Source organism: Haloplanus ruber (genome assembly GCF_024494725.1).
Taxonomy (GTDB): Archaea; Halobacteriota; Halobacteria; order Halobacteriales; family Haloferacaceae; genus Haloplanus; species Haloplanus ruber.
The window spans coordinates 1,329,125-1,505,787 of sequence record NZ_JANHDK010000001.1 but is presented as its reverse complement, the minus strand read 5'-3'; the positions used below and the strand labels follow the sequence as shown (position 1 = coordinate 1,505,787).

Sequence of the window (176,663 nt, the reverse complement as noted above, 5' to 3'; positions counted from 1 at the left end):
TTTTGAGCCAGCGACGCGGCTTGCTTAACGAAGCGGAAGAGTAGGTTAGTCACATTCGACTCTTCCGCTTCGCTACTACCTTCAGAGCGACGCTATCCCGCCGCCTTCTGCGGATTCAACAGAGCAGATGCCTCCATGTAGGTAGTCGCGGTAGTTCCGTTCGATGCCGGTTCGATGACGGTGAGCCGAACGAATCGAGACCCGTTCACGAGCGTGTCGAACCACTCGGTCACTCCCGCATCCGAGGAGACAGTCGGACCGACCCACGTCTCACCGTCCGGAGACGCTTCGACTCCGAACTGAGCGGATGACTCGGTATCTGCGCTCACCGCAACGTCGAGCGTATCCTTCCCGCGAGTGTCGAGTTCCACGAGGGCGCCAGTTGAGTCGATGGCAACCCCGGTCTCGAAGGTCGAGTAGGTGCCATCGTTGGCTATCGGCACGGAGCGGTCCTCTCCGTTAGACACATTCTCGATGTCGTTCACGTCGGAAATGCCGTCTAGGGGCACGGTCAGACCACCTCCCATCCGACAGGCTGGACGATGACGAAACGATCCGTGTTGGTGCTGAGGTTCGAGACTTCGACAGTAAGCGACTGCTCGAACGATTTGGCCGGGATGAACGTCACCGAGAGGTCGTCGACGTCCGTCGGCGGAATCCTCGACGGCCCGTAGATGTTCTCACCGTCGGCCTTTGCCTGGTAGCTCATCTCAGGGTACTTCGAGACGGCGAGGATCGGCAGGAACATCCGCGTCTCGGACTGCTCGGGCGTGAACTCCGCCGTAAGCTTCTGTCCGGGCGAGAGGACTGCCGACACGGTCTCGTTGAACGGCGCGTCGTCGGGATCGGGACAGGGAACCAGCATCACTCGCCCTCCGTTCGGTCGTCGACCTGCTCGTCGAGACGGCGCCGCTCGCGCTCGACGTCGATCTCCTCGATCTTCGCCTCGCTCTTCATCCGCGCACCTCCGTGTACGCCCAGTAGGCGAGGATGAGCGTGTTGATCGCGGTCCAGATGAGCAGGGCGTCCTCGGTCGAGAGGCTTCCTGGTGCGGCGAGGGACTGGATCGTGTCGGAGGTCCCGCCGGTCACCGAGGCGTCGGTCTCGACGTCGGCCGCTCGGTTGCCCGTCGACGATGTCGAGGACGAGCAGCAGCCGGCGCACCCGCATCCCTGTCCGCCGGCGTTGCCGCCGTCGGTCATCGTGTGGACCTGTCCGGTGCGCTGTTGCTGTCCGGTCGTTGTGGCATCCCAAATAGGACTCATATAATCTCCCGAGGAGTCGGGCTACCGACTCCCCATATCGGACTTGATCAGTTGCTTCAGCCCTGCCACCGTGGTCGATCCACGCTCGACCGGGACATGCAGAAGCATGTTGTCCGGCGTGGCGCCGTCGTCAGCAGGGTCCTCGAAGCGGACTTCGTACGGCGCCTTCACGTAGACGTTCAGGCGCATGTCGCTGGCGAGGAACGGCTGGAGGGCCGACTCGTTCAGTTCGAAGTACTCCGGCTGTTCGGCCTGCTTGGTCTGGTTGACGAGGTTGAGCGGCCGCGAGTACAGTTCCTCGTTCGCGCTCGCCGACGAGGAGGGCGTGGCCTTGTAGACTTCGAGCGTAGCCGTCTCGCCCGGCATGTAGAACACGTGGACGTTGTTGTTCGAGCCGGGGTCGGTCACGTCGATGGAGTCGTTCGCGTAGTCCACGGCGTCAGCGCTGCCGTAGTAGGACCCACCGATGTAGACGACCACGTCCTGCGTGTTCGGACACTCGATCAGGTCGTGGCTCAGGTTGAACGTCTCCGTGTTCCCGCCCGTGCCGTCGCTGCTGAACTGCTCGTAGGCGGGCACGGCGACGCGGAAAGGATTGCTCCGCCCGGAGAGGATGCGATGCACCGTCTCGACGGGAAGCTCGACGATCCGCGAGCGCGAGCCGGTCGTGTTGACCGCGATCTCGGCCTGGTCGCGGAAGTTCGTCGGGCCGATCCCGCCCGAGGAGCGCGAGACGCCGCGCAGGTCGTCGATGACGTCCTGTGCCGTCCGCGCCATCCTACCGCCCCCGGTTGTACGGCCCTTCGACGGCGGTACTGTCGACGTAGAACTCCGATTGCGACCAGTCGACCTCCGACGGCGCTCGCGCGGAGATGTAGAGGTCCTGAATGTCCGCCCACTCGATGTTCGAGACGGGATCGCCGCCCATGTTCTCGGGGGAGGTGAGGACCACCTTGGTCGCGTCGACGTTGTCGACGTTGCGCTGCTCCTGAAGGCTGTACGAGTTGTAGACGCTGATCTGCTCGACGCGCTTGGAGACCTTCATGCGCTCGTCGGTCCCCGCGGGGCTGATCTCGAACTGGAGCTTGGTCGAGACGGCGAGCAGGTCACCGTTGGAGTCCCGAAGCTTCGCGTAGATCGGGACGCCCTGCTCGGAGCCTTTCGCCACGCGGTTGAGCAGCCGGAGGAACGTGCCCCGGTCGGGCACGATCCGGGCGATGGGCGTCATTACGCCCGGCGTGTTGGTCTCGGTCTCGACGACGTCGCTGGTGTCGCCGTTCGAGATGAAGATCTCGGCCATCAGTTACCGCCCCCGTCACCGACGGAGGTGACTCGCTGCTTGATGTCCGCCCGCTCGGCGAGTTTGTCGGCGACGTAGAGGCCGCCACCCATTCGGGCCATGTTGGTGCCCTGAGGAAGGTAGCCGGCACCGAGTACGACGCCGACGCCATAGACCTCGTCGGGGAGGTCCCACGGCATGTTTGGTTCGATCAGGTTCCGTGCGACTGTGGGAGCCATGAAGCCCCCGAACAGGATGCCGACGTCCGTCCACATGTCGGAGTCGGCGAGCGTCTCGAAGCTGTCTGCAAGTTCTCCCATGCTACGACCGAGGTTAGTAACTCGATGGGTTTGAAACAGAAACGAACGATAGAAGCCCTCTACTGTGGATTAATGCGGACCACAGTCTTTAGCTGTCCGTGTTGAACTGCTGCATCATCAGACGGGCGAGTTCGGCGTTCGTCGGCTCGTTCCCGTCTCGCTGCTCGCCGACGTCTTCCTTCAGGTCCTCGAACCACTCGCTGTCCTCGCCGTAGAGGGTGATCTGGGTTCGCATCAGAACGGGTGTCGCAGTTCCTTGTCGCTCCCACCGTAGTGCGTGCTCCTCATCTCGATTTCCGACGAGTCACGGCGCTCCATGTAGCCGTCATCGTCCGAGTATATCCACTCAGACATGACGACCACGCCGTCTTGCTCCTCTTTCTTGAGCGCGACTGGTCCGTCAGTCGGATGGTGAAGCTCTGCCGGAAGATTCCGAATCTCTCCCGCTGTCTGCGGGTTGTGGACTTCGACAGGATACTCGACGTCGAGTTTGCCCCGGTCCTTGTCGCTCCCGAACCCTCCGAGTAGCCTTGCGTTCGTCTGTGAGATAACCGTCTCATCGAGTTTCTGGAGCCGCTGGACCATCCATACGGACGAGACACCGCCGCGTCCGGTGGTTGCGAGCAGTTCGATGGGTTTCAGAAGCGCCCCGCTCTGAGGGGCGACCGTGTGGGCCTCGTCGATCCCGACCAGGACGCTCCCGTCGACCATGCGGGCGGCCTGCGCAATCGTGGCGACGACTTCGACCCACGAGTCGTTATCGACCGCTCGGGCGACGATGAGCTTCGGATTCTGCTCGATGAGCGTTGCCCACTCGGCGGCGTCCAGTCCCGCCTCGGCATCGTCGACGCCCATCCACCGGACCAGCCCCTCCTTCGCCAGCCCACGGAACTCGTCTTTCCAGTCGAGGATGACGACGTGATCGAACTCGTCGAGGTTGTCTTCGAGGTAGCTCTGTGCTACGTAGGACTTCCCCCACCCGCTCTTTCCTGCGATCAGCATCCGCATGGGTCAGTCCTCCAGTTCAGCGGCGACGCGGTGGATCGACGACGTCGTCGACGAGAGGTTGCCGGCTAAGACACCTTCGACGGCCTCGCCTCGGGTCCAGTCGACCACTTCGCGGGTGAACTCCCGCAGCGGGATGCCGAACGTCTCGCGGACGTGCAGGTCCGCGATCTGGGCGTCGGTCATGCCCTCGACGTGATCGGGCGCCGCCTGTCGGTAGTTCTCGCCCCAGGTGGCGATCTGGTCGACCCAAGCTTCCCGATCCATCCCGAGATAGTCGGCGGCGCGGTCGGGATCGTCCAGGTGGCCGGCGGCAACCTCGTCGAGCCACCAGTCTTCCATGCGGTCATCGGCGAGGGCGTCGGCGAGGCCGAGCAGCTGCTCCTCGCGAGCGCCGGCGTCCAGGTGGCCGACCGCCGCCTCGTCGACGTCGGCGGCCTCGGCGAGGCGGGTGATCGCGGCCATCTGCCGGGCTTCGATGGATGCGATAGCGTGGGCGAAGGCCTGGGCGACGGGAGTTTCCGACGGTGTGATCTGACCCATCGCCTCTTGCATCATCCGCTCTTTCATGCTGTCAATCATCGCCACCACCCCCCAACTCGGCAAGGGCCTGTGCAGGTAGGTCCGTCTTCGAGAGAAGGACGACAAAGGCCAGTCCCATCGTACCGACCATTACCTCTTTTTCAGGGGGCATGTCGGCCCGGCCGCGTTTTTCCATGACTTCTTCGAACGCCTCGTCGAGATGGAGGTCGCGGGCCATCTGCTCGTCGAGCGGATCGGCGCCGTCCTTCCCGTGCTCGTCGATCACCGCGTTCAGCCCGGAGGTGACGCTGGCGACGTACATGTCGCCCCACCCTCGACCGCGGGGGCTTCCTCGAGTGTGGTCCTCGCTGCTGGCCTCCTGGTCGACGTCGTCCTGGTCGTCGTCGATGTCCTCGTCGTCATCCTCGGCGCCGGCGCCGGCGGACTCCTCGATCTCGTCGGCGACCGCGGAGAGATCCGCGAACTCCTCGTCTTCGATTGGCGGCTTTTCCTCTTCCTCGTCGCCCCCATCGTCAGGCGGGTCTTGATGCTCGACGTCGTCGGTGTTCTCAGTCATCACAGGTCCTCCAGTTCGGTTGCGTCGAAGTTCGGCAGGTCGTCGACGTTCTCGCTGCTGGCCTCCTGGTCGACGTCGTCCTCGCCGTCCTGTTCGCCCCCTGCATCGCCCCCGTCGCTCCCCTCGCCGGAGACTAGACGGTACAGGATGAGGGCCACGGCCAGGACGGCGACCAGCATGATGATCGTCGACGTGTCGATAGCGGGGAGCAGACCAGCCGCGCTCCCCCCCTCATTGCCCCCCTTCGAGGGGGTGGTTTTGCTGGTCTTCGGGTTGGTCTCGTCGTCACTACCCGATTCGTCTGGTTGAGCGCCCTGTACCCGTCGCTGACGCTGGAGTTCATCGTCCGTTGGCATGGGGGTGTTTCGCTGGTCGTTCTGGTCGTTTGGCTGGTCGTCGTCCTCGCTACCAGCGTCAGAGGGGGCGCTACCCCCCTCGTCACCCCCCTCATCGTCCCCTTCCGGGGGGTCGTTCGGCTGGTCGTCGTCGCCGTTCTTGTCGGGCGATTTACCCCCCTCGGAGGGGGTGGTCTCTCCCTGGTCGTTCTGATCTACCAGCTCGCTACCAGCCTGGAGGTCCCCCTTCACATCCCCCCACGAGGGGTGGTCGGGGGACCCGTTGACGTGGCCTCGCAACTGGTCGATCTTGTCGGCCTGGTACTCGCACCCCTCCACGGGGCAGGTGTGGCGGGTCATCGGTTAGAGTGTCCGCTGGCCGCCCTCGGGGACGCGGAACGCGTCGGGACGGGCTTGGGTGGTCTCGGTTTCGGTGCTGGTGTCTTCGCGCTTGTCGGCGGCGAGACCGCCGGGGTTGCGCTCCGGCTCGCTCGCTGTCTCGGGGTCCGTGTCGCTACGGTCCTCGCCGGCGAACCGTGCCTGATCGTTCGCCCGGTCGCCGTCGAGGTCGCGCTGCTCGTCCGCCTCGATCACGGCGGCGGCCTCGTCGGTCTCCTCGCTGGTTCCGACAGGTGTGGACGCGGTGCCGTCGACGACCGCCTCGCGGACATCCTCCTGGTCGTCGACGTCGACGTCGTGATCGTGCCCGGTGTGATCGGCGTGGCACTCCTCACAGTCGGTGGCCATCATCCGAGCGAGATCTAGGAGCTCTGAGCCTGTCATAGAAGAGTTCACATGGATCGCTGAATCAGCTTAGACAAGTTCAAATCGTCGTACACTTGGTGCACGCTGTTTTCAGCTTGTGTTAGCTATGGCGAAAGAGAAGTTCGGCGTCGCTGTTGACGAGGAAATTGTGCGAGAAGTGGATGAACTGGTCGCTGAGTGTGACGATCTCGGAGTCAGCCGCTCCGAGATCGTCGAAGCCATCCTCACAGCATTCGTTCAATCTGAGACGAACCACATTGAACGGGTTCGAGAAATCATTATTCGGAAACGAAAGGGCACTCTATAACTAGTTTTAAACGCTGTGCACCTGGTGCACGCATATCTAAGCAAATAACCTGCTATAATAGTACTCAAACTGACTATAGTATGTGAAGAGTTCTATGACACGCTCGCTCTGCCTGGAGTTCTTCGAGACGGTCGAAGTGTTGCGGTTCGTAGCCGACCGACCGACGAACCGAGTTGACCGCCTTCGCGGCCTGTTGGGCGTTGCTCCACTCCTCACGGAGGGTTTCGAGGGCTGACTCGACCGAATCGACGGCGCCTGCGTACCCACCCATCGACCGGTGGACGGCACCGGCCTGCTGGCCCGTCAGTTCGTCCGGGCCAGGGTCACCGGATTTCAGACCGCCGTCGCTGGCGACGGGCGGAAGCATCTCATTCACCTCCTTCTCGTTATATTCACAGACATTCTGAAGGAACTCGCACGCCTCGGGGTCGCCGTTCTCGCAGTGACCGGCCGCGTGATCGCACTCGCTCGACTGCTGGGCGCGGGCAGCGTCACGGGCACGGGCGGCCTGGCGCCCCTCGTTGGCGTCAAGGCGTTGGCCGCCCCCTTCCCGACCAGCGCGTTCCATTACCTCGCGGTGTTCGTCGACGGTGAGAGTCGGATCGTAGTGGGCGGTCCAGTCGTCGACGCCATGATCGGTTGCGATTCCTTTGACGGCGCGAGCGTGCGGGACGTTCGCCCGCCCCTCCGAGAAGTCGATCCGGTCCCGTTCGCCGTCGGTGAGGGTGGCCTGTCCGGCGCTGGCTTCCCGTTCGGCGCGGCCCTCCTCGGCGTCGAGGCGTGCCTGGTCGAGTAGCCACTCGGGGGTGTCGCTCATGAAGGCGACCGTCTTCAGCCGACGGTCGTCGTCGACGGGACAGATGTACTCCTCGTGATCGTCGCGGTAGGCGTCTGCCGCCGCTTTGCTCCCGAACTCGACGGTGATACTCATCGGAAGCTCTCGAAGGCATTACCGTCCTCGAACGCTGCGACGAGGGCGGCGCCGATCACGAAGGCGACCATGATCCCCGTCTGGAGGTCGAAGTTGTAGGAGATGAGCGACGCCGACGAGGCGGTTCGTCCCTCCGATTTCGCCCGGTGGTGTTCGAGGTACTGGTGGTAGTCGTCGAACACCACCGAGGCGGCCGAGTGCTCGAACTCCGGAGGCGTCATCGGGTGCATCAGGCGCCCTCCTCGGTCGTCGTCTCGACGGACTCGCGGATCGCCTCGGCGCGGGCGCTCTCGACGTGGAAGTTCTCGACTTCGCGGGCGTCGATGATGTGATCCGGCGCCGTCGCGTCGCGGGCACCGCGGAGATACGCGGCATAGAGCGTCGACGCGGTGACTCCGGTGATCGCTACACCTGCGATTGCTGAGATTGGTTCCAGCATACGGCCGGGTAGAAGGGGATGAGGTGGATAATCCGGCCGCCGTTCACAGGCTGATCGGGGAGTCGGTTGGGGAGTGGTCTGGATGTTTAATTACCCGTACTCCCCAACGAGCGGATGTGATGAGTCAGAGTAGTGCCCGGCGACGGGCGTTGCGAGAACTGTCGGACCCGGACGCGCCGATCACGCCGCTTGGGAGTTGTACCGTACAGGATCGGAACGGATCGCTGTACTCCCTTCTGCCCCAGCCGCAGGCCGGCACTGACGGGATCGAGGGAGGAACGGAGATGGTTTTGGGATACGATGCGGAGACGCAGACGTATCTCGTTACACCGAAGCGGACTGTTGGAGAGGAACACTGGGCAACGGATTTCCTGTAACGCCTATTTCGATCCTCGGTCGTTGAGTATCCGGTTCAAGTTCTTAATTTCGAACTCATCGGCGAACAGAGCTATTTTCTCTCGAAATGCATGGTGAGACTCGATTCTAGAGTCAAACTTTTGCTCCGTTCTCACAACTCTCAATTCCTCCCGAAAAGACCAATGAGACGTATACTTCGGATCTTGCTCTCCAGTACCACCAGCGTGGAGAATCCACGTTAGACCGTCAGTGGATATTCCTACTGCCGGGGTTGCAGTCGTCTTCCGCAGATATTCGAACGCTTCTTGTCTCCCTTCCTCTATCTTGTTCGGTTCCTTGATTTCCCCAATAAGAGCCTGTCATAGAAGAGTTCACATGGATCGCTGAATCAGCTTAGACAAGTTCAAATCGTCGTACACTTGGTGCACGCTGTTTTCAGCTTGTGTTAGCTATGGCGAAAGAGAAGTTCGGCGTCGCTGTTGACGAGGAAATTGTGCGAGAAGTGGATGAACTGGTCGCTGAGTGTGACGATCTCGGAGTCAGCCGCTCCGAGATCGTCGAAGCCATCCTCACAGCATTCGTTCAATCTGAGACGAACCACATTGAACGGGTTCGAGAAATCATTATTCGGAAACGAAAGGGCACTCTATAACTAGTTTTAAACGCTGTGCACCTGGTGCACGCATATCTAAGCAAATAACCTGCTATAATAGTACTCAAACTGACTATAGTATGTGAAGAGTTCTATGACACGCTCCCAATAACTGTTCCAAGAGCGTTCGTGATACTGAAATCTGGTATCTTGTCCTCGATACCAGCGATCCCCGTCGGTTGTGGACGATAATCGTAGCCGAGTGAAACTGCCATCGGTCGAATTAGATACTCTTCGACGAATCTCTCTGGAGCTTGGCTTATCGTCTCTCCATCCAGAACAGTACCGTTGTGAATCATGTCACCTGCATGGCTCCCTGATCGCTCCTCAAGTTGCTCGATAAAAGAGCGGAAATTATGTAGGAGTGCTTCGGCACGGAAATTATTTCCAGAATCGTCGAGTTCCGATTGCGTCATTCTGGCTGTCAATATTGATCGGAAGGTGAAAAGTGGGGGTGAGAGAGGTACGTTCGAGAGTACGCTCAGAGTCGGAGATTGCCCGTGGAGACCCGTGGAACGGCAACATGGCTTTCGTGGGCAAGGCGGAAGTTCCTGATCGGTGGCATGTCGCACGGGCGAGCGTCACCAGCCCCCAGCGCCTGCCGACACCGGCCGTTCCCACATGAAAGGTCATGTTCGGCAGGGTTAAATTACTTTCCAGCTAGTGATAATAATTGTTTGTAGGTGTCAGAACGGCTAGTATGAGCATTTTCAACACGACTCTGTCAAACCAGATCACGACCTAGATTTCGCGGCCGGTCTCTCTTGAGAATCAGAGATCCGCGTTCGGGAACCACGGAAAGCTAGAACTCAGTATCCGAGAACTGGTATAGAACTGGATATGGGTGGTGCAAGAGCAGGTCAACGCGATAATCTTTTTCTCTCGGAAGTTTGTACAGCAAATGGCAGCACTTGCTGCCAGACAAAAATGTTATAGTCTGTCATTTTTGTCAGCCTGCCTTTAGGGGGCAGGCTTTTGAGTTGGCATCCGAGAAACACGGAAGGTTAGAAATCGGCGTCCGGGAAGTAGCCGAAAGTCGGACACCCGTTTCCTAGAAGACTGGAGAATCAGATATTCACGCGAAGGGCCGTTTGTATTCTACGCCGGTGGTACCCACACTTCTTGCAAGATTTTGTGTGCCTTTGCCATAACGTTGGCACGTCGTTCATTATCCGCGTGCTGTGCTTCTCGGAGCATCCCTAACACGCGGTCAATCTCTTCTTGACTCTCCTCTGGTGCAGACTGAATTTTTTCCAGTTCCTCAATCGCAACGTGGAAACACGAATCGCGAAGTGTCACTCCCGGGCCTGCACTATCCGGCTCATCGTAGTCGGTTGAGTCGGGTGGAGCGCTCCCCTCGCGTGTCACATCTATCGCTTCTGCAAGGTGTGGATTATTCGTGACATCATCCCCACTAACGTGGTCCATATTTTCCTGTCATTCTAAGAATAGTTAATGCTTGTGGGGATGAACGCATAGCCCCAAAACACGATGGAGTGACCGAGAAGCACGGAAAGTCAGACACGATCCGCCTCGACGCCAGCGTGATCACGGTCGAAAGTACTAGATGCTCACGGTTCTTTGACTGATTTGTGAGGTAATCGGACGCGATGAAGATGGAGGATCACGACGACCACGACGGTAGGAAGGTATGGCTACGCCCCGAGGAGGTCGACGCCCTGCTCGACGAGGCGGACGGGACGACACAAACGGTGGCGCTCGGACTACTCGCTCGGTGTGGGCTCCGCGTCGCCGAGGCCGCGGACGTGACGCCCGCCGACATTGTCGACACGCCCGTCGGCCCGTTCGTCCGCGTGCAGGACGGGAAGGGATCGAAGTACCGAGAGACGCCCGTGCCGACCGATCTCGCGGCGTCCATGCGGGCGCTCGCCGACGTGCGTGACGAGGCCGCCGACACGCCGCTTGTCGACCGTTCGACTCGCACGATCCGGCGGTGGGTCACTACAGCCGGCGAACGGCTGTACGCCGACACCGGCGACGACGGCTGGACCTACCTCGGTCCGCACGATCTCCGGCGGACGTGGGGCACCCTGCTCGTCGAGCGTGAGGTCGAGCCGGGATTGGTGATGGAGTGGGGTGGCTGGGAGGACTGGGAGACGTTTCGGGAACACTACCTCGGGGCGTACAGTCTGGATGCGCAGCAGCGTGGGCGGGAGAAGGTCGGCTGGCTGTAGTCTATCCTGTCGCGGGCTAGCGATTTATGCTCTATCCGTTCTACGCCGGGAACGGTGTCCGCGAGGACGCCAGTGAGAGAATGAAGGTCGCGCTGATAGAGTCGGTCACTACACCGTCCGTCGGAGCGTTGACCGGCGCGGCGTTGCTGTACGTGGGCCGGCCCATCGGCGGCGTGCTGTTCGCCGCTTCGTTGGCCGTCTACGCCCTCGTGCAGTACCACCGCGCCGAGTAGCACCCACCGCGAGGTGGGTTTCGGACGGCCCGGCCGTGGGACAGCGCTGACGGTCGAACGGTTGGCGCGTTCGACGCTTGAACATCCGTTCTGGAGGAACTAGAAACTATTCCCCTCCCTACTGAGTACGCCGAGGACGACGATCCAGGCTGGTCGTACTTGACGTTCCACGATCTGCGTCGGACGTGGGCGACGGCGCTGGCGAGCGAAGATGTCGACCCGCTGCTCGTGTGCGACCGGGGCGGGTGGAACGACCTCGAAACGTTCCTTGACCACTACCGCAGTACCTTCTCGCCGGAAGCGCAGAAGCGGGCGTGCGACGGCGTCGACCGGCTATAACGGGGCGTATACTACAAAGAAAGAGTTTTTAACAGAGTTGCTCCTATCTACAGATGCTTCAGTACTGGCGGGCCCGGCTGATTGCTCGGGCCTCCGTACCTATCCCTCGACAGTGATACGTAGGTCCTTAGCACGACGAATTAGCACCACGAGGACAAACACTGTCGTCGGGTCTGCCGAGACGCTGAGTTCGATCACTGTAATCACCTCCGTTTGGTTGTCACTGATCGGTTTGAGGGCGGTCCTCACCCACTCCGCGTGAGTGCGGAAGAACGGAATCCGCAGTGCTTCAGTACTGGCGGGCGTTCTTCAGCTAGCACTGAGTGGAATCGGGAGTGTAAAGCCGTTGGTTCGTCCGCCGAACTATCCGATTCCCGCTAGCTGTCACCCTAACGTACGTCGCGGTAGGCTATCAGCGTCAAGCTCTCCCGCGAGATACAGATAGCCGAGGGTGGTGAGTTCGTACATCGACGCATCACAATAGATCGGGGCGAGAAGCCCCGCGTCGCGTAGCTCCTCACACCGTTCTCGAATTCGATCCTCCGACGCCGTGAATCTAAAATGACGGCTCATCGTTCCGGGCGACGCCCACCCGTCGTCTTCGAGGTGTTCGAGGATGCGCTCGTCGAGCTGGTGCATCCACTTTGCCGGTCGGCGCACGGGCTATCCCTCCTGCTCTTCACCCGCGTCGCGTATGCCGTTCGCGGCCGCGCCCCCGTTCTCGTCGAGACGCACCCAGTTCTGCGTGTCAAGGGTGCCGTCAAGGTACGCCTCGCCGTCGTCGGTGAGGACGTACACGCCGTTTCCGAGGTGGCGGAGAAGGCCCTCATCGGCAAGTTTCCGGCATCGCTTGTCTACGTACTGCCGAGAGTAGTGAATCGGGCCTTCCTTCTTCATTTGTGTCGGGGAACCCGACTCGTTTTCGCGGATATACTCTAACACTCTGTCGTCGACGAGCGTCATCCAGTCCCCCGAGTGGCGCATAACCACTCTCGTTTCTGAGATCCCCTAATATATCGCAATGTCGATAATAGTAGCTTGCAGCTTCCATCTGAGTCACCGCAAACTATAATTTGCAAGAGCTATCAGGATAGACCCACGGGACCGACGCGAGACTCTGTTGGTACTACGAGGTTGGTCGGTAGCGCGGACGGTGCTGGTACCACCGTCCGCGTTACGGTTCCGCGGTTAAACATGCTAACCGCAAACCATACGGGACGAATGTCCCGCGCGACCGACGAGGGACCGAGCGGAGAAAGGCCTGACGACGGCGACTGCGTCGTCTGTGGCGACCCCGCGGACGGTATCGACGCGCCGACGCGCCAGCCGATCTGTCGCAAGTGTGCGACGATCCGCACCGACGGCGGCCTACTCACCGGCGGTGGTCGCTATCACGTCGTCTGTTCGGACTGTACCTTCGAGGACCTCAAGCGCGAGCGACATCAGGCCGCCCACGCTGTCGACGACCACCGGGACGACGAGCCGAGTCACGACGTCCGGTTCGAGGAGGTGCGCGGACGGTGAGTGACGGCGACGCCTACGACGTGACCGTGAAGATGACCCGCGGGACGTCGAGCGACGACAAGGAAGTCGTGAAGACGGAGGTGTCCGCGGACTCGCTTGACGAACTCGACGAGAAGATGACGGCGATCCGCGAGCGCATGGACGACTGGGCGGGCGACCTGCGCGAGATTCAGCCGGTCGCCCATCCCGCCGGCCACGACGACCAGTCGACGCTCGGGGAGCCATGATGAGCGGGAGTGAACGCACTCCTCCCGACCTGACTCCTCAAGAAGCCGTCGAGCGGTGGCTCGACCGGCAGAGCATGGAACTCGCGGCCTCGTCAGCCGGGAGCTACGCCCGCCGTATGGAACACTTCACCGAGTGGTGCGATGACGAGGACGTCGAACACATCGCGGACCTTCGTCCGTGGGATATCGGTGCCTACGAGGATCACCGGCGGGCTGTCGTCACGCCGGTCAGCCTCAACAACGAGTTGACCACGCTCCGGCAGCTGCTCGACTGGGCCGCCGGACTCGGTCTGATTGACGAGGCTGTCGTCGAGGCGGTCGATCCACCGCGTGTGGACAAGGCCGAGCAGGTGAGCGAGACGCTACTCGAACCCGACCGCGGCGAGGCGTTGCTCGCGGCGTTTCGGAGTGGCGACGGGTTGTACACGAGGGAACACGCGTGGCTGGAACTCTCGTGGTGGACTGGTGCCCGGATGGGTTCGATCCGTGGTCTGGATGTCGACGATGTCGACCTCGACGACGGCTACGTTCAGTTTCGGCACCGACCCGATGAAGAGACGCCTCTGAAGAACGGGTACGACGGCGAGCGGATCGTCGGCATATCGGAAACGGTTGCTGACGTGCTGGCGGAGTACCTTGACCGCCGTCCGCACACGACCGACGACTACGGTCGTCGACCGGTGTTTGCCACCGGGTACGGTCGGATAGCGGGATCGACGCTACGGGACACCTGTTACTACGCAACTCACCCCTGCCGGCAGGGGCCGTGTCCGCACGAGAAGGAACGCCTGAGTTGTGAGCATCACTCGCGGACGAAGGGGTATGGGTGTCCTTCAGCGCGCTCTCCCCACGAGATTCGTTCGGGGAGTATCACGTGGCAACTTCACCGTGGTCTGTCGAAGGACGTCGTCTCTGACCGCGTGAACGCGACCATCGAGGTAATCGAACGGCACTACGATCAAGCCCGACAGATCGAGGAGTTCGAGCGGCGCCGTGCTGCCCACCTCGACAAACTCGGAATTGACAGCAGCGAGGAAAACGAATGACGCTACTACGAACGACGGCACCGAACGAGGCAGAGTCTAAAGCCGGGCGGTCCCATACTCACTTCTTACTCGGTCACTTCGTTCCCCCGCAAAAACGTGGAGAACATCCGTAGGAGAGGGTTCGAATTCGGAGCGAAGCGACGCGGAACGACCGTGGTCCGAATCCTCGACGGTGGACACGAACTCGCTGTTCACTACCGAAGATGGCCGAACTGAGGCGACCAGTGGTGATTCAACCGAGCGGTAGCTGGTCGAACCGAACGCAGGTACCGCTATCAAATGTCGAGAACGAACCTTTAAGAGGCCATACTCACAGAATAGTCAAGACTGGAACGTCCTGTTCGCCAACGATATAATCCCCTACTGGGCCGAAGACCCGATCTCCGACATCCTGCTCGGTTTCACCCAGTACGACGAGGTCGTAGTTGCGAGCGGCTTGACTCAGTTCGTAGGCCACGTCCTCTCCTGTCCGCACCTCTCGGTTGATCTGAATGGGTGGAATATTTTCATCGGTGAGGATCGAAGTCATCTCCGCTAGGATGCTCTCGCCCTCACTCTCTCCGTCCGGATCGTCGGGGTCCGCAATGTGTATCAGATCGACCGAAATCAGCTCGTCGCGATCAATGATATTGAGAAGCTTGGCCACCTTCTCTTCTGCATTCCTCGTGTGACGGGAGGCGATCAGTACTTTCCCGAGCGTGCCTGCTCCTCCCGGGGTGAGGATCGCATCAACTTCGTGATCCTCGGCGATTCGTTGCCGTACTTCGACCCGATTGTGGTTGAAGATGAGGTCGTGTTCCGTCCGTACGCCTCGTTGCTCGAATCGTTCGGCTTGCGTTCGCAGTTCCGTCGTGAACTCGTCCCCGTATTCGGCCTGCGCCTCTTCGAGGGACTCGCTGTCGTCGAGGTGATAAAATCCGACGAGTTCCGCATTCGGATATGCAAGATGGTCGAGGAATCCCGCTGTCGGGAACTCGGGATCCGGAAACTCGACGAATACGAGAATGGTTGGATGGTCCATATTTACTGTACAAGACACACCGAACTAATACTTACCCAAAGCGGGTCGGCAGCAGTCATCCCCACTGCTGAACCTTCCCACCGTTCGAGAGTTCGACGAGGCCAGCGGTTCGGGCGACCACTCCTCGACACCGACGTGTGGTTCACGGCTTCCCGGGAGCCTGCGTTCGCTAGGTCGATCCCTCGTCGCTCGATCCGGTGGTCGCACTCCTGTCCGCAGGCAGTCTCGTGCCGTCGCCATCGGCCCAGACTACCCGAAAAACGGGAGCACGCGACTGATCACGAACCAGATCAGGACGCCCACGACGGCCAAGAACGTGAGTATGCTGATAATGTCGCCGACGAGTTTAACGGGATCCATAGACGAGCGAATTTCCGGACGACAGATAATCGTTTGGGGGGTGCTCGGCGCTCGCAACCTCGATGCTGTGGAGTCCCACGAACACCTGAGACTCCGCTAGTGGCTCGAACTCGGTCTCCTCGCCCCTGCCCGCGGGTCACGGAGCCGTCGCCGCTCTCGGGTAACTCGATTAATCAAAAACGTCGAACTGTGTGAAAACATCGCCGTATTAGGCCAGCGGACGTCACACGTTGGCCTGTGGACGAAACACCCGACGATCACCTCCGCCTGCTCGCCGACCGTCACCGGCGGATCCTGCTCGATCAGCTACGGGAGGATCCCGTGACGACGAGAGACGACCTCGCGGACGTGCTACGTCGGGTGGACTCCGATTCGGAGTCGGACACGGACGGGGAGACCCGACGGCGCCGGTTCGCCGTGGAGTTGCATCACATTCACCTCCCGGCGTTGGCCGACGCCGGCGTCATCGAATACGACCCCGACGACGGGACGGTCGTCTACCGTCCCGACGAACGGGTGGAACGGCTCTTGGATGCCCTTTCGACGGGTTGGACGCGGACCGCCGACCCCGAGTAGCCGCCCCGATCACCGGAGCGCAAAGCGTTAGTCTCCGCGGTCCGACCCTGGGAACGATGCCCTCCATCCGCTCGTTCGCTCGCGCCGGGAGCGCCGCCGTCGCCATCGGCACTGCGCTCTCGCTCGCGGGACTCGCTGCCGCACAGTCTCCCGTCGCCCAGAGTGATCTCGGTGTCAGGCTCGCTACTCAGCTCGTCGGCGGCTTTCTCGTCAACGTCCTGCTCGCCGGACTGCTCGTTCTCTTCGCGCCGTCTTACGCCCAGAAGACCGTCGGGGCGATCCGTGACGACCCCGGGAGTGCCTTCCTCTGGGGGTTGCTCGTCGGCATCGGCGTTCCCATCGGCCTCGTGTTGATCGCACTCACCGTCATCGGCCTGCTAATCACGATTCCGGGGTTGCTCGCCGTGGCCGTCCTCGGCATCGTCGGCAACGCGGTTACCGTCTGCTGGGTCGGTGCCCTCCTGACCGGCGGCGATGTCGATGGGGCGGCCGTCGGCGCCGGCGCCGTGGTGTTTGCCGTGATTACGGCCGTTCCTCTCGTCGGCAATCTCGCGACGGCCCTCCTCGGATTCTTCGGCCTCGGCGTCGTCGGCCGGGACCTCTACACCGCGTGGGCGTAGCGCCGGTGGGGATTTGTGTCCGGACTGCGACTCCCGGCTATGCGCTCACGGACGGTCACCGGCGGCGACGGCGTCGACATCTACGTCGAGGAACACGGCCCGCGAGACGGGCGGCCACTCCTCTTGATCCACGGGTTTTCGCAGTGTCGGCTCGCGTGGACGCCACAGTTCGAGTCGGCGCTCGCCGAGGACTACCGCCTCGTCGCCATGGACTGCCGCGGCCACGGCGAGTCCGGGACACCCGAGGAGTACGCCGACTCGCGGCTCTGGGCCGACGACGTCCGCGCCGTGATCGAGGGTCTCGCGCTTGACGACGCGGTGCTCGTCGGCTGGTCCTACGGCGGGCTCGTCGTCTCAGATTACCTCGCCGTCCACGGTGACGACGCTCTCGCCGGTGTCGTCCTCGTCGGCGCCATCACGGAGAAGGGAACGGCCGACGCCGACCGCTTCGCGGGCGAGGAGTTCGTCGCCCTCGGCTCCGGACTGGAGTCCGACGACGCCGAGCAAAGCGTTGCGGCACTCGATGCCTTCGTCCGCCTCTGTGTCGAGGGTGACCTCGACGACGCGACCCGATACCGTATGCTCGGCTACAACGCCGCCGTCCCACCGCACGTCCGGGCCGCCCTCCAGGGGCGGACCGTCGACCACGAGGCGACACTCCCGTCGGTAGAGACGCCGGTCCTGCTGCTCCACGGCGAGGAAGACCCCGTGGTTCGGCCGGCGGCCGCGCGGAAACACGCCGACCTGTTCCCGAACGCGCGACTGCTCACCTACGACGGCGTCGGGCACTCTCCCTTCGTCGAAGCCCCCGACCGCTTCGAGAGCGACCTCCGGACGTTCGTCGACGATCTGTGACCGGTCGGCTCTGTCAAGCCGTGGAGTACCGGTGACGTGGGGGAATCAAGCACTGTTCACCTGCTTGGTCGGTGCGACTCGCGACGTCCACCCGACTGTCCGGAATCGACGGGGGACACGGGGGCTTCGCGGGGGCGTCGACCCTCGCGCCGCCGTCGAGGAGTGGTCGGCTACGCCTCCGACACCTGCTCGGCCACGTTCTCGACGACCGGCTGGAGTCGGTCGTCGCCCTCGAAATGCTCGATCAGCGTCGTCGTGGTGTACGCGAGTTTGTACGTCGGTCGCCCCTTTCCCACGGGCGACCGGTCGCCCGCGCCCGGCGTCTCGACGTGTCCCTCGGCGTCGAGTTCGTTGAGTGCGCGACTCACGTCCGCCTCAGAGACGGTGCCGATCACGCCCTCGACGGCCGCGGCCTCCTCGGCACAGACGCGGGTGATCTCGCCCGCGTGGGCTGGCGTCCGCTCTGCCTCGGATAGCCGTGCAATGCCAAGTAGGGTGAGCCGCTGGACGAGCGTCGTCGCGTCGAGCCGGTCAGTCATAGGTGTCAACTGAACGGCCAACGCTAAAACCGTACCGTCGCTCGGTCGTCGGCGAGTGGGGGATCCTCGACCACCAAGACGAGTCGGACGCCGTCCCGGTAGTCTTCGTCGATGGTCACGCCCCAGCCGTGGACCTGTGCGAGCGTTCGCACCAAGGGGAGGGCGGTGCCGACGGCGCCGTGGGCCGCCGCGTCGCTGTAATCGAAGTATCGTTCGGGATCCGCTCCCGGCGGGGCGCCGTTGCCCGTGACCGTCACCGTGTCGTCGTGGCGGGCGACCGTCACCGTCGTCGCGTCGTTGTCGACGAGGAACTCGAAGGCCCGTTGCAGGAGTAGTTCGAGACGCGTCGGATCGGCCGTGATCCGTGGGGCTCCCTCGACGACCAGCGACGCGCCCTCGCCCTCGATGTCGGCCCAAGCCGACCGCGCCACCTCGGCGATGTCGATGCGGGTGGTGGTGGCCATCGTCTGTCCGTACTGTGCGAGCGTCGCGAAGTCGTTCATCAGACGCGTGGTCCGGTTGGTCGTGTCGGTGGCCGTCCGGAGTGCCCCGCGTGCGTCCTCGACGTCGCCGTCCTCGAGTTGCTTGATGGCCCACCGGACGTTCCCCTGGATGATCGTCACCGCGTTCCGGAGTTCGTGACGCATGCCCGTCGAGAGGTCCTCGAGTTGTCGGTCGTGGCGTTCGAGTTCGCGGCGCTGGCGCTCGATCCGCGTCACGTCGGTGAAGACGACGATCCGCGAGAGCGAGCCCTGACCGATGTCGAAGTCGCTCTCGCTCACCACGTAATGTCGCTGTTCGCCGTCGACATCGACGTCGACCACGCCGCGGTCGTCGTCCAGCGCCATCGCCACCGACGGGAGCGACTCGATTGGCTCGTCGGTTGCGTCGTCGAGGGCGGGAAACAGCCGCCGGGCCGCTCCGTTGAACTCGCGGATGCGACGGTCGTCGTCGAGGAAGATGGTCGCCCCTTCGACGCCGCCGGTAAGCTGGACGGCGAAAAACCGGTCCTCGAAGACGAACAGGACGCCGACGGCGAAGGCCGCCACCCCGAGGGGGGCGTGGATCATATCGATCAACAGCGACGACGCGAACCCGAGGATATCGAGAACGACTGGTGCGCCCGCGAGCGCGACGAGGACCGCGAGCGGTCGGGCGTCGTAGTCCGCCTCGACGAACGCCTCGAACAGAGCGAACATCCCGACGGCTGCGAGCGTATAGGAGAGACCGGTCACGACCCAGTGAAACAGGCCCTGCTGGATCGCCAGATGTGGGAACGGCTCGGTGACGAAGCCGGTCGTGAAATAGAGGTGATGGAGGGGGTTGGTGAGCTTCACGACGACGACGAACAGATAGAGGACGACCCCCGCATAGCGGTACGTCCGCTGTCGGTGGTAGTCGCGGCCGGTGTACGCCGAACAGAAGTAGAGCCACGCGAAGACGGTGCTGAATCCGAAGATGAGTCCGGCGAGATACACGGCGGTCTTCAGGCCGCGACTGGGCAGGCCCAGCAGTGTCGCGTGGCTGGCGGCCCACGCCCCGCTCGTGGCGAGCAGGACCACGAGGCTGCGGCGTGTCTCGGCGTCCTCGATCCGTCGGGCGCGGGCGGCGCCGGCGATACAGCCGACAGTCGACACGACGAACAGCAGCGTGTACGCGACGGTTGCCGACACTCCAAGAACCAACGTTCTACCAACTTTTTGGGACGCGTCGTAACCAACCCTTCGGTTCTACGTCCGACTCTCGTGGCATGAGTCACCCACTCACGGAAGTCTTATGCCTTGAGGGGGCCTCGTGATAGATGCAATGGCAACTGGTACGGTCGATTTCTTCAACGACACTGGCGGTTACGGCTTTATTGAGACTGAGGACGCGGACGACGACGTGTTCTTCCACATGGAGGACGTTGGCGGTCCGGACCTCGAAGAAGGACAGGAACTCGAATTCGAGATCGAGGACTCCCCCAAGGGTCCGCGCGCGACCAACGTCGTTCGCCTGTAAGGCGACAGACGTCACTTCTCGCCGATCTCACCGATTTTTGTGTACTCACGATATCCAGCAGCGGCGCCGATTCTCAGCCCTGAGAAGGCGGGCGGCACGTTGAAACCCCCAGGCGCCGTCGGGTCGACGAAGTGACTGTCATGGACGCGCCCGGCCGCCTCGCACTCGCCGCCCTCGTCGTCGCGGCCGGCGCCGTCGGCCTCCTCCCCGACGCCGGCGTCGCCGGCGCGACGCCCCCGGATATCACCGTCACCGTCGACGGCTCGCCCGTCGACGACGGCAACGAGACGGCGATCAACTACGATCCGCCCATCGGTGTCAGCGTGGACGCGGATCGGTCCATCGACGTCGTCTCAGTTCGCGTCGACGGCACGACCGAGCGACGCTATACGCCCAACGGCTCTACGCTCAACGAGACGTTCTACCTCGATCTCGTGAGCGGTAACCACACCCTCACGGTCGTGGTGAAAGCCGGCGGTGTCACGACCCACGAGGTGACGGTGATGAAAGACGCACAGCGCCCCTACGTGGCCTACACCGATCCGTTTGAGACGGAAACCCACGAACCGCCGCCGGAGAGCGTGACGGTGAACGCCTCCCGAGTCACCTTCGCAGGGAACTTCTCCGATCTGACGGGAGTCACGCATCTCCTCATCAACCGCTCTACCGAGTACGACACCGGTGTGGGGACGCGGACCGACCGGACCGTCTACGAGGCGGAAACGCCGAACGACTCGTTCACCCAACCGATCTTCCTCGGCGTTGGCGACAACACCGTGACCGCGCGCTACTACGACGAACTCAATCACGTCCGCGTGCATCGTCTAACGGTCACAGTCCAAGACACCGCGCCGCCGACGCTCGCGAACCTGTCGGCGGTCCGGACCGGACCGGAGACCCTCCGGGTGCGGGGACAGACGACCGACAACGGGCAGATCCGGAGCCTCTCGCTCACGCCCGAGAACGATGACGGCACCACGTACCTCCTCGAACCGGGCATCGGTGAACCGGACCCCGAACGCCAGCAGGTGACCTTCGAGTCGAACGTCACGCTCCACCCCGGTGCCACCGCCGTCGTTCTGCGTGCCACCGACACCGCAGGTAACACCGCCGAACGAACCGTCTCCGTCCGGCGCACCGTCGTCCCCGAACTCCGACTCGACCGCGGCGGGACCCGCTATGTTAACGGAAGCACCGTCGTCGCCAGGGGGATGGCCACCGACGGCGAAATCGTCTCCGCGACCATCGAAACCGTCGACCCTGCCACCGGCGAGGTGATCGATCTCGTTTCGCTCCACGACGGTGACATCGTGACCGACCTCAGTTTCGAGCGGCACCTCGCTGCGCCCGAGGCCCGGAACGCAACGGTCCAGTTCCGCGTCATCGACTCCAGGGGAACCGAACACGTCACCACACTCGACCGGACGCTGACCGTCGAAACGCCGACGGCCACGCCCACGGCGACGCCGATACCGTCCGCGACACCGTCCGCGACGCCCACACCGGCGACGCCAGCGCCGACGACCACGCCGGCCGCCGAGTCGAACGCGAGCGGTCTGACCGTCCCACTGATCGGCGTGACGATTCCCGTGCCCGACATCCTTGGGGCGTCGATCTCCCTGCCGATTCCCGTCGTCGGTCCGCTCGACGTTCCGCTCGTCCCCGTCGGCGCGTTGCTCGTCGTTGGCCTGGGCGTCGTCGGGCTTCGCCGCTGATCGGCGCCCCACCCGGGGGACCGCCACAGTTGTTTTCAGATGCCGGCCACTACAATTCGTGAGGCGATACTATCTCATCGGACTCGCCCTCCACGACCACCCTCCACCTGACCGACATACCGACGACGGTCGAGGCACAGCAGTGTACGCGGGTCACCCCCTCTCCTGAAGCCCCGGCCGTCGTCGTCGTCGCCCTCGCGGGGTCGCCGGTCCGGTGGCTCGATAGCTGGGAGACCATCCCCGACACCGACGCCGAGCGCGCGACGTTCGTCGTCGACGACACCGCCTCGTGGGACGCGGCGGACCCCCGTGACCGCCTCGACGACGCGGCAGCGTCGGACACCGACGTCCGTGTCCGCACCGTCGCGTCGCCCGCCAACCTCACCGATGTTGGCGTCACGCTGACGGAAGTATTGGAGCGTCAGCCGGCCGAGCCGACCCTCGTCTGTTTCCAGTCGCTCACGGTGCTGTTACAGTACTCGCCGCTGGACGAGGTGTACCAGTTCCTCGATACGCTCGATACGCACGTCGAGCGGACCGACGCAACGGCGCATTTCCACCTCCACGACGACGCCCACGACGAGGAGGCGGTCGCCACGCTCCGCCCCGTCTTCGACCGGATCCGGGACGACACCTGAGACGGGGTACTGCAACTGTTTCCTGGTGGCTCGTCGAGACGGCCCGGCAGACCATCGGTACTGACGTACGATCCCCGTCTGAGACGCCCGGCCGTTCCCGTTTCCGCGGCGACTTGCGTCGACGGTTAACCGACCGCGACGTAGCCGAAGTACCCGCCTGCGAGGACGAGACCGACGCCGACGGCCCGGACCAGAAGCAGCCAGCGGCCGGGCGGATCACCGTCGGCGCCGTACCCTCCGCGGCGGTCGTGCGGCCGGCGGCCGACGGTGTGGACGCGGACCACGGCACCGGGGGCGAGCAGACAGCAGACCCCGAGCAGGAGACCGAGACCCGCCGCCAGGAGCGTCCGGAGGCCGGCCATCTACGAGCGGAGGCGTTCGATCCGCTTTTCGACCGGCGGATGCGTCGCGAGGAGGTTCGCCAGCCCTCCGCCGTCACCGAAGATACACAGCGCGTTCACTTGGTCGTCGACGCCGGCGTCCTCCTGGCGCCCCGCGCTGTGGCTGATCTTCTCCAAGGCGCTGGCGAGGGGTTCGCCGCTCCCGATCTCGCGGGCCGCATCGGCGTCGGCAACGTACTCGCGGTACCGCGAGATAGCGAAGACGAACACCATCACCAGCATCTGCGTGAGTTGGCCGACGACGATGGCGAGAAAGAGGTCCGCGAGGTCGTTGTCGCCGGTCAGGAGGACGGCCCACTGAGCGACGATGGCGACGATGGAGGCGACTCCCTGACCGAGCACCATCATCACCACGTCCCGGTTACGGATGTGTGCGAGTTCGTGAGCTAGCACGCCCTCCACCTCGTCCGGGTTGAGCGTTCGCAGGAGTTCCTGGCTCACGACGACGGTACCGGCCCCTTTTCGGCCGACGGCGAAGGCGTTGGGGACGCCCATCGAGGCGATCATGAGTCGCGGCTTGTCGATACGCATATCGCGGGCGAGCGATTCGACCCGGCGGTGGATCTCGGGGTGGCGATCCTCGGGGAGGTCCTCGGCACCAACACTCCGGAGCGCCATCCACTTTCCGAGTTTGTACTGGACGCCGACGAAGGCGACGCTCCCGACGATCACCAGCGGGAACACGTCGGTCCCGAACATCCCCATCAGGACGACGGCGGCCACGCCGTAGAAGCCAAAGAGGAGCGACCCGACGACCGCCATCCGCAGTTTCAGTCCGACGTGACGCATATCCGGCCGTCGCAGCCCCGGCTACAAAGGCTCGGTGGTTCACCGTGCCACACGGCCGCGTGGTCTCGTCGGGTGACTGCCCTCACCCGGTCAATAGTGTGGATGTCTGACGTAGCTTTATACGTCCGGCGACGCCTGGTTGGTGCATGAGCAACAGGGTGGAGGAGCTCGAATCGCAGGTCGCGGAACTGCAGGCCGCCGTCGACGGTCTCACCGAGGAGCTCGTCGAGACGCGAGAACGGCTGCGACAGCTCGAAGCCGAGGAGGGCGTCGAGCGGACGCGGGCACCCGAGCGGCGGGAGTCCGAGTCGGGCACCAGCGCGAGCGCCGACCCCGACCCCGCTACCGACGCCGCCGACGCGTCGACCGATCCGGCCGACCCCGGCTCCGAGGCTCGCGACGAGTCGGTCGAGGCCGACCCCGAGACGGACGACGACTCCGATTCGGACGGGAACGACATCATCGTCGCCTGATCGGGGCCGTCCCCCATGCACATCTCCGAGCTCGTCCTCGACGACTTCAAGAGCTTCGGCCGGAAGACGCGCATCCCCTTCTACGAGGATTTCACCGTCATCACCGGCCCGAACGGCTCCGGGAAGAGCAACATCATCGACGGTGTACTCTTCGCTCTCGGGCTAGCGCGTACGCGCGGCATTCGGGCCGAGAAGCTCACGGACCTCATCTACAACCCCGGCCACGAGGACGACACGGATCGGTCGGGGCCCCGCGAGGCGAGCGTGACGGTCGTCCTCGACAACGGCGACGGGACACTGGACCGCTCGCAGGTGGTCAACGCCGCCGGCACCGAGGACGTGGGCGATATCGACGAAATCTCGGTCAAGCGCCGGGTCAAGGAGACCGAAGACAACTACTACTCCTACTACTACCTCAACGGGCGGTCGGTCAACCTCTCGGACATTCGTGACCTGCTGGCCCAGGCCGGCGTGACACCGGAGGGGTACAACGTCGTCATGCAGGGCGACGTGACCGAGATCATCAACATGTCGGCGGGCCAGCGCCGAGGGATCATCGACGAGATTGCGGGCGTCGCCGAGTTCGACGCGAAAAAGGAGGACGCCTTCGAGGAACTCGAAACCGTCGAGGAGCGCATCGACGAGGCTGATCTCCGGATCGGCGAAAAGGAGGATCGCCTCGATCAACTCGAAGACGAACGCGAGACAGCCCTCGAATATCAGTCGCTCCGCGAGGAGAAAGCGGAGTACGAGGGCTACCTGAAGGCGGCCGAACTGGAGGAAAAGCGGACCGCCCTCGCGCGCACGGAAAAACGGATCGAGGCCACCGAACAGGAACTCGCCGACCGGCGGGCCACCCTTGCGGAGCGCGAGGCCGCCGTCGAGGATCTGGAGGCCGAACTCGACGACCTCACCCGAGAGATCGAGCGGAAAGGCGAGGACGAACAGCTCCGGATAAAGGGTGAAATCGAGGAGATCAAAGGCGAGATCGGCCGCCTCGAAGCCACCATCGAGAATCAGGAGGAGAAAATCGAGGACGCGGAGCAAGACCGCCGCGAGGCCTTCGTCACCCTCGACCGGAAAAGCGAGACACTCGACGACCTCAACGAGGAGAAGCGGTCGATCAAAGTCGAGAAGGCGTCGGTGAAAGGCGACATCGAGGAACAGGAGGCGGCTCTCGCGGAGGTCGAGGCGGAAATCGAGAGTGTCGACACCGAGTTCGACGAACTCAAGACACAACTCGCGGAGCGCAAGGCGTCGCTGGAGGAACTGAAAACCGAGCGCAACGACGCCCAGCGAGAGAAAGACCGGCTCCTCGACGAGGCCCGCCGTCGGTCCAACCGCATCAGCGAGGCCCAGTCGGAGCTGGAGGCGGTCCACGAGCGGCTCCCGGAACTGAAAGCGGATCGCTCGGACCTGCACGGCGAACTCGACCGCGCCGAAAAGAACCGCGAGAAAATCGAGTCAGCGATCGCGGAGCTTCGCGCCGAGAAGGCCGACCTGCAGGACGACCTCGATGGGATCGAAGCGGACCTTCGCTCGAAACAAAACGAGTACGCGGAGCTGGAGGCACGCGCCAGCCGTGACGGCGACGACTCCTGGCCGCGGTCGGTGACGACGGTCTTGAATGCGGGCATCGACGGCGTCCACGGCGCGGTCGGCCAGCTTGGCAGCGTCGGCGCCGAGTACGCCACCGCCTGCGAGACGGCCGCCGGCGGGCGGCTGGCGAACGTCGTCGTCGACGACGACGGCGTCGGCTCGGCTTGTATCGACTACCTCAAGTCCCGGTCGGCGGGGCGGGCGACCTTCCTCCCGATCACCGAGATGGATCGGCGGGGTCTCCCCTCGAAGCCGTCCCATCCGGGCGTCGTCGACTTCGCGCGCAGTCTCGTCGACTACGAGGACCGCTACGCCGGCATCTTCTCGTATGTCCTCGGATCGACGCTCGTCGTCGAGGACATGGACACCGCCCGCGACCTGATGGGCGACTACCGGATGGTGACCCTCGACGGCGACCTCGTCGAGAAAAGCGGTGCGATGACCGGCGGCTCCGGCGGCGGGTCGCGTTACTCCTTCACGAAAAGCGGGAAGGGGAAGCTCGAACGGCTGGCCGAGGAAATCGAGTCACTGGAGGACGACCGGCGGGCGATCCGCGAGGAGATCCGGGACGTGGAGTCCCGCCTCGACGACGCCCGCGACCGGAAGGCCGACGCGACCGAGCGAATCCGCGAGGTCGAAAGCGACATCGAGGACGCCGAGGGCGACATCGCGGCGGTGGAGACCGAACTTGAGGAGTTAGAGGCCGAACTCGACGACCTTCGGGCCGAACGCGAGGAGACGGACGAGCGGATGAACGACCACGAGGCCCGCATCGCCGACCTCGACGAGGAGATTGCGTCGGTCGAGGCCGACATCGACGACCTCGAAGCGGAACTCGCGGACTCCCGGGTGCCCGAACTCACCGAGCGCAAGGAGGAACTCGAAGCCGACATCGCGGACTTGGAAGATCGGATGGACGACCTCGACGCCCGCCTCGACCAGACCGACCTCGAGATCGAGTACACCGAGGAAGATATCGCAGACCTCGAAGCCACAATCGAGACGGCGAAGGCGCGCACGGCCGAGGCCGAGGACGCTATCGCGGCGGCAGAGGCCGACATCGAGGACCGCGAGGCGACCTTGGAGGAAAAGCGCGCGGCCATCGAGGACTTAGAGGACGAACTCGCGGACCTGAAAGCCGAGCGCCGGGAGCTACAGACGGATCTCCGGGAGGCCCAGACAGAGCGCGACGAGGCGCGCGAGCGGGTGACCGCCGTGGAGTCGACGCTCACCGACTTAGAGGACGACATCGAGCGCCTGGGCTGGGAAATCGACGAACTCGAAGGCGAGGTCGGCGAGTACGACCCCGAGGCGATCCCGGACCACGACGAGGTGGAAGCGAACGTCGAGCGGTTAGAAGGCGAGATGGCGGCGCTCGAACCCGTGAACATGCTCGCCATCGACGAGTACGACGAGGTGGAGGCGGCACTCGACGACCTGCGGGAGCGCCGCGACACGCTCGTCGACGAGCGCGACGCCATCGAGGAGCGCATCGAGGGCTACGAAGCCAAGAAAAAAGAGACGTTCATGGCGGCGTTCGACGCCATCGACGCCCACTTTCAGGACATCTTCGAGCGGCTCTCGGCGGGAACGGGCGAACTCCACTTAGAGAACGAGGACGACCCCTTCGAAGGCGGACTGACGATGAAGGCCCAGCCCGGGGACAAGCCCGTCCAGCGGCTGGACGCGATGAGCGGCGGCGAGAAGTCACTGACCGCGCTCGCGTTCATCTTCGCCATCCAGCGGCACAACCCGGCGCCGTTCTACGCGCTGGACGAGGTGGACGCCTTCCTCGATGCCGCCAACGCCGAGCGGGTGGGCGAGATGGTCGACGACCTGGCGGGTGAGGCACAGTTCGTCGTCGTCTCGCACCGGTCGGCCCTGCTGGATCGCTCCGAGCGCGCTATCGGCGTCACCATGCAGGGCGACAACGTGAGCGCGGTCACGGGCATCCAACTCGACGGCGACGCCGACCCGGAGGTGGCTGCGGATGACTGACGACCACGTTCCCGACGACGTCTCCCTGCCCGACACCGACGACGACGAGGTGGAACCGGTCGAACTGCTCGTCCAGTTGGCCGAGGAGGGGGAGATCGACCCCTGGGACGTCGACATCGTCGACGCCACCGACGCCTTCCTCGACCGCCTCGACGAGACGGACCTGCGTACGTCGGGCCGGGCGCTGTTCTACGCGAGCGTCCTCCTGCGGATGAAAAGCGACGCCCTGCTGGGTCACGGGGCGGACCCGGAGCCGGAACCGGAGCCGTGGGAGGTGGCGATGGAGGGCGGCGATGGCGCGTTCGACGGGCCGGACCCAGTCGACGCGCTGGACGCCGAACTCGACCGGCGACTGGAGCGCAAACACGCCCGGGGGTCGCCGGAGACGCTAGACGAACTCGTCCGCGAACTCCGGGAGGCAGAGCGGGACTCGTGGTGGAAGGAGTCCCGTTCGTACGACACGTCGGCGTCGCCGGGGGGGTACGACCGGGGTACCCAGACCCTCGATTACCGGGCGGCCGACGACCTTCGCGAGGGTGGCGAACCGACCGAAGGCGACGTGACGGCCAACACCCACACCGAGGACATCGAGACGACCATCGAGACGGTGCGCGACGCCTTGCGCACCCACTACGACGCCGGCCGCGCCGAGGTGCTGTTCGCGGAGGTCCGCGAGACCGGGGGGTCGCCCGTCGATACCTTTCTCGCCCTCCTCTTTCTGGCCAACCGCGGGGCGATCAAGCTCCGGCAGGACGACCTGTTCGGCGACCTCTGGATTCGAGACCCGTCGGCGCCGACAGCCGGCGACGAAGCCATCGCGGACTGAGACGCGTGTGCCTACTTTCGGACCTGCACCGGGAGCGTATCGGTGACGACCAGTACGATAAACAGGCCGAGGACCGCGAGTAAGAACACCGCGACGCGCACGTCGACCAACAGGTCGACGGCGGCGACGATCCCAGTTTCGTGGGCGAGTTCGATAGTCTCGCGTTTGGCCACCGGATAGGGCGGGATGTGGACCGCTGTCAGAACCGCGACGACGGCGACGAGCAGCCAGTCCAGACCGTCTCTCTCTCGCATTCGTCGTGAGTGGGACGGTCGGTGACTTAAACGCCGCGGCCCGATTATCAGGTGTCAGACGAGCAGTCCCGATTCGAGAAGTGCGATCAACACCGTCAACAGCGGGACGCTCAGGAGCGTGGTGACGAGAACCGTCGTGCTGACGTACTCGGCGACCGAGAGGCCGCCGCCGGCGGATTCGCCGCCGAACTCGACGACGAGCAAGAGCGGGGTGATGGCCGCGGGCGTCGCACACTCGAGGACGAACGTGCGCGCGACGGTAGTGTTCTGAAAGCCGACCGCGAGGGCGATCCCGGCGCCGACGAGGGGGGCGACGCCCATCTTCAGGACCGTCGCCTTGCCGACACTCGACAGCGCCGCGCCGTAGTCGGTATCCGACAGTTGGATGCCGAGGATCAGGAGCATCATGGGGATGGAGGCGTTGCCGACGAGTTCGAGCGTCGACATCGCGGTGCTGTCGGCAGGGGGGACGAGACCGAGATAGCGCGCGAGGAGGGCGGCGGCGACGGCGTAGACTAGCGGAATCTTGAGCGCGCGTTTCATGCCACCCAGCCCCCGGGTGCCGCCGCTCCGCTGGGCGACGTAGATGCCGCCGGTGTAGAGCAGGACCGACTGGACGGTCAGGTAGACGACGGCGGTGCTCCGGCCCTCAGGACCGAACGCGAACTCCGAGAGGGGGATGCCGTAGTTGCCGGAGTTGGGGAAGGCACTCACGAGGACGAGCGCGCTCAGGATGGGCTCGGACTCGCCGGTGAGGCGGCCGACGACTCCCGCGATGACGACCATCGCGACCAGGTAGGTTGCGGTGGCGACGCCGATGCGGGCGAGCGTCGATCCGCCGAACGTCGCCGTGGCGATGCTGTGGAAGATGAGCGCGGGGACGAAGACGTACACCGTGACGGTGTTGAGCGGGCCGATGTCGACGTTCTGGAGGCGGCCGAGGAGCATCCCCACGCTCGCGAGGGTGATGATCGGGAGAATCGCGGTCGCGAAAATCGAAAGTAGCGAACTCACGGCGGGGCCTCCCAGCGGTGGCGGACCACCGCCGGAGTCGCTCGGAACACGTTACGCGAGTCGCCAGACGTCGCCCGCGGATTCGACGACGCCACGGCGCTCCATCTCCGCGAGCACCTCGTCGAGGCGGTCGGGCTGGGCGATTTCCATCTCGATGCGCTGGATGTCGTGGTATTCGGCGAGAGACGACCGGATGTCCTCGCGTTCGAAGGTGTCGTCGTCGGCCCGTTCCATGACACCCTCGGTCAACTCGATCATATCCTCGATGAAGTTCCACGGGTAGACGATCCAGGCCCACTCGTCGAGGCGTTCGCCGACGAAGTCGGGTTCGAACTCGCTGGTGTGGAGGAGTTGGAGGGTCGCGGTTCGCACCGCGTCGGGGTCGCGGCCGGCGACGTACTCGTGGGCGTGGCGGAGGGACTCGCCGGTGTCGGCGATGTCGTCGACGATCAGGACGTCCTTGCCCGCGACGCTCCCCTCGGGCATCGGGTAGCGAACCTCGGGGTCGGCGCCCTTGGACGCGGTCCCGACGTAGTGTTCCATCTTCAGGCTGGTGAGGTCGTCGAGGCCGAGAAAGTCACAGCAACACCGGCCCGCGAACCAGCCGCCACGGGCGAGGGCGACGATCACGTCTGGATCGAACTCCGCGGCCCGCACCCCGTCGGCCACGTCCCGACAGAGGCCGTAGATGTACTCCCAGTTGGTGATCGTGCAGGTGAACTCGTCCGGGAGGTCGCTCATGGCGGCGACTCCGCCCCCCGTGATGTAAGGGTTTACGGGACGCGACCGGGCAACAGGGTCTTATCGCCCGCGGTGCAGATCCGTGGCATGGACACGTACCGAACCCTGTTGATCGACGCGTTCGCCGCCGAACCGCTCGCGGGCAACGCGGCCGGTCTCGTCCCCGACGCCACGGGACTCGACGACGACCGGATGCAGGCGGTCGCCCGCGAACTCGGCGCGAGCGAGACGGCCTTTCTCACGCCCGATTCCGACGCCGACCGGCGAATCCGCTATTTCACGCCGACCCAGGAGGTTGATCTCTGTGGCCACGCGACCGTCGCCGCCCTCGCCTTTCTCCACGAGGCGGACGCCCTCGACGCCGGTGCGGGGTCGCTTCGGACGAACGTCGGCGTCCTCGACGTCGAGGTGACGGCGGACGGCGTCGCCTGGATGACCCAGGACGACCCGTCGGTCGAGACGGTCGACGTAGACTACGCTCGCGTGGGCGAGGCGCTCGGCGTCGATCCGGCGGCGCTGCGCGACGTGGGGGCGGACCTCCCCGCCGCCGTCGCCTCGACGGGTCTGCCGTTTCTCATGATCCCGGTGAACTTTCTCGAACACCTGGGGAACGCCGACCCGGATATGGACGCGCTCGCGTCGCTGGCGGCCGATCACGGCGCTACAGGCGTCTACGCGTTCACCTTCGACGCGCTGGCCGCGGACTCGACGCTACACGCGCGGATGTTCGCCCCCGGAGCCGGCGTCCCGGAGGACCCGGTGACGGGCACCGCGAGCGGTGCCTGCGGGGCCTATCTCCGCGCGGTCGGTGCCTTCGACGACCTGCCGGACGAGATGCGCTTCGAGCAGGGACACTTCGTCGACCGGCCGGGGCTGGTTCGGGTGCGGGTCGGCGACGCGGTTCGCGTGGGCGGACGCGCGGTGACGACCCTCGATGGATCGCTCGCGGTTCCACCGGCCGACGACGACGACATCCTCGAGGCGTAGTCGGGGCGGCCGCTGCCGACGCCACCGCCTCCGAGGTGCCGAGAACGACCGTATGAGTTGCTCTGTCGGGCGTGTGGCTGCCTGCCGCGCCCGGCCGTAGTTGCACGGTTCGAAACCTTCATTACTCCACTGCCGGGATTCGTGCGTACGAAATGGCTGTAGCTTGGCTGGAGGACGTGCGGTCTACCGACCTGGGGACGGTCGGTGGGAAGGCGGCTTCGCTCGGCGAACTCACCGAGGCTGGGTTGCCCGTGCCGCCGGGATTCGTCGTCACGGCCGGCACGTATCGGACGTTCATCGAGGAGGCCGGTATCGACGAGGAACTGTTCGCGGCCGTCGACGTCGACAGTGAGGACTCCGCAGCGCTCGCGGCGGCGCACGAACGCGCGCACGAACTCATCATGGAGACGGACGTTCCCGCGTCGGTACGCGAGGGAATCCTCGACGCCTATCGGTCGGTCGGTGACGGCGAGGCGTTCGTCGCCGTCCGGTCGTCGGCAACGGCGGAGGACCTCCCCGACGCCTCCTTCGCCGGGCAACAGGAGACGTTCCTCAACGTCACCGAGGCAGACCTCATCGAGCGGGTGAAGGAGTGTTGGGCGTCGCTGTTCTCTCAGCGCGCCATCTACTACCGCAACCAGCAGGGGTTCCCTCACGACGAGGTCGACATCGCGGTGGTCGTCCAGCAGATGGTCGACGCCGAGAAAAGCGGTGTAATGTTCACCAGCCACCCCTCGACCGGCGACCCGCGGATCATCATCGAGGCAGCGTGGGGGCTGGGCGAGGCGGTCGTCTCCGGCGCCGTCTCCCCCGACAACTACGTCGTCGACCGGCACACGAGCGAGGTCGAGACGGCGACGGTCGCCACGAAGAAGCTGATGCACGTCAAAGACGAGGCGACCGGCGAGACGGTCGAACGCGAGGTGCCCGAGGACAAGCGGGATCAGCGCGTGCTCACGCAGGCCGAAATCGAGCGGTTGGTCGAACTCGGCGAGACAGTCGAGGACCACTACGGCGAACCACAGGACGTGGAGTGGGCCGTCGCGGGCGGTGAGGTGTATATGCTCCAGTCCCGCCCGATCACGACTATCGACGACGACGGCGCCGACGCGGACGACGCCGACGACGGCGAGGGTGAGGGCGAAGGCGACCACCTGATCTCCGGACTCGGCGCCAGTCCGGGCATCGCGAGTGGCCCCGTGCGGGTCGTGACGAAGATCGACCACCTCGACCAGGTGCGAGACGGCGACATCATCGTCACCGAGATGACGATGCCCGACATGGTCCCCGCGATGAAGCGGGCGGCCGCCATCGTCACCGACGAGGGTGGGATGACCTCCCACGCGGCCATCGTCTCCCGCGAACTCGGCGTGCCGGCCGTGGTCGGCTCGGGAAGCGCCACCCGTGTCCTCGAAGACGGCCAGGTCGTCACCGTCGACGGGGAGATGGGGTCGGTCCGCGAGGGACGCGACGCGGCGGCCGACGTGCCGGCCGCGAACCCCGGCACCGACGACGCGTCGTCGAGCGTGTCGACGTCACCCAACCCTGTGACTGCCACCGAGGTGAAGGTGAACGTCTCTATCCCCGACGCGGCGGAGCGTGCGGCCGCGACCGGTGCCGACGGGGTTGGTCTCCTGCGGATCGAACACCTCGTCCTCTCGCTCGGCAAGACACCCGAGCGATACATCGCCGACGAGGGCTCCGACGCCTACGTGGCGGAACTCACGGACGGCATCCAGCAGGTGGCCGAGGCGTTCTATCCGCGGCCCGTCCGGGTTCGTACCTTGGACGCTCCGACCGACGAGTTCCGACAGCTCGAGGGCGGCGACGAGGAACCCCACGAACACAATCCGATGCTCGGCTATCGCGGGATTCGGCGCAGCCTCGACCGGCCCGAGATGTTCGAACACGAACTGGAGGCGTTCAAACGCCTCTACGAGATGGGGTACGAGAACCTGCAGATCATGTTCCCGCTCGTCAACGACGGCGAGGACGTGGCCCGCGCCCGCGATCACATGAAGGCGGTCGGCATCGACCCCGACAAGCGCAAGTGGGGCGTGATGATCGAGACGCCCGCCAGCGCCATCGGCGTCGACGACATCGTCGACGAGGGCATCGACTTTGCCTCCCTCGGGACGAACGACCTCACGCAGTATACGCTCGCGGTCGACCGCAACAACGAGAACGTCTCGGACCGATTCGACGAACTCCACCCTGCGGTGCTCGAACTGATCGGCGAAACCATCGACGCCTGTCGGGCGGCCGACGTCGACACGAGCATCTGCGGGCAGGCCGGCTCGGACCCCGATATGGTCGAGTTCCTCGTCCGCAAGGGCATCACCTCGATCAGCGCCAACATCGACGCCGTCGGCGACGTACTGGAGACGGTCGACCGGGTCGAAGAGCGGATGATCCTCGACGCGGTGCGGTAACGGGGTCGCCCGATTCGGGCGACGAAATCTGAAAGACTTACGTCGGCCCCCTCCGAGGGGGAGGTGTGGATCCGTTCGTCCCTCTGCTCTCGGTCGACCTCCTCGGAATCGAGTGGTTGGCACGGCTGGTTCGGTCGGCGACGGGGTGGGGCGGACTCGCCGTCATCTTCGTGTACTCGTTTCTCATCGCCTTCGCCCTCCCGGGCGTCAGCGAAGTTGTCCTGCTTGCCCCTCTGGATTTGGGCCTCTCGACCGAGCTACGACTGGCGCTGATCATCCTCGTCTCAGCGCTGGGTAAGGCCGCGGGGAGCGTCTTCGCCTTCCACCTCGGGCAGGAGGCCAAGGAGGCCGGCCCGGTGGTCCGCTGGCTCCGAAACTCCCGGTTCGACGTGATCGCGTGGTCCGAGCGACGAACCGTCGAAATCGCTCGCCGCTGGGGGTACGCTGGCCTCGCACTTGCGCTCTCGGTGCCGTTTTTTCCCGATACGCTCTCCATTTACGCCTTCGCGGTCCTGGAGGAGGATTACGCTCGCTTCGCCGCCGCGACGTTCGCCGGGAGCGTCGGCCGACTGCTCGTCACGCTGGCGCTGAGCGCGGGCGTCGTGGCGGTGGTCTAACTCACTCCACCAGCGCCTCGGGCGGCCCGCCCGGCAACCGGTCCCGGTCGTGGCCCTCGGTGAAGTCGATATCCGGCCCCGTGGGAACCAGGCGTTTGGGATTCACGTCGCCGTGGCTGACGTAGTAGTGCCGGACGATGTGATCCATATTGACGGTCCGCTCGATGCCGGGCGTGGTGTAGAGATCCTTCGTATAGCCCCAGAGGTTGTCGTACTCGTGGATGGCCCGGCGGTTACATTTGAAGTGGGTGTGGTAGACGTGATCGAAGCGCACGAGGGTGGCGAACATCGCGAGGTCGGCCTCGGTGAGTCGGTCGCCCGCGAGGTAGCGCTGGTCGGCCAACAGGTCGTCGTAGTGGTCGAGTGCGTCGAACAGTTCGTCGACGGCGCGGTCGTAGGCCGCCTGTGAGTCGGCGAAGCCGGCGCGGTAGACGCCGTTGTTGATCGGAGTGTAGATGTCGTCGATGAGTCGGTCGACCGTCTCGCGGTAGCCCTTGGGGTAGAGGTCGACGTCCTGGGTCGCCATTTCGTCGCCGGCGACATCGAGCATCCGCATGATCTCTTCGGACTCGTTGTTGACGATTGTCTCCGATTTCCGGTCCCAGAGGACGGGCACGGTCACCCGACCCGTGTAGTCCGGGTCGGCGCGAACGTAGATATCACGGAGATGCGACTCGCCGTACAGCGGATCTGAGTGAGCCTCTGAGAACTCCCAACCCTGGTCGTAGCGCTCGGGTTGGACCAGCGAGAGGGAGATGGCGTCGTCCAATCCTTTCAGCGCGCGCGTCATCGCCGCGCGGTGTGCCCAGGGGCACGCCCGGCAGATGTAGAGATGGTACCGACCGGCCTCGACGGGGAACGCCTCGTCCGGGCCGATTCGGTCCCGGAACGTCGTTTCCTGTCGCTGGAACGCGCCGTCCTCGTCGGTCGCGTAGTCGGTGCCGACCCATTTGCCGTCCACGAGGCCGCTCATCGCGGTCTCACCGTAGCAGTCATCGCTTTCTGTAGGGGGTCGACGGCGAAAAGCGTTGGGCGGGCGACGCCGGTCACAAGCTATAAGAACCACCCAGTAATACTACTGAGTGGTATGTCTTCGTACGAGCAGTTCAGTCAGGTTGGCGAAGCGGACGTGACCCGTGCAATCGGTCAGGAGTGGACCGAGGAGTTCATGGACTTCTCGGACTCGGACGTTCTGATCGTCGGTGGCGGCCCGTCGGGGCTGATGGCGGCGAAGGAACTCTCCGACCGGGGTGTCAAGACAATGGTCGTCGAGAAGAACAACTACCTCGGTGGCGGGTTCTGGCTCGGCGGCTTCCTGATGAACAAGGTGACGGTACGGGACCCCGCCCAGGACGTTCTGGAGGACCTGGACGTGGACTACAAGCCCGCCCAGGACACTGAGGGGCTGTACGTCGCCAACGGGCCTGAGGCGTGTTCGGGCCTCATCAAGGCGGCGTGTGACGCCGGCGCGAAGATGCAGAACATGACGGAGTTCACCGACATCGTGATCCGCGAGGACCACCGTGTCGGCGGCATCGTCATGAACTGGACGCCGGTCCACGCCCTGCCCCGAGAAATCACCTGTGTCGACCCCATCGCCGTCGAGGCGGACCTGGTCATCGACGCGACGGGGCACGACGCCGTCGCCATCTCCAAACTCGACGAGCGGGGTGTCCTCGACGCGCCGGGCATTCAGCACGCCAAGGAGCACAACACCGGCATGGACCAGACCGGCGACGACTCCTACGGGGCGCCGGGCCACGACTCGCCGGGCCACGACTCGATGTGGGTCGGCGAGAGCGAGGACGCGGTCGTCGAGCACACGGGCCTGGTCCACGATGGCCTGATCGCGACGGGCATGGCCGTCGCCACCACCTACGGCCTGCCGCGCATGGGGCCGACCTTCGGGGCCATGCTCGTCTCGGGCAAGCGCGCCGCCCAGGCCGCCATCGACGAACTCGGGGTTGACGCGCCCGACGTCCAACTCACCTCGCGGGCGCCCGCCGACGACTGATCGGGCGTCCCGATGGTCGACACCGTCACGCTCTATCGCGCCCCGACGACGCCCGCGGACGCCGAGGCACTCGCCGACTGGCTCCGCGACCGGATCGACGCCGAGGTGCGGGTACGCGACCGGCTGTTGGGGCGTGATGAGGGGTCGACGGGCGCTCAAGACGCCGGCAGTCACGCCACCCTCGGCGAGGAACTGGCGGCCGCCCGCGTCACCGACCCCTACGACCCCGACACCGGGAACACGATGCTCGGTATCGTCCGCTACGAGGAGCGGGCACTCGACGACCCCGAACGGGCCGGCGGCGTCGTCTACGACGGACTCGCGGTCCAGCGGGCGTTGAACGCCCGTCTCCCCGACGAGCGAGGGTTGGATCACCTCCATCTCCCACTGCTCGACCGCGTGGTTGGCACGTGGGGCGATCACGACGGCCGCTGGCACAAGCGGGTGGCCGTCCTCGGCCAGCCAACTCTGCTTTCGGTTCCGGGGCTCTACGAGGCGCCGGCCAAGCCCGAGGCCTACTACGAGGAAAAGAGCAAACACGCGCTGATGACCGGCGATGCGCCGCCTCGTGAGGTGTTGGAGGCCGAAATCGAGGGTGACTTCCTCGTCGCGGACGATCCGCGGACGACCGAGGCACTGAAAGGCTACGCCCTCGCCGCGGTCGACTTTCTGGAGACGGGGACGGCCTTCTGTGCGGACGAGGGGTGTCGCCTCCACGACGCTCACCGCCAACCGGGGGTCGTGCGAGCACAGCTACGCGACCCGCCCTTCTGTGAGCGACACGCGGCGCGATACGGGTAGTTACCGGCCGCCAGCGCTCAGATAGGCGAACCCACCCGCCCGCGTCTCGTGGTCCGTCGACGAACAGCGGTCGAGGAGTGTCCGGTGGGCGGCGGCGACCCGGCGGTCGAGGACTCGCGCGGGCGAGTCGTCGTGGTGGTCGCGGGTGCCCGGCGGCGCCGTCGCGGCGACGACAACGCCGAACAGCGGATTCAGCGGCCGGCCGGGGGGTCGGTGGCTCCGCGCCAGATCCAGGAGTGCGATCCGCGAGGGCGCGAGGCCCACCAGCCACTCCTCGACCGCCGCCGCGGGATCGGGGAGCATCCCGACGAGAAAGGTGGCGAGGACGGCGTCGGCGTCGGCGAGTGGGAGACGCGTGGCCCCGGCCCGGCAGACGGACACGTTCGTCCAGCCGGCGCGGGCGACGAGGGTCCGGGCCCGCCCGACCGCGCCGGGCGCGAAGTCGACGCCGACGACGGTCCCCTCGGGGCCGACTCGCTCGCGGAGATACGGCAGGTTCGCCCCCGTCCCACAGCCAACGTCGACGACGGTGTCGCCGGGAGCGGGATCGAGCGCCGCGACGGCGGCGCGGCGGAGGCGACGGATCCCGGGTGCCCGGCGTGCGAGACGGTCGTAGACGCCAGCCCACCGGGAGTAGAACGTCTGGGCGGCCGCCGCACGGTCGGGGTCGGGGGGTCTCATTCTCGGCAGTAGTCGCGGACGATCCGAGCCACCACCGGGGCGTCGGCCCCGAGGACGTAGGTGATCGGTTCGATACCGAAGCCGCCGGTCTGGTAGAGGACGAAGGGGGCGTCGGGGGTGGCCGCGCGGACGGCTTCGACGACGCCGGGGCGGGTCGCCGGGTCGTCACCCGTCTTGTCTCCCGAGCCGTCCGTCTCGACGGTAAACTCGACGGTCGGGTAGCCGGCCGCGCGCAGGCCCTCGATCAGGTCGGGGGCATAGCGGAGGTTGAGGGCGCCGCGGACGGGGGCGCCGGCGGTTCGGGCCGACAGCAACACCGAGGCGACGTGCTCGCTGACGCCGAACTCGGGGTCCGAGGGCACTGTCGCGGTGCCGCGAACGTCGAAGATCCGACCGGGAACCGCGGCTACGTCCTCCACGTCCGCTGCCTCCGGCAGGCACTCGACGAGGTTCGACCCGACGTTCGGCACGAGGGCGGCGAAGCCGGAGGTGTTTCGGAGGATGCGGAGGCCGCGTCGCACGGACGACCGGACCTCCTCGGTCGTCCGGACGGTGCTCTCGGGGTCGTGAACGTCGAAGTCGCCGCCGTGTTCGCGGAGGTCGGGCATGGCTTCGCGGTGGCGCTCGGCCAGGAGGTCGCCGTCCTCGAGTTGGCGGATCAGCACCTCGATTTCGACGAGCGCCTGGACCCGGCTCATGTCGCCGGTCGCCAGCCCGGCGCCGACCCGTTCGACGAGGTCACGCACCCGTCCGTCGGCGCTGATGGCGTCGCTCGTCGCCACCTCGCCGTGGGCGTACTTCGAGACGGCCGACTGGGAGATGCCGAGCGCCTCGGCCACCTCCCGCTGGGTGAAACCACGCTCGCGGAGGTCCGCCGCGAGCATCGACCGCACCGTCGGGAGAAACTCCTCGACGACGACTTCCTCGACGAACTTCATGACTCGAACTCGGGGTCGTCCCCGATGCGGGAGGCCTGCGGGCCCTGTTGGTCCTGGTACTTCGATCCGCGGTCGCTCCCGTAGGGTCGGTCGGCCGGCGAGGAGAGTTCGGTAAAGACGAGTTGTGAGACTCGCATCCCGGGGGTGAGCGCGACCGGTGCGGTTCCGAGATTCGACAGTTCGAGGGTCACCTGGCCGCGATAGCCGGGGTCGACGAAGCCGGCGGTGGCGTGGACGACGACGGCGAGGCGGCCGAGCGAGGAGCGGCCCTCGACGTTGGCGACGAGGTCGGTGGGCATCTCGATCCGCTCGTGGGTCGTCCCGAGGACGAAGTCGCCGGGGTGGAGGATGAACTCCTCGCCTTCCGGGACGACCGTCTCAGAGATGTAGTCGCTGACCTCGCCCTCCCGCGTGGGGTGGATACAGGGGATGTTTGTCCGCTGGAACTCGAGGAACTCCGACCCCAGTCGGAGGTCGACGCTGGCGGGTTGGACCTGCTGGTCGATATCGTCCAGCGGGTCGATCACGAGATCACCCTCGCGGAGTCGTGCGAGGATGTCGGTGTCCGAGAGGATCATACATAGCCCGTAGCGTCGAGGGGTAAAATCTCCCCGGTCGGCCGTTCCGTCGGGGGCGGCGCCCGTCGCGCCGGACCTGACGGGATCGTGAGGTAAACGACAACGCTTTTTTGAGACGGTTCGAAACCGATTGGGTATGTCTGATGAGGTCAAACGGGGACTCGAAGGTGTCGTAGTCTCCGAGTCCCGGCTGAGCTATATCGACGGCGACGCCGGCGAGTTGGGCTACCGCGGGTACGCCATCGAGGACTTCGCACGCCGGGCAAGCTACGAGGAGGTGCTGTCGCTGCTCTGGAACGGCGAGTGGCCGACCCGCTCGGAACACGACGCGTTCGTCGCCCGACTGGCCGACCAGCGTGACCTTGATCCCGACGTCTACGACCTCATCGCAAACCTCGCGGAGCGGGACGTAGATCCCATGGCGATGCTGCGGACCGTACTGTCGTCGCTTTCGGCGTACGACGAGGACGCCGGCGCGGCACCGGACGACCGCGAGACGAACCTAGCCAAGGGGTGTCGGATCACCGCCAAACTGCCGACGATCCTCGCGGCGTTCGCCCGCCTCCGCGACGGCGACGACCCCGTCGACCCCCGGGCGGATCTGGGGCACGCCGCGAACTTCCTCTATATGCTGAACGACGAGGAACCCGACGACGTGGCCGTCGAGACGTTCGACACCGCGCTCGTCCTCCACGCCGATCACGGACTGAACGCGTCGACGTTCTCCGCGCTGGTGACGACTTCGACCATGTCCGATCTGCACAGCGGGGTGACCAGTGCCGTCGGGACACTCGCCGGTCCGCTCCACGGTGGCGCCAACCAGAACGTCATGCGGATGTTACAGGAGATCGACGACAGTGGGAAAGCGCCCCGCGAGTGGATCGAAGACGCCGTCGACGCCGGTGAACGGGTGCCCGGATTCGGGCACCGTGTCTACAACGTCCGCGACCCGCGGGCGGCCATCCTCGAGACGTACTCGGAGCAGTTGGGCGAGACGGTCGGTGACCCACGGTGGTACGACTACTCCGTCACCATCGAGGAGTATATGGCCGAGACGAAGGGTCTCGCGCCCAACGTCGACTTCTACTCGGCGTCGATGTACTACCAGATGGGCATTCCGGTCGACCTGTACACCCCCATCTTCGCGCTGTCGCGTGTCGGCGGCTGGATCGCCCACATGCTCGAACAGTACGAGGACAGTCGCCTGATCCGGCCCCGTGCGCACTACGTCGGTGACCGCGACCGCGAGTTCGTGCCCATCGAAGAGCGATAGTCGAAAGGCCGAACCCCGTGGCGTCCCTCCATACCGCATGGACGTGTTCGTCTACGGCCGCCTCACCGAACCGGCGCGGGTGGCGTCGGTAGTGGACTCCTTTGTCTTCGTCGGGGCGGCGATTCTAGAGGGCTGTCACCCGGTTTCCGGCCGGTATCCCACCCTGGCGCCGGGTGGCGAGACGGCCGGCCGCCTGCTTCGGACGGACGACCTCGACGCCCTCGACGCGTACGAGGGCGTCGAACAGGGACTCTACGTCCGTGTCTCCGTCCCTCGCACAGACGGCGGGACGGCTGCCGTCTACGTCGGCGACCCCGCGGCCCTCGACGTCGAGGCGTCGGTGACGTGGCCCGGGAGCGGCGCCTTCGCCGACCGGGTTCGCCGGTACGTCGCCGACGGCGAGGCAGTCGTTCGGCCACGTGCCTGAATCCGGCCTGTCCGGCGCAGTTCGGCCCCACGCCTTCCACTTTCACTTTCACTGCGCCTTCATGATGTTTATATATCTCCCTGGACAAGGCTGAAGCGCACGTCACACGCGTGCATTCCCCCCTTCCCCTTCGAACCCCGTGAGCGACTGCCTCGCCAGTACATAAACCGTTAACCGCCACCGATGGGTACGAGAGGTATGCTCACGTACGAGGACGTCCTCGACGCCCAGGAACGGGTGTCGACGGTCGCACGTCACACGCCGCTCGAGTATTCGTATGCCTTCTCCGAGATGACCGGTGCTGACGTACATCTGAAACTGGAGAACTTCCAGCGCACGGGCGCGTTCAAGATCCGTGGGGCGATGAATCGGATCGAGACGCTGTCGGCGGCGGACCAAGCGGCGGGGGTCGTCACCGCGAGCGCCGGGAACCACGCCCAGGGAGTGGCGCTGGCGGCGACGCGCGCAGGCGTCGACTCGAAGATCGTCATGCCGGAACACGCGCCGGTCTCGAAGGTGAAAGCGACCGAACGCTACGGCGGCGAGGTCGTCCTCCACGGGACGGACTACAGCGAGGCCCAGTCGGAGGCGCATCGGATCGAGGACGCCGAGGGGCGGACGTACGTCCACGCCTTCGACGACGAGATGGTGATGGCTGGCCAGGGCACCATCGGCCTCGAAATCGTCGAGGACTGCCCGGATCTGGACACCGTCATCGTCCCTATCGGTGGTGGCGGCCTGATCTCGGGCATCGCCACGGCGGTGAAGGCCCACGACCCGGACGTTCGCGTGATCGGCGTCCAGGCAGAGGGGGCGTCTAGCGCCGCGGAGTCGCTGCGGCGAGGGGAAATCTACGAGCGCGACAGCGTCGACACCATCGCCGACGGGATCGCTACCCGCCGGATCGGTGACCGCACCTTCGAGGTGCTCGCAGAGCGCGTCGACGAGGTGGTGACCGTCGATGACGAATCTATCGCCATCGCCCTGACGTACCTGCTCGAACGCGAGAAGGCACTCGCTGAGGGGGCGGGAGCCATCTCGCTCGCTGCGCTTCTCTCTGACGCCATCGAGTACGAGGAAGGCGAGACGGTCGTCCCCGCGCTCTGTGGCGGGAACATCGACCTGAACGTCCTGACGACGGTCGTGATGCGCGGGCTGGTGGCGACGGGACGGTACCTCCGCTTCCGGACGATCCTGAAAGACCAGCCGGGGGCGCTGGTCGCCCTCGGGGAGATCATCGCCGACCACCGCGCGAATATCACCGCCTTCCATCACGACCGCACCTCGCGGGACGTGGCGATGAACGACGCCCGCGTCGAACTCGAAGTCGAGACCCGGGGACCGGACCACGTCGACGAACTCCTCTCGGCGCTCCGGGACCACGGCTACGAGGTCGACATCGTCAACGGCTACCAGATGTCGGTGTAGGCGCGGCGGTTCCTGCCGTCGACGCGTAGTTTTAACCGAGCGCCGACCGACGGCTCGGGCGTGAAACGAACCATCAGCACCGACGATGCTCCGGCCGCCGTGGGCGCGTACAGTCAGGCGACGACCAACGGTTCGCTCCTGTTCACCGCCGGCCAACTCCCGCTGACGCCGGACGGCGACCTACTCGACGACGAGAGCGTGGCGACACAGACCGAACAGTGTCTCGACAACGTGTTGGCTATCCTCGCCGACGAGGGCGCCGACGCGAGCGACCTGCTGAAAGTCACCATCTTCCTCGGCGACATCGACGACTTCGACGAGATGAACGAGACGTACGCGACGTACTTCGAGGCGGCCCCGCCGGCCCGAAGCGCCGTGGAAGTGGGGTCGGTCCCGAAGGGCGCGGCGCTCGAAATCGAAGCTATCGCCGACCTGGAGTGACGACTCAGCGCAGATCGAGCCTCCTGTGGGGACTGGTGGGGGCGCTTGCCTTCCTCGTCCTCGTTCAGGGGTACCGACTCCTCGTGGGTCCGCTCGGGCCGGGACCGCTCGCTCTCGGTGCCGTCGCCCTTCTCGTCGGCGCCGCGGCTGCCGGTCTCACCCACGTCCTCGAACCGCGGATGCGGGGAAAGGAAAGGAGTTAAAGGCCCGAGCGGTTACTCGTAACTGCGAGCCGGGATGGCCGAGTGGTAAGGCGCACGCCTGGAAAGCGTGTTCCCTCTGGGATCCAGGGTTCAAATCCCTGTCCCGGCGTTTTCTACGACATCGCGTCGCGTGGCATCACCAAGTCACCGCCACAGTCCGGACACCGCGTGAACGACCCCGTCACGCCTGTCGTCGTTCGGTACTCGGCGTAGTCACAGTCCGTACAGACAGCCTCGGCGACGTATCTTCGTACGCCAGTTGGTTCCTCGGGTCCGACCTCGGCGCCTCCCTCTTTCAGAGACATGGTAACGTATACCAGCCCGATACAGTTAAAACATTCGGCTGCTCGTCGGAGAAGAACACCACAAACAGACATGGATAAAAAGAAAAATAACACGAACGTATGACTCTGCACCGAGTCGGAATCAGAGAAAGGTTCATGTGGTGTGGGCACATTGCTTTGCATGACAATGCCTGACACGAAAAGTGGTCGCGAACGAAACGGCCGGAACAAGCGCGCCCAGCTCCGCCAGCAACTGTACGAACAGGAGCTCGAAACCCTCGACGAGGACGCGGAGCTTCCCGAGTTCGGCGAGGACGGACTCGCCGTCGACGAGACGTAACACCGGGTTCGGCGCTCTTTTGACGTCCCCGGCCTAACCGGCGCCCGTGCCACCTCGTGCGAACTACGCGACGCTGTACGTCGGTGCGCAACTCGCACCGGAGCAGCGAACACTTGACCTCGACTGGGCCGAGAACGTCGGCGACGAGACGCCGCGTCACGAGTTCCAGGTGCCGACCGACGAAGCCTTCGACGGCTACGTCGGCATCCAGGCCTTCGACGTCGGCGACTACGGCCACGAGATCAGGATCAACGGCGACCGGATGGGCGGGTTCGACCTCCCACCCAACGAGGGGTGGCAGTACTGGGTCGACACCTTCGGGGACGGTGTCGACCTCGTGGCCGGCACCAACGACCTCCGGATCGTCCGCGACGACGACTCGATGGACGCCTTCGCTGTCGGGACTGTCACCGTCCACTGGAAGGAACCCGCCGACGATTGAGTTCCGTTCTCATACTTAAAACCGCCGAGTTCCCCCGTCGAACGCCCCGTCCTGATTCGTGATAACAGTTGCCAAGACTACCTCGGAGGCGCTTCCGTCACCGGATCTCGCCGGACGCGACGAGTCGGCCGTCACATCTCCGCGCTGCCTGCAACACCTACTTTTATATAGAAGGACAAACAATCATTCGGTGAACCATGAGCCAGCGAATGCAGCAGGGTCAGCCGATGATCATTATGGGCGATGACGCCCAGCGCGTCAAGGACAAGGACGCCCAAGAGTACAACATTTCGGCGGCCCGAGCGGTTGCGGAGTCGGTACGGTCGACGCTCGGCCCGAAGGGAATGGACAAGATGCTCGTCGACTCGATGGGCAGCGTCACCATCACCAACGACGGGGTCACCATCCTCCAGGAGATGGACATCGACAACCCGACGGCCGAGATGATCGTCGAAGTCGCCGAGACACAGGAAGACGAGGCCGGCGACGGGACGACGACGGCCGTGGCCATTGCGGGTGAACTCCTGAAAAACGCCGAGGATCTCCTCGATCAGGACATCCACCCGACGGCGATCATCAAGGGCTTCAACATGGCCGCCACGGAGGCGCGCGATCAGGTCGACGACATCGCCGAGAACGTCGACCCCACCGACGAGGACCTCCTCCGGAAGGTCGCCGAGACGTCGATGACGGGCAAAAGCTCCGAACTCGACAAGGATCTGCTCGCCAGCCTCGTCGTCGAGGCAGTTCGGGGCGTCACCGTCGAGGCCGAGGACGGCAGCCACGTCGTCGACCTGGAGTTCGTCGAGATCGAGACCCAGACGGGTCGCTCCGCCTCCGAGTCCGAGCTTCTCAACGGCGCGGTCATCGACAAGGACCCCGTCAACGACGACATGCCCGTCGAGTTCGACTCGGCGGACGTACTCTTGCTGAACGACCCCGTCGAGGTCGAGGAGACCGACGCCGACACCTCGGTCAGCATCGACGACCCCGACCAGCTCCAGCAGTTCCTCGACAGCGAGGAACAGCAGCTCCGCGAGAAGGTCGATCAGATCGTCGCGACGGGTGCCGACGTGGTGTTCTGTCAGAAGGGCATCGACGACCTCGCCCAGTACCTGCTGGCCGAGGAGGGCATCCTGGCGGTCCGCCGAACGAAGAAGTCCGACATGGGCTTCCTACAGGAGATTCTCGGTGCCGAGATCGTCTCCGATCTCGACGCCGCGACCGACGCCCACCTCGGCACTGGCTCGATCAGCCGCGACGCCGACGCCGGCCTCTTCTACGTCGAGGGTGAGGACGCCCACGGCGTGACGATCCTGCTGCGTGGTTCGACCGAACACGTCGTCGACGAACTCGAACGTGGGATCCAGGACGCCCTCGATGTGGTGTCCACCACCGCGGCCGACGGGCGTGTCCTCCCCGGCGGCGGCGCCGTCGAGGTCGAACTCGCGAGCCGTCTGCGCGACTACGCCGACAGCGTCAGCGGCCGCGAGCAACTCGCCGTCGAGGCCTTCGCCGACGCCGTCGAGGTCGTTCCGCGCGTGCTCGCCGGCAACGCCGGTCTCGACAGCATCGACACGCTCGTCGACCTGCGCGCCGCTCACGAGGGTGGCGACGTTCGCGCCGGTCTCAACGTCTTCACCGGCGACGTGGTCGACACTCTCGACGCGGGCGTCGTCGAACCCGCACACTCCAAGGAGCAGGCGCTCTCTTCGGCCAGCGAGGCCGCGAACCTGGTCCTGAAAATCGACGACATCATCGCCGCGGGCGACCTCTCGACCTCCGGTGACGACGACGAGGGTGGCGCCGGCGGCATGGGTGGCATGGGCGGTATGGGTGGCATGGGCGGCGCGATGTGACGTAGGCCAACGCCCACACCCCCGTAGACGCTCCGTTCGACCGTCGCACGCATTTTCCCCCGTTTCGACACAAAGCCCTTGACTCCCGCCGCCGGTAGCCCGGAGTATGCCCTCCGGTAGACGCGCGTTCCTCACGAGCGTCGGCGCCGCGGCCACCGGGTTGGCCGGGTGTCTCGACGGTGGCGAGTCCTCGCGCTCGCCGACGCGAACGCCGACAGCCAGCCCGAGCGACACGGCCGCGCCCGACGCTGTCGCGCTCGGTGATTCCGTGTCCATCGACGGTGTAACTGTCACCGTCTCCGACCTCGTGACCGCCCACTCGGTCCGCTACCTGAGTGCCCCGGACGCCATGGACGTCCTCCCGACGAGCGACGACCAGTTCGTCTTCGTCGACGTGTCCGCCGGCGGGTCGGGGACGACGCCGTCCTCACACCGATTCGGGCTTGTCGCCGACGCCACCCCCTACGGATCAGGCATCGAGTACATCGGGCCCGCCCGCGTCGACGCGCCCGTGACCGGACGGCAGTACGGCGCGTCGAACCCCGACGGGTTTCTCGGCTTCCGGGTTCCCGCACCGCTGGACGCCGAGTCGGTCGCGGTGGTCCTGGGGGGTGACGGTCCCGAGCGGACGGACATGCAACCCGACCCCGACGACGTCGCCGCCCGGTGGTCGGTTCCCCCGGCGGCGGTCACCCCGCTGCGGTCGCCTCCGCCCGTCTTCGCGGCGAGCGTCGACGTCCCCGCGTCCGTCCCGGCGACCGAACCCATCCCCGTCACGCTTGACGTGAGAAACGAGGGCGACGGTCCCGGTGTCTTCCGCGCGGCGATCAATCATCAAGGCCCGCAATACGGGGCCACAGGGATCGACCGCTCGCTCGCGGCCGGCGAGTCGATCACCCACGAGGTGACCGTCGACTACTACCGCGACGACGACACGACGCCCGGTCGCGTCCAGTTCGCCGTGGTCGGCCCCGACCTCTCGGAGTTCTTCGAGGTGGGTCTCGACGGCGGCGGGACGCCTGCGGGGACCGGCACGGCGACTGGTGGCTCCCGCTGAAGGCAACGCGAAACTGGTAACTTTCCGGTCCGGGTAATCTCGTCTATGACGGTTTTGCTTCTGGACGGCGAGACGGTTGCGGACAACGCACCGATGAACGGCCTCGTCGACGCTATCGAGGCGGCCTTCGCGGCCTACGAGCGCGGCGACGCGACGATGCCCGCGAAGTCCTACGTCGACCTTCCACAGTACGACGGCGACTTTCGGTCGATGCCGGCCTATCTCGACGCCGGTGACTGGGACGCCGCGGGCGTGAAATGGGTGAACTCCCACCCACACAACGGGGAACGCCACGACCTCCCGACGGTCATGGGGACGATGATCTACTCCGACCCCGAGACGGCGGTGCCGCTCTCGATCATGGACGGCACGGCGCTGACGACCCGGCGGACCGGTGCGGCCGCCGCCGTCGCCACTGACCACCTCGCGGTCGAGGGCGCGTCGTCGCTCGGCTTGGTCGGGGCGGGCGCCCAGTCACACGCCCAGTTGGACGCCATCGCGACGGTTCGCCCCATCGACACCGTCGTCGTTGCCGATGCCGACACGGAGCGGGCGCAGGCGTTCGTCGACGCGGTCAGCGACCGGTTCGACGCCCGCGTCGGCTCCATCGCGGAGGCGGCGGGCTGTGACGTCCTCTCGACGGTGACGCCCGTCCGCGACCCTATCGTCGACGCCGACGCTGTCGGCGCACACACCCATATCAACGCCATCGGGGCCGACGCACCGGGGAAACACGAACTCACCGACGACCTGCTGGCGGCCGCAAAACTCGTCCTCGACGATCACACGCAGTGTACCCACTCCGGCGAGGTCAACGTCCCCTACGGGACCGGTCGTCTCACCGACGCCGACATTCACGCCGAACTCGGCGAGGTGGTGACCGGTGCGGCGCCGGGACGCACGTCCGCGGACGAAGTCACCGTCTTCGACAGTACCGGCCTCGCCATTCAGGACGTTGCTGCGGCCCGCGTCGTCTACGAACGGGCCACGGCCGCCGGCGCCGGCACGTCGTTCGATCTGCTCGGTCTCGATTCGGCGTAAGAGGGCGGTGTCCCCGGCTTACTCCAGGTGGATCGCGGGCCGGAAGGGGACGGCGTCTCCCGCCTTCTCGCCGGGGTCCGGCGGGTCGGCGTCCTCGTCGTAGACGTCGACCGTGGCATCGAACTCTCGTTCGAGGAAGGCGGCGGCGGCCTCGTAGACCGCCCGCTCGTCGAGGGTGGCCATGGTGTCGACCGTCGTCTCGTCTAGGTCGCGGACGAGTTCGACGAGTTCGCCCGCGAGGTCGTTCACCGCGTCACCGCGCTCTCGGAGAGCCGGATCGCTCATCGCCTCGCTCATCACCGCACCCACGTCGGGGCCGGCCTCGGCCACTGCTTCGAAGACCGCTCGCTTCCAGTCTGCCGCGACGTACACTCGCACGGTGTCGGGATCCGTCCCCGTCACGTCGACGATGTCGTGGACGTCCTCGGTCAGTTGCTCGATCCGCGCTTCCTGTAGTTCGACGGTTCGGTCCGTCAGTTCGGGGTCAACATCGGGCCACGGGGCCTCCTCGGCCGGCCGGCCGGTCAGCCGCTCGTGGAGTTCGTTCGCCATGAACGGGACGAATGGTGCGAGGAGGCGAAGCCGCGTCTCCAGGGCGTGACGGAGCGTCCACTGGGCGGCCGGGCGGTCCACGTCGGCGCGGCGGCGATACCACCGGAGCGACTCCTCGAAGTCGTAGAAGGCGGTCTGACTGGCCGTCCGCGTCTCCGCGCCCTCCATCGCCTCGGTCACCTCGCTGATCGTCCGCTGGAGTTTGGATAGGAGCCAGCGGTCGACGTGTTCGAGGGCCGGACGGTCGTCCTCGAACGTCGAGGCCGGTTCCTCGGGGACCAGTTCGGTCGCCCGGTTCCAGAACCGTTCGAGTTGGTCGCGGACGCTCTCGACCTGATCGGCGCGCCAGTCGTAGTCCTGCCACGGCTCTGCGGAGTTGAGCAGGAAAAACCGAACCGTATCGGCGCCGTACGCTTGGATCGCCTCGTCCGGGAGGACGACGTGGCCCTTCGAGGAGGACATCTTCTGGCCCTCCAGCAGGCCCATCCCCATGATGACGATGCCCGCGGGCCACTCCGACTCCGCGAACAGTTCGGCGTGGTGGAACAGGTAGAAGGTGAGGTGATTCGAGATGAGGTCGTTCGCGGAGAAGCGGTAGTCGACGGGATACCAGTACTGCCACTCCTCGCGCAGGTCGAGCGCCCGCGGATCGGGGTCGTCGACGGCGTCGGCGCCGTAAAACAGGGCGTCGAAGAACTCGCGGTCGAGGTCTCCGACCGGAATCTCCTGCAGGCGCGGCGCGAGCGTGTAGTACGCCATGTAGATGGTCGAGTCCGAGAGGGGTTCGATGACGAAATCGTCGTCCCACGGTAGTCGCGTCCCCAGCCCGTAGTTGCGGATACAGGGCCACTCGTTGAGCCAGTCGATGGTGTGGTCGTACTCACCGCGGGTGTTCTCGGGGATACACTCCATGTTCTCGACGACCCGCTTTGTCGCCTGCTTCCAGTCCTCGTCGTTGTAGCTGAGGAACCACGTGTCCTGTTCGGCCACCTCGACGGCGCCGCCACAGCGACAGACAACCTCCTCGGAGAACTCGTACATGGTGTCGAAGTTGCCCGCTTCGACCCCTGTCTCGCGGTACGCTTCCCGCACGTCCTCGATGACCTCGCCGGCGAACTCCCCGTAGTCGTCGTGGAGACGGCCGCCGTGGAACTCGCGGTTGTAGAGTTCCTTCGTCACTGCCTCCAGTTCGGGGTCGTCGGACGCGGTGATGCCGGCCGACTCGACGGCGTCGCGGGCCGGCACGTCGCCGTAGCCCTCGACGTCGAGAATCGGCACCGGCTCGATGGCTGCAACGGCGTCCGGATCGACGCCATACCGCTCCATCCGCTCGTCGTCGGCCTTCGCCTCTTGAAGCGCCAGGTAGTCATCCGGGGAGTGAGCGGGCACGGACATGACGACGCCCGTCGCGTTGTCGGGGTCGACAAACGCCGCGGGCAGAATCGGCACCGCGTCGCCGGTCACGGGATTGGTGACCGACCGACCGACGAGGTCCGCTCCCGCAACGTGTTCGGTGACGCTCACCTCGTGGGCCTGCAGACGGAGTTTCTCGGCGGCCGTCTCCGAGACCAGCCACGTCTCGCCGTCGACCGTCGCGCGGACGTACGTGGCGTCGGGGTCGACATAGGCGTTCGTGACCCCTCGGACTGTCTCGGGGCGAAGCGTCGCCATCGGCACCACCGCGTCGTCGAGACCGAAGCGAATCAGGGTGTACTCCTGGTACTCGGCCTCCTCACCCTCCAGCAGGTCGTGGGTGGTCACCGGCTGTTCCTCGTTGGTGCAGTATTTGACCGGATGGAGTCCTTTCTCCAGTCGGTCACGGTCACGGAGCGTCTCGTACTGCCAGGTGACGAACTTCGAGTAGCGCTCGTCGTTGGTGGTGAACTCGCGGCGCCAGTCTATCGACAGCCCCAGCGACTTCATCCCCCGCTTGTAGTGTTCCTCGATGAAGTAGCGGGCGTAGCCCATCGGCGTCTCCAGATCCTGCAGGGTGTCCTCGGGGACGTCGTACGTGTCTCGGAGCACCGACAGTTGCTCTTTCTCACCCTTCTTCAGCCGCTCGACGGCGCCGATGATCGGCGTGCCGGTGACGTGCCAGGCGATTGGAAAGAGAACGTTGTCGCCACGCTGTCGCCGGTATCGGGCGTACACGTCGGGGACGGTGTACGTCCGGACGTGGCCCATGTGCATCCCGCCGCTCGGGTACGGATAGGGGACGGTGATGAACGTCGCGTCGTCGTCCGCGTCACCGGGGTCGGCCTCGTACCGGCCCGTCTCGGCCCAGCGCTCCCGCCAGCGCTCCTCGATGTCCTGCGGGTCGTAGTCCATACCCCGGACCAAGTTCCCCCAACCTAAAATAACTCCTATACCGCCGGCGGAAACGACTCGTTTCCGCCTGCTATCAGTGTCGAAAGTCGCGGGGACGTGTCGGTTAGTGACTCCCCGAACGGCGGTAAGCGACCATTATCTATCAGGATGGGTCGTGACTGACGATAGTGGAGACATTCGTGAACTGGTCGTCGTCCGGACGGGTCCTCGGAGCCGTCGTCCTCGTGGGGTTCGCTCTCGCGCTACTCGGCGTCTGGATCGGCTGGCTGGGTGGTCGCCCGTGGCAATCGCCGACGACTGTCGTCGCTGCCCCTCTCGGACTGGGCGTCCTCCTCGTCGCCGCGGCCGGGTGGCTCCTGCTGAGCGACCTCGGCGGGCGGACGGCCCTCCGCGTACCCGTCGCGACTCTCGCCGGGGCGCTCGCCTTCGGCGGGTTCGCGTGGGGAGTCGTCCTCGACACCCTCGTCACGTCGACCGGGGTGCGTCCGACCCTGGTCGTCCTGAACTTCGTCGGCGCCGGCGGCGCGCTTGGCGTCGTGGTCGGCCTGTTCACCGCGAAGCAGGCGGCGTGCATTCGCTCGCTCCGGAACGCCCGAAACGAGTATCGCGGCCTCTTCGACGGCATCGGCGATACGGTACTCGTCCACGACACCCGGGGACAGATCCTCGCCGCCAACGAGGGTGCGGTCGAGCACTTCGGCTACGACGCCGACACCCTGCGTCGCCGATCCATCGACGACTTGGAAGGCGAGGCGTCGTTCAATGGGCGGTACGTCGCGGGCAACGGCCGCATCGTCTACGAGACGGTCCACGAACCCGCCGACCGCGAGGCCGTCCCCGTCGAGGTCAACGCCCGTCCCGTCCGGTATCACGGCGTGCCGGCAATCCTCTCGGTCGCCCGGGACATCAGCGAGCGCCGGGCTTCGGAGCGAGAACTCGAACGCACCCGCGATCAGCTCCGTGCGCTCAACCGCGTCCTCCGCCACGACATCCGCAACGACATGCAGATCGTTCTCGGCCTCGCGGAACTCCTCGACGAGCACGTCGACGAGGCCGGGCGCGACTCGCTCGACACCATCGTCACCACGGGTGAACACGTCGTTGAACTCACGCGGAGTTCTCGGGAGCTTGCTCGGACGGTGGCCGGCGAGACGGAACTCCCCTTGGAGCCGGTGTCGCTCTCCGAGGCTATCCACGCGGAACTCGACCGTCGGCAGGAAGCCTTCGCCGACGCCACGCTGACCATCGAGGGCGAGATTCCGGACGTGACCGTGCAGGCGAACGACCTGCTCGCCTCGGTGTTTCGAAACCTGCTGAACAACGCCGTCCAGCACAGTGACCGCGACGAGCCGAGCGTCACCGTCTCCGCTGACCTCCTGCGCGGTGACCCCCGCGTCCGCGTTCGCGTCGCCGACGACGGGCCGGGCATCCCGCCGGAACTGGACGGCAACGTCTTCGGAAAGGGTGAGAAAGGACTCGACAGCACGGGGACTGGACTGGGACTCTATCTCGTCGAGTCGCTCGTCGATCACTACGGCGGCGACGTGTGGATCGAGCCAAACGAGCCCCGAGGCACCGTCGTGGTGATCGAACTCCCTGTCGTCGACGACGAAGCGTAACCGGACGCACCGGGCCTCACTGTCGGGATGACAGCGGCGCCTCGCCTCGTCCGCTCAGACCACGTGACGGGTGTCGTAGGAGCCGAGGCGGCGGACCCACCCCTTCTCGGCGATACCCTCTACCTCCTCGACTGCGGCCTGTGCGTGGTCCTCGTACAGGCCGGCCTCGAAGTCGATGTGGAAGAGGTAGTCGCCGAGACGGTCGCCCGTCGGCCGGGACTCCACCCGCGAGAGGTTGATGTCGCGGTCGGCAAACGCCTCCAGCAGTTCCAGCAGGAGGCCGGGGTAGTTGGCGTTGGGGTTGACGATGATCGTCGACTTCCCGCCGGCCTCGGTGCGCTCGTCGGCGGGTGAGATGGCGAAAAACCGGGTCGCGTTCGAACTCCGATCTTGGATGTCCTCGGCGAGGACCTGGAGGTCCGCGTCGGCGTTGTCGGGGTGGGCAATGGCGGCGACCGTCGGGTCCTCCCGGGCGTGTTCGACGCCACGAGCGGTGCTCGCGACGGCTTCGAGGGTCACCGCTGGATACTCGGATTCGAGGAAGGTGCGACACTGGGCGAGCGCCTGTGAGTGGCTGGCGACGACTTCGAAGGACTCGGTCTGAGCGACCAGGGCGTGACGAATGGGGGTGACGACTTCCTCGGCGACGCCGACGTCGTGGGCCGACAGGGCGTCGAGGGTCTCCGTGACGCTTCCCTCGATACTGTTCTCGATGGGGACGACCCCGCGGCGGTACTCGCCGTCGGCGACCGACTCGACGATGGCCGTCACGGACTCACTGAACGTCACTTCGTCGGCAACCGCTCGTGCGGCGCGGTGGGAGTAGGTCCCCGCCGGGCCGAGCGTGATGGCTTCCATGGGGCGAGGGTCGCGTGGCGCGGTAAAAAACGCGTCGGACCCGTCAGGATGCCCGCTCGAACTGCAGGACGAACACGGTTCCGCAGGGGTCGTTGTCCTCGATCCACACCTCGCCGCCGTACTGGTCGACGAGCGTGTACACCAGGTAGAGACCCAGCCCCGTCCCCTCGCTTTCGATACCCTTCTCGCCCTTGCCGAAGACCCGTTCCTTGCGGTCGTCGGGGATACCCGGCCCGTCGTCGGCGACGCGGACGGTCACCGCGTCGTCCGTCGCCGACGCCGACACCGTGACGCTCGGCTCGTCGCGGTCGCTATGTTGGACAGCGTTGTTCAGCAGGTTCCGGAACACCGACCCCAGCATGTCGTTTGCGACCACCTCGACCAGCGGGACGTTCCCACTGGTGCGAATCGTCGCCGCCGGGTAGCTCGACCGCACCTCCCGCATCTCTTGGTTCAGCACGTACGAGAGGTGGACGGGTTCGAGCGTCGGATCGGTCTCCGAGACGAGCGTCTCCATTAGATCACCCATCACGTCCGTTAGTTCGATCACGTGATCCGTCCGACTCCGGATCGTCTCCAGTTGGGGCTGATTGCCCTCCGCCACGACGTTATCGAGCAGGTCCGTCATCCCCTGGACGAGTTGCATATCGTTGCGGATGTCGTGGCGGACGATCCGGTTGAGGAGTTCGAGGCGCTCGTTTTGCTCTTCCAGCACCTCTCGGTACTCGCGGGCCTCCGTCACGTCCTTTATGGCGCCGTCGAGGTACGGGTCTCCGTCGGCAGGATCACAGCGGCAGACGGTGACCAGCCCCCAGAACGACTCCCCGTCGAGTGTCTGCAGTTCGAGTTTCTCGGTGACGACGTTCGTGTCGGCGACGGCGTCGAGAAATCGCTGGCGGTCGTCCGGATCGGCGTAGATGTCGCCCATCGGCGTCGAGAGCAGTTCTGCCTTCGAGTCGGCGCCGAACAGGTCGACCATGGTCGGGTTGGCTTCGAGGAAGGTTCCCTCGGGATCGTCTTTCGACCGAAAGATACCCGTGGGGACGTGTTCGACCAATTCCTCGAACCGCCCGAGTTCGGCTCGACGGCGCTTCCGGTCGGTCACGTCCCGGACGGTCGCCACGATACGGGCCTCGCCGTCGCGTTCGAAACGTGACGCCGAGAGTTCGGCCCAGACGCTCCCGCCGTCGCGCCGCTCCAGCAACCACTCGACAGTCGTCGTGTCGTCTCCGGGATCGACGGTCAGCCCGCTTGCCGACCCGGTGCGTGCTCCGTCAGCCAGGAGGTCCGCGACGTGCCGGCCGACGAGACGCTCCCGGTCGAACCCGGTCAGCGCGACGAACCGGGCGTTGACGGCCCGAATCATCCCGGTGTCGGGGTCGTACACAACGACCCCATCCGGGATGCGTTCGAGGAGGCCGCCACCGTCGGCCCCGGCAGTCACCGTCGATTCGTTCACACATTATATATCCGCGAGACCAGTATAAATATACGGCCCTGATTATCACGGCGGAGAACAGATGTCGACGAAGTTTCGCAGGATCGTTAGCCCTGTCTCTCCGCTTTTCTCCGGGTGAAACTGTGTGCCGAAGACAGTTCCGTCATCGTTGGCGATAACTGCAGGGAACGTACGGCCGTGGTCGCTCGTGGCGACGACCGCCTCGTCGTCGTCCGGGACGGCGTAGTAGGAGTGGACGAAGTAGGCGTGCTCGCCGTCGACGGAGCCGCCGCGGTCGCTCCCCTCGACGCCCGTGACCAGCGGGTGAGGCCGTTCGACCGACAGCTCGTTCCAGCCCATGTGGGGAATCTTCTGGCCCTCGGCGAACCGGACGTTGCGCCCGGGGATGAAATCCAGGCCGACGACGTCGCCCTCGCCGGCGTGGTCGGCCTCCTCGCTCGACGTGAGGAGCATCTGCATCCCCAGACAGATGCCAAAGACCGGCTGACCGCGGGCGACGGCGTCCGCGAGCGCCTCGCGGTACGGTCCGGCGTTCTCCATCCCCTCGCGGAAGGCGCCGACCCCCGGTAACACGATGCCGTCGGCGGCGGCGAAGTCGTCCGGGTCGTCGGTGATGGTCACGGCCGCGCCGGCGCGTTCTAGGCCACGCGTCGCCGACCGGAGGTTGCCGAGGCCGTAGTCGACGATGACCACGTCCGCCAGCGCCTCCGACGGCGGTTCGGACAGGCTCATACCGACACTCCGTGGGCGGGGGGGAAGTGGTTTTTCGTTGCGTCAAACGTCGTCGGTCCCATTCCCCTCGAGAGTCGGCGGCCGGGCCGGTGTGGCTCCCACTCAGTAGTCGCCGAGCCGTGCCTGATCGCCGCTCCCAGCACCGACGAGGTCGGCCGCCCGAGTGATCGCGTCCTCGAAGGCGCCGCGCTGGCTCCGGTCGTACAGCGTCGCCGCGGGATGCAGACAGAGCAACACGCGCTGAGGGGACCCGCCGAGGCGGACGTCGACGACCGATCCCGTCTCCTTTGTCACCGCCACCGACCGGTCGAGCAGACGTTCGCCGGGGACCTTCCCGAGCGTGACGATCAGGTCGGGATCGACCGCTTCGATCTCTCGCTCTAGGAATCCCGCGCAGTTGTCGAGTTCCGCGGCGTGGGGGTCACGGTTCTCGGGTGGCCGACACCGGACGCAGTTGGTGACGCGGACATCAGCCCGTGCGAGGCCGGCGTCCCGGAGCGCATCGTCGAGGACCGATCCCGACCGGCCCACGAACGGTTCCCCCTGGTCGTCCTCGTTGGCGCCGGGCGCCTCGCCGACAAACAGCAACGCGGCGTCGGCCCGCCCCGTCCCGTTGACGATACGACTCCGTGACTCAACGAGCGCCGGGCACTGCTCACAGGCACACACGTCCGGCCCCTCCGTCTCGACCATAGCGAGTGCCAGTGGGCCGGCGGCTTAAGTCTCCTCGTCTGCCCGAAACCGACGGGCGGCCCGGGCCGCCAGCCGAGCCACTCGGAGCGGCTCCGGGCGACCGCCGGTCGGCGTGAACGCACGCACCGTCTCGGCGGCGGCGTCGTCGTCGACGCCGACGGCTCGGACGTACACCGTCTCGTCGTTCACGTCGAGGCGTCGGCGCGGCGGCAGGTCGCGGTACGTCCGGAGTCGGCGGTCGAGTGCGTCACCGGAGAACGCGTCCCGGAGCGCGGGTTCGAGTCCGGGACTGGCCTCGAACGAGACGGCGATGACGGGCCGGTCGACCCGGTCGTGGAGCGTCGACAGGTCCACGAGGTTGAACCAGGCCGGTGCGATTCCCGCAACGAGGAGGACGCGCACGTCCTCCCGATCCAGCGTCGTCCAGAGGTCCGCGACGGCCGCGGTGGCGTCGGTGCCGCCGACGGTACAGGAACCGAAGACGAACCCGTCGGTGACTCGGTCGGGACGGCAGACGGCTCCGCAGAGCACGCTTCGGTCGTCGTCCGAAAAGGATTCCGCGACTCCGAGCGCTCGCGCGCCGGATTTCACTCGTCTTTGATATCTTTGAGACGGTCGATCAGTTCGTCGTTCGACGCCCCGATTTCGAACTCGACCGATCCCCGGTGATCGTTTTCCGACGTTTCGACGCCCTCGTTGTCGTCGAGGTCGGCGTCTAACTCCTGGTTCTCCTGTTCGGATTCGTCGTAGCTCCCGAAGCCCATACGTGTTGGTCTACCACGCCCACAACCAAAAAGGATTTGCAGGGGGCGTTCGTCACCATCCGCCCGATTCGTCGCCGGCTTCGAGGGCCACCCGCCTGCTTTTACCGACGCGTACGGAACGTCACGGCATGGACGTCCACAACGTCACCGCGGGCGCCGAGGAGTTCACCTGCAACGCCTACCTCGTCACCGGCGAGAGCCCAGCACTGGTGGACGCGGGGACGATGCCCGGCGTCGTCGACGTCGTCACCGACCACGTCGACGCGCTGGATCGGGTGGTGCTCACCCATCAGCATCACGACCACGTCGGCGAACTCGACGCCGTTCTCGACGCCTTCGACGCCGACCTGTACGCCTACGCCGACCACCCCCGGCGAACCCACGCGCTCGCCGACGGGGACGGCGTCGCGCTTGGCGACGAGTCCTTCGACGTCGTCTACACGCCGGGACACGCCGACGACCACGTCTCGCTCGTGAGCGCGCACACCCTGTTCAGCGGCGACGTGGCCGTCTACAACGACGGCGCCTTCGACGACGGGAGCTTCGGCCGCACCGACAGTCCCGGGCAGTCACGCGAACGGCTCATCGAGAGCCTAAAGACACTGCTGGATCGCTTGCCGGACTCGGTGACAGCCATGTACGCCGGTCACGGCAACCCCGTCCCCGGCGGTGAATCCGTCCGGACGGTCGTCGAACGAGCACTCGAACGCGCCGAACGCCGGGAGCCGAAGTACGACTGACGGCGTCGAGAGAAGAGAGGCGACTCAGGCGCTACGGCGCTCTTTGGCCTTCGGGCGGAGCTTCTTGTAGCCGCACTTCCGACAGCTCTCGGCCCGGGCGGCGTTGCGCGCGTTGCACCGCATACAGATCTGTTTCTCGAGCATCCGTTTTTCGGCTTCCTCGAACTTGGCCATGCGCCCGGGTTTTCGGCCGACCGGCATAACGCTTGCGAGTGCCCCCGAGCAGCGGTCGGGACAACGCAAGCGTTTAGACGGCCGATGGAGTAGTCAGTGGTATGGCGAACTGTCCGCTCGCCGACGACTGCCCCAGTTTCTCGGAGCGAATCCAGGGCATGGGGTGTCAGCACTACGGTGACCGCGGGGGCGCCGAGTGGTGCAACCACTACGATATGCCCATCTCCGACCTGAAACAGCAGCCGGTGAAACCCGGTGAGGAACTCGTCGTCGAGGTGACCGACATCCACGAGAGCGGTGCGGGCGTCGGCCGCACCGAGGACGGCTTTATTGTCCTGGTCGACGGGACGCTCCCGCCGGCCCGAGCGCGGGTGCGCATCGACCGCGTGAAGGCCAATCACGCGACAGCCGACGAGGTCGAACGGCTTCCCGACGACCCCGACGAGGACGCCGAGGGGGACGAGACAGCCGTCGACACCGAGACGGAGACCGAGTCGACCGACCGCGACGACTCGGGTCGCCCAGAGCAACTGGGCAGTCGCGACAACTTCTGGGGCGGGTGAGCGCCGGCGCCGTCGCGGCGTCGCGAGCGGACAGCGTGAAGTGTAGCTTTTAATGCCCGAAGGCATACATCGAGGCATGGACGACGACCCGGACGCGGACGCGCTGCTCGAACGCGCCGGTTTTGACCCCGAGAACAGCGTGTTGACGCGTCGGCAGGCGGAGGTGCTCGCGCTTCGCGAGCGGGACGTGCGCCAGTCCACCATCGCGGACCTGCTCGGTACGTCCCGCGCGAACGTTTCGAGCATCGAGTCGAGTGCACGAAAGAACGTGGCGAAGGCACGCGAGACGGTCGCGTTCGCCGAGGCGCTCACCGCGCCGGTTCGCGTCGAAGTCGACGAGGAGACCGACCTCTACAACGTCCCGAAACTCGTCTACGACGCCTGTGACGCCGCGGGCGTCAAGGTAAACCATACCGCCCCCGACCTGATGAAACTCGTCAGCGACGAGGCCGGCGACGCGGTGAAGGGTCGCGAGGTGCAGGCGCCGCTTCTGGTCGGCGTCACCACCGACGGAACCGTCCGCGTTCGCCAGTCGAAGCGCTAGAACTCCCCTTCTGCGTTCAGCTCCGCGACCAGTTCGCGCACACGCTGTGCCGCCGCCGTCGGCACCACGAGTATCCGGTCGTCGTAGGCGACGACCGCCACGTCGTCGACACCCACCAGCGAGACGTGGATGTCGTCGCCGGCGACGACGTTGTTCGTCGCGTCGACGGCCCGTACCGACGCATCACCCGCGACGACCGTCCCATCCTCGTCCGCCGGGAGGATACGCCGGAGGGCGTCCCACGATCCCAGGTCGTCCCACGCGATATCGAGGGGAACTACCGCGACCGACCCGGATGCGGCGCGTTCGAACACCGCGCGGTCGACGCTCACGGGATCGACCGCCGCGAACCCGGTCTCGGGGTCGCCCCGGTCGAGCGCGTCGATCAGGGGGGCAAGCGGGGCGTCAGTTGCCCCTGCCGCCGTCAGGAACGCTGCCGGTGTCCACGCAAAGATGCCCGCGTTCCAGTAGTATCCCGCCTCGACGTACCGCCGTGCCGCCTCGGCCTCGGGCTTCTCGTGGAAGGCGGCCACCTCGGCGTACGCTCCTCGGTCGGGACCAGGTTCGATGTAGCCGTAGCCGGTGTCCGGCCGGTCCGGTTCGACTCCGAAGGTGACGAGCGACCCCGTCTCGGCGGCGACCCGCGCACCACGCCGGGCTGTCGGTTCGAATGCGCCGTCGACGTGGTGATCGCTCGGGAGCGCGAGCATCACGGGGTCGTCGAACCGCTCGGCGACGCGGTGGGTGGCGTAAGCGAGCGCTGGCCCGGTGTCCTTGCCGGCGGGTTCGACGAGAACCGAGGCTTCGGGGACCGCCTCCCGGACCGCGTCGGCGAACGCGGGACGGGTCGAGACGACCACCTCGTCGGCGAAGTCGGCGCGTGCGACGGTGCGTTCGAGAAGCGTCCGCTCGCCTCCCAGCGCGAGCAACTGTTTCGGGCGGTGGTGCCGACTCGCGGGGTAGAGCCGCGAGCCGATACCGCCGGCGAGTACTACCGCGACGAGCGGTCGATCCATACCGGGCGGGTGGATGGCCCCCGGCAAAAGCGCTCCGACGGGCGGACTCTCACCACGTCTCGACGACGCCTTCGCGGACGTCCTCCGCACACCCCTCGCAGTCGGGGTGTCCCGACTCGAAGCAGTCGGGACGCCCCTCGTCGTCGACGGCGACAGCACGCCGCTCGGCCGCCCGACGGCAGACGATGCGGACACGCCCCGCCTCGTCCCGGGGCAGGTCGGCCGCCGTCTGGCCCTCGCGGTAGGCCTCCCGCGCCTCCGCGTAGCGGTGGCCGGCCGAGCGGAAGGCCGTCCGCACGAACCGCTCCAGTCGGTCGTCCATACGCACGCTTGCGGCGGATCCCTCAAAGACCCGTCGCCGTCGGGCCTGGCGGCGGCGTTCACTTTCACCCCGGTCACGGAACTTTTTATATCGTCCCGATCCAACTGACGTGTGCCTCCCCACGAGAACAGACCGGAGGCAAGTGAGACCATGACCGATTTGCATACCCACGCGGAGGACATCGTAGCGCAGTTCTCAGATCATCTCGATCTGGACGTCGACGACGTCGAGGAGCGACTCGACAACCTCGTCAACGAGTACCGGGTCCCGGTGGACGAGGCCCGGCGAAGCGTCGTGAACAGCTATCTCGACGAGGCCGACTTGGACCGAGACGCGCTGGGCGGTGGCGGCGGCAACGCCGCCGTCGGTCTCGCCGAGATCGACGAGGACGAACAGTGGATCGACGTGACCGCCAAGGTCGTCGAACTCTGGGAGGCACGGAGCGACTCCGTCGCCCAGGTCGGCCTGCTCGGCGACGAGACGGGCACCACCAAGTTCGTCGCCTTCGAGACCTCCGACCTGCCCGAACTGGCCGACGGGGCGGTCTACCGGCTGGAGAACCTGGTGACCGACGAGTACCAGGGCAACTTCTCGGTGAAGCTCAACCGGACGACCACGATCACCGAGGTGGACGAGGAGATCGAGGTTGGCGACGACGCCGAGACCGTCGAGGGGGCGCTGGTCGACATCCAGAGCGGCAGCGGTCTGATCAAGCGCTGTCCCGAGGACGACTGCACGCGCGTCCTCCAGAACGGCCGGTGTTCCGAACACGGCGACGTCGAAGGTGAGTTCGACCTGCGGATCAAGGGCGTCCTCGACGATGGCGACGCGGTCCACGAGGTGATCTTCGACCGCGAGGCCACGGAAGCGCTCACCGGCATGACCCTCGACGAAGCGAAGGACATGGCGATGGACGCACTGGACACTACCGTCGTCGCCGAGGAGATGCGCGCCGACACGCTCGGACGGTACTACCGGGTGAGCGGGCCGCAGTTCGGCCGCTACGTACTGGTCGACGATTTCGAGCGACTGAGCGATCCCATCGACGCCGAGGCGGCCCTCATCGAAGCGAGGTCGATCTAACATGAGCCAGGCACCCACCCGGGAAGTCGCACGGCGCGTCTTCGCCCGCGAGTTCAACGACGCGAGTCACACGTTCAAGGAGTCCGAAGACGAGCGCGCTCCCGTCTACCTCCTGCTTCCGACCGGCGAACGCGCGAACCGCGTGTTCCTCGTCGGGACGCTCACCGAGAAGGAGGACGTCGGCGAGGGCGACGAGTACTGGCGGGGTCGGATCGTCGACCCGACGGGCACCTTCTTCGTCTACGCTGGGCAGTACCAGCCCGACGCCGCGTCGGCGCTCCGAGAGCTCGAACCTCCGGCCTACGTCGCCGTCGTCGGCAAGCCACGAACCTACGAGACCGACGATGGAAGCGTCAACGTCTCGGTGCGCCCCGAGTCTATCACCGCTGTCGACGCCACCACGCGGGATCGCTGGGTGGCCGAGACGGCGACCCGGACGCTCGAACGCGTCGGTGCTTTCGACGACGAGGGCGACGAGTACGCCCGCATGGCCCGCGAGGAGTACGACCTCGCCGTCGACGAGTACCGCGAGGTGGCGCTCGCGGCCCTCGAAGGCCTCGACGAGTCCGACGAACTGAACGGCGACGGCGCCGACGCCCCCGCCGAACACTGACCGCCGGCGAAGCTCCTCCTCGTCTGACAAACCGTTAAGTGAGTCGCCGTCGAAGCCCGAGTGACGATGGGCAACAAGAACAAGACCGTCTCCTTTCGCGTCAACGAGGACGCCTTCGAGACCCTGCGCGAGATCGCCGAGGAGCGTGACCTCTCGCTTTCGGCGGTGTTTCGCGACTACGTCGACATGCTCGTTGCCCACGACGGCCAGGTCCGGGTCGTCCCCGAACACGAGTTCGACACCACGACAGACGACGGCGCGGAGTTCCCGCCCACGGTAGAGGTGCCAAAGAGCTTCGTCCGCGAGCACGAACGCCTCGAACTCGAAGCCGAACACCTCCGTGAGCAACTCGACGAGCACAAGCGGTACGTCGACCACCTCCGGGAACGCTTGGAGGACAACGAGGAGGAGGTCATCCAACTCGAAGACCTAGATGGCGAGCGCGACGAACCGTCCTACCGGCTAGGCTGACAGGGTTCGACGCGCCTCGCGGGCACGCCGCTCCATGTCGTCGGCGCCCTCGACAGCCGCCAGCGACTCCACCGCCTCCAGCCGCCGGACTGCCCGGTCGAGAAAGGAGAGGACGTCACCCGGATAGGCATAGAGCATGTAGTCGTCGCTCATCACGTCGACGATGGCGTCCGGACCGAGTCCCTGCGCTCGAAGTTCCAGCAGGTAGCGGATGAACTGTCGCTCCGGATAGCCCGTATAGATGTCGTCGGGGTCCTCGCAGTCGAGGAAGTCGGTCGCGAAATCGAGCAGTCGATCACGGGTCGCGTCGTCGAGTTTCGAGAGGCCGTCGCCGCTGTAGAGCACCTCCATCGTCGCCCCCTTGAACGCCCCCTTGGGGATAGACGTATCTAGCTGTGAGACGATCTGCCGATGGTTCTTCAGATAGACCTTATCGGTGATGGCCACTATCACCACGTAGATAGCTGTGAAACTAAAGCGTCCCGACTCCGGGCGTGGGGGGCCGACACAACCCTCGTCACGAGTCGTAACCTACTTTACTCACAGCACAGTACCGTAATTTGTGTCCGGGTTAGGGTAGTGGTTATCCTTCAGCCTTGTGGAGGCTGAGACGCGGGTTCGATTCTCGCACCCGGACCTGACTTTTGGGTTCTCGAGCTTCCTACCGGCGGATTTCGTTGTCGCCACCGGAGTGAACTGACCCAATGCTCAAAGACTGCGGAGAAAGTGCGAATCTCCATCCCGTCGCTGTATGGCGATTATCGACCTCTCGGGACAAATATACTTCGGGGGTGAGCGCATGAGCCTCCCCAACGACGTTCCCCTCGTTATCGACCCCGGCCGGGAGTACCTCAACGCTCGCCCTCTGCGTGAGATTCCCCGTCCGCCTCCGAGACGGCACCGGGAACGTCGACGTACCACGACGGAGCGTTCGACCGGCCGCCGCCGAGACGCGACACCACGATTTTTCACCCGGGCGGTGGATGGGCCGGTACGCATGGACGAACGCCGCGCCGTCGTTGCCCTCTTCGGCTTCCTCGTTACCGCCGTCATCGCCTACATGGCGTATCGGTTCGTCGCCGCCCTCACCGTCGCCGTATTCATTTACTACTCGACGCGACGGTTCTACCGGGCCCTCGGTCGCCTGCGACTCCCCAAGCGGGTCCGGGCGGTGACCGTGATACTTCTGCTTGCCCTCCCCTTGCTCCTGTTGCTCAGCTACACCCTCGTCCTCCTGGTCACCGAGACACGCCAGTTCGTCGCGACGTATCCGGTCATCGAGACGGCCGCCACGAACGTGGCGTGGCTGGAAGGATTGGAGGATCTGCCCAGTCTCACCTTCGGGAGTGTCGTCGAGGCGTATCGCGCCGGTCGGTTCGACGCGATCATCGACTTCCTCGTGGAGAACGCCGCGCTCCTGACCAGCGCCATCACGGGCTTTTTCCTCAACCTGTTTATCGTCGTCGTCGTCAGCTACTACCTCCTGATCGACGGCTCGACGTTCTACGGCTGGCTCGACCGGTTCGACGACGACGCCATCATCCGGGAGTTTCTGGAGGCGGCTGACCGCGAACTCGAAGCCATTCTCTTCGGGAACCTCCTGAACGTCATCGCCATCGCTCTCATCGGCGTCGGCGCGTTCAAGGGGTACAACGCGCTCGTCCCGGCGTCGGTTCAGGTGCCGTATCCGGCGCTCGCGGGTGTCCTCACAGGCGTTGCGAGTCTCATCCCGGTCGTCGGGATGAAAATCGTCTACGTCCCTCTCGCCGCCGCGATGTCGGTCCCCATCGTCTTCGACTCCGAGTTCTCCCTCTTGGTCTACGTCGCCGCGTTCCTCGCCGTGGCGGTGGTCGTCGTCGACACCATCCCGGATCTGGTGCTCCGACCCTACCTCAGTGGCGAGCGCACACACGTCGGCTTGCTGATGCTCGCGTACATCTTCGGCCCGGTCATCTTCGGCTTCTACGGGCTCTTTTTCGCCCCCATCGTCGTCGCCTTGGGAGTGACCTTCGCCCACACGGCGCTTCCACGACTCCTCGGCGGTGACGATGTCGACTCCCCGCTCTCGCCGGACCAGCGTCGTCTCGACGAGTTCTGAGCGGCCCGGACGGTTCGTCGCTCACCGCCGCGCGAAGTCGGCGTCGTTCGACAGGCGGTCGAACCCTGTCTCGCCGCCGGCCGCCGTCCCGCGGGTCTGGATGATGTCGAACACCGTCATCAGATCCGTCCGGGAGATGAGACCGACGAGGGCTCCGGTATCGTCGACGACAGGGAGACGGCCGACGCCCTCCCGTTGCATCGTCGAGATGGCGTCCATCGCGTCCGCGCTCGGCGCGATGCTGACCAGTTCGGTCGCCATCACGTCCTCGACGCGGTAGGCGTCCCGCTCTACGTCGCGCACCTCGCGGGTGTCGTCCAGCGTGACCATCCCCACGAGGCTCCCCCCGCGCATCACCGGGTAGCCCGTGTGGCGCTCGCGGAACATCCGGTCTGTGAGCGCCGACAACGATGTGTCGGCCGTGACGGTGTCCAGTTCCGTTACGGGTGTCATGACGTCGGCGACGGTCACGTCTTGGAACGCCGCCTTCATCACCGTCTGCTGGGCCTCACTCGACGCGCCGATGTAGATGAAAAAGGCGAGTGCAATCAGAAACAGGTTGGCAAAGAGACCGACGATGGCGAGCACGACGGCGAACAGCTTGCCAACCTCGGCGGCGATTTGGGTGGCCCGGGCGTGGGGTCGGGTCCGCGCCAGCAGCGCCCGGAGGACCCGCCCCCCGTCCATCGGAAAGCCGGGGAGCATGTTGAACACGGCCAGCGCGACGTTCGTCATGGCGAGGTAGGCGAGGACGAACTTGGCGGGTGGCAGGCTTCCGGGGACGACCAGAAAGGCGAGGTACGAGAGAACGCCGAGGGCGACGCTGACGATGGGGCCGGCGACGGCGATGGTGAACTCCTGTTTCCAGTTCTCGGGCATCTCGGTGAACCGCGCGACGCCGCCGAACAGCCAGAGGGTGATCGAGTCGATTTGGTAGCCATACCGCATCGCTACGAGGGAGTGGCCGAACTCGTGGAGGAGAACACAGAGAAACAGGCCGGTTGCTGCCGCGCCTCCAAGCACCCAGGGCACGGACCCCGCGGTGAGCGCCTCGACTGGCATCGCGACACCGAAGACGTCGTTGAGAACCGTGACGAGGTTCCCCACGTCCGAGCCGATCAGCCAGGCGAACAGTGGGAGCACCAAGAGAAAGGTCAGATCGAGTTTGATCGGAATGCCAAACGCGCTTCCGATGCGGATACCGCGCATACGGCACCTTGCATGTGAACGGACTTAACTCTTGGAAGCGGGGCCGTCGGTCGGCGCTGGCCGCCGGATTCGGGACTGATCCGTCGTCAGTTCCCGGTCACGGGGGTGACCTCGAAGACGCCCACGGTCCCGCTGAGTTCGTAGCCGACACAGAGCAGCGGATTTTGCACCGGACTCTCCGCGGCCGGGACGAAGTGGACGCCCTCCGGGGCGAAGTCACCGGCCCGAGCGGGGGTGTCGCCCTCGGGGTCCTCCTCGGCGGCCGCTTCCAGGTCGTCTTCGGTCACGCTGTAGTCGCGGTTGACCGCCATCTCCACGTACTCGGCGTTCTCCGGTCGGGTCACGTCGTAGGCGAAGATGGCGCTCCCGACCTCCTGGCCGACGAACGCGAACGTCCGGTCGCCGACCGTGCCGAGTTCGGCGCTTTCGGTCTCCGGGCCGCTCTCGACGACGTTCTGGTGTCCCGCCGGCCGCCGCTCGGCGAACGTCTTCTCGAAGTCCCGGCCGCTGTCGAAGACGGGATTTAGCCCGTCCTCGGAAACCTGCCATACGGTGAACGACCGGCCGCCGATGGCGTAGATGGCCTCGTAGCTCCCGTCGCCGTTCTCGTCGGCGAACTCCGCCATCGCCGCCTCGTTGACCTCCAGATTCCCGAGGTGTTCGGGCCGCGTGAGTTCCTCGACGCTGTCGACGTACGGGTTCTCCGAGAGGTCGAACGCCTCGGGGTCGAGATCGAGGTCACCCAGCACGCTCACCTCGAAGTCCTTGGCGTCGCCCTCGTTGGCGGTGACCAGATACGTCTCGCCGTCCACCTCGTAGGCGTCGATGGCGTCGGGCTGGTACATCCCGTGGAGCGGCCAGTTCTGCAGACTGATCCCGTCCGCGTCGCTCGTGTCGAGTTCGTTCCCCGGCAGAGAGAAATCCTTGAACCCGAGACCGTGGACTCCGGTCACCGTCCCCTCGGCCAGGTCGACTGTGGCGATGGCGTTGTTCTCCTGCAGCGAGACGAACGCCCGCTGAGAGTCGGGGGTGACGGCGACGAACTCGGGTTCGATGACCGCCGAGGCGACGGCATCCCCGTCGCCCGGCGAGACGAGGTGGATCCCGTCCTCGCGGAGCGTGTCCTCCTGTCCGTCGAATTCGCCGAAGGTCGCCGTTCGGACGACGGCGTTGCTCACGCCGTTCGTGATGTCGACGACGCTGACCGATCCAGCGGGGTCGGTCGACGCGCCGGGTTCGCCCTCGTTGGCGACGACGACGTAGTTTCCGTCCGGGCTGAAGCTGACCTTATCGGGAAGGGGGCCGACCGGCACCGCGTCGACGAACTCCAGCGACGACGCATCGTAGAAGGCGATGGCGCCGTCGGCCGTCGCGGGGTCGGCCTCGATGGCCGCGGCGACGAGGTTCCCGTCGACGTCGACGCTGTTGGTCCCGCCGACGGCTTGTATCGCGACGTCCTGTCGAGCGATCACGTCGCTCGCTGCCAACACGGCGTCCTGCACCGGGTTCGACGGGTCCGAGAGGTCGAGCACCTCGACCTGTCCGGCGCCGGAGTTGACGACGAACAGCCGATTCCCGGCCGCGTGAAAGGCGACAATCTCCGCGCCGCCGAGGGCCTCACCGGTCGCGTACCGCCCGATCCGGTTCAGTCCGATCGTTTCGACGTCGTTGCCGCCACCGCCGAACTGCGCCGCCAGTCCCGACGGAACCGCCGCGCCGGCCAGTAATCCGAGCACACTACGCCGATCAACCCCGATATCGTTCAGTGTCACACCCACAGGCGACCGCCGTCGGCTGATATCTGCTTATAATACCGATATATATTGCTCCACACCGGTCGGGAGCGCTGTGGAGCGAGCGCCTCGGCCCTCGGTGACGCCAAACGCTTAGTCGGCGGCCCGTCTATCGGCTCGTATGAGCGAACAGTCGCCGACGCCGACGCTCGTGCGGAGCGACGACATCACCTACGACGCCGTCGACGCCGCCGACGGTCTCTCGAAGGGCGTCCTGATCGACGCGGACGACGGCGCACCGAACTTCGCGATGCGCCGGTTCACTCTCGATCCCGGCGCCGAGGTGCCGGCCCACACCAACGCGGTCGAACACGAACAGTACGTCCTCTCGGGGGAGTACGTCGTCGGAATCGACGGCGAGGAACACGTCGTCTCGGCGGGCGACGCGCTGTTGATCCCTGCCGGCGTCCCTCACTGGTACCGCAACGAGGGCGACGAGACGGGCGCGTTCATCTGTGCGGTGCCCAACGGCGACGACGCTATCGAACTCGTCGACTGAGACGGTGCGCCGTCCCCGTGTCCCGTCGGCCGCCATGCCCACCACCGGCGGGCGCCGCCGCGTGGAGTCGAACACCTGAAATACCCGGTCCACCTACCGGACTCCGTGTCACGGCAGGTCGGACGGGTCGAGACGCTCTTTCTCCACGGTCGGGACGGCGACTTCTTGGTCGCCGTCACGCGCGACGGCGACCGGGTGTTTCGGGCGGTTCTCGACCTCAAGGAGACGGACGCCGGCCCGCGCCCCGGACGCTTCCGGATCAAGCGCGGATCGAGCGAGGAGCCACGCGATCCGAGCCAATTTGTCGAACTCGCGCGCCGCGCCGAGCGCATTCGCATCTCTCAGCAAACCTCGCCCGCGGACCGCGAGCGCCTGAACGCGATGCTCGACGGCTACCAACTCGACGCGCTGACCGTCCGAACCTGCCGCTACTGCGCCTCGGCCGGCCGTTACTCACCGATCACGGAGGACACCGCGATCAAGGCCGACCGAGACTACATCTGCCCGGACTGTGCAACGCAGGAACTCGACGGCGAACTCGCCTACGCCGGCGGCCTGACCGGCGCCGCACAGGACCGTCTCGAGGACCTCCTACTGGAGGTACAGGATCTCGACCGCATCACCGACCTCCTCCAGGGGGAACTCGACCCCGACCTCACGAAGTTCGACGAGATTGGTGCGACCGTCGAGGACGTCGACCCGGTCGCCACCGCCGACCTCGACCTGCACTCCGCGTTGAAATCGCAGGTGACCGACCGCTTCGAATCGCTCCTGCCGGTACAGAGTCTCTCGGTGCGCAACGGCCTGCTCGGCGGCGACGATCAGTTAGTCGTGAGCGCAACGGCGACGGGGAAGACGCTCGTGGGCGAACTCGCGGGAATCGACCGCGCGCTGAAGGGTAAGGGAAAGCTCCTCTTTCTGGTCCCGCTTGTCGCCCTCGCCAACCAGAAAGAGGAGAACTTCGAGGAGCGATACGGTGACCTCGTCGACGTGACGATCCGAGTCGGCGGCAGCCGCGTCACCGGCGGCGGCACCCGTTTCGATCCCGCCGCCGACGTGGTCGTCGGCACCTACGAGGGCATCGACCACGCGCTCCGCACCGGGAAGGACCTCGGCGACATCGGCACGGTCGTCATCGACGAGGTTCACACCCTGAAGGAGGGCGAACGCGGCCACCGCCTCGACGGGATGATCTCCCGGCTCAAACACTACTGCCAGACCCGCGAATCGGCCGGTGGCGACTACGACGGCGCTCAGTGGATCTACCTCTCGGCGACGGTCGGCAACCCCGAATGGCTCGCCAAGCGACTCCGGGCGCGACTCATCGAGTTCGAGGAGCGGCCGGTCCCCATCGAGCGCCACCTGACATTTGCGGACGCCCAAGAGAAGGTCCGGATCGAGAACCGGCTAGTGCGTCGGGCCTTCGACAGCAAGTCCTCGAAGGGATATCGCGGCCAGACCATCATCTTCACCAACTCCCGGCGGCGGTGTCACGAAATCTCCCGGAAACTGGAGTACGACTCGGCACCGTACCACGCTGGCCTCGACTACGGCCGACGCAAGCGCGTCGAGCGCCAGTTCGGGAATCAAGACCTCGCGGCCGTCGTCACGACGGCGGCGCTGGCCGCCGGCGTCGACTTCCCCGCCTCGCAGGTCGTCTTCGACACCCTCGCGATGGGCATCGAGTGGCTCTCGGTTCAGGAGTTCGAGCAGATGCTCGGCCGGGCCGGCCGCCCCGACTACCACGACCAGGGCGTCGTCTACCTGCTGGTCGAACCCGACTGCACCTACCACAACAGCCTTGAGATGACCGAAGACGAGGTGGCGTTCAAGCTACTGAAAGGCGAGATGGAGGACGTCCGCACCGTCTACGACCTCTCGGCGGCCGCCGAGGAGACGCTGGCGAACGTCGCCGTCGCGGGCAAGGGGGCAAAGCGCCTCAACGACCGGATGCTCGGCGACGTGCCGACCAAACGCGCCATCGCCAAACTCCTCGAGTGGGACTTCATCGACGGCCTGGAACCCACACCCCTCGGCCGGGCGGTGACCCGGCACTTCCTCGCCCCCGACGACGCCTTCGCCATCCTCGACCGCATCCGCCGGGAGATGGACCCTCACGAACTCGTCGCCGAGTTGGAACTCCGCGACGAGGACTAGGCGCGATAGGCCTCCATCCGGTCCACCCAGTCGGCAGGGAGAGGCCGGGAGCCGTCGCCGTCGGGGTCGACGTACACCTGGACCGTCTCGGCCGTCGCGGCCACCCGGTCGCCGACCCGGACCTCGTAACCCATCGTGACGCTCGATTTACCGATGTCGCGGACCCCCATGGCGACGGTCACCGGGTCGTCGAGTTCGATCTGGCTCCGATAGTCGATTTCGAGGTTGACGAGGACGGTGTCGATGCCGTCGAGGCCGACGCCGAGAACGTCCGCGTAGTAGTCGACCCGGGCCTGTTCGAGGTAGGTGGCGTACACGGCGTTGTTGACGTGGTGCATGGCGTCGACGTCCCGAAAGCGCACCTGAATCTCCGTCTCGTACTCGAAGGTGGACATACGGTGCCCGTAGACGAGCGGCCATTTGTGCCTACCGGCTGGGGCGGCGGGACGGACGGGGCCGGACGTTTATACACCCTACCGCCCACCGTGTGGTCGATGTCTCCGACAACGCAATCGGCGCCGTCGACCGTCACTATCGTCGGCGCGGGGACGATGGGTCACGGCCTCGCGGTCCAGTTCGCCCGCCACGGCGCCGCTGTTCGACTCGTCGACCACCGACGCTCGAACCTCGAAACGGCACGCGCGGGGGTCGCCGACGCTGTCGACTTTCTCGATGCCGAGGGGTGGCTTGACGCCGACCCCGGGACCGTCCGCGACCGGATCGACTATACCCTCGACCTCCCGGCAGCGGCGGCCGACGCCGCGCTCGTAATCGAGAGCGTCGCCGAGGACCTCGATGTGAAGGCCACGGTGTTCGAGACACTGGCGACGAGTGCACCCGACGACGCCGTCCTCGCGACCAACACCTCGGGCATCCCGATCACCGATATCGGGGCGGCGGTGCCCGCGGCCGCCGACCGGGTCGTCGGCTGTCACTGGTGGAACCCACCGTATCTCCTGCCGACCGTCGAGGTGGTCCGCGGCGAGGCGACGAGCGACCGAACCGTCGACCGGACGGCGGCGTTCGTCGAGGCCGTCGACCGCGACCCTGTGATCGTCGAGCGGGACGTACCGGGATTCGTCTGGAACCGGATTCAATTTGCCGTCCTCCGAGAGTGTACGCATCTGGTGCGGGAGGGCGTGGCGTCGCTCGACGACGTCGAGCGAGCGGTGCGGGACGGCTACGCGTTGCGGACGGCCGTCGTCGGCCCGTTCGAGACGGCGGACCTGGGCGGGCTCGACCTGTTCGAAACCATCGCAGGAAATCTCTACCCGCACCTGAGCAACGCGGATGAGCCGGGTCCGCTGTTCGCGGAGCGCCTCGCGGCCGGCCGCGGCGGCGTCGCAGACGGTGCGGGCTTTCACGAGTACGACGACGATTCGGGGACCGTGATCCGACGGCGCAACGAGCGCCTGGCGGCGGTGCGGCGCGCGCTGGACTAGCGCATCTCGTCGAGGTGGTGGAAGGCGTCGGCGTCGGCGGTCAGCCAGTGGGTCAGCCGCTCCACCTCGGTCGCGTCCGGCGGATAGAGCGTCCGCCGATCCGCGGCGCCCTCGTAGGTGACGACGATGGATCGGAGGCGTCCACTCGCCGCCGTTTCCGCCTCGGGCGTGGCGCGGTCGGAGCCTGTGGTGTTCGACATGACGCACCCGAGGTTTGGCGGCGCCGACGGTTAATCACTGCTATGTTGGCTCCGTGGCCGTCGGTATCGTCGGTGGCCGGACGTACGCCAACGGATCACAATAGAGCGTCCCCGATAGTTTCGACTGGAGATGCCTCAGGAGGGGCGCTTGCGGGCGAGGACGGTTCGCTCGAACGAACACACGAGTCGGTCGTCGACGTGAGCCTCGACGTGCAGCGTGACCACGCCCCGGTCGCCGTCGCTCGTCTCGCGTTTGTCGGTCACGGTGGTCCGTGCCCGAATCGTATCGCCGAGATAGACCGGTGCCGGATGCTCGACGTCGTCGTAAGCGAGGTTGGCGACGATGGTTCCGTCGGTCGTATCGGGGATGGATAGCCCCACCGCGAGGCTCATCGTGTAGAGACCGTTGACGATCCGTTCTTCGAACGCCGTCCCCGCGGCGAACTCGGCGTCGAGGTGGAGTGGTTGCTGATTCATCGTCAGGTCACAGAAGCGCTGGTTGTCGCTCTCGGTGACCGTCCGCCGCGTGTCGTGTTCGTAGGTCGTTCCGACCTCGAACTCCTCGTAGTACCGCCCGGTCATGGCGCGTACGTGGGCGGCGACGGACAAAAGCGGTGGTCCCGTGCGACCCTCGACGTTACAGGACCGTCCCGTGTTTCTTCGTCGGGCGTTCTTTCTCGACCGTCTCGTAGAACGTGAGGCGGCCGACCAACTCCTCGCGGAGCGTACTCGGCGGCACGAGTTCGTCGATCACCACCTCGCTGGCCATCCGGTGGACGTCGATGCCCTCGCGGTACGCCTCCCGGAGTTCCGCCTCGCGGCGTTCTCGCTTCTCGGGGTCGTCGATGTCGGCGAGTCTGCGGGCGTAGACGGCGTTGATCGCCGCCTCCGGTCCCATGATCCCGATTTCGGCGCCGGGGAGCGCCAGCGTGGACTCGGTGTCGTACGCCGGCCCCGACATGGCGTAGATCCCCGCGCCGTAGGCCTTTCGCACCACCACACACTGCTTTGGAACCGTCGCCGCCGAGGTGGCGTAGATCATCTTCTTGCCCGCTTCTAGAATCCCCTCCTTCTCGACGCCCGACCCAGCCATGAACCCGGGTGTGTCACAGAGATAGCAGAGGGGTATCCCGTAGGCGTCGCAGGTCCAGACGAACTCGGCGGCCTTCTCGGCGGCGTCGGGGAAGATGGCTCCTGCCCGTTTTGCCGGTTGATTGGCGACCACGCCGACCGGCCGGCCGTCGAGGCGGGCGAAGGCGGTGACGATCTCGGCGCCATACTCCGGTTTCAGCTCCAAGACCGACCCCTCGTCGACGAGGTGATCGAGCAGATCCCGAACGTCGTAGGCCTCGCGCGGCGCCTCCGGGACCACGGAATCGATCCCGGCCGGCGACGCCGCCGGGGCCTGTCCCTCGGTCCGTGGCGGATCGGCGTCGGCGTTGTCGGGCAGATAGGAGAGCAGGCGCGCCACGAGTCTGCGGGCTTCCTCCTCGTCGGCCGCGACGAGGTCCGCGCTTCCCGACTCCGTGGCGTGGACGGCGGGCCCACCCAAGTCGTCCATGCTGATCTCCTCGCCGGTGACCATCTCGACCATGCGCGGCGAGGCGATGGCCATCGCCGACCCCTCGACCATGACGGTGAAATCGGCGAAGACGGGGGTGTAGGCGGCGCCGGCGATACAGGGGCCGTACAGCACACAGATCTGCGGCACCGCCCCCGAGAGCCGCGAGTGGTTGTAGTAGAACTTCCCGATCCCCTCGCGGTTGGCGAAAAAGCCGGTCTGTTGGTCGATCCGGCCACCCGAAGAGTCCATCAGATAGAGCACCGGGCGCCCGGTCTTGAGCGCCCGCTCTTGCATCCGGAGGAACTTCTCGACGCCCTTCTCGGCCATCGACCCCGCCTTGACCGTGTAGTCGTTGGCCATGAAGTGGACCGCCCGCCCCTCGAAGGTGGCGGCGCCGGTGATGAGGCCGTCCGCCGGGAGACGGTCGCCGCCCTCGCTCTCCTCGTCCGGCGCCGACGGGTGCCACGCGTCGAAGTTGGCGAACGTGCCGTCCTCGAAGGTGAGTCCGTCGGGGAACCACAGGTCGAGACGGTCGCGGACGAACAGCTTTCCCGCCTCGCGCTGTCGCTCGCGGTACTCCGCCGGCCCTCCCTCGTGGATATCCTCGATCTCTGCCCACAGGGCCGCCTCGCGGTCGGTCAGCCCTGCCGTGTCGTCTCGCTTCCCCGTCCCGTCGGGTGGATCACTCTCGGCGACCGGGTCGTCGTCGCCACGCTTGGCGAACACGCGGACCCGCTGGCCGAACCGGGCCGCGAGCGCGCGGGCGATGGCTTCCGCCTCCTCCGCCGTCGTTCCGGCGACGCGGACGTCCATCTCAGTACGACCTCGGGAAGCCCATCTCCGTCGCGATGTGGTTGTACGCCATCTGCTGGGTGACGGGGGCGAGGCGAGTGAGGTTGATCTCGCGCCACCACCGCTCGATGTCGTACTCCGTCGCGTACCCCCATCCGCCGAAGGCCTGCATGGCGTGGTAGACGGCGTCGATCCCCGCCTCCACCGCCGCCGCCTTCGCGACGTTTGCCTCGTAGCCACAGTCCTCGCCCTGGTCGAACAGCCACGCCGCTTTCTGTCGCATCAACCGTGCCGTCTCGACGCCCGTGTAAGCCTCCGTGATGGGAAACGAGACGGCCTGATGGGTGCCGATGGGTGCGTCGAACACCTCGCGCTCGTTGGCGTAGTCGACGGCTTTCGACGCCGCGAGTTCGGCGATTCCGGTCGCGGCGGCGGCGAACCCGACCCGCTCGGGGTTGAGCGTCTTCACTAGGTGCCACCACCCCTCGTCTACCTCGCCCAGCGCCGCCTCGGCCGGCACGCGGACGTCCTCGATAAACACCTCACACGACTTGGAGTAGTTGATCGCGTGCTTCTCGATGGGCGACACCTCGATGCCCGGATCGTCCATGTCGACGAGAAAGAGGGTGAGTCCCTGCGTGGGCGTCGCCACCTCCTCCTTGGGCGTCGTCCGCGTGACGAGGATCATATCGTCGGCGCGGTCGGCGAAGGTGATCCACGCCTTCTTGCCGTTCAGGACGAACCCGTCGCCGTCGCGGTCGGCACGGGTGCCGACGTTCAGCGTGTTCGTCCCCGCTTCGGGTTCGGTGATCGCAAACGAGAAGATCCGGTCGCCCGCCGCGATGTCGGGCAGGTACGTCTCCTTCTGTGCCTCGGTCCCCGACTCCCGGAGTGCGACGGCGGCCATACCCGCGGTAACGACCAGATACCAGGTGCCAGCCATTCCACAGCCCTCGGCACACAGCGTCTCCATCGCCAGCCCCATCTCCTGTAACCCCATGTCGGCACCGCCGTACTCCTCGGGGATCAGCAGGCCGTGAAAGCCCGCGTCGCCGAGTTCGTCCCAGAAGTCGGCGGCGAACTCCCCTGCCTGCTCGCGTTCGCGCCAGTACTCCGGCCCGTACTCCTCGGCGATGTCGCTTGCGGTCGAGCGGATCAGCGCGTGTTCGGGTGGCGCTTCGAAGTCCATACGTCCGTTTGGGTGGGCCGGGACCGTATAGCTGCGGCCGGGATCAGTCGGCCGCGACCTCCAGCGTCCCCGAATCGGACACGTCGCCGTTGACGCCGACGGTGACGGCGTGATCACCCGCGGCGGGGTTGTCGACGGACTCGTACTCGACGATGAGTGCATCCCCTTCCTCTAGGTCGTAGTTTCCCGACAGTTCGACCGTGAGCGTGTTCCCGCCGTCGGAGACTTTCACCCCGTCGCTGGGTGGACAGCACTCCACGTCGCCGGTCGCGTCCACCTCGATGGTCCCGTCCCGGTCCTCGTCGATGCCGACAGTCGTGATCTTGCTCCGTTCGTCCACGCCGGAGACGTCCACGGTTCCGTCCGGATACTCGACGACGACGCTGTTCAGGGAGTTGCCCGCGGTGGCGGAGCCGGTGGCGATAGTGTAGTTCACGACGTGTGTGGTGGTCTCGTCCGCACCGTCGTCGCGCGCCCACACGAGTTCCGGCCGGTAGTCGTCCTCGCTTTTCTCGGTCAGGTCCGTCACTAGCTCGCGTTCGGTGCCGAGGCTGGCCAGCTCGGTGGCGCCGGCGGCGAACATCGACGCCAACAACAGGGTGATGACGACGACGAGCACCGTCCCCACCAGCGGCGAGATTCCGCGTCCGTCCATCACCCGGTGTCGGACCCCGCCAAACTACAAAGTCACGCGCCGGTTTTCACGGGTGAAAACGCCGGCCGGTGGCCGCGGTTTTTTGCGGCGGCCGCTCCCATCGGTACCATGGCCGACGGGGACGCGGGCGATGGGAGCGACCTACCCGAGGACACGTTGCGCGCCCGCGCCGACGAGGGGCGAGCGAGGCTCTGGCTCTTGTTGGAGGCCGACCGCCGTCTCGTCGTCGCCGGGCTCTTTGTCGTGACGTTCGTGGCGCTGCTCGCCGTGGGGACGCTTCTCCCCGACGCCGCCGCGAAGCTCCGTGACGGCGACGCCATCGGCACCCTGTTCCAGGGCTTTCTCGCCGCCACCATCACCGGTGTCACGCTGGTGTTGACGCTCAACCAACTGGTGCTCTCACAGGAACTCGGAGCGGTTGGCGACCAGCGCGAGCGGATGGCCGGCGCTCTCGACTTTCGGACCGACGCCGCCGACCGCATCGGGGCGCCGGTCAGCCCTGCCCGCCCGGCGCAGTTCCTCGAAGCGCTCGTCCACGCGTGTGAGCGCCACGCGCGGACGATCCGTGACGCAGTCGACGAGGACCACGCGGCGTGGGCGGCGGTCGACGACCTCACGGGGAGTCTGATCGACAACGCCGACGCCGTCGCGGCCGACCTCGACGGCGCACAGTTCGGCGAGTTTGGGGTGCTCTCGGCGGCACTCGATTTCAACTACTCGTGGAAGATATTCGCGGCCCGGCGTCTCCGCGCCGAGACCGATGGTCTCGATTCCGACGCGATGGACGCGCTCGACGCGCTTCTCGACACCCTGGAACTGTTCGGCCCGGCCCGCGAGCACTTCAAGACGCTGTACTTCCAGTGGGCGCTCATCGGCCTCTCGCGGGCCGTCCTCGTCGCCTCGCTTCCCGCCCTCCTCCTTGCGGTCTGTATGATCGCCTTCGTCGATCCGACCGGCCCCCTGGCCGCGCGGGTTGGCGTCGTCCCGCTCGTCGCGTTCGCCTCGGCGGTTGCGGTGTTGCCCTTCCTCGTCTTGCTCGCCTACATCCTCCGGATCGCCACCGTGACGAAACACACCCTCTCCATCGGGCCGTTCATCCTCCGGGAGACGGACGGGGTGCCCGTCTCCGACGACGACGCCGAGTCCCGTTAGCCTTTAGCCACCGCCGGTACAACCCCGCACAATGACTGCGCAGGCACTCCAGCAACGCGATCTCGCGGTCGTCATCGGGCTGGAGGTTCACGTCCAGCTCGAAACCGACACGAAGATCTTCTGTGGCTGCTCGACCGAGTCGGCCGACGACGAGGCGCCGAACACCCGAACCTGCCCCGTCTGTCTCGGGCTGCCGGGTGCTCTCCCGGTCCTCAACGAGGCGGCAGTCGAGGCGGCGGTGAAGGTGGGAAAGGCACTCGACGCCGATATCGCCGAGGAGACCCGCTTCCACCGCAAAAATTACTACTATCCTGACCTCCCGAAGAACTTCCAGATCACGCAGTACGACGCGCCGATCTGTGCCGACGGCGCCCTAGAAGTGAGCGTCGAGGACGACCGCCGAGAGATCGGTATCGGCCGCGCCCACTTGGAGGAGGACCCCGGTAGCCTCCAGCACGAGGGCGGCAGCATCGAGACGGCCGATCACACGCTCGTCGACTACAACCGCGCGGGGACGCCCCTGATGGAGATCGTCACCGAACCGGACTTCCGCGGCCCGGGCGAGGTGCGCGCCTTCCTCGCGAAACTGGAGGAGGTACTGGAGTATCTCGGCGTCTTCGACGCCTCCCGCGACGGGAGTCTCCGCATCGACGCCAACATCTCCTTGATGCCCGCAGACGAGATGGCCGACGACGGGAGCGTCGACGAGGCGGCGCTCGAGGCGGCCAACCGCACCGAGGTGAAGAACATCTCCAGTCACAAGGGCGCAGAGAAGGCGCTGGCCTACGAGGTGACCCGTCAGAAAAACGCCGTCGAGCGCGGCCGCGAAATTGAACAGGAGACGCGCCACTGGGACGAGAGCCGCGGGATCACCGTCTCGATGCGCTCGAAGGAAGAGGAGAAAGACTACCGCTACTTCCGCGAGGCCGACCTCCCGCCTCTGCAGGTGGCCGACTGGAAGGAGCGCATTCCGATCCCCGAACTCCCGGACGCTCGCCGCGAGCGCTTCCGCGAGGCGTACGGTCTCGACGCGGAGGCAGCCGCCAAACTCACCTCGACAAAGGAGGTGGCCGACTTCTTCGAGGACGTGGCCGACCGATTCGACGCCGGTCTCGCGGCGACCTGGGTGGCCGACGACCTCCTGGGCGAACTCAACTACCGCGATATGACGATCACGGACGTTTCGGGGCGTCTCGACGAGTTTGCCCGGCTGATCGAACTTGTCGACACCGACGAGATCACGGAGAAAAACGCCCGCGAGGTTGTCCTGCGGACGATGCTCGACGAGGGACACACCCCGGAGGAGGTGGTCGAGCGTGAGGGACTGGGCAAGGCCGGCGACGACGCCGTCGCCGCCGCCGTCGAGGCGGCCATCGAGGAGAACCCCGACGCGGTCGAGGACTACCACGACGGCGAGGGCGGCGCGCTCAACTTCCTCGTCGGGCAGGTGATGAGCAAGACCGGGGGGAGCGCCGACCCCGGGACGGTCAACGGACTGCTTCGCGAGCGTCTCGACGAGTAGGGCGCTCCAGCACCGAACGTCCGGGACCCCGTCCGAATCCGTCGACCGGCCCCGAAGCGCGGCGACTCCCGCCAGAGGGCACGCGCCCCGCCGTCGGAGTCGGCCGATTGTGGCCACGAAAGCTTTAGGCGGGTGGTCGGCCTACGAGTCGGCGATGAAACGCGGCCCCGAACTGATCATTACGGAGAAGGACAATGCCGCCCGTCGCATCGCAGACATCCTGAGCGACGGGAGCGCGGGGAGCGACCGCGTCAACGGCGTCAACGTCTACAAGTGGGGCGGCAAGCGGTGTATCGGCCTCTCGGGCCACGTCGTCGGCGTCGACTTCCCCCCGGAGTACAGCGACTGGCGCGACGTAGAGCCGGTCGAACTCGTGAGCGCGGACGTCGAGAAGCGGCCGACCCAGGAGAACATCGTCGCGGCGCTCCGGCGACTGGCACGCAACGCCTCGCACGTCCACATCGCGACCGACTACGACCGCGAGGGTGAACTCATCGGCAAGGAGGCGTACGAACTCGTCCGCGACGTCAACGAGGAGGCGCCGGTCGACCGGGTGCGCTTTTCCTCGATCACCGACCGCGAGGTACGCGAGGCCTTCGCCGACCCCGACGACCTGGACTTTAACCTCGCGGCCGCGGGCGAGGCCCGACAGATCATCGACCTGATGTGGGGCGCCTCGCTCACACGCTTTCTCTCGCTGTCGGCCCGGCAACTCGGCGACGACTTCATCTCGGTCGGCCGGGTTCAGGGACCGACGCTAAAGCTGATCGTCGACCGCGAGCGTGAAATCGACGCCTTCGACCCCGAGGACTACTGGGAACTGTTCGCCGCCCTCGCGAAAGACGACGAAACCTTCGAGGCGCAGTTTTTCTACCTCGACGACGACGACAACGAGGCCGAACGCGTCTGGGACGGCGAGCGGGCGGAGGTGGTCGACCGGACGCTCTCGGCGGCCGCCGTCGCCACTGTCGAGGAGGTGCGCCGTCGCACCCGAACCGACGACCCGCCGGCGCCGTTCAACACGACGCAGTTCATCCGCGCCGCGAGCGGGATCGGCTACTCCGCCCAGCGAGCGATGAGCATCGCCGAGGATCTCTACACCGCAGGGTACGTTACCTACCCCCGAACGGACAACACGGTGTACCCCGAGGACCTCGACCCGCGGGACCTACTCGACGCGCTGTCGGCCGGCCCCCGGTTCGGCGACGACGCCGCCGACCTACTCGACGCCGAGGACATCACCCCGACCGCCGGTGACGAGGAGACGACCGACCACCCGCCGATCCACCCGACCGACGAACTCCCCTCGCCGTCCGACCTCTCGGAGGATGAGTGGGAGGTGTACGAACTCGTCGTGCGGCGCTTTCTCGCCACCGTTGCCGACGCGGCGACCTGGGAGCACCTGCGCGTCGTCGCGGCCGTCGACGGCGCCGACGCGGATCGGCGTCTGAAAGCAAACGGCAAGCGCCTCGTCGATCCGGGGTACCACGCCGTCTACCCCTACCGCTCGACGACGGAGAACTACGTCCCAGACGTCACCGAGGGCGAGGAACTCACGGTTACCGAGACGCGCCTCGAAGCCAAGCAGACCCAGCCACCGCGGCGGTACGGGCAGTCCCGTCTCATCGAGACCATGGAGGAGATGGGGATCGGCACGAAGGCGACCCGACACGACGTGATTCAAAAGCTGTACGACCGGGGGTACATCGAGGGTGACCCGCCGCGGCCGACTCGGCTGGCACGAGGGGTCGTCGAAGCCTCCGAGGAGTTCGCGGATCGCATCGTCAGCGAGGAGATGACCGCCCGACTGGAGGAGGACATGCAGGCCATCGCCCGCGGCGAGGCCGACCTCGCGGACGTAACCGACGAGTCTCGGGCGATCCTCGAACGCGTGTTCGACCGCCTCGAACAGTCTCGGGAGGCACTCGGTGATCACCTGCGCGAGTCGCTGAAGGCGGACAAGACCGTTGGCCCGTGTCCCGAGTGTGGCGCAGACCTCGTGATTCGGCGGAGCCGCGGTGGTTCCTACTTTGTCGGCTGTGACGGGTACCCCGACTGCGAGTATACCCTCCCGCTCCCCTCGACGGGCAAGCCAATCCTCCTTGACGACGTCTGTGGGGAACACGGTCTCCACGACGTGAAAATGCTCGCGGGCCGGAAGACGTTCGTCCACGGCTGCCCGCTCTGTGCGGCGGAGGCGGCCGACGAGGAATCCGACCTGGTCGTCGGGGCGTGCCCGGAGTGTGGCGAGGCCCACGGCGGCGAACTCGCGGTCAAACGGCTTCGCTCGGGCGGTCGACTCGTCGGCTGTACGCGCTACCCCGACTGCGAGTACTCCCTCCCGATGCCCCGGCGTGGCGAAGTCGAACGCGTCGAGGAGACCTGCGAGGAACACGGGCTGCCGGGGTTGCGGATCACCTACGAGGACTCGGACCGCGAGCCGTGGGACTTGGGCTGTCCCATCTGTAACTATCGGGAGTACCAGGCTCGACAGGCGGGGACGGAACTGGAGGCCATCGAGGGCATCGGCGAGAAGACCGCCGAGAAGCTGAAGGCTGCGGGCGTCGAGGACGTCGACGGCCTGAAGTCCGCCGAACCGGACGCGCTAGCCGACGAAATCGACGGTGTCGGGGAAGAGACAGTTCGAACCTGGCAGGCCGACGCGGACTGATACGGCGCCCGCCGCGGGCGATCAACCGCCGACACGAGCCTCACGGCCCCCAACCGTCCCCGCCGCGAGTCGGACTCTTTTTATCGTCTCCGCGGAGTAGCCACCTGTAATGACCACGCCGTGGGACGAGTGGGACCACGTCCTCAAGGTCGACCCCGACAAGGACCTCGTCGCGGGCGAGACGTTCGAGGACGTCTGTGCCACCGGAACCGACGCCATCGAGATTGGCGGGACGACGGGCATGACCAAAGAGAAGATGGAGACGGTCGTCGACGCCTGCGCGAAGTACGGCGTACCGCTCTATCAGGAGCCGTCGAATCCCGCGGTCGTCATCGACGACGACGCGCTGGACGGCTACCTGATCCCGACGGTGTTCAACGCCGGCGACAGCTTCTGGGTCACCGGCGCGCACAAGGAGTGGGTTCGGATCGAGAACGGTCTCGACTGGAGTCGTACCCACACCGAGGCGTACATCGTCCTCAATCCCGACTCCTCCGTCGCCGAGTACACCGACGCCGACTGCGATCAGTCGCCGGACGACGTGGCCGCGTACGCCGCCGTCGCGGAGAAGCTGTTCGGCCAAGAGATCGTCTACATCGAGTATTCGGGCACCTTCGGCGACCCCGAGACGGTCGAAGCCGCGAGCGACGCGCTCGACGATACCACCCTATTTTACGGCGGCGGCATCGGTGACTACGACGCCGCCAAGGAGATGAGCCAGTACGCCGACGTCATCGTCGTCGGTGACCTCCTCCACGACGAGGGCTGTGACGCCGTTCGCGAGACGGTCGAGGGCGCGAAGGCGGCCGAGGACACGGACCCGACGTGACTCACCACGGCATCCGCCGGCCACGTCGGTAGGCACCGCTTCAGTCTATGGGTCGGCGGTTGGGCCGCCCGCTTCGATCCGGACAGAGTGGCCCCGGGACCGATACGGAACCCTCGCTGGCCCCCCTGGTTTTACCGGCTGTCCCCCCGACCGACGACACATGGAGATCACCGACGTACGGGTCGAACGGATCGAGGTGCCGCTGGAGCGACCGCTCGGTGTCTCGCGTGGCCGGTCGATGTCGGCCCGCGGGGCAGCCTTCGTCGTCGTCGAGACGGACGCGGGGATCACGGGCGTTGGCGAGGGCGTCGGGCCGGAGTCGTACATCGTCGAGCGCATCGTCGAGGAGAAGTACGCCCCGCGGCTGATCGGCGAGAATCCGCTCGATATCGAGCGTCACTGGGAGTCGATGGTAACCGACACGCTGTACAAGGATCTGAAGGGGCAGGGGTTGTCGGCGGCGAGCGGTGTCGACATCGCGCTCTGGGATATCGCGGGCAAACACCACGACGTCCCCGTCTATCGCCTCCTGGGCGGCCCCGTCGGCGGCGCCCTCAAACCGTACGCGAGCGACCTGTTCTGGCAGGACCCCGAGACGATGGCCGAGCGGGCGGCGTCGTACGTCGACCGCGGGTTCGCGGGCGTCAAGACCCACCTGGGGCGGGGGATCGACGCCGACGAGGAGCGGGTCGCGGCGATGCGGGACGCCATCGGCGACGCCGCGCTGATGGTCGACATGAACTGCGGGTACGACCGGCCGGACGCCCGGCGCGTCGGGCGGATGCTCGAAGACTACGACGTCTACTGGTACGAGGAGCCGCTCACGCCGTACGACGTTGACGGGCTGGCAGCCCTGCGCGAGGAACTCGCCGTGCCCATCGCGGCCGGCGAAAACGAATTCACCAAGTGGGGGTTCCGGGAACTGTTCGAGGCGGAGGCCGTCGACTACGCGATGCCCGACGTGATGCGCTGTGGCGGCATCACCGAGGCGAAGAAGGTCTGTGCGCTCGCGGCGGCCCACGGGACGGTCGTCAGCCCCCACTGTTTCACCACGGGTGTCGGCCTCGCGGCGACGATGCACGTGATGGCGGCCTCGCCGGCCTGCGAGTGGTTGGAGTTCGACCCGACCGACTTCCCCGTCTACGACGCGCTGTTCGAGACGCCGCCGGCGCTCGACGACGGTCGGATCGCCCTCCCCGAGGAGCCGGGACTCGGCGTCTCGCTCGACGAGGCGGTGATCGGCGAGTATCGCGTCGGCTGAGGTCGCGTGACAGGAAACGGTCGCGTTTAAGGTACGGGGACCGATACAGGTGGATATGGAAGACCGAACGCACGCGGCCGACGTGGCCGCCGGCGAGACGGCGACTGTCGCCGGCTGGGTCCACGAGATCCGCGACCTGGGTGGCATCGCCTTTCTGATCCTCCGGGACCGCACCGGCAAACTCCAGATCAAATTCGAGAAAGACGAGATGGACGAAGCCCTCGTCGAGACGGGGCTGGGCGTTCACCGCGAGAGCGTCGTGACCGTCACCGGCGCCGTCGAGGAGGAACCCCGAGCGCCGACGGGCCTGGAGATGGTCCCCGACTCTCTCGATGTGCTGGCCGACGCCGACCCCGAACTACCCCTCGACCCCTCGGGGAAGGTCGACGCCGAACTCCCGACCCGGCTGGACAACCGCACCCTCGACCTCCGCAAGCCCGAGGTGAAAGCCATCTTCGAGATCCGGAGCGAGATTCTGCGGTCGGTCCGGGAGTACTTCCGCTCGGTCGGGAGCACGGAGATCAACACCCCGAAAATCGTCGCCACCGGGACGGAGGGCGGCACGGAGCTGTTCCCGATCACCTACTTCGGGCAGGAGGCGTTCATGAACCAGTCGCCACAGCTGTTCAAACAGCTGATGATCGGCAGCGGCCTCGAACGCGTCTTCGAGGTCGGTCCCATCTTCCGCGCCGAGGAACACAACACCCCCCGCCACCTCAACGAGGCGACGATGATCGACTTCGAGTCGGCCTTCGTCGATCACCACGAGGCGATGGACGTCTGTGAGGGGACGCTCAAGGCTGCCTACGAGGGTGTCGCCGAGAACTGTGCCGACGAACTCGAACTGCTGGGCTACGACGACTTCGCGGTCCCCGACGACGACTTCCCGCGGCTCACCTACGAGGAGGCCATCGAACGGGTCAACGCCACGGGTGAACTCGACGAACAACTGGTCTGGGGCGACGACCTGTCGACCGAGGCCGAGAAGGCCCTCGGCGTGGACGTGGGCGGCCACTACTTCGTCACCGACTGGCCCTCCGAGATCAAGCCGTTCTACATCCAGGATTACGACGACGACCCACAGCTCTCGAAGGGCTTTGACCTGATGCACCCGCGGATGGAACTCGTCTCGGGTGGTCAGCGCGAACACCGCTACGACGAACTCGTCGCGGGCTTCGAACAGCAGGGACTTGACCCCGAGCAGTTCGACTACTACACCCGGATGTTCAAATATGGCATGCCGCCCCACGCCGGGTGGGCCTACGGCGTCGAACGGCTGGTGATGACGATGCTGGATCTGGACAACATCCGCGAAGCCGTCCTCTTCCCGCGTGACCGCCAGCGTCTGAGTCCGTAGGACCGGACGTTCTCTCGCGTCGGCCGGTCGACGGTCCCCGAGTCGTCTCGTTCCGTTCCGACAGGGCTTAACGACCCCCGGCCCCTCCTCGGGGACATGAGCGAGCAGTCGCGGGGACCCGGCGCGACGGCGTTCGTCCCCGGTCACGTCACCGGCTTTTTTAGCCCGTATCCGGACGACGACCCCGGGCGTGCGGGGTCGCGCGGGGCGGGGGTGACCCTCTCGGACGGCGTCCGCGTCACGGTACGGCCGGCCGACGGCGACGCCCCCCGGATCACCCTCGACGGTGATCACCTCCCGATGGACGCCGTGACGACGGTACTCTCGGCGCTCGACGTCGCCGACCGGGCGCGGGTCGTCGCCGAGAGCGACCCGCCGCTGGGGACGGGGTTCGGCGTCTCGGGGGCGATGGCCCTCGGGGCGGCGCTCGCGGCCAACCACGCGTTCGGCTGCGAGCGGTCGGCGAACGCCCTCGTAACCCTCGCCCACCGCGCGGAGGTGATGGCGGGGACCGGTCTCGGTGACGTGGTGGCCCAAGCCCGCGGCGGGGTGCCGATCCGTCTCGATCCGGGCGCACCCACACACGGCCGTCTCGACGCCGTCCCCGAACGGACGCGGGTGGAGTATCTCGCGCTTGGCGACCTCTCGACGGCGGAGGTTCTCGCCGGCGACACCGACCGACTGGTGACCGCCGGCGAGGACGCGCTCTCGCGGTTGGTGGAGCGGCCGACCCTGCCGACACTGATCGACGAATCGCGACGATTCGCCGACGAGACGGGGCTGGTGACCGACCGTTTGGCCGACGTGCTCTCGGCTGTCGACGACGCCGGTGGGCGGGCGTCCATGGCGATGCTCGGGGAGACGGTGTTCGCGCTCGGATCGGGACTCTCCGACGCGGGCTACGACGCGTCGGTCTGTCGGACCTACGACGCGGGCGCACACCTCGTCGCCGACTGATCGGGGCGCTTTTGTTCGGGCCGGCGTATCGGTCGCGCATGGTCGAGGCCGAGATTCCGGCGGACCACCCGCGTCACGACTCGCTGGTGACCCGCCACCGTGTCGAGGCGGGCGTCGAGAAAGGGATCACCAGCCGACAGGGCCTTATCGCACAGGGTCGTGGCGAGGCCTTCGACTACCTGCTCGGCGAGCGGACCATCCCCTCGGCGGACGCGGCGGCGCGGGCGGCCGCCGCTCACCTCCTCCTGGCCGATCACCCCGTCGTCTCCGTGAACGGCAACGCGGCGGCGCTCGTCCCCGCGGAACTGGTCGCTCTCGCCGACGCCGTCGGGGCCGACCTCGAGGTGAACCTATTCAACCGCACGGAAGAGCGGATGCGGGCCATCGCCGAGCACCTCCGCGACCACGGGGCGACCGGGGTGAAAGGGCTGGCCGCAGACGCCCGCATCCCGAATCTGGCTCACGAGCGCGCGAAGGTGGACGCTGACGGCATCGCCGACGCCGACGTGGTGTTGGTGCCACTGGAGGACGGCGACCGCGCGGCGGCGCTTTCGGATCTCGGGAAAGTCGAAATCGTGATCGACCTGAACCCGATGTCGCGGTCGGCCCGGGTCGCGGACGTGCCGGTCGTCGACAACATTCTGCGGGCAATCCCGAACATTACGACGCACGCGCGCGAGTTGGCCGACGCCGACCGGCCCACCCTCGAACGAATCGTCGGCGAGTTCGACCCCGAGGCGACGCTCGCGGCCGCCGAACGCGCCATCCGAGACGGCTAAACCCCGCTCACGAAGACGGCGAGCCACTGACGTGGGTCGGGCCGCCGCCGGAGTTCGACCCGTTCGACCCACTTCACCCACTGGAAGCCGCGGCGATCCGGCGCGACGAGTCGAAGCGGGTAGCCGTGGCCGTGTTCGAGGCGCTCGCCGGAGAGCCGCGTCGCTAGCAGGGCGCCCCGCGCCTCCGACAGTGGGAGACTCCACCGGTAGCCCGTCACCGAGTGAATCGTCACCCACGCGGCGTCCGCAGTCGGCTCCGCGGCGTCGACGAGCGCCCCGAGGTCGAGTCCCTGCCACTCACGCTCGGCGTACCACCCGCTCGTACAGTCGAGGACGGCTCGCCGTGCCGCCCCGGGCCGCAGGTCCTCGGCGCCGAGCGCCAGCGGCCGGTCGACCTCCCCATCGACGGTGAGCGTCCACGCTCCCGGATCGATCGGATCGGGGTCGTCGGCCACCCAACTCGTGACCGGGAGGGCGTCGCCGTCGTCGAGTTCCCGCGAGCCGGTGAACCGCCGGGTCGCCGCGGGCGTCTCTAGGAGGGTCGCGACCCTCCGCAACAGCCACACCGTCGCGCCGCCGGCAGCCACCAGCCCCGCGTACTGGAGCGCGACCCGCCGGCTGCGGACGTCTCGGCCGCGGAGCGGGCGAAAGCGCGACCGTAGGTGTGCCAGCAGGAGCGGTCCGATCAGCAGGCCGAACAGGATGTGGAGGTTGAGCAGCGTCCAGACTCCGAGCGGCGCGGTGGCGCCGAGCGCCCAGCCGACGCCCGTCGCGCCGGCGGCCACGGCGACGGCCGCGAGACAGACCGAAAGCGGGGTGGCACGGTCCCAGGCGCGCCGGTCGCGGAGACGGGCGGCGACTCGGCGGAACTTCGCCACTAGGAGCGGGAGGATCGACAGGCCAGCGACGGCGTGTACCCAGAAGACGGCGGCGTCGGAGGGGTGGCCGATCCAGAACCCCGCGATACCGGTCGCGACGGCGACGCCGGTGGTGGCGAACAGCGACCAGTCGACGGTCCGCGGCGGTGGGACGAGGCGGTCGAGGACCGGTGCCATGTGGAACGATACCGTCCATCGGGCAAAAGCCCGTCGCGCTACCGAGCGTCGGCGAGCGCGCGTTCGATGCGGTCGAGTCCCGTCTCCAGGCGGTCGAGGCTGTTGGCGAAACTCAGGCGGAGCCACCCGTCACCCGCCGCGCCGAAGCCGTCGCCGGGCGCGAGAACGACGCCGTGTTCCCGGAGGAGGTGTTCGGCCATCTCCAGGCTCGTCCCCGGGAGATCCGGGTCGAGGAAGGCGTAGAAGGCTCCCTCGGGTCGCGGGCCGGTCAACCCCTCGATGTCGGCGACTCGCTCGACGACGTAGTCGCGGCGCTCGCGGAAGGCGTCGTACATCTCCTCGGCGTCGTCCTGTGGCCCGGTTAGCGCCGCGAGGGCGGCGTGTTGGCTCACACTCGACGCACAGGAGGTGGTCGACTCGTGAATCTTCGTCGCCTGATCGACGATTTCGGTCGTCCCCGCGAGCCACCCCACTCGCCACCCGGTCATGGCGTAGCGCTTCGAACAGGAGTTGACCGTGAGGACGTTCTCGGGGTGGCCGGTCATGGCGGCGACGCCTTGGGGATCGCGCTCGTAGGAGAGGCCGAGATACACCTCGTCGGCGACGACGTAGGCGTCGTGTTCCGCGGCGGCGTCGACGACGGCGCGGACGGCGTCGGCATCGTACGTCCGTCCCGTGGGGTTGTTGGGCGAACAGAGAATCACCAGCCCCGTCTCGGGGCCGATGGCGTCGACGAGACGGTCGGCATCGAGGGCAAAGCCCGACTCGGTTGGCATCGGGACCGGCGCGGGCACGCCGTCGGCCATCCGAATCTGAACCCAGTAGTTGGGGAAGCCGGGCGTCGGGAAGACCACCTCGTCGCCGGGCGAGACGGTACAGAGGGCGGCGAGATGGAGCGCCTCCATCCCGCCGGCGGTGACGATCACCTCCTCGGGGTCGACCTGGACGCCGTAGTCGCCGGCCATGTGGTCGGCGATGGCCGTCCTGAGTTCCGGGTTGCCGGCGTTGGTGGTGTAACTGGTGTGGCCGTCCCGCGCCGCCCGACAGGCGGCGTCGACGGCGTGTTCGGGCGTGTCGAAATCGGGGATGCCGACCTCTAGGCGCACGAGGTCCTCGTCCATCTCCTCCGCGATGTCGAACATGTAGCGGATGCTGGACCGTTCGACGCCACGGACACGCTCAGTGGGGCCAAGTGTCATAGTCGGCGGTAGCCGGGCGCGTGGAAAAGCTGTTCGATCCCCCGTCAGTTACATGCTGTCGCGGCGTCGACTCCACTCATGCTCCGGCCGTACTTCTTCGGCGTGTATCACTGGCGCGAGCGCCTGGGTCGGATCGCCGCCGCGGGCGTTCTACTCGCCGCCGCCGCCGTCGCCTACCGGCGCGGTGGGCGGACGCTCCGGGCGGTCGCTGCCGGCGTCGCGGCGGGGTCGCTCTACCGTGGCGGCGACGCGACCCGTCGCCTCTGCTCGCCGGCGCCGTGGGCGCTCGACCGCAGCAAGTACGACGCCCTCGGCTCGATCCTGTCGCTCGACGGTGCCGACCGCGTCCTCGACGTGGGGTGTGGCACCGGGCGGTCGGTCGTCGGTCTCGCGCCACACCTCCCCGACGACGCGACGGTGATCGGTCTCGACCCCTTCGACGACCGGGTGATCCTGGGCAACGGCCCGGCGCTGGCGCGACGGAACGGGACACTTGCACGCGTCGATGTCGCTCCGGTCGCGGGCGACGCCGGCCGTCTCCCCCTCGCGGACGGCTCGGTCGACGCCGTCACGGCCTGTCGGGTGCTCCACGACGTGCCCGAAGAGCGGCGGGCGGCAGCCTTTGCGGAACTCCGACGGGTGTGTGCGAACGACGGCGTCGTCGGACTGCTGGAGTTGCCGATCACGCCCGACGGGGTCGACGACCACGAGGTGTACTGGCGGGGGTGTCTCGAAGACGCGGGGCTGACCGTCGAGCGTGTGGCGACCGTTCCGCGCCCGACCCGGGAGGGGACGTACGTCGCCATCGCGGCGACACCGGCGTGACCGCGCGGGTCGCCGCGGGCGCCCGAACCGGCGGGCTTTAGGGGTCCATCGCCCACTGGACACGTATGAGCCACGAGGAGTTCCCCACGGATCGACCGGCGGTGGTGACCTGTGGGTTGCCCTACGCCAACGGCGACCTCCACATCGGCCACCTGCGAACGTACGTCGGCGGGGACGTCTACGCCCGCGCCCTGCGAACACTGGGCCAGGAGACGGCTTTCGTCTCCGGATCGGACATGCACGGGACCCCTGTCGCGGTCAACGCCGAGGAGGCGGGTGTCTCCCCCGAAACGTTCGCCTTGGAGTGGCACGAGACCTACGCGGAGACGTTTCCGAAGTTCGGCGTCGAGTTCGACAACTACGGCCACACCCACGACACGACGAACGTCGAGTTGACGAGCGAAATCGTGCGGACGCTGGACGAGAACGGCCACGTCTACGAGAAGGAGATCATGGTGGCCTACGATCCCGCGGAGGAGCAGTCGCTCCCGGACCGCTACGTCGAGGGGACCTGTCCCTACTGTGGCGAACGCGCCCGCGGTGACGAGTGTGACGAGGGCTGTGGCCGCCACCTCGAACCCGGGGAGATCGAGGACCCTCAGAGTACCATCACCGGCAACCCCGCCGAGTACAGGGAACAGACCCACAAGTTCTTCCGCGTCTCGGCGTTCCAAGACTACCTCGCCGAGTTCATCGACCGTCTCGAGGGGACGGCAAACGCCAAAAACCAGCCCCGGGAGTGGATCGAAGGGGAACTCCGCGACTGGTGTATCACCCGCGATATGGACTGGGGGATCGACTACCCCGACGGCGAGGAGCCGAGCGACGAGAGTGATCTCGTGCTCTATGTCTGGGTCGACGCGCCTATCGAGTACGCCGCCTCGACGAAGCAGTACTCCGAGCGCGTCGGTGCCGACGTCTTCGACTGGGAGGAAGCTTGGAAGGGATCGGCGGACGAGTCCGGCGGAGAGGTGGTTCACGTCATCGGTCGCGACATCATCCAACACCACACCGTCTTCTGGCCCGCCATGTTGCGGGGCGCCGACTACGTCGAACCGCGTGCGGTGATGGCGAGCGGGTTCATCACGCTCAACGGCCAGGGCTTTTCGACCTCGCGCAACCGCGCCGTCTGGGCCGACGAATACCTCGACGAGGGCTTCCATCCGGACCTCCTGCGGTACTATCTCGCCACGAACGGCGGCTTCCAGCAGGACGTCGACTTCTCGTGGGAGCGATTCCGCGAGCGTGTCAACAACGAACTCGTCGGAACCGTCGGCAACTTCGCCTACCGCGCCCTGCTCTTTGCCCACCGCGAGTTCGACGGGACGCCCGACGCCGACCTCTCGACCGAGGTGCGCGAGCGCATCGAAGACGCCATCGACGAGTTCACCGCCGCGGTCAACGACTACTCGGTGCGGGCCGCCGGCGATGCCGCCGTCTCGCTGGCTTCCTTCGGCAACGAGTACATTCAGCAGAACGAACCGTGGAACCTCGTCGACGAGGACCCCGAACGGGCGGCACAGGTGCTCCGGGACTGCGTCCAAGTCGCCAAGGCTGTTTCCGTCCTCTTTGCGCCGGTCGCCCCCGGCACCGCTGATCGCCTGTGGTCGCAGGTCGGCGGCGAGGGGTCGGTTCACGACGTGACCGTCGACGCGGCGCTCGAACCGCCCGCCCCCGACTTCGGTGAACCCGACGAACTCTACGAGAAGATTCCCGCAGAGCGCGTCGAGGAACTCAACGCGAAACTCGAAGCGCGGGTCGCGGAAGCGGAACGCGACGAGGAGGGTGACGCCGACGCGGACGACGACGCCGAAACCGATACCACCCTCGAACCCGTCGAAGCCGACCGGATCGGCTTCGAGGAGTTCCAGGACCTCGACATGCGAGTCGGCGAGATTCTGGAGGCCGAGGGGATCGAGGGGGCGGACGACCTCGCGCGACTCGTCGTCGATATCGGCGTCGAGGAGCGACAGATCGTCGCGGGCATCAAGCAACTCCACGATCTCGACAGCCTGCCCGGGACGCGGGTTGTAGTGCTGGCGAATCTGGAGTCGGCGGAACTGTTCGGCGTCGAGTCCAACGGGATGGTCCTCGCCGCCGGCGAGGAGGCGGACCTCCTGACGACGCTCGCGGACGCCGACCCCGGCGAGCGGGTGCGGTAGGCCGACCGGCTTTTTCACCCGGCCCGTCGAAGGGGCCGTATGCGACGGGCAAAGATCGTCTGTACGCTGGGCCCCGCCTCCGACGACCGGGCGACGATCCGCGAACTCGCCGACGCGGGGATGTCCGTGGCCCGCCTCAACGCGAGCCACGGCACCCACGAGGACCGCGCGGCGCTGATCGAGCGGGTCCACGCGGTCGACGCCGCCACCGACGACCCACTCTCGGTGATGCTCGATCTTCAGGGTCCGGAGGTCCGGACGGCCCCGCTCGACGAGCCGATCCACCTGGCGGCCGACTCGGCGGTTCGATTCGTCGAGGGTGACGCCGCGACGCCCGAGGAGATCGGTCTCTCCTATGCCCTCGGGGCGGTCGACCCCGACGACCGGGTTCTCCTCGACGACGGCCGGATCGAGACGCGTGTGACGGCCGTCGACGGCGACACCGTGACCGCCCGCGTCGTCTCCGGGGGCGAACTCGGGGGTCGAAAGGGGGTGAACGTCCCCGGCGTCGACCTCGATCTGGACGTGGTGACCGAGCGGGACCGTCGGGACATCGAGGTTGCCGTCGAAGGCGGGGCGGACTTCGTCGCGGCGAGTTTCGTCCGCGACGCCGCCGACGTCCTCGCGGTCACCGACGCCATCGAGAACGCGGGTGGGGACATCCCGGTCGTCTCGAAGATCGAGCGGGCGGGCGCGGTCGACAACGTCGACGGCATCGTCGCGGCCTCCTACGGCGTGATGGTCGCCCGAGGCGACCTCGGGGTGGAGTGCCCACTGGAGGACGTCCCGATGATACAGAAGCGGATCATCGGGACCGCACAGGACGCGGGCGTCCCCGTCATCACGGCGACGGAGATGCTGGACTCGATGGTCTCGGCCCGGCGACCGACGCGGGCGGAGGCCTCCGACGTGGCGAACGCGGTGCTCGACGGGACGGACGCGGTGATGCTCTCGGGCGAGACGGCCATCGGTGACCACCCGGTTCGCGTCGTCGAGACGATGGACCGTATCGTCCGCGAGGTAGAGGAGAGCGCGGAGTACGGCGAGACGACTGAGGGACGGGTGCCCGCGGCGGCCGAGGGGTCCCAGACCGAGGCGCTGGCACGGGCGGCGCGCTATCTCGCCCGCGACCTCGGGGCGACGGCTATCGTCGCCGTCTCCGAGTCGGGCTATACGGCTCGCTCCACCGCGAAGTTCCGGCCGAGCGTCCCTGTCGTGGCGACGACGCCGCGGGACTGGGTCCGTCGGCAACTCGCCCTCTCGTGGGGGGTCGACGCCCAGTACGCCGCCTACCGTGAGGACATCGAGGGGATGATCGACGCGGCGGTCGACGCCGCCATCGACGCCGGCGCCGCCGAGAGCGGCGACACCGTCGTCGTCCTCACGGGGATGATGACGGAACTCGAAGGGACCAACACGACGAACACGTTGAAGGTCCACGTCGCCTCGGAGACGGTCGCGACGGGCCGAAACGTCGTGAGCGGGCGGGTCGCCGGCCCCGTCTTCCGGTGTCCGGACGGCGACCTCTCGGACGCCCCCGACGGCGCCATCGTCGTCCTCCCGGCGACCTTCGACGGCCAGTTCGCGGGCGACACCGGCCGCATCGGTGGCATCGTCGACGCCCGGCCGGGGATGACGAGTTACGCCGCGGTAATCGCCCGGGAACGGGGCGTACCGATGGTCAGCGGGGCGCCGCTCCCGGACGACGTCGTCGACGGCACGACGGTGACGATCAACGCCGACCGGGGCGTCGTCTACGAGGGCGACGTGACCCCACGAGAACACAAGCGGTGACCCGCCGCCGCGGGTCGGTATCCCTTTCAGTGATCGGGCGTTATCGAGGACCATGAGCGCAGTTCCGGAGGAGGACCGCGACGAGGGCGAGTCGCAGTGGCGGTTCGGCCTCGACGAGGTTGGCGAGGACGCCGAACCCGACGTGCCGGAGCCAATCGAACCCGAGACGCCGTCCGCCGAGAACGCCGCCTTCGTCATCCTCGGGGTGGCCCTCTCGCTGCTGATCTTCTATGCGGCCCTCGCCGGCCTGTGAGGCCGCGCCGATCCACCCGCCGTCTCCGCACTGGCGCGTCGGCGGGGCCGACCGGGCGAACACCGCTGACTGTGGCTGTGGCGGCGACACTGCGAAGGCTTCTTTTCGGATGAAATGCGTCACGAGGTATGGTCTCCCGCAGACAAACCCTCCAAAGTATCAGCGCCTGCCTCGTCGGTGCTGCCGCCGGTTGTGTCGGCCAGTCGGGTCCCTCCGCCGACCGAATCCGCTGGCAAGCGAGCATCCGCGGCCCGCCCGTCATCGACGAGGGCGACCTCTACGTGATGGAGCGACTGACGCTGCACGCGCTGTCACCGGCCGACGGCAGCACGCGGTGGACGGTCGAATATGACGAGAGCGAGTTCGAACAGCGCCTCTGTCTGGACAGCAACATCACCGTCGACGACCGCCGGATCTACCTGCCGGGTTGTGACGGTCTCCGGGCACTCGATCGATCCAGCGGTGAACGAACTTGGGTCGTCGATGACCCGCTTCGCGGCGCCGTCGCCGTCGCCGACGGACGGGTGTACGCGAACGCCGCCGACCTGCTCGCAATTGACGCCGAGACGGGGGCGGTCGACTGGCGCGTCTCGACCGGCGGCGAGCGTCTCACGCGGCCCGCGGCGACCCCGAACGGCGTCGTCTTCACCAACCGCGTCGACGGCGTCGTCACCGCCTTCGGGACCGACGGCGAGCAACGGTGGCAACACCGGACCGACACCGAAACCCGGGGGCCGACCGTCGCCGACGGCACGGTGTACGTCGCCACGTCGACCGAACCGGGGCGGTCGGGACGACTGCTCGCCCTGAATCTCGACGACGGGACCGTCCGGTGGGAGCGCGACACGCCGTCGCCGAAACGCGGGACGCGACCGGTCGTCGGCCCCGACGCGGTGTATCTCGGGTGTAGCGGACGCGACCACGGTACTCTCGTGGCGCTCGACCGTGCCGACGGGACCGAGCGGTGGTCGTTCACCGACCAGAACAGCACCGTGTACGAACCGGCCGTCACCGCCGAGACGGTGTACGCCGGGTCGAACGACGACCGGCTCTATGCCTTCTCACACGACGGCGAACCGCGGTGGCAGATCGAAACCAACACCACCGTCGGCTCGGTCGTCGCCGGCCGGGACCTCGTCTACGCGTCGAACAACGAGCGACTCTTCGCCGTCGAACGTTCCTGACGCCACCCTGCCGGCACAGGAACCACCGGGAACCAATTTTTCAGCCAATACGTGAAACAATCGCTCAATAGTTCTGATAAAACATGGAAAAATAGGCTTTTGTAGATAGATTACAAAACAATTGACGAACGATGGAGTGGACAGTCTGGATACTTCCGACGCTCGGTGCGAGTATCGGGACGTGGCTGACCGTGCGGGAGCGCGATGGTCGGCCGCCACAACGGCGACACCTGTTCGAGACGGCCGACGGCGACCGTGCCGCCCCGTTCGAGACGCTCGCGGACGGGGCATCCGCCCGGTCGCCTACGTGTTGTCGCTGTGAGCGTGACGTATCCGCGGCGACGTTCCGCTACTGTCGGGCGTGTCTCTCGGAGGGGGCTTGATGAGACCGGTCCGGTGCTGCGACGGGGCGACCGCCGTGTCAGGCGGTCCCCGCGCGCTTCAGTACCTGTGGCGTGACGAGCAAGTCGAGCGCGGCGATCAGGTACGCGACGAGTTGCATCGTCCCGTCGAGGTAGGTGTACGCGACGAAGGCGATTACCAGCGCACCGCTCGCGCCGACGCCGTATCTGATTGCGGGGTTGGCAAACGGATTTCCCTGTGCCATGTAGCTATCGAGCAGACAGAGCGGTGATATACATTGTGTCGTGTTTCCGAGGCGGAGACGCCGACCGATCCGAGTGACGGGACGTGGCGCCGGCCGCTACTGGAGTGTCCGGAGGTTCGCGACGGCGAAGGGCACCAGCATCTCCGCGGGGGAGAGACCGCCGTGCATCCCCACCTCCTCTGGGGTGTCCCCGCCGAACCACACGCTCTCGCTTCGGGGGACACAGAGCAGGTCGGGCGCGCTCCGTTCGAACGCCGGGGTGGGGTCGCCGGGGCCGAACAGGTCCTCGGTCACGTACTCTGCCCGGGAGAACGTCAGACAGTCGACCGTCCGTTCGAGGACGCGCCGCACGGTCTCGACCCGGCCGTCGCGCAGGTGAAACTGCAGTTGTCGGGGACTCCCGAGCGGCGGAATCCGGGTCCCGTCGGCGGCTTCGGCGAGGGCACGCCGCACAACGTCGTTGCCCGTCAGATCGACGTGGCCGTCGGTCTCGATGTGGCCGTGATCGGCCGTCACGGCCACCAGCGTCTCACGGGCGCGCTCGGCGTCGACGCGACACAGTGCCCGATCCAGAGACGCCACGATGTCTTCGAGTTGCGACGCCGTCGCCTCGGCCCGAGGGCCTGCCTCGTGGGACAGGGCGTCGATCTGGGGGAGATACGCGAACAGGTACTGTGTCCCCTCGTTTTCGAGTTCGCGTCGCACGGCGGCGGCCAGTTCGGGAACCGACTGGTATCCGACGTACGCGTCGGCGCCGGCGTCGTACCCACCCGGGTCCGGGTCGTCGAACGCGGCGGGCCTGAACAGCACCGTTCGCACGCCCGCTGGCATCCGCTCGTAGAGCGACTCGACGTCGTAGAGGGTCTCCGAGGCCGGCGGGGTTTCGGGAGCGACTGTCCGTACAGGTTCGCCCGCCGCGGTCAGGTACGGGAGCGACTGGACGCGCCCGACGCCGGTCAGATGTCGCCACCAGCCGAGCGACCCGTGTTCCACGGGGTAGCGACCGCTGTGGAGGGAGGGAAGAGCGGCCGCCGTCTCGGAGGGAAACGGGGCCGTCAGGGGCGTGACAGTGCCGCGACGCTCGAACCGTTCCAACAGGTCCGTCCGGCGCTGGTCGTCGTCGACGACGCGACACCAGCCGTCGTAGCCAAGCCCGTCGATCAGCACGACCAAGACGGTGGTCGTTCTCCCGTGATCGGCGTCACGATAGGTGTCCGGCGGCAGCGTCGGGATGCCAGCCGGGGCCGCATCGAGGACCGAGAGACACGTTCCGGGGACGCCGACGACGCAGTACCCGCCGTACGCTGGGGCGAGAGATCCGGGTCGCTCGGCGCCGTCACGGAGCGAACGGGCGATGCGATCACGCCTCATCGTCGACCGATTCCGCTCCGCGATTGATAAACCCTCCACGACCGGTGTCGGCGGAGCCACGCCCCGGACCGACGGCAGCGCGGTGGTCTCGCCGCCGGTTCGTGGGGCGCCGACGCCGCCGTTCGGTGGAGACGGACGCCCCACGCCGTACGCTCTTTTGCGCGAATTCGAAATATCATCCGCAACAAGTGGTGGTTCAGTAAGATATTGTACACATGTACCGTGTGAGAGTAGCACTAGATTTAATACAATACCACAAAACGGGTCGGTATGCTCGAAGTTGAGAACCTGACGAAATTCTACGGGGATTTACGTGCTGTCAACGATCTCTCCTTCCGGATCGAGGAGGGAGAGTTCGGCACGCTGCTCGGTCCGAGTGGGTGCGGAAAGAGTACCACGCTACGCACCATCGCCGGGCTCGTCGACCCGACCGAGGGCGGGATCTACCTCCGTGGCGACGACGTGACGGGACAAGCCCCGAACGAGCGAAACATCGGGCTGGTGTTCCAGGACTCCGCGACGTTCCCCCACATGACCGTCGAGGAGAACATCGAATACGGCCTCAAGATGAGCGGGTTCGACCCCGACGAGCGAGAGAAGCAGATCACGAAGTATCTCGACCTCGTCCAGATTTCCGAGTACCGGGATCACCGACCCACCGAACTGAGTGGCGGTCAGGAACGCCGCGTCTCTATCGCCCGGGCGCTCGCCTACGAACCCGACATCCTCCTCCTCGACGAACCGCTGACTGGTCTCGACCGCGTACTGCGCCAGGACCTCCGCAACGAAATCAAGCAGATCCAACGTGAGGTGGAGGTCACGACCCTGTATGTCACCCACGACCAGGAGGAGGCGCTCTCGATGTCCGATAAGATTCTCGTCCTCAACAACGGGGAGAAACAGCAGGAGGGAACGCCGACCGAAATCTACGACGATCCGTCGAACCGGTTCGTCGCGAACTTCGTCGGGAAGTCGACGCGACTTCCGGGCACGGTGGCGTCCCACGACCCGCCGCAGATCGACACCCCGATTGGAACGGTTCCGACCGATACGGCGTCGCTCGACGGCTTCGACCCGGGTGCGGACGTCGAAGTGTTCCTCCGACCGGAGGACCTCAGCCTCGCCGACGCCGGTGACGGAGTGCTTCGAGGGTCCGTCACGAACGTCGAATATCTGGGTACGTACAGCGAGGTACTGATCGACGCCGGCGAGGGGATTCAGGCCGTGCTCCACACGAGCACCTCCGCCAACGTCGACATCGGCGACGAGGTCGCCCTGACGTTCGACCCGTCCAACGTAATCGTTCTCGAAGCATGATCATCGAAGGCATCCCCGTCCCGAAGTTCGTCGAACGCCGCGTCTCGTCGCGCTCGCTGGCCGCCTTCGGACTCGGGTTTCTCACCGTCTTCTATATCGTCCCCATTCTGTTTCTCTACTGGAACAGCCTGAACTTCGGGGGCGGCGGCCTCTTCAGCAACTACGAGCGGGCGTTCAGCAATATCTATCTCGTGACGCTCGGGCGGTCGTTTTACTTCGGGGCGCTCACCACCGTCGTCACCCTTGCGCTCGGATACGTGCTCGCGTACTACATCGCCTTCCGGTCCTCGCGGGAGAAGTTCCTCCTCGGACTCGTCGTCCTCCCGCTCTGGATCGCGTACGTGATCCGCTATCTCGGGATTCAGCTCCTGCTGTTCCCGTCCAGCCCACTCGTCCAGTTGCTCGGCACCGACTTCGGCATCCTGTTTTCGACAAAGGGCGTCATCGTCGGTCTCACGACCGTCTTCCTGCCATTCGCGATTCTTCCGATCTACCACGCGCTCAAATCCATCGACGAGGACCTCATCGACGCGTCTCGTATCCTCGGGGCGACCCAACTGCGGACCGTGCGCTCGGTGATCCTCCCGTTGAGTCTGTCGGGTGTGGTCGCCGGCGGGATCATCGTGTTCATCCTCGCGACCGGGTCGTTCCTGGCTCCGGCGATGCTCGGCGGGCCGAGCGATACGATGATCGCGAACGTCATCGAGCAGTCCTACTCGCAGACGTTCGACCTCGGTCTCGCGTCGAGTTTGGCGGTCATCTACACGACCATCCTACTTGTCTTGCTCATGGTGTTCAACAGCTACGTCAACCTCGGGGAGGTGTTGGGTGAACTATGAATCGGACCAGTCGATTCAGGTTCGGCTACCTGCCGGTCGCGCTGATCGTCTACGCGCTGTTGCTCGTGCCGGTGGCGCTCGTCATCATCACGTCGCTGACGACGTCGTCGGTGCCGACGATTCCGACCGACGGCCTGAGTCTGCAGTGGTACGGCGAGCTGGCGGGGAGCAGCCAGATCCTCAACGCACTCGTCGTCAGCACCGTCGTCGCAGTCGCATCGGCGGTCGTCTCCGGACTCATCGGGACGATTACTGCCTTCGGGTTCGTCCGCAGTGACTTCCCGTACAAGCAGACGGTCTCGACGGTACTTCTGCTCCCGCTGATGATCTCGCCGGTCATCACGGGACTCGCCATCGTCCAGTACGCGGGGATGATCCGGCTCCCCGGCGACTACCCCGTGTTGATCCTCGGGCACGTGGTGCTCACGCTCCCATACGTGTTCCTGATCATCCGTGCCAGACTCGTCACGTTCGACGAGACGCTCGAACAGGCCTCTCTGATCATGGGCGCCAACTGGCTGGAGACGGCGCTCAACGTGACGCTCCCGATCATCTCGCCGAGCGTCTTCACCGGCGCTCTGATCGCCTTCGTCGTCTCGTTCGGTGAGTTCACCGCAACCCAGTTCCTCATCTCGCCGGGCACCACAACCGTTCCCGTCATCATCTACACGGAGTTGCGGACCGGCCTCACGCCGACGATCAGCGCCCTCGCGACGGTGCTTGCGGTGATCATGCTGGTCGCCGCGGTCATCGGCGAGGTCAGCGGCGGCGACGCCTGACGCCCCCTGGGTTTATATCCCACTCCGTCCGACTTCGCGGCGTCGACAATGCTCGAACGACGAATCCCCGAGAAGCGTGGCGCCGCGTTCGAAGTCACCGCGGGCGAGACGTTCGACGTGACCGACGTGGCCGGCCAGCAGGTCGCCGACTTGGTCGCGTTCGCCGCCGAAGACCCAACCGAACGACTCTCGACGAAGTACACGTATCGGCGGAGCGGGAGGGTCAGCGTGACGACCGACGACACCCTGTACACCACCGAGGGCGATCCGATCCTCACCATCACCGCCGACGACTGCGGTGACCACGACCTTCTGTACGGCCCGTGCAACGAGTGGATTCTCGCCGACTACTACGATCAGCCGGAAGCGAACGGCTGTCGTGAGAACCTCTCGGAGGCGATAGCGCCGCTCGGCGTCGATCCCGCTCTCGTCCTCGAAACGCTGAACATCTTCATGCGAGCGACGGTCACTGACGGGCGGATCGACATTCGAGAACCACAGTCGGCCCCCGGCGACACCGTCCGATTCCGCGCGGACCGGGACTGCTACGTCGCGGTCTCTGCGTGTGCGGGCGAATCGACGGTCAACGCCGGTGACACCGGCCCTATCGATGTCACCGTCCCCGACGGCACGGACGTACACACGAACTGGTAGCGGCGCCACACCGGGGATTCCGACGGTCGTTCGGCGTAGGTTTATTACGAGCTGACTGAAACACATTCACATGGTGGATCAGCCGGTCGAACATTATCGTTCGTCGACGCCGAAATCCGGGAGTTTGTACGAACGTGCGGCGGCGGTGATGCCGGGCGGCGACACCCGGTCGGTCACCTACCACGACCCGTATCCGTCGTTTGTCGCGTCGGGGTCCGGCTGTCGGCTCCGCACCGAAGACGGCGAGACGCTGCTCGATTTCCTCAACAACTACACACAATCCGTGCTCGGTCACGCACCACCAGCGGTCGTCGAGGCGGTCACCGAGCGGTTCGAACGGGGCAACGGGTTCGGCGCGCCGACGACGGAGGCCGTGGCGCTGGCGGAGCGCCTCGTCGACCGGGTTCCCTCGGTCGAGCAGGTCAGGTTCGCAAACTCCGGCACGGAGGCGACGATGAACGCCATCCGCGGCGCGATGGCCTACACCGGGAACGAGACGATTCTGAAGATTGAGGGTGGGTACCACGGCACCCACGACACGGTCGAAGTTGCCGTCGACGCTACGGGCCGCGAACACCAGGGCATCCCGCGGGACGTCGAGGACCGCGTGCTGACGACGCCGTTCAACGATCCCGAGGCGCTCAAGGAGGCGTTCGCCACGGCCGGCGACGACATCGCCTGTTTCATCCTCGAACCGCTCATGGGCGTTGCCGGCGGGCTTCCCGCCGACGAGTCGTTTCTCCACACCGCGCGGGACCTGACCGAGGATCACGGAGTCCCCCTCGTCTTCGACGAGGTGATGACGTTCCGACTCGGGTACGGCGGCGCCCAGGAGCGCTACGGCGTCACGCCCGACCTGACGGCCTTCGGGAAGTTCATCGGCGGCGGCCTGCCGGTCGGGGCCTTCGGGGGGCGAGAAGATATCATGTCCGTCTTCCACCCACACGAGGGGGTGGCCGACCACTCCGGAACGTTCAACGCGAACCCGGCGACGATGGCGGGCGGCATCGCGACCCTCGATGCACTCGACGAGGCGGCGATCACGGACTTGAACCGACTCGGTGACCGGTTGCGCGCCGGAGTCAGAGAGGTCGCCGCCGATCACGACCACCCGCTCCGGGTGACCGGCGACGGGTCGATGTTTCAGCTTCACCTCACCGACGAGACGGTGACCGACTGGGCGTCGTCCGCCGCCGGGACCGAGGCCTTCGAGGATCTCTTTCTCGCCATGCGGAACCGCGGTGTCTTCATGGCGCCCCGCGGCATGGGGAACCTCTCGACGCCGATGACCGACGCCGAGGTCGACACGTTCCTCGAGACGCTCGACGCCGCCCTCGACGCGCTTCCGGAGACGTCGTCGTGACCGTTCGTCGTTCAGCCCGGCGAGGGGACGCCATCCCGCCGACTGTCGGGTGACCTAGATGGAAGGAGACGTTCACCGCCGACGATCCGCCGGCGTCCCGACGGGACCGCCACCCGCCGAACGCGCTCGCCGTCTGCGAGCGGTTCGTGGAGCACTCCGGAATCGCGGGCTTGACGGGGTCGTCGTTTACGGGAGCGGGCCGACACATCCCGACGCAGTCCGGTATCTCTCGGGGTACGTTCACCCGTTCCCGCGGGCCCGGTCGCTGCTTTTCGTCCCCGCTTCGGGGCCGACGGTCTTGCTGATCGACCGCGAGTGGCACCGCGAGGCGGCGCAGGCCATGACGTGGGCCGACGAGGTGCGGGCGGTCCCGGGACGCGACGCCGAGGCGTTGTCGACGGCGGTCGGGGTTGCGCTCGCGGACTGTGGCCTGACCGGCGGGCGGATCGGCGTCGTCGACGACGACCTCCCGGCGTCGGTGTTGGAAGCCGTCTCGGCCGCCGGATCGGGGATCGAAACCACCTTCCTCCCGGAACTCTGGCCGACTCTCGTCGGCGCGCCGACCGATCACGACGTGCGCGGTGTCGAGCGTGCGGCCGCGGCCGCGGACGCGGGACTCGCGGCGCTCGCGTCGGCCTGTCGGCCGGGCCGGTCGGAACGCGAGGTGTGTTTCGACGTCCTCGCCGAACTGGCGGCCGCGGGCGCCGAATTCCGCCACGCTAGTGCCATCTCGACACACGTCGACGTGGGCGCGTACGCACGCTCCGAGAGCAACCTCCAGCCGTTTTACTACACCGAGACGCCGCTCGAACCCGGGGAGATGTTCTGGGTCGACCTCATCGTCTGTCGCGACGGCTACTACGTCGACTGTGACCGAACCGTCTCGGTCGGTGACCCGAGTGCGGAGCAACGACGCATCTACGACGCGTGTGCGGCCATGTACGAGGCGATGGTCGAGACGGTCGAACCGGGGGTGACCGGGCGGGCGGTCTGGCGTGCGGGCCACGACGTTGCCGCCGAGTACGGCTACGAGGACCGACTCAATGGCGTGTATCTGGGCCATACGACCGGTGCGGCCATCTCGGTGCCGCCGTTCGTCTCGCCTACGGAAACCGGCGAGCTTGCGGCGGGACAGTTCCTCAACGTCGAACCCGCGATTCACGTCCCGGGCACCGGCGCGGCGTGTATCGAGAACACGCTGCTTGTCGGGAGCGAGGACACGGTCGTCCTCAACAACGCACCGACGGATCTCATCGTCGCGTGATCGTTCATTATCGTCCGTTCATACACATGTCACCGAGATACTAATGCCTCCAAAGTTTTTTTACAATATCCGCTATGGGTAGGAGCATGTTCGGTGACAGCGCGCGACAGTCGACGAGATCAGTGAATCGACGGTCAGTATTGAAGACCCTCGGGGGTGGCATCGCGGCCACGGGACTCGCGGGATGTCTCGGTGGCGGCGGCGGGAGCGCGGACACGATCCGCTATCTCGGGTGGGGTGGAAACACCCAGGACTCCGCGCGGACGGCCTTCGAATACTGGACCGAGGAGAGTGGCGTGGAGGTCGAACACCAGTCGGCGGGTGGTGACTCGGAGTTCCTCTCGATCATCCGGGAGAACCCCGGCGAGATCGACCTGTTCATGCCCACCTCCTTCGGTGTGTACACCGCTCGACAGGAGGATCTGCTGGCAGACATCAACTACGACGACCTGCCGAACTACCAGGAAAACGTTAAACAGGACTGGGCCGACCGCCCGTACATCGAGGACGACGCCGTCTTCCGTGACGCGCTTACGCAGGGGTACGCGTACAACACCGAGGAGACCGACATCGAGATGTCGACGTGGGACGACATCAAGGCCGACGAGTTTCAGGACTCTCTGGGGCTACGGGATCAGGCCACCTCACGCGTGACGAACGCCGCGGCCTCTCTCGGCATGAACATCAACGACGTGCCCGGCAACTCGGACGCGGTCGCGCAGGTCCGCGAGGAACTCGCCGCACAGAACGAGAACACATTCGGCTACTGGGGCGCCGGCGCGGAGAGCATCCGATGGCTCCGCGAGGGCACCGCGACCGTCGCGGAGACGTGGGGTGGGCGCACCCGCGCACTCCAGGAAGAAGGATTCGGTGAGATCGAGTACGTCATTCCCGAGGGTGGGACGTCGACCATCACCGAGGACTGGGCCATTCCGGCCTCCAGCGAGAATCAGGATCTCGTCCACGACCTCCTCAATCACGTCTTCCAGCGCGATATCATCGTCGAACTGTCCGACAACACCGGATACCCGGTCCCCGTTCAGGACCCGCCGGAGGTCATCCGTAACCTCCCGGACTACACCGAGAGTCCCGACGACCTGATGTGGGTCGACTGGGGCACCGTCGACCCCGCCGTCTCGGACTGGCAGCAGATGTTCCAGGAAGTCAAGCAGGGCTGAGCGTCGATACGGTCGTTCTGTCCTCGGCCGAACGATCCGAACCGCGTGTCCGCGCCGCTACTCTTCCATCGCGGCGTCGGAGATTTCGAGTGCGTCGTCGAGTGCGTCGATGGCCTCGTCGACGTGGGCTTCGGTGATCGTCAACGGCGGAGTGACGACGATGGTGTTGACGGACGTGTAGAAGTAGACGTCGTTGTCGAGGGCGTGGGCGCCGACTTCGTCGAGGACGGTCGTGCGTCCGGACACCTTGTCGCTTCGTTGCTCGAAGGGGACACGTTTCTCCTCGCTTCGCGTGAGTTCGAGTCCTTGGTGGAGACCAATCCCCCGGCGTTCCCCGACGCTCGGGTGACGCTCGGCCAGGGATTCGAGTTCGGATTTCAGGTACGCACCCATCTCGCGTGCGTTTTCGAGGAGTCCTTCCTGTTCGTAGGTTTCGATGGCCGCAACCCCGGCCGCACAGGCGGTCGGGTGACCGGCGAACGTGTGGCCCTGGTTGAGGAGGGTGTCTTCGAGGTGGGTCGCGATTTCCTCGGTGACGGTCGTCGCGGCCAGAGGCTGGTAAGAGCCGGTGAGACCTTTCGCCATGGTGATGATGTCAGGTTCGGCGTCGTACAGTCCCGAAGCGAACCACTCGCCGGTGCGGCCGAAGCCGGTCATCACCTCGTCACAGATCAACAGTGCGCCGTGGTCGTGTGCAATCTCCTGGAGTCGCGGGAGATAGTCGTCGGGCGGGGTGAGAACGCCGTTCGAGCCGACGAGGGGTTCGACCAAGACGCCAGCGACGGTATCTCCTTCGAGGGTGAGCATCTCGTCGATGTATTCGAGGCTCTGTTCGGGGTCGAGACTCGAGCCGTAGGCGTAGGGATCGGGGCCTTTGACCATGCCGGGGACTTCGGGCTGGATCTCTGGGCCCTGAGCGACGCGTCGGGGGTCTCCGGAGGCCGACAGGGAGGCGGCGGTCGCGCCGTGGTACGACCGGTAGCGCGAGAGGATCTTGTGTTTGCCCGTATAGGAGCGGGCGATCTTGAAGGCCGCCTCGTTGGCCTCGGTGCCGCTGGTAGAGTAGAAGGTTTTCTTCAGGGAGCCGGGGGTGATTTCGGCGAGTTTCTCGGAGAGTCGCGCCCGGGGTTCAGTCGCCCAGCCGGGGTTGACGTAGGGCACCGACCGAATCTGTTCGTTGACGGCGTCGGCGATGCGTTCGGCGTCGTAGCCGAGGCTCGTACAGACGTACTGGCTGCTGAAATCGAGGATCGAATCGCCGTCGACGGTGACGATCCGTGGTCCCTCGGTGTCGACGATTTCGGTCGGGTCGAAGTCCCGCTGGCGGGTCCACGTTCCGAGCGTGTACTCGCGGTCGAGACGCTCAATCTCGGTTCGCTCTGACTCCTGGCTTGCCATGGTAGGATGTCGTAAGCGTAGGACATGAATGTTTTGAACGATATCCTAATTCGCATGTGTCCGGCGTGTTCTATTCTGATTTCGAAGCCATATCCGAAAAATCTTCACGCGCTATCGAGCGGTGGACCGGCCGGGTCGGAGGGCGCGGCCGTTCGGACGGGTACGCGGGGCTTTTACACGCGTTCGGTCCAGTCCGTCCGGGGGCGTCCGCCGACACGACGGCTCGGACGCTGGACGGACACGGGACTGCCCCGACGAGGACGCAAATACCGGCCGTCTCGATAGAGGGAACGGCCTCGCTGACGTGTTGTGTGCACAACCCAACGCAGTGGGGTCAGTGACACCGACGCTATGGGGCTGAAAGAATCGCGGAAGAGTGCTCCGACAGGGATTCGAACCCTGGTCATTGCCGTGAGAGGCCACGTCGCTTCGCATGATCGGCAACCTCCCTCAAGTCGATATTTTCTCTATCCAATACGGAATTCACCCTATATCGGACTATTCGACCCGGCAGATGGTTATAAACACCCTGCGAATTGCCACCCAGGCAATACCGGTTCGGACGAACCGTCCGATGGTGTTCTCCGACGATGTCCGTCTAATAGCTCGGATCCATCTATTTTGATTCGACAGCGTTGGTGTGAGTGATAACGCTATCCAAGAATTGGCCGATTTGTGCCTCATTCGGGTTTGACGATATAGAGGAATCGGACGACGAAGAGTGTATAGACGAACATTTTTACCCGAGTCGGTAGAGATCTTGAATAGAAAGATGCCCGAGAGCAAGACGGAACTCCTCGACTACTATCCGGCTGGATGGACAGAACATATTCATGATGACTACTATATCGAATGGGTGTACGATGACGACGAGTCTATTTTCGTTCGGCTCGATGGGACGATGGGAGACGATTATTCTGTTATCCCAGTTACTGGAGTGAACGAGGATGGAGAGGAGTTTGTGACGAAACCAATCTCACGGCTCTCCCGAGAGGAAGCATTCGAATCGGCAGGAGCACTTATCTACGCGATGAACGGTACGATTGGACGTCTCAATAACGAACCTGAATTCACGGGTGATGAACACGACGAGTGATCGGGCTGATACCATCAGTCGGGGTTCTGACTACCGCGACTATTTTTGACGAGGTGGCTCTGTTGAAATCCTATTCTTCAGACAGACATATATCTGAAATAGCCGATCGATGAGAACTGCGAATTCAGCATTAGGCCATACTAACAGGACCTAGCGGCTGGCCCTCATCCAAGTGTACTATCCCCTGCTTCACTACAACGAATCCCGTCTGAAACTGCTGTAATTGTAACGAACCCCGTGTCAATACACTACTGACTAGAGTTCGAAATATGTACCCTGTACTGAGCGATTGGAGTGAAAATTGTCAGGTACTGAGGGTTTCAACAAAGCCGACGAGGTGAAATTCTGATCCGTTCGAGAGTCCAAATTTGGGGAACGTCTAATGTACTGTCTCAACCATTATACAGTACCCCGAGTAAGATCCGACTGGAATGGGTACATCCGGTAATCAAGCTCTCCCGACGACTCTCGTCAGGGAGAGCGTGCAAACGCTAGTTCCGGAGCTTAGGTTCGTGGACATCCAAGAGGGAGCAATCGAACTTCTCTCCGAACGGCTAGCCGCAGACGAATTCTCACTCCCGGAGTGGCGGGCTCCGGTGTTCCCCGACGAGAATTCTTCGGGCGTCTCTGAAAGGGATATTATAGATTTTCTGTTTCTTGGCAATACGATCAATTTTCAGTTCCGCGATTACGACACCGGTGACAAGTTCACCGCTACCTATGCAGGAACCGAGTGGAGCGGCGCGTTCGCTATGTGGGCCTGCTTGCGCCGCGAATTCGATGATAACCCTGCTATCCTACGCGGCGACACGCTTTCCGACTTGTCCCTCTCTGACGTAGAACGACTGTTCGAGCCTGCTGACGGTGACGAGATTCCGATGCTCGAGGAACGTCATCAAATTCTCACGCAAGTCGGCGAGAACCTCTCCAATCAGTACGACGGTCGATTCGCAAACCTCATCGATTCTGCGGAACCGTGCCTATACGCCGACGGAAATGGTATTGTAGATCGATTAGTTACTCACTTGCCCTCATTCGATGATTCCAGCGCTGTAACCCTCGCTGATGGATCTGCACTTGAAGTCGCGTTCTGGAAACGCGCTCAACTTGCGGCTGGAATGGCTTACGGTCGTTTTCAAAATCAGGAGTGCTTTCGAGTCGAAGATCCTGGTGCATTCACGCTATTCGTCGATTACAATCTGCCCAACGTCCTTCGTGAATTAGGCGTGCTTGAGTATTCAGATCACCTCGCCGAATTAGTCGATTCCCGAACGATGATTGAAGCGGGAAGCCGAGAAGAAGTCGAACTGCGGGCGGCAACCGTCCATGCGGGTGACGAACTCATTGAGAAACTCATGGACTGCCGAGACTCTTCTGTCTACGCACCCCATCTAGATTACAAACTCTTCCAAATGCGCGACGAGATAGACGGAACCATCCATATCACACGAACGACGGCGTATTGATGCCAACGGATCTACAACCCGGACTTACGAATCCTGCGCGTCTCGCTGTTTCTTCCGGTCTTCCTCCTTGTACGTGCCTGTCGTTCCTTCCTGTCGTGCTTGGGTGACTCGATCCGATGTCGACTCGTACGCAGCTCTTGTCCCTTCTCCGCTGTGAGACATGTTCAGCGACCGCTCTTCGTCCATCCCCATGCTAGCGGCTGTGAGTGCAGCATCTTGATTGGCACCAATGAAGAGGAACTCCCAATCGAACTCTTTGCGCCGATACTCGACTTGTTCACGCACACGCTCCTGATGAGTCTCTGATGCGTTCTCTTTGCCGTCAGTCAACACGACGATAATCACGTTGTCGGGGCGGTTCGCTGACTCCTGTTTAGAAACTCGCTCTGCTGTTTCCGCGACTGCCGTATAGAGAGCATCGTGTAGCGCCGTTTTCCCGCCAGGAGTGTAGTTTTCGTCGTCGAGTTTGGGTGCGTCTTCGATCGAATATCCGTGGTAGACGAGATCGACATTCGTATTGAAGTCGTAGAGTGTGACTGTCGCCGATCCCTCCTCGTCTCGCTGGTCTTTCAGGAATGCGTTGAATCCGCCCTTGGTATCGTCTTCGATAGTGGACATTGATCCCGAGGAGTCGAGAACGAACGTGATGTGCGTATTCATGTTTCACTCCCCAAGGGAGAGTACTATTTATAAATGTGAATCCGGGGGATGGATTTACTTCTTGATCTCCGACGGGGCTGTAGTAGGAGTGGCGGCTGACAGAATACCAGATGTGGTGAGTTCGAACTAAGGGCTCTGTTGAAATCCTCAATCAGAGATAGGTTCTAGCGATCGTGCTGAATGCAGGCCCCACATTCGGCACAGCCCAATTATTTTGATTCTCAAAACTACAATGTGAAGTGTATGTCAAGGCCCCTCCCCAGTGATTGGACAAAGCGCCGGAGAGAGGTTCTCCGCAGAGATGACTATATGTGCCGTCATTGCGAGAGGCATGAGGAGATGAGGGGTGTTTCGCTCGAAGTTCATCACATTGTTCCCCGGAGCAGAGGAGGTTCCCATGAAAAATATAATTTGGTTACAATGTGTCAGCACTGCCACGATCGCACGCATAACGGGAATGTAAGGACCCCAGACGATCATTTAGCTTATATTGACCGTCTGAAAGAGGAGGTAAGGAGTTTCCAATGGAGACATGGAAATATTACAGACATTGATCCTCGGTCTATCGCCAAGACGGTTGCTGGATCACTCCCAGACCCTGCTTCAATCAAAAACCATACTTCCCTAAGAAATACCGTTAGCGATCCTCCACCACGAACATTTCCCAATTTCATTCTTGATGTGGGTAAACATGTGACAGAAAGAGAGGCATCCTGTGCTGAATGAATACTCTGCATTCAGCAGTTCAGTTCTCGGAGGTGTCACAGAACTATTCACCAGGGTTCTTTTTACACCGATGAGTCTGAATCACCCATCAGAATGCGCTTGCGATTCACCGACTATCGTATACTCCTCGTTTGACTGTAACTATATCATCTGACTCTGTCAACTCCATGAAAGCAACTGAACCCTTGGACACTGGATTTTCCTTCTCAGGATTCACGAAGAATGCCTCACTTGATCCGCTAGAATCGACGGTGTAGTAGTACTCGCCACCTCGGATTCCCTTGGCCTCGACTTGGATTGTCTTGCCATCTCTTTGGATGTTAGTAATCGTCTTTGCGTGGATCCGGTCAACGTCATCTATCGATTTTTCTGCTACCCAGGCGATTTTATGTCCCTCTTCCAGATTCTTCGTCAGATCATACAGGTTTGCCATACTATTGCTTGCCACGCACAGATTATGGAAGTTGGGTCAGCAACGGGATTCGCTTATACGGTCTCTGCTGAATCTATCCTCTGAATTAAGCGATTCCCGTGTGGTGAGAGAAGTCCTCTATGACACCCTTTACACCAGCAACGAATTATCAGCCACTTTACTCCACGTAACTCGGCCGCTCAGCGTATCCAATCGGATCCTCGACACCGGCCCGTTGGAACGCCTGAAGACGGAAGGCACACGCGTCACACGTACCACAGGCTGGCTCGGATTCTCGGTAGCACGACCACGTGTGTTCGAACGGGACATCGAGTTTGAGTCCCCGTTCCACGATATCCGTCTTCGACCATTCGGTGAACGGTGCTTCAATACTGATCGTCGTCTCCGGCTTCGTCCCAACGTCGACGACGTGCTGGAACGCTTCGAAGAACTCCGGCCGACAGTCAGGATATCCGGAGAAGTCCTCTGAGTGTGCACCCATGAAGACGGCAGTGCAGTCGTTCGCTTCAGCGTACGACACAGCCATCGACAGGAGGTTTGCGTTCCGGAACGGGACGTACGAGGACGGGATTTCGTCGCTCTCGAGATCGGCTTCAGCGACATCCATCTCGTCGTCCGTTAGGGAGGATGCACCGATCCGCGCTAGATGCTCAGTTTCGACGTGGAGAAAGTCCGCTGCATCGAAATCATCGGCTAGCTGTCGGGCACACTCGAGTTCTCTATCCTCGGTCTGCTGGCCATAGGAGGTGTGGAAAAAGTACGGTTCGTAGCCACGGTCGCGTGCCTCAGCAACAGCCGTCGCACTATCCATCCCGCCGGAGACTAGTACTACTGCCCGTTTCTCTTCGGTGTTCATGTTGAATCCTCCGCTCGCTGAATCGCGTCTCTGAAGCGCCGCTGTTCCGTATCCGTCGGAGACCCGACTGTCGCCCGAGTCGTTGTCGCTGTCGCTGTCTCGACGCCGCGCATGGCTTCACACATGTGGGTGGCCGTGATCTCTACCAACACCGCTTCCGCACCAATTTCGTCAGCGAGGCCATCCGCGATATCACGAGTCAACTGCTCTTGCATCGTCAGCCGGCGTGACTGCCATCGAACGTATCGCGGAAGTTTCGAGAGGCCGACGACTTGATCTTCGGGTCGATAAGCGACGTGGGCTTTCCCGTGATACGGGAGCAGATGGTGTTCACAAAGACTGTACACGGGTACACCGGTCTTGACGATTAGCCCATCCGAATCCGCATCGAATGTTCGCATGGTTGGTTTGTCCTCGAGACGCTCACCCTCACTAAACGTCTCTAGTACGTCCGGAACTCGACGCTTCCACGTCTCCGTGAGTTCCGTCCGATCAGGATTTTCGCCCACCGCCTCCAGAAGAAGTCGTACTCCTCGCTGAGCCTTCTCGTGGTCGATCGCTGTCGATTCTCCGTTCTTGGAATCGGAGCTACGATTCGTCTCTATGAGGTGGGTGTCTTCATTTGCCATGATCAGGTACCTGAGGCATCGTTCCAGAGGTCGACGTGTAGTCGAGGTGTGTATCGATAACCGTGATCCATCGCTAATTCGGCGACAGTAGTACGCGTGTCGGCGAGTTCATCGCGTGTTCTTCCTTCCGGCATGAGTAGCACATCGTCATCAGGTACAGCTATCTGAGTCTGGTTTCGAACGCGTTCCACAAGATCGGTAATCTCCTCGAAGTCGTCGGCACCCGTGATGACGAACTTTAGCTGGCTCTCGTAATTCGTAACGAGTTGTCTGAGTGCATCCAGATTAATTCGCCGGCTGTCATGACGGTTAGCCCACTCTCCCTCGCCGTCTGGGTCGCGTTCGGTAGTCGGCGTGCTACTCCGAAGTTTCGGACTGATACTTGCAAGATCAATTGCCGTATCGCGATAGATTGTGCCGTTCGTTTCGACTGTCGTGTGATAGCCGTAATCGGCGAGTTCGTCGAGCAGCTTGACACTCTCTTCGTGGATTAGGGGCTCACCGCCGGTGAGGACAACATGGTCTGCCTCATCGAAGGTACGGACTTCGTCGATGATATCCTCTATCGACATCCACGAGTGGGTCGGCTTCCAAGATGTATGGTATGAGTCACAGAACCAACACCGGAGATTGCAACCACTCGTTCTGATGAATACCGACGGCGTTCCGGCAAGTTTTCCTTCGCCCTGAAGAGAGTAGAAAACTTCGTTGATGGGGAGAGCGTCGCCATCGATATCATGATCTCCGCTTTCGGGATGGGATTCTGCGTTGACTGGCATAGATCAGTACCCGGAGCAGAGTTCACCTGTTTCTGCCACTTGGACGGAGACATCGGAGACAGTATCAGGTAGTTCGTTTTGGAGACGCTCTTCGAGGATGACGCTCATTACTTCCGCTGTCGGCGGGTAGTCGAGAATGACGACAGCATCACGATCGTTCGACTGTTCGAAGGCATCGATGAGTGGGTCGCCCTCTTCAAGTAAAAATCGGTGATCCCACTCGTTGATGACCGTAGTTACGTCACCTTTGTCGACGACCCAGCCCGCTTCCGTGAGCTCTCCAGTTAGTGAGACGGAGACTTCGTAGTTGTGCCCATGGGGTCGGCTGCACTTCCCCTCGTGGTGTTGAATCCGATGCCCGGCACTAATCCGTATCGGATGGTCATCTCCGATATGGAGTGTTCGTTCACCAGCGTCGGTAAGTATGCTTCCAGAATATGATCCAGGTATTCTCTCAGACATACCCAGAGATCATTTAGAGCGTAAATAAAACCATCCCTTCAGAACTCAGAAGATTCTCTCTAGAGAGAAGGACGTCGTCAAGAAAATCGCCTGTTGCTCGTGTTCTAAATACGTACTGTCGGGTGTCAATTTATATTTGATCGATGCACTCAGCAAGTGATCGGTTTGTGACTGTGGAAAATAACTCTGAAGATGCGATATCACTGGACAGTGCGTTTGAAATTCTAAGCCATACCTATCGACGCCGAATTCTGGTGGTGCTTGTCCAGCATGATTCGGATATAAAATTCGGCATAGACCACCTCATTCAAGCTAGCGACAGACGAGATATCGAGCTCTCACTTCATCATAACCACCTTCCGAAACTCGATCAGATCGAACTTATAAATTGGAACCGTGAAGAGGATACTATCAGCCGAGGAATCCGATTCGAAGAAATAGCGCCGATGCTGGAGCTACTTATCGAACACCGCGAGGAATTACCGGGCAGGCAACGATATTCAGATGAGAATTCAGGATGAAGAGATGTGATCCCCATCAGCTACTCACAATCTGCAATCGTCTTATTTGATGGTGTATCGACCATCAAGAAGAACTCGAAGTTTGTGCGGATTCATATTCGCTCGCTCGCCGGTTTCTCGTTGGAGATCGCGAAAGAGAACAATAAACAAGACGTGACTTTCTTCGAGAGTGTCCATCGTTCCCGAACCGAGGAGTTCTGATCGCTGTTGGAGTAACGGCTGGATATTCTGATACAATGATTCGATTTGATCCAACGCCGCTGCTTCGCTACGTGTCACCCTTGACTTCGCGCTGAACGACGTGAGTGCGTCCGTCCACGTCGGCATAACTGCTACTGCAAGGGGTTTCAGCAGCCATTCGTCAACATTTGGAATCAAATCTATACGCCTGTGGATGTCGTCCTCTGCCTCCGAAACAGTATCGTACTTGTCGATAGGGGAAGGACTGCTCATTAGATTGGTTGGTGAGCCCACCTATCTTGTAAGTGGGGGAGTTCGGAGTCGAAAGAGCGACTGATGAGATACACATCGATCGTATGATTTCAGCACCATCCCATATCTAATTCAACAAGAACGCGTTCGAGTGAACTCCCCAAATTACGAAAAACGAAGCGCCTATCCAGCGTGGTTCAGTAATTGGCAGTGATTAATGGCATCGTTCAGCGTGAAACTCGTCGGAGACGATGGCTATGGTCGACTCGGGGAACTTGACGTTCCTCACGGCCCTGTCGAAACACCTGTTCTCTTTCCTGTCGTCAACCTGATCGGCGGTACTACGGAGAAATCCGGAGGCGTGTGGCGTCGGATGCGGGACAAGCTCATTTCGAAGGATCACCTTCAAGGAATAATGTTTCAGGCGATGAGTTTCACCGACTATGGCGTCTCTCCAGACAACCTAAACGACTTCTGGCGAACTGAAACGTTTCACGAACGCTTTGAGGATCTGAACGCACCCATCTTCATCGACTCGGGAGGATTCAAGCTGATGAATTCGAACACGTTTGGTGACGCCCCCGAGAAAGGTGGCGTCCCCAACGAATGGGGACTCTATACCGATCCGAAGAGTATCCTCGGTCTGCAGCTCGATTTCGGGGCGGACATCGTCGCAACGTTGGACTACCCCATTCCGCCGAACCTTCGAGATGACGAGACTGTCGAACGGATGAACAAGAGCATCGACAGTGCTGTCGAATGTCTCCGCATTCTCGATGACCCGTCACTCCTAGAGGAGAATTTCGATATTAACAGCCGTGCCGCTGATCGGCTTCGGGCACAAAAAGCCGCTGGCGAAGAGCCGGGAGTCTATATCGCCCTTCACGGCCATGACTACGAGACAATCAACTGGTATGTCGGGAATTTCCTTGATCGCGTTGAAGAAGTCAATATCGAAAGTTCATTCGAAGGATTCGCTATCGGCTCGCTAGTTCCATTACGAAGCAGTATCGACGTTCTTGTGGATATTGTCCAAGGAGCGAAAGACGCAATCCCAGAGGCACACTCCGACGAAATCGGCCTCCACGTCTTCGGTGTCGGAGGGAAACAGGTCGGTCTGCTCTCTCTTCTCGGTGTCGACTCGTTCGATTGTTCAACGCATATGCAGACTGCACGATACAAGAAGTACACTCACCCGGAGACGTGGTCACACTACAAGCTCGAAGAACTTGAGGAACATCTCCGGCCGGATGGGAGCTTTCCCTGTGACCTCCCCGAGTGTACGCTGTGCGGTGACGACGGCATTGACTATGAAACCCTACTAGAAGAACTGAATACTGATCTCAGCTACGACGAACGCCAAGAGCGCAAAGAGAACGGAGAGCCAATCAAGAGCGACTACTACGCGCTATTGGCTCGTCACAATTTCGAGCTTTACAATGAAGAACTCAGACACGTCCGTGAAGCGATTCAGGATGGGCGACTTCTGGACTACGTCATCGACTTCGCACGCGACCACGACGATATCAAGAAGGGTCTCAAAGAGGCCCAACTACGCGACAAGAGACTCCGCCAAGATATCGAGGCACGGGAAGCGTACGATCTTCTCCCAGGCTCAACTCTCACCAGCGATCAGGCGAAGCTATCCCAGTGGGACGCCGGTGTCGACGAATCGACTAACAACCGACGGATCTCACTCAAGTATAGCCCAAACGATTTCAATATCTTCACTCGTTCTCACGAGCCGCCAGCGGACAAAGATGTTCTCCTGTTGATCCCGTGTAGTCAAAAGAAACCATACTCGGAATCCCGCACACACTCCGTCCTGTTCGATAAGCTGGGCGACCGAACGAGCCGAATTCATAAGCTAACCGTCTCGGGCATGTACGGACCTGTCCCAAAAGAATTCGAGCGAGAACAGCCGGTCTTGGAATATGACTACGTTCTCGCGAAGGAGGACAATGATCAGATCACACTTGTGACCGATCGCGTACTCCGCTATCTGGAGGAGTACGGTGATCAATTCGACGAAATCGTCGCCTACGTGACGAGCAAGACCTACCGACAGGTCGTTGAAGACGCCTTTGATGCGTACGGTCAGGGAACCGTCCTCCCGCGGGATCCGCAGGCGCTCCAGCTCACCGAGTACTTCCGTAACAGCAATATCCAAGAGTTACTCGACCATCTTGACGAGCGGACAGTCCCCTCCCGTGACAGCAAGTAGCTCTCGCCCCGATTACTTCGGCGAGTTCAATCGTCAGCAGGTGGCGCGGATTTCGTTTGAAGTAAATCCTCCACCTGGATGACTTCGATGAAGTGGCTGTCCCCGTTCTGATATCGAATCCCACCGTTGTCGAGCTGGATCGAGACTTCCCCGCCGAAATAGCCGTTCCGTTCGTACTCCTGCAGTTCCGCGGGATCGCCCTGATTCCAACACACGGCAACCTCCGTGTTTTCGAGCGGAACTTCGTCTTCGAAGAGACCTGTGAGGTTTGGGTGAACTGCCGCGTTCCGGAGCGCTCCATCTTGTCGGATGATCGCATGCACATCCGCCTCGGGATCGAAGTCTTCGACAGTCAGGGATAGAGAGCCGCTCTGATTGCTTGCTCGTTCGAGTCCAAGTAACACCTCAGCTTTGTTACTCGGCTGAAATCCGTCCGATTCGATCCGTTCACGCCGGTCTTTGAGCGACGAGCGTTGACTAGCTGACCGTCGTCGGTGTTCCCCCTCTTTTCGAATTTGCAGGTACTCTTTGAACCACGGATCCTGTGTCACCTTCGAAAGATAGTATTCGACCTCTTGCTCGAGGGCTTGGTACACAGGACTGGCCTTGTTTCGAATCGTTTCCCGGTTCGCGGAGAGTTCGATATCTTGGCAGTTGGCGACGAAAAAGAAGTGGATGAACTCGTTGTCGTGAGAGATTGCTTCGTTCAGGCGTTCGACCTTGATATGATCCTTCGCGAACCAGATTCCGAACTGCGCCGAATGGCGGCCGTAGGTCGGTAATTCATTCCGAGTATCCTTCCCGCCAACCATCCCTACAATTTGGAGCGTCGTCTGGCCGTTCTCGTATTCGATGTCGATTTCCCGCGCAGGATAGTGTTTGCACATCCGTTTAGCGGGGTACTCGTTGTTGCCTGGCTCAAGTTGTTCGTCGGGAAATTCCAGCCTGTTCGTCGTGGTTAGCTCGTCGCAGGTATTGTCAATCTCGTCGTCAAGATTGACCGTAATCTCCATCTCACGCTGATCGTCTCCGAAGTAATGGGCGGTCGATCCAGCGATGGTTTTCCACTTCAGATAATGGTGGATCTTGTTGTACGTGAGTTCCTCGGCGTCGAATCCGTGGCCGGAGCGGAAGTTGGTGATTTTGATCTTGGTTCCGGGATTCCCGCGGCGAACCGATTCAGCCGTCATCTCGTACTCGGGGAGTTCTTTCCGATTGAGCTTCCGCCACGGATCGTCCATTACCGCCCGATAGCTCGTTCCATCATGGACCGTGGTGACTTCAATCCGATCGCTTTTGTAGAAGATTTTCGTTCCGTGGCCTTTGTATCCGATCGAGTCCGTCTTCCGCGAATTCCCGAGATCGAAAAACGACTCTATATCGCGCTCGTTCATCCCGTGACCATCGTCTTCGATTACGATGTCGGAGCCGTTGGGACGACTGCGTATCGTGATATCGACTTCAGTCGCTCCTGCGTCGTATGCGTTAGACAGCGATTCGCGGAGAACTTCGAGGGGATCTTCGAAGTCGCTCGCGATTTCCAGAAATTCGTTGACCTCGTTGACCTTGGGTGACTTTTTCATTAGAAATATCCTCCGAGAGACTGATTGACTACTTGATGGGCGAATCGCCGCATCGTCTTATCTCTACTGAACGTCTTCTCGAAGTATTCGACTAAGGCCTTCGTTCCGTCCTGTCGAATCCGTTGTCGAATTTCCGCTAATTCCCGCTTTTGGATGATCAGGTTATGCATCGCGACTGGCCCGAGAATGTCCTTCTGATACTTGGCGTCTCCCTTCATTCGCTGTACGAGCAAGTCGGACTGGCAAACCGGACAGTCACACTCACTGAAATCCACTTCATCTATCGATATGGTTTCCATCAACGATTGCTGGTACTTCCTGTTGATGGCATTGTGAAGGTGAGTGCTCGAGTCAAATGTATCTGCCCCGAGACCGGCCAGCAGAGGGATTGCCCGGCTGGAGATTCCGAGAACATGTAGCGGCCAATCTTCCATCCCCCACTCGACCATCACCTCGCGACAGTCGGTGACGGCTTGGATCAGCGCACCACGGTCGTCTTTCTTGGGTACGAGGCTTCCAAGGGCGATCCCGTCAAAACCTTCCCGGAGAACACCGGCAGGAACGCGATCAGTAATGACGTCGAGGAACTCGTCCATCATCGAGTAATTGTACCCGTGCAGGGTGAGATACTGTGCGCCGTCAAAATCCCGAGTGAGTGTGAGGAATTTGTGGATGTTCGCCGCCGTCTTTTCGGCCTTTTCGACACGATCTTGGTGGGTGTCGTCAGGGGCGATTGGGTGATCAAGGTTGACGATGATATCGCTACCTAGCGCCTGTTGAATCTCGTACACCGCTTCTTGATTCATTTCCACCTCGAAGTCGCTTCCGTCTATCTCCGCATTATTCAAGAATTTGAAACCACCCGAATCCGTGAAGAGGAGACCATCGAACGGCTCGAAAAGATCACGCTCTTTGATCGGTGCGGCAAGGTAATCTTCGTAGCGCTCGCGTGAGATATTGTAATCGGTGAGTGAAGAGACGGACATCATCGTCGCGTCGAAATACTCTGAGAGGGGGCCGATACCGACCCGATCTGCACCAATCATCAGCTCCTTTATTGTTCGGTGTACACCACCACCGTAGACGCTCCGTTCCATCCCCCCGGCGTAGAAGTTGATAACTGGAAATAGATTCGGGGTGGAAAGTTGCGTGTCCTTGACGAATAGTTCTCCAGTTCGAGCATCTCCCGCTCTTTCCTTCACTTCGAAGCGGAATGTGCCCGTAGAACGTGCCTTCGCCATCAACAGCCACCTGCCGCTTCGGCTGTCTGAAATACAGCTTCTACTTCGCCTCGTACAACACGCTTGAGAATATGGCCCTTGACACCAATCCCTTCTCCTTCGATATAGTGTATGTCGGCGTCTACTGACGAGTCAACACCTTCGATTGCCCGCCGGTAAACGCTCCCAACATTGATAATGACGCGATCGTAGTCGCCGGTGATCCTTTCACGAAGATCTTCTCGTACTTTGGGAGCGAGTTCCGCTGCACGGTCGGCATCCATTCTTCGATCGTACCACGTGATCTCAGCATCGGGGTCGATAATCCCGTGTTCAGCAGAGAGAATACACACGTCGACCCGGTCGTCGAACGCATCCTCTCTCATCGCTTTCTTGATAATTTTGAAGAAGTATCCAGTGTACAGATTCAGCGCCGACATGGCCTCCTCCGGCTGATTTTTCGATTTAGAACACCCTTGCACCAGCAACATCGACATACCCTGCCGTTGAGACCACACCGGCTTGAAGCTTTCCCAAGTCATGCCGCCGCAGGCGAGTGAAGCCGCAACTACCTCCATCTTATATTTCGGTGCCGATGAGAGAATCCAGCGCTATCTCCGTCACTCGAGAGGTCCAGTCTCGTCAGAGAGAATTGGCATCGGAATTGTCGATTTATATCGGAGAGCCTCTCCCCGTGACTTAGAATCATGATAAATATTCACACGTACGAGATCAGAGTTGATACTAATCGACCGGTACGTGGACGCCTTCCCGAAAGCTGTTGGACCCACCGGTGACGATACTTCTTCGGAGAATCGAGACACCTCCGGCGGATTCGAAGCCGCCATCGGTGCGGTTGTACTCGAGATTTCTCGGCCAAGTCGAACGTGATGACTACGAACACTACCCTGTCAAAGAGATGGCCGAAGGGGCCTCCCGCTCCTCGATTCCTCCGACACCGCCGAGTCATGGATAGTTGCCGGTGCGTTGAACATCACGATGGAGCACACATTCACAAGATTCTGCGATCCTGCGCTCGAGGCAGCAATTAAGGGAAAATAGCAGATATGAGGAGACAATCACCCGACAAGATTGTACCATGTACAGTAGAGTAATGGTTCGGAATCGACCAGGAGGCATCTCTCCGGATTGCTCACTATATCCAATACGAATCACACATTGATGAGTTGGTTCGAAATAAGTCCGATCCACGTACCAATCTTGGAAGACCTCTCTCGACATCTAAATGTCACTTCTCGCCCCGTGGTAGGCTCAACTTATATGATATGCCGTGCCAGTAGAGGAAACAGAGGCACAGTGAACGAGTTACATCGAATGTGTTGGGCTCCGTAGTTACCGATGGAAAGCCCGAATACCCCTCCAGATGAGAAGCCCGATCCGGACACCCTGCTCTCTCAAGCGAAAGGATCGATTGACCTCCAGATGTTTACTGGCGAGAGGTCGGGCCTATTCTCCAAGGCCTATCTCGCGGACAGTTCCGTTTACGAGAGGCTGGACGACCACGAGACGATTCATTTCCTTCTCGTAAGTCGGTCGAACGGAGTCGCGATTACGTCGAAGGAATCGAACCAATCTCATAGACTATCCCCCAGCGGGAGCTACCGTGCTCTAGTAGCAATTACGAATCGTCGTATCTTCTTCCTCATTGGTGATGATGAGGGTGATACGTTTCTCGAAGTTGATATCAATGACATCTCCGGTGTAGAACTACAGAGCGGGTTTTTAACGACAACCATCACTTTCGAAACTTCCTCAAAACAGTACGAATTCGGCGTCAAGAAACGGGAGTCGTCAGATCCTGGAGGTGCCGTTGAGTACGTTCGGGAACAATTCGTCCCAGTTACGAACGACAAAGGGACGGACCCCAGTGAGGAAACGCGGTCCGGGCAGCCACTGTCTCCTCCTCCCGACACCAACGGCCGCCAATCGGAAAGTACGGAGGCGACGGCCTCTAGAATGAGTTCCGCGAGCGGGGATGATTCCAGCGGAGACGAGCCACAGAGTGGACCGGAGGCCGTTTTCGTCAGAGATTCGGAGCAACTCGCTGAGGACATCCGTGAAACAGCACGACACGCGGCTTGGACAATCGATGATGTAGATACCAGTGAGGACGCCCCCACCGATGCAATCCCACGGTTAGAGACTGCAAAAGAGGAACTCCGACGCATCGCTGACGAACCAGGAATTCGGGCATCACAGGTGGAGAACGCTATCGACCGCCTTGATAGAGCGCTGAGCGAACTTGATCAGGGAGACACTGATCCGGAAGAAAAAACGTCGACTGACCAATTTTCTTCCTCAGCTGCCGATGCTGACGATAGTCAGTCAGAGAGTTCCAAGAGGACCGTCTCTGAGACGAGGCCTGAGAATACGAGTGATTCCGGCGCAGATGAGCCACAGAGTGGACCGGAAACCGTCTTTGTCGGGGATTCGGAACAACTCTCCGAGAACACCCGCAAGACGACACGACACGCAGCTTGGACGATAAACGATGTCGATACCGGTGAGGACGATCTCGCCGACGCAACCTCACGGTTAGAGACGGCGAAAGAGGAGCTCCAATGCATCGCCGACGAGCCAGGTATTCGAACATCACAGGTCGAGGATGTAGTCACTCGTGTCAACGGGAAGCTGAGCAAACTCAAACAGATCACCACCGCTTATGCCGAGGCAAAGCGGTATCTATCTCTTGCAGACAATGGAATGCATATTCCACAAGAGACGCTAGACGATGTTCAGTCGTCCATTGATAATGCGTTGACGGCCGCGAATGAGCTAGAACGCTCGACGGCTCGTCTCAAAGAGTATCAAGCAGAGATTTCAACCGCCTCGGATTCGGAGAGACCACAGAGACGAAACTATCAATATCAGACCGACAACTCATCATCAGAGACCCAGCGAGAGCGTTCAGACGGGGCTCGTTCCTCATTCCCCGAGAATGAACCGGAAAAAACACAGAAGAAATCGCCTTCCCCCAGTCGCTCGGAACTCATCAGCGATCTCCAAAGAATCCGGAACCGTCTCGAAAAGGCTCCAGATCCAGTACACGTTCGAAAATTCTCTAACTACTCCGAATCGGCGTTCGAACACGAATTTGGAACGTATGAGGAGGCGATAGCAATTGCCTTCGATGATGTGAAAAAAGAAGCAACACGTGAGAGGGGAACTGAGCAGGATGCAGGTACATCTGGGACAAACTCCGAGACTCCCGAGGATAGTTCCTCACCTGACGTTTCTGATCCGACACGCGAAGACGTCCTCGCCGAATTAGAGCGGGTCTCAGAGGAATTAGGGAAGCGTCCATCTACGAGTGACTACCACAAGCACTCAACGTACAGCACCTCGGACGTGTACCAATTTTTCGATTCGTGGGACAGCGCGATTGACGCCGCATCCATCGAAACGATTTCTCGCCAAGAGCTTCTTGAGGATCTCCGAAGAGTACGAGAGGAGTGTGGATTCGTTCCTCTCACGATACAAATTGACAAGCACGGAGAATTCTCTCAATACGAGTACCAGAGGGAATTCGGAAGCATCGATGACGCCCTCAGAGAAGCAGGACTTGATCTGAAACAGTCTGTGATCGATTACGTCCAACAGGCCAAGGATTCTGCCGATGGACGGCCAAACATGTCTTATTTTGCGTCTGTTGCACCCTATTCGTCAGGAGTAATATACAAGTTCTTCGAAAGTTGGGATGACGCGCTCGCTGCCGCTAACTCTGCAGGAGACGACACCAAATCAGACCCAGGTACCACAACGGAACCACCGACAATCGGTCAGAACGAGCTATCCGAGAGGTACGAGGTTCTCCGGAACCTCCGATCATTGTGTCAATCTGTAATTAATATGCATGACGAATCCTCTGATGAAACGACCAGTCGGCAGAGGGACCCGATGGAGAAGTGGCTCGATGCTATCGAAAAGAGATGGTCCGGTGAATCGATTGAGGTAGACAACTACGGTGCTCAGCAAAAAGACCGAAACCCGTTTTCGATGCGCGAGTACCGCCAAGAATTCGGCAATGGAGATCGTGTGACGGAGTTCAGCTGCATCTCCACTTGCCCTCCTATCCCAACCCTCCAGACGTTTCTCGGTCGGTTCCTTATAGCCGATCTCGACACTTTCTATCTCCCTGTCGATGCGAAGACGAACGCCACCTTTCCCGTGATCGTCGAAACTGAAGATGAACTGGAACGGGCAATCGGTATGTTAGAACGTCTTCCGTTAGAGCCACCGGCAGCGGGTGACGATCAGGAAGATGAAAGCGAGGATAACGGGGACGATGAAGAGGATGACCAAGAATCAACGACGAATCCACCATCGGACGACTTGCTTGACGTAGGTGGAGTCACGGAGCAGATTTCCACTACCTTGCAACAGGAGGGCTTCGAGTCGCGGGACGACCTTCGGAGCGCGTCCGTGGATCAACTAACGTCTCTTGACGGTATCAGCGACCAAATCGCCATGCGTATCAAACTCGATGTCGGCGAATAGCCCACGTACTATAAATGAGCTGGCTGACAGTCAACGAACATCGCACCTGAACTACTGATGCACTCCCCACAACGAACCCTCGAAGCTGCGGTCGACAGAGCGTCGGAGATTACTTGGTGGAATCGACAGATGACGCGGCTTAACCATGTGGTCGATGACGAAGCCGCTACCTCGTTCGTCCAGAACGAAATCGTGGAGCAGAAGGGGCCGTACGTCGAATTTGTCGATGCACCGAAGTTCTACGAGCAACCTGCTGCCGACTTTCTGGCTGATCTCGGGTACCGCGACGAACTAGTCGAGGCGATCGTTGACGAACTATTCGACGGAAACGAAACTGGATCATTATACGAGCATCAGGCACAGACAATTGAGGCCATTTCAGCCGATTCGGATGACAACATCCTCGCCGTCCCAACGGCGACAGGGAAGACAGAGGCGTTCTTTTTCCCGATTTTGAATCATTGTCTCTCTACCGAAGAGTCGGGTCTGAAGTCACTTATTGTGTATCCGATGAAAACGCTCGGTGTCGATCAACTCAACCGGTTCATTTCGTATCTTGACCGAATTAATCGGTATCGAGAACCCGAAGACCGAATCACAATCGGAATCTGGGACTCCGACACACCGACTCGTATCGGTACCAGAGAGCACGAGATCGAGGAGGGTTCCTATATTCGGGGCCTTGAGTGTCCACGAGAGGAAGGCGAGAAGCTACGCATACTCGGGGATATGACAGTCGGTACCGACGATAATCGGTATTCGTGGATCAGAGTAACGCGGGACGCCATTCGGAACGGTGCTGATATCCTCCTCACGAACCCCGAAGCTTTGGACCACATGTTCGTGAGTAACAATTCGGAGACTCGCGAAATCCTTGGCGAAAATCCAGCACAACATCCCGTCGAGCACATCGTTTTCGACGAAGCGCACGTCTGGAGCGGCATTTCTGGAGCGTCAATTCGTCTTCTCTCCGAACGACTCAAGGAGTTTTACGGTGATCGCGATCCACAGATTTCGATGGTTTCGGCAACGGTCGATAATCCGACCGAACTCGCTCACAAACTCACCGGTACGCCGGAATCCGACATCAATTCAATCGGATTCACACCCCGCGAATTTCCGGTTAACGGGCGTCCTCGGTTTAACCGATTCACAGCTACGGATGTAACTGGCCTTGCGGCTGTTATCGCGCTCGCACGAGTGGGTGGGGTCACGGTTTCGGATCTGAGAGAGCAAGAACTGGAAGACGCATTCGAAACAGCAAGCGAGGTTGGGCTCGTCGAAGTGGAATCAAGTGGAGAGATAGTGCTCTCGGTTGACGCTGAGTGGATTCGAGCACCCATCCGAAGTGAAACGCAGACGCTCATTTCGGAAGGCGAGTTCGAATCACCGCGTGCGGTAGCCGAATCACCCCGAGGCCATGACCGGCTCTCCGAAGCAATCCTAGATGCCGGTGGACTATACAGCGAGTGGTTCGACTTCGTCGTCGACTCGGTTCCTGAGGTTGCCGAATTCGCGCAGTGGTTCAACGAAGGAACGACAGGGGAAGTCGGATTCAAGCACTACGACGAACTTCTCACACAACTCTCCGAGACGGGTGTCGAAAATCCAGAAGGAGTTCTGGGTACGGTGATGGCTTTCGGTCGACTTGCTGGGATGATCACGGAGAAATATCACGTCTTCCTCAAGCCGCCACACAGAGCGTATCTGTGCGAGGCGTGCAGTGAAGTCACCCGAGATAAACGGTGTATTTCCTGTAACACGGAGAACCTCGAACTCCAGTTTTGCAAGCGGTGTCACTACCCCTACGTGGAAGTGAAGGTCAGTGGTGATGAGGACACATTCCGCCCGTTCGATCACGCTGAGTCCGTCGACTCCTGTCCCGGTTGTGAACAGTGGCCTAACCTCTCTGACATCGGGGTACCCACTTCGAGTTTGCTGTCGTACATGCTAACGGAGATATGCCGTACTTCTCCATCGAAGAAGACGCTCGTCTTCTCGGATTCACATAGCGCCGCAGAGTCGGTTGGTGACCGGATCATCGGAACAGAGTACGGCCTGATGGCCCAGACACTCTACATCGAAGAGCTGATCGACAGCGGTGGCTCGCGTGACAATTACGAACTGTTCCGAACTGTGGCGGATCGTCTTCGAGAGGAGTACTGGGAGCCACTGATTCAGAACGAAATCGACGAAGACGGCACGGCCTACAACTTCCTTCGAACGCTCCTTGACGATATTGAGGGCCACGCGATGCTACACAACGCCACCGGTCTCCTTGACAGTGCCCTCGTCACGGCCGCTCCGGTTTCGGAGTTCGACGACCCCAGAGAGATCGTCATCGCACACGAGACGTACAAGCTGTTTGCAACGGATCCGGGCGTTGGATTCAGTAAAAACAATATCAGTATCGAGGGGCTGTCGCTCCCGAAAATCATCAACCGTGTTGCGAAGCGATCCGGATATGACCGCGGTGATGTCGGGTCAGTCGTACCGAAAGTTTTGCAACGGCTACTGAATCAATCGATCGTCGTCGAGCAGTCTTGGGAGGAGGTCAGACAGACGGTAGCGAACGCGTCGATCAGCGACGAAAAGAAACAAGCAACGTTCGACTACCTCGAACGCGTCCGTGACGAATATGCCGACGCTGTCGACTCCGAATCGGATGCAGAAAGTGGCATCCTCACACGTGTACTTCGTCGAGACGATTCCAATCTGACGTTGCTTGAACGGACAGCCTTCTGTACGGATTGTTACCGTTCCTATCCTGTTCCTGAAGACGATGCGATCGATACGTGTCCCAACTGTGGACATCCACTCGAAACCCATCGTCGATTCACGAGAGAAGACGACGGATCACTCGCCGTTGATCCGGGATACGCACAAGCTGACTCTGGATGGCCTTATGCGATCGACCACTGGGCCCACGATATTACGACTCCGATCAGGAATGGGAACTCTCCCGAGTTCATTTCCGTGGGAATTCATAAAGGGAATATTCCCCACACCCTTCGTGGTGCTATTGAAGAAGGATTCCGTAAGGACGACCCCGACGTGAACATTGTTAGTTCAACTCCGACGATGGAACTCGGTGTCGACATCGGTACGCTGGATACTGTCTCACAAGTGGGTATTCCGCCGACACTAACGAATTACGTCCAGCGTAGTGGTCGAACCGGACGAACACGTGGAAGTTCCTCGCTGGTGCTAACCGCGATTCGAGGAGAGCATCCCGTTGACGGCCATTATTACGGAAATCTCGAAACGTTCCTCAACGAGTTCGAACCAGTTCGAGTTCCTGATCCGTACGAATTCGACGAAATCCTCACCGGCCACGTCGTTACGGAAACCTTTGCATATCTGGCTCGAAATCCCCACCCATCAAATATATTCGAGCGGATGTACCAACTCACCGAAATCAATCAGAACCTCGGGGCGTTCGTGAACGGAGTGGAGGAAAATTTGGGAATTCTCGTCGATTTCCTCCTCGACGAGCGTCGCGATGCCTTGGAGCGCCACATCGAGTCTGTCTTCGGTCAGCCCGGTGTGGACGCGTTCGAGCAAGCGTTCGTGGAAGATGGGCCACTGTCGGTGTCGAACCGCGTCGAAAAGACATTCTCTCGCATCACCGCCCTGTCGGGATCTGCGGAGACGAACAAGGCGTTCACCGAGAACAACAACCGACTCGACCAGTGGCTCTCTCGACTCGGCTATCTGGCGAACTATCGAAGTTTCGGACAGCAATTCCCCGTGAAATTTCAGGGGCACAGTGAGGGTATCGAATTCGAAGCATCCGGCCGACTCTACGATATGTATCCTGGCCCGGAAAACGACCTTGGTTCCGTCATCACCCTCCACGGGACGGACTACATCGTCGACGATGTCCACGGATCGTCGACACCGCTGGCGACGGTCATGGTCTGTGTCAACGAAGACTGCGACCGCCCATTCGAAAGCTACTCTCATGACGCCGCGCAGTGCCCCCACTGTGACGAAAGTCTCGAAGAGACGAACGTTCACGGTGTGAGTTCAGTTGAGTGTAAGCCTGCGAAAGGGGGGCAGCGGATGTACAACACCCACGGACTTATGGCGACGTCAATTACGTCCGAGAATTCAGCAAGACCCCAGAACACGTCCTCACGCTCCGTATTCGGTCTCAGTTGCGATGCGAGCTACGGCGAACTCGAGATAACCGACTTCATCTTCGCCTTCGAACGTCGCCATTCGGCCAGTCCCGACAAAGAAGTTCTACGCTCCGAAGCACTAATCGAACAAGATTCCACGACCGAGGACAGCGGACGTTCGTGGCAGGAGCGGCTGGAAGATGCGGATACCGAGGAGTACGCTCCTGTGGGACAACAGTATCACACTCAGGGAATCACTCTCCGGTTCGATTTTGACGATGTTCGAAACCGCTTCGATCGATTGACCCACGAGACGGCCTCGTGGCCACAGGCGCTGGTCAGCTTGGAGCAGGCGCTGGATAAGGCGATTGCTGTCGTGGCGCAGTGTGATCGCTCCGACTTCCGTGTGAAGGCGAATAAGGAGGAAACAGAGGTGGTTGTCCGTATTGTCGACAGTCGGCAGGGAGGTAACGGAATCGCCTGGCAAGTCTGGAACGCTATAGACGATATCGAATCTCGTGTCGCCGAGATTGCGGCCTGTGACCGATGTGACGACTACTGTGACGAGTGCCTCCTACTTTCGCGAACGCCCGCGTACTATCTCGAAAACGACCTCCTAGACAACCGGACACTTGGAGAGATTATCGGAGCTGAGTCCCACTGATGGACGAACCGGCGACCTTCAAACGGCTACGCAACGCCGACGTCGCAGTTATTCACGACGATGTCGACGAGACGTACTGGTGGCTCCTCAGGTCGCTTCCGGCCATTCACTATCTTGGCTTCGAGACGTTCACCTATCCGACGTCTTGGCGCACCCTCAATACGGGTGGACAGTTCCAGTCGTATTCACAGCAGTACGACTACCTCGAGTACGAATACAAGGTTCTCGGCCAAATCGAAGAGGAAGCGTTCGATGACGATCTTGTCGTCATCTCTAACGAGTATTACGAGTCGGAGACACAATACTCGGTCGATCACCTAGTTAGCCGGTACTCGTCCGTTCCGGAAACGCTTCTCATCGTTACTGATTCCAAGCGATTCACTCCTCGGGGAGGACAACGCCCGCTATATCAAGAACAGTTCGTCGAGGCTGTCGGTTCCTACCAACGCCTGTACAACGGATTCGAGTCGATATACGAGAACGCTGGTTGGGGATTCCCGCTCTTGGATACGATGAACATCTTCCTCCACGACAACGCGAATATCTACGCATTCGTGACCGGCCAATCAATCGAGACGACCGAGGAGTTATTCGACGTACTCCCGGACGCGCCGTATCTGCCCCTCTATAGTGTATTCGGCCAGATATTCGGACGCGAAGATGAATTTGGAACCGTCCCCCTGAGCGAAGATGATGTGGAGGGCTTGGAACGCTGGCTACGGAGACGTGTCGAGTGGGATCGCAAAACAGCTCGCGATATCGCGCAGTCGCTCAATAGGGCTGTCGGGGAAGAGGGGAAAACGTTCGATCCCTCGTACGTTCCCCGGAGTCCCAAAGTTCATGAAGCGCGGCAAGAGGCGAAAAGTATCAACCCCGATGAGTCCTCAATTCATAAGCGATACCGTTCCTGGTTGGAAGAGGAGTTCCTATGAGTAGTGAAGGTTACATTCTCAACACAGTTCAGACTCCGGGACCCCTCCTCCCGATCTATCGTTCCGTCGACGATGGGAACTGTACGAAGGACGCGATCAAGACGGATACCGGCATCGACTCTGGATTAGACGCCGCTCTCGGCGGACTACGTCTTCTCCGGATGATTGGCAAGGAAGAGGGAGAGTACTACACGAAGCCATTCCAGTGGGACGTCGGCAACGACGAGCTGAATTTCAAACTCACGGCACTTCACGGTCTCGCACAGGAATGTCAACCTGGATCGTGGGGGAAACAAGCCGTCGTACTACTGAACTACAGCTACCTACTGCGAAACGACATCCAGTTCTTCGAAAACAACGAAGAGAGGCTCTACACCGATATCGACGAATGGTTCAACGAACTCGGGTATCTACCGCAGTCTCAACAGGGGCGCATCGAACACAACGACAACAAGTTCGCGAACTGGACACGGCTCGTTCACTTCCTCGGGTTGGTACACAAGGTTCGAGGACGCGAACACACCGTCTATCCAGATCCGGAGTTGGTGCGAACCTCACTAGAATTGGCTACCCACGACCGCGGTATCGACGTCGATGGTGGCCCAGGAATCGAAGTAGAAGAGTATCTCCGATGGCTCCGAGAGCACCTCCTGTACGTCGAATCGACATCTGACGGGAACATCCCCGAAGGACTCGCCAGAATTCTGTTCGAACTCGTCCGCGACGGCGAAATCGAGGTCGTCGAGTACGGTGACGCCGGGGCCGTTGGACTCGGAGGCGTGCCACCGTACGACGGAATTGATAGCCAAGCGAACACGATCACCCTGATCTGATATGAGTACGGAACAACCAGACCTCTACTGTCCGCACTTCCAGAATGTCGACGAAAAGACACTCAGACAGCTGTTCTCGAAGGTCGCAGCAGTCCGGTCCGATAACCGCGAACTCTTCGAATTCACTCATCGGCCGATCAAAGTATTCCGCTCTCCGCAGGGAACCCAATCCGAAGAGGAAATCGTCGGCGAAGAAGAGGTATATCGTGAATTTTCCGACGAGCGACCTGGGAATTTCACCGTCGTCATAGAAGGTGAAGTCGGGACCGGGAAATCCGAACTCTGTGCCTATTTAGCTCACCGACTGAGAGACGACGGTCGACCGATCCTCCACGTCGACAAAGACGATGATCTGATGACGCTGCTTTCCGAACGAATTCCGGAGTTCTACGAGGATCACTTCGACGAGTCACTTCCCGGAGCTTCAAATTTCCAGCAACTCAGAGACGATCTCGAACAGAACGGAAGTGTCGTCGCGAACAACGCAACGTCCGGTGCAATCCTAAACCTGACTGCTCGAGGATACTCCGTTGAAGTTCAGGATAAAGAGGAAAAAATTCGCGAGTTCGTTAAGGATCAGCTTTCTCTTCTCGTTGAAAAAGGGGAGTACGCGAAAGAGATCAAGTTCGTGACGGAGCAAGCGTACCAACGGAACGAATTCCTCCAGATCATTGAAGACGATATCCCCGACGAAGAAGCGGTCTCCGCGTTCAACGCAGAGCTGTGGAGAGTGATCCGCGAACGCTACCAGACCGCGTCCCTCGATGACGTTCTAGAGCGTGTCGGTCAGAAATTCACGGATACACGCCCGGTAATTATCTTTGAGGATTTCGCAATTACAGCGATGGAGGGAGAGCGGTTGCGTAACTACATGGAGCGCGACAAGGCAAGCGATAACTGGGACTTCGTTGTCGCAGGTACGCGAGATTCGACGGGAGTTCTTCACACCCAAACTGCCGAGGATCGCTTCGAATTCTACCGCACGAACCGACAGAATTCCAATAGTGTTCTGTTTCTCGACGAGGAGTCAGCAGTTGACTTCATCCGCCCGTATCTTGGCTACTTCAAATCCTTCGACGGAAGTGTCTCGTACGACCGAAGTGGCGAGGGTCTTGAGTTAGCGCTTGAGCCAGCGCCAGAGAACTCTATCTGTGGAGAGTGTGAATTCTGTGATGAGTCGTTCCGCGATCTCTTCCCGTTCAACGAAGCGTTTCTCCGTCGTGTCTACGCCGGCCTCCGTGAGGATGAGCAGTCCCCACGTGAATACGTGATGGCAGTTTTCGACATCCTTCGTGACTACTATGACGGATACGTGGATTCTCCATCCGATGCGGATCGGCTATCGACGTTACGAAACTCGGTCGACCCGGCGACCGAAATTTATGAACAAGCCGAATCGCTCGCGAAATTGGCTCGATGGTATGGTAAGCAAACGACAGACGGAATCAAGGTAGACACACGTTTCATCGAAGCGTTCGGCTTCGTAGAGTTGGTTTCGAGTATCAACCACGTGGACCAAGCTTCGGGGTATACGATCATTCCGACAGAAATTGCTTCAACCGGGCCTGAACCGGATCCGGAGCCTGAACCAGAGCCTGAACCACAACCCAAACCGAAATCGAAAGCGGAGCGGTTGATCGATGAACATCGTCCGAACGTACAGCCTTGGCAGAAGAACCCTGCAGATTTCTCGGAGATTAGTCGATACATCCGTTCTGGCCTCAGAGATGCGATCGAGCGTCTGACGAACGGATACCAGTTGTTCGGCGATATAACTCTCAGATATAATCTAAGTAGCCAGAAAGATCCATTCGTCTTCGAATCCCTTCAGCGAGCCCCAGAGGGAGATCAAATCGTCCTCGATCCTGAAGAATTCCGACTTTCAGATTTGAAGAATCTCTTGAAGTTTGGCATCTATCGGGAAGAAGACAAATCGAATGCAGATTTCGAGGGATTGTTCCGGAGTCTTGGAACACAGCTCACGGGGTACGCCAAGCACTGGCGAAAGAAAATCAAGGAGAATGAACTCCACTCCCGACAGCGCTTGTTCAAACAGTCGGCTAACTACGACTTCGCGGATTTCGTTCTGGCAGGATATGCGCGCATCGTTATGCTCGACTCTCCATTCGAGGAGTTGAGCGCACAAACTCTGAGTCGACGCTTCTCTCAGAGTGGCTCGTATACTCTTGATTCGGGGATCAGAACGGATCTCAAAGAGGAACTGGGCGATCAGTTCTCACACGTTCGTGATTTCCTCGAATACGGAGAGTACTTCGAGGAGATGGTCGGTGCGCTCTTTGGCGCGAATGCCAATACGCTGGATCTTGCAAGGATTCGAGAGCGTCTCCACAAAAATCCACCCTACGAAGTGCTGTCAGGGCTGGGTCGGCAATACATCCAGCAAATTTCCCCACGGGTTCGGTTCGATACCGACAACAAAATTCGGGACATGGCTGACCAAGCCTACGACGTACAAGCCGCCCTCGATAACCTCGGAGACGAGTATCGGTCGGATACGATCACCGTCTTCACGGATGAACTCTCGTCAGTCTCTCTATCGAATATTGAGGATATCGTCGATACCCTGAATACCTACGACAGTGCCGATTCGGAGATGATCGAATCCGTGAGCAAATTCGTAGCGTTGGATCAAACGGCAATCGACGACGCTGTCGAAGCAGCGGAGACAGCATCCCGGCTCATTCACAGATCGAACGATGAACAAATCCAAGCCATACTCATCAGTATGAAACTCACGGCGACCGACGCGTATCAGCGCTACAACGATATTACAATCGTCGGTGGAGGATCGAGCGGTGACTTCGCTGAACACTTCCTGAGTGTGGGTGAGTACTATGTCGACTGAGTCAGAACCGCTTCAGGATCGGCTAAAGAAGGTTCAAGAAGAGCATCGTCGACGATACCTGTCCGACGAACTCGACGAAATTGCGGAGGTGATGGAAGAGACTATTCTCCAGCGGACGCTTGCGAAGGCGTTCTTTCAGGAGGAAATCGAGATAGATACGACCGCCAAAGAGCGCGTTCAAGAGGTTCTTCGCTTGCTTAAGCAGAACGATTACGATACAGTCGAAGAACGTCTTTCCAACCTCAGAGATGATGTCGATGCAGCCGAACAGACGGTGGAGAACCGTATTCAGGAACTCCGGTTGAAGCATAATTCGACCGTTACTGCGATGCGGCGTCTGAACGACCGCGTTGACCGTGTCAGTGGGATGCGTCTACAGGCTCTTGAGGGACTTCTCGATGACTGGCGATGGAAAGAACACGTCTACCTTGACGGGAATAACGAGCTTGCCGAACTGAAGGAGAATGCCCGAGAGTATGGTGAAGAGATGCGAACTGCGTTTGAGGATCTGAAAGAGGAGTTATTCGGATCGTATCCGGAAGAGATTCGGGGGCTCATCTACCGTATGATCGATGACGAGCGACTCTCGTATTCCGATCTCTCGGAGAATCAACGCCAACTGCTTGCCGAATCCGATATCGAAGACTATATCGAACTCACACTTTCGTAGGACAATCACACAACCACTATTGGCATTTCCGGTGCTAAATCAAAATAGTAGGGCAACTAATTCTACTGTCACAAATACTTGGGCTAGATTTGGATACGTATGTTTCTCTTCCCTGATTCGGTCGAAATTACGCATTATACGCCCGCTAAATCAACCTTTGGAGAGAGGCTTCTGGATCGTAATCAAAAGTAGAGTTCTAGGTAGTCAAGACTAACTGAAATTTTCTGAATTACAGTTGTTCTGATGATAGACTATGAATGAGGCAGGCGTCGAAGGCAAGTGCTTTGATGACGACGAACGCGAGTACGCCCACCGCCAAACCTAGTACGACTAGGTCTCCGATTGGGATTACTGAGGAAGCGATGCTGTCAACGTTGATTGCAACTATTCCTGTCATAATTTGGTCAATATAGGTTTTGTTTCGGCCGTTTGATTCCCCTCTAGCCTGCCATTGTCCGGATTTGAACCGGTTCTCCGGCCGCATTGGCCTACATTGACCACCTACCCTGCTTACCCAGTAAATAAAACTTAGAACCCTACAATATTCAATGTGTTGGATTATAGAATTAGTATGAGATGTCGGATATTTCTCTACGTTCGCAAGTTCTGTGAGAGGACAGTCTAGCGAGTTCAATGTGAGAGAAACGCAATACGATTCCGAACTCACACTGTGTTCAGCATGCCGATTCTGGCAGATTTGGGATAGGTCGTTCAGTCGATGCTATATACAGGGTGCGTCTCAATGTGTGTCCGGAAATTTGGGAAGTGAATCGGTCAATACAGAGGCTGTATACAACACGGCCTGTAGTGTGGGTATCCGTTCCTATTTCGGTAGATGCATATGTTATAGTTGTCGGCGAGAAGGGCATTAGAGCTCGCCCAATAATTAATTCCTCCAAAGATGTCTCAGAGGGCGAACGTTTTTAACATACTTTGACACTGAAGTACTATGGTTGGTAAGAAGCGCTTCAATCAGTTCCGCTTGGAGATGTGGCGACGGATCCGTGATAATCTCGGGACCGATATAACTACAGAGGATTATTTCAAATATGCAACTGGAAAGGAGGACGTCCCAGAATGGTGTCTTGACCATCCTGACTCACTCCACAGTTTTACTCGATACTATCCATACGCTAACCAACCAATTGCGTTGGTTCTTGATAATCCTCGTCTCGATGTTGGGGAACCAAAGCCCAACCAAACCAAGGAGCGAAGCGATCGGTTCCCGACGTTGGAGCATTGCAGGTATGCTCTGACAGAATCCACTAATATTGAGCAATTAGCACGAATCTCGTCCGAACATTATAATTCATATTTCACCGGGAAGGGTCCGACAGAGCGACTCTTCATAGCTCTTGGAACCATTTTTGACTCGCTAAACATTTCTGATGTCGTTAACAAAGTATCTGAGCAAAATCAATGGGATCCGATTGGTACTGATTCTGCCACAAAAATGAATGCGCCTGTATCAGATTGGAAGGACTATTTTTACAATCCAAGTAATGTTGGAAATCAGTACCTTGAGTTAATAGAGGGTTGTACCGAACCACATCCTCTGGAATCGTTGCACGTGAATATTGGAGAGATGGAAATTAAGGCTGACTCTGAGGGGTTATCTGGCTGTAAGCCTGACCCAGAATGGGGTTTATACAGCGACTTTTATATTACGAATCGGTATAAATTTGGGACTCCAGAGAGCAGTAATATTCCTGTTTGTTCAACTTCAGAGCACCTTCATGAACAACTTCTATTTGGTGGGCTGACTGCGGAAAAAGGCCTACTACAAAAGGGAGAACTCGACTACCTTGCACCTAAGCTCATCATCGGATTTGGAAAACACGCGCAAAAGGGGTTAATCAGTTCTGCTGAACCTGTATATGTCCATGAACATGCGAGTAATGACCGAGCTACGACGAATAATTTCGGAACGGTTTGGCAGCGCCAATCCGGGGAATACGTTCTTTTCGCGCCACATCCCGGCCATTGGGGTAGTAATCTCGGCGAACCCTTCGAAGATGGCTATGCTGAGGGGTGGGAGCACCTTGATCGTGCTCTTCTGGCTTTAGAATCTGAACTACTATTATGACATCTGTACCGTAATCTCTCTGTATAGACCACTACGTTTTCTATATCGACCGTCCGATTAGCTCGTTAGTCTGTTCCACTCGTGACCGACCCGCTCCTTGCATTTTGAAGACTTTAATGAGTCGAATGAGGTGCCTAAGAGAACGGTTTCCAGTCGTGTAGAGTCCGTTGAGATTCAGATGAAAAAGATCCAGTAGACACTGGCAGTATAGACCGCGATGGTTAGAATGGTTCTGAGATTGGTTTGGAGATAAGTAGGAAACATAACCGTGCCAAATATTAGAGCTGGCACCTCAATGACGTGCTTTATGATTCGTGTGGCGAATAGAATGAACACAACATTGAGGTATGGCACTCTGATTACGGAGGCAGAGAGTAAGTAGGCTATGACAGCGAATACGGGGATAACGATAGCTGCTGCTAAGACGAATAGCCGGAGGAGACTAGGTTCTTCTTCGCCGTCTAATGTCTCTTCTATCCCGGACACGAATTCGCGCAGGTCTTGAAGTTCCTTAGAATCTCCATCGGGGATCTCGTCTCTTAAGAGAAGATATGAGAGTTGACTGCTAAATTGATATAAAAAGTAGTTTACAATGGCGTCAAGAGGGGTAGTCGGATTTTCCACGCTTTCAGCAGCTGAAGCCGCGTAGATATACATAGCAGTTCCCCAGAAGAGGATGTAGGCGTGATAGATGAGCTCAATGAAGATGATGCTAATAAGGGAGAGGACGATCGCTCCGACCAAATGAGCAGTAGCAATCCCCATAGGGATGGGTAGCGTGAGGAGTACGAGAGACACAGATATATGGAGGATGTGGAAGGCAACGATGACTCCCAAAAATTCGACAACACGATATGTGTATTCGAAGTAGAACTCCTCATCCGAGAATCGGGAGCTGTTCACACTCCAGTGGAATACGGCTATTGCAGCGAGAATGAGAGCTGCTACTCGGATGATATGGCCCTTGATCCCAGGCGGGGCTGTGGCGAGAGTGGCGGCCGACAGGATTCCGGATGTGGCGAGTTCGAACTGGATTTGATCTTCCCGAGAGAAGTTAAACAGTATAGCGGAGATAGAATCATCTTCTTCATTCACCTTGGAGCTCTCCTCGTGTTCCTGCTCAACTACCACGATCAACTTGCATTACCGAGTCGTTGCTAATAATCGGAGGGGTCACTTCTACAAGCTTCACTTCATCGACCAGTTGAGGACCAAGTAATTTCCCGTCGGTAATACACTATAGGTCCTACGCGACACCTACAAGTATATTCTACGAGGCACTATTACACTTATTCGGATCTGGAATGTGTCTGACTGAGATGGTCCCCGAACAGTCTGGGATTCAACAGAGCAGCTCTTACTGTTCACCCGTGAGAAAGGTTGAAGGAGCGGCCAGCTAATCGTCAGGGTACGTTTCCCTCATCGTATGCAGTTTATAGACCGCCACACAAACCCCGCACGTCTGAACGACGATATTCGCCCACTGATCGAAGCGATTCTTAACAATCGCCGGATCTTCGATGCGGAGCAAGACGATCCACCTTTCGTCACGGAGGCAGTGAAGTACCGCCGAGAACGCCAGAAGCGACGGCAAACGAGTCCATACACGGGATCAGACGAATTCGTCCAGAGTATCATCGACCTGTTTGGCTTCGACCCGCTCGATTTCCAAGTCGAGAGCTGGAAAGCGATCAAAGAACTCGATCAGGAGCGCCGTCGAACCGACGAAAAGAAAGCTGCAATCTTCTCCGCCCCGACTGGATTCGGGAAGACGGAAGCCTTCCTAGGTCCTCTATATCAGTTACTTCGTGAGGGGAAACAGGATTCCGTGGCGTTCGTCTATCCGAGTCGGGCACTGCTCCAAGACCAACTCGGACGCGTCCTCAAGCACGTTTACGACATCAACTCTCAGTCTGGAGACCAGCTGTCGGTCGGCATTTACGTCGGTAATATGCCGTATGAGATGAATGAAGTCGAAACGAACCAAGTATTCTTCCAGACGAGCGGTGGTCGCCCTCGGTTCAAACTCGCTAACTGTTGGTGCGGCGAAGAGGGGAACCCGAACGCATTCGAATATCACGGAACGTCGAAAGGCTACACCCTACGCTGTGAGCACGATGAGGAACACTCTTTCACCGATCGTGAGTTGCTTCTGTCCCGGAAGGATCTAGTCTTCAACAATCAGCCGGACATCCTCCTCACGACGCTCGAGTCGCTCGAAGGGTTCGCACTCAAACCACACTATCCTCTCATTGACGACATCGAGACGATTGTGATCGACGAAGTGCACCTGAACACGCAGATGCGGGGTGCACACGCTGCGAAGATCATCCAAAACGTCAACGACATCACCGACCAACCGATTCTCTGGTTGGGTTCCAGCGCAACGGTCGACAGCACCGACCGATTCGGAAAACAGCTCTTCGGAGTGTCTGGGGACGACCTTCGTACGATCAAGCCCCATGAGTCCGATTTCGACGACGAACACAACGACCACGAACACTACTACTTCATGCTGGCTTCACCGGACGGGCCGGGTGCTTCGTCGATGTCGATCCAGCAGCACTTACTCTTCGGTCATAGCCTTCTCGAACAGTCGTCCGGTGAGCGAGGGAAGATGCTTGCCTTCATCGACAGTATCTCACAGGTGAACCAAAAATACACGCAACTCGTTGACGCCGATCACAGTCGCGAACTCTGGCGTTATCACTTGGGTGTCGATGACGTTGAAGACTGGGCTGCCGTGGCCGATGAGATGGACCATAATTTCCTTGACGAGCATCTGAATTTCATGCCCGTCTACTCCGACCGGGGATTCGACTCCGCAGAAGTCGGGCGAACCGATGTACTTCTTTCCACCTCGTTCTTGGAGGTCGGGATTGACGTCGGTGAGATCAAGACGATCACCCAGTACCGTACTCCGTGGGATCTCTCTTCGTTCAAGCAACGTGCTGGCCGGGCTGCAAGAAAGGAAGGCATGGATGCTCACATCGCGGTGATGCTTTCAAGCCTGACAGGTGATGCGAATATGTTCTACCGTGCCGATCGGTTCCTGGATTCAGATATCCGAACGCCGCTCAAGACCGACAACGAGGTTGTCGAGTGGATTCACGAACGGTTCCGCGACTACTATGAGATTGCGAGCGATGTCAACAATCGAAATCTTCGCCTGCAAAACCCACACGAACTTTTCCTTGAGGAATATCTTGGTGACCGACTCGGATACGATCGATACGAGCACCTTGTTTTGTCACCTTCCGAATTTCTGGAGGAGGAGATTGGTGTTGACGTAGCGCCAGAGCCTCTCCTATCTGCCGAACTCGTACAGGAAGCAGAGGATGCGCTCACAAAATATCTCGATGATCTCCATTCGGAATTTGAGGAGATCGAGTCGTTCTTTGGCTTAGATGACGGGAACGTCGTCCGCGGTAACGGCGCTATCGATGCCTACATCAATCAAGTGCAAGAGCAAGTGTTGAAACTCATTAACGCTCTCTCTGGGCAAGTCACGGGGTACCGAAACGAGCTTGACCATCTTGACGAGAAAACACATACGACCGAAATCGAAGAGTTAGAGACAACGCTCGATGCACTACGAAGCAAGGCGTCAGCGATTCCGGACGGCGATTCTCAGACGAAAGTCCAGCACTTCGAAGCACTACTCGGCGATCTGTTTGGACTGAGCGGCGATCTGATCAAACTTCAGAGTCAAGTAAATCGACTCTCTGACCGGCCGATCCCGCAGGTTCGGACGGACCGACTGAACGAGGTTCAAGATGCGGTCACGCGCCTCAACAGCCTGAGCGATGACGATCGGATCGAAGCGTATTATCGAACTCAAAAGCGGGTCTACTACCTCCAAGAGGCGCTGGACGAACTCCGAGAGTACGCCGATTATCGTACGCCTTTCCTTAGCTTGTACGCGATCAAGCATCTCCTCAGGGGGGCATACTATTTCGACCGCTACCTCCAGATTGACGACCGGAGTCTCGGTGACGTCTGGTACGTTCCGCCCAATTACTACGGGGATGCTGGTCAGTTCTTCAGCGTTTTCCGCCCTGACTCTCGCGACAGCACCGACGAGTCGATCGACAAACTCGTCAGTACCTACACGCCGTACCGGTCGGAGTATCAATCAGAAACGAACGAAATGCATGCATTCCTCCCCCGTACAGAGGTTACCGAAAACGGCGTCGTCTTCGATTTCTCACAACACGTCAGCGGGGAAGTTCGTGATGGCGTTCTCGTCCCCGATTCGATCGAGTTGTCCTCTATGACCGATCTAAGTGAGGAAGCAGCACTCAACATCGTCCGGTACTGTCCTGAGTGCTACCAGATTATCTCCGACTTGGATAACTGTCTCCGGCACGGAAAAAGCGCTCTGGGGAAAATTCATTCTGATCCCCAAGTTCGGACTCGAATTACGGAACGTAATGAGGAGGTTGCAACTGGTTCGATCGCACTAGCAGAACTCACGTCTGAAGTCACATTAGAGGGTGTGACCCTCAACATTCGCCCAGCCAGTTACTGGGGTGGGAGTGTGAATTTCGATGGGACCGATCCGTTCGAGGTCAAGATAGACCGTCCCGAGGAGACGATTGGCTTCCAAATTGATACTCGCGGTCTCGTATTCGATATGGAATCGTACCTACAACGCGTTGGCCACGATGATATCCGCGACATCGTAGCACGATACAACGACTTCGACGAAGTCGACTATGAATACGTCGCCTATCACACAGCTGCTCACTTTCTCCTTCAACTCGTCTCCGATGTCAGCGCCGTCAATACGACGATGTTGTTCTATGGCTTCAACCGTGAGGTAGGTGAAGTGTACATTTTCGAGCGGACGGAAGGCGGACAGGGAATCACTGATTTAGTGTACGACGAACTGTCCAGTGATCCTGGAACCGTCCTCGAAGCCATCAATCGAATTGCCTACAATCCCCAAGTCATCAACGAACGGCTGTGGGCTCGCGAAGAGTTCGTCGAGAAACTTCCGTGCCAGCCCGAGAATGAGGACGAAATCGAGGGCTTGGTCACCGACATGTTGGACACACCGTTCGACACCGTCGTCGAACGAGTCGTTCAAGAGGTCCTTTCGAGTATCGACAAGGCGGATCAGTTTTCGACCGACGAAGGGATCGATATCGACGACGCCTATTCGATAAAGCACGTAATCGCTCAGGAGCAGGTATCTGGATCTGAGGACTTCCCAGAGGAGACTGTCTCAGCCCTCGGCTACGATCTTTCCGAGGTTGAACGGGCTGACACGGTGTTTTCTTCACCTGATATCGACGGCTGTGTAGAGAATCTACACCTAAGCGAGTGCATCGCCGCGACCGGACAGAGCGACTCGTTGAGTTACGTTCTCCTCGAGGCACTACGAGAAGAACTCACTCGGGCTGTTCCGACGGACGATACAAGTGACGAGATGTTCGAACGCAATCTCCTCCCGGCAGGTGAATTTGATGGTACGAGCATTTTCCTTGACTTCTGAGAGTCTTGCGTATTTCATCGGTTTCTCGCTGTTACACAGCGATAGGGTGGTCATCATCTCTCCGTGGTTGAGCGATGTTACGTTACGTCTGCCAGTCAATGACCGCTTCGACGATCGAGAAATAACACTCTTGGAAGCACTGGAAGAACTCGTGGACAAGGACATCCAGTTGCTCGTACGTGAGGGGGAATCACATAACGATTATATTAGTGAGCGGCTTCCGGAACACGTCGTCATACAGGAAATCTCAGATCTCCATGCAAAAGCTGTTGTCTGTGACGCGTTCGTCTATATGGGCTCGGCAAACATTACACGCGGCGGTTTGACGCTCAACCATGAATTATGTGAAATACTCGAGAACGAGTACGGATCCGCCGAGGAGTACGTAGAGAAAAAACTCGGTTTGGATTTGGTTCAGCAGTCACCTGATTAATCGAACGAACCGGCGACAGGGGAGTCTACGTCGTCAGTTGGAGAGGTGAGATCGCTCGGAACGAGGAACGTGAGCTCCCATTCCTTCCCTTTTGTCTCGTGGAGTGCCGAATTGATGTCTCCTGCCAAGTTGAGCAGATCCTTCCTATCCATAGTGGCGAAAACACCCGAACTGTCGGAAACCTCGGCAGACCATAGTGCTGCGTCACCGACGACGTTCCGATCACTATCGTTTGGAATCACGTCTCCGAGAGCGAATAGGAGCGTCATTCCTGGCTGTAGATCGAACTTCGCACTAGGAATGATCTCTTCGCGGATGTATTCGATACGTCTCTGGATGGCTCGAATAAAGTATCGTACTTGTCGCTGAATCTCGGCTCGGTCATCGAGCTGTGAGAGTTGCATCTGAATGTTTCGTAGGTGTCGGTAGTCGTTCTCTTGGAAGTACGGTCGGCGTTCTTCAGGTGAATAGTCGGTAAGTTTGCCCTCCTCGACGAGAAGAAAGTCGAGAAAGTCAGGATAAATATCTGCACGCCGGTCACCCACATCATCGAATTCGTCCGCAACCGTGACACCAACGACGAGGTCAATGTGATTGCCTTCGATCAACTCTGACGTGTGATCGGGCTCAAGTCCCTGTTGGACGTAGTTGAGGAGAATGCTGGTGTCAACGAAGACATTGTCCAGAGATACAGTTTCAGTAGACTCATCGTCGGGACTCTCCGCCATACAATTACTCCAGATACTGCGAAGATAAATCCCTTAGCGTCTCAGTTAGCTCCTGATCTTCTGGTGATGCGTAGTCACCGGGAGCCGGACGAAGACCAGCAGAAGCTAGCTCCGCTCTGAGTTCGTCACGTCGTTCGATAACCCGCTCTTTGAAAGATTCGAATTCGGCGAGCCGTTCGGTGCGCAGTTCGTCTGCCTGCGGTCCGGTTGCCGTCTGGTACGAAATCCGCAGACAGGGGTGCTTCCACACGTAATAGTAGAAGAAATCTTGGAGGTCGCGTAATAGTGAGAGATGTTCATCGGTGAAGTCATCCGGCTGCAGTCGCTCGAGTTTGAGTAGCGTATCCTCGATCAAGTCCGTCCCCAGAACGACAACCTCGAACGTTTCGCGAAGCTGGTCGTCAGCGCGTATGTAGTGGTGGAGGTCTGATATACTCAGTTCAATCGACTCTCTCAAGGAATCAATCTCGCGGGTAGGGTCCCCATCGTCAAGGTAGATTTCAACCGTGTCGATAAGCTCCGCAAGATGAGTCCGGAGGTGCGTGCTTTCGATATAGAGAAGACGATACTCTTCAGGAGCCTCCTCTTGGTAGAAGTTCTGCAAGAAGCGCATCGTCTCTTGGTGCCATACCTCCGGAAGGACGTCACGATAGAACGCGACGAGTTCGCCCTTGGAAACATAACTCTCTAGGTCGTCAGCGGGTGGGTCCGGATCGGACTCGTTCGTTTCGTCACGGAACATGATCGGCTCGATTGGGCTGGTTTCGGACGACTCCTCTCCTACCGATTCGTCTGCCGATCCTGCAATACTCGGCTCGGATGGCGAGGTCGGTTGGTCGGTATAGACATCGAGTGACGAAGGAGAGATAGAACGATCTGGAACGACCGCACCGGCAAGGTACCAACTGTACGTAATGGGGATGTCGAACTCGTCGATTGCGAGATAGAGTAATTTCTGTACCTTTGTCTTATTCGCGTAAGTGGGATCAATCTCGGCGACGCTGGTAATAGCCTCGTCTATTCCGGCAAGCAATTGCGTGACGAGGTCGGACTCCGTGTCAGTTATTTCTACCATCTGAGTGTCGTCGCTCACTTCGGGAGCTTCGTTCATTTTACGAACGCATGTTTGTCAGTAAATCTCTTCGGTCGCAAATCTCGGAGTTCGCTCTTTGAAGCGGCCGTCTTTCAGCACGATTGCTACAACCGATTGAAGCGAGTCTCGACGACGGGTTGTTTTTATCGAGTACACTTCTTTCGATAGCTCAACGGAGACGCCACTTTGTCGGATCATGAACCATGACTCCAGCTAATTTTGTGAACCACTCCGGAAAGGGAGTATTTGAGGACACAGACATTGAGCCGATCAGTCGGAAAGTGAGTCTAACCCACATAAATTGTTATCCGCTCTTGGCCACGACAAGGGAGGCAGAAAGATAGATGAGTAATCAGTTAGTATTTCGGTCGTCTCGCTATTTTTCGAGCTGAAATCAAGGGATTGGAACGGTGTTTAGTCCCGACAGTATCACCGGTAAATACACGGAAAACGGAGGAATGCGACAGCGGCGGCTACGTGGTGATGAACTCAAAGGAGAGCAGCTTCAGACAGATAGAATCAGGAATTCGATTTGCAATTTATATACTATGCTGTCACTCCACGAATGCCGGGAAGGAAAACCCGGTTTAGGGGGGAAGGGAGGCTGCAGTGCCTCCACTCAAACCGTCGCCACATCTATATGCAATCGATCCCACAATAGGAACGTCGAAGCAGCAAGGCCTGTTGGTACCGCCGTTCAACTACCGTCCGAAGTCCGCTCGCGGCAAGCTGGTTCGCAGTAGCCTCAGCGTAGCGTATCAGCAATGCCTCACGCTGGCTCGCTTCGCTATGCTTGATTCTGTGAGCCGATACTGCCTCCTGTCGAGTGGTAGCTCCGGACGACACTCAGACATTCTTCGCCCATGGAGTACACACCACAGGCCACAGCCGTCGCTACCGCTAACCAATCATCCCCCGAACCGTCGGTATCTGCCACGGTCAGTACGAATACCACATGCCCCGAATGTGATTCGACCACCATCGGTTCCAGTGAAGAGGGCACGCGGTACTGCCAAGAGTGCGGTCTCGTTCTTTCACAACATCCTATCGAACGCAGTGAGCCGGGATGGAAACCGCGTGAGCAGCGGCGAATGGGTCCCGCTACTTCAGTCAACCACGAATCGGTCGGTACAACGCTCTGGGGAAACTCGAACGACCGTACTGGGGTACTGGAACATCACAACAACCGCTTAGAATACTCGACGAGGGCACTCAAGACGGGGCTCCGAGAAGTTCGCGCCCTGTGTACTGGCTGTGAACTCTCTGATCCTACCGAGGAGCATGCTGCCTACCTCTATCGCCGAGCATCGCAGGAGGGTTTGCTGAAAGGCAGGTCCCAGGAAAGCATCGCAGGTGCTTGCGTCTACACTGCTACGCGTCGATACAGTCAGCCAGTTACACTCTCGGATGTCGCCACCGCATCGCCGGTTACCGAACAGCGAATCTCGAGTGACTATCGAACACTCCTCAAGGAACTTGGAATTGGATTACGACCACCCGAGCCTCAAGAGTTCCTTCCGAAAATTGCCACTGCCATCGGAGTACCGTTTCGCATTCAGCGCCGCAGTCGTGAACTGCTGGAGAAAGCAACGGGGGACGGTACACATATCGGTCAAAGCCCATCTGGTGTAGCTGCGGCGGCAGTGTACGCTGCAGCAGAAGAGTACAACGAGCCGCTCACGCAGGAGACAGTCGCCGAAGTGGCCGGCGTAAGCACAGTCACAATCTCCCGACAGTATCAGTATTTCAAGAAGGAGGTGTCCAAGTAGTCAGATTTCAATGTCTCCGGATAGGAGACTTTGATTCCTTCCTCAAAAGATCGACGGGTGTTGGGCATCAATCACCGATTGTCTATGTGTATCCGTGCGGTAGAGAATCTCACAATGCCAGATGTGTCTGATCTACCGATTGTCACAGAGCCAGCCAAAGCACACCTGAATCCCAGACAGTTGCTAAATTACAAAAGCGAACGGAAAGACTGTCTCCAGTGGTTACTCACATTTGGAAAAAATCCTGCAAAGGGTGAGGGGTACGCCTTTGGGACGGTTCAACCGCGATCATATCGCATGGATCAGTTCTATCGCTGGGTCTGGGAACAAGAGGATGGGTACACTGCAAATGTACAGCCAGAACACGGAGATGAATGGCTCCGATATCTCGCACAGACAGATTACAGTAGCACGCACAAATCGAATTGTCAGAAGGCTATCCAAATGCTATTCAAATGGCGACATCACGAAAGTGGGACCTCTCAATGGGAGCCATCACTCAAATTTAGCGAGGATAGCAGCAATCACCCACGCGATTACCTGACGGAGCGAGAGCGCGAGAAGATTCGGGATGCTGCACTAGAGTATGGATCCGTACCGTCCTACGCAAACCAGACACCGCTAGAACGCGACCGATGGAAAAGGTATCTCGCCCAACGATTCGAGAAACCGAAGAGTGAGATAACACCAGAAGATTGGGATAGAGCAAATGGATGGAAGATACCATCACTGGTGTGGACATCGCTCGATGCCGGTCTGCGGCCAGTAGAAGTATCACGAGCTTCCACGTCGTGGGTCGAACCCGAAAACTGTCTCCTCCGGATACCGAAGCAAGAGAGTTCAAAATCTCAGGATAATTGGGTAGTCGGGCTCACAGAACAAACTTCGCTCTTTCTTGAACGATGGCTGGAAGAGCGGGAAGCATACTCAAAGTATGATGATACGAACGCCCTCTGGCTTACTCGTGAACAAAATACCTTCAGCTCTCAGTCACTCAAATATATTCTCACTCAGCTGTGTGAACTTGCTGGCATCGAGACGGAAACGCGCCAAATGAGTTGGTATTCGATTCGTCATTCTTTGGGAACGTACATGACTCGAGAGGAGGACCTCGCAGCAACTCAAGCACAGCTGCGGCACAAATCGGTAGAGACGACTATGAAATACGACCAAGCACCGGTCGAAGATCGACGAAATGCTCTCGATAGAATGGGGTAGAACGGAAGAGTCGTAATCAATTATTAGGTGAAGGCACTAGCTGTCGAGCTCATCAGTTGTATCTTGATCAATTGTTTTAATATCTGATTTACTTTCGTATTTATCTGTGTCTTGCTGATATTCTTCTCTTATTTTTTCAGTATTAACCCACTTCCCAAGGTCAAGTTGTGTAGGATCAGGGGTATTCGATGTGTCCAGATTCGGGTATTTTGGGAGATCCTCTTCGTCCGGTAGAATACCCTCCTCGTCAAGTGCATCACGGTGCAGCTCAATGTACTCCCGTTGCTCGTGCTGAGTGAACTGTTCTCTACTAAAAACGGAGACTTTCGGGTTATTTATCGAGTGAGCTATCTCTCGTGCTTTTTCTCTACTCTTTATTAGCGCATCCAGTTGTTTAAGTGCTGTTTGAATGCTGTTGTGAGGGCGGTCATTTTCCTCCGCATCTTGAAGCGACTCAATTATTTCCTCCCTTTCTTCTCTGAGTTGGTCTATTTTTAAGTCATACCAACCCTGATCGGATGCGAACTCGACTGCCGATTCTTGTTGTTCTGCAGAAAAATTCTCTCGCTGGTAAATCCGTCTTAGTAGCTCTTCTTGTATAGTAAGTGATGAGGACTCAATGTGACCCTCATTCAGATGCTCGGTGAATGCTGTTTTTCCGTTGCCGTCAGATAATAAATGGATGTTCTCGCATATTCTTCCAGCATCACTAACGCCGGCATCTGCCAACCACTCCAAAGTTTGTGTAACACCCTCATTAACACCTCTCTCGAATATTCGGTTGTTTGTCCCATTATATAACACAGAGATGAGTTCAGCTATTAATTCCTGAGCAGCGATCGCTTCGCCGACATTGTGTCTTTTTTCATAGGCCCCCAAATTCAATTCCGTATCAAAATCCGGACTCCGATAGTACGTCTCGATTGCCTGCCCCACCACTTTCTGTGCTTCTATAGGAGGGAGTTGGTAAAGGAGATGAAGATCAGCGACCGCCCCCTTGAATTTCTCTTTGATCTCTTCTTTTTCACTTTTGTCATGGTCATCCCAGTTTCGGGCAATACGCTTTTGTCGTTCAGTAAGGAGGTTGGCTGACGAATCAGACATGATAGATCAAGTATTCAGGTGGTGAGTTTTCATCCTTTTGTTACTTGACTTATCCGGTGTGCCCAAATCACGGTCAAACATCTTCGATAAGTCTCATTCACCAAGTCTTCGAATAGGCAAGTGCGCACTTTCAGGATTTGCGAGCTTGATGCCACCACAGATCATCCAATAACCTGATACTGTCTCTACGCAGTATTGATCACGCGCACATAGCGCGGATTGAAAAGATGAGATTGGATGGGCAAGATATGATTCTGTACGGTTGAACGCCATGTGTCATACACATAGAAGTATAATATCGGATTGAGTATTCAGAGACTCCTCAGTGCTGTGAGACTTTGCAGTACTCCTTATCAAACACGCAACCGAGTAGAAGCAAGGCAGACAGTTCGGTTAGGTAGTTCTGAGAGTTCGAATTTTCCGATATAGTAGATACGTGGACGTGAGAACAGTTGGTCGATGGCTTGAGATATAGGCTATATTTAAATTTTTCCTCAAACCGTTCTGGAGGATATTTTTGCTAGAATTCGCACTCAAGAGTCACTCAATCTACTTCCCTCCATTGTGTGAACCAAGAATGCCAGAAAGGCTAGGATCAAACGACTCGGGCACCCCAACATCGACTCCTACGGAGGTCGATCTGGAATTCATTTCCAATTCAAAAATTTCCGCGATCAAACTCAAGAAGCGAATCCTCTTTCAAAAACACTGGGAAGAATTACTGCATTTCATTCGGACCAAAGGCAAAAACCCGAACAAAGGCATTGGATATGCTGATTCGAATATAAGACCGATCAGCCGTCGTATCTTCCAAGTCTTCGAGTATGAATGGCGGAATGGTCACGAGATCTTGGAGCTCACGCCAACAGTAGCGGATGAATTCATAGAAAATCTCAACGAAGACACCATCCAGACTCGTGGCGGAGAACCCTACAAAGAGATAACGAAGAGGCATTTCAACGATGCACTGCGGATTTACTTCAGATTCCAAAACCGAAATTGGTCCCCGCCCGTTGAATTTGAGGATACCGGGTCAGGATTCGTAGCTGATTACTTCAGGTCTGCCGAATTGGACTCACTACTGGATGCCGCATTAGATTATAAGACACCGCCGTCGTACAGTAATCTCTCGCCTGAAGAGCGAGATCGATGGAAAACGCACCTTGCACAGTATCTTGGAAAGCCGAAAAATGAGATCACAGTAGCGGATTGGGAGCAGCTCCAGCGCAGTTGGAAAATTCCCTCGTTAATTGGCGTTGCGACGGACATCGGGCCACGCTGTCAGCTAATTCGCGATCTGAGATCCGATTTCATAGATCTAGAGAACGGTGTCATCGTCATCCCTCCAGAGGTAGCGGTGAAGAACGACGAGCAATGGGAAAATGAGATTTCAAGTCAATCAGTAGAAATGCTCAAGCGCTGGTTTGAGCAACGTTCTAACAACCAAAACTACGATAAATCAAATCGTGTCTGGCTTAACCGGAAGGGCAATCCCTACCAGTCAAAAAGTCTCAACAGGCTCCTAAGCAACCTCATTGACGAGTCCGATGTAGCCCCCGGAGGAAGATCATTTACTTGGCACTCGATTCGCCATAGCGTTGGGACGTATGTCTACGCTAGAACGCAGGATTTAGGCTTCGTCGCAGAAATTCTCCGGCACAAAACTCTGGAGGCAGCTCGAAAGTACGCCCATCCGACTCCGGAAGCAAAGCGTGAGGTAATCGAAGATATCTCGGGGGGTGTTTGAGAGGTGCAGAACCGGACTGACTCACGGCTCATCAACGCCGTGCTGTACAGCCTTCTTATTTTACGTATGATATTACAGCGGTACCGCGACAATATCATAGCCTATGATATAAGATCTGGCCAATCTTCTTATACGCCCCTATGGCTGGTCGTATCTCTCGGTACTGCTGTCGGAATCAATTGGCACGCCAGCGTAGGGTGTGTTGGATCATACTCCGTAGGCTGTCTTAGATCATACACCCTCACAGGGTATCTTGGATCATACATCCTGGAAGCTGTCGGGGGATCACCAGCTGCCGCTCTCTTATCAGTCCTATTTCTCTCGCTGATTGCGGACACTCAGACCAAGCTCGGAGATATAGATCCCGATGGCTCAACAATAGAAGACAATCTGACCGATGTAGACTCGTGGATATCTTCTATAGCAGATCGAGTCTATGGGTACGTTCGTCAAAGTCAGACGGATGGAGACGAATCAGCAAGCATCGAGTCACAAAAACAAGAGGCTAGTAGAGCTGCAAAAAACGAGGGCTACAGTGATCCAGTTTTCTTCGTGGACAAAAATCAATCAGGATATACATTTGAGCGTGAGGGTTTTCAAAACCTCATTAATGCGCTCGAACGAGAGCCCCGACCCGTCGTTCTAGACCGTATCGATCGTCTTGGGCGCGATACGCTTGAAACGGTCTACATCGCAGCTAAGATTCACTACGATTATGACGTCCCCATCATCACGGCCGAACACGGACATTATGAGTTAGACAAGATTGAGGAGCAGCTTGATCTGGTTCTGAATGCGATTATTGCAGGAAAATCAGTTGAAAACAGAATTCGAGCGGCCTGGAATTCTATCCGCCTGCGCTTTAGCGACGATAGAAAGTGGAAGACATGGTTCAACAACGTCCCCGTTGGATATCAATCGGATAATGAGGAGTGGATCGAGCCCGCACCGCACGCAACAGAAGTCATTACGGCAACGATAAACGATTTGCTTGAAACTGAGACGCGCACGGAAACGATTGCCAAGCTAAAAAGTGCGGGCAAGAACGAATTAGTCGGTGACAAGCAATCGAGAGACTCAGGTGACAAAATAACTTTAGGTGAGATCGAGGCCGAAAAGATTCAGGAAGTGTTCGATAGGTCGGATTATACTCTCACAGAATTTGATAGTTCGAGACTCAAACGTCTATTGACGAATCCCTTGCTAACTGGGGAAGTGCGTTACCCGCGAAGTAAGCCCTACGAAGAGCAGACTGCTATTGAGGATCCCACGCTTCAGATTGTCGATCAGGAATTGTTCGATGAGGTGAATGAGTTCCTTGAACAAGAGGAGAAGAAATACAGCACAGATGCAGAGGACAGTATCACAGTAGACGGTCTTGCAGACTATGGAATGCTGTTGTTAGCCATCGACGTAGTAGATGCCATCAAGCCAGTCTGTCCACAATGTAATCGCGGAATGGTACGAAACGGAGAAGATACTAATCATCCACTAGAGGACGGTAGAATCGCCCATTACTGGATATGTCCGAAATATAAAGAAGAGGGGGCAGAGGCTGACTGCCAGCGAAAGGTTCCGTACAAAAACGAGTGGGAGGCAATACAGAACGACCTTGAAGAAGCCTATACTGACCGTTCGGATATTGTCCTACTGAAGGTATGTCCACCGAAAGACTGAGATTCAGTCGATTGCGTTCCGAGTGTAGTACTCGAACACCTATCGAGTAGATTCTCATCTCGCCGATATTGTTGAATAGACCAGATAGCTCTGCTCCACCCGTCGTGAGCTACCAGTAGAGTGCAACTTGGCGGAGCAAATCTTCACGGAGGGCGACAGGGAGGTTGCCCGAATCACTTGGTTGCGTTAACGAATGAACCAAGACCACTTTGTATCACCTCCCAGTTCTTGAAGTCTATCTTCTACTACATCCAGTGATCTTCAAACAAACTGGTGTGGGCCGATTGATCTGATAGATGTACTGTCAAGATAGCCTTGCCTCAGCAGACCGTGCCGAAACGATATGTGCTCACCCAGGAATTCAAGCCTACATCGTCGGTCAGTCTCGGCACGATCACGAAGATCTCTGCCTGAAGTGAACGACTAACGGTCAAGGGCGAAATTCGGTTTATTCGAACTTTTGTAGTATACGCTTTCCTTGATCAGTCACGCGAATATACTTTTCCGCATCTCTGTAGTAGTGGTCGTCGAGAGCCGACGAAAGATACTGATACACCTCTGAACCACCGGCGAGCCCCCACCGATCAGCTAGTTCACTATTTGATGTGGGTTGTAATTCGGCGATATCGGCGAGCCGCGACACGTCTCTTCTTGAGAGGCATTCCGGTAGTTCCATCTCCGGTTTTTTTCGTTGATCATCGGTCTTTCCCACGGTTCCACCACTTGAGTTCATCTGGCCAGGGTCTCGTACTCTGTCCTCCGCTGCCATTCCAAGTCGAGCTGTTGGTGCTCGTAAGCGGGCGATTTCGATCTTTTTGCCATTCTCGGACCCAGTCACGACGAGTTCATGCGAGTCCGGAGAGATCTCAAAGGCATCTCCCTCAACAGTTCCGGCTTCGATATCGATGATCGTCTCTTCGTCGCCGACAGCAACCAACACATCTTCAGAGTTACTAGTTTCTCTCCTCACGTAGTGGGGATTGTACCGAATGTCGTACACCAGGGCAGGATCTGCTTTCTGACCATGGTGTACCACGGGTAAATTCAGTTCCGTGCGTAGTTCGTGCGACAGATCTATGTGATCTCTTCCAAGGGAGTAGACAGCAAAGTAGGGCCGGTCTGCGGGAGCGATAAACAGCACATCGATCACTCCACCCTCGAACGCTCCAGTAAAGTTGGCAGTGAATTCTTCGAGATGATGCGTGACTCCCTGCCCCATCGCTTCGAGTAGTGATAATCCATCCGCAACTTGGAGTTCCTTTGGGAACACGTAGACGTCAGCAGCAGGCCCGTTTTCCCCCTGGACCGACACTCGAGCCTGTGGAATTTCGCCTTCCGACTGTGACTCGGTGAACTCCGTCTTCCACACCTTGTCAGCCACTTCGGGAACAAATTCCGTTTCGAGAGCGTAATCGACAGGCACTGCTTCCACGATCTCGCATGGCTCTTCGGCATCGAATTCTAACGTGTCTCCATTATCTGTATCACCAATCGTACCATGAACGCAGTAGCCGACTCTCAGTGCGTTGAGGATAGTCTGGATCGATTGCGGATATCCAGAGTGTGTGACTTCCATGACGTCTCCGAGCTGATTCTCCATATCCTCTCGGGACGACGGCCACGGTTCGTTCGCGAAGGCCATATCACCGACATCACGTAGTATTAAATTCCCATCATTATAGCCAAGCAGCCGGTAATGACTCGTTTTCGTGTTCGAGACTGCCTTGCCCGAAGTCACCTCTGTTAGGAAGCCATTGGGGCCACAGCTCCTCTTCGGAACGTCATAGGGTACTCGCTCTTGAGCATCCCACGCGACTTGGCAGAGTAAACAGAAAAAATACTCGCCTTGTTGAACGTCTCTCTCCGTCAGTTCCGAGAAAGTCAGGTCTTGATACGAATCAAGTGGAGACGAAGACCCAATTCCACACTCTGGGCATTCGCTTGAATCTCTATCAGAAGACACAGTGATGCTTCTTTCTGAGTGTTTTTATATCCACATACTTATAAATGTCATATTATTCAGATATATTTAATGTGTGTATGAGGATGAGTAAATACGGCAAACCTCAGCAACGAAACAGCGATGATTCATGCTGTTATTTTCTGCTCCGCTCGGGCAGAATGTCATCCGTCGTACTCAACAATGAGTGATTAGTTCCGGGTAGTTCCGCTATTCACGAGTCTTCCAAATATTCTGAATATTGAGTGGTGATCTTCTTTATATATCGGTTTTTTCGGTCCTTCGACATCGGTTGACGTTTCGACTCTTTGCCCGACTGAAACCGAGTACGAACCGCAGTTACCTTCTCGAAAAGCGACTCCGGGAGTATTTGATATTCTTCCACATATTCGTGTATCCCGGCAACGGAATATTCTCCGATGTATAATTGATTCTTTAAGATCTCGCCGACGGCATACGGGGTCCACTTCGATTTCCGATACTCAAGACGATTTTGAGCATTCAACTCTTCGGCCAGATTTGGCATGGACTGGACCTCTATGTAACGCGTGAAAATCTCTCGGACAAACTCTGCCTCTGGCTCCACAATTTCCAAGGTTCCGTCATCTTGTTTTGTATATCCAACTGGAGGGTTGTCATTCGGCCATTTGTGTTCCAAAGCTAACGCTCGCAATCCCATCTGTGAGCGCTGTTTTATTAAATCCCGTTCCAACTCTGACGCAGACGAAATACTCCGAAAATTAAACCTCCCAGTCGGGGTAGTCGTGTCAATTTGCTCGGTCACACTATGGAGGCCAACCTCCCAGTCGCGAAGGCGTTGTTCCAATTTCACGGCATGCATCAACGATCTCGAAAATCGATCCAACTTCCATACCAATACTACGTCGAAGCAGTCCTGTTCGGCCGCTGAGAGTAGCTTCTGGAACATCTCGCGGTCGGTATCTTTCCCACTCACGGCCTCATCTCGGTAGACATGAGAAACGGTCCACCCTAATTCGTCGCATCGCTGCCAACACTGCCGCACCTGTTCATTGAGCGAATAACCATGCTGCTGTCCAGGTGACGATGTTCGGGCGTATATCGCGGCAGTTAATCCTTCTGCAGTCTGAAGCGGCGCGGTACTCTGCATCCCGAAAGCCATCCCGTTGGGTGATTGTTCGCTCATTCGACTACCTCACTCCGAAAATCCGCTAGCCGTACACGAATCGTTTCCTTCGTAACCCCCGCTATTTCCGCAATAGTCCGTTGGGTCACATCACCATCAGCGGCAAGGTAAATCGCAGCGCCTGCAATCCCTACTGGATGAACTCCTCTTTGCTCAGCGTCTGGCAACTCCTGCACCAATTCAACCGCTTCAGTTTCGATTTCAGATCCGAGTTCAGTATCTGAACAGAGAAAGGGAACGTAGGATGCTGGAGGGGTCTCGGTGAATCCTCGATCGAGTTCTTCCTGAAAACACCGAAGAGCACGTTTCACATTTTTAGCTTCGAGATTGGCAGCGCGAGCGACGCGTTCAGTTGGACGCGGATATCCAACTTCTCTGGACCCAATACAGACGGCAGCTGCGACCGTCAGTCGGGTACGCCGTCCATCGGTTAGATTCTCTATCGCGGCGGACGCATACACATCCGCAGTTCGAGAACGAATCTCAGTCGACAGAGAAAGTTCATCGCGTACCGCTTCTACTTCCTCAAGTGCGGTTGCAATCTGCTGTTCCGTACTGTTCGTCACAGAATAATAGGTAGTCCACGAGTTTGAGGTTGTGCCACCTTCCTCATTCGAGTCATTGAGAGGGATTTGCGGATCAGCGGAAGTGCCAACAGCAAACCCACAGGTAGTACAAATCGGAGCCGGAATTCCGGAGGGCGTGTCTAATTCAGATCCCCCGCAAGCAGGACACTCGTCAACGGATTGATTTCCATCTGACTCGCCGGTCGAGGCTGTCGTTTGAGTGGGATTCTTACTCATGTTCGACCCCACATCAGATGCAACAGCCATCTTTTCCAGCGATCGGCGAGATACCACCAATCATTTTGTTTCATTTTTGTCACCTCTATTGATCTGATCATCCGGGTTTGGCCCATGGAGCAAGCTAACGGATCCGTCCTCGGCACAGCGAGGACACCGTGGTGGCTGTGTGACATCTCCATCCCACCCGAGAGCATCCCACGCGTACGTTCCAAAGCACTGGGGACACTCCCAGTCATAAACGCCATACTTGTTTGCTAACTCTTCGTACTCAAAGGCGAGTGAAGGCGTGAGCTTCGCATTCGAATAGGCCTCAAGATATTCGATAAGCTTCTCGCGAGGATATGCGGTAAATCTCGTCAACAGACCGGCAGGCCCTTTTTCCGAGAAGTGCCTGTTGCCTTCGCCACACCGTTCACAGTAGGAACAGAAGTCACACTCCCATCCCGTCATTGGATCGGCAGGCGGCAATCTCTGGTTGATTCGATACTCGGTATGATCGACAGCCCACTCAAGCACGATATCTCGCCAAAAGTCAGCATCAAACTCAACATGGAATGTCGTGATGTCCAGTGACCTTCTACTTCCGTACAGAATGACCCCCGTCGTGAGATCAATATCGAATTTTTCGGAAAGCCCGACTAGGTACGCGTGTAGTTGTGCGCGGTGTGCACGATTGGGAGATGAGAGATCCTTGACCGAGCGCTTCGTTTTGATTTCTGTTGGGAGAATTGGGCTGCCGTCTGCATCAACGATAACAGGGTCAGTTTCGCCCTTGAGCTGGAGATCGTCAGCAGATGTTTCGATAGTATAGTCAATCCAGATCGAATTCTGAACGTATGTGTTCTGGCCGGTGACTGCATCTCTCAGAAACGGAAAGATGATTTCTTCCTCAAACTTTGACCCGACCCAGAAGATTCCGTCTGGGTCAGGTTGTTCCTCAGGTGCGTTGTAGTCCTGGTAGAACAGCCGACGGTGACATCGGAGGAGTTTGCTTGGACTGTGTCTCTCCGGATCCGGAACGTGATCTGATTCATTAAAATATGGCGTCCCATTTTCGATGTTCTCCCGATATTGCCGCTCCTGATACCAATCACGGAATGTCTCCGAAGACAGAGCTCTTTCCAACTGGCTTTTGTTAGCTTGCTCGCCGATGGGAACCGACCGGTGTTCCGAAGCCATTTTGCCTCACCAACGGTAGCCATCTATTTGCTCAATCGGCTATTGTGGTCCGTTAGCATGGTCTGGCTGGTATCCACTGGTCAGCGCCAGAAACAGCTCGACTGTGGTTGCATTATTTTCAACCAGAATCACGGATAGGTCGAAGTTTTCTCCGGTCGACACCGTCTGTCGATTGGAGTCATAGATGATTATCCCGGCCTCCGAAAGAGTAGGTAAATGCGTTTGAGAAAGGGCATTGTAGGCATTCCGGTAGGGTTCTCCAGAGACCTTCGATCGAGACATATCCTGTTCAAAACTAGCTACTTCTCGGGCAAGCTCTCGAGTTGTGACCTCTTTGTTGCGGTTCTCCCGCAAATGTCGGATGATACATCGTCTTCGTGTCGCTCGCAAAGCATGGTAAAGTACGGACAGAAACTCATTGGGTTGGGGTGATCCGTTCATGATTGATCTCAATCCGTATGTTGATTCAATCGAATCTTGGAATCTGTGTGATACTATAGAGCACTCAAACACAAAAATCTAGGTCTGATAGTATCTGATATTGTGTCTACAGACACGTTCGCATCGGCTCTTAGGCCTGATTTTTCCTATTGATTAGCAAATGCGTCCTCGTATCGACTGGATGACTCAAGCCGATGAGCGTATTTTGGAGTTCCTCTTTGAGAAGGAGATTATTGCTTCTCCCTCAGTAATCGCAGCTAATATCGACTATACTGGAGAATACATCTCTCGACGGTGTCGAAAGCTAGCCGATGCCAGCCTTCTACAGCGGGTAGACGCATCGAACTATCGCTTGACGACGCTTGGTGAGAAATTTCTCACGGGAGAAGCAGATGCAGATGAAATACAACAAGGAGACTCTCCATCATAGTAAAAACACGACTGACCTGCGGAGACAGAAACTAACAGCCACTGCCAGTAGCTAGTGCTGTAATTGGACTCACCCTGACTGAACAGTAGCCGAGGAGATCGATCGCGCGGTCAAGACAATCCAATCGTTCCGGAAAACAGCGCAAATATCAAACGATTCTCTTAGGAGTTTTTCGAGAGATTCATCCGAACCATGATGGTGAGCCAAGAACCGAAAACGCAGGACGGCAGTGGAATAGTAATTTCATCGCAATCGGATTGCCCTGAGCATTTGGTGAAAGACTAAGGTCCTCATCGGCCGAAATCACCAGACAGCGGAAGGATAAGTATGCTCCGACAGGGATTCGAACCCTGGTCATTGCCGTGAGAGGGCAATATGATTGGCCGGACTACACCATCGGAGCGCACCGCCTACCGGTCGTCGTCGCCGTCACGTCGTCTACATTGTGAGCGAGGGACCGGTCGGTTATAAACTCTGTTCTTTCCATCGACGGCGGCGAGGGCGGCCGGTTCGACCCGGCTCGAATCGGGGCCGACACCACGGCTCCGATGTGGGACCCGTCGGTCGGATCGCCGCGAGGCGGAGAGTAAAGGGTCTCCGCGACGAGGGGTCGGACGACTATGAGTCTCGAAGACAGCGCGACGGTCGTGACCGGCGCAAGTTCCGGCATCGGGGAGGCGACAGCCCACGAGTTCGCCAGCCGCGGTGCGCGGGTCGCCCTCGCCGCGCGGAGCGAGGACCGACTGAGTGCCATCGCCGACGATCTCGAACGGGAGTACGGCGCGGAGACGCTGGTCGTCCCGACGGACGTCCGCGACGAGGCGGCCGTCGAGCACCTGATCGAGGCGGTCGTCGACGCCTTCGGCGGGCTGGACGTCCTCGTGAACAACGCGGGACTGGGCCGGGGTGGCGAGGTGGCAGACCTCTCAACCGAGGATTACCGGGCGATGATGGACACGAACGTCGACGGCGTCTTCTTCGCGACGCGGGCGGCCCTGCCGCACTTGGCGGCCTCGGACGGCAACCTGATCTTCGTTGGTAGTTTCGCCGGACAGTACCCCCGCCCTGGTAACCCGGTGTACGCCGCGACGAAGTGGTGGGTTCGCGGGTTCGCCCACGGGGTCGAGGGACAGGCCGGACCGGACGGCGTCGGCGTCACCGTCGTCAACCCCACCGAGGTCCGGACGGAGTTCGGCGGCGACGATGGCGAGAGCTTTGCCGAGCGGTTCGAACCCGGCGAGGTAACCGAACCCAAGGAGATTGCCGACGCCATCGGGTTCGCCGCCGCGCAGGATCACTCGACGGTTCACGAAATCGACGTCTTCCGTCGAGACAAGTTCGACGGCTGGTAGCGTGATCACGGACTCTCGGCCGTTGCGACGCCAGCCTCGGGGACGACGCACTTGAGTCGCTGTATCCGGCGGGCCGCGACCTGTCGCGTCGGATAGGCGTCACCACTCGTCGCGAGGACGGTGCCGTCGTCGTGGAGGGTCCAGCGAAACGCGCCTGCGTCGGTCTCGACGATCCGAAAGGTCGGGCCGGTCATGCGGACGGGGAGGAACGCCACGGTGAAACGCCTTGTCCTGCCGTCGCCCTACGAGAGCTGTCTGGACCACCAGCGGAGCCAGTCCGACAGCGGCCCCCGTCTCCCGTCGACGTGGACGCGGACGGTTCCGTCGAGTTGCCAGCGGGCGAACTCCGACTCGGAGTCCATCCGAAGCGGTACGTCGACGGTCACGTCCTCGAAGGAGCACTCCAGATCCTCCTCGCGGTCGATGGCGGTGTCGAGTACCTCGTCGACGAGATCGAGCCACGTCTGTTCGTCCGCCGTCTCGGTCGGGAGATTCCCGGACACATCCTTCGACATCACCTAGGCGTGGTGGCGGCGGTGGCTTGTATCTTCGCCTCGACCCGTGCCCGCCGGAGTCCGCGCCAAGTCACTCCTCGCCCACGAGTGTCCCGCGCATCTCGTCGGAGAGGGTGGCCACCGTTCGGGGGGCGGTCTTGAGTTCGTCCATGACAAACCGGGAGGAGGTTTCGTCGACACCCTCGACGCTGACCATCTGCTCGATCAGCCGGTTCATCTGCGAACGGTCCTGCACTCGGGAGATAGCGACGAAATCGACGTCGCCCATCGTGTAGTACAGTTGTTCGACGCCGTCGATGTCGGCCAGATCCGTGCCGACGTGTTCGGAGTATCCGGGTTCGTGGACTACGGACACCTCGGTGATCGCGATCATGCTGAGACCGAGCGATGTCGGATCGATGTCGGCTGTGACGCCGTCGATAACGCCCGCGTCCTTGAGCTTGTTCAACCGGTAGTGAATCGCCGAATTCGAGAGACCGAGTTTGTCGGACAGTTCCTTCAGGCTCACGTCGAAGTCTTCGTCGACACACTCCAACAGTCGGAGGTCGGTCTCGTCAAGCTCGTCGGGCCCCACCCAGTCGTCCGAGTCCATCTCCGGCATGATCGTTCCTGACACTGCACACACTAATATTTTATCGAATTTTCACCGATATCGGGAGCAGATTCGAATAACGTCCGAAATATTGCCGGATCATTGCTCGGTCTCTCGTCGTCGGGAGTGGTCGGTGGCTGCTCCGCCCGTGGCGACCGTCACGCCTAACAGAGGGGACTGCGACCGGCCGGTATGCATCCCACCGTCGAATCCTTCGTCGAGCGGGCACACGAGCGCCACGGAGTCGACGTCGACGTACACGAGTTCCCGGACGGGACGAAGACCGCAGCGGCAGCCGCGGAGGCCGTCGACTGTCGCGTCGGCCAGATCGTCAAAAGCATCGTCATGCAGGTCGGCGACCAGCCCGTTCTCGTCCTGACCAGCGGGGCCAACCGCGTCGACGAACAGGCGCTGGCCGCGGCGTTCGACGCCGACCCGGACCGGGTCCACACCGCCGACGCCGCGACGGTCAAGGAGACGACCGGGTGGAGCATCGGCGGTGTCCCCCCGTTCTGTCACGATGCCGATCTGCCGACGCTGGCCGACCCCGCCTTCGAGGCGTACGACACCCTCTGGGCCGCGGCCGGGACGCCGGAGACGGTGTTTCCGCTGCCGACGGCGACGCTCGTCGACGCCACCGATCCGCGGTTTGTCGACGTCTACGAGTGAGCGAGTTGGGAGCTTGGCCATCCCAAGCGCTTTGACTGGGCGCGTTCGAACGTGTATTGATGCCGACTCCCAACCCCGGCCGCGCGCCGGGGCTCCTCGAACTGTTCGAACGCCGTCGACTCAACGCCGCTCTCGGGTGGGCGTTCGTCGGCGTCCTTCTCGTCTCTGGTGCCGTCGCGGTGGCTAGTGGCCGCCCGCTCTGGGCGGGCTTCACCGTCGCGCTCGTAGCCCTCGCCGTCGCGCCGGCGGTCGGCCTCCGCCGCGTCGACGCGATGGTTCCGTGGGAGGTGTTGGCACTCGCGTCCGTCCCGGCGCTGGGTCGCCTCCTCGTCATCGGACAAACCGTCGGCGGCGTGACGCTCACCGGACGGATCACGACGTACGTAGCCGTCGCGGCCGCCGCGCTCATCATCGCGGTCGAACTCGACGTGTTCACGCCGGTGCGGATGACTCACTCCTTCGCGGTGCTGTTCGTCGTCGTCGCCACCGTCGCCACCGCGGGCCTGTGGGCCGAGGCGCGCTGGCTCTCGGATACGCTGCTCGGAACGGCCATCCTTCTCGACGGGCGACCGGAGCACGTCGTCGAAACGGCGCTCATGTGGGACTTCGTGGCCGCGACGGTCGCCGGCGCCGTCGCCGGCGTCGTCTTCGAATACTACTTTCGACGGTTCGCCGACGTCACGCCCCGCTATCCAACCGAACACGCGACGGGTGAGGAGGTGCGGGACTGATGCGCCTGCGGGAACGCTTGGGCCTGAGCGAGCGCCACCAACGACGGCTCTCCCGAGCCATGCAGTTGACCCTCGTCGGGTTCGTCGGCGTCGGCGTCTACGAAGGCAACGCCGGCATCGTTGTCAACGCGGCCATCGGCTTCGGCGTGACCCAGTTGCCCGCGATCCTCGAACGCGACTACGGGATCCCGATGGACACCGCGTTGACCCTCTGGATCACCCTCGCCGTGTTCCTGCACGCCTTGGGCACTGCCGGCCTCCCGGGGGCGTCGGTCAACCTCTATCGGAGCGTCTGGTGGTGGGACCACCTCACCCACACGCTATCGTCCTCCATCGTCGCCGCGGCGGGATACGCAACCGCCCGCGCCATCGAACTCCACTCCGACGGCGTCTCGCTGCCCGACCGGTTCATGTTCGTGTTCATCCTGCTTTTCGTCCTCGCCTTCGGCGTGTTCTGGGAGGTCATCGAGTTCAGCGTCGCGAGCGTCGCCTCACTTTCGGGGACACAGAGTGTCCTCACGCAGTACGGTCTCGGGGATACGATGCTCGACCTGCTGTTCGATACGCTCGGCGGCGTCGTCGTCGCGGTGTGGGGGACGGCCCACCTCACGGATCTGGTGGGCGTGCTCTCCGCGCGGTTCGGGAGAACGGACGCTTAGCGCTCGTCGAGGGCCTGTGCGACCGACACGGTGACGAAGGCCGCCGACGCGACGACCGCGTACCCCAATCCGGGCACCGCGGCGAAAGGCGTCACACCGACGGCGGCCAACCCGACCGGGACCGCAACGGCGGCAGCGACGACGAGATATCGGCGCCACCAGGAGACCGGATTCGGTTCGCTGACGGCGTCCAGATACGCGAGACAGTCGTCGGCGCCGTCAGCGAGTTCGACCCGTCCCGCTCGCCGGTCGTAGGCGACGATATCCCGGTCGGCGAGCTTAGGGAGGTGCATCTGATAGAGAGCGGTCTGGACTCGCTTGCGTTGCTTGTAGGTAACTTCGTCGGGCGAACAGTCGTTCTCGATGGCCGCGATGTGCTCGCTCAGTTCACGCAGGTCGACCGGCTCCTCGCGGTCACGCAGGTAGATGATGACCTCGCGGCGCCGTTCGTTGCGGAGCATCGAGAACAGCGCATCCCGGGAGAGGCGGTCGGGGTCGGTCGAATGGAGTTGTGGCGACATCGCTCACCCCATCCGCGCCGCTCCGGCGACCGCCGCTCCCCACTCCCCTCGATTCATGATAGTACACCCACACCCCGCCGTCATAGTGTTACCCCCTGCACCCACGCCGCGACCCCGCAGACCGGCGCGGTAGCACCGCTTCGGTACGCATCACGTGAAAGACGATGGGGGTGTGACTCACACTGTGAGCGACAGGCGCCGACAGAACCAAGCGTTATCCCGGTGGAGCGGATAGCCGAACCGATTCATGTCAGGGGACTCACCCGCGGCGGTGTGGGAGCTCGTAGCTCGGCGCGCCGCCCTGCTCGACGAACTCCAAGACGGGCCGCGGGAGAAGCGGACGCTGGTGTCGGCGCTGTCGGTCTCGCGGTCGACGGTTGACCGTGCGGTGACCGAACTCTCGGCACTCGGTCTCGTCGCCGACGCGGATGGCCGGGTGCGGTCGACCGCCGCCGGCGACCTCGTCTCGACGCTCTACCGGGACGCCACCGCGGGTGTCGACGAATTGCTGACGCTGGCGCCGTATCTGGACGCCCTCGACGACGTGTTCCGCCCGCCGCCCTCATTTTTCGGCGAAACGACGGTCGTGACGGCCGACGACGACGCGCACGCCCCCGGAGAGCGCTTGGTCGAAGCGTTTCTGACGGCCGACCGATGTCGGCTCGTCCGTGGGACGATCAGGCCGGTCTTTGCCGCCGAGGTGCGCGAGCGGATGTTCAACGGCTCGCTCGCAATCGAGGTGGCCCTCTGCCCGGACTCCGTCGAAGTCATGCGCTCGTATCACGGCACCGACCTCCAACAGGTACTCGACCTGACACACGTCACAGTCCGGGCGTACCCCGACTCGCTTCACTCGGGGCTGTTCTTGTTCGAGACGGACGGTGCGTCGAGCGTCCGACTGTCGATCCACGACCGGACGACCGACCGCGTTCGCGTCCTGCTCGGCACGGACCGTCCCGCGGCGGTGGCTTGGGCCGAGCGCACGCTCCGCGAGGCTCACGAGCGGTCGTCGCCGGTCACGGCGGAGCCGTCGTAGGCGGCACAAGCGACTTGCGTCGTCCCCGACAATCGCCGCGCGATGGTCCACCGTTCCCTCCGCACCGCTCTGTGTAGCGTCGTCGGCCTCCTCGCCGGCGTGACCCTCGGCCCGCTTCTCGCACCCGATCCCACCGGCCTCCTCGCGGCGGCGCTCGCCGTCGTCGCCGCCGTCGCCGTCGGCGGCGTGCTGCACCGCTCAACCTGGCTACGGACCGCCGAGTGAGTGGTACCCCGGTCGGGACGTGGATTTAAGGTGTCGCTGAGCGAACGTCTTCCCGGAGTGCCTGACCCATGGTTTTCAAGAAAATCACGCTGATCGGCCGGAGTCCGGACAGTTTCGACGACGCCGTCGACGACGCCATCGACCGCGCGACGGTGACGCTCGACCGTGTCAAGTGGCTGGAAGTCGAGCAACTCGGGGTCGAGATGGCGGGCGTCGAAGACCGCGAATACCAAGCCGAAGTCGAAGTGGCGTTCGAACTCGAAGGGTAAGGGTCGTCGCCCGCTCCGTCCCCGGGTCGACGGCCACCTGAGTGGCCGGATCGCACAGGTTAAAACCGCGCGGTGAGTTTGTTGGCGTCATGACGCTGGTGGTCGTCCCGGTCCGGTATCCGCTCAGTAGCCACTCCCGCGCGACGCTCGCGGAGGCCATCCGGATCGCCGAGGACCGCGATGCCGACCTCACGGTGATGCACGTCGACCTCTACCAGGAGAGCGGCGAGGTAACGCGGACGGACCTGAAACGCACCGTGGAGGCGGAGTTCGGCCGCGTCCCGCGGTCCCGCTACGTGGTGCGCCGGGGCTTTCTTGTCGAGGAAACGATCCTCGACGAGGTGGCCGCCGAGGGCGCCGACGTGGTGGTCATCGGCTCGAAGCAGGTCGGCCGGTTGCGCCGCACCGTCGCCCGCTTTCTCGACGAACCCGACATCGACCAGTTCCTGCGCGAGCAACTCGACTGCGACGTGGTTACCGTCGGCGGGTAGTCACTCCGGTGTCGACCCGTCCGCGTCGGCAACGACGTCCGCTTCCTCGTATCGGGTCGTCACGGCGTCGGCGCCGCGGTCGGTCGCCGGCGGTGGCTGGGACCCGTCCTCGACGGCCACGCGCGCCTGGCCGCTCGTCTCGTCGAACAGTAGGTGCTGGTGAGGGTAGGCAATCTCGACGTCGACGTCGGCGAGGTTCTCTCGGATGCGCTCGCGGACGTTGGATTCGATCCGCGGAATCTTGTACGGGGTCCGCACCCAGAACCGGAGGACGAGACGGACGCCGTCGTCGGCGTAGGCCCCGATCAGACAGGTCGGCTTCGCCGGATAGCGGGCGCTCCCGACGCGGATGTCCGGCCCACCCTCGATGACGTCCTCGCAGTTGCGAGCGGCCCGCTCCATGATGCGGCGAGCGGCGTCAAGGTCTCCCTCGTAGGTGACGAGAAGCGAAATCGAGAGCCGCGTTCGCTCGTCCTCGGCGGAGAAGTTGGTCACGTCTCGCTCGCGCATCTGGGCGTTCGGCACCACGAGAAACGTGTTATCGAGCGTGAGGATCTTCGTATACCGGATCGTGATGTCGTCGACGAACCCACGGCGGCCGTCCTCGAGTTCGATCATATCGCCGATCTCGTAGGGGTTGTCCGCCAACACGAACAGGCCGCTGACGACGCTGCCGACGATTGGCGCGAGGACGATACCGAGGACCGCCGAGAAGACGGTCACCGAGAGGACGATGTCGCCGATGCCGAGACCGACCATGCTCGCCGCGATCAGGACCGCGGTCAGCACCGTCGAGACGCGCAACAGCCCGAGCACCGTCTGGGCGACGCTCTGTCGCTGGAAGCGTCGGGCTACCGGACGGCCGAGCAGGCGCACGAGGAACTTCGAGAGGACGACCCCCGCGGCGACGACCAGGCCGGCGACGACGGCTCGCACGGTGGCGAACGACCAGAGCCACCGCAGCCACTCCACGGAGCCGACCGGTGGTGCTGCCCCCGCCAGCGCGACCGCCCCGAGGTTCATGTTCGTCCCTCACCGTCACCGAAAAAAAGCGTTTCCACGGTGGGGGCGGCTCGATCACAAGTCTCTATACCGTCGCCGATCCAACCCATATCGGCATGGATCGACGAACGCGCAACTACCTCTCTGGCCGGTTCGGCGACTACTACCGGAGCGCCGATCCGGCGCTCCCGCCCGCCCCGGAGCGGCGGGAGTGGGGACATATCCCCTGGACGAGCGGATCGACCACGATGGTCCGCCACCAGTCGATCTACGACCTCGGTGATGTCGCCGACTTCCTCCAGCGGGAGGCCCCGCGACACGTCTACTTCTCGGCCGCGCGCTACGACGACCCCGGCGCGGGGTCGATGGACGACAAGGGGTGGCAAGGTGCAGACCTCGTGTTCGACCTCGACGCCGATCACCTCCCGGGGGTCGACCCCGAGGCGGTGACGTACGCCGAGATGCTCGCGGCGTGTAAGGACGCACTCTGCCGGCTGCTCGACCTGTTGGAGACCGACTTCGGATTCGAGGACGTAACCGTCGTGTTCTCGGGGGGGCGTGGCTACCACGTCCACGTCCGGGACGACGGCGTCGCCGACCTCGACTCGGCGGCGCGACGCGAGGTGGTCGATTACGTCCGCGCCGTCGACCTCGACGTCGAGGGACTGGTGCGAACGCGGGCCGTGGGCGGGGCGACACGGCGGGAGCTCCGCACCGGTGGCGGCTGGGGGCGACGCACCCACCACCGCCTCCGGTCGTTCGTCACGGACGTGCGGGATCTCCCGGCGGACGAGGCGACGGAGCGACTCACGGCGTTCGACGGCATCGGCGAGGGCCGGGCCGAGACGCTCCTCGACGCCTTCGTCGACAACGAGCGCGCGGTCGAACGGGGCAACGTCGAGGCTGGTGGCCCGGGGGCCAGACGGCTGGTCGAGGCACTCGCTGCGGAGACAGTCGCCGCCGAGACGGCCCCCATCGACGAACCCGTGACGACCGACACCCGCCGCTTGATCCGCTTGCCGGGAACGCTCCACGGCGGCAGCGGCCTCGTGGTCCGGCGCCTCGACCGTGACGAGATCGACGACTTCGACCCGCTGGTCGATGCCGTCCCCGAGCGGTTCACCCGGCGGTCGGTGCGGGTCGCGGTGACCGATCCGGGGACGGTCGAACTCGACGGCGACACGTTTACAGTGGACGCCGGAGAGCAAACGGTACCGGAGTGTGTCGCCGTGTTCCTGATGACACGCGGCCGGGCCCGGAAGGTGAAAGAATGAACGTCGAGGAACTGCGCACGGTCCAGCGCACCGAACGGCAGAAAGACAGCCTCCAGCACCTCCGGGACTCGTTCTATCGGGACGTGGCGGACTACATCGCCGAGCGCAAGGCCGAACGCGAACAGATCGCGGCGGCCGCGGACGACCCCTTCTCTTCGCCGGAGGTCAGCCGTCTCACCGACGAGATCGAAACCGCCGAGGAAGTCGTCGAGAGCATCTACGAGCGCCGAATCGGCAAGATCGTCAAGCGCGCGACCTTCGCCGCCGCCGGCATGGCGACCGAAGACGAGGGACTCACAACCGAGGAACGCGACCTCTTCGACGATCTGGTCGCCCGCATCGAGGCCAACCGCGACACCGTTCTCGACACGCTATCCGGCGAGTCGCCCGCGGACGCCGAGGATGCAGACCCGGACGCCACGGAGGAGTCGACTCCACCCACGGCCTCCGACGACAGGCCGTCGGGGGACGCCGGCGACGCGCCGGCCGACGCCGCAGACCGGTCACCGACATCTCCCGACCCGATCCGCTCCGGCGACGACGGAGCGCCCCCTGATCCGGACGACATCCTCGCGGAGGCGATGGGCGGAGACGACTCGTCGCCAGCGACCGCCAACGGCGGGGACGCCGGGTCGACCGACGCCGATCCGACGTCCTCGCCGCCGGGGCCGGCCCCCGATCCCGACGCGCCCGCCCGCGACGACTCGCCGGCACCCGATGGCGGCGAGACGGGGACCGAGCGGACGACCCTGCGGATCACCAGCGACGTGGGTGCGATATTCGGGGTCGACGAACGGGAGTACGACCTCGCCAGCGAGGACGTGGTGACGCTGCCGACCCCGAACGCCGAGCCACTCTTGGAGCGAGACGCCGCCGAACGACTGGAGTAGTCGTCGCCTCCCGAGGGCTGGCCTCGGTGTCGCTCGCGCCGTCGGTCACTCCGCCGGGAGCGCGATGTGTACGCTGTCACCCCTTCTCGTGTCTCAGTTGTCAAGCTCTGCCTCCGAGCGACCGCGACGCCGCCGCCGCCAGCCCCGGCGCTCCTCGGTCGTGATCTCAGGGTCGGCACGCTCGTCCGGTGGGAGCTTCGCCGGTGGCGTTGCCCCCGTCGCGGTGACGGCTCAGCGCGACGGTGGTCGATTTCGTCCGCGAGGCCCGCTCACCACGTTCCGTGGAAGGTGTCGAACGAGAGGGAATCGAGGGGTTCGTCGCCGACGGCGATGCGGTACTCGCCGGGCGTGAGCATGGGCTTGTGGAACTGTGGGCCGTCGTCGGTCGTAATTCGGGGACAGCCGGTGTTGACGAAGGCGTCCATGTCGAAGTTCCGTAGGCGGTCGGGTGTCACCTCGTCCATCGTGATCAGATAGGCGTTGTCGTTGTCGTTCACGATTTTCTCGGCCATGTCCCAGCGGCCCTGCCCGATCTTGGTACAGAAGATGACGCCCCACTTCTCGGCGTCCATCGCGCGGTGGACGGCGCCGTAGCGCTGTTTCATGAACTTCTCCGTGTCCGCGACCGTGACGACGTTGTTGACGGGGTCGGCGATGACCACCTTCTTGTCCGGATGCTCCATCGCCAGCCCGAGGGGGTGGAACTTCCCGCCGCCGACGTAGAGCACCTGGTCGGCGTCGATATCGGCCGAGGCGTAGTTGCAGCCGAGCACCTGCCCCTCGTGGGTGAGGCGGTCGTCGCCCTTGCGGGTGTGGACGGTGTAGCCCTCCGCCTCCAGCCACTCGCGCATCTCCTCGAAGCGGTTCATATGCTGAGCCGTCGTGACGAGACCGACGTCCTCCTCGGGGAGTTCCTCGCGGGCGTCTTCCATCATCGGGAAGGGGTCGACGTTCGAGAACAGGGGGACGTAGATGATCTTGTCCGACTCCTTCATCGGCGAGTGCCCGAAGTGGACGAACACGTCCGTCCGGCGCATGAGGTAGGTGTCGAGGTCACAGGCGCCGTAACAGGGCTGGCCCGAGAGCATGTAGGTGACGTCGTCGTCGGTGAGTGCTCGGAGGTCGTCGGCGACCGCCGGCCCCCGGCGTTTCAGCCCCTCGGGGAACTGCAGACCGACCTTGGTGGCGTCCCGTTCCTCGACCGCTTCGACGATCCGGTCGAGTTCGTAATCCCACTCCCGGTCGTGCTTGAGCGACAGCCCCGTGTTCCGGAGGTCGCCCTCGGTAGACGCGTCCTGACTCATTACCCGTCGTTGCCGGCGAGGCCGTTTAACGTCCGCGATTGGGGCCGTCCGAGGCCACGCCCGAGTCGCCCGCGTCTCTCGGCGGCGACGGGAGCGGTGACGCCTGTGGCCGTTGCTCGGCCAGCAGGACGGGTGATACGCTTTTACGATGCCGTGCCGTATCGGGCCACGTATGGGGGGGTCACCTACGCCAGCCGACGTCGCTCTCGGGGAGCCGTCGTCAGTTCTCCTCTTGGCTCCGTCCGGGAGTGATTTCGACGAGGGCGCCTGCGTCGACCTCATGACCGCCGACGACGTGTCGGGGGGAAACGTCCTCAGCGTGACCCTCACGCAGCCGCCCGCCGAGCGGATGACCGTCTGGAATCGCCAGACGTCCGAGCAGTCGCCGGCACGGGCGATCATCGTCGACGCGAGTGCGGACCACGGGGAGACGGAGTCGGCGACCGACCCCGAGGACGACCTGTCGTCGACCTTCGCGGTCGATGTCCTCCGCTCGAACGCCGAACCGGTGGACATCGGGATGGCCCTCGCCCGACATCTGGGCGCGTGGGAGTCGACACCCGAGCAGACGCGGATCTGTCTGCACTCCCTGACCACCCTCCTCGACAGCTTCGACCGCGACGCCGTCGTCTCCCTGATATCGGCGCTCAACGACCTCTGTGACGCCACCGGCGCCACCGCACACCACCACCTCGATCCGACCGCTCACGACGACGGCGTCGTGGCGACGGTTCGCCCGCTGTACGACGCGGTGATCGAACACGTCCCCGAGGATGGGTGGACGGTGACCCAAGCGCCGGACGACGCCGAGCGCCCCTCCTTTCGCCGGTCGACGGCGCCGCCGGGCGGGACGGCGGGCACCGACCCCAGTTGCCCCGAGACGATTCCGATGCCGTACTCCTTCGATCAGACCCTGGACCTCATCTCCGTCCCCCGGCGCCGCACGCTGCTCTATCACCTGAAGGACCTGGGTGTCGGGACCGTCCCTATCGACGAACTCGTAGACGCGGTGGTGACTCGCGAACGCGCCATCCCGGCGCGTGAGTCGCCGGACTCCCCCGAATCGGTCCGCGTCTCGCTCGTCCACGCCCACCTCCCCAAACTGGCGGACCTCGGAATCCTCGAACTCGATGCCGAGTCGGCGGCGATCCAGTACCACGGCAATCCCGCGCTGGAGTCGTTTCTCCGGTACATGGAGACGCTCGAACTGGGTTGAGCGGGGCGTCGGTGCTCGCCTTCGCTCGCGGGCAACCGCCCCGGTGGAGCGTCGGCGGATCGGTTGTTCCGGAACGCCCAGCGCGGCCGCTCACGGTGTGTGTTGAATGTTATAAAAGTTTGGCAAGACGAACCAGATTCAACCGCAAAAACGACACACAGTAGCGCCTTTTCTTTTGCCTAATTGATATCAATATTATGGTAAAAGTAAATTACCCCTTTTATTAAGGGGTTAGGGATAAAAAATCTGCCCTGTTGAAACCCTCAGTAGTTGATAGAATTGGCATGCTGAATACAGAGGTTGTGATTAGCACGCTGAACGCATTCGGTTCACGATCTTCTGTGTCCGGATTCGGAATAATGGGTGCCTCCGATAGTCTGTCAGGTTGTTCGAAATCAATTTATGACGATGATCCAATATCTCGCGTATGGATATTCAGCGTCGAACTCTCCTCCAGTTCGGTAGCATCGGCGTTGTCTCCTCACTCGCCGGCTGTAGTTTCATGGGTTCAGCGGAGTATGTCCCCGTAGTCGTCGAAAACAGCCATAACACGAAGCATGCAATCTCGATCGCGGTTATATCCCCACCAGAGGGGAGCGGAGGATACACTTCATATGCGAGCGAGACGTTACAGTTGGATATCGGTGAGAGCGAAACGTACGACGAAACGCTCGCGCTTACCGACTATCCGCCGAACTTACTCGCGATGATGATGCTAGATGACGAAACCACAGGGACGGCCGAGTTCGAACTCAGCGCTGAGTTACAAGAACTCAGATTCCGAATTACCGAGGACGGTCAGATACGAATACTTCCCTCATACGAACAATTCGAGTAGCTCGTCGGTGACCGATATGCGCTGTGTATTCAGCATGGCTACGAAAACCTATCACTAATTGAGGGTTTCAACAAGGACAAAAAAGTAAGAGTTGTTTCACTCGCCGCCCTTGCCTTTCTCACCCCGACTATTCTCATCTTGCTCGCAAACGTCACAGTGGCAGTGCTGATCTTATTGTATTGGACGCGCAACCACGAGCGATCTTTTTAACCAGCCACTTATCGGTATTCTGACTATATTTCGCTCTATTGAGAAGGTATCAATACCGTATCGGAATTAAAATTCTCTGCCAGTACGCCAATAATCGTGCCGAGATCGGTGTATTCTATCGACCTATACGGTCGGTGTTGCCACTCATTGAGTGCCGGTCAAATGGGGTTTTGCGAGGGAAGAGCGCTCCCAGAGCGCCTTCCGCATCTTCCGCGGTGAGTCTCACCGCGTCGGGCGCGAGCCCTTCGATGCGAGGGAAGGGATTTGAACCCTTGGACCTCTACAGGAGCGGATCTTGAGTCCGCCGCCGTTTCCAGGCTTGGCTACCCTCGCACGCACCCGACCGGTAGACGGGGGGTGCGGTTCAACCCACCGATTTCCGGTCGGCGGCCCCGGTCGCCGGACCATCGTCACCGCCTCGAAACGCCCCCGTGGCGGGAAGCGAGGGCTTATGCCGCTCGTAGCCGAAGAGATTCCGTTATGTTCGACGACACCGACCGACGCCGGTTCCTGCAACTCGCCGGGACGGGCACGGCGCTTTCGATAGCCGGCTGTAGTGCGCTCTCGAACCAGGACGGCGATGGCGAGGCCGGCGCCGGCGGTGACGGCGGCACCGAGGCCGAGATGTCGACGGTCACGCTCGGAGTCCAGCCCGACGAGGAGTCGCTGCAGGAACTCCAGTCGGAGATCAGCTCTCGGGTCGAGTCGGGGGAACTCGGCCGGCGAGAGGCCCAACAGGAGTTTCAGACCCGGCGCGCCGAACTGACGGGTGCGGCGGTGGACCGCTTCCGCAACCGCTCGGCGAACATGTCCGTCTCGGTCGACGAGACGATCACCGAGTTCGGCGTCCTTCTCGTCACCGGTGAGCCGGCGGCCCTGCTGGATACGCTCGGCTTCGACGGTGTGAACGGTCTCTTCCCCGCCTCGGTGTTCGAGGAGGCCCGGGCACAGGCTGGCACCGGGACGCCGGCCTCGGGGTCGGGCAACGACACCCAGATGGCGTAGCCGCTCAGGCCCTGCCGGCGACCGATCCCACGTCGGCGACGGCGGCAGCGACCCCCTCGCCCCAGGCTACGAGCGACTCGTCGGCGCCGAACGGCGCGACCACCTGAAGGCCGAGCGGAAGCCCGTCGACCCGACCACAGGGGACGGTCAACGCGGGAACGCCGGCGTGTGTCCACGGGAGGTTCATGATCGGATCACCGGTGTCGTCGATGCCCGCCGGTGCGGGACCCGGGGCGGCCGGCGAGAGGAGGAGGTCGACGCCGGCCTCGTGGAGTCGCTCTCCGACCTGGGCGCGGACCTCGCGGGTGGCCGCGCGAGCGTCGACCAGTTCGTCGACGCCCACCGTCCGTCCCGTTTCGATCAGGTCGGCCGTCGTGTCGGCGAACCGCTCGCCGTGGTCGGCGAACCGCTCCGCGTGGGTGAGTGCCAGTTCGGCGGCGGTCAGTGCGTCGTGACGGTCGTTTATCGCTTCGATGTCGTCGAACACCGACACCCGGCGAACCTCGTAGCCAGCGTCGGCGAGGGCGTCAGCGCCAGCATCGAGGCCGGCCCGACCGGCCGGCGTCGCCTGCTCGAAATACGGCCCCTCGACGACCCCGAGAATCGGCTGCTCGTCGGGGGTCGCCGGCGCCCAGCCGTCACACAGGACCGAGGCGGCACGGGCCGCGCCGGCCACGTCGGCGGTGAAGGTCCCGACGTGATCGACGGTTGGCGAGAACGGCACCACGCCGTCGAGCGGGATCCGGCCGTGGCTGGGTTTGAAGCCGACGATCCCGCAGAATGCGGCCGGTCGGATCACCGAGCCGACGGTCTGGGTGCCGAGCGCGAGCGGGCACATCCCAGCGGCGACGGCGGCGGCCGAGCCACTGGACGACCCGCCGGGCGTGTGCCCGAGGTCACGCGGATTTCGGGTCGGCCCCGGCTCGAAGTAGGCGAACTCGGTCGTGTGGGTCTTGCCGAGGTGGAGCGCGCCGGCGTCGCGGAGTCGCCGCACGGCAGTCGCCTCGGCGTCGGTGATCGCTGCCGCCGGGACTGACGATCCAGCGCGGGTCTGGTAGCCGTCGACGTGGAAGATGTCCTTGACGCCGACGGGAACGCCGAACAGCGGCGGTCTGGTGGCCGACTCGCCGTGTCGTGCCGCGAGCGCCGCGGCCTCCCGGCGCAGCCGGGGTTCCCGTCCGGATTCGGGAACCAGCGCCTGCACGTCGCCCTCGACGGCGTCGATGCGGTCGATACAGTTCTCGATCACGCCGGTTGGCGTACGCTCGCCCGCGCGGAGCGTGACGGCGAGAGGATCCACTGCCTGCGGGTCGGTTGCCATCGGTTCCTCCTCACACGCCCCGTGAATAACACTTCGGCCGTGGGGGCCTCACGGCGACGGGGTCACTGCGTCCCCGGCGCCGCGGTGGCGTCCGTCGTCGCTCCGCTCGGCTCCGGACCCACGACGACCCGGTAGCCGCCCCACAGCAACAACACGACCAGGCCCGCGAGCACCAGCGCCGTCCGTATGGCGGGATCGACGCCAGGGGTGGCGACGATTTCGCCCGCCTCGTTCGTCACGGGAGACGCCCCGTACGGCGCCCCGTCGACGAGTTCTACGATTCCGAGGACGACGACCCCGAGCGTCAGCAGCGTGCCGCTCAGCGCCATCGCCACGTCGTCGATGGTGGTGGTTGGCATGGGTGGTCACCTCCTCAGCCGAGCAGGTATCTGAGCCGCGGGTAGCGCTGGACGAGTTCGGTGCGTTCGATCATCGCGTCCAAGCCGTAATACCGGCCGGCGGCGAGGACGATCAGCGTGACGAACAGCAACAGTCCCAGCAGGTCGCCGTTGACGACGCCGTGGCCGAACTCGGCGTTGCCGACCCAGAAGAACGACATGAACACGGCGCCGCCGATGGACGCGAGTCTGACGGCGACCCCGGCCATCAGCGCCAGGCCGATCAGCGTCTCGGCCACCGGGACGATGGCGGCGACGAACCACGGGATCGAGGTCCCCATCGTCACTGCGACCGGGCCGAGGACGGTCCCGCCCATCTCCGTGAGATAGGTCGGGCCGTACGCGTAGCTCAACCCGGATTCGACGAGTTTCGTCACGCCGGCGTGAAGGAACCACCAGCCGACGGCGATCCGGAGGAACGCGATCCAGAACGCCGTGATCGGACTCGATCCGCCGAACTCGAACGGTTCCTCTATGCGGTTCGACGTGTCGTATGCCATGGTACACACCCCGCATTCGCAGATCGAGCCGCCGAGCCGATATACCGTACAGCCGGTTCCTGCACGCTGGGAATCGGGCTGGTGTAGCGCCGCGCCCCACATTCAGTTCCGAACGTATCTGTAGACAATCCGCTGTTTTCGAAAATTTTCTTCGGGTGCTGACAGAGGAATCGAAACCACAATCGAGGTGAACGAGGCCGGCGTACGAGACGTACGATGTATCGGTCGACCGACGCTTGGCCCGCGAGGTGGGGCGTGTGACGGTCGTCGAATCGTTCGTCGAGGGGGTGGGTCTGGCCGCGGAGATGGGCTGGGAGACGTGGTGGGCGCTCGTCCTCGGATTCACCATCGCCGGCGCGGTAGAGGCGTTCGTGAGCGAAGAGCGGATGTCCGCCGTCCTCGGCGGGAGCGGGTGGCGCGAACTCGCACTGGGGACGGCCTTCGGCGCCGCGTCCTCGTCGTGTTCGTTCGGCGCGGTGGCGACCACGAAGTCGCTGTTCAAGAAGGGTGCGTCACCGGTCGCCAGCCTCGCGGCCTTCCAGTTCGCCTCGACGAATCTCGTGATCGAACTCGGCTTGGTGATGTGGGTGTTGCTCGGCTGGCAGTTCGTCGTCGCCGACTACGTCGCCGGGCTTCTGCTCATCGGCCTCCTCGCCGCGACGTTTGCTGTGCTCGTTCCCGCGGAGTGGTTCGTGGCCGCCCGCGAGCACCTGCGATCCACGGAGGGCGTCCGCGACCCCACCTGCGGGATGACGGTCGATCCGACGGCGGCGGACACCGTCGAACTGGCGACCGAGCGCGGCACCGAATACTTCTGTTCGGCGTCGTGCAAGGCGGCGTACGTCGAGTCACGGCGGCAATCGGACGCGACGTGGCGCGACCGTCTGCTGACCCGCGACGGATGGCGGCTGGCCGCCAAGAACACCCTCGGCGAGTGGGGAATGTTGTGGACAGACATCGTCGCCGGATTCCTGATCGCGGGGTTGATCGCCGCCTTCGTCCCGCGGGCGTGGTGGACGACGCTGTTCGGCGTCGGCGCCGCGGGATCGGTCACTTGGGTCGCCGCGAGCGCCGTCATCGGTGTCGTCGTCGGGGTCGCCACCTTCGTCTGTTCGGTCGGGAACGTCCCGTTCGCACTCATCCTCTGGTCGAACGGCATCGCCTTCGGCGGCGTGATGAGTTTCATCTTCGCCGATCTGATCGTGCCGACCATCGTCGACGCCTACCGACGGTACTACGGCCTCCGGATGGCGGCGGTCCTGTTCGCCGGTGTCTTCGTCGCCGCTGTCGTCTCCGGGGTGGCCATCCACTACCTCTGGTCCGGTCTCGGACTGATCCCGGCGGGCGGCGAGACCGGTGGCACCGCTCCCGGAGGCTACACCACCTCGCTCAACGCCGTCTTCACGCTCCTCTTTCTGTGGCAGGTGTACGTCGGGCGGATCGACCGCGGGGCGGACGACACCGAAGGAGAGATGGCGGACTCCCGCGCCTGAGGGTCACCGACTGCGACTGACCGGAAATTTCACGCGCTCGGGGTGTTCGTTGATCCGGTCGAGGATCGCCCGGGACAGCGTGTTTCGCGTCTGGGTGCCCCGCCGTGGGTGGACCAGATATCGGAGGCGGAGTTCGACCCACGACTCCCGCTGGACGACGTTGACCGTCGGCCGGTCGTTCACGTCGAGTTCGACCGGCGTCTCCTTGAGGCGGTCGCGGTACTCGGCGACGTGGCGCGCCATCTCGTCGCCGATGTGGTCGTCTGCCACCTCGGCCATCAGATCGCTTGCGAACGCTAGATCCGTCTCGTAGGCCACCTGTATCGAGAGTTCGTTCCAGACGTGAGGGACGCCCTTGCCGTAGAAGTTGACGACGTGAGAGGAGAGGACGACGCTGTTGGGAACGGTGACGATCCGGCCCGACGGCTGGTTGCTGGAGACGAGTTCGCCGTCGATCTCCCACACTTCCGTCGTGAAGAAGTCGATGGCCGCCACGTCGCCGCGCGTGTCCTCGATGGCGATCCGGTCGCCGACCTGGTAGGGGCGCTTGGTAACGATGTAGAGCCAGCCGATCAGCGAAAACAGGGGTTGCTGGAGCGCGAAGGTAACGGCGACCCCGACGACCCCGAGCGAGAACAGAAC

183 protein-coding genes and 4 tRNA genes (1 of these 187 cut by a window edge) are annotated in these 176,663 nt (G+C 62.0%); 100 read left to right on the top strand and 87 right to left on the bottom strand.

The window, feature by feature from the left end:
- Positions 1 to 92: 92 nt before the first annotated feature.
- From NO878_RS08040 to NO878_RS07985, 12 genes are all read right to left on the bottom strand, one after another.
- The gene (locus NO878_RS08040) at positions 93 to 509 is read right to left on the bottom strand and encodes a hypothetical protein (protein WP_256405438.1); all 417 of its coding nucleotides are present in this window, start codon (positions 507 to 509) and stop codon (positions 93 to 95) included.
- Between the two features lie 2 nt (positions 510 to 511).
- A complete protein-coding gene (locus tag NO878_RS08035; RefSeq protein ID WP_256405437.1) occupies positions 512 to 865 on the bottom strand; it encodes a hypothetical protein in 354 nt (117 codons plus the stop codon).
- An 88-nt stretch (positions 866 to 953) separates the two neighbouring features.
- Positions 954 to 1,265: a hypothetical protein gene (locus NO878_RS08030; protein ID WP_256405436.1), complete on the bottom strand. Its 312-nt coding sequence runs from the start codon at positions 1,263 to 1,265 to the stop codon at positions 954 to 956.
- A 21-nt stretch (positions 1,266 to 1,286) separates the two neighbouring features.
- Positions 1,287 to 2,042 carry a hypothetical protein gene (locus tag NO878_RS08025; protein ID WP_256405435.1) on the bottom strand — a complete coding sequence of 252 codons (756 nt, stop codon included), beginning with the start codon at positions 2,040 to 2,042 and terminating at the stop codon, positions 1,287 to 1,289.
- A 1-nt stretch (position 2,043) separates the two neighbouring features.
- Positions 2,044 to 2,565 (bottom strand): hypothetical protein, encoded by a 522-nt coding sequence (locus NO878_RS08020; protein WP_256405434.1) that lies wholly within the window; start codon positions 2,563 to 2,565, stop codon positions 2,044 to 2,046.
- Complete coding sequence (locus tag NO878_RS08015) at positions 2,565 to 2,864, bottom strand: hypothetical protein (RefSeq protein WP_256405433.1); 300 nt, start codon at positions 2,862 to 2,864, stop codon at positions 2,565 to 2,567. The genes NO878_RS08020 and NO878_RS08015 overlap by 1 nt, the downstream gene beginning before the upstream one ends.
- An 88-nt stretch (positions 2,865 to 2,952) precedes the next feature.
- Positions 2,953 to 3,099, bottom strand: a complete 147-nt coding sequence (locus NO878_RS08010) for a hypothetical protein (protein WP_256405432.1) — start codon at positions 3,097 to 3,099, stop codon at positions 2,953 to 2,955.
- Positions 3,099 to 3,872 carry a hypothetical protein gene (locus NO878_RS08005; protein ID WP_256405431.1) on the bottom strand — a complete coding sequence of 258 codons (774 nt, stop codon included), beginning with the start codon at positions 3,870 to 3,872 and terminating at the stop codon, positions 3,099 to 3,101. Before NO878_RS08005 ends, NO878_RS08010 begins: the two co-directional genes overlap by 1 nt.
- 3 nt (positions 3,873 to 3,875) lie before the next feature.
- The gene (locus NO878_RS08000) at positions 3,876 to 4,457 is read right to left on the bottom strand and encodes a hypothetical protein (RefSeq protein WP_256405430.1); all 582 of its coding nucleotides are present in this window, start codon (positions 4,455 to 4,457) and stop codon (positions 3,876 to 3,878) included.
- Positions 4,444 to 4,968 (bottom strand): hypothetical protein, encoded by a 525-nt coding sequence (locus NO878_RS07995; RefSeq protein ID WP_256405429.1) that lies wholly within the window; start codon positions 4,966 to 4,968, stop codon positions 4,444 to 4,446. The genes NO878_RS08000 and NO878_RS07995 overlap by 14 nt, the downstream gene beginning before the upstream one ends.
- Positions 4,968 to 5,663 carry a hypothetical protein gene (locus NO878_RS07990; protein ID WP_256405428.1) on the bottom strand — a complete coding sequence of 232 codons (696 nt, stop codon included), beginning with the start codon at positions 5,661 to 5,663 and terminating at the stop codon, positions 4,968 to 4,970. Before NO878_RS07990 ends, NO878_RS07995 begins: the two co-directional genes overlap by 1 nt.
- A 3-nt stretch (positions 5,664 to 5,666) precedes the next feature.
- Positions 5,667 to 6,086 (bottom strand): hypothetical protein, encoded by a 420-nt coding sequence (locus NO878_RS07985; RefSeq protein WP_256405427.1) that lies wholly within the window; start codon positions 6,084 to 6,086, stop codon positions 5,667 to 5,669.
- A gap of 88 nt (positions 6,087 to 6,174) precedes the next feature.
- Between NO878_RS07985 and NO878_RS07980 the strand changes: the two genes are divergently transcribed.
- Positions 6,175 to 6,375, top strand: a complete 201-nt coding sequence (locus NO878_RS07980) for a ribbon-helix-helix domain-containing protein (RefSeq protein ID WP_256404083.1) — start codon at positions 6,175 to 6,177, stop codon at positions 6,373 to 6,375.
- A gap of 73 nt (positions 6,376 to 6,448) precedes the next feature.
- On the opposite strand, the gene NO878_RS07975 is transcribed toward NO878_RS07980, so the two are convergent.
- From NO878_RS07975 to NO878_RS07965, 3 genes are read right to left on the bottom strand one after another with little or no spacing between them, the layout of a single operon-like run.
- Positions 6,449 to 7,306: a hypothetical protein gene (locus NO878_RS07975; RefSeq protein ID WP_256405426.1), complete on the bottom strand. Its 858-nt coding sequence runs from the start codon at positions 7,304 to 7,306 to the stop codon at positions 6,449 to 6,451.
- Positions 7,303 to 7,536 (bottom strand): hypothetical protein, encoded by a 234-nt coding sequence (locus tag NO878_RS07970; RefSeq protein ID WP_256405425.1) that lies wholly within the window; start codon positions 7,534 to 7,536, stop codon positions 7,303 to 7,305. Before NO878_RS07970 ends, NO878_RS07975 begins: the two co-directional genes overlap by 4 nt.
- On the bottom strand, positions 7,536 to 7,745 hold the full coding sequence (locus NO878_RS07965; RefSeq protein ID WP_256405424.1) for a hypothetical protein: 210 nt from the start codon (positions 7,743 to 7,745) through the stop codon (positions 7,536 to 7,538). Before NO878_RS07965 ends, NO878_RS07970 begins: the two co-directional genes overlap by 1 nt.
- 119 nt (positions 7,746 to 7,864) lie before the next feature.
- Here NO878_RS07965 and NO878_RS07960 point away from each other — a divergent pair, with 119 nt between their 5' ends.
- Positions 7,865 to 8,122, top strand: coding sequence for a hypothetical protein (locus NO878_RS07960; protein ID WP_256405423.1), 258 nt, complete (start codon positions 7,865 to 7,867; stop codon positions 8,120 to 8,122).
- 431 nt (positions 8,123 to 8,553) lie between these two features.
- Positions 8,554 to 8,754: a ribbon-helix-helix domain-containing protein gene (locus NO878_RS07955; RefSeq protein ID WP_256404083.1), complete on the top strand. Its 201-nt coding sequence runs from the start codon at positions 8,554 to 8,556 to the stop codon at positions 8,752 to 8,754.
- A 92-nt stretch (positions 8,755 to 8,846) separates the two neighbouring features.
- On the opposite strand, the gene NO878_RS07950 is transcribed toward NO878_RS07955, so the two are convergent.
- Positions 8,847 to 9,170, bottom strand: a complete 324-nt coding sequence (locus NO878_RS07950; protein WP_256405422.1) for a hypothetical protein — start codon at positions 9,168 to 9,170, stop codon at positions 8,847 to 8,849.
- 682 nt (positions 9,171 to 9,852) lie between these two features.
- Positions 9,853 to 10,182 (bottom strand): hypothetical protein, encoded by a 330-nt coding sequence (locus tag NO878_RS07945; protein WP_256405421.1) that lies wholly within the window; start codon positions 10,180 to 10,182, stop codon positions 9,853 to 9,855.
- Positions 10,183 to 10,370: 188 nt separating this feature from the next.
- Between NO878_RS07945 and NO878_RS07940 the strand changes: the two genes are divergently transcribed.
- The 3 genes from NO878_RS07940 to NO878_RS07930 all read left to right on the top strand — a co-directional run bounded on the left by NO878_RS07940 (position 10,371) and on the right by NO878_RS07930 (position 11,521).
- Complete coding sequence (locus NO878_RS07940) at positions 10,371 to 10,949, top strand: tyrosine-type recombinase/integrase (protein ID WP_256405420.1); 579 nt, start codon at positions 10,371 to 10,373, stop codon at positions 10,947 to 10,949.
- Positions 10,950 to 10,975: 26 nt separating this feature from the next.
- The gene (locus NO878_RS07935; protein ID WP_256405419.1) at positions 10,976 to 11,182 is read left to right on the top strand and encodes a hypothetical protein; all 207 of its coding nucleotides are present in this window, start codon (positions 10,976 to 10,978) and stop codon (positions 11,180 to 11,182) included.
- Positions 11,183 to 11,341: 159 nt separating this feature from the next.
- Complete coding sequence (locus NO878_RS07930) at positions 11,342 to 11,521, top strand: tyrosine-type recombinase/integrase (RefSeq protein WP_256405418.1); 180 nt, start codon at positions 11,342 to 11,344, stop codon at positions 11,519 to 11,521.
- Between the two features lie 384 nt (positions 11,522 to 11,905).
- Here NO878_RS07930 and NO878_RS07925 read toward each other — a convergent pair whose 3' ends face one another.
- Positions 11,906 to 12,160, bottom strand: a complete 255-nt coding sequence (locus NO878_RS07925) for a hypothetical protein (RefSeq protein WP_256405417.1) — start codon at positions 12,158 to 12,160, stop codon at positions 11,906 to 11,908.
- Between the two features lie 24 nt (positions 12,161 to 12,184).
- Positions 12,185 to 12,505, bottom strand: a complete 321-nt coding sequence (locus NO878_RS07920; protein WP_256405416.1) for a phage repressor protein — start codon at positions 12,503 to 12,505, stop codon at positions 12,185 to 12,187.
- Between the two features lie 237 nt (positions 12,506 to 12,742).
- Here NO878_RS07920 and NO878_RS07915 point away from each other — a divergent pair, with 237 nt between their 5' ends.
- Genes NO878_RS07915 through NO878_RS07905 form a run of 3 tightly spaced genes read left to right on the top strand, consistent with a single transcriptional unit; the run spans position 12,743 to position 14,318 of the window.
- The gene (locus NO878_RS07915) at positions 12,743 to 13,045 is read left to right on the top strand and encodes a hypothetical protein (RefSeq protein WP_256405415.1); all 303 of its coding nucleotides are present in this window, start codon (positions 12,743 to 12,745) and stop codon (positions 13,043 to 13,045) included.
- Positions 13,042 to 13,272: a DUF7389 domain-containing protein gene (locus NO878_RS07910; RefSeq protein WP_256405414.1), complete on the top strand. Its 231-nt coding sequence runs from the start codon at positions 13,042 to 13,044 to the stop codon at positions 13,270 to 13,272. The genes NO878_RS07915 and NO878_RS07910 overlap by 4 nt, the downstream gene beginning before the upstream one ends.
- On the top strand, positions 13,272 to 14,318 hold the full coding sequence (locus tag NO878_RS07905) for a tyrosine-type recombinase/integrase (protein ID WP_256405413.1): 1,047 nt from the start codon (positions 13,272 to 13,274) through the stop codon (positions 14,316 to 14,318). The genes NO878_RS07910 and NO878_RS07905 overlap by 1 nt, the downstream gene beginning before the upstream one ends.
- Positions 14,319 to 14,628: 310 nt before the next feature.
- Here the strand turns inward: NO878_RS07905 and NO878_RS07900 are convergent, their stop codons facing one another.
- On the bottom strand, positions 14,629 to 15,339 hold the full coding sequence (locus tag NO878_RS07900; protein WP_256405412.1) for a universal stress protein: 711 nt from the start codon (positions 15,337 to 15,339) through the stop codon (positions 14,629 to 14,631).
- Positions 15,340 to 15,936: 597 nt separating this feature from the next.
- On the opposite strand from NO878_RS07900, the gene NO878_RS07895 reads away from it, so the two are divergent.
- From NO878_RS07895 to NO878_RS07885, 3 genes are read left to right on the top strand one after another with little or no spacing between them, the layout of a single operon-like run.
- A complete protein-coding gene (locus tag NO878_RS07895; protein WP_256405411.1) occupies positions 15,937 to 16,275 on the top strand; it encodes a DUF7344 domain-containing protein in 339 nt (112 codons plus the stop codon).
- 56 nt (positions 16,276 to 16,331) lie between these two features.
- Entirely contained in the window at positions 16,332 to 16,895 is a 564-nt protein-coding gene (locus NO878_RS07890; RefSeq protein WP_256405410.1) for a DUF8173 domain-containing protein, read from the top strand.
- A gap of 39 nt (positions 16,896 to 16,934) precedes the next feature.
- Positions 16,935 to 17,750, top strand: coding sequence for an alpha/beta fold hydrolase (locus tag NO878_RS07885; RefSeq protein ID WP_256405409.1), 816 nt, complete (start codon positions 16,935 to 16,937; stop codon positions 17,748 to 17,750).
- A 170-nt stretch (positions 17,751 to 17,920) separates the two neighbouring features.
- Here the strand turns inward: NO878_RS07885 and NO878_RS07880 are convergent, their stop codons facing one another.
- Positions 17,921 to 18,289, bottom strand: coding sequence for a hypothetical protein (locus tag NO878_RS07880; RefSeq protein ID WP_256405408.1), 369 nt, complete (start codon positions 18,287 to 18,289; stop codon positions 17,921 to 17,923).
- Positions 18,290 to 18,312: 23 nt separating this feature from the next.
- Complete coding sequence (locus NO878_RS07875) at positions 18,313 to 19,962, bottom strand: histidine kinase N-terminal 7TM domain-containing protein (protein WP_256405407.1); 1,650 nt, start codon at positions 19,960 to 19,962, stop codon at positions 18,313 to 18,315.
- A gap of 133 nt (positions 19,963 to 20,095) precedes the next feature.
- On the opposite strand from NO878_RS07875, the gene NO878_RS07870 reads away from it, so the two are divergent.
- The 3 genes from NO878_RS07870 to NO878_RS17290 all read left to right on the top strand — a co-directional run bounded on the left by NO878_RS07870 (position 20,096) and on the right by NO878_RS17290 (position 22,643).
- Entirely contained in the window at positions 20,096 to 20,290 is a 195-nt protein-coding gene (locus tag NO878_RS07870; RefSeq protein WP_049935367.1) for a cold-shock protein, read from the top strand.
- 131 nt (positions 20,291 to 20,421) lie between these two features.
- Positions 20,422 to 22,005 carry a hypothetical protein gene (locus NO878_RS07865; RefSeq protein ID WP_256405406.1) on the top strand — a complete coding sequence of 528 codons (1,584 nt, stop codon included), beginning with the start codon at positions 20,422 to 20,424 and terminating at the stop codon, positions 22,003 to 22,005.
- A gap of 71 nt (positions 22,006 to 22,076) precedes the next feature.
- Complete coding sequence (locus NO878_RS17290; RefSeq protein WP_424020089.1) at positions 22,077 to 22,643, top strand: DUF7504 family protein; 567 nt, start codon at positions 22,077 to 22,079, stop codon at positions 22,641 to 22,643.
- 125 nt (positions 22,644 to 22,768) lie between these two features.
- Here NO878_RS17290 and NO878_RS07850 read toward each other — a convergent pair whose 3' ends face one another.
- A complete protein-coding gene (locus NO878_RS07850; RefSeq protein WP_256405403.1) occupies positions 22,769 to 23,005 on the bottom strand; it encodes a hypothetical protein in 237 nt (78 codons plus the stop codon).
- Positions 23,006 to 23,806: a M48 family metallopeptidase gene (locus tag NO878_RS07845; RefSeq protein ID WP_256405481.1), complete on the bottom strand. Its 801-nt coding sequence runs from the start codon at positions 23,804 to 23,806 to the stop codon at positions 23,006 to 23,008. It lies immediately after the preceding gene.
- A 173-nt stretch (positions 23,807 to 23,979) separates the two neighbouring features.
- Here NO878_RS07845 and NO878_RS07840 point away from each other — a divergent pair, with 173 nt between their 5' ends.
- From NO878_RS07840 to NO878_RS07830, 3 genes are read left to right on the top strand one after another with little or no spacing between them, the layout of a single operon-like run.
- Positions 23,980 to 24,306, top strand: a complete 327-nt coding sequence (locus NO878_RS07840; RefSeq protein WP_256405402.1) for a DUF7518 family protein — start codon at positions 23,980 to 23,982, stop codon at positions 24,304 to 24,306.
- A gap of 15 nt (positions 24,307 to 24,321) precedes the next feature.
- The gene (gene smc, locus NO878_RS07835) at positions 24,322 to 27,903 is read left to right on the top strand and encodes a chromosome segregation protein SMC (protein WP_256405401.1); all 3,582 of its coding nucleotides are present in this window, start codon (positions 24,322 to 24,324) and stop codon (positions 27,901 to 27,903) included.
- Positions 27,896 to 28,729 (top strand): segregation and condensation protein A, encoded by an 834-nt coding sequence (locus NO878_RS07830; RefSeq protein WP_256405400.1) that lies wholly within the window; start codon positions 27,896 to 27,898, stop codon positions 28,727 to 28,729. The genes smc and NO878_RS07830 overlap by 8 nt, the downstream gene beginning before the upstream one ends.
- A gap of 11 nt (positions 28,730 to 28,740) precedes the next feature.
- On the opposite strand, the gene NO878_RS07825 is transcribed toward NO878_RS07830, so the two are convergent.
- Genes NO878_RS07825 through NO878_RS07815 form a run of 3 tightly spaced genes read right to left on the bottom strand, consistent with a single transcriptional unit; the run spans position 28,741 to position 30,738 of the window.
- On the bottom strand, positions 28,741 to 28,983 hold the full coding sequence (locus tag NO878_RS07825) for a hypothetical protein (protein ID WP_256405399.1): 243 nt from the start codon (positions 28,981 to 28,983) through the stop codon (positions 28,741 to 28,743).
- A gap of 54 nt (positions 28,984 to 29,037) precedes the next feature.
- Positions 29,038 to 29,997 (bottom strand): AEC family transporter, encoded by a 960-nt coding sequence (locus NO878_RS07820; protein ID WP_256405398.1) that lies wholly within the window; start codon positions 29,995 to 29,997, stop codon positions 29,038 to 29,040.
- A 51-nt stretch (positions 29,998 to 30,048) separates the two neighbouring features.
- On the bottom strand, positions 30,049 to 30,738 hold the full coding sequence (locus NO878_RS07815; protein WP_256405397.1) for a phosphoribosyltransferase: 690 nt from the start codon (positions 30,736 to 30,738) through the stop codon (positions 30,049 to 30,051).
- Positions 30,739 to 30,825: 87 nt separating this feature from the next.
- Between NO878_RS07815 and NO878_RS07810 the strand changes: the two genes are divergently transcribed.
- The 3 genes from NO878_RS07810 to NO878_RS07800 all read left to right on the top strand — a co-directional run bounded on the left by NO878_RS07810 (position 30,826) and on the right by NO878_RS07800 (position 34,774).
- Positions 30,826 to 31,725 (top strand): PhzF family phenazine biosynthesis protein, encoded by a 900-nt coding sequence (locus tag NO878_RS07810; RefSeq protein ID WP_256405396.1) that lies wholly within the window; start codon positions 30,826 to 30,828, stop codon positions 31,723 to 31,725.
- A 152-nt stretch (positions 31,726 to 31,877) separates the two neighbouring features.
- Complete coding sequence (gene ppsA / locus NO878_RS07805) at positions 31,878 to 34,157, top strand: phosphoenolpyruvate synthase (protein WP_256405395.1); 2,280 nt, start codon at positions 31,878 to 31,880, stop codon at positions 34,155 to 34,157.
- A 65-nt stretch (positions 34,158 to 34,222) separates the two neighbouring features.
- Positions 34,223 to 34,774, top strand: coding sequence for a YqaA family protein (locus tag NO878_RS07800; protein WP_379824160.1), 552 nt, complete (start codon positions 34,223 to 34,225; stop codon positions 34,772 to 34,774).
- A 1-nt stretch (position 34,775) separates the two neighbouring features.
- Here the strand turns inward: NO878_RS07800 and NO878_RS07795 are convergent, their stop codons facing one another.
- A complete protein-coding gene (locus tag NO878_RS07795; RefSeq protein WP_256405394.1) occupies positions 34,776 to 35,747 on the bottom strand; it encodes a glutathione S-transferase family protein in 972 nt (323 codons plus the stop codon).
- A 114-nt stretch (positions 35,748 to 35,861) separates the two neighbouring features.
- On the opposite strand from NO878_RS07795, the gene NO878_RS07790 reads away from it, so the two are divergent.
- Positions 35,862 to 36,788, top strand: a complete 927-nt coding sequence (locus NO878_RS07790; protein ID WP_256405393.1) for a sulfide-dependent adenosine diphosphate thiazole synthase — start codon at positions 35,862 to 35,864, stop codon at positions 36,786 to 36,788.
- A 12-nt stretch (positions 36,789 to 36,800) separates the two neighbouring features.
- A complete protein-coding gene (locus tag NO878_RS07785) occupies positions 36,801 to 37,589 on the top strand; it encodes a DUF7001 family protein (protein ID WP_256405392.1) in 789 nt (262 codons plus the stop codon).
- Here the strand turns inward: NO878_RS07785 and NO878_RS07780 are convergent, their stop codons facing one another.
- The 3 genes from NO878_RS07780 to dcd are packed head-to-tail and all read right to left on the bottom strand — an operon-like array spanning position 37,590 to position 39,786.
- A complete protein-coding gene (locus tag NO878_RS07780; RefSeq protein ID WP_256405391.1) occupies positions 37,590 to 38,270 on the bottom strand; it encodes a class I SAM-dependent methyltransferase in 681 nt (226 codons plus the stop codon). It abuts the gene before it with no gap.
- Positions 38,267 to 39,208, bottom strand: a complete 942-nt coding sequence (locus NO878_RS07775; protein WP_256405390.1) for a thiamine-phosphate synthase family protein — start codon at positions 39,206 to 39,208, stop codon at positions 38,267 to 38,269. The genes NO878_RS07780 and NO878_RS07775 overlap by 4 nt, the downstream gene beginning before the upstream one ends.
- Positions 39,205 to 39,786 (bottom strand): dCTP deaminase, encoded by a 582-nt coding sequence (dcd, locus tag NO878_RS07770; RefSeq protein ID WP_256405389.1) that lies wholly within the window; start codon positions 39,784 to 39,786, stop codon positions 39,205 to 39,207. Before dcd ends, NO878_RS07775 begins: the two co-directional genes overlap by 4 nt.
- 136 nt (positions 39,787 to 39,922) lie before the next feature.
- Between dcd and citZ the strand changes: the two genes are divergently transcribed.
- The 6 genes from citZ (at position 39,923) to NO878_RS07740 (ending at position 43,667) form a co-directional block, all read left to right on the top strand.
- The gene (gene citZ, locus NO878_RS07765) at positions 39,923 to 41,059 is read left to right on the top strand and encodes a citrate synthase (protein ID WP_256405388.1); all 1,137 of its coding nucleotides are present in this window, start codon (positions 39,923 to 39,925) and stop codon (positions 41,057 to 41,059) included.
- 37 nt (positions 41,060 to 41,096) lie between these two features.
- Entirely contained in the window at positions 41,097 to 41,486 is a 390-nt protein-coding gene (locus NO878_RS07760; protein WP_256405387.1) for a gamma-glutamylcyclotransferase family protein, read from the top strand.
- A gap of 198 nt (positions 41,487 to 41,684) precedes the next feature.
- Positions 41,685 to 42,914, top strand: coding sequence for a threonine ammonia-lyase (ilvA, locus tag NO878_RS07755; protein WP_256405386.1), 1,230 nt, complete (start codon positions 41,685 to 41,687; stop codon positions 42,912 to 42,914).
- Between the two features lie 60 nt (positions 42,915 to 42,974).
- Complete coding sequence (locus NO878_RS07750) at positions 42,975 to 43,355, top strand: Rid family detoxifying hydrolase (protein WP_256405385.1); 381 nt, start codon at positions 42,975 to 42,977, stop codon at positions 43,353 to 43,355.
- The gene (locus NO878_RS07745) at positions 43,352 to 43,558 is read left to right on the top strand and encodes a DUF7981 family protein (protein ID WP_256405384.1); all 207 of its coding nucleotides are present in this window, start codon (positions 43,352 to 43,354) and stop codon (positions 43,556 to 43,558) included. The genes NO878_RS07750 and NO878_RS07745 overlap by 4 nt, the downstream gene beginning before the upstream one ends.
- A gap of 28 nt (positions 43,559 to 43,586) precedes the next feature.
- Positions 43,587 to 43,667, top strand: a tRNA-Ser gene (locus NO878_RS07740).
- Between the two features lie 4 nt (positions 43,668 to 43,671).
- Here NO878_RS07740 and NO878_RS07735 read toward each other — a convergent pair.
- A complete protein-coding gene (locus NO878_RS07735; RefSeq protein ID WP_256405383.1) occupies positions 43,672 to 43,863 on the bottom strand; it encodes a hypothetical protein in 192 nt (63 codons plus the stop codon).
- A 166-nt stretch (positions 43,864 to 44,029) separates the two neighbouring features.
- Between NO878_RS07735 and NO878_RS07730 the strand changes: the two genes are divergently transcribed.
- The 5 genes from NO878_RS07730 (at position 44,030) to NO878_RS07710 (ending at position 48,581) form a co-directional block, all read left to right on the top strand.
- Entirely contained in the window at positions 44,030 to 44,182 is a 153-nt protein-coding gene (locus NO878_RS07730; RefSeq protein WP_256405382.1) for a hypothetical protein, read from the top strand.
- Positions 44,183 to 44,228: 46 nt separating this feature from the next.
- Positions 44,229 to 44,624, top strand: coding sequence for a DUF7383 domain-containing protein (locus NO878_RS07725; RefSeq protein WP_256405381.1), 396 nt, complete (start codon positions 44,229 to 44,231; stop codon positions 44,622 to 44,624).
- A 227-nt stretch (positions 44,625 to 44,851) separates the two neighbouring features.
- A complete protein-coding gene (thsB, locus tag NO878_RS07720) occupies positions 44,852 to 46,483 on the top strand; it encodes a thermosome subunit beta (RefSeq protein ID WP_256405479.1) in 1,632 nt (543 codons plus the stop codon).
- Positions 46,484 to 46,589: 106 nt separating this feature from the next.
- Positions 46,590 to 47,540, top strand: coding sequence for a hypothetical protein (locus NO878_RS07715; RefSeq protein ID WP_256405380.1), 951 nt, complete (start codon positions 46,590 to 46,592; stop codon positions 47,538 to 47,540).
- 45 nt (positions 47,541 to 47,585) lie between these two features.
- A complete protein-coding gene (locus tag NO878_RS07710; RefSeq protein ID WP_256405379.1) occupies positions 47,586 to 48,581 on the top strand; it encodes an ornithine cyclodeaminase family protein in 996 nt (331 codons plus the stop codon).
- Between the two features lie 18 nt (positions 48,582 to 48,599).
- Here NO878_RS07710 and leuS read toward each other — a convergent pair whose 3' ends face one another.
- Complete coding sequence (gene leuS / locus NO878_RS07705; protein WP_256405378.1) at positions 48,600 to 51,461, bottom strand: leucine--tRNA ligase; 2,862 nt, start codon at positions 51,459 to 51,461, stop codon at positions 48,600 to 48,602.
- 167 nt (positions 51,462 to 51,628) lie between these two features.
- On the opposite strand from leuS, the gene NO878_RS07700 reads away from it, so the two are divergent.
- Positions 51,629 to 53,080, top strand: a complete 1,452-nt coding sequence (locus NO878_RS07700; protein WP_256405377.1) for an ATP-binding protein — start codon at positions 51,629 to 51,631, stop codon at positions 53,078 to 53,080.
- 54 nt (positions 53,081 to 53,134) lie between these two features.
- Here the strand turns inward: NO878_RS07700 and pheA are convergent, their stop codons facing one another.
- The 6 genes from pheA to NO878_RS07670 all read right to left on the bottom strand — a co-directional run bounded on the left by pheA (position 53,135) and on the right by NO878_RS07670 (position 57,586).
- Positions 53,135 to 53,938, bottom strand: a complete 804-nt coding sequence (gene pheA / locus NO878_RS07695) for a prephenate dehydratase (RefSeq protein WP_256405376.1) — start codon at positions 53,936 to 53,938, stop codon at positions 53,135 to 53,137.
- Between the two features lie 43 nt (positions 53,939 to 53,981).
- On the bottom strand, positions 53,982 to 55,397 hold the full coding sequence (locus NO878_RS17165) for a sensor histidine kinase (protein WP_256405375.1): 1,416 nt from the start codon (positions 55,395 to 55,397) through the stop codon (positions 53,982 to 53,984).
- A gap of 45 nt (positions 55,398 to 55,442) precedes the next feature.
- A complete protein-coding gene (hisH, locus tag NO878_RS07685; RefSeq protein ID WP_256405374.1) occupies positions 55,443 to 56,129 on the bottom strand; it encodes an imidazole glycerol phosphate synthase subunit HisH in 687 nt (228 codons plus the stop codon).
- Positions 56,130 to 56,231: 102 nt separating this feature from the next.
- Positions 56,232 to 56,822: a uracil-DNA glycosylase gene (locus NO878_RS07680; RefSeq protein ID WP_256405373.1), complete on the bottom strand. Its 591-nt coding sequence runs from the start codon at positions 56,820 to 56,822 to the stop codon at positions 56,232 to 56,234.
- Positions 56,823 to 56,846: 24 nt separating this feature from the next.
- Positions 56,847 to 57,413, bottom strand: a complete 567-nt coding sequence (locus NO878_RS07675; RefSeq protein ID WP_256405372.1) for an endonuclease dU — start codon at positions 57,411 to 57,413, stop codon at positions 56,847 to 56,849.
- Positions 57,410 to 57,586, bottom strand: coding sequence for a DUF5786 family protein (locus NO878_RS07670; protein WP_256405371.1), 177 nt, complete (start codon positions 57,584 to 57,586; stop codon positions 57,410 to 57,412). Before NO878_RS07670 ends, NO878_RS07675 begins: the two co-directional genes overlap by 4 nt.
- A 128-nt stretch (positions 57,587 to 57,714) precedes the next feature.
- On the opposite strand from NO878_RS07670, the gene NO878_RS07665 reads away from it, so the two are divergent.
- Positions 57,715 to 58,326, top strand: coding sequence for an MBL fold metallo-hydrolase (locus NO878_RS07665; RefSeq protein ID WP_256405370.1), 612 nt, complete (start codon positions 57,715 to 57,717; stop codon positions 58,324 to 58,326).
- Between the two features lie 24 nt (positions 58,327 to 58,350).
- Here NO878_RS07665 and NO878_RS07660 read toward each other — a convergent pair whose 3' ends face one another.
- On the bottom strand, positions 58,351 to 58,500 hold the full coding sequence (locus NO878_RS07660) for a 50S ribosomal protein L40e (protein ID WP_157689400.1): 150 nt from the start codon (positions 58,498 to 58,500) through the stop codon (positions 58,351 to 58,353).
- A 101-nt stretch (positions 58,501 to 58,601) separates the two neighbouring features.
- On the opposite strand from NO878_RS07660, the gene NO878_RS07655 reads away from it, so the two are divergent.
- Complete coding sequence (locus NO878_RS07655) at positions 58,602 to 59,063, top strand: TRAM domain-containing protein (RefSeq protein ID WP_256405369.1); 462 nt, start codon at positions 58,602 to 58,604, stop codon at positions 59,061 to 59,063.
- Between the two features lie 76 nt (positions 59,064 to 59,139).
- Positions 59,140 to 59,607, top strand: coding sequence for a Tfx family DNA-binding protein (locus NO878_RS07650; protein ID WP_256405368.1), 468 nt, complete (start codon positions 59,140 to 59,142; stop codon positions 59,605 to 59,607).
- Here NO878_RS07650 and NO878_RS07645 read toward each other — a convergent pair.
- Positions 59,604 to 60,623: a mannose-1-phosphate guanylyltransferase gene (locus NO878_RS07645; RefSeq protein WP_256405367.1), complete on the bottom strand. Its 1,020-nt coding sequence runs from the start codon at positions 60,621 to 60,623 to the stop codon at positions 59,604 to 59,606. The two genes, NO878_RS07650 and NO878_RS07645, sit on opposite strands and share 4 nt — an antisense overlap.
- A gap of 49 nt (positions 60,624 to 60,672) precedes the next feature.
- Positions 60,673 to 60,945: a DUF7091 family protein gene (locus NO878_RS07640; RefSeq protein WP_256405366.1), complete on the bottom strand. Its 273-nt coding sequence runs from the start codon at positions 60,943 to 60,945 to the stop codon at positions 60,673 to 60,675.
- A gap of 150 nt (positions 60,946 to 61,095) precedes the next feature.
- Here NO878_RS07640 and NO878_RS07635 point away from each other — a divergent pair, with 150 nt between their 5' ends.
- The 3 genes from NO878_RS07635 (at position 61,096) to NO878_RS07625 (ending at position 63,112) form a co-directional block, all read left to right on the top strand.
- The gene (locus NO878_RS07635; RefSeq protein WP_256405364.1) at positions 61,096 to 62,028 is read left to right on the top strand and encodes a replication factor A; all 933 of its coding nucleotides are present in this window, start codon (positions 61,096 to 61,098) and stop codon (positions 62,026 to 62,028) included.
- A gap of 1 nt (position 62,029) precedes the next feature.
- The gene (locus tag NO878_RS07630) at positions 62,030 to 62,641 is read left to right on the top strand and encodes an RPA family protein (protein ID WP_256405363.1); all 612 of its coding nucleotides are present in this window, start codon (positions 62,030 to 62,032) and stop codon (positions 62,639 to 62,641) included.
- 66 nt (positions 62,642 to 62,707) lie between these two features.
- Positions 62,708 to 63,112, top strand: coding sequence for a DUF8146 domain-containing protein (locus NO878_RS07625; RefSeq protein ID WP_256405362.1), 405 nt, complete (start codon positions 62,708 to 62,710; stop codon positions 63,110 to 63,112).
- Here the strand turns inward: NO878_RS07625 and NO878_RS07620 are convergent.
- Positions 63,104 to 63,559, bottom strand: coding sequence for a DUF5814 domain-containing protein (locus NO878_RS07620; protein ID WP_256405361.1), 456 nt, complete (start codon positions 63,557 to 63,559; stop codon positions 63,104 to 63,106). The genes NO878_RS07625 and NO878_RS07620 overlap by 9 nt on opposite strands.
- Positions 63,560 to 63,677: 118 nt before the next feature.
- Here NO878_RS07620 and NO878_RS07615 point away from each other — a divergent pair.
- Both NO878_RS07615 and NO878_RS07610 read left to right on the top strand, forming a co-directional pair.
- Positions 63,678 to 63,749, top strand: a tRNA-His gene (locus tag NO878_RS07615).
- Positions 63,750 to 64,109: 360 nt separating this feature from the next.
- Positions 64,110 to 65,210: an AI-2E family transporter gene (locus NO878_RS07610; RefSeq protein WP_256405360.1), complete on the top strand. Its 1,101-nt coding sequence runs from the start codon at positions 64,110 to 64,112 to the stop codon at positions 65,208 to 65,210.
- A gap of 21 nt (positions 65,211 to 65,231) precedes the next feature.
- Here the strand turns inward: NO878_RS07610 and NO878_RS07605 are convergent, their stop codons facing one another.
- Positions 65,232 to 66,419 carry a M50 family metallopeptidase gene (locus NO878_RS07605; RefSeq protein WP_256405359.1) on the bottom strand — a complete coding sequence of 396 codons (1,188 nt, stop codon included), beginning with the start codon at positions 66,417 to 66,419 and terminating at the stop codon, positions 65,232 to 65,234.
- Positions 66,420 to 66,505: 86 nt separating this feature from the next.
- Positions 66,506 to 68,191 carry a choice-of-anchor I family protein gene (locus NO878_RS07600; RefSeq protein WP_256405358.1) on the bottom strand — a complete coding sequence of 562 codons (1,686 nt, stop codon included), beginning with the start codon at positions 68,189 to 68,191 and terminating at the stop codon, positions 66,506 to 66,508.
- A gap of 142 nt (positions 68,192 to 68,333) precedes the next feature.
- Between NO878_RS07600 and NO878_RS07595 the strand changes: the two genes are divergently transcribed.
- Both NO878_RS07595 and NO878_RS07590 read left to right on the top strand, forming a co-directional pair.
- Positions 68,334 to 68,711: a cupin domain-containing protein gene (locus NO878_RS07595; protein ID WP_256405357.1), complete on the top strand. Its 378-nt coding sequence runs from the start codon at positions 68,334 to 68,336 to the stop codon at positions 68,709 to 68,711.
- 105 nt (positions 68,712 to 68,816) lie between these two features.
- Positions 68,817 to 70,868, top strand: a complete 2,052-nt coding sequence (locus NO878_RS07590) for a DEAD/DEAH box helicase (protein ID WP_256405356.1) — start codon at positions 68,817 to 68,819, stop codon at positions 70,866 to 70,868.
- Here the strand turns inward: NO878_RS07590 and NO878_RS07585 are convergent.
- Positions 70,865 to 71,263, bottom strand: a complete 399-nt coding sequence (locus tag NO878_RS07585) for an acyl-CoA thioesterase (protein ID WP_256405355.1) — start codon at positions 71,261 to 71,263, stop codon at positions 70,865 to 70,867. The genes NO878_RS07590 and NO878_RS07585 overlap by 4 nt on opposite strands.
- A gap of 99 nt (positions 71,264 to 71,362) precedes the next feature.
- Here NO878_RS07585 and NO878_RS07580 point away from each other — a divergent pair, with 99 nt between their 5' ends.
- Positions 71,363 to 72,310, top strand: a complete 948-nt coding sequence (locus NO878_RS07580) for a 3-hydroxyacyl-CoA dehydrogenase family protein (protein ID WP_256405354.1) — start codon at positions 71,363 to 71,365, stop codon at positions 72,308 to 72,310.
- On the opposite strand, the gene NO878_RS07575 is transcribed toward NO878_RS07580, so the two are convergent.
- The 5 genes from NO878_RS07575 to NO878_RS07555 form a co-directional block, all read right to left on the bottom strand.
- Positions 72,307 to 72,510 (bottom strand): DUF7511 domain-containing protein, encoded by a 204-nt coding sequence (locus NO878_RS07575; protein WP_256405353.1) that lies wholly within the window; start codon positions 72,508 to 72,510, stop codon positions 72,307 to 72,309. The genes NO878_RS07580 and NO878_RS07575 overlap by 4 nt on opposite strands.
- A gap of 135 nt (positions 72,511 to 72,645) precedes the next feature.
- Positions 72,646 to 73,092, bottom strand: coding sequence for a MaoC family dehydratase (locus NO878_RS07570; protein WP_256405352.1), 447 nt, complete (start codon positions 73,090 to 73,092; stop codon positions 72,646 to 72,648).
- A 55-nt stretch (positions 73,093 to 73,147) separates the two neighbouring features.
- The gene (locus tag NO878_RS07565; protein WP_256405351.1) at positions 73,148 to 74,887 is read right to left on the bottom strand and encodes an acyl-CoA carboxylase subunit beta; all 1,740 of its coding nucleotides are present in this window, start codon (positions 74,885 to 74,887) and stop codon (positions 73,148 to 73,150) included.
- 1 nt (position 74,888) lies between these two features.
- Positions 74,889 to 76,055: an acyl-CoA dehydrogenase family protein gene (locus NO878_RS07560; RefSeq protein WP_256405350.1), complete on the bottom strand. Its 1,167-nt coding sequence runs from the start codon at positions 76,053 to 76,055 to the stop codon at positions 74,889 to 74,891.
- A gap of 43 nt (positions 76,056 to 76,098) precedes the next feature.
- On the bottom strand, positions 76,099 to 76,710 hold the full coding sequence (locus tag NO878_RS07555; RefSeq protein ID WP_256405349.1) for a type IV pilin domain-containing protein: 612 nt from the start codon (positions 76,708 to 76,710) through the stop codon (positions 76,099 to 76,101).
- A 108-nt stretch (positions 76,711 to 76,818) separates the two neighbouring features.
- Between NO878_RS07555 and NO878_RS07550 the strand changes: the two genes are divergently transcribed.
- From NO878_RS07550 to NO878_RS07515, 8 genes are all read left to right on the top strand, one after another.
- Positions 76,819 to 77,862, top strand: a complete 1,044-nt coding sequence (locus tag NO878_RS07550) for a DUF7972 family membrane protein (protein WP_256405348.1) — start codon at positions 76,819 to 76,821, stop codon at positions 77,860 to 77,862.
- A 31-nt stretch (positions 77,863 to 77,893) separates the two neighbouring features.
- A complete protein-coding gene (gene gatB / locus NO878_RS07545) occupies positions 77,894 to 79,384 on the top strand; it encodes an Asp-tRNA(Asn)/Glu-tRNA(Gln) amidotransferase subunit GatB (RefSeq protein WP_256405347.1) in 1,491 nt (496 codons plus the stop codon).
- A 154-nt stretch (positions 79,385 to 79,538) separates the two neighbouring features.
- Positions 79,539 to 82,055 carry a DNA topoisomerase I gene (locus NO878_RS07540; RefSeq protein ID WP_256405346.1) on the top strand — a complete coding sequence of 839 codons (2,517 nt, stop codon included), beginning with the start codon at positions 79,539 to 79,541 and terminating at the stop codon, positions 82,053 to 82,055.
- A 109-nt stretch (positions 82,056 to 82,164) separates the two neighbouring features.
- Entirely contained in the window at positions 82,165 to 82,884 is a 720-nt protein-coding gene (locus tag NO878_RS07535; RefSeq protein WP_256405345.1) for a phosphoglycerol geranylgeranyltransferase, read from the top strand.
- A gap of 160 nt (positions 82,885 to 83,044) precedes the next feature.
- Positions 83,045 to 84,145, top strand: a complete 1,101-nt coding sequence (locus NO878_RS07530; protein WP_256405344.1) for a mandelate racemase/muconate lactonizing enzyme family protein — start codon at positions 83,045 to 83,047, stop codon at positions 84,143 to 84,145.
- Positions 84,146 to 84,200: 55 nt separating this feature from the next.
- Positions 84,201 to 85,502, top strand: a complete 1,302-nt coding sequence (gene aspS, locus NO878_RS07525) for an aspartate--tRNA(Asn) ligase (RefSeq protein ID WP_256405343.1) — start codon at positions 84,201 to 84,203, stop codon at positions 85,500 to 85,502.
- Between the two features lie 96 nt (positions 85,503 to 85,598).
- Positions 85,599 to 86,459, top strand: a complete 861-nt coding sequence (locus NO878_RS07520) for a pantoate kinase (protein WP_256405342.1) — start codon at positions 85,599 to 85,601, stop codon at positions 86,457 to 86,459.
- A gap of 38 nt (positions 86,460 to 86,497) precedes the next feature.
- Positions 86,498 to 87,238 carry a 4-phosphopantoate--beta-alanine ligase gene (locus NO878_RS07515; RefSeq protein WP_256405341.1) on the top strand — a complete coding sequence of 247 codons (741 nt, stop codon included), beginning with the start codon at positions 86,498 to 86,500 and terminating at the stop codon, positions 87,236 to 87,238.
- On the opposite strand, the gene NO878_RS07510 is transcribed toward NO878_RS07515, so the two are convergent.
- Entirely contained in the window at positions 87,235 to 88,293 is a 1,059-nt protein-coding gene (locus NO878_RS07510; RefSeq protein ID WP_256405340.1) for a molybdopterin-dependent oxidoreductase, read from the bottom strand. The two genes, NO878_RS07515 and NO878_RS07510, sit on opposite strands and share 4 nt — an antisense overlap.
- Positions 88,294 to 88,331: 38 nt before the next feature.
- Entirely contained in the window at positions 88,332 to 89,492 is a 1,161-nt protein-coding gene (locus NO878_RS07505; protein ID WP_256405339.1) for a pyridoxal phosphate-dependent aminotransferase, read from the bottom strand.
- A 78-nt stretch (positions 89,493 to 89,570) separates the two neighbouring features.
- Between NO878_RS07505 and NO878_RS07500 the strand changes: the two genes are divergently transcribed.
- The 6 genes from NO878_RS07500 to NO878_RS07475 all read left to right on the top strand — a co-directional run bounded on the left by NO878_RS07500 (position 89,571) and on the right by NO878_RS07475 (position 96,093).
- Entirely contained in the window at positions 89,571 to 90,317 is a 747-nt protein-coding gene (locus NO878_RS07500) for a class I SAM-dependent methyltransferase (RefSeq protein WP_256405338.1), read from the top strand.
- Positions 90,318 to 90,382: 65 nt separating this feature from the next.
- Positions 90,383 to 92,479: a methionine--tRNA ligase gene (gene metG / locus NO878_RS07495; RefSeq protein ID WP_256405337.1), complete on the top strand. Its 2,097-nt coding sequence runs from the start codon at positions 90,383 to 90,385 to the stop codon at positions 92,477 to 92,479.
- A gap of 39 nt (positions 92,480 to 92,518) precedes the next feature.
- A complete protein-coding gene (gene pyk, locus NO878_RS07490) occupies positions 92,519 to 94,273 on the top strand; it encodes a pyruvate kinase (protein WP_256405336.1) in 1,755 nt (584 codons plus the stop codon).
- Positions 94,274 to 94,325: 52 nt separating this feature from the next.
- Entirely contained in the window at positions 94,326 to 94,526 is a 201-nt protein-coding gene (locus NO878_RS07485) for a DUF7312 domain-containing protein (protein WP_256405335.1), read from the top strand.
- 128 nt (positions 94,527 to 94,654) lie between these two features.
- On the top strand, positions 94,655 to 95,710 hold the full coding sequence (locus NO878_RS07480) for an outer membrane protein assembly factor BamB family protein (RefSeq protein ID WP_256405334.1): 1,056 nt from the start codon (positions 94,655 to 94,657) through the stop codon (positions 95,708 to 95,710).
- A 131-nt stretch (positions 95,711 to 95,841) separates the two neighbouring features.
- Positions 95,842 to 96,093 (top strand): hypothetical protein, encoded by a 252-nt coding sequence (locus tag NO878_RS07475; protein ID WP_256405333.1) that lies wholly within the window; start codon positions 95,842 to 95,844, stop codon positions 96,091 to 96,093.
- Between the two features lie 38 nt (positions 96,094 to 96,131).
- On the opposite strand, the gene NO878_RS07470 is transcribed toward NO878_RS07475, so the two are convergent.
- Positions 96,132 to 96,317 carry a hypothetical protein gene (locus NO878_RS07470; RefSeq protein ID WP_256405332.1) on the bottom strand — a complete coding sequence of 62 codons (186 nt, stop codon included), beginning with the start codon at positions 96,315 to 96,317 and terminating at the stop codon, positions 96,132 to 96,134.
- A gap of 96 nt (positions 96,318 to 96,413) precedes the next feature.
- The gene (locus NO878_RS07465) at positions 96,414 to 97,688 is read right to left on the bottom strand and encodes an alkaline phosphatase family protein (RefSeq protein ID WP_256405331.1); all 1,275 of its coding nucleotides are present in this window, start codon (positions 97,686 to 97,688) and stop codon (positions 96,414 to 96,416) included.
- Between the two features lie 270 nt (positions 97,689 to 97,958).
- Between NO878_RS07465 and NO878_RS07460 the strand changes: the two genes are divergently transcribed.
- From NO878_RS07460 to NO878_RS07430, 7 genes are all read left to right on the top strand, one after another.
- A complete protein-coding gene (locus NO878_RS07460) occupies positions 97,959 to 99,005 on the top strand; it encodes an ABC transporter ATP-binding protein (protein WP_256405330.1) in 1,047 nt (348 codons plus the stop codon).
- The gene (locus tag NO878_RS07455; protein WP_256405329.1) at positions 99,002 to 99,844 is read left to right on the top strand and encodes an ABC transporter permease; all 843 of its coding nucleotides are present in this window, start codon (positions 99,002 to 99,004) and stop codon (positions 99,842 to 99,844) included. The genes NO878_RS07460 and NO878_RS07455 overlap by 4 nt, the downstream gene beginning before the upstream one ends.
- The gene (locus NO878_RS07450) at positions 99,841 to 100,623 is read left to right on the top strand and encodes an ABC transporter permease (protein ID WP_256405328.1); all 783 of its coding nucleotides are present in this window, start codon (positions 99,841 to 99,843) and stop codon (positions 100,621 to 100,623) included. Before NO878_RS07455 ends, NO878_RS07450 begins: the two co-directional genes overlap by 4 nt.
- Positions 100,624 to 100,671: 48 nt before the next feature.
- The gene (locus tag NO878_RS07445; RefSeq protein ID WP_256405327.1) at positions 100,672 to 101,277 is read left to right on the top strand and encodes a DUF1989 domain-containing protein; all 606 of its coding nucleotides are present in this window, start codon (positions 100,672 to 100,674) and stop codon (positions 101,275 to 101,277) included.
- Positions 101,278 to 101,347: 70 nt separating this feature from the next.
- Positions 101,348 to 102,640, top strand: coding sequence for an aspartate aminotransferase family protein (locus tag NO878_RS07440; protein WP_256405326.1), 1,293 nt, complete (start codon positions 101,348 to 101,350; stop codon positions 102,638 to 102,640).
- 58 nt (positions 102,641 to 102,698) lie between these two features.
- A complete protein-coding gene (locus tag NO878_RS07435) occupies positions 102,699 to 103,904 on the top strand; it encodes a M24 family metallopeptidase (protein ID WP_256405325.1) in 1,206 nt (401 codons plus the stop codon).
- Positions 103,905 to 103,990: 86 nt separating this feature from the next.
- Positions 103,991 to 105,082 carry an ABC transporter substrate-binding protein gene (locus NO878_RS07430; protein WP_256405324.1) on the top strand — a complete coding sequence of 364 codons (1,092 nt, stop codon included), beginning with the start codon at positions 103,991 to 103,993 and terminating at the stop codon, positions 105,080 to 105,082.
- 57 nt (positions 105,083 to 105,139) lie between these two features.
- Here NO878_RS07430 and NO878_RS07425 read toward each other — a convergent pair whose 3' ends face one another.
- Positions 105,140 to 106,480 carry an aminotransferase family protein gene (locus NO878_RS07425; RefSeq protein ID WP_256405323.1) on the bottom strand — a complete coding sequence of 447 codons (1,341 nt, stop codon included), beginning with the start codon at positions 106,478 to 106,480 and terminating at the stop codon, positions 105,140 to 105,142.
- 772 nt (positions 106,481 to 107,252) lie between these two features.
- Between NO878_RS07425 and NO878_RS07420 the strand changes: the two genes are divergently transcribed.
- Both NO878_RS07420 and NO878_RS07415 read left to right on the top strand, forming a co-directional pair.
- On the top strand, positions 107,253 to 107,576 hold the full coding sequence (locus NO878_RS07420; RefSeq protein WP_256405322.1) for a hypothetical protein: 324 nt from the start codon (positions 107,253 to 107,255) through the stop codon (positions 107,574 to 107,576).
- Positions 107,577 to 108,088: 512 nt separating this feature from the next.
- Complete coding sequence (locus NO878_RS07415) at positions 108,089 to 109,042, top strand: queuosine salvage family protein (RefSeq protein ID WP_256405321.1); 954 nt, start codon at positions 108,089 to 108,091, stop codon at positions 109,040 to 109,042.
- Positions 109,043 to 109,066: 24 nt separating this feature from the next.
- Here the strand turns inward: NO878_RS07415 and NO878_RS07410 are convergent, their stop codons facing one another.
- Positions 109,067 to 109,702, bottom strand: a complete 636-nt coding sequence (locus NO878_RS07410; RefSeq protein ID WP_256405320.1) for a vWA domain-containing protein — start codon at positions 109,700 to 109,702, stop codon at positions 109,067 to 109,069.
- 180 nt (positions 109,703 to 109,882) lie between these two features.
- Between NO878_RS07410 and NO878_RS17285 the strand changes: the two genes are divergently transcribed.
- Positions 109,883 to 110,428, top strand: a complete 546-nt coding sequence (locus NO878_RS17285) for an HNH endonuclease (RefSeq protein ID WP_379824126.1) — start codon at positions 109,883 to 109,885, stop codon at positions 110,426 to 110,428.
- Between the two features lie 106 nt (positions 110,429 to 110,534).
- Here the strand turns inward: NO878_RS17285 and NO878_RS07405 are convergent, their stop codons facing one another.
- From NO878_RS07405 to NO878_RS07390, 5 genes are all read right to left on the bottom strand, one after another.
- Complete coding sequence (locus NO878_RS07405; protein ID WP_256405319.1) at positions 110,535 to 110,861, bottom strand: hypothetical protein; 327 nt, start codon at positions 110,859 to 110,861, stop codon at positions 110,535 to 110,537.
- 157 nt (positions 110,862 to 111,018) lie between these two features.
- Positions 111,019 to 111,717: a 7-cyano-7-deazaguanine synthase QueC gene (queC, locus tag NO878_RS07400; protein ID WP_256405318.1), complete on the bottom strand. Its 699-nt coding sequence runs from the start codon at positions 111,715 to 111,717 to the stop codon at positions 111,019 to 111,021.
- Complete coding sequence (gene folE / locus NO878_RS17280; RefSeq protein WP_379824123.1) at positions 111,714 to 112,346, bottom strand: GTP cyclohydrolase I; 633 nt, start codon at positions 112,344 to 112,346, stop codon at positions 111,714 to 111,716. The genes queC and folE overlap by 4 nt, the downstream gene beginning before the upstream one ends.
- A 2-nt stretch (positions 112,347 to 112,348) precedes the next feature.
- Positions 112,349 to 113,125, bottom strand: coding sequence for a 7-carboxy-7-deazaguanine synthase QueE (locus NO878_RS07395; RefSeq protein WP_256405317.1), 777 nt, complete (start codon positions 113,123 to 113,125; stop codon positions 112,349 to 112,351).
- A 3-nt stretch (positions 113,126 to 113,128) separates the two neighbouring features.
- On the bottom strand, positions 113,129 to 113,587 hold the full coding sequence (locus NO878_RS07390; RefSeq protein WP_256405316.1) for a 6-pyruvoyl trahydropterin synthase family protein: 459 nt from the start codon (positions 113,585 to 113,587) through the stop codon (positions 113,129 to 113,131).
- A gap of 143 nt (positions 113,588 to 113,730) precedes the next feature.
- Between NO878_RS07390 and NO878_RS07385 the strand changes: the two genes are divergently transcribed.
- A complete protein-coding gene (locus tag NO878_RS07385; protein ID WP_256405315.1) occupies positions 113,731 to 114,108 on the top strand; it encodes a DUF7344 domain-containing protein in 378 nt (125 codons plus the stop codon).
- A 42-nt stretch (positions 114,109 to 114,150) separates the two neighbouring features.
- Here the strand turns inward: NO878_RS07385 and NO878_RS07380 are convergent, their stop codons facing one another.
- The gene (locus NO878_RS07380) at positions 114,151 to 114,561 is read right to left on the bottom strand and encodes a hypothetical protein (RefSeq protein WP_256405314.1); all 411 of its coding nucleotides are present in this window, start codon (positions 114,559 to 114,561) and stop codon (positions 114,151 to 114,153) included.
- A gap of 196 nt (positions 114,562 to 114,757) precedes the next feature.
- Between NO878_RS07380 and NO878_RS07375 the strand changes: the two genes are divergently transcribed.
- On the top strand, positions 114,758 to 116,764 hold the full coding sequence (locus NO878_RS07375; RefSeq protein WP_256405313.1) for a DUF5591 domain-containing protein: 2,007 nt from the start codon (positions 114,758 to 114,760) through the stop codon (positions 116,762 to 116,764).
- A gap of 26 nt (positions 116,765 to 116,790) precedes the next feature.
- Here NO878_RS07375 and NO878_RS07370 read toward each other — a convergent pair whose 3' ends face one another.
- From NO878_RS07370 to NO878_RS07360, 3 genes are read right to left on the bottom strand one after another with little or no spacing between them, the layout of a single operon-like run.
- Positions 116,791 to 118,347, bottom strand: coding sequence for an ATP-binding protein (locus NO878_RS07370; RefSeq protein ID WP_256405312.1), 1,557 nt, complete (start codon positions 118,345 to 118,347; stop codon positions 116,791 to 116,793).
- On the bottom strand, positions 118,347 to 119,588 hold the full coding sequence (locus NO878_RS07365) for a tRNA-guanine transglycosylase (RefSeq protein ID WP_256405311.1): 1,242 nt from the start codon (positions 119,586 to 119,588) through the stop codon (positions 118,347 to 118,349). The genes NO878_RS07370 and NO878_RS07365 overlap by 1 nt, the downstream gene beginning before the upstream one ends.
- Positions 119,588 to 120,064 (bottom strand): DUF6884 domain-containing protein, encoded by a 477-nt coding sequence (locus NO878_RS07360; protein ID WP_256405310.1) that lies wholly within the window; start codon positions 120,062 to 120,064, stop codon positions 119,588 to 119,590. Before NO878_RS07360 ends, NO878_RS07365 begins: the two co-directional genes overlap by 1 nt.
- A gap of 862 nt (positions 120,065 to 120,926) precedes the next feature.
- On the opposite strand from NO878_RS07360, the gene NO878_RS07355 reads away from it, so the two are divergent.
- The 7 genes from NO878_RS07355 to NO878_RS07325 all read left to right on the top strand — a co-directional run bounded on the left by NO878_RS07355 (position 120,927) and on the right by NO878_RS07325 (position 136,260).
- The gene (locus NO878_RS07355; protein WP_256405309.1) at positions 120,927 to 124,085 is read left to right on the top strand and encodes a homing endonuclease associated repeat-containing protein; all 3,159 of its coding nucleotides are present in this window, start codon (positions 120,927 to 120,929) and stop codon (positions 124,083 to 124,085) included.
- Between the two features lie 147 nt (positions 124,086 to 124,232).
- Positions 124,233 to 128,873: a DEAD/DEAH box helicase gene (locus NO878_RS07350; RefSeq protein WP_256405308.1), complete on the top strand. Its 4,641-nt coding sequence runs from the start codon at positions 124,233 to 124,235 to the stop codon at positions 128,871 to 128,873.
- Positions 128,873 to 129,805: a hypothetical protein gene (locus tag NO878_RS07345; RefSeq protein ID WP_256405307.1), complete on the top strand. Its 933-nt coding sequence runs from the start codon at positions 128,873 to 128,875 to the stop codon at positions 129,803 to 129,805. The genes NO878_RS07350 and NO878_RS07345 overlap by 1 nt, the downstream gene beginning before the upstream one ends.
- Positions 129,802 to 130,638, top strand: coding sequence for a hypothetical protein (locus NO878_RS07340; protein ID WP_256405306.1), 837 nt, complete (start codon positions 129,802 to 129,804; stop codon positions 130,636 to 130,638). The genes NO878_RS07345 and NO878_RS07340 overlap by 4 nt, the downstream gene beginning before the upstream one ends.
- Position 130,639: 1 nt before the next feature.
- The gene (locus NO878_RS07335; RefSeq protein ID WP_256405305.1) at positions 130,640 to 133,504 is read left to right on the top strand and encodes a P-loop NTPase family protein; all 2,865 of its coding nucleotides are present in this window, start codon (positions 130,640 to 130,642) and stop codon (positions 133,502 to 133,504) included.
- On the top strand, positions 133,494 to 134,174 hold the full coding sequence (locus NO878_RS07330) for a hypothetical protein (RefSeq protein ID WP_256405304.1): 681 nt from the start codon (positions 133,494 to 133,496) through the stop codon (positions 134,172 to 134,174). Before NO878_RS07335 ends, NO878_RS07330 begins: the two co-directional genes overlap by 11 nt.
- A 949-nt stretch (positions 134,175 to 135,123) precedes the next feature.
- A complete protein-coding gene (locus NO878_RS07325) occupies positions 135,124 to 136,260 on the top strand; it encodes a hypothetical protein (protein WP_256405303.1) in 1,137 nt (378 codons plus the stop codon).
- Positions 136,261 to 136,434: 174 nt separating this feature from the next.
- Here the strand turns inward: NO878_RS07325 and NO878_RS07320 are convergent, their stop codons facing one another.
- Complete coding sequence (locus NO878_RS07320) at positions 136,435 to 137,391, bottom strand: hypothetical protein (protein ID WP_256405302.1); 957 nt, start codon at positions 137,389 to 137,391, stop codon at positions 136,435 to 136,437.
- Positions 137,392 to 137,686: 295 nt separating this feature from the next.
- Here NO878_RS07320 and NO878_RS07315 point away from each other — a divergent pair, with 295 nt between their 5' ends.
- Both NO878_RS07315 and NO878_RS07310 read left to right on the top strand, forming a co-directional pair.
- Complete coding sequence (locus NO878_RS07315) at positions 137,687 to 141,760, top strand: DEAD/DEAH box helicase (RefSeq protein WP_256405301.1); 4,074 nt, start codon at positions 137,687 to 137,689, stop codon at positions 141,758 to 141,760.
- A 130-nt stretch (positions 141,761 to 141,890) separates the two neighbouring features.
- The gene (locus tag NO878_RS07310) at positions 141,891 to 142,193 is read left to right on the top strand and encodes a phospholipase D-like domain-containing protein (RefSeq protein ID WP_256405300.1); all 303 of its coding nucleotides are present in this window, start codon (positions 141,891 to 141,893) and stop codon (positions 142,191 to 142,193) included.
- Here the strand turns inward: NO878_RS07310 and NO878_RS07305 are convergent.
- Together NO878_RS07305 and NO878_RS07300 are read right to left on the bottom strand one after the other, a co-directional pair.
- Positions 142,190 to 142,921 (bottom strand): DUF8169 family protein, encoded by a 732-nt coding sequence (locus NO878_RS07305; protein ID WP_256405299.1) that lies wholly within the window; start codon positions 142,919 to 142,921, stop codon positions 142,190 to 142,192. The genes NO878_RS07310 and NO878_RS07305 overlap by 4 nt on opposite strands.
- A 4-nt stretch (positions 142,922 to 142,925) precedes the next feature.
- Positions 142,926 to 144,032, bottom strand: a complete 1,107-nt coding sequence (locus NO878_RS07300) for a DUF8098 family protein (RefSeq protein ID WP_256405298.1) — start codon at positions 144,030 to 144,032, stop codon at positions 142,926 to 142,928.
- Between the two features lie 845 nt (positions 144,033 to 144,877).
- On the opposite strand from NO878_RS07300, the gene NO878_RS17275 reads away from it, so the two are divergent.
- Together NO878_RS17275 and NO878_RS07295 are read left to right on the top strand one after the other, a co-directional pair.
- A complete protein-coding gene (locus NO878_RS17275; protein ID WP_379824114.1) occupies positions 144,878 to 145,783 on the top strand; it encodes a transcription initiation factor IIB in 906 nt (301 codons plus the stop codon).
- Between the two features lie 114 nt (positions 145,784 to 145,897).
- Positions 145,898 to 147,001, top strand: coding sequence for a tyrosine-type recombinase/integrase (locus NO878_RS07295; protein WP_379824203.1), 1,104 nt, complete (start codon positions 145,898 to 145,900; stop codon positions 146,999 to 147,001).
- 36 nt (positions 147,002 to 147,037) lie between these two features.
- Here the strand turns inward: NO878_RS07295 and NO878_RS07290 are convergent, their stop codons facing one another.
- Positions 147,038 to 148,105 carry a hypothetical protein gene (locus NO878_RS07290; protein ID WP_256405297.1) on the bottom strand — a complete coding sequence of 356 codons (1,068 nt, stop codon included), beginning with the start codon at positions 148,103 to 148,105 and terminating at the stop codon, positions 147,038 to 147,040.
- 577 nt (positions 148,106 to 148,682) lie between these two features.
- On the opposite strand from NO878_RS07290, the gene NO878_RS07285 reads away from it, so the two are divergent.
- Positions 148,683 to 149,852, top strand: a complete 1,170-nt coding sequence (locus NO878_RS07285; protein ID WP_256405296.1) for a tyrosine-type recombinase/integrase — start codon at positions 148,683 to 148,685, stop codon at positions 149,850 to 149,852.
- Positions 149,853 to 149,855: 3 nt separating this feature from the next.
- A complete protein-coding gene (locus NO878_RS07280) occupies positions 149,856 to 151,529 on the top strand; it encodes a recombinase family protein (RefSeq protein ID WP_256405295.1) in 1,674 nt (557 codons plus the stop codon).
- A gap of 448 nt (positions 151,530 to 151,977) precedes the next feature.
- Here NO878_RS07280 and NO878_RS17270 read toward each other — a convergent pair whose 3' ends face one another.
- The 5 genes from NO878_RS17270 to NO878_RS17265 form a co-directional block, all read right to left on the bottom strand.
- Positions 151,978 to 153,129, bottom strand: coding sequence for a DUF5797 family protein (locus NO878_RS17270; RefSeq protein ID WP_256405294.1), 1,152 nt, complete (start codon positions 153,127 to 153,129; stop codon positions 151,978 to 151,980).
- 574 nt (positions 153,130 to 153,703) lie between these two features.
- A complete protein-coding gene (locus NO878_RS07270; RefSeq protein ID WP_256405293.1) occupies positions 153,704 to 154,654 on the bottom strand; it encodes a recombinase family protein in 951 nt (316 codons plus the stop codon).
- A complete protein-coding gene (locus tag NO878_RS07265) occupies positions 154,651 to 155,457 on the bottom strand; it encodes a transcription initiation factor IIB family protein (protein ID WP_256405292.1) in 807 nt (268 codons plus the stop codon). The genes NO878_RS07270 and NO878_RS07265 overlap by 4 nt, the downstream gene beginning before the upstream one ends.
- A 60-nt stretch (positions 155,458 to 155,517) precedes the next feature.
- The gene (locus NO878_RS07260) at positions 155,518 to 156,639 is read right to left on the bottom strand and encodes a CRISPR-associated protein Cas4 (RefSeq protein WP_256405291.1); all 1,122 of its coding nucleotides are present in this window, start codon (positions 156,637 to 156,639) and stop codon (positions 155,518 to 155,520) included.
- Between the two features lie 39 nt (positions 156,640 to 156,678).
- A complete protein-coding gene (locus NO878_RS17265; RefSeq protein WP_424020084.1) occupies positions 156,679 to 157,080 on the bottom strand; it encodes a DUF7344 domain-containing protein in 402 nt (133 codons plus the stop codon).
- Between the two features lie 160 nt (positions 157,081 to 157,240).
- Between NO878_RS17265 and NO878_RS17260 the strand changes: the two genes are divergently transcribed.
- Entirely contained in the window at positions 157,241 to 157,510 is a 270-nt protein-coding gene (locus NO878_RS17260; RefSeq protein WP_379824108.1) for a MarR family transcriptional regulator, read from the top strand.
- A 328-nt stretch (positions 157,511 to 157,838) separates the two neighbouring features.
- Here NO878_RS17260 and NO878_RS07255 read toward each other — a convergent pair.
- Positions 157,839 to 157,913: transfer RNA gene (locus tag NO878_RS07255), tRNA-Glu, on the bottom strand.
- Positions 157,914 to 158,130: 217 nt separating this feature from the next.
- Between NO878_RS07255 and NO878_RS07250 the strand changes: the two genes are divergently transcribed.
- Complete coding sequence (locus NO878_RS07250) at positions 158,131 to 158,862, top strand: SDR family oxidoreductase (protein ID WP_256405290.1); 732 nt, start codon at positions 158,131 to 158,133, stop codon at positions 158,860 to 158,862.
- Between the two features lie 5 nt (positions 158,863 to 158,867).
- On the opposite strand, the gene NO878_RS07245 is transcribed toward NO878_RS07250, so the two are convergent.
- From NO878_RS07245 to NO878_RS07235, 3 genes are all read right to left on the bottom strand, one after another.
- Complete coding sequence (locus tag NO878_RS07245) at positions 158,868 to 159,056, bottom strand: DUF1508 domain-containing protein (protein WP_256405289.1); 189 nt, start codon at positions 159,054 to 159,056, stop codon at positions 158,868 to 158,870.
- A gap of 48 nt (positions 159,057 to 159,104) precedes the next feature.
- Entirely contained in the window at positions 159,105 to 159,377 is a 273-nt protein-coding gene (locus tag NO878_RS07240) for a hypothetical protein (RefSeq protein ID WP_256405288.1), read from the bottom strand.
- 70 nt (positions 159,378 to 159,447) lie between these two features.
- The gene (locus tag NO878_RS07235) at positions 159,448 to 159,978 is read right to left on the bottom strand and encodes an Lrp/AsnC family transcriptional regulator (RefSeq protein ID WP_256405287.1); all 531 of its coding nucleotides are present in this window, start codon (positions 159,976 to 159,978) and stop codon (positions 159,448 to 159,450) included.
- Positions 159,979 to 160,161: 183 nt separating this feature from the next.
- Here NO878_RS07235 and NO878_RS07230 point away from each other — a divergent pair, with 183 nt between their 5' ends.
- The 3 genes from NO878_RS07230 to NO878_RS07220 are packed head-to-tail and all read left to right on the top strand — an operon-like array spanning position 160,162 to position 162,028.
- Entirely contained in the window at positions 160,162 to 160,638 is a 477-nt protein-coding gene (locus NO878_RS07230; RefSeq protein ID WP_256405286.1) for a YbaK/EbsC family protein, read from the top strand.
- A gap of 59 nt (positions 160,639 to 160,697) precedes the next feature.
- Positions 160,698 to 161,369: a hypothetical protein gene (locus NO878_RS07225; RefSeq protein WP_256405285.1), complete on the top strand. Its 672-nt coding sequence runs from the start codon at positions 160,698 to 160,700 to the stop codon at positions 161,367 to 161,369.
- Positions 161,369 to 162,028, top strand: a complete 660-nt coding sequence (locus tag NO878_RS07220) for a DUF2238 domain-containing protein (protein ID WP_256405284.1) — start codon at positions 161,369 to 161,371, stop codon at positions 162,026 to 162,028. The genes NO878_RS07225 and NO878_RS07220 overlap by 1 nt, the downstream gene beginning before the upstream one ends.
- On the opposite strand, the gene NO878_RS07215 is transcribed toward NO878_RS07220, so the two are convergent.
- Positions 162,025 to 162,549 carry a DUF7344 domain-containing protein gene (locus tag NO878_RS07215; RefSeq protein ID WP_256405283.1) on the bottom strand — a complete coding sequence of 175 codons (525 nt, stop codon included), beginning with the start codon at positions 162,547 to 162,549 and terminating at the stop codon, positions 162,025 to 162,027. The genes NO878_RS07220 and NO878_RS07215 overlap by 4 nt on opposite strands.
- A gap of 247 nt (positions 162,550 to 162,796) precedes the next feature.
- Here NO878_RS07215 and NO878_RS07210 point away from each other — a divergent pair, with 247 nt between their 5' ends.
- The 4 genes from NO878_RS07210 to NO878_RS07195 all read left to right on the top strand — a co-directional run bounded on the left by NO878_RS07210 (position 162,797) and on the right by NO878_RS07195 (position 164,570).
- Positions 162,797 to 163,585 (top strand): helix-turn-helix transcriptional regulator, encoded by a 789-nt coding sequence (locus NO878_RS07210; protein ID WP_256405282.1) that lies wholly within the window; start codon positions 162,797 to 162,799, stop codon positions 163,583 to 163,585.
- 42 nt (positions 163,586 to 163,627) lie between these two features.
- The gene (locus NO878_RS07205) at positions 163,628 to 163,810 is read left to right on the top strand and encodes a hypothetical protein (RefSeq protein ID WP_256405281.1); all 183 of its coding nucleotides are present in this window, start codon (positions 163,628 to 163,630) and stop codon (positions 163,808 to 163,810) included.
- A gap of 68 nt (positions 163,811 to 163,878) precedes the next feature.
- Positions 163,879 to 164,079 carry a dodecin gene (locus NO878_RS07200; RefSeq protein WP_256405280.1) on the top strand — a complete coding sequence of 67 codons (201 nt, stop codon included), beginning with the start codon at positions 163,879 to 163,881 and terminating at the stop codon, positions 164,077 to 164,079.
- An 89-nt stretch (positions 164,080 to 164,168) separates the two neighbouring features.
- Positions 164,169 to 164,570, top strand: a complete 402-nt coding sequence (locus NO878_RS07195; RefSeq protein WP_256405279.1) for a universal stress protein — start codon at positions 164,169 to 164,171, stop codon at positions 164,568 to 164,570.
- On the opposite strand, the gene NO878_RS07190 is transcribed toward NO878_RS07195, so the two are convergent.
- Complete coding sequence (locus NO878_RS07190; protein WP_256405278.1) at positions 164,571 to 165,593, bottom strand: mechanosensitive ion channel family protein; 1,023 nt, start codon at positions 165,591 to 165,593, stop codon at positions 164,571 to 164,573.
- A gap of 95 nt (positions 165,594 to 165,688) precedes the next feature.
- On the opposite strand from NO878_RS07190, the gene priS reads away from it, so the two are divergent.
- On the top strand, positions 165,689 to 166,846 hold the full coding sequence (gene priS, locus NO878_RS07185) for a DNA primase small subunit PriS (protein ID WP_256405277.1): 1,158 nt from the start codon (positions 165,689 to 165,691) through the stop codon (positions 166,844 to 166,846).
- Positions 166,843 to 167,736 carry a DNA replication complex subunit Gins51 gene (locus NO878_RS07180; RefSeq protein WP_256405276.1) on the top strand — a complete coding sequence of 298 codons (894 nt, stop codon included), beginning with the start codon at positions 166,843 to 166,845 and terminating at the stop codon, positions 167,734 to 167,736. Before priS ends, NO878_RS07180 begins: the two co-directional genes overlap by 4 nt.
- Positions 167,737 to 168,005: 269 nt before the next feature.
- Here the strand turns inward: NO878_RS07180 and dph2 are convergent, their stop codons facing one another.
- On the bottom strand, positions 168,006 to 169,040 hold the full coding sequence (gene dph2 / locus NO878_RS07175) for a diphthamide biosynthesis enzyme Dph2 (protein WP_256405275.1): 1,035 nt from the start codon (positions 169,038 to 169,040) through the stop codon (positions 168,006 to 168,008).
- Positions 169,041 to 169,212: 172 nt separating this feature from the next.
- Between dph2 and NO878_RS07170 the strand changes: the two genes are divergently transcribed.
- Both NO878_RS07170 and NO878_RS07165 read left to right on the top strand, forming a co-directional pair.
- On the top strand, positions 169,213 to 170,256 hold the full coding sequence (locus NO878_RS07170) for a DUF7504 family protein (RefSeq protein WP_256405274.1): 1,044 nt from the start codon (positions 169,213 to 169,215) through the stop codon (positions 170,254 to 170,256).
- Between the two features lie 427 nt (positions 170,257 to 170,683).
- Positions 170,684 to 171,094, top strand: a complete 411-nt coding sequence (locus tag NO878_RS07165) for a hypothetical protein (RefSeq protein WP_256405273.1) — start codon at positions 170,684 to 170,686, stop codon at positions 171,092 to 171,094.
- Positions 171,095 to 171,553: 459 nt separating this feature from the next.
- Here the strand turns inward: NO878_RS07165 and NO878_RS07160 are convergent.
- Positions 171,554 to 171,637: transfer RNA gene (locus tag NO878_RS07160), tRNA-Leu, on the bottom strand.
- 147 nt (positions 171,638 to 171,784) lie between these two features.
- Here NO878_RS07160 and NO878_RS07155 point away from each other — a divergent pair.
- Positions 171,785 to 172,309: a hypothetical protein gene (locus NO878_RS07155; protein ID WP_256405272.1), complete on the top strand. Its 525-nt coding sequence runs from the start codon at positions 171,785 to 171,787 to the stop codon at positions 172,307 to 172,309.
- A 4-nt stretch (positions 172,310 to 172,313) separates the two neighbouring features.
- On the opposite strand, the gene NO878_RS07150 is transcribed toward NO878_RS07155, so the two are convergent.
- The 3 genes from NO878_RS07150 to NO878_RS07140 form a co-directional block, all read right to left on the bottom strand.
- A complete protein-coding gene (locus tag NO878_RS07150; protein WP_256405271.1) occupies positions 172,314 to 173,630 on the bottom strand; it encodes an amidase in 1,317 nt (438 codons plus the stop codon).
- A 62-nt stretch (positions 173,631 to 173,692) separates the two neighbouring features.
- Positions 173,693 to 173,989, bottom strand: coding sequence for a hypothetical protein (locus tag NO878_RS07145; RefSeq protein WP_256405270.1), 297 nt, complete (start codon positions 173,987 to 173,989; stop codon positions 173,693 to 173,695).
- 14 nt (positions 173,990 to 174,003) lie between these two features.
- The gene (locus NO878_RS07140) at positions 174,004 to 174,528 is read right to left on the bottom strand and encodes a DoxX family protein (RefSeq protein ID WP_256405269.1); all 525 of its coding nucleotides are present in this window, start codon (positions 174,526 to 174,528) and stop codon (positions 174,004 to 174,006) included.
- A 257-nt stretch (positions 174,529 to 174,785) separates the two neighbouring features.
- Between NO878_RS07140 and NO878_RS07135 the strand changes: the two genes are divergently transcribed.
- Positions 174,786 to 176,021, top strand: a complete 1,236-nt coding sequence (locus NO878_RS07135) for a permease (protein ID WP_256405268.1) — start codon at positions 174,786 to 174,788, stop codon at positions 176,019 to 176,021.
- 3 nt (positions 176,022 to 176,024) lie between these two features.
- Here the strand turns inward: NO878_RS07135 and NO878_RS07130 are convergent, their stop codons facing one another.
- Positions 176,025 to 176,663, bottom strand: the 3' portion of a protein-coding gene (locus NO878_RS07130; RefSeq protein ID WP_256405266.1) for a mechanosensitive ion channel family protein. 309 nt of this gene lie beyond the right edge of the window; only the last 639 of its 948 coding nucleotides appear in the window; its start codon lies beyond the right edge, outside the window — the gene reads right to left on this strand; the stop codon is at positions 176,025 to 176,027.

Coding starts and splice junctions, on each gene's coding strand:
- NO878_RS08035 (WP_256405437.1), bottom strand. CDS start 865: ATGCTGGTTCCCTGTCCCGATCCCGACGACGCGCCGTTCAACGAGACC.
- NO878_RS08030 (WP_256405436.1), bottom strand. CDS start 1,265: ATGAGTCCTATTTGGGATGCCACAACGACCGGACAGCAACAGCGCACC.
- NO878_RS08025 (WP_256405435.1), bottom strand. CDS start 2,042: ATGGCGCGGACGGCACAGGACGTCATCGACGACCTGCGCGGCGTCTCG.
- NO878_RS08020 (WP_256405434.1), bottom strand. CDS start 2,565: ATGGCCGAGATCTTCATCTCGAACGGCGACACCAGCGACGTCGTCGAG.
- NO878_RS08015 (WP_256405433.1), bottom strand. CDS start 2,864: ATGGGAGAACTTGCAGACAGCTTCGAGACGCTCGCCGACTCCGACATG.
- NO878_RS08010 (WP_256405432.1), bottom strand. CDS start 3,099: ATGCGAACCCAGATCACCCTCTACGGCGAGGACAGCGAGTGGTTCGAG.
- NO878_RS08005 (WP_256405431.1), bottom strand. CDS start 3,872: ATGCGGATGCTGATCGCAGGAAAGAGCGGGTGGGGGAAGTCCTACGTA.
- NO878_RS07995 (WP_256405429.1), bottom strand. CDS start 4,968: ATGACTGAGAACACCGACGACGTCGAGCATCAAGACCCGCCTGACGAT.
- NO878_RS07990 (WP_256405428.1), bottom strand. CDS start 5,663: ATGACCCGCCACACCTGCCCCGTGGAGGGGTGCGAGTACCAGGCCGAC.
- NO878_RS07985 (WP_256405427.1), bottom strand. CDS start 6,086: ATGACAGGCTCAGAGCTCCTAGATCTCGCTCGGATGATGGCCACCGAC.
- NO878_RS07980 (WP_256404083.1), top strand. CDS start 6,175: ATGGCGAAAGAGAAGTTCGGCGTCGCTGTTGACGAGGAAATTGTGCGA.
- NO878_RS07975 (WP_256405426.1), bottom strand. CDS start 7,306: ATGAGTATCACCGTCGAGTTCGGGAGCAAAGCGGCGGCAGACGCCTAC.
- NO878_RS07970 (WP_256405425.1), bottom strand. CDS start 7,536: ATGCACCCGATGACGCCTCCGGAGTTCGAGCACTCGGCCGCCTCGGTG.
- NO878_RS07965 (WP_256405424.1), bottom strand. CDS start 7,745: ATGCTGGAACCAATCTCAGCAATCGCAGGTGTAGCGATCACCGGAGTC.
- NO878_RS07960 (WP_256405423.1), top strand. CDS start 7,865: ATGAGTCAGAGTAGTGCCCGGCGACGGGCGTTGCGAGAACTGTCGGAC.
- NO878_RS07955 (WP_256404083.1), top strand. CDS start 8,554: ATGGCGAAAGAGAAGTTCGGCGTCGCTGTTGACGAGGAAATTGTGCGA.
- NO878_RS07950 (WP_256405422.1), bottom strand. CDS start 9,170: ATGACGCAATCGGAACTCGACGATTCTGGAAATAATTTCCGTGCCGAA.
- NO878_RS07945 (WP_256405421.1), bottom strand. CDS start 10,182: ATGGACCACGTTAGTGGGGATGATGTCACGAATAATCCACACCTTGCA.
- NO878_RS07940 (WP_256405420.1), top strand. CDS start 10,371: ATGGAGGATCACGACGACCACGACGGTAGGAAGGTATGGCTACGCCCC.
- NO878_RS07935 (WP_256405419.1), top strand. CDS start 10,976: ATGCTCTATCCGTTCTACGCCGGGAACGGTGTCCGCGAGGACGCCAGT.
- NO878_RS07925 (WP_256405417.1), bottom strand. CDS start 12,160: ATGCACCAGCTCGACGAGCGCATCCTCGAACACCTCGAAGACGACGGG.
- NO878_RS07920 (WP_256405416.1), bottom strand. CDS start 12,505: ATGCGCCACTCGGGGGACTGGATGACGCTCGTCGACGACAGAGTGTTA.
- NO878_RS07915 (WP_256405415.1), top strand. CDS start 12,743: ATGTCCCGCGCGACCGACGAGGGACCGAGCGGAGAAAGGCCTGACGAC.
- NO878_RS07905 (WP_256405413.1), top strand. CDS start 13,272: ATGAGCGGGAGTGAACGCACTCCTCCCGACCTGACTCCTCAAGAAGCC.
- NO878_RS07900 (WP_256405412.1), bottom strand. CDS start 15,339: ATGGACCATCCAACCATTCTCGTATTCGTCGAGTTTCCGGATCCCGAG.
- NO878_RS07890 (WP_256405410.1), top strand. CDS start 16,332: ATGCCCTCCATCCGCTCGTTCGCTCGCGCCGGGAGCGCCGCCGTCGCC.
- NO878_RS07885 (WP_256405409.1), top strand. CDS start 16,935: ATGCGCTCACGGACGGTCACCGGCGGCGACGGCGTCGACATCTACGTC.
- NO878_RS07880 (WP_256405408.1), bottom strand. CDS start 18,289: ATGACTGACCGGCTCGACGCGACGACGCTCGTCCAGCGGCTCACCCTA.
- NO878_RS07870 (WP_049935367.1), top strand. CDS start 20,096: ATGGCAACTGGTACGGTCGATTTCTTCAACGACACTGGCGGTTACGGC.
- NO878_RS07850 (WP_256405403.1), bottom strand. CDS start 23,005: ATGGCCGGCCTCCGGACGCTCCTGGCGGCGGGTCTCGGTCTCCTGCTC.
- NO878_RS07845 (WP_256405481.1), bottom strand. CDS start 23,806: ATGGCGGTCGTCGGGTCGCTCCTCTTTGGCTTCTACGGCGTGGCCGCC.
- NO878_RS07840 (WP_256405402.1), top strand. CDS start 23,980: ATGAGCAACAGGGTGGAGGAGCTCGAATCGCAGGTCGCGGAACTGCAG.
- smc (WP_256405401.1), top strand. CDS start 24,322: ATGCACATCTCCGAGCTCGTCCTCGACGACTTCAAGAGCTTCGGCCGG.
- NO878_RS07830 (WP_256405400.1), top strand. CDS start 27,896: ATGACTGACGACCACGTTCCCGACGACGTCTCCCTGCCCGACACCGAC.
- NO878_RS07825 (WP_256405399.1), bottom strand. CDS start 28,983: ATGCGAGAGAGAGACGGTCTGGACTGGCTGCTCGTCGCCGTCGTCGCG.
- NO878_RS07815 (WP_256405397.1), bottom strand. CDS start 30,738: ATGAGCGACCTCCCGGACGAGTTCACCTGCACGATCACCAACTGGGAG.
- NO878_RS07810 (WP_256405396.1), top strand. CDS start 30,826: ATGGACACGTACCGAACCCTGTTGATCGACGCGTTCGCCGCCGAACCG.
- ppsA (WP_256405395.1), top strand. CDS start 31,878: ATGGCTGTAGCTTGGCTGGAGGACGTGCGGTCTACCGACCTGGGGACG.
- NO878_RS07795 (WP_256405394.1), bottom strand. CDS start 35,747: ATGAGCGGCCTCGTGGACGGCAAATGGGTCGGCACCGACTACGCGACC.
- NO878_RS07790 (WP_256405393.1), top strand. CDS start 35,862: ATGTCTTCGTACGAGCAGTTCAGTCAGGTTGGCGAAGCGGACGTGACC.
- NO878_RS07785 (WP_256405392.1), top strand. CDS start 36,801: ATGGTCGACACCGTCACGCTCTATCGCGCCCCGACGACGCCCGCGGAC.
- NO878_RS07780 (WP_256405391.1), bottom strand. CDS start 38,270: ATGAGACCCCCCGACCCCGACCGTGCGGCGGCCGCCCAGACGTTCTAC.
- NO878_RS07775 (WP_256405390.1), bottom strand. CDS start 39,208: ATGAAGTTCGTCGAGGAAGTCGTCGTCGAGGAGTTTCTCCCGACGGTG.
- dcd (WP_256405389.1), bottom strand. CDS start 39,786: ATGATCCTCTCGGACACCGACATCCTCGCACGACTCCGCGAGGGTGAT.
- citZ (WP_256405388.1), top strand. CDS start 39,923: ATGTCTGATGAGGTCAAACGGGGACTCGAAGGTGTCGTAGTCTCCGAG.
- NO878_RS07760 (WP_256405387.1), top strand. CDS start 41,097: ATGGACGTGTTCGTCTACGGCCGCCTCACCGAACCGGCGCGGGTGGCG.
- ilvA (WP_256405386.1), top strand. CDS start 41,685: ATGCTCACGTACGAGGACGTCCTCGACGCCCAGGAACGGGTGTCGACG.
- NO878_RS07735 (WP_256405383.1), bottom strand. CDS start 43,863: ATGTCTCTGAAAGAGGGAGGCGCCGAGGTCGGACCCGAGGAACCAACT.
- NO878_RS07730 (WP_256405382.1), top strand. CDS start 44,030: ATGCCTGACACGAAAAGTGGTCGCGAACGAAACGGCCGGAACAAGCGC.
- thsB (WP_256405479.1), top strand. CDS start 44,852: ATGATCATTATGGGCGATGACGCCCAGCGCGTCAAGGACAAGGACGCC.
- NO878_RS07715 (WP_256405380.1), top strand. CDS start 46,590: ATGCCCTCCGGTAGACGCGCGTTCCTCACGAGCGTCGGCGCCGCGGCC.
- NO878_RS07710 (WP_256405379.1), top strand. CDS start 47,586: ATGACGGTTTTGCTTCTGGACGGCGAGACGGTTGCGGACAACGCACCG.
- leuS (WP_256405378.1), bottom strand. CDS start 51,461: ATGGACTACGACCCGCAGGACATCGAGGAGCGCTGGCGGGAGCGCTGG.
- pheA (WP_256405376.1), bottom strand. CDS start 53,938: ATGGAAGCCATCACGCTCGGCCCGGCGGGGACCTACTCCCACCGCGCC.
- hisH (WP_256405374.1), bottom strand. CDS start 56,129: ATGAGCCTGTCCGAACCGCCGTCGGAGGCGCTGGCGGACGTGGTCATC.
- NO878_RS07680 (WP_256405373.1), bottom strand. CDS start 56,822: ATGGTCGAGACGGAGGGGCCGGACGTGTGTGCCTGTGAGCAGTGCCCG.
- NO878_RS07670 (WP_256405371.1), bottom strand. CDS start 57,586: ATGGGCTTCGGGAGCTACGACGAATCCGAACAGGAGAACCAGGAGTTA.
- NO878_RS07665 (WP_256405370.1), top strand. CDS start 57,715: ATGGACGTCCACAACGTCACCGCGGGCGCCGAGGAGTTCACCTGCAAC.
- NO878_RS07660 (WP_157689400.1), bottom strand. CDS start 58,500: ATGGCCAAGTTCGAGGAAGCCGAAAAACGGATGCTCGAGAAACAGATC.
- NO878_RS07655 (WP_256405369.1), top strand. CDS start 58,602: ATGGCGAACTGTCCGCTCGCCGACGACTGCCCCAGTTTCTCGGAGCGA.
- NO878_RS07650 (WP_256405368.1), top strand. CDS start 59,140: ATGGACGACGACCCGGACGCGGACGCGCTGCTCGAACGCGCCGGTTTT.
- NO878_RS07645 (WP_256405367.1), bottom strand. CDS start 60,623: ATGGATCGACCGCTCGTCGCGGTAGTACTCGCCGGCGGTATCGGCTCG.
- NO878_RS07640 (WP_256405366.1), bottom strand. CDS start 60,945: ATGGACGACCGACTGGAGCGGTTCGTGCGGACGGCCTTCCGCTCGGCC.
- NO878_RS07635 (WP_256405364.1), top strand. CDS start 61,096: ATGACCGATTTGCATACCCACGCGGAGGACATCGTAGCGCAGTTCTCA.
- NO878_RS07630 (WP_256405363.1), top strand. CDS start 62,030: ATGAGCCAGGCACCCACCCGGGAAGTCGCACGGCGCGTCTTCGCCCGC.
- NO878_RS07625 (WP_256405362.1), top strand. CDS start 62,708: ATGGGCAACAAGAACAAGACCGTCTCCTTTCGCGTCAACGAGGACGCC.
- NO878_RS07610 (WP_256405360.1), top strand. CDS start 64,110: ATGGACGAACGCCGCGCCGTCGTTGCCCTCTTCGGCTTCCTCGTTACC.
- NO878_RS07605 (WP_256405359.1), bottom strand. CDS start 66,419: ATGCGCGGTATCCGCATCGGAAGCGCGTTTGGCATTCCGATCAAACTC.
- NO878_RS07595 (WP_256405357.1), top strand. CDS start 68,334: ATGAGCGAACAGTCGCCGACGCCGACGCTCGTGCGGAGCGACGACATC.
- NO878_RS07585 (WP_256405355.1), bottom strand. CDS start 71,263: ATGTCCACCTTCGAGTACGAGACGGAGATTCAGGTGCGCTTTCGGGAC.
- NO878_RS07580 (WP_256405354.1), top strand. CDS start 71,363: ATGTCTCCGACAACGCAATCGGCGCCGTCGACCGTCACTATCGTCGGC.
- NO878_RS07575 (WP_256405353.1), bottom strand. CDS start 72,510: ATGTCGAACACCACAGGCTCCGACCGCGCCACGCCCGAGGCGGAAACG.
- NO878_RS07570 (WP_256405352.1), bottom strand. CDS start 73,092: ATGACCGGGCGGTACTACGAGGAGTTCGAGGTCGGAACGACCTACGAA.
- NO878_RS07565 (WP_256405351.1), bottom strand. CDS start 74,887: ATGGACGTCCGCGTCGCCGGAACGACGGCGGAGGAGGCGGAAGCCATC.
- NO878_RS07560 (WP_256405350.1), bottom strand. CDS start 76,055: ATGGACTTCGAAGCGCCACCCGAACACGCGCTGATCCGCTCGACCGCA.
- NO878_RS07555 (WP_256405349.1), bottom strand. CDS start 76,710: ATGGACGGACGCGGAATCTCGCCGCTGGTGGGGACGGTGCTCGTCGTC.
- NO878_RS07550 (WP_256405348.1), top strand. CDS start 76,819: ATGGCCGACGGGGACGCGGGCGATGGGAGCGACCTACCCGAGGACACG.
- gatB (WP_256405347.1), top strand. CDS start 77,894: ATGACTGCGCAGGCACTCCAGCAACGCGATCTCGCGGTCGTCATCGGG.
- NO878_RS07540 (WP_256405346.1), top strand. CDS start 79,539: ATGAAACGCGGCCCCGAACTGATCATTACGGAGAAGGACAATGCCGCC.
- NO878_RS07535 (WP_256405345.1), top strand. CDS start 82,165: ATGACCACGCCGTGGGACGAGTGGGACCACGTCCTCAAGGTCGACCCC.
- NO878_RS07530 (WP_256405344.1), top strand. CDS start 83,045: ATGGAGATCACCGACGTACGGGTCGAACGGATCGAGGTGCCGCTGGAG.
- aspS (WP_256405343.1), top strand. CDS start 84,201: ATGGAAGACCGAACGCACGCGGCCGACGTGGCCGCCGGCGAGACGGCG.
- NO878_RS07520 (WP_256405342.1), top strand. CDS start 85,599: ATGAGCGAGCAGTCGCGGGGACCCGGCGCGACGGCGTTCGTCCCCGGT.
- NO878_RS07515 (WP_256405341.1), top strand. CDS start 86,498: ATGGTCGAGGCCGAGATTCCGGCGGACCACCCGCGTCACGACTCGCTG.
- NO878_RS07510 (WP_256405340.1), bottom strand. CDS start 88,293: ATGGCACCGGTCCTCGACCGCCTCGTCCCACCGCCGCGGACCGTCGAC.
- NO878_RS07505 (WP_256405339.1), bottom strand. CDS start 89,492: ATGACACTTGGCCCCACTGAGCGTGTCCGTGGCGTCGAACGGTCCAGC.
- NO878_RS07500 (WP_256405338.1), top strand. CDS start 89,571: ATGCTCCGGCCGTACTTCTTCGGCGTGTATCACTGGCGCGAGCGCCTG.
- metG (WP_256405337.1), top strand. CDS start 90,383: ATGAGCCACGAGGAGTTCCCCACGGATCGACCGGCGGTGGTGACCTGT.
- pyk (WP_256405336.1), top strand. CDS start 92,519: ATGCGACGGGCAAAGATCGTCTGTACGCTGGGCCCCGCCTCCGACGAC.
- NO878_RS07485 (WP_256405335.1), top strand. CDS start 94,326: ATGAGCGCAGTTCCGGAGGAGGACCGCGACGAGGGCGAGTCGCAGTGG.
- NO878_RS07480 (WP_256405334.1), top strand. CDS start 94,655: ATGGTCTCCCGCAGACAAACCCTCCAAAGTATCAGCGCCTGCCTCGTC.
- NO878_RS07475 (WP_256405333.1), top strand. CDS start 95,842: ATGGAGTGGACAGTCTGGATACTTCCGACGCTCGGTGCGAGTATCGGG.
- NO878_RS07470 (WP_256405332.1), bottom strand. CDS start 96,317: ATGGCACAGGGAAATCCGTTTGCCAACCCCGCAATCAGATACGGCGTC.
- NO878_RS07465 (WP_256405331.1), bottom strand. CDS start 97,688: ATGAGGCGTGATCGCATCGCCCGTTCGCTCCGTGACGGCGCCGAGCGA.
- NO878_RS07460 (WP_256405330.1), top strand. CDS start 97,959: ATGCTCGAAGTTGAGAACCTGACGAAATTCTACGGGGATTTACGTGCT.
- NO878_RS07455 (WP_256405329.1), top strand. CDS start 99,002: ATGATCATCGAAGGCATCCCCGTCCCGAAGTTCGTCGAACGCCGCGTC.
- NO878_RS07450 (WP_256405328.1), top strand. CDS start 99,841: ATGAATCGGACCAGTCGATTCAGGTTCGGCTACCTGCCGGTCGCGCTG.
- NO878_RS07445 (WP_256405327.1), top strand. CDS start 100,672: ATGCTCGAACGACGAATCCCCGAGAAGCGTGGCGCCGCGTTCGAAGTC.
- NO878_RS07440 (WP_256405326.1), top strand. CDS start 101,348: ATGGTGGATCAGCCGGTCGAACATTATCGTTCGTCGACGCCGAAATCC.
- NO878_RS07435 (WP_256405325.1), top strand. CDS start 102,699: ATGGAAGGAGACGTTCACCGCCGACGATCCGCCGGCGTCCCGACGGGA.
- NO878_RS07430 (WP_256405324.1), top strand. CDS start 103,991: ATGTTCGGTGACAGCGCGCGACAGTCGACGAGATCAGTGAATCGACGG.
- NO878_RS07425 (WP_256405323.1), bottom strand. CDS start 106,480: ATGGCAAGCCAGGAGTCAGAGCGAACCGAGATTGAGCGTCTCGACCGC.
- NO878_RS07420 (WP_256405322.1), top strand. CDS start 107,253: ATGCCCGAGAGCAAGACGGAACTCCTCGACTACTATCCGGCTGGATGG.
- NO878_RS07410 (WP_256405320.1), bottom strand. CDS start 109,702: ATGAATACGCACATCACGTTCGTTCTCGACTCCTCGGGATCAATGTCC.
- NO878_RS17285 (WP_379824126.1), top strand. CDS start 109,883: ATGCAGGCCCCACATTCGGCACAGCCCAATTATTTTGATTCTCAAAAC.
- NO878_RS07405 (WP_256405319.1), bottom strand. CDS start 110,861: ATGGCAAACCTGTATGATCTGACGAAGAATCTGGAAGAGGGACATAAA.
- queC (WP_256405318.1), bottom strand. CDS start 111,717: ATGAACACCGAAGAGAAACGGGCAGTAGTACTAGTCTCCGGCGGGATG.
- folE (WP_379824123.1), bottom strand. CDS start 112,346: ATGGCAAATGAAGACACCCACCTCATAGAGACGAATCGTAGCTCCGAT.
- NO878_RS07395 (WP_256405317.1), bottom strand. CDS start 113,125: ATGCCAGTCAACGCAGAATCCCATCCCGAAAGCGGAGATCATGATATC.
- NO878_RS07390 (WP_256405316.1), bottom strand. CDS start 113,587: ATGTCTGAGAGAATACCTGGATCATATTCTGGAAGCATACTTACCGAC.
- NO878_RS07385 (WP_256405315.1), top strand. CDS start 113,731: ATGCACTCAGCAAGTGATCGGTTTGTGACTGTGGAAAATAACTCTGAA.
- NO878_RS07380 (WP_256405314.1), bottom strand. CDS start 114,561: ATGAGCAGTCCTTCCCCTATCGACAAGTACGATACTGTTTCGGAGGCA.
- NO878_RS07375 (WP_256405313.1), top strand. CDS start 114,758: ATGGCATCGTTCAGCGTGAAACTCGTCGGAGACGATGGCTATGGTCGA.
- NO878_RS07370 (WP_256405312.1), bottom strand. CDS start 118,347: ATGAAAAAGTCACCCAAGGTCAACGAGGTCAACGAATTTCTGGAAATC.
- NO878_RS07365 (WP_256405311.1), bottom strand. CDS start 119,588: ATGGCGAAGGCACGTTCTACGGGCACATTCCGCTTCGAAGTGAAGGAA.
- NO878_RS07360 (WP_256405310.1), bottom strand. CDS start 120,064: ATGTCGATGTTGCTGGTGCAAGGGTGTTCTAAATCGAAAAATCAGCCG.
- NO878_RS07355 (WP_256405309.1), top strand. CDS start 120,927: ATGGAAAGCCCGAATACCCCTCCAGATGAGAAGCCCGATCCGGACACC.
- NO878_RS07345 (WP_256405307.1), top strand. CDS start 128,873: ATGGACGAACCGGCGACCTTCAAACGGCTACGCAACGCCGACGTCGCA.
- NO878_RS07340 (WP_256405306.1), top strand. CDS start 129,802: ATGAGTAGTGAAGGTTACATTCTCAACACAGTTCAGACTCCGGGACCC.
- NO878_RS07335 (WP_256405305.1), top strand. CDS start 130,640: ATGAGTACGGAACAACCAGACCTCTACTGTCCGCACTTCCAGAATGTC.
- NO878_RS07330 (WP_256405304.1), top strand. CDS start 133,494: ATGTCGACTGAGTCAGAACCGCTTCAGGATCGGCTAAAGAAGGTTCAA.
- NO878_RS07325 (WP_256405303.1), top strand. CDS start 135,124: ATGGTTGGTAAGAAGCGCTTCAATCAGTTCCGCTTGGAGATGTGGCGA.
- NO878_RS07315 (WP_256405301.1), top strand. CDS start 137,687: ATGCAGTTTATAGACCGCCACACAAACCCCGCACGTCTGAACGACGAT.
- NO878_RS07305 (WP_256405299.1), bottom strand. CDS start 142,921: ATGGCGGAGAGTCCCGACGATGAGTCTACTGAAACTGTATCTCTGGAC.
- NO878_RS07300 (WP_256405298.1), bottom strand. CDS start 144,032: ATGAACGAAGCTCCCGAAGTGAGCGACGACACTCAGATGGTAGAAATA.
- NO878_RS17275 (WP_379824114.1), top strand. CDS start 144,878: ATGGAGTACACACCACAGGCCACAGCCGTCGCTACCGCTAACCAATCA.
- NO878_RS07295 (WP_379824203.1), top strand. CDS start 145,898: ATGCCAGATGTGTCTGATCTACCGATTGTCACAGAGCCAGCCAAAGCA.
- NO878_RS07290 (WP_256405297.1), bottom strand. CDS start 148,105: ATGTCTGATTCGTCAGCCAACCTCCTTACTGAACGACAAAAGCGTATT.
- NO878_RS07285 (WP_256405296.1), top strand. CDS start 148,683: ATGCCAGAAAGGCTAGGATCAAACGACTCGGGCACCCCAACATCGACT.
- NO878_RS17270 (WP_256405294.1), bottom strand. CDS start 153,129: ATGGAGAATCAGCTCGGAGACGTCATGGAAGTCACACACTCTGGATAT.
- NO878_RS07270 (WP_256405293.1), bottom strand. CDS start 154,654: ATGAGCGAACAATCACCCAACGGGATGGCTTTCGGGATGCAGAGTACC.
- NO878_RS07265 (WP_256405292.1), bottom strand. CDS start 155,457: ATGAGTAAGAATCCCACTCAAACGACAGCCTCGACCGGCGAGTCAGAT.
- NO878_RS07260 (WP_256405291.1), bottom strand. CDS start 156,639: ATGGCTTCGGAACACCGGTCGGTTCCCATCGGCGAGCAAGCTAACAAA.
- NO878_RS17265 (WP_424020084.1), bottom strand. CDS start 157,080: ATGAACGGATCACCCCAACCCAATGAGTTTCTGTCCGTACTTTACCAT.
- NO878_RS17260 (WP_379824108.1), top strand. CDS start 157,241: ATGCGTCCTCGTATCGACTGGATGACTCAAGCCGATGAGCGTATTTTG.
- NO878_RS07250 (WP_256405290.1), top strand. CDS start 158,131: ATGAGTCTCGAAGACAGCGCGACGGTCGTGACCGGCGCAAGTTCCGGC.
- NO878_RS07245 (WP_256405289.1), bottom strand. CDS start 159,056: ATGACCGGCCCGACCTTTCGGATCGTCGAGACCGACGCAGGCGCGTTT.
- NO878_RS07240 (WP_256405288.1), bottom strand. CDS start 159,377: ATGTCGAAGGATGTGTCCGGGAATCTCCCGACCGAGACGGCGGACGAA.
- NO878_RS07235 (WP_256405287.1), bottom strand. CDS start 159,978: ATGCCGGAGATGGACTCGGACGACTGGGTGGGGCCCGACGAGCTTGAC.
- NO878_RS07230 (WP_256405286.1), top strand. CDS start 160,162: ATGCATCCCACCGTCGAATCCTTCGTCGAGCGGGCACACGAGCGCCAC.
- NO878_RS07225 (WP_256405285.1), top strand. CDS start 160,698: ATGCCGACTCCCAACCCCGGCCGCGCGCCGGGGCTCCTCGAACTGTTC.
- NO878_RS07220 (WP_256405284.1), top strand. CDS start 161,369: ATGCGCCTGCGGGAACGCTTGGGCCTGAGCGAGCGCCACCAACGACGG.
- NO878_RS07215 (WP_256405283.1), bottom strand. CDS start 162,549: ATGTCGCCACAACTCCATTCGACCGACCCCGACCGCCTCTCCCGGGAT.
- NO878_RS07210 (WP_256405282.1), top strand. CDS start 162,797: ATGTCAGGGGACTCACCCGCGGCGGTGTGGGAGCTCGTAGCTCGGCGC.
- NO878_RS07205 (WP_256405281.1), top strand. CDS start 163,628: ATGGTCCACCGTTCCCTCCGCACCGCTCTGTGTAGCGTCGTCGGCCTC.
- NO878_RS07200 (WP_256405280.1), top strand. CDS start 163,879: ATGGTTTTCAAGAAAATCACGCTGATCGGCCGGAGTCCGGACAGTTTC.
- NO878_RS07195 (WP_256405279.1), top strand. CDS start 164,169: ATGACGCTGGTGGTCGTCCCGGTCCGGTATCCGCTCAGTAGCCACTCC.
- NO878_RS07190 (WP_256405278.1), bottom strand. CDS start 165,593: ATGAACCTCGGGGCGGTCGCGCTGGCGGGGGCAGCACCACCGGTCGGC.
- priS (WP_256405277.1), top strand. CDS start 165,689: ATGGATCGACGAACGCGCAACTACCTCTCTGGCCGGTTCGGCGACTAC.
- NO878_RS07180 (WP_256405276.1), top strand. CDS start 166,843: ATGAACGTCGAGGAACTGCGCACGGTCCAGCGCACCGAACGGCAGAAA.
- dph2 (WP_256405275.1), bottom strand. CDS start 169,040: ATGAGTCAGGACGCGTCTACCGAGGGCGACCTCCGGAACACGGGGCTG.
- NO878_RS07170 (WP_256405274.1), top strand. CDS start 169,213: ATGGGGGGGTCACCTACGCCAGCCGACGTCGCTCTCGGGGAGCCGTCG.
- NO878_RS07165 (WP_256405273.1), top strand. CDS start 170,684: ATGGATATTCAGCGTCGAACTCTCCTCCAGTTCGGTAGCATCGGCGTT.
- NO878_RS07155 (WP_256405272.1), top strand. CDS start 171,785: ATGTTCGACGACACCGACCGACGCCGGTTCCTGCAACTCGCCGGGACG.
- NO878_RS07150 (WP_256405271.1), bottom strand. CDS start 173,630: ATGGCAACCGACCCGCAGGCAGTGGATCCTCTCGCCGTCACGCTCCGC.
- NO878_RS07145 (WP_256405270.1), bottom strand. CDS start 173,989: ATGCCAACCACCACCATCGACGACGTGGCGATGGCGCTGAGCGGCACG.
- NO878_RS07140 (WP_256405269.1), bottom strand. CDS start 174,528: ATGGCATACGACACGTCGAACCGCATAGAGGAACCGTTCGAGTTCGGC.